Annotated in this window: 165 protein-coding genes and 1 tRNA gene (1 of these 166 only partly in view); 89 read left to right on the forward strand and 77 right to left on the reverse strand. The window is 34.9% G+C overall.

The annotated features are described in order from the left end of the window. From ACJJVT_RS02560 to ACJJVT_RS02580, 5 genes are all read left to right on the forward strand, one after another. Positions 1–869, forward strand: partial view of an efflux RND transporter periplasmic adaptor subunit gene (locus tag ACJJVT_RS02560; protein WP_405396195.1) — the 3' portion only. It extends 274 nt beyond the left edge of the window; the window shows 869 of its 1,143 coding nt (coding positions 275–1,143); its start codon lies off the left edge, out of view; the stop codon is at positions 867–869. Positions 870–943: 74 nt separating this feature from the next. Beyond that, positions 944–1,384: a thioredoxin family protein gene (locus tag ACJJVT_RS02565; RefSeq protein ID WP_405396197.1), complete on the forward strand. Its 441-nt coding sequence runs from the start codon at positions 944–946 to the stop codon at positions 1,382–1,384. A 43-nt stretch (positions 1,385–1,427) separates the two neighbouring features. Continuing rightward, positions 1,428–2,366: an FAD:protein FMN transferase gene (locus ACJJVT_RS02570; protein ID WP_405396643.1), complete on the forward strand. Its 939-nt coding sequence runs from the start codon at positions 1,428–1,430 to the stop codon at positions 2,364–2,366. Beyond that, a complete protein-coding gene (locus ACJJVT_RS02575) occupies positions 2,363–2,575 on the forward strand; it encodes a DUF4266 domain-containing protein (RefSeq protein WP_405396199.1) in 213 nt (70 codons plus the stop codon). Before ACJJVT_RS02570 ends, ACJJVT_RS02575 begins: the two co-directional genes overlap by 4 nt. A gap of 23 nt (positions 2,576–2,598) precedes the next feature. Further along, a complete protein-coding gene (locus tag ACJJVT_RS02580; protein ID WP_405396201.1) occupies positions 2,599–3,924 on the forward strand; it encodes a DUF3570 domain-containing protein in 1,326 nt (441 codons plus the stop codon). Between the two features lie 82 nt (positions 3,925–4,006). Here the strand turns inward: ACJJVT_RS02580 and ACJJVT_RS02585 are convergent, their stop codons facing one another. Then, positions 4,007–4,414, reverse strand: coding sequence for a hypothetical protein (locus tag ACJJVT_RS02585; protein ID WP_405396203.1), 408 nt, complete (start codon positions 4,412–4,414; stop codon positions 4,007–4,009). Positions 4,415–4,564: 150 nt separating this feature from the next. Beyond that, the gene (locus tag ACJJVT_RS02590; RefSeq protein WP_405396204.1) at positions 4,565–5,443 is read right to left on the reverse strand and encodes a DUF5694 domain-containing protein; all 879 of its coding nucleotides are present in this window, start codon (positions 5,441–5,443) and stop codon (positions 4,565–4,567) included. An 89-nt stretch (positions 5,444–5,532) separates the two neighbouring features. On the opposite strand from ACJJVT_RS02590, the gene mqo reads away from it, so the two are divergent. Both mqo and ACJJVT_RS02600 read left to right on the forward strand, forming a co-directional pair. Continuing rightward, positions 5,533–7,008 carry a malate dehydrogenase (quinone) gene (mqo, locus tag ACJJVT_RS02595; RefSeq protein WP_405396206.1) on the forward strand — a complete coding sequence of 492 codons (1,476 nt, stop codon included), beginning with the start codon at positions 5,533–5,535 and terminating at the stop codon, positions 7,006–7,008. A 107-nt stretch (positions 7,009–7,115) separates the two neighbouring features. Next, on the forward strand, positions 7,116–7,994 hold the full coding sequence (locus ACJJVT_RS02600) for a DUF6268 family outer membrane beta-barrel protein (protein ID WP_405396209.1): 879 nt from the start codon (positions 7,116–7,118) through the stop codon (positions 7,992–7,994). 71 nt (positions 7,995–8,065) lie between these two features. Here ACJJVT_RS02600 and ACJJVT_RS02605 read toward each other — a convergent pair whose 3' ends face one another. Beyond that, positions 8,066–10,270, reverse strand: coding sequence for a molybdopterin cofactor-binding domain-containing protein (locus ACJJVT_RS02605; RefSeq protein ID WP_405396210.1), 2,205 nt, complete (start codon positions 10,268–10,270; stop codon positions 8,066–8,068). 46 nt (positions 10,271–10,316) lie between these two features. Further along, the gene (locus ACJJVT_RS02610) at positions 10,317–10,781 is read right to left on the reverse strand and encodes a (2Fe-2S)-binding protein (protein ID WP_405396212.1); all 465 of its coding nucleotides are present in this window, start codon (positions 10,779–10,781) and stop codon (positions 10,317–10,319) included. A 323-nt stretch (positions 10,782–11,104) separates the two neighbouring features. On the opposite strand from ACJJVT_RS02610, the gene sbnA reads away from it, so the two are divergent. The 5 genes from sbnA to hpf all read left to right on the forward strand — a co-directional run bounded on the left by sbnA (position 11,105) and on the right by hpf (position 16,262). Next, complete coding sequence (gene sbnA, locus ACJJVT_RS02615) at positions 11,105–12,118, forward strand: 2,3-diaminopropionate biosynthesis protein SbnA (protein WP_405396214.1); 1,014 nt, start codon at positions 11,105–11,107, stop codon at positions 12,116–12,118. A 3-nt stretch (positions 12,119–12,121) separates the two neighbouring features. Continuing rightward, a complete protein-coding gene (locus ACJJVT_RS02620; RefSeq protein WP_405396217.1) occupies positions 12,122–13,939 on the forward strand; it encodes an FAD/NAD(P)-binding protein in 1,818 nt (605 codons plus the stop codon). Continuing rightward, on the forward strand, positions 13,896–15,383 hold the full coding sequence (locus ACJJVT_RS02625) for a Y4yA family PLP-dependent enzyme (protein WP_405396218.1): 1,488 nt from the start codon (positions 13,896–13,898) through the stop codon (positions 15,381–15,383). The genes ACJJVT_RS02620 and ACJJVT_RS02625 overlap by 44 nt, the downstream gene beginning before the upstream one ends. A gap of 83 nt (positions 15,384–15,466) precedes the next feature. Further along, positions 15,467–15,865, forward strand: coding sequence for a VOC family protein (locus ACJJVT_RS02630; RefSeq protein WP_405396219.1), 399 nt, complete (start codon positions 15,467–15,469; stop codon positions 15,863–15,865). Between the two features lie 94 nt (positions 15,866–15,959). Further along, positions 15,960–16,262, forward strand: coding sequence for a ribosome hibernation-promoting factor, HPF/YfiA family (gene hpf, locus ACJJVT_RS02635; protein ID WP_299801179.1), 303 nt, complete (start codon positions 15,960–15,962; stop codon positions 16,260–16,262). A 57-nt stretch (positions 16,263–16,319) separates the two neighbouring features. Here hpf and ACJJVT_RS02640 read toward each other — a convergent pair whose 3' ends face one another. Continuing rightward, a complete protein-coding gene (locus ACJJVT_RS02640) occupies positions 16,320–16,772 on the reverse strand; it encodes a PA2169 family four-helix-bundle protein (RefSeq protein WP_405396221.1) in 453 nt (150 codons plus the stop codon). 239 nt (positions 16,773–17,011) lie between these two features. Here ACJJVT_RS02640 and ACJJVT_RS02645 point away from each other — a divergent pair, with 239 nt between their 5' ends. The 7 genes from ACJJVT_RS02645 to ACJJVT_RS02675 all read left to right on the forward strand — a co-directional run bounded on the left by ACJJVT_RS02645 (position 17,012) and on the right by ACJJVT_RS02675 (position 25,925). Next, positions 17,012–17,155, forward strand: a complete 144-nt coding sequence (locus ACJJVT_RS02645; protein ID WP_282050508.1) for a hypothetical protein — start codon at positions 17,012–17,014, stop codon at positions 17,153–17,155. A 155-nt stretch (positions 17,156–17,310) separates the two neighbouring features. After that, positions 17,311–18,537 (forward strand): TolB family protein, encoded by a 1,227-nt coding sequence (locus ACJJVT_RS02650; protein ID WP_405396224.1) that lies wholly within the window; start codon positions 17,311–17,313, stop codon positions 18,535–18,537. 65 nt (positions 18,538–18,602) lie between these two features. After that, complete coding sequence (locus tag ACJJVT_RS02655) at positions 18,603–20,378, forward strand: type IX secretion system membrane protein PorP/SprF (protein ID WP_405396227.1); 1,776 nt, start codon at positions 18,603–18,605, stop codon at positions 20,376–20,378. Positions 20,379–21,058: 680 nt separating this feature from the next. Continuing rightward, positions 21,059–21,700, forward strand: a complete 642-nt coding sequence (locus ACJJVT_RS02660; protein ID WP_405396230.1) for a response regulator — start codon at positions 21,059–21,061, stop codon at positions 21,698–21,700. A gap of 234 nt (positions 21,701–21,934) precedes the next feature. Then, a complete protein-coding gene (locus ACJJVT_RS02665) occupies positions 21,935–23,422 on the forward strand; it encodes a xylulokinase (protein WP_405396233.1) in 1,488 nt (495 codons plus the stop codon). Positions 23,423–23,432: 10 nt separating this feature from the next. After that, positions 23,433–24,749: a xylose isomerase gene (xylA, locus tag ACJJVT_RS02670; protein ID WP_396627751.1), complete on the forward strand. Its 1,317-nt coding sequence runs from the start codon at positions 23,433–23,435 to the stop codon at positions 24,747–24,749. Between the two features lie 159 nt (positions 24,750–24,908). Continuing rightward, entirely contained in the window at positions 24,909–25,925 is a 1,017-nt protein-coding gene (locus ACJJVT_RS02675; protein ID WP_405396236.1) for a LacI family DNA-binding transcriptional regulator, read from the forward strand. Position 25,926: 1 nt separating this feature from the next. Here the strand turns inward: ACJJVT_RS02675 and ACJJVT_RS02680 are convergent, their stop codons facing one another. After that, entirely contained in the window at positions 25,927–27,300 is a 1,374-nt protein-coding gene (locus ACJJVT_RS02680; protein ID WP_405396239.1) for a Gfo/Idh/MocA family protein, read from the reverse strand. Positions 27,301–27,444: 144 nt separating this feature from the next. Here ACJJVT_RS02680 and ACJJVT_RS02685 point away from each other — a divergent pair, with 144 nt between their 5' ends. From ACJJVT_RS02685 to ACJJVT_RS02700, 4 genes are all read left to right on the forward strand, one after another. Further along, on the forward strand, positions 27,445–28,824 hold the full coding sequence (locus tag ACJJVT_RS02685) for a sialate O-acetylesterase (protein ID WP_405396242.1): 1,380 nt from the start codon (positions 27,445–27,447) through the stop codon (positions 28,822–28,824). Positions 28,825–28,955: 131 nt separating this feature from the next. Then, complete coding sequence (locus tag ACJJVT_RS02690) at positions 28,956–30,677, forward strand: GMC family oxidoreductase (RefSeq protein ID WP_405396245.1); 1,722 nt, start codon at positions 28,956–28,958, stop codon at positions 30,675–30,677. Positions 30,678–30,681: 4 nt separating this feature from the next. Beyond that, positions 30,682–31,404 carry a gluconate 2-dehydrogenase subunit 3 family protein gene (locus ACJJVT_RS02695; protein ID WP_282050500.1) on the forward strand — a complete coding sequence of 241 codons (723 nt, stop codon included), beginning with the start codon at positions 30,682–30,684 and terminating at the stop codon, positions 31,402–31,404. Between the two features lie 11 nt (positions 31,405–31,415). Then, a complete protein-coding gene (locus ACJJVT_RS02700; protein WP_405396247.1) occupies positions 31,416–32,237 on the forward strand; it encodes a sugar phosphate isomerase/epimerase family protein in 822 nt (273 codons plus the stop codon). A gap of 93 nt (positions 32,238–32,330) precedes the next feature. Here the strand turns inward: ACJJVT_RS02700 and ACJJVT_RS02705 are convergent, their stop codons facing one another. After that, positions 32,331–34,118, reverse strand: coding sequence for an arylsulfatase (locus ACJJVT_RS02705; protein WP_405396249.1), 1,788 nt, complete (start codon positions 34,116–34,118; stop codon positions 32,331–32,333). Positions 34,119–34,159: 41 nt separating this feature from the next. Beyond that, a complete protein-coding gene (locus ACJJVT_RS02710; RefSeq protein ID WP_405396251.1) occupies positions 34,160–35,284 on the reverse strand; it encodes a glycoside hydrolase family 130 protein in 1,125 nt (374 codons plus the stop codon). Between the two features lie 103 nt (positions 35,285–35,387). Here ACJJVT_RS02710 and ACJJVT_RS02715 point away from each other — a divergent pair, with 103 nt between their 5' ends. The 5 genes from ACJJVT_RS02715 to ACJJVT_RS02735 all read left to right on the forward strand — a co-directional run bounded on the left by ACJJVT_RS02715 (position 35,388) and on the right by ACJJVT_RS02735 (position 39,275). After that, positions 35,388–36,125, forward strand: coding sequence for a M15 family metallopeptidase (locus tag ACJJVT_RS02715; RefSeq protein ID WP_405396253.1), 738 nt, complete (start codon positions 35,388–35,390; stop codon positions 36,123–36,125). Between the two features lie 9 nt (positions 36,126–36,134). Further along, positions 36,135–37,046: an alpha/beta hydrolase gene (locus tag ACJJVT_RS02720; RefSeq protein ID WP_405396255.1), complete on the forward strand. Its 912-nt coding sequence runs from the start codon at positions 36,135–36,137 to the stop codon at positions 37,044–37,046. 175 nt (positions 37,047–37,221) lie between these two features. Continuing rightward, a tRNA-Pro gene (locus tag ACJJVT_RS02725) sits at positions 37,222–37,298 on the forward strand. 265 nt (positions 37,299–37,563) lie between these two features. Next, positions 37,564–37,947 (forward strand): VOC family protein, encoded by a 384-nt coding sequence (locus ACJJVT_RS02730; protein WP_324026117.1) that lies wholly within the window; start codon positions 37,564–37,566, stop codon positions 37,945–37,947. A 173-nt stretch (positions 37,948–38,120) separates the two neighbouring features. Next, positions 38,121–39,275, forward strand: coding sequence for a glycoside hydrolase family 5 protein (locus ACJJVT_RS02735; protein WP_405396257.1), 1,155 nt, complete (start codon positions 38,121–38,123; stop codon positions 39,273–39,275). 156 nt (positions 39,276–39,431) lie between these two features. Here the strand turns inward: ACJJVT_RS02735 and ACJJVT_RS02740 are convergent, their stop codons facing one another. The 10 genes from ACJJVT_RS02740 to ACJJVT_RS02785 all read right to left on the reverse strand — a co-directional run bounded on the left by ACJJVT_RS02740 (position 39,432) and on the right by ACJJVT_RS02785 (position 47,636). After that, positions 39,432–39,815 (reverse strand): hypothetical protein, encoded by a 384-nt coding sequence (locus ACJJVT_RS02740; RefSeq protein ID WP_405396259.1) that lies wholly within the window; start codon positions 39,813–39,815, stop codon positions 39,432–39,434. Continuing rightward, positions 39,805–40,080, reverse strand: coding sequence for a hypothetical protein (locus ACJJVT_RS02745; protein ID WP_405396261.1), 276 nt, complete (start codon positions 40,078–40,080; stop codon positions 39,805–39,807). Before ACJJVT_RS02745 ends, ACJJVT_RS02740 begins: the two co-directional genes overlap by 11 nt. Next, the gene (locus ACJJVT_RS02750) at positions 40,077–41,738 is read right to left on the reverse strand and encodes a CRTAC1 family protein (protein WP_405396264.1); all 1,662 of its coding nucleotides are present in this window, start codon (positions 41,736–41,738) and stop codon (positions 40,077–40,079) included. Before ACJJVT_RS02750 ends, ACJJVT_RS02745 begins: the two co-directional genes overlap by 4 nt. After that, entirely contained in the window at positions 41,731–42,405 is a 675-nt protein-coding gene (locus ACJJVT_RS02755) for a DUF6796 family protein (protein WP_405396267.1), read from the reverse strand. The genes ACJJVT_RS02750 and ACJJVT_RS02755 overlap by 8 nt, the downstream gene beginning before the upstream one ends. Beyond that, on the reverse strand, positions 42,402–42,869 hold the full coding sequence (locus ACJJVT_RS02760; protein ID WP_405396270.1) for a DUF2062 domain-containing protein: 468 nt from the start codon (positions 42,867–42,869) through the stop codon (positions 42,402–42,404). The genes ACJJVT_RS02755 and ACJJVT_RS02760 overlap by 4 nt, the downstream gene beginning before the upstream one ends. A 171-nt stretch (positions 42,870–43,040) precedes the next feature. Then, a complete protein-coding gene (locus ACJJVT_RS02765) occupies positions 43,041–44,312 on the reverse strand; it encodes an MgtC/SapB family protein (RefSeq protein WP_405396273.1) in 1,272 nt (423 codons plus the stop codon). 11 nt (positions 44,313–44,323) lie between these two features. Further along, the gene (locus tag ACJJVT_RS02770) at positions 44,324–46,006 is read right to left on the reverse strand and encodes an ABC1 kinase family protein (protein ID WP_405396276.1); all 1,683 of its coding nucleotides are present in this window, start codon (positions 46,004–46,006) and stop codon (positions 44,324–44,326) included. 90 nt (positions 46,007–46,096) lie between these two features. Next, entirely contained in the window at positions 46,097–46,312 is a 216-nt protein-coding gene (locus ACJJVT_RS02775) for a hypothetical protein (RefSeq protein WP_405396279.1), read from the reverse strand. A 14-nt stretch (positions 46,313–46,326) separates the two neighbouring features. After that, entirely contained in the window at positions 46,327–47,136 is an 810-nt protein-coding gene (locus tag ACJJVT_RS02780) for a universal stress protein (protein ID WP_405396281.1), read from the reverse strand. Positions 47,137–47,177: 41 nt separating this feature from the next. After that, positions 47,178–47,636, reverse strand: coding sequence for a hypothetical protein (locus ACJJVT_RS02785; protein ID WP_405396283.1), 459 nt, complete (start codon positions 47,634–47,636; stop codon positions 47,178–47,180). Between the two features lie 231 nt (positions 47,637–47,867). Here ACJJVT_RS02785 and ACJJVT_RS02790 point away from each other — a divergent pair, with 231 nt between their 5' ends. From ACJJVT_RS02790 to cls, 7 genes are all read left to right on the forward strand, one after another. Further along, a complete protein-coding gene (locus ACJJVT_RS02790) occupies positions 47,868–48,743 on the forward strand; it encodes a universal stress protein (RefSeq protein WP_405396285.1) in 876 nt (291 codons plus the stop codon). Positions 48,744–48,753: 10 nt separating this feature from the next. After that, positions 48,754–49,047 (forward strand): hypothetical protein, encoded by a 294-nt coding sequence (locus ACJJVT_RS02795; RefSeq protein ID WP_405396287.1) that lies wholly within the window; start codon positions 48,754–48,756, stop codon positions 49,045–49,047. Positions 49,048–49,220: 173 nt separating this feature from the next. Next, positions 49,221–49,649, forward strand: coding sequence for a hypothetical protein (locus tag ACJJVT_RS02800; protein ID WP_405396289.1), 429 nt, complete (start codon positions 49,221–49,223; stop codon positions 49,647–49,649). Positions 49,650–49,858: 209 nt separating this feature from the next. After that, positions 49,859–50,941, forward strand: a complete 1,083-nt coding sequence (locus ACJJVT_RS02805; protein WP_405396291.1) for an efflux RND transporter periplasmic adaptor subunit — start codon at positions 49,859–49,861, stop codon at positions 50,939–50,941. Further along, complete coding sequence (locus ACJJVT_RS02810; protein WP_405396646.1) at positions 50,938–52,200, forward strand: ABC transporter permease; 1,263 nt, start codon at positions 50,938–50,940, stop codon at positions 52,198–52,200. Before ACJJVT_RS02805 ends, ACJJVT_RS02810 begins: the two co-directional genes overlap by 4 nt. A 10-nt stretch (positions 52,201–52,210) precedes the next feature. Next, positions 52,211–52,900, forward strand: a complete 690-nt coding sequence (locus ACJJVT_RS02815; RefSeq protein ID WP_405396294.1) for an ABC transporter ATP-binding protein — start codon at positions 52,211–52,213, stop codon at positions 52,898–52,900. Between the two features lie 69 nt (positions 52,901–52,969). Then, the gene (gene cls / locus ACJJVT_RS02820; RefSeq protein WP_405396295.1) at positions 52,970–54,379 is read left to right on the forward strand and encodes a cardiolipin synthase; all 1,410 of its coding nucleotides are present in this window, start codon (positions 52,970–52,972) and stop codon (positions 54,377–54,379) included. Positions 54,380–54,385: 6 nt separating this feature from the next. Here the strand turns inward: cls and ACJJVT_RS02825 are convergent, their stop codons facing one another. From ACJJVT_RS02825 to ACJJVT_RS02855, 7 genes are all read right to left on the reverse strand, one after another. Beyond that, positions 54,386–55,024 (reverse strand): hypothetical protein, encoded by a 639-nt coding sequence (locus ACJJVT_RS02825; protein WP_133688572.1) that lies wholly within the window; start codon positions 55,022–55,024, stop codon positions 54,386–54,388. A 107-nt stretch (positions 55,025–55,131) separates the two neighbouring features. After that, positions 55,132–56,502, reverse strand: a complete 1,371-nt coding sequence (locus tag ACJJVT_RS02830) for an MBL fold metallo-hydrolase RNA specificity domain-containing protein (protein WP_405396297.1) — start codon at positions 56,500–56,502, stop codon at positions 55,132–55,134. Positions 56,503–56,506: 4 nt separating this feature from the next. After that, positions 56,507–57,349 (reverse strand): ATP cone domain-containing protein, encoded by an 843-nt coding sequence (locus ACJJVT_RS02835; RefSeq protein ID WP_405396298.1) that lies wholly within the window; start codon positions 57,347–57,349, stop codon positions 56,507–56,509. Position 57,350: 1 nt separating this feature from the next. Next, complete coding sequence (locus ACJJVT_RS02840) at positions 57,351–58,250, reverse strand: mechanosensitive ion channel family protein (protein ID WP_405396300.1); 900 nt, start codon at positions 58,248–58,250, stop codon at positions 57,351–57,353. Positions 58,251–58,380: 130 nt separating this feature from the next. Next, positions 58,381–59,220, reverse strand: coding sequence for a universal stress protein (locus tag ACJJVT_RS02845; protein WP_405396301.1), 840 nt, complete (start codon positions 59,218–59,220; stop codon positions 58,381–58,383). Between the two features lie 64 nt (positions 59,221–59,284). After that, on the reverse strand, positions 59,285–60,133 hold the full coding sequence (locus tag ACJJVT_RS02850; RefSeq protein WP_405396303.1) for a universal stress protein: 849 nt from the start codon (positions 60,131–60,133) through the stop codon (positions 59,285–59,287). A 5-nt stretch (positions 60,134–60,138) separates the two neighbouring features. After that, a complete protein-coding gene (locus tag ACJJVT_RS02855; RefSeq protein WP_405396304.1) occupies positions 60,139–60,972 on the reverse strand; it encodes a universal stress protein in 834 nt (277 codons plus the stop codon). A 208-nt stretch (positions 60,973–61,180) separates the two neighbouring features. Here ACJJVT_RS02855 and ACJJVT_RS02860 point away from each other — a divergent pair, with 208 nt between their 5' ends. Then, a complete protein-coding gene (locus ACJJVT_RS02860; RefSeq protein ID WP_405396307.1) occupies positions 61,181–61,480 on the forward strand; it encodes a thioredoxin family protein in 300 nt (99 codons plus the stop codon). Positions 61,481–61,503: 23 nt separating this feature from the next. Here the strand turns inward: ACJJVT_RS02860 and ACJJVT_RS02865 are convergent, their stop codons facing one another. From ACJJVT_RS02865 to ACJJVT_RS02875, 3 genes are read right to left on the reverse strand one after another with little or no spacing between them, the layout of a single operon-like run. Continuing rightward, positions 61,504–62,343, reverse strand: a complete 840-nt coding sequence (locus ACJJVT_RS02865) for a universal stress protein (RefSeq protein ID WP_405396308.1) — start codon at positions 62,341–62,343, stop codon at positions 61,504–61,506. Positions 62,344–62,376: 33 nt separating this feature from the next. Then, the gene (locus ACJJVT_RS02870) at positions 62,377–63,219 is read right to left on the reverse strand and encodes a universal stress protein (RefSeq protein ID WP_405396310.1); all 843 of its coding nucleotides are present in this window, start codon (positions 63,217–63,219) and stop codon (positions 62,377–62,379) included. A gap of 15 nt (positions 63,220–63,234) precedes the next feature. Continuing rightward, positions 63,235–64,080: a universal stress protein gene (locus tag ACJJVT_RS02875; RefSeq protein WP_405396311.1), complete on the reverse strand. Its 846-nt coding sequence runs from the start codon at positions 64,078–64,080 to the stop codon at positions 63,235–63,237. 278 nt (positions 64,081–64,358) lie between these two features. Here ACJJVT_RS02875 and upp point away from each other — a divergent pair, with 278 nt between their 5' ends. Continuing rightward, positions 64,359–65,012 (forward strand): uracil phosphoribosyltransferase, encoded by a 654-nt coding sequence (gene upp / locus ACJJVT_RS02880; RefSeq protein WP_405396314.1) that lies wholly within the window; start codon positions 64,359–64,361, stop codon positions 65,010–65,012. On the opposite strand, the gene ACJJVT_RS02885 is transcribed toward upp, so the two are convergent. Continuing rightward, entirely contained in the window at positions 65,007–67,520 is a 2,514-nt protein-coding gene (locus ACJJVT_RS02885) for a cation-translocating P-type ATPase (RefSeq protein ID WP_405396316.1), read from the reverse strand. The genes upp and ACJJVT_RS02885 overlap by 6 nt on opposite strands. 137 nt (positions 67,521–67,657) lie before the next feature. Here ACJJVT_RS02885 and ACJJVT_RS02890 point away from each other — a divergent pair, with 137 nt between their 5' ends. Continuing rightward, complete coding sequence (locus ACJJVT_RS02890) at positions 67,658–68,416, forward strand: RNA polymerase sigma factor (RefSeq protein WP_405396317.1); 759 nt, start codon at positions 67,658–67,660, stop codon at positions 68,414–68,416. Positions 68,417–68,520: 104 nt separating this feature from the next. On the opposite strand, the gene ACJJVT_RS02895 is transcribed toward ACJJVT_RS02890, so the two are convergent. Further along, a complete protein-coding gene (locus tag ACJJVT_RS02895; protein ID WP_405396318.1) occupies positions 68,521–68,979 on the reverse strand; it encodes a pyridoxamine 5'-phosphate oxidase family protein in 459 nt (152 codons plus the stop codon). A 194-nt stretch (positions 68,980–69,173) separates the two neighbouring features. On the opposite strand from ACJJVT_RS02895, the gene ACJJVT_RS02900 reads away from it, so the two are divergent. The 18 genes from ACJJVT_RS02900 to ACJJVT_RS02985 all read left to right on the forward strand — a co-directional run bounded on the left by ACJJVT_RS02900 (position 69,174) and on the right by ACJJVT_RS02985 (position 91,543). Further along, the gene (locus ACJJVT_RS02900) at positions 69,174–71,321 is read left to right on the forward strand and encodes a VIT and vWA domain-containing protein (protein ID WP_405396320.1); all 2,148 of its coding nucleotides are present in this window, start codon (positions 69,174–69,176) and stop codon (positions 71,319–71,321) included. 235 nt (positions 71,322–71,556) lie between these two features. Next, on the forward strand, positions 71,557–72,120 hold the full coding sequence (locus ACJJVT_RS02905) for a hypothetical protein (protein ID WP_405396322.1): 564 nt from the start codon (positions 71,557–71,559) through the stop codon (positions 72,118–72,120). Positions 72,121–72,141: 21 nt separating this feature from the next. Continuing rightward, positions 72,142–73,035, forward strand: a complete 894-nt coding sequence (locus ACJJVT_RS02910) for an SH3 domain-containing protein (RefSeq protein ID WP_405396324.1) — start codon at positions 72,142–72,144, stop codon at positions 73,033–73,035. A 9-nt stretch (positions 73,036–73,044) separates the two neighbouring features. Next, positions 73,045–74,076, forward strand: coding sequence for a hypothetical protein (locus ACJJVT_RS02915; RefSeq protein WP_405396325.1), 1,032 nt, complete (start codon positions 73,045–73,047; stop codon positions 74,074–74,076). Positions 74,077–74,168: 92 nt separating this feature from the next. Then, on the forward strand, positions 74,169–77,150 hold the full coding sequence (locus tag ACJJVT_RS02920; protein ID WP_405396327.1) for a two-component regulator propeller domain-containing protein: 2,982 nt from the start codon (positions 74,169–74,171) through the stop codon (positions 77,148–77,150). Between the two features lie 6 nt (positions 77,151–77,156). Further along, the gene (locus tag ACJJVT_RS02925) at positions 77,157–77,906 is read left to right on the forward strand and encodes a LytR/AlgR family response regulator transcription factor (RefSeq protein ID WP_405396329.1); all 750 of its coding nucleotides are present in this window, start codon (positions 77,157–77,159) and stop codon (positions 77,904–77,906) included. A gap of 63 nt (positions 77,907–77,969) precedes the next feature. Beyond that, positions 77,970–78,542 carry a hypothetical protein gene (locus tag ACJJVT_RS02930; protein ID WP_405396331.1) on the forward strand — a complete coding sequence of 191 codons (573 nt, stop codon included), beginning with the start codon at positions 77,970–77,972 and terminating at the stop codon, positions 78,540–78,542. Continuing rightward, positions 78,539–79,120: a nucleoside monophosphate kinase gene (locus tag ACJJVT_RS02935; protein ID WP_405396333.1), complete on the forward strand. Its 582-nt coding sequence runs from the start codon at positions 78,539–78,541 to the stop codon at positions 79,118–79,120. Before ACJJVT_RS02930 ends, ACJJVT_RS02935 begins: the two co-directional genes overlap by 4 nt. A 31-nt stretch (positions 79,121–79,151) precedes the next feature. Then, entirely contained in the window at positions 79,152–79,805 is a 654-nt protein-coding gene (locus ACJJVT_RS02940; protein WP_405396336.1) for a hypothetical protein, read from the forward strand. Positions 79,806–79,900: 95 nt separating this feature from the next. Next, positions 79,901–80,320: a hypothetical protein gene (locus ACJJVT_RS02945; RefSeq protein WP_405396338.1), complete on the forward strand. Its 420-nt coding sequence runs from the start codon at positions 79,901–79,903 to the stop codon at positions 80,318–80,320. A 315-nt stretch (positions 80,321–80,635) separates the two neighbouring features. After that, positions 80,636–82,276: a TldD/PmbA family protein gene (locus tag ACJJVT_RS02950; protein WP_405396339.1), complete on the forward strand. Its 1,641-nt coding sequence runs from the start codon at positions 80,636–80,638 to the stop codon at positions 82,274–82,276. Between the two features lie 24 nt (positions 82,277–82,300). Continuing rightward, entirely contained in the window at positions 82,301–83,617 is a 1,317-nt protein-coding gene (locus ACJJVT_RS02955; protein WP_405396342.1) for a TldD/PmbA family protein, read from the forward strand. 94 nt (positions 83,618–83,711) lie between these two features. After that, positions 83,712–84,332 (forward strand): DUF4159 domain-containing protein, encoded by a 621-nt coding sequence (locus ACJJVT_RS02960; protein ID WP_405396345.1) that lies wholly within the window; start codon positions 83,712–83,714, stop codon positions 84,330–84,332. 12 nt (positions 84,333–84,344) lie between these two features. Continuing rightward, positions 84,345–85,349 carry an AAA family ATPase gene (locus ACJJVT_RS02965; RefSeq protein WP_405396346.1) on the forward strand — a complete coding sequence of 335 codons (1,005 nt, stop codon included), beginning with the start codon at positions 84,345–84,347 and terminating at the stop codon, positions 85,347–85,349. A gap of 22 nt (positions 85,350–85,371) precedes the next feature. Beyond that, positions 85,372–86,271 (forward strand): DUF58 domain-containing protein, encoded by a 900-nt coding sequence (locus ACJJVT_RS02970; RefSeq protein WP_405396348.1) that lies wholly within the window; start codon positions 85,372–85,374, stop codon positions 86,269–86,271. A 1-nt stretch (position 86,272) separates the two neighbouring features. Further along, positions 86,273–87,565 carry a BatA domain-containing protein gene (locus tag ACJJVT_RS02975; RefSeq protein WP_405396349.1) on the forward strand — a complete coding sequence of 431 codons (1,293 nt, stop codon included), beginning with the start codon at positions 86,273–86,275 and terminating at the stop codon, positions 87,563–87,565. Beyond that, positions 87,565–89,799 carry a tryptophan-rich sensory protein gene (locus tag ACJJVT_RS02980; protein ID WP_405396350.1) on the forward strand — a complete coding sequence of 745 codons (2,235 nt, stop codon included), beginning with the start codon at positions 87,565–87,567 and terminating at the stop codon, positions 89,797–89,799. Before ACJJVT_RS02975 ends, ACJJVT_RS02980 begins: the two co-directional genes overlap by 1 nt. Beyond that, positions 89,792–91,543, forward strand: a complete 1,752-nt coding sequence (locus ACJJVT_RS02985) for a hypothetical protein (RefSeq protein WP_405396351.1) — start codon at positions 89,792–89,794, stop codon at positions 91,541–91,543. Before ACJJVT_RS02980 ends, ACJJVT_RS02985 begins: the two co-directional genes overlap by 8 nt. A 14-nt stretch (positions 91,544–91,557) precedes the next feature. On the opposite strand, the gene ACJJVT_RS02990 is transcribed toward ACJJVT_RS02985, so the two are convergent. From ACJJVT_RS02990 to ACJJVT_RS03060, 15 genes are all read right to left on the reverse strand, one after another. Further along, on the reverse strand, positions 91,558–91,971 hold the full coding sequence (locus tag ACJJVT_RS02990; RefSeq protein WP_405396352.1) for a DUF6691 family protein: 414 nt from the start codon (positions 91,969–91,971) through the stop codon (positions 91,558–91,560). Position 91,972: 1 nt separating this feature from the next. Beyond that, a complete protein-coding gene (locus tag ACJJVT_RS02995; RefSeq protein WP_405396355.1) occupies positions 91,973–92,533 on the reverse strand; it encodes a YeeE/YedE family protein in 561 nt (186 codons plus the stop codon). Positions 92,534–92,810: 277 nt separating this feature from the next. Beyond that, on the reverse strand, positions 92,811–92,996 hold the full coding sequence (locus tag ACJJVT_RS03000; RefSeq protein WP_405396358.1) for a DUF2892 domain-containing protein: 186 nt from the start codon (positions 92,994–92,996) through the stop codon (positions 92,811–92,813). Between the two features lie 59 nt (positions 92,997–93,055). Further along, entirely contained in the window at positions 93,056–96,277 is a 3,222-nt protein-coding gene (locus ACJJVT_RS03005) for an efflux RND transporter permease subunit (protein WP_405396359.1), read from the reverse strand. Between the two features lie 141 nt (positions 96,278–96,418). Then, positions 96,419–97,501 carry an efflux RND transporter periplasmic adaptor subunit gene (locus ACJJVT_RS03010; RefSeq protein WP_405396360.1) on the reverse strand — a complete coding sequence of 361 codons (1,083 nt, stop codon included), beginning with the start codon at positions 97,499–97,501 and terminating at the stop codon, positions 96,419–96,421. A 32-nt stretch (positions 97,502–97,533) separates the two neighbouring features. Continuing rightward, positions 97,534–98,838 (reverse strand): TolC family protein, encoded by a 1,305-nt coding sequence (locus ACJJVT_RS03015; protein WP_405396362.1) that lies wholly within the window; start codon positions 98,836–98,838, stop codon positions 97,534–97,536. Positions 98,839–99,005: 167 nt separating this feature from the next. Next, positions 99,006–99,200, reverse strand: coding sequence for a DUF6132 family protein (locus ACJJVT_RS03020; protein ID WP_405396364.1), 195 nt, complete (start codon positions 99,198–99,200; stop codon positions 99,006–99,008). Further along, positions 99,200–99,340, reverse strand: a complete 141-nt coding sequence (locus ACJJVT_RS03025; RefSeq protein WP_170861966.1) for a hypothetical protein — start codon at positions 99,338–99,340, stop codon at positions 99,200–99,202. Before ACJJVT_RS03025 ends, ACJJVT_RS03020 begins: the two co-directional genes overlap by 1 nt. A gap of 54 nt (positions 99,341–99,394) precedes the next feature. Then, positions 99,395–100,849 carry an NAD(P)/FAD-dependent oxidoreductase gene (locus ACJJVT_RS03030; RefSeq protein WP_405396365.1) on the reverse strand — a complete coding sequence of 485 codons (1,455 nt, stop codon included), beginning with the start codon at positions 100,847–100,849 and terminating at the stop codon, positions 99,395–99,397. A 371-nt stretch (positions 100,850–101,220) separates the two neighbouring features. Further along, a complete protein-coding gene (locus ACJJVT_RS03035) occupies positions 101,221–101,520 on the reverse strand; it encodes a hypothetical protein (RefSeq protein ID WP_405396367.1) in 300 nt (99 codons plus the stop codon). A 15-nt stretch (positions 101,521–101,535) separates the two neighbouring features. Further along, positions 101,536–102,609, reverse strand: coding sequence for a cytochrome d ubiquinol oxidase subunit II (cydB, locus tag ACJJVT_RS03040; protein WP_405396369.1), 1,074 nt, complete (start codon positions 102,607–102,609; stop codon positions 101,536–101,538). 2 nt (positions 102,610–102,611) lie between these two features. Next, positions 102,612–103,943 (reverse strand): cytochrome ubiquinol oxidase subunit I, encoded by a 1,332-nt coding sequence (locus ACJJVT_RS03045; protein ID WP_405396371.1) that lies wholly within the window; start codon positions 103,941–103,943, stop codon positions 102,612–102,614. A gap of 268 nt (positions 103,944–104,211) precedes the next feature. Further along, positions 104,212–104,691 (reverse strand): Dps family protein, encoded by a 480-nt coding sequence (locus ACJJVT_RS03050; protein ID WP_299800192.1) that lies wholly within the window; start codon positions 104,689–104,691, stop codon positions 104,212–104,214. A gap of 2 nt (positions 104,692–104,693) precedes the next feature. Beyond that, a complete protein-coding gene (locus tag ACJJVT_RS03055; protein WP_405396372.1) occupies positions 104,694–106,034 on the reverse strand; it encodes a rhodanese-like domain-containing protein in 1,341 nt (446 codons plus the stop codon). Positions 106,035–106,101: 67 nt separating this feature from the next. Further along, positions 106,102–106,767 (reverse strand): peroxiredoxin, encoded by a 666-nt coding sequence (locus tag ACJJVT_RS03060; RefSeq protein WP_405396374.1) that lies wholly within the window; start codon positions 106,765–106,767, stop codon positions 106,102–106,104. A 227-nt stretch (positions 106,768–106,994) separates the two neighbouring features. Between ACJJVT_RS03060 and ACJJVT_RS03065 the strand changes: the two genes are divergently transcribed. Together ACJJVT_RS03065 and ACJJVT_RS03070 are read left to right on the forward strand one after the other, a co-directional pair. Further along, on the forward strand, positions 106,995–107,372 hold the full coding sequence (locus tag ACJJVT_RS03065) for a hypothetical protein (RefSeq protein WP_405396377.1): 378 nt from the start codon (positions 106,995–106,997) through the stop codon (positions 107,370–107,372). Positions 107,373–107,453: 81 nt separating this feature from the next. Beyond that, positions 107,454–109,751, forward strand: coding sequence for a TonB-dependent receptor domain-containing protein (locus tag ACJJVT_RS03070; RefSeq protein WP_405396379.1), 2,298 nt, complete (start codon positions 107,454–107,456; stop codon positions 109,749–109,751). 38 nt (positions 109,752–109,789) lie between these two features. Here the strand turns inward: ACJJVT_RS03070 and ACJJVT_RS03075 are convergent, their stop codons facing one another. Continuing rightward, a complete protein-coding gene (locus ACJJVT_RS03075; protein WP_405396382.1) occupies positions 109,790–110,383 on the reverse strand; it encodes a class I SAM-dependent methyltransferase in 594 nt (197 codons plus the stop codon). 11 nt (positions 110,384–110,394) lie between these two features. Further along, complete coding sequence (locus ACJJVT_RS03080; RefSeq protein WP_299800184.1) at positions 110,395–110,922, reverse strand: DsrE family protein; 528 nt, start codon at positions 110,920–110,922, stop codon at positions 110,395–110,397. A 186-nt stretch (positions 110,923–111,108) separates the two neighbouring features. On the opposite strand from ACJJVT_RS03080, the gene ACJJVT_RS03085 reads away from it, so the two are divergent. Next, positions 111,109–112,146, forward strand: coding sequence for a c-type cytochrome (locus tag ACJJVT_RS03085; RefSeq protein ID WP_405396384.1), 1,038 nt, complete (start codon positions 111,109–111,111; stop codon positions 112,144–112,146). Positions 112,147–112,195: 49 nt separating this feature from the next. Next, positions 112,196–113,485 (forward strand): OprD family outer membrane porin, encoded by a 1,290-nt coding sequence (locus ACJJVT_RS03090; RefSeq protein ID WP_405396386.1) that lies wholly within the window; start codon positions 112,196–112,198, stop codon positions 113,483–113,485. 42 nt (positions 113,486–113,527) lie between these two features. Here ACJJVT_RS03090 and ACJJVT_RS03095 read toward each other — a convergent pair whose 3' ends face one another. After that, positions 113,528–114,838 (reverse strand): FAD/NAD(P)-binding oxidoreductase, encoded by a 1,311-nt coding sequence (locus tag ACJJVT_RS03095; RefSeq protein WP_303599923.1) that lies wholly within the window; start codon positions 114,836–114,838, stop codon positions 113,528–113,530. Positions 114,839–114,978: 140 nt separating this feature from the next. Continuing rightward, positions 114,979–115,185 (reverse strand): DUF2892 domain-containing protein, encoded by a 207-nt coding sequence (locus ACJJVT_RS03100; RefSeq protein WP_405396388.1) that lies wholly within the window; start codon positions 115,183–115,185, stop codon positions 114,979–114,981. Positions 115,186–115,411: 226 nt separating this feature from the next. Here ACJJVT_RS03100 and ACJJVT_RS03105 point away from each other — a divergent pair, with 226 nt between their 5' ends. Then, positions 115,412–116,287 (forward strand): sterol desaturase family protein, encoded by an 876-nt coding sequence (locus ACJJVT_RS03105; RefSeq protein WP_405396390.1) that lies wholly within the window; start codon positions 115,412–115,414, stop codon positions 116,285–116,287. Between the two features lie 32 nt (positions 116,288–116,319). On the opposite strand, the gene ACJJVT_RS03110 is transcribed toward ACJJVT_RS03105, so the two are convergent. The 8 genes from ACJJVT_RS03110 to ACJJVT_RS03145 form a co-directional block, all read right to left on the reverse strand. Next, positions 116,320–116,589, reverse strand: coding sequence for a cation transporter (locus ACJJVT_RS03110; protein ID WP_405396391.1), 270 nt, complete (start codon positions 116,587–116,589; stop codon positions 116,320–116,322). A gap of 12 nt (positions 116,590–116,601) precedes the next feature. Continuing rightward, positions 116,602–117,234 (reverse strand): DUF3365 domain-containing protein, encoded by a 633-nt coding sequence (locus tag ACJJVT_RS03115; RefSeq protein ID WP_405396394.1) that lies wholly within the window; start codon positions 117,232–117,234, stop codon positions 116,602–116,604. Between the two features lie 95 nt (positions 117,235–117,329). Beyond that, the gene (locus ACJJVT_RS03120) at positions 117,330–117,674 is read right to left on the reverse strand and encodes a rhodanese-like domain-containing protein (protein ID WP_405396395.1); all 345 of its coding nucleotides are present in this window, start codon (positions 117,672–117,674) and stop codon (positions 117,330–117,332) included. Positions 117,675–117,763: 89 nt separating this feature from the next. Beyond that, on the reverse strand, positions 117,764–119,173 hold the full coding sequence (locus tag ACJJVT_RS03125; RefSeq protein ID WP_405396397.1) for a rhodanese-like domain-containing protein: 1,410 nt from the start codon (positions 119,171–119,173) through the stop codon (positions 117,764–117,766). A 123-nt stretch (positions 119,174–119,296) separates the two neighbouring features. After that, on the reverse strand, positions 119,297–120,712 hold the full coding sequence (locus tag ACJJVT_RS03130) for a rhodanese-like domain-containing protein (protein ID WP_405396400.1): 1,416 nt from the start codon (positions 120,710–120,712) through the stop codon (positions 119,297–119,299). Positions 120,713–120,794: 82 nt separating this feature from the next. Continuing rightward, a complete protein-coding gene (locus ACJJVT_RS03135) occupies positions 120,795–121,595 on the reverse strand; it encodes a sulfite exporter TauE/SafE family protein (RefSeq protein WP_405396402.1) in 801 nt (266 codons plus the stop codon). A gap of 69 nt (positions 121,596–121,664) precedes the next feature. Further along, positions 121,665–122,297 (reverse strand): Crp/Fnr family transcriptional regulator, encoded by a 633-nt coding sequence (locus tag ACJJVT_RS03140; protein ID WP_299800170.1) that lies wholly within the window; start codon positions 122,295–122,297, stop codon positions 121,665–121,667. A gap of 6 nt (positions 122,298–122,303) precedes the next feature. Then, entirely contained in the window at positions 122,304–122,693 is a 390-nt protein-coding gene (locus ACJJVT_RS03145) for a DUF983 domain-containing protein (RefSeq protein ID WP_405396404.1), read from the reverse strand. A gap of 186 nt (positions 122,694–122,879) precedes the next feature. On the opposite strand from ACJJVT_RS03145, the gene hemN reads away from it, so the two are divergent. The 10 genes from hemN to ACJJVT_RS03195 all read left to right on the forward strand — a co-directional run bounded on the left by hemN (position 122,880) and on the right by ACJJVT_RS03195 (position 133,210). Next, positions 122,880–124,241 (forward strand): oxygen-independent coproporphyrinogen III oxidase, encoded by a 1,362-nt coding sequence (gene hemN, locus ACJJVT_RS03150; RefSeq protein WP_405396407.1) that lies wholly within the window; start codon positions 122,880–122,882, stop codon positions 124,239–124,241. A 49-nt stretch (positions 124,242–124,290) separates the two neighbouring features. Beyond that, positions 124,291–125,112 carry a universal stress protein gene (locus tag ACJJVT_RS03155; RefSeq protein WP_405396409.1) on the forward strand — a complete coding sequence of 274 codons (822 nt, stop codon included), beginning with the start codon at positions 124,291–124,293 and terminating at the stop codon, positions 125,110–125,112. 340 nt (positions 125,113–125,452) lie between these two features. Continuing rightward, entirely contained in the window at positions 125,453–125,962 is a 510-nt protein-coding gene (locus tag ACJJVT_RS03160; protein WP_405396412.1) for a c-type cytochrome, read from the forward strand. Between the two features lie 33 nt (positions 125,963–125,995). After that, positions 125,996–127,957, forward strand: coding sequence for a Sec-dependent nitrous-oxide reductase (gene nosZ / locus ACJJVT_RS03165; RefSeq protein ID WP_405396414.1), 1,962 nt, complete (start codon positions 125,996–125,998; stop codon positions 127,955–127,957). Positions 127,958–128,074: 117 nt separating this feature from the next. After that, a complete protein-coding gene (locus ACJJVT_RS03170; protein ID WP_405396416.1) occupies positions 128,075–128,686 on the forward strand; it encodes a hypothetical protein in 612 nt (203 codons plus the stop codon). Between the two features lie 27 nt (positions 128,687–128,713). Then, a complete protein-coding gene (locus tag ACJJVT_RS03175; RefSeq protein WP_405396417.1) occupies positions 128,714–129,160 on the forward strand; it encodes a nitrous oxide reductase accessory protein NosL in 447 nt (148 codons plus the stop codon). An 84-nt stretch (positions 129,161–129,244) separates the two neighbouring features. Further along, a complete protein-coding gene (locus ACJJVT_RS03180; RefSeq protein ID WP_405396419.1) occupies positions 129,245–130,486 on the forward strand; it encodes a nitrous oxide reductase family maturation protein NosD in 1,242 nt (413 codons plus the stop codon). Beyond that, positions 130,483–131,193, forward strand: a complete 711-nt coding sequence (locus tag ACJJVT_RS03185; protein WP_405396421.1) for an ABC transporter ATP-binding protein — start codon at positions 130,483–130,485, stop codon at positions 131,191–131,193. The genes ACJJVT_RS03180 and ACJJVT_RS03185 overlap by 4 nt, the downstream gene beginning before the upstream one ends. Continuing rightward, the gene (locus ACJJVT_RS03190) at positions 131,186–131,968 is read left to right on the forward strand and encodes an ABC transporter permease (RefSeq protein WP_405396422.1); all 783 of its coding nucleotides are present in this window, start codon (positions 131,186–131,188) and stop codon (positions 131,966–131,968) included. The genes ACJJVT_RS03185 and ACJJVT_RS03190 overlap by 8 nt, the downstream gene beginning before the upstream one ends. 15 nt (positions 131,969–131,983) lie before the next feature. After that, positions 131,984–133,210, forward strand: coding sequence for a hypothetical protein (locus ACJJVT_RS03195; protein WP_405396425.1), 1,227 nt, complete (start codon positions 131,984–131,986; stop codon positions 133,208–133,210). Between the two features lie 84 nt (positions 133,211–133,294). On the opposite strand, the gene ACJJVT_RS03200 is transcribed toward ACJJVT_RS03195, so the two are convergent. The 11 genes from ACJJVT_RS03200 to ACJJVT_RS03250 form a co-directional block, all read right to left on the reverse strand. After that, entirely contained in the window at positions 133,295–133,729 is a 435-nt protein-coding gene (locus ACJJVT_RS03200; RefSeq protein ID WP_405396427.1) for an RrF2 family transcriptional regulator, read from the reverse strand. Between the two features lie 246 nt (positions 133,730–133,975). After that, positions 133,976–135,430: a vanadium-dependent haloperoxidase gene (locus tag ACJJVT_RS03205; RefSeq protein ID WP_405396430.1), complete on the reverse strand. Its 1,455-nt coding sequence runs from the start codon at positions 135,428–135,430 to the stop codon at positions 133,976–133,978. Between the two features lie 63 nt (positions 135,431–135,493). Then, entirely contained in the window at positions 135,494–135,985 is a 492-nt protein-coding gene (locus tag ACJJVT_RS03210) for a GTP-binding protein (protein WP_405396432.1), read from the reverse strand. 25 nt (positions 135,986–136,010) lie between these two features. After that, entirely contained in the window at positions 136,011–136,715 is a 705-nt protein-coding gene (locus ACJJVT_RS03215) for a sulfite exporter TauE/SafE family protein (RefSeq protein ID WP_405396433.1), read from the reverse strand. A 2-nt stretch (positions 136,716–136,717) separates the two neighbouring features. Next, entirely contained in the window at positions 136,718–137,164 is a 447-nt protein-coding gene (locus ACJJVT_RS03220; protein ID WP_405396436.1) for a FixH family protein, read from the reverse strand. A 17-nt stretch (positions 137,165–137,181) separates the two neighbouring features. Next, the gene (gene ccoG, locus ACJJVT_RS03225; RefSeq protein WP_405396437.1) at positions 137,182–138,600 is read right to left on the reverse strand and encodes a cytochrome c oxidase accessory protein CcoG; all 1,419 of its coding nucleotides are present in this window, start codon (positions 138,598–138,600) and stop codon (positions 137,182–137,184) included. 47 nt (positions 138,601–138,647) lie between these two features. Further along, positions 138,648–139,604 carry a cbb3-type cytochrome c oxidase N-terminal domain-containing protein gene (locus tag ACJJVT_RS03230; RefSeq protein WP_405396440.1) on the reverse strand — a complete coding sequence of 319 codons (957 nt, stop codon included), beginning with the start codon at positions 139,602–139,604 and terminating at the stop codon, positions 138,648–138,650. Then, positions 139,601–139,792 carry a CcoQ/FixQ family Cbb3-type cytochrome c oxidase assembly chaperone gene (locus tag ACJJVT_RS03235; RefSeq protein WP_299323489.1) on the reverse strand — a complete coding sequence of 64 codons (192 nt, stop codon included), beginning with the start codon at positions 139,790–139,792 and terminating at the stop codon, positions 139,601–139,603. The genes ACJJVT_RS03230 and ACJJVT_RS03235 overlap by 4 nt, the downstream gene beginning before the upstream one ends. Positions 139,793–139,802: 10 nt before the next feature. Further along, on the reverse strand, positions 139,803–142,001 hold the full coding sequence (gene ccoN / locus ACJJVT_RS03240; protein WP_299800160.1) for a cytochrome-c oxidase, cbb3-type subunit I: 2,199 nt from the start codon (positions 141,999–142,001) through the stop codon (positions 139,803–139,805). Positions 142,002–142,003: 2 nt separating this feature from the next. Continuing rightward, a complete protein-coding gene (gene ccoS, locus ACJJVT_RS03245; protein WP_299800159.1) occupies positions 142,004–142,213 on the reverse strand; it encodes a cbb3-type cytochrome oxidase assembly protein CcoS in 210 nt (69 codons plus the stop codon). A 294-nt stretch (positions 142,214–142,507) separates the two neighbouring features. Beyond that, complete coding sequence (locus ACJJVT_RS03250) at positions 142,508–144,904, reverse strand: heavy metal translocating P-type ATPase (RefSeq protein WP_405396442.1); 2,397 nt, start codon at positions 144,902–144,904, stop codon at positions 142,508–142,510. Between the two features lie 118 nt (positions 144,905–145,022). On the opposite strand from ACJJVT_RS03250, the gene ACJJVT_RS03255 reads away from it, so the two are divergent. The 4 genes from ACJJVT_RS03255 (at position 145,023) to ACJJVT_RS03270 (ending at position 148,191) form a co-directional block, all read left to right on the forward strand. Continuing rightward, positions 145,023–145,712: a Crp/Fnr family transcriptional regulator gene (locus ACJJVT_RS03255; protein WP_405396444.1), complete on the forward strand. Its 690-nt coding sequence runs from the start codon at positions 145,023–145,025 to the stop codon at positions 145,710–145,712. A gap of 80 nt (positions 145,713–145,792) precedes the next feature. Continuing rightward, entirely contained in the window at positions 145,793–146,665 is an 873-nt protein-coding gene (locus tag ACJJVT_RS03260) for a universal stress protein (protein WP_405396445.1), read from the forward strand. A gap of 130 nt (positions 146,666–146,795) precedes the next feature. Beyond that, entirely contained in the window at positions 146,796–147,473 is a 678-nt protein-coding gene (rpiA, locus tag ACJJVT_RS03265; protein WP_405396447.1) for a ribose-5-phosphate isomerase RpiA, read from the forward strand. A gap of 28 nt (positions 147,474–147,501) precedes the next feature. Continuing rightward, entirely contained in the window at positions 147,502–148,191 is a 690-nt protein-coding gene (locus ACJJVT_RS03270; RefSeq protein WP_405396449.1) for a VIT family protein, read from the forward strand. 2 nt (positions 148,192–148,193) lie between these two features. Here ACJJVT_RS03270 and ACJJVT_RS03275 read toward each other — a convergent pair whose 3' ends face one another. Continuing rightward, a complete protein-coding gene (locus tag ACJJVT_RS03275) occupies positions 148,194–149,129 on the reverse strand; it encodes an alpha/beta hydrolase (RefSeq protein WP_405396451.1) in 936 nt (311 codons plus the stop codon). A gap of 404 nt (positions 149,130–149,533) precedes the next feature. Between ACJJVT_RS03275 and ACJJVT_RS03280 the strand changes: the two genes are divergently transcribed. The 10 genes from ACJJVT_RS03280 to ACJJVT_RS03325 all read left to right on the forward strand — a co-directional run bounded on the left by ACJJVT_RS03280 (position 149,534) and on the right by ACJJVT_RS03325 (position 162,335). Beyond that, on the forward strand, positions 149,534–151,564 hold the full coding sequence (locus ACJJVT_RS03280; protein WP_405396452.1) for a transketolase family protein: 2,031 nt from the start codon (positions 149,534–149,536) through the stop codon (positions 151,562–151,564). Between the two features lie 57 nt (positions 151,565–151,621). Continuing rightward, positions 151,622–152,275 carry a fructose-6-phosphate aldolase gene (gene fsa / locus ACJJVT_RS03285; RefSeq protein ID WP_073245215.1) on the forward strand — a complete coding sequence of 218 codons (654 nt, stop codon included), beginning with the start codon at positions 151,622–151,624 and terminating at the stop codon, positions 152,273–152,275. 232 nt (positions 152,276–152,507) lie between these two features. Then, positions 152,508–152,972 carry a DMP19 family protein gene (locus tag ACJJVT_RS03290; RefSeq protein WP_405396454.1) on the forward strand — a complete coding sequence of 155 codons (465 nt, stop codon included), beginning with the start codon at positions 152,508–152,510 and terminating at the stop codon, positions 152,970–152,972. Positions 152,973–153,203: 231 nt separating this feature from the next. Continuing rightward, the gene (locus tag ACJJVT_RS03295) at positions 153,204–153,713 is read left to right on the forward strand and encodes a hypothetical protein (protein WP_405396456.1); all 510 of its coding nucleotides are present in this window, start codon (positions 153,204–153,206) and stop codon (positions 153,711–153,713) included. 200 nt (positions 153,714–153,913) lie between these two features. Continuing rightward, entirely contained in the window at positions 153,914–154,168 is a 255-nt protein-coding gene (locus ACJJVT_RS03300) for a hypothetical protein (protein WP_405396458.1), read from the forward strand. Between the two features lie 415 nt (positions 154,169–154,583). Next, positions 154,584–154,820, forward strand: coding sequence for a type II secretion system protein GspG (locus ACJJVT_RS03305; protein ID WP_405396459.1), 237 nt, complete (start codon positions 154,584–154,586; stop codon positions 154,818–154,820). A 247-nt stretch (positions 154,821–155,067) separates the two neighbouring features. Next, positions 155,068–156,108 (forward strand): alkane 1-monooxygenase, encoded by a 1,041-nt coding sequence (locus tag ACJJVT_RS03310; protein ID WP_405396461.1) that lies wholly within the window; start codon positions 155,068–155,070, stop codon positions 156,106–156,108. Positions 156,109–156,171: 63 nt separating this feature from the next. Further along, on the forward strand, positions 156,172–157,734 hold the full coding sequence (locus tag ACJJVT_RS03315; RefSeq protein WP_405396463.1) for an arylsulfatase: 1,563 nt from the start codon (positions 156,172–156,174) through the stop codon (positions 157,732–157,734). Positions 157,735–157,960: 226 nt separating this feature from the next. Then, positions 157,961–161,152 (forward strand): glycoside hydrolase family 2 TIM barrel-domain containing protein, encoded by a 3,192-nt coding sequence (locus ACJJVT_RS03320; protein WP_405396466.1) that lies wholly within the window; start codon positions 157,961–157,963, stop codon positions 161,150–161,152. A 49-nt stretch (positions 161,153–161,201) separates the two neighbouring features. Continuing rightward, positions 161,202–162,335: a formylglycine-generating enzyme family protein gene (locus ACJJVT_RS03325; RefSeq protein WP_405396467.1), complete on the forward strand. Its 1,134-nt coding sequence runs from the start codon at positions 161,202–161,204 to the stop codon at positions 162,333–162,335. Positions 162,336–162,340: 5 nt separating this feature from the next. Here ACJJVT_RS03325 and ACJJVT_RS03330 read toward each other — a convergent pair whose 3' ends face one another. Next, positions 162,341–163,036, reverse strand: a complete 696-nt coding sequence (locus tag ACJJVT_RS03330) for a LytR/AlgR family response regulator transcription factor (protein WP_405396469.1) — start codon at positions 163,034–163,036, stop codon at positions 162,341–162,343. A 221-nt stretch (positions 163,037–163,257) separates the two neighbouring features. Between ACJJVT_RS03330 and trxB the strand changes: the two genes are divergently transcribed. Then, a complete protein-coding gene (gene trxB, locus ACJJVT_RS03335; RefSeq protein ID WP_133688709.1) occupies positions 163,258–164,235 on the forward strand; it encodes a thioredoxin-disulfide reductase in 978 nt (325 codons plus the stop codon). A 74-nt stretch (positions 164,236–164,309) separates the two neighbouring features. Here trxB and ACJJVT_RS03340 read toward each other — a convergent pair whose 3' ends face one another. The 7 genes from ACJJVT_RS03340 to ACJJVT_RS03370 form a co-directional block, all read right to left on the reverse strand. Further along, entirely contained in the window at positions 164,310–164,756 is a 447-nt protein-coding gene (locus ACJJVT_RS03340; RefSeq protein WP_405396471.1) for a hypothetical protein, read from the reverse strand. A 129-nt stretch (positions 164,757–164,885) separates the two neighbouring features. Then, the gene (locus tag ACJJVT_RS03345; RefSeq protein ID WP_405396472.1) at positions 164,886–165,929 is read right to left on the reverse strand and encodes an aminotransferase class I/II-fold pyridoxal phosphate-dependent enzyme; all 1,044 of its coding nucleotides are present in this window, start codon (positions 165,927–165,929) and stop codon (positions 164,886–164,888) included. Beyond that, entirely contained in the window at positions 165,929–166,942 is a 1,014-nt protein-coding gene (locus ACJJVT_RS03350; protein WP_405396647.1) for a dipeptide epimerase, read from the reverse strand. Before ACJJVT_RS03350 ends, ACJJVT_RS03345 begins: the two co-directional genes overlap by 1 nt. Before the next feature lie 254 nt (positions 166,943–167,196). Further along, the gene (locus ACJJVT_RS03355; protein WP_405396473.1) at positions 167,197–167,928 is read right to left on the reverse strand and encodes a head GIN domain-containing protein; all 732 of its coding nucleotides are present in this window, start codon (positions 167,926–167,928) and stop codon (positions 167,197–167,199) included. Between the two features lie 113 nt (positions 167,929–168,041). Then, the gene (locus ACJJVT_RS03360; protein ID WP_405396474.1) at positions 168,042–169,832 is read right to left on the reverse strand and encodes a PspC domain-containing protein; all 1,791 of its coding nucleotides are present in this window, start codon (positions 169,830–169,832) and stop codon (positions 168,042–168,044) included. Between the two features lie 2 nt (positions 169,833–169,834). Next, complete coding sequence (locus ACJJVT_RS03365; RefSeq protein ID WP_073245975.1) at positions 169,835–170,170, reverse strand: PadR family transcriptional regulator; 336 nt, start codon at positions 170,168–170,170, stop codon at positions 169,835–169,837. Between the two features lie 183 nt (positions 170,171–170,353). Then, on the reverse strand, positions 170,354–170,836 hold the full coding sequence (locus tag ACJJVT_RS03370) for a DUF4870 domain-containing protein (protein ID WP_405396477.1): 483 nt from the start codon (positions 170,834–170,836) through the stop codon (positions 170,354–170,356). A gap of 194 nt (positions 170,837–171,030) precedes the next feature. Here ACJJVT_RS03370 and ACJJVT_RS03375 point away from each other — a divergent pair, with 194 nt between their 5' ends. The 3 genes from ACJJVT_RS03375 to ACJJVT_RS03385 all read left to right on the forward strand — a co-directional run bounded on the left by ACJJVT_RS03375 (position 171,031) and on the right by ACJJVT_RS03385 (position 172,872). After that, on the forward strand, positions 171,031–171,492 hold the full coding sequence (locus tag ACJJVT_RS03375) for a DUF4442 domain-containing protein (RefSeq protein ID WP_324026390.1): 462 nt from the start codon (positions 171,031–171,033) through the stop codon (positions 171,490–171,492). A gap of 5 nt (positions 171,493–171,497) precedes the next feature. Continuing rightward, entirely contained in the window at positions 171,498–172,010 is a 513-nt protein-coding gene (locus ACJJVT_RS03380; RefSeq protein WP_405396479.1) for a hypothetical protein, read from the forward strand. Between the two features lie 64 nt (positions 172,011–172,074). After that, positions 172,075–172,872 carry a TIGR00266 family protein gene (locus ACJJVT_RS03385; protein WP_133688677.1) on the forward strand — a complete coding sequence of 266 codons (798 nt, stop codon included), beginning with the start codon at positions 172,075–172,077 and terminating at the stop codon, positions 172,870–172,872. Positions 172,873–173,156 lie beyond the last annotated feature (284 nt).

Here is a 173,156-nt window from a genome sequence, read left to right on the forward strand (position 1 = left end):
AAACTACACCTTTGTTAATAGGGGATAAAGTACGTAAAGGGCAGTTGTTGGTTACTATTGAGAATCCGGAGTTTGTATCCTTACAACAGCAGTATATGGAGGTTAACGGGCAGTTGAGTTATTTGAAGTCAGAGTACGAACGTCAGCAAACTATGGTAACCGAAAACATAACATCTCAGAAAAGCTTTTTAAAAGCAGAGAGTGATTATAAAACAGGAGTAGCAAAGTACAACGGACTACGAAAGCAACTAGGTATGTTGAATATATCACCAGAACAAGTAGAAAAAGGAAACATAAGTTCGGTAGCCACCATTTATGCACCTATTGAAGGTAGTATTACAAGCGTAAATGTTTCAAAAGGTACATATGTTTCTCCTGCAACTTCAATTATGGAAATCATAAATAATGACCACATTCATTTAGAACTTTCGGTTTTCGAAAAAGATATTATGAAAGTAAAAAAGGATCAGGTGGTAGAATTTAGAATACCAGAAGCTTCAAAAGAGGTGTACAAGGCAGAAGTACATTTGGTCGGTACCTCAATAGGTGGAAATAGAACGATAAAGGTTCATGCACATATAGAAAATGAAGATGACGCCAACTTTCTTACTGGTATGTTCGTAGAGGCGAATATTATTACAGAAACGTCAAAACAAATGTCGCTGCCTTCTGATGCTATTGCCGTGGTTGAAAACGAATCGTTTGTACTGCTTTTGGAAGAGAAGAAAGGCGATACGTATTATTTTAAGCAAGTACCTGTCATGACCTTAGGTAGTTATGAAAATAGGACATCGCTCAGTAATTCATCGACTTTTAAACAAGATGCACAATTTTTGGCAAAAGGTGCGTTTAGCCTGATAGGAGCGTAACTTTAATATAGTAGTAAAAAGAAAGTTATTGATGGAATAATTGACTTAATAAAGGTTAGTTTAATAGATAGATTATGAAAAAATATATAGTATTTCTGTTATTTACGGTAATTAGTGTTGGTACAATAACAGCGCAAGACTGGAATACAGATTTTACAACAGCTAAAGAGCTTGCCGAAACTAATGATCTGCCAATAATACTAGTTTTTCAAGGTTCAGATTGGTGTGCACCTTGTATTAAATTAGATAGGGCAATATGGTCTACAAATGAGTTTAAAGAATATGCAAAAGAGCATTATGTAATGTTACAGGCAGATTTTCCTCGTAGAAAAAAGAATGCGTTGCCAGAGGAGCAATTGAATAAAAATAAGGTATTGGCTGAAAATTATAACAGACAGGGGATTTTTCCCTTTGTTGTGGTTATGAATGCCAATGGTGAAGTTTATGGTGAAACCAGTTACAAGAAACTGACACCGAAAGAGTTCATAGAAGAATTAAATTCATTCATAAAATAGATTGAAGAAACTAACTCTCATAGTATTATTTTTTTCTGTTGGTATGCTGTATGCTCAGGAGCCTTATAAGCGTACCATTAAATTAATGGGTAGCCGTTTTGATATTACCGTAGTGGCTAAAGATCCTGTTGAAGGCGATGTATATATTGATTTGGCTATCAGCGAAATAACAAGAATAGAAAAGCTGATTTCTTCTTGGGATCCAAACTCACAGACATCGGAAATTAATAGAAATTCGGGTATTAAACCTGTTAAAGTAGATGTAGAATTATTTAATTTAATACAACGTGGAATAGGTATTTCTAAGCTGACAGATGGGGCTTTTGATATTAGTTATGCCTCTATGGATAAAATTTGGAAGTTTGATGGTAGCATGACTGTTATGCCATCAGAAGATTCCATTAAGGCCTCTGTGGCTAAAGTAGGCTATCACAATATTATTTTAGATAAAGAGAACCATACCGTTTTTCTGAAGTTAGTCGGAATGAAAATCGGTTTCGGAGCCATTGGTAAAGGTTATGCCGCGGATAAGGCAAAAGAGTTTTTGAAATCTAAAGGTGTAGTTGCAGGTATCATAAATGCATCTGGTGACATGAATACTTGGGGAAAACAGCCCAATGGTAAAGAGTGGAAGGTAGCTATTACTAATCCTATGGATAAGAACAAAGTCTTTGCTTTGTTACCTATAATCAATGGGGCAGTGGTAACTTCTGGTAATTACGAAAAATATGTAACCTTCAATGATATTAGATATACCCACATAATTGACCCTCGAAGTGGTTATCCGGCAACGGGTATTATTAGTGTTACCGTATTTGCTCCCAAAGCAGAATTAGCTGATGCGTTGGCAACATCGGTATTTGTTATGGGCATTGAGGTCGGCTTAAATAGAATAGAACAACTGCCACAGGTAGAATGTATTATTATAAACGATAAAGGAAATATTATAACTTCTAAGAATATAGAAATAGAAAAGTCATGATGAAGAAGTTTTTAGTTTTTACATTAATAGCGGCTTCTTTTAGCAGCTGTACAGTGTTGAAGGAGTACGAGAAAATAAATATTAATGATCCAGATATGGTTTTGCAAGATAAAAAGGTAGACAGCAATTTAACAACGGCTCATTCCTACAGAGAAGCTGCTGCAGGTGCAAACGGAGGAAAAACTGGTGGTGGCTGCGGTTGTAATTAATATAGGATTCAATTTTTAACAAAATGAAAATATTCAAAATAGCAGTTTCTGTAGCAGCATTATTCGCGTTTACGATAAACTATGCACAGCAAGCTCAAGATTCTGTAAAGACCTATAAAAAGCGTGTTTTAGAAACTACCGAGGTAGATTTTTTAACAAGTTATTATTCGCAAGATGGGGATAATGCTGCGGTAAGTGGCGGTTTAGGAACAGAAGACCTAACAGATTTTACAGGCACATTCGTAGTTGCAATCCCTTTAAACGATGACGATGTTCTTACCATTGATGCAGGTGTTTCAGCATATACATCGGCTTCTTCAAGTAATGTAGACCCTTTTGATGGTGGCGAGCCAGCTGATCCGTTTGTAGCAAGTTCTGGTGCTTCAAGTTCAGATACATGGACGAATCTTACAGGTTCGTATAGCCATAGTTCAGATGATAGAAATACAATCGTGTCAGGTAAACTATCGGTCTCTTCAGAATACGATTATTTCTCTTTTGGTCTCGGTGGTGGCTTAACAAAATTATTTAATGAAAAGAATACGGAGGTTAGTATAAATGCTAATGTATATTTAGATAAATGGAATGCTATATATCCATCAGAACTAAGACCTTTCGCCAGTGGTGCAAATGGTTTGGCGAATGGACTTTTCAGTAATAATACAATTACGGGGAATACAAATTACGCCCCTATATTCAATGAGTTTTCTGATGAATCAAGAAATTCTTATTCCGTCGGATTAGGATTTTCTCAAATTCTGAGCAAGAATCTACAAGGTTCACTGGCGTTAGATTTTATTCAGCAAGATGGCTTGTTGTCTACTCCGTTTCAAAGGGTTTATTTCAGCGATGTAGCAGATTCTTTTATAGATAATTTTCAATTGGCAGATGCCATAGAACAATTACCAGATACCAGATTTAAGGTTGCTGCCGGCGGTCGGTTAAATTGGTATATTAATGAAACGTTTGTAGTAAGGAGCTTCTATAGGTATTACTACGATGATTGGGGTATAAACTCCCACACTGCAAGTGTAGAGGTGCCTATTAAGCTTACCGATAAGTTTACGATTTATCCATCTTACAGATACTATCAGCAGTCGGCTGCAGACTATTTCTTTGGTTATGAAGAGGCAGTATCAACAGATACCTTTTATACGTCAGATTATGATTTGTCAAAATACTCGGCAAACCAATTTGGAATGGGGGTTTCGTACACAGATATTTTTACCAAGATGCATATCTGGAAACTCGGCCTTAAAAGTATAGATCTAAAGTTTTACAAGTATGATAGAGATACAACCTTTGGTTCTAGTATCATTACCGCGGGCTTTAAGTTTGTGGTGGACTAGGTTATGGTCTTAATGTAAAAGTCGTTAAGTTTTTGCTAAGAAGAATTATTCTGAATACTAGATACAGCTTTAGAATATTCCTTTATTTGGAATTACTGGTACGTTTTACACTAATCGGGTTGGTTTTAAAAATGTACAAGTAAAATAGCGCGAAAATTATATAAATACCAGTTAGAGGAATAATAATTTCTGAATAATTAGCACTGTTAGGGGCAATTTTTATTAATGCAATTGCTCCAACACCGAAATGCATTAAATTTCCCATGGTGATTGGTCTATTATAAATTCCTCCAAATAATGTTCCTCTTGCCATCCAATTTAAAATTGCAAACGCCATATACAATGCACCAAGGATTTTTATAAATAGTATTGTAATAATATTTGATTCAATATCTAAATAGTTGATTATTTCATTTGGTAAAAAAGAAATTGTTAGTCCCATAATTGCTAAAAACAGGGAGCTAAAAGTCATTAATATTTTTGTATTCAATTATTTTATTTTAGGATTAATAACTAATTAGTAGATAAAATTATATTTTGTTACAATTTTATAACCAACTTAGAAGTAAAATTTACAGATAATGGAATTGAGAAAAGAATACGATCTTTTGAAAATTTAGCGATGGTTACATTTTGAGCATTAGTTATTTTCCATTAGGTCTTTTAATTCTACCGTTGCCCAATTGGGATTATAATTTATGAAATCCTTTAATATTGCAATATGGCTAGAGCCTAAAAGAATCATTATTTTATCATCTTTTTCAGTAACTTGTTTTTGTATTTTTGAATACATATGCAAGTTTCTTCGAGACCATTCTGATGCCAAAAAAGTTCCAATTGTATCATTTGCGGTACCTGCTTTATTTGCAAAATTTAAAAACCAAGCTCTATCAATTTTTCTTTCTTTTTCATTATTTAAAAAATATAAGACATCTAATAAAGATTGATTTTTGTTTACGATATCATTGTAATTATTTTCCCATTGTTCGTCTATAAGCTGATCTGAAGCTATTAATTCATTTTGATTGGAGGTTTTCATACTTTGAATCATTGTGTTATATGGAAAGGAAGAACCTCTATAATCACAAGCAAAAATTCTTTTATGTCCTAATAGTTTTGCAACTCTAAAAGATAATTGTTCTCCTTCGTCTCTTTCTTTGAGTTCAAATTTTTCTGGAACAAAATTCTCGTAAATAGAGTCTAATTCTGACTGTCTGGAAAAAGGATATTCTACAAATATTTTACTTGGATTAAATTTAGCGATTTTGTTACAAATTAGTTCAAGCTCTTTTTGATTTTTTTCAGTCAATACGTCAACTTCGTTAGTTTGTATAATATCAATATTGTGACTTTGGTCAAAATTCGAAAAATGAAATGTTCCAACTAAAAGAACTTCGGTCTTTTTAGAGATATCACTATAAGAAGGTTTTATAGAATTTTCGGTAGTTTTTATTTGGCAAGAAATTAATGAAGAAATTGAAATGATAATTAAGAACCTCAATCTAATATGCTTATTCATTTTGGATATGTTTTTTAAAAGATTAGATTTTTTTTTATTTGTTACAGTTTTTTAATTAATGTTAACTTACAAGTATAAATATTGGCATAATGAAATTACAAAAAGAATACGACCTTATTTGTGTAGGTGCAGGTATCATGAGTGCAACGTTAGCATTATTGGTAAAACAGTTAAAGCCAGATCTTAAAGTGCTGATCGTTGAACGATTAGATAAAGTAGCACAAGAAAGTTCTGCAGCTTGGAACAATGCTGGTACAGGTCATTCAGCCTTATGTGAACTTAATTATACGCCAGAAGATGAAGATGGTCATGTGAATATAAAAAAGGCGATAGACATATGTACGCAATTTGAAACCTCAAAGCAATACTGGTCTTATTTGGTAGCCGAAGGTTTGATCAAAGACCCAAAATCATTTATCACTCCCGTGCCACATCACAGTTGGGTAAAGGGGAAGGATAATGCCGACTATCTTAAAAATCGATATCAAGCTTTTAAAGATCATTTTATGTTCGATACCATCGAGTTTACCAGAGCGATAGATAAAATGGAGGAGTGGTTTCCGTTGATGATGCATGGTAGAACTGAAGATGAGGTTATGGCAGCTTCTAGAATTAATAGAGGAACAGAAATGAATTATGGTTCGTTAACCGAGCAATTATTCGATATTCTAGAAAAAGAGTATAACACTAAAGTGCTATTTAATACCGAGGTGGAAGATATTGATCCCGATCATGATGTAGAATGGTTGGTGAAAATGGAAAATCTAAATACAGGAGTTAAGAATACTGTAGATTCCGAGCATGTTTTTATCGGTGCTGGTGGTGGTAGTTTGTTATTATTACAAAAAGTAGAGATTGAGGAAAAGGATGGTTATGGTGGTTTCCCGGTAAGTGGGGAGTGGCTGGTATGTAAAAATCCAGATATCATTAGTCAGCACAATGCCAAGGTGTATAGCAAAGCAGGTATTGGCGATCCACCAATGTCGGTACCGCATTTAGATACCCGCTATATAGACGGAAAGAGAGAATTGTTGTTTGGTCCGTTTGCAGGGTTTAGTCCCAAGTTTTTAAAAGAAGGCTCGTATTTAGATTTATTGAAATCCATCAATTTTGACAATATACCATCTATGTGGGGCGTATTTTGGCATAATTTACCGTTAACGAAATACTTGGTAGAACAAGTAGCGATGAGTTTTGAAGATAGAATGGATTCTTTAAGAGCGTTTGTTAAAGATGCTAAAAGCGAAGATTGGGAGATAATGATTGCCGGTCAACGTGTACAAACAATTAAGAAAGATGAGTTTGAAGGTGGGTCGTTAGAATTTGGTACACAGTTAGTGAGTAGTAAAGATGGTCGAATTACGTGTTTGTTGGGCGCGTCGCCAGGTGCATCAACTTCCGTGAAGATTATGTTAGATGTTTTGGAAAAGGCTTTCCCAGAATTAACAACATCAGAAACAGGAAAAGCTAAGCTGAATAAAATGGTTCCTTTTTATAAAAAGGAGCTCACTAAAGATTTGTTCGATAAAGAACTTGCAAGAGTCACCCAAAGTCTTGAATTATAAATATCTCTTTTTATTAAGATAGTTTTATGCTTAATAACACTAAATCAACACAATAAAAAGACGGTACTTGCATTATCATTATTCAGTACAGTTACTACCAAAATTAAATGCGGTTTAAATTACCTTTATTCTTTCTTTTCATAGTTAGCTTTACTTCGCAAGCGCAGTTGAGCGATTTAGCACGTTTAGATTTTACATTTATCCCTAATAAAGGATCAGATGTAGAGTATACACGCTCAAGATTTCTTGTTAATTATCCAGTAAAACTCAAGAAAGAAGGTCAGTATTTATTTTTAGGAGTTGATTATAGCAACGTTCATCTTCGCTTTAAAGATGATGAGCTTCCTTTTGATCGAGAATTACTGAATGATTTTAAAATTCTAGACTTCACCATTGGTTTTACAAAACCTTTAAAAAATAATTGGCGTTTGGGCGTGCGTCTTCAGCCTGGTATTAGTACAAATGATGAAGCAAGGCATTTATCATCAGAAGATCTTGTATTTTCAGGTGATGTCGTATTTATAAAAAAGTTTGAAAATAATATAGATAAGCCATCTCGTTTAATTGTCGGATTATCTTATTCACAAAATAGGGGCTATGTATTTCCATTGCCGTTCATTAGCTATTATAAAAAGTTTAGACCCGACTGGTCATTTAATATTGGTGTTCCAAGGTCTAATTTACAGTATCATCTTGCAGAAAAACATCGTTTCAAATTATACACACAATTAGATGGTTTTACCTCGAACATTCAAAATGGGGCTTTGGTAAATGGTAATGAATACGCAGAAATAATAAATATGTCTTTAATAAATGGTGGTCTGCAGTATGAGTATCATTTTACGGATCATCTACAATTAGATTTACGTGCAGCTTATAATTTCAGTTTAAATAATAAACTAAAAGACGGTAGTAATAATACGATACTAACTATAGATAATGATTCTAGAAGCTATTTTAGAGCAGTGCTAAGATTCAAGATATAATAAACGTATAGAAATAAAAAACGCCGAAATCTTAGATTTCGGCGTTTTCATTTTACAATAGCATAAGGGCATTAGCCAATTACCGATTTTTCAGTAATAAATGGTTGATTATAATGTCTTTGTCCTGTTGCCTTATATAGTGCATTCGCCAATGCTCCTATAATAGGAGGCAAAGATGGCTCTCCTAAACCAGTTGGATCTATTCCATTATCTACAAAAAAGCTTTCAATTTCTTTCGGTGCTTCTTTATGTCGTATTAAGCGATAGGTATCAAAATTCTTATGTTGAGGTTTACCATCTTCAAAAGTCATTTCGCTATAGGTAGCGTGACCGATGCCATCAATGATTCCGCCTTCAATTTGATTTTTAGCTGCCATAGGGTTAATGACAATTCCGCAATCTACGGCACACCATACTTTAGTAACCTTTGGTGATTTTGTATCTGTTGCTAGGTCTAAAACTTGTGCAACATAAGAGTTATGGCAGTAATAAGCAGAAACACCTCTTGCAGCACCGTTTTTCTTACTTCCGTCCCAACCAGCTTTTTCTCTTACTAACTTAAGAACACCTGCATAACGTACTGGGTCGTAGTCGTTCTTTTCAGGTTTACCTACAGGATTTTTTATAGCTCTGTCAAATAACTCTAATCTAAATTCAATAGGGTCTTTACCAGCAGCTTCTGCAACTTCATCTAAAAAAGCTTGTTCGGCACCTGCAACAAAGTTAGAGCGTGGCGCACGCCAAGCACCTGTGGTTACATTTGTTTCTAAACTGAATTTTTCAGCTAAGTAATTATCAACAGCACCTGCAGGAAATCTATTTTCGAAAAGTAAATCGTCATTAGATCCTGCACCTTTAACATGCCAAGCAATTAAATTACCTTCTTTATCTAAACCTGCTTTATATTTTACTTTATATGTTGGGCGGTAGGTACCTTGTGTCATATCATCTTCACGTGTATACACCAATTTTATTGGTGCTTTCATATGTTGAGAAATTACCGCGGCCTCCACACCGAAAGTTCCATATAGACGACGACCAAATCCGCCACCCATACGGCTCATTTTTATATCGATTTTCTCCACTGGCATACCTAATCTAGAAGCCAGGGTTTTTTCTAAAAACTCAGGAGTTTGTATTGGTCCGTTGAACAAAGCTCTTTCAGCAGTAACATCTGCGTAAAAGTTCATTGGCTCCATCGTATTGTGCGCTAAAAAAGGAGCACTATATGTTCGTTCTATAACCTTATCTGCTTTTTTAAATGCACTAGCTACATTACCATCTTTACGAGCAGGTTGTTTAGAAGAAGTGTTCAATAATTTTGTCAATGCTTCATCATGCCCTTCTGTACTTTCTAAAGCAGAAGATTCTTCCCATTCCACATCTAAAGCTTTTTTAGCCTGCATACATTGCCAAGTGCTCTCACCAACAATGGCGACTAGCTTATCAATAGAACCGGCATCAGACCATTGTTTCTCCGTATCATCTTTATATACATCAATAGGGAAAACGTCTTTAATACCTGGCATGGATTTTACAGCATCTGCATTCATTGATTTATACGTCATACCAAACGCAGGTGGATGCACGATCATGGCAATCATCATACCTTCTTCTTGAATATCTATTCCGAATAAAGGCTTCCCAGTTATAATATTTGGACCATCAACATTTCGTCTATCCGTTCCGATAATATCGAAATCTTTAGTTTCCTTCAAAGAAACTTCTTCAGGAACAGGCATCGTAGCAGCTTTTGAAGCCATTTCGCCAAAACTAGCAGATTTGTCAGAACCGGTATGGCTAATTATACCTGCATCTGTAGTGATTTCAGAAGCATCAACTTGCCAAGCCTCGGCAGCTGCGGCAACTAACATATGTCTAGCAGTTGCACCTGCCATTCTTAATCCAGACCAACCAACACGAATAGACTGGCTACCACCTGCCAATTGTCTTTGAAAAATATCGGTATTTAAAGGCGCTTGTTCAACGATTACATTTTTCCAATCGACATCTAATTCATCTGCCACGATCATGGGCATAGAGGTCTTTACATTCTGTCCTATTTCTGGGTTAGGCGACATAATAGTTACCATACCGTTATCGCCAATTTTAAGAAAGCTATTAATATCGAACCATTCTTTTGGTATGTTACTTACTTGCTCAGGGGTTGGTTTGCAAGATGCTAGCCAACTGAATCCTAAAATCATACCACCACCGGCAAGCGTACCGCTTTTTAAGAAAGAACGTCTATTATATGTTGTTTTAATGAGTGTCATCTGTTTGTTTTTTGAAGGTTAAAATCCCAACATTGTGGGGTTATAATTACGCGTTAGAAATACTTGAAGCATTTTTAATTGCTTTCTTAATTCGCGTATAAGTACCACAACGACAGATATTACCGTTCATAGCATCTTCAATTTCAGTATCTGTAGGATTAGGATTTCGCTTTAAAAACGCACTGGCATTCATAATTTGACCTGCCTGGCAATAACCGCATTGGTACACATCTTCTTCTAACCAAGCCTTTTGGACCGGATGATCTCCGTTTTCAGAAAGTCCCTCAATAGTTGTGATGGATTGTTCCCCAACGGCAGAAACTGGTAGCTGGCAAGAGCGCACGGCATTATCGCCTAAATGAACGGTACATGCACCACATTGGGCAATACCACAACCAAATTTTGTGCCTACCAATTTTAAATGATCTCTTAATACCCAAAGCATTGGTGTAGTGGGATCTACATCTACTTCTTTGGTTTCTCCATTAACTTTTAAACTGAAATTTGCCATTCGTTTTTCCGATTTGTTTAAGTTGTCTGAAATTAGGTATTTTTTCAGAAAAATGACCGAGAATTACCGAGAAAAAATCTTAAAATTTATTTTATAAAATATAAATCACCATAATCTAAAGATTTGTGTAATCAATTGGTAATGAGATGTGTGTGGTATTTATTGAAGATGTACATGAAAATGTCTTTTTCCGTTGTCTTTTTTAACTTAAAACCGAAAGAGTTATTTAATTATTGAATAGTGATATTTAAAAAGTGTCTATCCAAGTATTTTTAGCCAAGTGGACAATCCTTGTTTTTTACATAAATACTAATCTATTGAATATGATAACACAACATATAGCGGACACTGTGTCTGAATCTATAATAAGCACCATTGGAAATACACCTTTGGTTCAATTAAATAAAATATTTAAACATAATAAGTTTAACCTTTTTGGTAAACTAGAAGCAGCAAACCCTGCGGGTAGTATTAAAGACAGAACTTCCCTTTTTATATTACAACAAGCACTTGCAGATGGTAGAATAAAAAAGGGAGATACGGTTATAGAATCAAGTTCAGGAAATATGGCGGTAGGTTTGGCTCAGGCATGTTTATACTATGGTCTTAAATTGATTGTAGTTGTGGATCCGAAATTAAATTTACACACAGAGAAAATTCTTAGAACATATGGTGCCCGCATAGAAAAAGTTACAGAACCAAAAGAGGATGGAGGTTTTCTAGCGGCAAGATTGGCACGCGTACAATACCTGTTAATTAGTATTCCTAATAGCTTTTGGTCTAACCAGTATGGCAATAAAGACAACCCGTTAACACATCATAAAACCATGACAGAGATCATGGATTCTTTGGAAGGGGAATTAGATTACTTATTTGTGGCTACAAGTACCTGTGGTACATTAATGGGCTGTGCAGACTATATTAAAGAAAACAACCTAAGCACTAAGATCATTGCAGTAGATGCCGTTGGTAGTGTTTTATTTGGTGGTCCACCATTAAAGCGATTAATTCCGGGGCATGGGGCTGGCGTACCTTCCCAATTTTTAGATACGAACAAGATTCACGATTATGTATATGTAGATGATGTTGACTGCGCAAGAGGATGCTGGTCATTACTAGAAAATGAATCTATTTTATGTGGTGGTTCTTCTGGAGGTATGATTAGTGCCGTTAAAAAGTATAATAAAAAAATAGCGGATGGTAGTAACTGTGCGTTGTTTTTATGTGATCGTGGAGAACGCTATTTAGATACCATTTATAATCAAGAATGGTTATTAAAAGAATTGCCGGAAAGTAGAAATGCTTTTACTCCGTTAGGAGGGTGGAAGGTAGCCTAGTCTATGAATAACAATAGCAAATATAAAGTTGGTATTATAGGTTTTGGACCTAAGGGTTTTTATGGTTTTGAAAGATTGATAGCTTATTTAAATGAGGCTAAGGTATCTAAAACCGTACAAATTCATATTTTCAATAATACATCGTTTTTAGCTTCAGGCGATGTATATAGATCAGATCAGCCAGAATACTTGATAATGAATTACGCCAACCGTAATATCAATAGTTGGGTTTTAAAGGAACCTTTTTCATCGGCTACTGAAACCCCGGATTTTGTCACATGGCTAACGGATAATGGATATAACGCTGTTGCTTCTGGAACATATGCTCCAAGAGCTCTAGTAGGTGATTATTTGGTAGATTGTTATCAATTCGTATTGGAGCAATTGCCAATGAACATTGAGGTAGTTACCCACATTGGTACGGTAACTAATATGATAAAAGAGGATGATGATTATCAGGTGTTTTATAGGGATAAAACAAGCGGCAAGCAAGAAGCTGTTGTTTGTAACAAAGTCCTGTTTACAACGGGTCACCATTCTTTTAAGACTCAAAAAAAACAAAGCGATAATTCAGATAGTAAGATTGATTTTATTTATCCAACCAATAAAAAATTAAAGCATATCTCTTCACCATCTTTGGTAGCAATAAAAGGTTTCGGATTAACGTCAATAGATGCAATTTTGGCTTTGACAGAAGGCAGAGGGGGGAATTTTGAAAAAAATGATATCGGCGATTTAAAATATGTTTCTTCAGGGAGAGAGCCTCAAAAAATATACCCGTTCTCAAGAACAGGTTTACCTATGATACCAAGGAATGGTTCATCTCCGGCTGATACGGATTTGTATTTTTTAACCGAAGAGTTTATAGCTAGACTAAAACAACATAGACCTATTAATTTTCATAGTAGGCTGTTACCCCTAATCAAGAAAGAATTTTATTTTTCATATTACACTGTACTGTTCAAAAATTATGGTCATCAGTTTTATTTTGATACCGATTTTTCGGTAATGGAAAAACAGGTGAAATATTTTCATGAGGACTATCCAAACGCTCCTGTTTTCAATTGGGAAACTATAGTAAATCCGTTTAAAGAGAAGTCTGTCTTATCAACTGATGAAGTACAAGATTACATGCAGTATTTGATTAATGAGGTTGCAAATGGAGAAGAAAAAAGTCCGCTCATATCAGCTGTTGCCACATGGCGTAAAATCAGTCCGATTTTTAATGAGCTCTACAGTTTTGGAGGTTTAGATGCGGTTTCGCACAAGGAATTTGATTCATATTATTTCGGCTTGTTCAACCGCCTATCTTACGGTCCGCCAGTAAAGAACATGAAAAAAATATTAGCCTTAAGTAAAGCAGGGGTTTTAGATTTTACTTATGCCAAATCTGCAACTATTTCTACAGACGATTCCGATAATAATTTTAGTCTACATATAGAAAACGGTCAGAGAACCCAGATAGATTATGTAGTAAATGCCACAATATCAAGAGCTAAAGTAGGTAGGTTTGAAAATGAACTTTATCAGAATTTATTGAAAAATGGACTAATTCGTGAATTCGAAAATAAATCAAAGACTAGTTATAAACCAGGTTGTATAGAAATTAATAAAGCCGGAAATGCTATAGACGTTAATGGTCATATCAACCATGATATTTCATTTTATGGAACACCTACTGAAGGCATAACCTGTGATAACGATACCCTGTCAAGAACCCGAAACGATTTTGCATCTATTTGGGCAAAATATATTTGTGAAGAAATTAAAGAGAAAGATGAAAGAATTGAAAATTATAAAAGACAAAAACATGTATTTTAAGGGAAAACCTGAATATCAATTAACCCCAAAAACTTCTGACTGGATGCATGAACTATTTAATGACCAAGCGGTTGTTAGAGGTTTGGTGGAAAGATATGGTTCACCGATAAATATACACCACTTACCATCTTTCAATAAAAATTGCGAAAACTATCAGCAGCTTTTTCAATCGTACGGATTAAAATATAGAATTTTTTACGCTAGAAAAGCGAACAAATCTAAAGGTTTGGTAAAACAGGCATTTGCATCTGGTATAGGTGTAGATACCGCTAGTTTTAAAGAATTGGAACAGTCTCTAGCATTGGGCGGAAATGCTGAAAATTTAGTGCTGACTGCAGCCATAAAAACCGAAGCACAGATAGAACTGGCAATCAATAATGGAGTACCTATTATCTTAGATAATGAAGATGAATGTAGATTGACCCAAACTGTAGCCGCTAAATTGAATAAAAAGGCAAATGTTGGTTTTCGAATTAGCGGATTTGAAGTTGATGGCGAGAAACTTTATAGTCGTTTTGGATTTGATGTAGATGAGGTGGTAGATTTTATTGCTTCTTACGTAGGTGACGGTAAAACTTTTGATTTACTAGAAGTAACCGGGCTTCATTTTCATTTAGATAGTTATTCTACACATCAACGTAGTATCAGTTTAATTGCTAGCACTCATATAATATCAGCTTTAAAGGAAAAAGGATATCCTATTTCCTTTATTGATATAGGTGGCGGTATTTTAATGAATTATTTAGAGGATGAGGAAGAATGGACCAATTTCAATGAAAAATTAAAGGACGTGGTAATAAATCAGAACAATGATATTACGTTCAATAATAACGGATTAGGCTTTAGATTGGAAGATGGTAAGTTGAACGGAAAGCTCAATACCTACCCGTACTTCAATAAAATAAATAAAGGTTCCTTTATAAGAGAAGTACTGGATTTTACGGATGATGTATCTGGATTGTCGGTAGCTTCTTTATTACTTCAACACAATATCGAAATCCGTATTGAGCCGGGTCGCTCTTTATTAGATCAAGTGGGTATGACGGTTGCGAAGGTCATCCATAGAAAAAAAGATGCCAAAGGTCAATGGTTGGTTGGTTTAGAAATGAATATGAGTCAGATGATGAGTTCTAGTGCCGATTTTCTTTTGGATCCCTATATGTTGTATAATTCAGAAGTAGAGGAGGATGAATGTGTTGATGTATTTTTTACCGGAGCCTATTGTTTGGAAAGAGATGTACTATTAAAACGTAAAACTACATTGCCCAGATTACCAGAATTAGGGGAGTATGTAGCCTTCGTAAACACTGCTGGTTATATGATGCACTTTTTTGAAACCGAAGCGCACCTTTTTGAACTATCTACGAATTTAATATTTACAGGGTCTAATGAGAAGCTATCATTTTTTCAGTTTATAGATGATAATAAGATTGTACTAGAATAGAATGGTGAAATGCATCAATAACTAAGTGTTTTAAGACAAGGGGAATTTAGAGTATTAGATAAATTGTATAAAAACAATATATCATGAAAATACAAGCATATTTAGCCTTCAACGGCAATTGTCAGGAAGCTTTAAACTTCTATGCAAATTTGTTCAACGCAGAAATAAAGAATAGACAAACGTACGAGGAAAAGAAAATTGATGTTCCATCATCATTCCGTCAAAAACTACAACACGCAGAGTTAAAAGGAAAAGGGGTCCACTTTATGGCATACGATGCCTCGCCAGATACACCATTGAACAATGGTAATCAAATTAACATGAGTGTTGATACTAATGATTTAGATGAGGGAAAACAATTATTCAAAGATTTATCGAGTGGGGGACAAGTACATCACGAGTTTAGAGAACGAGAATGGGGACATTTTGGTAGATGCACCGATCGCTTCGGAATTGGGTGGATGGTAAATGTAGATAAGTAAGCATTTACAAATAAGTGAATTATAAAATTAAGTAAGAACTATCGAGATGAACCTCATTTAGAGGTTTATCTCAATTATTATATAAAAGAAAACTATGGATATTATTTATGAGTATGATGGCGTTACCGCTAGTCAAAGATTAGAAAGTTTTGCGGAAGAGAAGTTGAATAAACTACACAAGAAGTTTGATGACATCATTCGAGCAGATGTATTTTTGAAACAAGAAAATACATCATCAGATGAAACAGGTATGATTTGCAACATACGTTTAAGTCTACCGGGACCACGAATTTTTGCAGAAGCCAGTAATCAAAATTTTGAAGAATCGGTTATTGAGTCAGTAAGCGAATTAGAACGCCAACTGAAAAAGCGAAAAGACAAAATGAAAGCTTATTAACGAGTATAAAAAAAGCCCTTGCAATTGCAAGGGCTTTTTACTTTATAAGTATATCTACTATCTGTGATGTTCTAAGATTTCAGTAGTTTCTAAATCATTCTGCAAAAATTCTTTTTGCGCCCTAATAATTTCTTTTAAGCGGTGTGGCATCATAACTTCTGCAAGTGCATTATCATAATCATTAATTGCAGCTTTATCGCCTCTAACAGCTTCTTCTAACATTGCTTCGTCATTATCTTCTGCGAAAAATGCTTTTACATCCATCCAAGTTCTATGCAATGTACCTGCTGCACTTCCTTCAATTTCTACGCTACCTAAATCTAGTTCTGGCACCGCTGCTCTAAGTTCTCTTAAGAATTGCATGCGATCAATAACTTTTTTCTCAAAATATCTTTTGATTCCTACTTCCTTTGAATTTTCAGATGCTTTTTCAAACCCTTTAATTGCATCTTCATTTTTACTTACCAAGTCTTTTAAATGGTCTTCAATTTTTGCTATATCAGTATTCATATTTTAAATTTTATAAGGCGGTTATGCCTTTGATTAAATAAATTTTCTAATACTAAGATACAGGCATTAAATCAGTAAGCTTAGCTATAAAAAATAGTAGTTTTGCTCTATTCAATAATCTGTAAACTACTGTAATCATTAGTGTTTGTTATAGTTATTAGCATATATTTTCTACGGATAGAGTTAAGTTTAAATAAGCTTAAATACTATTTTGGACGAGAACAATAAAAAAGAAGATTATGGGATTATCACCACTATTTGGAGTAGCGAAATTATTAGTAAGAAGTAGAAAATTGAAAATGGCAGCGGTAGGCTTACAGTTGGCATATTTAGGGTATACCTACATTTCAGATAAAAGAAAAAATAAACAGGTTCAAAAATAATTCAATTTTTTATTTAAATAATTGATTATAAGAAGATTATGGCAATTTATCGATTGTATAGTTCATTAAATTTTTAAAAACCTATGAATTTTTATTAATAATTAATTGAATGAGTTACAAGACCTTTGGAGTATTAATCCCCAAAATCTAGTAACATGAACAATTCAATTAAAATCAGCCTTTTGTTTGCTTGTATGGCAACCATGGGCTATGGCCAAGATTTGGCCTACAATGACAACGGTACAAGTTTTCAACAAAGAAAGGTTGAAGAAGTAACTAACCGTACAGAAAATTATAATCAACTAAAGACACTTGGTTTTTCTGATGCAGAAATCTTTGAAGATTTAGGTAATGCCAATTTCCTGACCAAAAAATATGCAAATGCATTATACTGGTATGGTAGATTAATGGAAATCTCTGCAGATGGTACTTTAAAAAGAAGCTATCAGAAAAGATTTGACCACGCAGTTTCTCAATTAGGTAAAGAAGTTCAGAATGAGTTAGCAGATGAAAATTGGACGGAATTAGTTAAAGACGATTACAAAATGACTCGCGCAGTTGTGCCATCTCGTCTTACCTCTAATAATAGAAGAAATTTTTTACCTTGGGATGATCAGGGTACCACTAAAGAGTTTGCGTCAAACAATGCAGCTCCAGTAAAAACTACTGGTGAGTATGCCCCACCGGTAGCATTGACAAATGGTGGTAACACTGCCTACTACAGTAAAATAACATACCGAAAACCTACAACAGGTATGTTCTCAAAAAAGAAAGAAATACACAAAATTTACAAAGCTGATAAAGTTGGTGGAGAGTGGAAAAAAATTACGGAAGTGGCTGTATGCCCAGGTGATTACTCTGCAAAGCATCCGGCAATTTCGCCAGACGGTAGTCGATTATTCTTTGCATCTAATATGCCAGGTACTTATGGCGAATATGATATATATGTAGCAACAATTCAAAAAAATGGAATGTTAGGTCAAGCGAAAAACTTGGGTTCAAAAGTAAATACAGCGAAGAATGACGTTCTTCCAAATCCTATTTCAAACGGTAGTTTGGTATTCGCATCAGACGGTAGAGAAGGTTATGGAGGCTTAGATGTATATATGGTAGAAGTTGGTCAACGTAGCGTTGGTCTAGCAGTAAATATGGGCAATACCATCAATAGTTCTTATGACGAGTATTCGGTAAATCTTTTACAAAGCGATGGTTCTGGCTATGTAGTGTCTAACAGAATGGCACAAGGTAAGCATACACAAAATGTAGCTTTCAATTTAAGTGATAAGCCTATAAATGATAAAGATAGAGACGATCGCTTCTTAGAAGCCTTTAACTCAGATAGACGAACGCAGTATTCAAGTTCTGTTTTCGAAGATGAATAACCACCCATTATTCATTTCCCCCAATTCATTTGACAAATTCAATTCTAATCACAAAATCAATCGTTATGGAAAGTCCTTATAAAATCAATAGTTTTCTTATTGCTTTATTCTTATTGGCTCTTGTCCAAACAGTAAAAGGTCAAGAAACCAATGCAAATTTAGGATCAAGCAGTACGTACCACAACCAATTATTCTTCAACAGGTTTTTTATAAACCCTACGTTCTCTTTGGTACGTGAGAATAAATCATATTTAAACATTTTACATAGAAATCAATCTGCAACATTCGAAGATAATAGTCAAAACTATTTTTTAGGTTTCAGTAATAAATTAAACGAAAATACTGCAGTAGGTATTGGTGTTTACAGCCAATGGTCTGGTGTTGTGCAAGAATTTGGTTTCAATGCCAACTACGCATCGGCAGTACGATTAGGAGAGAAATCTGTATTAACCTTTGGTACGAACGTAACCTATTTCAATCAAGGTTTAGATAAAAACAGGATTGTCGTAGGTGAAGACGATCCAAAATTGGCAGATGCAAGAAAAGAAAGTAAGATTGCCATACAACCAGGTATGAACTTGTCTTTAGGTAAGTTCGATTTTGGGTTCTATGCAGAAGACCTTTTTAAATACAATCAAACAACGAACGAATTTTTAACCGAATTGTCTACAAAGAGTGTAAAGGCTTCGGTACAGTATACACACTCATTCGAACATTCAAGAGGACTTTTCACAGATGCTCGTTTAATGCCAATGGCACAAGTGGGTCAAAATTATGATGGTAGTTTATATTACTTTGGATCGTTATTATTAGACATGCCAAACTACGGATGGTTACAAACAACGGTAGATGAAGAGTATGGTGTAGCGGCAGGTGTTGGTTTTAACCTAAGTGAGAAAATGTCTTTAGGGTATTTAATGGAGAAAGATTTATCAAGTGAAGATGCTAATTTAGGTTGGAATCATGAAATCACTTTAGCTTACAAATTCAAAGATGATGATTTGGCGATATCGGTAGCAGATAATTCATCAGACAATCAAATAGATAATATAGTACGTAATTATGAAGAGCAGATAGCTCATTTAATAGAAGAAAGAGATAGTGCTAGAAAATCGGGTCGTAAGAGACAAGATGCATCTTCTAAAGCTACTTCTACGGCTTCAGAAAGTAGTTTAGCATATGAGAACAAAATTATTTTAGATGAGTTGATTCTACGTCAAGATTCTATAGAGATTGAAAGAATAGCAGCATTTGAAGAACGATTCGAGTTAATTGTTAGAATGTTACGTAATGATATTGATACAACGATCAAGAGCTCTTTGCAAGACTTTAGCGTAGAGGAAAACACATCTTATGCTTCTAACGATTTAAATAATGATGCAATTGATTTTGTAACAGAACCTGCAGATGCTTTTGCTACCGCAACTACATCATCAACTGTAGCAACAGCAACTTCTTCCAGAAGAGCAAATTTTAAAGAATTTCCGTTTACAAGAGATAATTTTAAAGAGTTACCGGTGAAAATGATGGTAGATGCTAATGTTATCGATATGAATTCTGGTTACTATGTAATTGCAAATGTATATAGCCAAACAAAGTATATGAATGCATTTATGAAAGATTTACGTGAGAAAGGATTAGACCCTAAACAATTTTACAATAAAGAAAACGGTCTGTATTATGTGTACTTAGCAGATTACGATTATAAGAACGATGCACAAATGGCAGCAAGTACAGATTTAAATGGAAAATACAATCAAGAGAAATGGATTATGCAAGTAAGCGAAACAACGGCGACTGCATCTAATACTTTTGAAGATGATGATATAAGTATAGAGTAACATATTAAAAATCTATAAACCTTTACGGTTATATGGTTGATTTGAATTGTCAATAAAAGGAGGGGTTGTTGTCCGGGGGGATAACTGGGTTCCCTCCTTTATTTTTGGTTTACATTGGTGGTGAATCTCGGTTTTAACTTTATGTTAACTATCGACGAATTACCTTATTTTTTATAAAAAGGTTGTATTTGAACGAAAATTCTTATGTTTTCAACGGGTATATTGTATTAATATATATATTTCGATCACCAATAAGATTCAAACCCAATTGTATAACCCCAAATCCCCCCACAACCATGAATGAATTTTACCTACTAAATTCCGGTTTCAAAACACATTTTTTTCTTCACAAGATTTCTATCATTTTAGAACTCCGAAATCTCATTAATCCAAAGTTTGGCAAACGCCTCAGTTTTATGAATTGATTCACAAGCGGTAATCCGTTTTTGATTTAATTTTTACTAAACAATTGCGAAGTACAATCTAAATGTTTTGATTGTTCTTCAGGGCATTATTTGTCATTATATATGTAAAAGTGAACGTATAGCATACACTATTAGGTCATAATACATGTCTATTGTTTAGTTATTCAATCCTTGTAAAAGTTGATTGAAATTTCTCAAAACTAACTGTAGTTATTGTTCTTTTTTAGAATGATAGCTTCAAAAACTATGGAGATTATGAAAAATTCAAGCATTAGAATAATAGTATTAGAAAAAGATACCTCATTACATTCTGTATATAAAAATCACTTCGAAGAAATTGATGGTTATGAAGTGGTAGGCAGCTATACATCTGCCAAAGATGCCATTAAAGATTATAAGTTTACCAAACCTCATATTGTACTTTCAGAAATTGAATTGGATGATATGAATGGGGTAGATGCCATTAAACTTTTCAAGAAAAAAGACTGGGAAGTAAATATCATCATGTTCAGTGAAATCAATGATTTTGACATTATTAAAAATGCATTCAAGAAAGGAGCAAATGGTTATTTAACAAAACCATTGACCTTAGATAAATTAGAACATGCATTACGTAGTATGGAGAAAGAAGGTGCAGCGATGAGCAATGATATCGTTAAGAAAATCATTAGTAATTTTCATAGAAAGACATTTGCCTTTTTCTCTGAAAGAGAAAATCAAATTGTAGACTTTTTATGTCAAGGAGCTACTTATAAAATGATTGCGCAAAAGTTATTTGTAACTCCCAGTGCAGTGAATTTCCATATACAGAATATCTATTTAAAGTTAGATGTAAACTCTAAATCAGAAGCGCTTTCAAAGTTAGAGCAGCTTCAAAATCAGTTAGAACAGTATTAAAGTGCTATTTGTTAAGTATTGATTTCTAGAGTAGTGCGAAAACCTTTTCGAAAATAAATTGTTTTTCAAAATATATTTAAATAGCTGACAATCAAATTATTATAAAATATTATTGAGATTTTTATATTTCTGAAAATTCTATTTACGATAATATTTCGTAGTACAAATATTGAATGGTCGGTATAGTAACTATTTTTGGTTTAACTTATTACAGCAAACCAATTTATACTATTTATGTACCATTTAGGATTAGATATCGGAAGTTCATCTATTAAGATTGCTTTGGTAAATGCTTCAACAGGAAAAAGTGTTGGAGTAGTTACAGAGCCAGAGACAGAAATGTCTATGGAAGCTGTAAAAAATGGCTGGGCAGAACAAAGTCCAGAAGATTGGTGGCGCTACGTTTGTAGCGGTATCGAGAAATTATGTGTACAAGAAAATATTATTAAATCTGATATTTCAGGTATCGGAATATCATATCAAATGCACGGTCTAGTGCTTATTGATAAAGAAGGAAATGCCTTAAGAAAATCTATAATTTGGTGTGACAGTAGGGCAGTGGGCATTGGTCAAACAGCCTATGAAGAAATAGGAGCAGAAACTTGCGATACACATCTTTTAAATTCCCCTTCAAACTTTACGGCTTCTAAATTAAAATGGGTCAAAGAAAATGAGCCCGAAATTTACGCGCAGATTTATAAAATGATGCTTCCGGGCGATTACATCGCCTATAAATTATCGGGTGTTGCGAATACTACAGTTTCGGGTTTGTCAGAAGGTATTTTTTGGGATTTCAAAAAGGACGCAATTGCTGATTTGGTATTAGATCAATATGGATTGGATAAAGAAATGATTCCCGATATCGTTGATACCTTTTCTGTACAATCTAAAGTAAATGAAAAAGGGGCAACAGAAAGTGGATTATCAACGGGTACACCCATATTATATAGAGCAGGCGATCAACCAAATAACGCATTGACATTAAATGTTTTTAACCCTGGTGAAGTTGCGGCTACTGGTGGTACATCAGGAGTGGTATATGCCGTGACAGATAATCTTTCTGTGAAAGAAAGTTCACGAGTAAACAACTTTGCACACGTAAATTATTCACCTGGTAAACCAGCCAGAATTGGTAAACTACTTTGTATTAACGGAGCGGGTATTCAATATAGATGGTTATTGAATAATTTAGATGTTGCATCTTACGAAGAGATGAATACATTGGCAAATGAAGTACCAATTGGTTCAGATGGTGTCACAATGATTCCGTTTGGTAACGGTGCCGAAAGAATGTTGCAAAGTAAAGAATTAGGTACAAGAATTCTCAACCTAAATTTAAATAATCATGGTAAGGGTCATTTATGTCGTTCTGCATTAGAAGGTATTGCCTTTTCTTTTGTTTACGGAATGGAAATCATGGAATCTGACGGAATTAAAGTGAACGTGATGCGTGCCGGTAACGACAACCTTTTTCGTTCAGAGATATTTTCGAATACGGTGGCAACCTTAATAGGGTATGATATTGAAATTTATGATACTACTGGGGCAATTGGCGCGGCAAGAGCGGCAAACTTGTACAAAGGCGATTTTGAAGCATTCGGTAAGGCAATTTTAGATAATGATTACGTAATGACTTTTAGTCCGAAGAAAGATAAAAAAGCATACCAAGAAGCTTATGCAACTTGGAAAAAAGAATTGGAATTAATATTGAACAACTTATAAAATCAACATAATGGCAAACAAAGAATATTTTAAAGGAATAGACAAAATTAAATTTGAGGGCAAGGAATCTGACAATCCGTTAGCTTTTAAATACTATAATCCTGATCAAGTAGTAGCGGGTAAAACCATGCGTGATCACTTTAAGTTTTCAACGGCTTATTGGCATACATTCTGCGGTCAAGGTTCAGATCCATTTGGTCCTGGTACACAGAGTTTTGAGTGGGATAAATCTTCTGATGCCGTTCAAGCAGCTAAAGATAAGGCAGATGCCGCTTTTGAATTTTTTGATAAAATAGGGTTTGACTACTATTGTTTTCATGATTTCGATTTAATTCAAGAAGGGTCAACGTTTGCAGAATCTGAAAAGAGATTGGCAACGATAACTGACTACTTAAAAGAGAAGCAAAAAGAATCTGGCAAGAAATTACTTTGGGGTACGGCGAACTGTTTCTCAAACCCAAGATACATGAACGGGGCATCTACCAATCCTGATTTTAATGTATTGGCAAGAGCAGGTGGTCAAATTAAATTGGCTTTAGATGCTACCATCGCCTTAGGTGGTGAGAATTATGTTTTCTGGGGCGGTAGAGAAGGTTATATGTCTTTATTGAATACAGATTTAGGTCGCGAAGTAGATCACATGGGGCAGTTTTTGACTATGGCAAGAGATTACGCGCGTAGCCAAGGGTTTAAAGGGAATTTCTTTATAGAGCCAAAACCAATGGAGCCAATGAAGCATCAGTACGATTTTGATAGTGCTACTGCAATTGGTTTTCTAAAAGAATATGGTTTAGAGAACGATTTTAAAATGAATATTGAGGTGAACCATGCAACATTGGCACAGCACACTTTTCAGCATGAAATTGCTGTAGCAGCAAAAGCTGGTATGTTAGGTAGTTTAGATGCTAATAGAGGTGATTACCAAAATGGTTGGGATACCGATCAATTCCCAAACAACATTCAAGAAACAACAGAAGCCATGTTGGTATTCTTAGCAGCTGGCGGATTACAAGGTGGCGGAGTAAATTTTGATGCAAAAATAAGAAGAAATAGTACGGACTTAGAAGACGTTTTCCATGCACATATTGGTGGTGCAGATACATTTGCAAGAGCATTGATCACTGCAGATAAAATTATCGAATCGTCTTCATATAACAAGTTACGTGAAAATAGATACAGTTCTTTTGATTCTGGTAAAGGAAAAGATTTCGAAAACGGTAAGTTAGATATGAAAGACCTTTACAATATCGCCAAAGAAAATGGTGAGTTAGAATTGCAGAGTGGCAAGCAAGAATTGTTTGAGAATATCATTAATCAATACATATAAATCTTTTAGCCCTTTTACTATTCTAGAATAGTTGTTATTTTGGGCAATGAGTTTTATAAAAAATGAAAATAACTGTCCCGTGGTTTTACCATTAGGGACAGTTTGCTTTTACGAATAATTTAAATGTCAATTTAAATCTGTTCTTTTGCAGTATTAATTATGAAAAAAGTAACTCTAAAAGATATTGCTGGGCATTTTGGTGTTTCTATCTCTACCGTTTCTAAAGCGATAAATGATAGTCACGAAATTAGTACTGACCTAAAGATAAAGATTCAGGCATACGCTAAAGAGAAGCATTACAAGCCTAACCGTTTGGCACTTAACTTATTGAATAAGAGTACCAAGACCATTGGTGTAATCGTACCCAATATTTTAAATTACTTTTTCGTTCAAGTTCTATACGGTATTGAAAAGGTAGCCAATGAAAGTGGCTATAATATCATTAGTTGTATTAGTAATGAATCTAGTGCCAAAGAAACGAAAACACTTGAGTTTTTTGACGCGGGTACTGTAGATGGCGTAATTATGTCGTTAGCAGAAGAAAGTCAGAACGAAGACACGCACGAAGCATTAATCGATGTAATTAATAACGATATTCCTGTAGTACTTTTTGATAGGGTTTCAGAAAACGTACAATGCGATAAGGTTGTTGTTGATGATTTAGAGGCTGGGTATAAAATTACCAAACACCTAATAAATATTGGTTGTAAAAATATAGCGGTCGTTAACCCGATATCTAGTTCAAGCGTTGGTAAATTAAGACTTTTAGGATATAAAAAAGCGTTAGAAGAATTAGATATTCCTTTTGATGCTAAGCTGGTTATCAACCTTACCGTAAAAGATGATTTAGATTTATTGATGTCTTTTCTACTGAATTATAAAACCATAGATGGTATTATAGGTATCGATGAACTAATTGCCGTTCAAGTTTTAGAAGTAGTGAAAGCAAGAGGATATAATGTACCAAATGATATTTCAATAATAGGCTTTACAAACGGACAGTTATCTAAATACGTAACTCCGTCATTAACAATGGTGAGTCAGCATGGTAAATATATAGGCGAGCAAACCGCTAAACTGTTGATTAACAGAATTAAAAACCCTGGTTTGCCGTATGAGACTAAGGTTGTGAAAACGAGCTTGCTGGTAAGAGATTCCACCAAAAAACTACAATAAACTAGACCGAATCTGGGTGTGGGTGTATCCATTCGCCACGATAGTCACGTTGCAATAATGTAGTAGCTTCTGGGTCGTTTATGACCGTTCTACTTTCTGGGTCATATATTAAAGGTCTTTTTAGATCCATCGATAAATTAGCTAAAATACAGCTAGCGGTAGAAATGTGTCCGTTTTCAATATCAGCAACGGGTTTGGTATTGTTTTGTATAGCATTTAAAAAATCTATCATATGCTTACGAGTAGCCGGTGCGGCATGTAATTCAATATCTTTTTCAGATAAGTCTTCAGGATATTTCTCTTTCTCATAAACAACATCAAAGCGAATAGTTTCACTACCATCTACAGGTATAAATTCCGCTTTCATCACATCGCCCATTAGAACACCTTTTTCTCCGTATATTTTAAAAGCCCAGGGGTAATCAGTATCATCTGGGTTTCCCCATGTTCTATGCTGCCAATTACAATTATGGTCGTCATATTCGAATACGGCAGATTGGGTGTCGGATATGTTCGATTTTCCATCCTTCTGAACAAAAATTCCGCCTTCAGAACTAATCCGTTTGGGCCATCCTAAATCGAGCATCCAACGAACGGTATCTAACATGTGTACACACATATCACCTGTAATTCCGTTTCCATATTCTCGAAATGTACGCCACCATCTTTTGTGCGGTAATCCGTCATAAGGTCTCATAGGTGCGGGACCTGTCCACATTTCATAATCAAAGAAATCAGGCACTTCTTGCTCTGGCGGATTTCCATTGGCACGCATATGATAATAGCAACTCATATCTACGTGACCAATGGTACCTAGCAATCCGGCATCAATAATTTGCTTTTTAGCATCTATAAGGTGCGGCGTACTTTTTCGCTGTGTACCCACTTGTACGACTTTGTTATATTTTCTAGCAGCAGTGACCATTGCTTCACCCTCCATAACATCTACACTAATCGGTTTTTGAACATAAACGTGAGCTCCAGATTTTAAGGCGGCAATACAAGTTAAAGCATGCCAATGATCGGGTGTGCCTATAAGAACAATATCTAATTTGTCGCTTTTCAACATGGTTCTATAATCAGAAAAAAGTTTTGGTTTTTTGCCATTTTTTTGCCGCTCAGAAACTAATTGTGCTGCAGTATTTAATTGATTGGTATCAACATCACAAAGCGAAACCACTTCTACATTTGCCACCTGAATAAGACGTAATAAATCGCCTGTACCATACCAACCAGTACCGATAAGTGCTACTTTTTTTGGCTTTTCGTCTGCGAAAAATTCAAAAGCGTAAGAAGGTAAAGAAGTAAATAGTAGCGATGCCGATGCTGCTTTAATAAAATTTCTTCGCTTTAATGATTGAGGTTGCTTAGGCATGACAAGTTGAGTTTAAGTAGATTATGAACATCACAAATAAAGTAGTTAAGATAGCAAATACTTCAAAAATAATATTCAATGATTATGAATTTGTTAATATGAGGCATAAATAGGTATATTTAAATCAAAATTTTATTACATACAATGAATTTACGTTTTATACTGATGATGCTGTGCCTGGTGGTTACTACTTTTACCAAGGCTGAAATTACATTACCTAAAATATTCTCTAATGAAATGGTCTTGCAGCGAGAAAGCGACGTTTTGTTGTATGGCTGGGCAGACCCTAATGAAGAGTTTACGATTTACACAAGTTGGAACGATGAGACCGTTGCCGTTAAAACAGGTAATGATGCAAAATGGGAAATCAATGTAAAAACACCACAAGCAGGCGGACCGTTTCAAATAACATTTAAGGGTAGTAAAAACGAAATTACTTTGAAAGATGTATTGATAGGCGAGGTGTGGCTTTGCTCTGGGCAAAGTAATATGGAGTGGAGTGCAAACAGTAAAATCGCGAATAGAGATTTTGAAGTCGAGAATGCAAATTACCCGAATATTCGAATGTTTACAGTAGCGAAGAGAACTGCTAAATATCCACAAGAAGATACGGCAGGTACATGGGTAGCTTGTTCGCCTGAAACCATGCAAAACTTTAGTGCTGTTGCCTATTTTTTTGCGAGAAAAGTTCAAAAAGAGTTAAATATTCCCATCGGATTAATAGATAACGCATGGGGAGCATCTAGCGCAGAAGTCTGGACTCCGGCGTCTGTTTTTAAAGAACACCCTGAATTGGTAGAAGCGCACAAAAAAGTAGAACCAAATAAATGGGTAACGGTAGAGAAATCTACATTGTATAATGGCATGATCGCACCGTTGACCAAGTTTAAGATTGCAGGTACACTTTGGTATCAAGGCGAAGCTAATACGGCAAACGCAGAAAGCTACCAAGAGCTTTTTAGTAAAATGATTACTTCTTGGCGTACAGAATGGAATAACGATTTTCCATTTTATTATGTACAAATAGCGCCATTTAAATATGATCAAGAGTTTGCGGGTGGTATGGTACGCGACCAGCAACGAAGAACTTTAGCGTTGAAAAATACGGGTATGGCTATGACCAGTGATATTTGTACGACCGAAAACATTCACCCTTTAAATAAACAAGATGTAGGTTTACGATTGGCGAATATCGCGTTGAAAAATCACTACGGTTTATTAGCCGATACAGAAGTATATGGTCCGCTTTACGAATCTTTTGAAGTAGACGGCAATCAATTAAAAGTGAATTTCACTCACGCCGACGGATTATATAATAAAGGAAAGAAAATAACATTGTTTGAAGTTTCAAATGCTGCCGGAGAATGGTTTTCTGCGAAGGCAAAATTGAAGAATAATGAGGTAGTAGTAAGCTCAAAAGAAGTGAAAAATCCGACAGGGGTGAGGTATGCTTTTAAAAGTACAGACATAAGTACCTTGTTCAATAAAGAGGGTTTACCGGCTTCTACATTTATAAGTGAATAACAAAGTTGCCATAAACTGACTAATGTGCTTAAAAAATATCCGTCCGTCCAGTAACGAATGTTATTCAGCTAAAAACACAGGTTTTTATTTTATTAAATAGTTAAATTGTAATCAATAACTAATTTCAAATTATGCAGATAAAAGAATCCTCAGAAATCTTTGATGTTATCATCGTAGGTTCAGGAGCTGGTGGTGGTATGGCTACCAAACAATTGGCAGATGCAGGTTTAAATGTAGCTGTTGTAGAGGCGGGTCCATTTTTTGACCCAGCTGATCCAAAAACCATGACGCAATTAAAACAACCATATGATTCACCACGAAGAGGAGCAGGAACAACCCGTGCTTTTGGTGAGTGGGATATGTCTTGGGGAGACTGGGAAGTAGAAGGAGAGCCATATACACACGCAGAAGGTACTGAATTTAAGTGGTGGCGTGCAAGAATGCTAGGAGGACGAACCAATCACTGGGGGCGTATTTCTTTACGTTTCGGACCTAAAGATTTTAAAGGAAAAACCCGTGATGGCCATGGCGATGACTGGCCAATAGGATATGAAGATGTTAAACCATATTACGATAAATTAGACAAGTTAATTGGTGTATTTGGCACCAATGAAGGTAGAGAAAATGATCCTGACGGATTCTTTCTTCCTCCCCCGAAACCAAGATTGCACGAATTATTTTATATCAATGGCGCAAAGAAGTCAAATATACCGGTGATACCGGGTAGACTTTCAATGTTGACCAAAAGAATTAATGAAGATCGTGGCGTTTGTTTCTATTGCGGGCAATGTGGTAGATCATGTCAAATATATGCTGATTTCTCAGCAGGTAGTTGTTTGATCTTTCCGGCTCAAAAGAGTGGTGGACAGGTAAAACTGTTTGTGAACTCAATGGTGCGTGAGGTACTTACCAATGACGAAGGTAAGGCGACAGGTGTATCGTACATCAACAAAGAAGATAGAAAAGAATATACCCTTAGAGGTAAAGTGGTGGTTTTAGCTGCATCTGCATGTAGTTCTGCACGTATACTTTTAAACTCTAAGAGTAAGCAACACCCTAACGGATTAGGAAACAGTAGTAACCTTGTTGGTAGATATTTACATGATTCTACAGGATCGGGTGCTGCAGGTGTTATACCAGGATTAATGAATAGAAAGACATCTTATAATGAAGATGGTGTAGGTGGTATGCACGTTTACTCACCTTGGTGGGGCGATAACTCAAAACTAAATTTCCCAAGAGGATATCATATTGAAGTTTGGGGTGGTATGAGTCAACCTAACTACGGTTTTGGTTGGGATCCAAATGCCTTGAACCAATACTTCGGATTAAAATCTGGTGGTTATGGTGAGAGCTTACGTGATGATGTAAAGAAATACTATGGATCTGTAATAGGATTTGGTGGTCGTGGAGAAGCAATTGCTTACAAAGACAATTACTGTGAAATCGATCCTACAACAGTAGATCAATTTGGTATACCTGTTTTAAAGTTTAACTATAAGCATTCAGAGTACGAGGTAAATCAGGCGAAACACATGCAAGATACCTTTGAAGAGATTATTCATAATATGGGAGGTCATTACTTAGGAGACAAGCCAGGTAAGGATAAAGATTACGGATTGAACAAACCAGGTGAGATCATTCACGAGGTAGGTACGACAAGAATGGGAGATGATCCTAAAACATCTGTTACCAATAAGTTTCAGCAGTTACATGATGCAGATAATGTATTTATTGTAGATGCAGGGGTATTTGTATCTCAAGCAGATAAGAACTGTACTTGGACGATTATGGCGCTTTCTTGGAGAGCATCAGATTATATCATTGAACAATTAAAGGCACAAAATATTTAGGATGATGGATAGAAGAAAGAGTTTACAAACTTTAATACTCGGTGGTGCTGCGGCAACCTCTGGGCTAGTCTTCAATTCATGTAAGACTGAGAATGGTGAATCTGTAGATGAAGTAATTTCAACCAGCAGTGAGAAGTTTTTTGGTAGAACGCCAGAAGAATTGGATCGTATAGAAAAACTGAACGCTGAGCAATTGTTCAATGAGCATGAGATGGAAACTATCGCAGCTTTAAGTGTTGTGATACTTCCTCCAAAAGAACCACATGGTGGTCCGATAGAAGCAGAGGTGCCGGCACTTGTAGAATTTATGGGTAAAGACATTCCAGAAATGGCGCCTACATTATTAGGTGGTTTAATGTGGTTAGATCATAAAAGTAATACGGAGTTCGGTACCGAATTTAAGTCGGCTACTTTAGAGCAGAAAAAACAGATTTGTGATGAAATCTGCTGGCATGATACTGAGAAACCATTAAGCGAGCAACCATTAGAAATTCAATTTTTCTATACCATGCGTGGTTTGACTGTTACAGGGTACTATACCTCTAAAGTTGGTATTGCAGATTTAGGATATAAAGGAAACTCACCGAACGTTTGGGACGGTGTACCGCAAGATGTACTTGACCAGCACGGTGTAGCTTATGATCCAGAATGGATTGCAAAATGTGTAGACCAAAGTCAACGTAACGTTATGGCTGAATGGGATGACGAAGGAAATTTACTTACGTAATTAATATCAAGATGATAAAAAAAGTAATGATTGCCACTATCCTTTTGGGTAGTGGTTTTTTAGCGCAAGGTCAAGAGGTAGGTTTACAGTTATATAGCCTTAGAAATCAGTTTAAAATGGATGTTTCTAACACTCTGGGATTGATTAATGAATGGGGAATCACCAAAATCGAAGGTGGCGAAACTTATGATATGCCATTAGAAGATTTTAAAGCTCTGCTAGCAGAAAATGATCTTGATATGGTTAGTATTAATGGTAGTTTTGGCGACTTGGAAAATGATATAGAAAAGGTCGTAAAAAATGCTAAAGATTTCGGCGCTAAATATGTAATGTGTGCATGGGTACCTCACGATGATAATAAATGGGATTTAGAAGAAACTAAACATGCCACAGAAGTATTCAATAAGGCAGGTAAGATTTTAAAGAAGAACGGACTCGTATTGGCTTATCACCCACATGGGTATGAATTTAGACCTTATAAAAATGGAACGTTGTTTGACTATATGGCACAGAATGCAAAAGACTTTACTTTTGAATTAGATGTTTTCTGGGCGCAACATGGCGGTGCTGATCCGTTGGCATTGATGAAAAAATATCCGAAGAAATTTACCCTTTTACATTTAAAAGATATGGAAAAAGGTATTGAAGGTAATAATACCGGTCATGAAGAAGATGATACCAATGTAGTGTTGGGAACCGGACAAATAGATATTGCTGGCGTAGTTGCTGAAGCTAAAAAATTAGGCATTGAATATATGTTCATAGAAGATGAATCTAAGAATGTTGTTACGCAAGTACCAAAGAGCTTAGTGTATCTAAAAAGTTTGAAGTAAACCAACAACCAAAAGTGCAATGCAACCTTCTATTTTAAATTAAATAGGAGGTTTTTTGTTTAGAAAAATTTAAAATTTGACTTGCGAGAAAGCCTATTCTACCTTTTTGAATTGTAATAATCTAAAATCGCCAACTTGGTTATTTGGTATTTCAATTGCTTTAAGAGTCAAAGTGCCTTTTCCTTTAGGTAATGATATAATCCCTAAGTTTAAAGGCTTAAATTCCTTTACATAAGATTCCATTCTAGGTACTCGGTCATTTTCTTTGCCAATTAAGGGTGGGTCAAAAGACTGGGTAATTTTTGTTACTATTTTGCTGGTTTTAAAACTTAGTTCTACAATTGAACCCAAATCTTTTTCTGGGCAGGTGTAATACAATTCAACTTGAAAACGACCTTCTTCTAGTATATCTACATTCCATGTAATAGAATCATTTACAGATTTCCAATTGGTAAAAAAAGAGTCGTTTGGCCAACGGTTACTCCGTTTAATATTACCATATGCTTCACCATCTCTAGCAGGTAATTGGGTGTAAATCGCTTTCGGGTAACCCATAGTAAAAGCACGATTATCATTTTCTTTGGTGGTAATGATAGTTTCAATTTCCCAATTAATTTTAGCTTCAAGCATTGCTTTAACTATGGCTGGGTTAGATTTAGAAATATCTTTTGTTTGTCCTCTATCATTAGTTATATCGTATAGTCTGTTTTCGTTATCTAGTCTAAATTTTTGACTTCTAATACTAGTCTTTCCGTTCCAATGATTATAAATATATCGGTTTTTATTTTCCATTTCTCCACCTAAAAGTATCGGACTCAAATCTTCGCCATCAATTGGTAATTCAGTATTTACAGGAATGGAAAGCAGGCTACAAAGAGTAGGTAGAATATCAATACCACTGGCAATTTCATCAAGATGTAATCCTTTTTGAATGTGGTTACTCCACTGTATATAAAATGGAGTTCTAACTCCGCCTTCATCAACATTACCTTTTTTACCTCTCATTCCACCATTCCAACGGTAGGCATTAGGTCCGTTATCAGAAAGGTAAATAATGATCGTATCATCTTCGAGATTTAGATTTTTAATTTTATCAGTAATTCTTCCAACGTTATAATCAATGTTCTCGACCATGGCCAAAGCAGCTTTAGTAAACTGAAGGTCTTCATTTAAATTTTCATCAGATAAGTATTCAAAAGACTTGTCCTTCATTTTATTCCAAAACTCATCGGGTACCTGCATTGGACTGTGCGGAGTGTTATAAGGAAGGTATAGGAAAAAAGATTGGTCAGCATTTTGTTCAATAAATTCAAGTCCTTTATCCGTCAGGTCATCAACCAAAAATCCATCGCCCTTTACCAATGCTCCATTATGCTCTAACATAGGGCTAAAGTAGTTGCCCCAATGCCCAGATGCGAATCCGTAGTACTCGTTAAAACCTCTGCTATTTGGGTGGTATGGTGGTTGCATACCATTATGCCATTTGCCGAAAGCTGCTGTATGGTAACCAGCTTCTTGTAGTATTTCTGCTATGGTAGTTTCATTTAAATTTATACGCTCACCACCAGAAGAAGTTTCGTAAACGCCCGTACGGGTAAAATATCTACCCGTTAATATTTCTGCCCTTGTAGGCGAACAAACTGGCTGAACGTAAAAATTAATAAACGATGCACCATTAGTCTTTAAAGCATCTATATTCGGTGTATTTAAATTGCGATTACCGCTACTACTTAAATCTCCCCAGCCCTGATCATCAGCTAAAAATAGAATAATGCTGGGTTTTTTTATTTCTGATTTAATGCTGTTTTCTTTAACTTTTTCTGAACATGATATTGTGAAAAGTATAATTAGTAGACTGGTAGTAACTTTTATGAATTTCATAAATTATTTTAGAACTTTATTTAGCATAATCAGGTTACGAGTTATTCTTTAATAGCCAAACCAACCATAGAGTCGGCAGTACCATAATATAAAAACCACTTGTTTTTAAAATAAACTAAACCTTGAATAAAGGTAGTGCCTGCTTTGTATTGTCCGCTAATTTCATGAGGTAAGCTTGGGCAAATAAAAGGTACCTCCATTCTTTCAATCATTTTAGTCGGATCATTTTTATCGAATAAGACTTGCCCACCACAATAAGTACCTTCTGGGTATTTAGTAGTTGCACCATCTCCACTTAAGTTTTTACCGTTGTACAGTAAGAGAATACCCGCATCTGTATATAATGCAGGGGGTCCCGGTTCGGTTAAATGACTATCATACTCATTTAAAGTCGGTTTAAAACTATGAAGTAAATCACCTTTTTCAGTTAAGCTAGGTTCCCAATCGACTCCGTTTTCAGAAGTAGCAAGATTAACGAACAGCTCTCCCCAGTACATCAAATACTTTCCATTTTTTTTTTTTGCAATTAGTCGTCCGTTTACTAATTCGTTGACAATTGATCCCGATTTACTCCATTCGTTTAAATATTTTCCTTCATAGGCATTTTCAAAAACCGGACCTTCTTTTATCCAAGTTTTTAAATCTTTAGATGTTGCGCTAGAAAGTCTGGCAACTTCATTATTCCAACTTGTATAAAGCATTATGTAAGTGCCTTCGGGTGTTTCAACAATTCTAGGGTCTTCTACGCCACCAGGTTGGTCCCACTTTGCAAATTCATCGTTATCGGGAAAAAGTACAGGTTTCGCATATTTTGTAAAGTGTATTCCGTCAGTACTAAAGGCTAATCCGATGCGTGAGGTTCTTTCTCCTAAAATAGCATCAGGGTTATCTTCTGCCCTAAACAATAGAAATACCGTATCATTTTTTACGATAGCTCCCGGATTAAAAACATCTGCCTTTTGCCAAAGGACTTCGTTCTTAGAAACCGGATCTAAAAATGTATAGGTAGAATCTGGTTTCATTATTGGATTAAGCTCAGTTTTCTGAAAACCCAAGAGCCATGGAGATGCCGGTTTTTCTAAATTCGTATTTAATGGCTTCTTGTCATTCTTACATGAGAAACATAATAGTGCTAAGCTCAAAAATAGAAATATATGGTTGTTCATGGTTTTTGGTTAAATAGAATTGATAATTATTAATTGAAACTACTTTAAAGATAAAGCACCTCAGGTAAAAATCTGTATCTTGAAACGCAAATAAAATTAGAACATGTTTAAGAATAGCGTTTGGGTATTGTTAGTAATGACAATTCTTGTGTTTACGGTAGGGTGTAAAGAAGAGGCTAAAAATACAAATACAGTTGCCAATAAAAAGCCAGTAGTAGAAATTGTAATAGATTCTATAATAGAACCTAAAGCAGATAAACCAGTATTTAAAAGCTTGGAAGGTGTTGCAGATACTACATTCGTTCGATTAGCAGACTATAGCGATGGCTTTGCGTATGACTTAAGATATGCTACGGATAATAACTTTTTAAAAGAGCAGGTATATGATTGTGGTGAATGTTATACAAGAGCAAAAACTGTAAAGGCATTATTAAAAGCAAATGAAGAATTTAAAAAGCACGGCGTAAAAATAAAATTTTATGATTGCTACAGACCAAATTCTGTGCAGTATAAAATGTGGAAAATAGTCCCTAATCCGCAATACGTAGCCAACCCGGTAAAAGGTTCTATTCACAATAAGGGTGGGGCTGTCGATATTACTTTGGTTACTTTAGATGGAGACGAAGTAAAAATGCCATCTGATTTTGATTTCTTCGGAAAACGTGCTTATCATGACAATTTTGACTTACCACAAGAGATTTTAGATAATAGAAAGCTGCTTAAAGAAACCATGGAAAAACATGGATTCTGGTCTACCAGAACCGAATGGTGGCATTATAATTTACAAGGCGCATCTCATGACCCGATAGCCAACTTTAAATGGGATTGTGAATTAGATTAATCATATGATATGAAAAACATACTATTGTTGTTATTGTTGCTTGTTGTGAGCAATGTTAGCGCTCAAGACACCATTATACCTTTATGGCCAAAGGATAAAATTCCTAATCAAATAAAGAACTCAGAAAAGGAAGTACATGAGCACGATGAAATTTTACGAATTAGTAAAGTTCAGGTACCTACGATGGAGGTCTATTTGCCATCGAAACGAGATGCAACAGGCGAAGCGGTTTTAATTTTTCCAGGTGGTGGCTATGGTATCTTAGCTTATGATTGGGAAGGTACAGATATTGCAAAATTCTTCAATAGTAAGGGTATTGCGGGTATCGTGGTGAAATATCGTTTACCTTCAGATGTTTCTCAGAATGATAAAAAGTACGTACCGTTAATTGACGCACAAAGAGCGATACGCTTAGTTCGTAGTAATGCTGAGCAGTTTAATTTAAAATCAGATAAAATAGGAATAATTGGTTTCTCTGCGGGGGGACATTTAGCATCTACCTTAGGAACACATTTTAATGAAAAAGTGTATAAAGCTGTTGATGAAATGGATAATGAAAGTGCCCGACCAGATTTTATGGCATTAGGGTACCCTGTAATTTCTTTTGGAGAAATGACACACCAAGGATCAAAAAGGAATTTAATAGGGGAGAACCCATCGATTGATATGGTCGATTACTTTTCGAATGAAAAACAAGTTACCGAGCAAACACCACCAACATTTTTACTTCATGCTACCGATGATACGGTAGTACCGGTAGAGAATAGCTTGTTATTCTATAAGGCAGTAAAGGAAAAAGGGGTTTCGGCAACCATGCACATTTACCCAAAAGGCGGTCACGGATTCGGATTAGGTTTACATGATGAGCATTTAAAAGATTGGAGTGGTCGGCTGATAGATTGGATAGTTTCCTTGAGATAGTATTTCAAGTTTTGGTAAAAGATAGATTCTAATCTACAGAACTTCTCTATTTTTGCAATCTGAATTTTTACGGGATGTAGCCCTTCGACTACGCTCAGGATAAACTGCACTACAGTGAATCTTAAGTAGTTGAAAAATTATATAAAATAAGGGAGATATTCTTCCATTAATATTTCGGGATGTAGCGCAGTCCGGTAGCGCACTCGGCTGGGGGTCGAGTGGTCGCAGGTTCAAATCCTGTCATCCCGACCAAGCGATAAAGTGAACCATGTGAATGGTTCACTTTTTTGATTACAAAAATGTCAAAAACATAGTTTTTGTAAACGATTGGAATCAAAAAAGTGATAAGGCGATAGCCTTCACTTTGTCATTTGCAACGAGGGTTCATTAGGATTATGTAAATCCCACTTTAATTCATGAAAGCCTTAAAAAGGGAGTATTTGTCTTGAATAGTATTATATTTTCTAATTGCTTATATTCCGTTATTGTAGACTAACTATAAAGATTAAATCATCTAATGGAATTTGACCGAACTGGAATAATATTATATACTCTTAAATACAAAAGTTGTGTGGAATTTTATGAAAATATTCTAGGTCTCAAAAAAATGTTTGAGAGTAAAAATCTAACTTGTTATGAATTTGGACAAGCATATTTGATGGTGGAATTGGATGATGAATATAATGGACAAAAAAAATTAAAGGAAAGGGCGAAAATGTGTTTGCGGATGAATGTCCCAAACGTAAAAATTTTTGCGGATAAGTTGGCTTCTAATAATATAGAAGTGGACTATCAAGAACATTCTTGGGGTACAATTGCAAAGTTCCGAGACCCTGATGGTAATTTATGTGCATTTAAAGATAGTTCAAAATTTGAAAAACAAATCTTGGATTTTAAGTAAATAGACTAATAGGAACGGAAAACCGAATTTAGGATACAACCTATAAAAAATAAAGCAAAACAAAAGCTTAGCTACATTGGCAGACCTGCCTTATAGCAGGCAGATGGAAATCAAAAATTTCCTCGCCTGCGGACTACGCTCAGCTAATTCACTTTTTTAATAAGTAGCCACAAATGAAAAAAAAATCCCCGTTTTTAATTCTTTTAAGTATCACTATTTTAATAGGATGCTCTAGTTCAGAAAATCAAGTAACTAATAGTCCTTCAGAAGGTACGGACAGCGTTGAAACACCTGAAAATAATGTGGTGCCAAATGAAGATATTAATGGTGATATGCGAGATATATCGCCTAAAGAATTTGTATTGGACATGGGTTCTGGTTGGAACTTGGGTAATACTTTAGATACTGAAGATGTAGATAAGACAGCATGGGGAAATCCTTTAACAAGCAAGGCAATGATTGATGAGGTTGCTGCAAAAGGATTTAAAACGTTACGATTACCCGTAACATGGAGATACCATACAGGTTCAGCGCCAGATTATATATTAGAATCGGATTGGTTAGATAGGGTAGAAAACATTGCAAATTTTGCTTTGAGTAATGACATGTATGTCATCATTAATATTCATCATGACGATGAATGGATTATACCTGTTTATGATAATGCACCGGCTGTAAAAGATAGATTGACAAAAACTTGGACACAGATAGCGAACAGGTTTAAACCGTATGGAGATTATGTGATTTTTGAAACCTTAAATGAGCCACGTCATGAAGGTTCTCCAGAAGAATGGGAGGGAGGTACTGCCGAGGGTCGAGATGTTGTAAACCAATACCATCAAGTAGGTGTTGATGCCATTCGTGCAACAGGAGGTAACAATGCAACTAGAAAGATTATGGTTTCTACTTATGCGGCAGGTACTGGAGACAATGTCTTAGAGGATTATCTAGTTCCTAATAATGACGAAAATGTAATTGTATCTATTCATAGTTATTCGCCTTATTTATTCTCTTTAGCGGGCACTGACCCAACTTGGGGTACAGATGAAGATAAGGCACAGTTAACACAAGAATTTAATACCATTAAAGATAAGTTCGAGACCGAAGGTAGGGCAGTAGTTATGGGGGAATGGGGTTCTACTTTTTCTGATAATGCAAGTGATCGTTTAGCACATGCAGAATATTATGCTGAGTTATGTGCTGAGCGCGGTATTTGTCCTATTTGGTGGGACAATGGTAACGCCAATGAATTTGGTCTTTTCAATAGAAACACATTAGAATGGGTTTACCCAGAAATTGCAGATGCTATTGTCAATGCTACGAGGTAATGGTTATGTTTAATTTTTCAATGAATTCAAAATTATATAAACAACTACTACATTTGGTTGATATTTATAATCAGGGATAAACAGTATGTAGAGCTCATTGATTTTTTGATTTATAAAATTGCAAAATCATTTTTTTTCTCTTCTTTTTGTTTTCAGTTACTTGCTATTATGATATTGAAGTTGAATTTTTTTAAGGATGATAAGTGATGTGAAAATCAGTAACGATATATAACACATAGGTATTCCTGGATCAGTTTTAGGGCATTCTGCATTACCTATAAACTGCATTACCGATGCCACTAAAGCAATTAGTGCTGCAATACCGGTAAATAAGAAATAAATGAGATTCCATTTTTTAAGCAAATGCGAAATAAAGGGAAGTATAAAACATATTAAGATGATTAAACAAGCAGGCACAGCCCCAAATTTGGGGCAGCCATCACCTGTTGTAAATTCTGTAATAACTAGACTACCCGCACCAAAAAGACCGAAGAGGAATAGTATATTTATAACCCAGAATAAAGTAGTACTAGCTTTCATTATTAGGGGTTATATGACAAGTGGGGCACTCTAGACCGCTAACCTTACTTTTTAGCTGTATACCTGTTAAATGGGTAACCACAAAATTTTGAATAAAGGCATGTTTACTACTGTGATTATTAACTTCAATCTGTAGATCTTTATATTTTTTACGAACTACGTTTCCATATTCTTGGTCACCCCAACAATTAGGACAAACACCTTCAGGAACTTTATCGAATTCGTCTGGTCTTTTATTGAAAATTCTTTTTAGAGATTCTATCATTTTTTTGCTTTCAAGGTTGTTACTTCAGTATCATTTGCCATTTGTAGATTACGTTCTTTGATAACATCTACAACCGAATTAATTTTAGGCGAAATAATCTCGTCTTTATTACCATTTGAATAGGCTACCGTTATTTTATTGATATGCTGAGTTTTGCCTAATCCAAAGTGAAGTAATGCAGTTTGATCACTCGCTAAACCTTCACCGGTTACCAGCCAATCGGTATAAGTTTCGTCTGGTGTAACAACGGTAACTTTAGCTCCCATAGCTTCTGCAGCATCTGCTAAATCTACTTGTACAAAATTGTTAGCATTTCCTTTATTGATAAAAGCATTTGAGGGACCGTCTATATTGGTCCAAATAAGGTCTAAATGTCCATCAGCATTAAAATCACTTACAAGTGCGGTTATACCATACAAAGGATTTTCAACACCACTTTCTGTTTCTGTTGGTACAAAAGTGTGGTCTTCTTTTTGAATCAATAATCGCCCAGGTAGTTTAAATATTTTACTGAAAGGAAAATCGACATAATTTTCTGCAACTATCAAATCTTGTAGTCCGTCATTATTCATGTCGGCAAAAGTGCATCCCCATGAAAACTCATAATCAGCAATTTTAGCCTCTTCTGCGGCATCGGTAAATTCAAAATTGCCCTCATTCTTAAACAGAATCCATTTATCATTAAAAAGGGATTTATCCTTAATGTCACCGCTTGCCATAAAATTTGGGGCAGTCGTACCAACATTAGAGAACATAAAATCTACCAAGCCGTCATTATTATAATCACCAACTGCAAGCCCCATAGGGTAAGCGAACTTACCAGTTAACGGATTCGATTTCATAGTAAAAGTCAAATCACCGTTATTTTTATATGTTCTAGCTTCGCCGGTATCATGAACTACAACAAGATCTAACCAAGAGTCATTGTCAATATCTACTAAAACCCCTTGAAAGGTGTTATGTATGTAGTCTAAGCCAGCAGCTTTCGTAATATTCTTAAAAGTATTATCACCGTTGTTTAATAATAACTCACTTGTAGAGCCATAATCATAGCGTTCAAAAATGTTTTGCCCCTCCATCAGTTCTTTGTGCAGGTAGGTAGCTAAGAAAATATCTAAATCTCCGTCCTTATCAATATCACCAAGGGTAATTCCTGCAGGAGATGATTTTTTATTTACAGGTGTATTAACGATTGTTTCTGTAAATGTTTTACCATCATTATAGTAAATACGAAGACCATCTTCGCGAGCAATAATAAGGTCAGTAAAGCCATTATTGTCCATATCTCCAGAAACAACTCCTAATGAAGTTGTGGTGTTGCCTTTTTTTGGTAAACCAACTTCTTCTGAAACTAGTACGAATTCATTATTTCGATATGCGTAAATGGCATCTTCTTGGCTCATTCCTCCACCAAAAAATACTTCATCGATGTTGTCATTATCAATATCAATAAGTGCTGAAGGCGCTAATGGAAGTGATTTTTCACCAGTGTATTTATGAACAAAGTCTAGGGGTACATTTGAAAATTCAGGTATTTTATCTGATTCAATACTAACATCGTATTTATCAGAAACAGAATCTCTCCAGAATCTGAAAAAGACTAAGATTATCATCATCAATAGGAGTGTACCTATTATTTTAAGTAGCTTTTTAATCATTATGTAAAGGTTTTATAAGAATATGTAGTTGGTATAGCGATAAGCTAAAAAGTATAAAATGAGTAATGTTCATAAGAATTGGTAAGGTATGTTGACCAATAGACGGGATTGCTAAACCAACAAGTGCCACCGCAATTAAGATAACAATTGGACTAAAAATTGCCATCCATTTTTTATAGTACGTACCGCCTTTAAGTATTGCAACAATGAAAACAATAGATAGCAGTGCAACTATAACCCTTAGTGCTTGCACTAATACTTCCATATGATTTGTATAATGCGCTAGCAGATCTTTATAAACTTCTGGGTTCATGGAATTTTTAAGGTGTACAATGTTACCTATAGAAGAGCGAGATCCAATCCATATGCCTCCAACGGCAAAGGCAATAAAGCCAATGGCGAGTACTAATCTGGCTAATGTTTCATTACCTGATCTTAACATTAGATATATATGAATGTACCCAGCAAAATAAAAGGGTAGACCAATGACCGCTAAAAAGTGACCCAAAGTCATATGCTCTAGGTCTACAAAGGCAAAGAATTCATAATTCTCTGAATGACCTAAAATATTAGTAGAGTAATGGAGTAAATATTCTCCCATACCTACTAGAATTGATCCGATTAATCCTAGATATCCTAGAAATTGAATGGTTTTGTTTGTACTCATTTGGTTGATTTAGAATCTTTGACGAAAAATTTTAACATTTCTTTCAATAAAAAGTAAAAAAATATTGAAGCGGGTATAATAGTTAAGCCCCAACCTACAAAACCACAGAGTAATTCATATGAAAGTGAACTTAGCGTATTCCAAAAACTAAGGTCATAACTTGCTTTTATTGCCTCAAAAGTTAATAGGGTATGTGCCGTTCCAAAAAGTGTTTCGCCGATATTGATAAAAGGAATAAAAAGAAGTGCCTTAATAGGCTCCACAACATAGCTCAATGCAATCATTATGGGTAGATTTAATTTGTACCTGACAGCAAGTGCAGTAAGAACTATTGTTGAAATACCAAAAATAGGAAACAGAGAAACAACTATTGCGACAGTAATACTTAATGACAATTGCTTAGGAGTAAGCCCTTGTTTAAAAAGTTCTTTGAACTTATTCCAAGTTTTTTTAATAAAATTCATTCCATAATTATATTCAGATGAGCTTTAAGTCGTAAAACGAACTCAAAACTTTTAATACAATTTTGAAAGTAGTATTAATTATATAGGAATCTTACTAAAGATTTTTGAGAAGTTACTACAGGCGACATTTGCAAATTATATAGTTTAATTCTGAAATTTAGAAGCATAATTTCATTTGGCAATCACAGCATATAAAAAACCAACTATTATAATTGCTGTAAAAGTATAGCCCACTAATTTACCAGTTACTTTAGAACCTTTAAATAGGGCAATTCCTAATTTAACAAGCATATTACTCATTACGGCGGTAACAATTACAGACGATGCTAATTTGATTTTTTCAGGGTCAGAAGCAAATTTTGCCAAACTAATAGTAATGGCATCGGTATCTGCTAACCCGGCAATTAAAGCAGAATAGTACAATCCACTTTCTCCAAAATATTGATTACTATAAAAAACAGCAAAGAGTATTACCACATAAATAACACCGAAACCAATGGCATTAAGAAGATTCATTGGGTTGCCAAGGTTGATATTCGTGTCAGGTTTATTGGTATCTTCTTTAATTAGAATTAAAGAAACTATAAGGCATATTACTGAAAACACAGCAAAGGGTATTGCTACATACATAAATAACGCACTATTGAATATATAAGTCAACAATGCGAGTCTGGGAAACATAATTGCCGATGCAATGATAATACCCGCAGCATATTTTCTAGACAATTCTGGAGATTCAACACTTCTAGATGCGTAGCTCCATGTAACTGCCGTGCTTGAAATGAGTCCGCCAAGAATTGCTGTTAATAGAATTCCTTTTTTAGAGCCTACAAATTTGACCAGAAAATAACCAATGAAGTTTAAGAAAGATACGATGACAATGATAGATCCAATCTCAAACGGATTAATCAATTCATTTGGGCCGTAATTCTTATTGGGTAAAAAAGGTAAAATCAATAAAGCGATAATAGAAAATTTTATCAATGCAAAAAGCTCGTCAGAAGTAATGTTTCTAATAACAGTATGAAAACGAGTCTTTAGCGAAAGTAAGGTCACAATAATTACTGCTGTAGCAACAGCATTTCTATAATATTCGGCAGATACCATTAAGCCTAATATTAGTGTAGCAATTAAAGCTATGTTGGTGGTAAAGCTACGTTCATATTCAACAATCTCTTTATATAAATGGTTGAAACCTAAAAAGAAAATGAAGGCACCTAAGCCAATAATTGGCAACCAGGTCGAGTAGGTTTCGGTAAGGCTACCCAAGGTAAAACCTAAAATAGCCACAATAGGGAAAGCGCGTATACCTGCAAACCCTTTATCTTCTTTTAAATTGTTATATTCTCGCTCAAGTCCGAGAATAAGACCTATGCCCAAACTAATAAGCACCCCTAAAATATAAGGGTCCAAAACTTTTATTATTTTATCAACTTCGTCCATTTACTTACCGTTTAAAATTGATCATTTCTGAAGATAGAAATGATAATATAAAAACCTAAAATAGCAGAAAGTACAAACCCAATAGCACCCAAAAGAGGTATACCATTTATTAACGGTGGCATTTTTGCCATTACCAATAATGACGATCCTATTGAAAGCGCAGCGATGATCACTGCGAAAACCAAACGGTTTACAGCCTTGCTCGTAGCAGTCTGAAACTCTTTAAGACCTTTGTGTTCGTGTATAATTTCTAACTTGCCATCTTTTATTTTTTTTACGATGGTGTTTATATCATCGGGTAGGGTTTCTGCTAAGGCATTGATATCTTTTATACGGTTTAGGTTCTTTTTAAACAGGTATTTTAAACTAAATCTCTTTCGTAAAATCTTTACTGTATACGGTTCTAGATTTTTGGTAATATTAAATTCGGGATCAAGTTTAAGACCGACACCTTCAATAAGAACAATACCTCTTATGAGCATGTATAGGTAATGCGGAATTATAATTTTATTCTCATATAACACAATTTTAAACTGCGATAAGGTATCGCCAAGTTTAATGTTTTGAATAGCAGTATTGCTAATACCTTCCAATAATTGATAAAGGTCTTGTTCTAGTTTTTTATAATCGGGTATGTTCGTTCTAATGGCGATTTTCTCTAGTAAAGTGATTATTTTTTTAACGTCTTTACTTAAAAAATAGAGTAATAAATCGTTTATAGATTCTTTTTCATTGGGTAGAATAGTACCCATCATTCCGAAATCTAAAAAACATATTTTTCCGCTTTCCGGAAGTATAAAAATGTTACCAGGATGCGGGTCTGCATGAAAAAAACCAAAATCTAATATTTGTTCTATATAAAGGTCCACCCCAATTTTTGCAACCGCTTTGGGGTCTATGTTATCTGCAATCAATGTGTCTACATTAGAAACCTTAATACCATCTATAAACTCCATACAAATAATCTTATCTGTAGAAAGTTCTTTATAGACTTCTGGAACATGAATAAACTCATTACCCGCAAAATTTTGGGCAAAACGTTCAGTATTGTCTATTTCCCTTGCAAACTGAAGTTCTTCTTTTATACTGCGTTCAAAAGATTCTATAATACGAATAGGTTGAAAAGCTTGTGCCTGTGAGCTATATTTCTCTAGACTATCTGCCACCTGTTTCATAACCATAAGGTCGGCTTCAATAATCTCGGTGATATTTGGTCTTTGAATTTTTAAAATTACCTCTTCGCCATTTATAAGCTGCGCTCGATGTACCTGTGCCAAAGATGCAGCAGCTAATGGCTCTAATTCAATTGTAGCAAAATACTTGAACTTTTCAATACCTAATTCTTCTTCAACAGTAGCTAATACATCAAAGTCTTTAAGCTTAGGTACATGATCTTGTAATTTTTCTAGCTCATCTATGAGCTCCAGCGGCAGCATATCTTCACGAGTACTAAAAATCTGCCCGAGTTTTATATAGGTAGGTCCTAATTCCTCTAACACCATTCTTATACGTTCATATTTAGAAAAGGAAAGATTTGTTTTCGTTTCCGGATGTTTTTCTAAATATTTCTTTGGAATTATTTTAAGAATGGGACTATGTGATAACACATCTTCAAAACCGTATTTAACCAGTACATTGAATAGGGTAGCGTACCGCTTTATTTCTTTTTGAGTTGGAATTCTTAATATGGCCATTTAGTATTGGTCTATTACGGTCTGTTGTTTTTATAAATATAAAGTAAGAACAAAAATTTATCCAAGCATTAGCGGAGTATTCTTTTACTGTTACTTAGAACTTTTATGCTCTTCAAGATAATGATTCAGCATTTGTTTTAAGCTTTCTAAATATTCTTGCATTACAACCTTGTCCATATGTGGGTGTTGACTAACAGGCAAGGTCATTGGGTTTTCATCCAATGAGCGATAAAGCTCTGGGTAGTTGGTTTCAATATCTGTAGTTAGCGCTGTAATTTCATTTAAAACTTTATGTAATTGCTTCATATCCTTGATTTTAATTATTTGACTTGTGGTAAAACTAATAATGGAATTTTTGTTTTAGCACTTAGATTTTTAATGATATTTTCTCTTAACAGTTGTTTGAAAAAGCCATGTTTGGTTTTCAAAATCACCATGGTGTCAATACGCTGGTTTTCCTTTTCAATTTGGTAAAGAGTGTACGCCACATTGTCTTGAAGTTCAATTTCAAAAAAATGATTTTTGACTTCTTTCAATTCACTTTTCAATAATTCTTTGTTCGCTTTTTGTTCATCGCTTAAAACTTCTTCGGTTTTAACATGCGCAATATTTAATGTAGTTTTTTTTAAGTTAACCATTTTTAAAAGAGGAGATAACTCTGCATTTGTAAACGTATGTTTATAATCGGTAGCAAAAACAATTTCTTTTGAACTATTGCTCTCATATTCTGGAGGAACAATAATTAAAGCCGAATTTTCTAGATGCTCAATTAAATCTAAAGCATTGCTGCCAATAAAGATCTGACTTATGTTAGAAGCACCTCTTGTACCAATAATAATAAAATCTGCATTGATGATTTTTTGAGATTGGTTCGTTAAATTCAAAACAGATTCCGTTTTCAAAATACCTTCAAAATAGAACTCTTTATCAGCATTTTGCAATTCTAAACTTTTAACCAAAAGGTCTAATTTTTTTTCAGTGGCAGATTTAGACATATCTGACGAAGGAGCATTATGGTAGCCATGAAGAATATAAAAGGTGCACGTCTCATTTTTAAAAAGATCAAGAGCGTAATCTATTGCCTTTAGCGCATTTAAAGAAAAATCTGTAGGAATAATAACTTTTTTCATAGTTGAAAAGCTTTGAGTTTTAATAGTGAATAGTTTGATTTTTATACCCTTGTAATACCTAATCTTCTTACCATTTCTTCGCCATCGATAACATGTTCGGTAATAGCAAATACTTCTTTACGGTTTGCTCTAAACTGCTTTACAAATAGTGTAAGGTCGTCTTCTAGCTGCTCATGTTCAGTTCTAAAGATGTGAGAATCGTAGGCAAAAGGGTTATCTATTAACTCAGCTAAATGATGTAGGTGCGTATCAATTTTTTTAACTAGTGTATCGCATTTTTTATCAGTATCAATAAGGCTTACTTCAATTTCTCTAACCATATCGATATTATCTTTCTTAGAAATCCACATAAAGTATTTATCTATTAGATGATGTAAAAACTTTAAGTCTTCATTGTAGAAAGCCAGATCTGATTTCCAATGCTCGGTCAATACATAGAGCGATTTCCAGTCTGCTTCATGAATATAATTGTCTTTTGGTCTATTTCTAAAATTGCTCATTTCTACACTTTTAAATTAAAGTATAAAGTTATTGGTCCAAGGGTTGAAAATTTATGACCAAAATCATGATTACAATAAAGTTAACTATCATTCGTGCGTATTTTAAGATAAATCATTCATATTTAAGATGACTTCCAATTTACGTGATGAAATTTAGTAGACATGATGCTAATCATGTTTTTTTGTTTTGATAGTCAATACTTTAGATAAAACATTGTAAACAATTATCTCGTGAAGACTATACTATATTGTACTGATTATTCTGAAAATTCTATAGCAGCATTAAGATATGCCTACCATATGTCTAAGCAAATGGAAACCCGTTTGGTCATTAGTCATGTATTTGATTACCCTACCATATTGGGTACAGATAATCTTGATGAACCTTTTCCACATCTAGACAAAACTGCACATAAATCACACAGATTTAAACTTGAAAAATTCTGCGATGAGCATTTGGGGAGTTCTTGGCAAGACCCTAATGTAGTATTAGAAGCATATGAAGATAAATCTGTTGTACAAGGTATCGTTTCAGTTGCAGTAGAATGGCATGCTTACCTAATTATACTTGGTATTAAAGGGGGCAGCGCCATTAGGGAAATGATAATGGGCAGTACTACTAGAAACTTATTAGAAAAATCTCCTTGTCCGGTATTGAGTATACCATCAGATGCTTCTTATATGCCTATTAAGAATATAGTCTATGCAACTGATTTTGAAGAAGAAGATATATATGCCATTCGTAAGTTGGTAGAAATGGCGAAACAGTTAAAAGCAGCTATAAAAGTGGTTCATATTTCTACTAAAGATGAATACCAGGGTGACATGCAGATGGAGTGGTTTAAAGAGATGCTCAATGAAAAAGTATCTTATGATCAAATTGATTTTGAATTATTGTTTACAGACGATGTATTTGAAACGCTTAGAATCTATCTAGGTGATACAAATGCGGATTTAGTGGTCATGTTAGAAAGGGAACATAAAGGAATTCTAAAAAATGTATTTCATAGAGATTTAGTTAAGAAAATGGAAGCTTACGGTAGGGTACCACTCTTAAGTTTTAGGGGATCAAATCATCAATTATTTTATTTCAAACAAGCACTTTAAATAGTTAATCATGGCAAGAAGAATTTATAGTATTATAATAGCGATTGCAGTAGGATTAGGTTTTTATTTGTTCACCATTAGAGACACACATTCAAAAGCATATTTAATTACAATTTCAGCAATCATTTTCACTTTGTTTAGCATGGGTATTCACGGTCTGCTAGCTCATTCTTTAAAACCAAAAGTTAAAGGAGATATTATAATTTACCCACTTCTTATGGGGGTTCTATGGGCTGTTTTGTTCTTTTTGTTTGTGTTTGTATTTCTGCCGATTCTTTGCCCGGATTTCTTGCTGCAGTTATAGTTAAAAGGTTTAATAAAGGTTGACTTAAATAGTGTAAATCAATATTTAAGCAAATTATGCTTGATATAGAATACCCATAGATAGTATAACCTTAAGATAAATTAAAACGCGCTATAGATTTGTCTTATGTAAATTTAATGTTAATTTTGTGTATATAAATAGTAAATAGAATAATGGTGGTAGAAAATAATAATAGTGTGTTAAATAATGAACAACCATTATCACAAGAAAGTACGGTGGTACAAGAGCAGGGTGTAACCATAGTTGATGCTATTGAAAATCTAGAAGCGGATTTAGATGCAGAGCTTACACCTGAAAATTTAAAAAAAGAGAAATCCAAGAAAAAATCTACTTCCAAAAAGAAGAAAGAAAAAAATAATAAGAGGAAATCAACTAAAATTAAACTAAGTAAAAAAATGAAAGCAGAGATTAAACAAGTTACAAAATCAGCTAAGAAGGTAGAAAGTCTAAAGAGCAAGTTGAAGAAAGCTAAAAAGAAAGACGCAAAGAAAAGTGAGATTAAAAAAATGAAAAGCAAGTTAAGCGCATCGGTCAAAAGACTGAAAAATAAAAAAGCAAAACTTAGAAAAGCTTTAAAATAATATAGAAAAAACCGAGATTTTCATCTCGGTTTTTTTATGCTCAGAAATAACCAACTTCATTATAATTTTAAGAGATTACTACTTTAATCTTCACGTGGTATATCTATAAAATTTTATAATGTTTATACCAAGATTCCTCTAGGTATGATTTTACTCATATAATACCACAAAGATTTTCTATTATTTTGAATTATAATAATCTATAATTCATGCGATATCTGAACCTTAGTGTACTATTTCTACTTTTTCTTTCCTGTGGAGAGAAACAAGAAAAGGTACTTCCGCAAAAATCTCAATTGATATCTTCGGTATATGCGTCTGCCACTATACAGCCAGATAGTATATACCAGGTTTATGCTGTTGTAGCCGGTATTTTAGACGATAATCTTGTAGAAGAAGGAGATTTGGTTAAGAAAGGAGACGCTATTTTACAGGTGAATAACCGCACTCCTAAATTAAATTCAGAAAACGCGTATTTGACCTTACAGCAGTCCAAAGAAAATTTTCAAGGAAATACTGCCATTTTAAAAAGTATTGAAGACGATATTTATGCTGCACAACTAAAATTCAATAATGATTCGGTAAATTTTGCTAGGCAGAAACGACTTTGGGATCAGAATATAGGATCGAAAGCAGAGTTTGATACTCAAAAGTTAGCCTATGAGCTTTCTAGAAATCAACTAAATCAACAAAGGTCTAGTTATGAAAGAACAAAAAATGATTTAGAGACTGCTTTACAGCAAGCTAAAAACAGTTATTCATCCTCAAAAATTATAGCAGAAGATTATACTATTAATAGTAAGATTAACGGTAAGGTTTATGCCTTGTTTAAAGAACCTGGTGAACTAATTAATACGCTAGAGCCATTAGGTGCAATAGGTAGCGCTACCGACTTTAAAATAGAAATGTTGATAGATGAGGTAGATATCATTAAAATTAAATTAGGTCAGAAAACATTGATAACCTTAGATGCGTACCCAATGGAAGTTTTTACGGCTACGGTGAGCAAAATATATCCTCAAAAAGATGAAACATCGCAAACATTCAAGGTAGAGGCATTATTTAAGAGTCCGACCAAGGTTTTATATCCCGGTCTTGCTGGCGAGGGTAATATTGTAATTTCAGAAAAAGAAAATGCACTTACCATACCTAGAGATTATTTAGTAGATGGAAATAAAGTAATAACAGAAGAGGGTACCGTAGCAGTAGAAGTAGGAGCTGAAAACTTAGAAAGGGTTGAAATTATTTCTGGTATTACAGAAAATGATGTGATTTTAAAACCAGTTCAATAATGAATTGGCCAGTTATACTAAATATCGCTAAAACACATCTTCTTACCAAGATGAAATCTACTGCAACGGCAGCATTAGGGGTTACATTTGGTATAGGTGCTTACATTACTATGGTAAGTTTTATGACCGGTCTAAACGATATGTTAGATGACTTGGTATTAAACCAAACACCACATATTCATTTGTATAATGAAATAGAACCCACTATTGATCAGCCAGTTTCGCTGTATGAGCAATTTAATAATGCTGTTCAAATGATCAGTTCTATAAAGCCGAAAAACGGACAAAAAAAGATTCATAATGCGCTTCCTATTTTAAATCATTTAAAGCAAATGAATGAGGTAAAAGGAGCAACTGCACAAGTACGCGCACAGATATTTTATTTATCGGGTTCTATAGAATTATCGGGTAATTTAATAGGTGTAGATATTATGGAAGAAACACGGCTTTCTAATATGCGCGATTATATTGTTGAGGGATCACCAGAAGCTTTGAATACTATGGATAACGGAATTTTACTAGGTTCTGGTCTTGCCAGTAAAATGTCATTGAAGATTGGTGATAGGGTACAGATAAGTACCGCCCAAGGAGCTGTATTTCCTTTGAAAATAGTAGGTATCTACCAGAGCGGAGTAGCTGATATAGATAACTCTCAAAGCTATTGTAACTTAAAAACCGTACAACGAATTTTAGGAGAGGCGCAAAACTATATCACAGATATTAATATAAAACTAAACAATATTGAAAATGCCCCAATATTGGCCAAGGGTTTCGAAAAACAATTTGATGTAACGGCGACCGATATTAATGAGGCAAACGCTCAGTTTGAGACCGGTACAAATATTCGTAATTTAATAACCTATGCGGTTTCAATAACTCTTTTGATAGTAGCAGGTTTTGGAATATATAATATTCTAAACATGCTTATTTATGAAAAAATGAAGGATATCGCCATTTTAAAAGCTACCGGTTTTTCAGGTAAGGATGTACAGTACATATTTATGAGTCAGGCAATGATTATTGGTATTGTGGGTGGCGTATTAGGTTTGGTTTTAGGTTTTATTCTGTCAGTTCTAATTGATGGAGTTCCTTTTAAAACGGAAGCCTTACCAACGATGACTACGTATCCTGTTCATTTTAGCGCTATGTATTATGTAATAGGTATTGTCTTTGCGTTAATATCAACTTTTATAGCAGGGTGGTTGCCTTCTATTAAAGCAAAACATATTGATCCTGTAAAAATTATAAGGGGTACTTAATAAAAAGTAAATGGACATTGTATTAGAAGCAAAAGATATAAATAAGCACTTTCATAAGCCTAAAGATTTTCATGTTTTAAAAGATATTTCCTTTAAAATATTTAATGGGGAATTTGCTTCTATAATGGGTAAATCTGGTTCAGGAAAATCTACGTTGTTGTATATTTTATCTACGATGGATACGGAGTATACTGGCGAATTATTATTGAACAACAAGTTAGTAACCGGTTTGTCTGCAACCGAATTATCACTTATCAGAAATGAAAACATAGGCTTCGTATTTCAGTTTCATTACTTATTATCTGAATTTACTGTGGTTGAAAATGTAATGTTACCTGCAAAAAAGTTAGCTCGTAAAAGCCACCAAGAGATTGAACACGATGCTATGCAGAAATTGAAAATGTTAGGTATAGAGTCTTTAGCATTGCAAAAAGCATCTCGAATTTCTGGAGGGGAAAAACAACGTGTAGCGATAGCTAGGGCGCTTATAAATAATCCGTCAATACTTATGGGTGACGAACCCACCGGAAATTTAGATAGTTACAACTCTGATAATGTTTTTAATATCTTCAAACAATTGAAGGAAGAAGAAGGCTTGTCATTACTTATTGTTACGCATGATGAGGACTTTGCCAAACGAACAGATTACATCATTCAAATGGAAGATGGCCATATTGTTGGTAAATCTAGTAACTTGTAACAAATCACATTTAAAATCTTTCAATTAAATAGCGCTAGAGTCTAAAGTGATTTCTAGAATACGAACCTTATGTGGACTTCAATTTTTATTGGTATTTATGTATTAATAGCATTGTCTATCGTGTTGTCTATTTTATTATACGGAGCAAAGCCTACTAAAAGTCTGGCTTGGCTTTTAACCATTTTTGCACTACCTGTGGGTGGTATTTTCCTTTATTTATTATTAGGTCGAAATAGAAGAAGGTACAAGCTTATTCAGAATCAAAAAGACTTGTTTAAAAAGTTACCTAAGCCAAATACAGAACAGATTAACGTTTTTGAGGGTAAGTATGGTAAATTAATGACGCTTAGTTATAAGAATTCTCATTTTCCGCCAACTTCAGGCAATGATTTAAAAATACTGAAAGACGGCAGAACAACTTTTGAAACTATATTTGAGGCCTTAGAAGGAGCAAAGGTTAGAATACATATTCAGTATTATATTTATGAAGACGGAGATCTAGCTAATAGGCTATTAGCTTTATTTGAAGAAAAAATAGCGCACGGTGTTGCGGTACGAATGATTTATGATGGTATTGGTAGTTTCTCATTAAGCAAGAAATACTTAAAGAAACTAATAGAAATTGGTGTAGAAGTATATTCTTTTCTACCATTTAAATTTGGTAGGTACTTTTATTCGTTGAATTTTAGAAACCATCGAAAAATAATCGTTGTAGATGGTAAAATTGCTTTTACAGGTGGTATTAATGTTTCTGATAAATATTTAAAAGGTCAAGTAGGTCTGGGTAAATGGCACGATATGCATTTAAGGCTTAAAGGTGCTTCAGCTACACAGTTAGATCAAGTTTTCATGACAGATTGGTATTTGGTAAGTACGCAATTACTAGAAACTATAAAACTACCACTGCCTGCTGAACCAGAATCTAATGCAAATGAGTTGGTACAAATAGTAGCTGGCGGACCTGACGATGATTTTCCTGTACTAGAGCAGACGTACTTTTCAATGATAAATATGGCCAAGAACTATATTTATATCACCAACCCATATATTATACCAGGGCAGGCATTGGTAAGAGCGCTACAGACTGCAGCGTTGAGTGGAGTAGATGTTAGGTTGCTTGTATCAGAAAAGGCAGATAACCAAGTGGTAAGTTGGTCGGTACATTCTTATTTTGAGCTATTCTTAAAAGCAGGTATTAAGATATATCTTTTCCCAGACGGCTTTCTACATAGTAAAATAATGGTGAGCGACGATGCCATATCTTCTATAGGTACGGCAAATTTAGATGACCGAAGCTTTGAGCAAAATTATGAGGTAAATGCTATTATGTATCACAAACAAATTGCCAAGCAATTGAAAGAAGATTTTCTAAACGACTGTCTTATTAGTAATGAATTAACTTATGATGAATATATCAAAAGATCTTGGAGCCAAAAGCTGAAAGAAGGTGTCGGTAAAGTACTGAGTCCGTTGTTTTAGAATTACTTATTCAACTTGAGAAGTAAATACCAAATCTTGATCTTCCATAGCAACAATAATCATTTTCACGTAATCTTTAATCGCTTTTTTGATGTCGTCAGGCTCTGTAATTTCGATGATTCCCCTCCAAATCATAGCTCTTTCTTTACCTTCGCAAATACAATATAGAGTCGTCTCTGCGTGGTAAATTGTATATTTTTCGTAGTAGTTGTCGTCGTAATAAATACCTTGGTGCTCTAAATAATCATCATTAAATCGAGACTGGTGATCATCCCATCTAGAGATAGATTTTACAAAGCTTTCACGATTTTCAGATCCTATTATTTTAGTAAGTAAAATGGCATCAAAATCTTTGTCTAAAAGGCTTTGTTCGACATCGTCTAGTTCTTTATCGGTCTTGCGAGAATCGGTCAGCGAAAGGTCAAAAATATCTACACTACGCCATGCTTCTACATCTCTACTAGTAAATTCTTTTTGAAGTTTGCTTTCAAAGTCTTCTCGAGTATCATCATTTTGCGCCATGCCTACGATTAAAACTTTGTTGGCATTGAATATTACGATATCTGGGTTTTTCCAGTTTTCTACTAAACTAATAGAAGAACAACCCATTAACATCAATGATAATATTACAATTAACTTTTTCATAAGGCAGGTGTATTTATTACTAATATTTTTCGAAGATACTATATAGTAAATGCACTAGATATGACGATTGTCAGTCCATAAACATAACAAACCATTAATAATGCCTGTTATATCAGTAAATCTATCGTTTCTTCTAACTTGGGTATAAGACAGTTCCACCCTTTGGTATCTCTTATTTTTACTTTAAAAGCATCTAAAGCACCTGGTTCTCCATGTATTAAGAAAACATTTTCTGGGGTGTTTTTAATACCATCAATAAAATGAAGAAGCTCAGCTTGGTCTGCATGTGCAGAAAGGCTTTCAATAAAATGAATACTAGCTTTAACAGGGTAGTATTTTCCGAATAACTTAAGCTCATGCGTACCCTCTAACAATTGTCTACCTCGTGTACCTTCTGCTTGGTAACCGACTAACAAAACTCTAGTCTTTGGCTCATCTATTAATTGTTTTAAATAGGTGAGTACACGACCTCCTGTAACCATACCACTACCTGCAATGACAATTTTAGGTCTTGGGTCATCTATAGTTTTCCAGGTATCTGCGTATGATGATGTAATGGTAAAGTGATTGCACATGGCATTGAAATCGCTTTGGTTAAGCTTGTGCCAATCTGTATATTGTTCAAATACATCTAGAACATTACTGCCCATTGGGCTATCTATAAAAATGGGTATGTTGGGTATTTTATTTTTTTTATATAAATCCCAAAACAAAAACATGAGCAATTGTAATCTTTCAACGGCAAAAGAAGGTATGATCAGCGTACCACGGTCATTAATGGTTTTTTTAACCAAATCACTTAAAATTTCAGTGATGTTTTCTTTAGGATGTAGTTTGTTGCCATAGGTACTTTCTAAAAATAAATAGTCTGCCCATTCGGGTCTTTCTGGAGGCATTAATAACTCATCGTTCAACCTACCTACATCGCCAGAGAAGACGAACATTTTTCCGAATATCTCCAATTCAATAAACGTAGAACCAATGATATGACCGTTATATCTGTATTTAAAGCGAATGTTTTCTGAAAGCTGAATCCATTCATTTCTTTTTCTTCCGGAGAATAATTTAATGGTTTTTTCAGCTTCTAAAATATTATAAAAAGGAAGCGCTTTCGGGTGTTTAGAAAAGCCTTCTTCATTTGCCTTTTTCGCTTGCTCTTCTTGTATTTTAGCACTGTCCAATAAAATAACACGAGCAACGGATAAGGTAGGGTAGGTACCTATGATGTCTCCTTTAAAACCTTCTTTTACCAATCGTGGTAAGTAGCCAGTGTGGTCTAGGTGACCATGTGTTAATAATACGACATCTACATTACTGGCATCGATAGTTAAGGGCTCCCAGTTTTTTTTACGTAACTCTTTAAGACCTTGAAACATGCCACAATCTATCATGATGTTCAGTTCGGGAGTTTCTAAATAAAACTTAGAACCGGTAACCGTACCAGAAGCGCCTAAAAATTTAATGCTAACTTTTTTCATACTATTAAGCTTTACAGAGTTGTGAGATTTCGTCTAATATTTTTGATTTTCGTTCGTTAGAAATACCAAGGTGATCCAAGTAAAATTTGTCTTTTACGAGTTGCCTGCACAGAACTACATTCCTGCTTAATAGAAATTGTTTTTCTCGTTTAGATAACAAGCTAGAAACCGTAATAGGGTAGAGACCAAGCCGATCAATTCTGTCTTTTAGTCCGTCGTCTTTTGGAAAATCCCAACTTAAAAGATAGAGGTCTGCACATTTACCGTAGGTTAAGGCATCTTGCGTGAACCTAGTATTGGTAACTACCCAGCCTTTATTTAATGGTTTGTTATTTTTGTTTGTAACCCAATGTGCTTTTACATCATTATATCTAGAATGTATGTATAGCGGAATTTTAACGTTACAATTACGACCTTCTTCATTATGAAATTTACACTCTATAAGAGTAGCCGTATCATTTTTTTCGGCAATAACATCTATTTCATGAGTAACGCAGGCACCATTTACTACGATGTCTACTTCAACTTCATAACCTGAATATTGCAATATTGCGGCTATAAAACGTTCAAAGGGAAAACCAGTCGGTCCCAATTCATAGATAGCCTTCTTGAGTTTGTATTTAGAGGCAAATACAGATTTGTTCTTTTTTAGCAACGAATACGCTCTATTGTAGATTTCATTAGAGGTAATGCCTTCGAATAGCTCATCATATACTTTACTAACAATTTCTTCTACTAGTTCATGATTTGCACCACTATGCTTAAGAGAGTTACGAAGTTTGTCTAACGAGAACTTCATTTTCTGCCCAGAAGATTTTATAATGTCAATAGATTCTTTAGTGTCCATATTACTTTTTTAAATTAACATTAAGCGGTGGTACCTCTAGTAATTGTAATGTAGTAGAAGCTAGAGTTACTTTACCATTTGTATTAGAAATCGCTTTTTCAATATGTTGAAATAGCGTGTGTTTTGTATTTCTTCTTCTTTTATAATCTGTTATATATCTTAGATTTAATTGTACCCAATTATCGGTAAGGTTCATGGCTATCGTGGGTTCGATCGTTGCATCTTCTATATAATAATGAGCTACCATTTGTTGCCATTTGGTTTTTGATTTTTCAGTATAATCAGATAAAAATTCGGTAGCCGTATTCAACATTATTGTTTTGGCAAGTTCAGCATCAGAACCATAGGTGATGAGAATGTTCAGTTCATCCCAAACGAAAGGAAAATCCATTGAATAATTCTTTATCGGACCTTTAAAAACAAAAGCATTACTGATTTTTACAATTCTACCCGAATAGTTGTCACTGCTAACCCATTCTCCCATTTCCATAATGGTGGTGTAAATACTGTCAATATCAATAACATCACCTTTTATATTATTAATCTCAATACGGTCACCAGGTTTATAAACACGCACGAAAAAGATATAAAAAGAGCCTGCAATACTTAATATCAGTTCTTGTAAGGTGAAGGTAATACCAGCAGTAAATAAGCCAATTATTATGGTGTAATCTTTTATGCTGTCGACAGTAAATGCCATTAGAACTAAGAAAATTATAAGTACATAACCAACAATTTCTACACCTTTTTGTGCTTTGTATCTAATAGAAATATCTTCAATTCTCTTTTTAAGAGTTTTTCTTACAAAGCTGATAATGAAAACTATAAAGAGTATCCACGCAATTAACTTAAGCATTTTAATTAGCGTTGTATTCTCTAATAAACTCGAAAATGTATCCATATAGATTATTTAAAAAAACCGCCAATGAAGCGAATTCTTTGACGGTTTAACTTTAGACATCAACCAACCAAAGATGTCTAAAATGTTTTATGAATTTTACTTGTTGGTACTCATCAATTCCATTAACAAATTAATGCAAAGCGAGAATAGGTACATCGCTATTATAACCAATTTCCTTAATTAGAGGTCTAGAGAAAACATTACCAAAAAAGAAGTGTTTACGGTTTATGAAAGACACCATATCGCTTTCTCTACTTTCAATAAAACTCTGTATACCTTTACCTAGATTTTTTTCGGTAAGTGTGTGAAATTGGTGTGCGGTCTCACTTAATATTAATGATAACAATTGCTTGTTGCTCTGTTGAGTTTTAGTAAGTACTTTATTCTTTTCTAAATGTAAAATAGCAATTTCAGCATTATGCATTTTAGCCAATTCTATAAGGTATCTAAACTCCGATCGTTTATAAGCGTCTTTAAAATCTGTCGGAAAAACAATCTCTTTAGGAGACATAAAAGATACATGTTCGGGTATAGCCAATACAGGGCATTCCCTTATTTTTTCCATAGCCATAACTGTATTACTACCAAATAGAACACCTTTTGATCCTGTAGCACCTTTGGTTCCCATGGCAACTAAATCGATATCTTTTTCGGCGATTATTTTTTTAATTGCTTCAGAAAGATAACTATAAGATGATTCAGTGTAGTAATTATGCTTTAGGTTGTCTGGGTGCAATGCTAAGGTATCTAGAAGCTTAACAAAATTCTTTTCGCAATCTTCTTTAGCCTGTTCAAATACAGCGCTACCTTCTTCGGGAATACTTAAACTATTAGTTGTGTATTTATCAAAACTGAATACGTTCAAAAAATAGAAATCACAGTTTAATTTAGCATATAAATCAACAGTATATCTAATTGCATTCAAGGCATTTTTAGAAAAATCGGTAGGTATTAGAATACGTTTATTCATTGTTAAATGATTTAGATTGTTCTATAAATATATAGTCTAGTCAATTGATTTACTATGATAAATATCAGTCTTGCACCGGTAGAATTAAAAACGGAATAGTGGCATAAATACTTAAATCCATAATTACGGGTTCATGTAAAAAACGCTCAAAGAATTTTCTTCTATGATACGCCATTGCCAACATGCTGATCTCTCTTTCAGCTATAAAATCTTGAATAACATTTGCCTTATCGGCATAGTTCCAAATCTCATCATAACTATGCGGTGTTTCTTGAAAGCAGGTATCTAATAGTTTTTGGTTAGATAGCTGTTTAGAAGTCATTACTTCTTCTTCATTAATGTGCAGAACAGCAACAGATGCATCTGAAATTGATGCGATATCTAAAAGCGTAGAGATAGAGCTTTTAGTACAACCCTTTTTATAATCGGTAACAAAAGCGATTTCTTCAATAGGTTTAAAGGCGATTTCTCTCGGTATGGCCAGAATAGGGCATGTTGTAATAGTATTTGCAATTTGTATGGTATTGCTGCCCATAAATAATTCTTTGGCGCCCGTTTTACCTTTGTTGCCCATAACTACCAAATCGATATCATGAGTATCTATCGTATTAGAAATTACACTAGCAAGGCTGCCTTTACTAGAAATAGTATTGAATTTGTGTATCTCTTTACCAGTATCAAGCACAATTTTATGCGCTGTTTTTGTTAAGTTTTCTTGAGACAGATTCTGTAAATGTTCCATCTCTTTCTGACCTGTAAATAGCGCATCTTTTGCACTCAAGACAATATCATCATAAGCATGAACTATATGAAATGTGCATGCTGTTGATGCAAAAATTTGGGTAGCATAAAAAAGGGCGTTATACGCTTCATTAGAAAAGTCTGTTGCTACAAGTATGTTTTTAATGTTCATAATTTTTATTGAGGAATTACTAAAAATGGTACTGTTACATGAAAGCCGATTTTCTTAATTACGGGCTCAATAAACAAGCGTTCTAAAAAGGTATGCTTGTTTTGTACCATGACTAATAAGTTTATTTTTTGCTTAATTTGAAATTCATTTATTGCCGCTATAATCTCATTACTACTTACTTCATGAAAAAATCCGCTTTCAGATAATACTTTAGCTAATTGTTGTTTATTTTTTTCTTGAACAGGAGTAAGGTCGTCACCAGTATATACATGCATGACGTTTACCTGCGATATATGAGAATTGGTGATTTTAAGCAATTGTGCCAAGCTTTTTTTATCTAGTGATACTTCAAAATCATTAGGAAAAAGAATCTGCTCTGGTGCTTCAAATTCAAATCCTGATGGAATGACCAAAACGGGGCATTTGGCATTTTTAATAACATGAACGGTATTAGTACCCAGTAAAATTTCTTGTGCACCAGTTGCGCCTTGCGTACCCATTACAACAATATCGATACCTTCAGCCTCTACAGTTCTGGTAACCTCGCTAGAAAGTACATTTAGAGCAGAATGCGTAATAAAAGTATGCAAAGGATTTTCAAATTCTTTTTGTAATTTTTCTTTCAGGCTTTTAAGGTTGTCTTGAGAGTTCTGTTGAACGATATCTCCAAGACCTATTTGCGCAGGGCTACCCATTAAATATTCGGTATGGTATACAGGCGGCATGTAGCTATTTAAAAGATAAAAAGTACATTTTAAATCTTTATACAATTTCAGGGCATAATGTATTGCCGTTATAGAATTTTTAGAGAAATCTGTGGGTAATAAAATACGTGTCATAGTACTATAATTTTGATATTTTAAAATTAATGCGAGAAGATTACAAATAGTATGATATTCGTCATCATTGAAGATTTTATTAATTACTATTATTAAGTTGTAAACCACCTCGCGGCTAGCCCGATAGGTATTAAAGTGAGATTTTTATTTAGACTTCGACTCAAGCGTCGGAACATTTAAATATCGATTATCGAGTAAATACAAACCGATGAAAAAGAAATTCAGAAAAAGTATAGCAGAAGATATACCTACATTGGTCTATTTTTATGCGACTTGGTGTGTACCCTGTAAGTTGATGCGACCTATTGTAGAACAAGTGGTGGGGGAGTTGGGTACTGCTATAAGCAGTATAGAAATAGATGTAGAAATTAAAAAGGGAATTGTAAAAAGATATAAAATTAAAGGTGTACCGACTTTAATACTATTTAAGAGCGGTACACCCCTTTGGCGACATACTGGTGTTATGCCAGTTGAAGATATAAGAATAGCCATAAAAGAACATTTGTGATGCTTTTTTCAAGCTAATCAATATTATTCGTGTATCACTAAAAATGGCACTTTCGTATGATAGCTAATTTTTTCAACAGTCGGTCTAAATAGAATACGCTCTAAAAAATTAAGGCTTTTGGCGACCATAATGAGCATATCTAAATTTCTACTTTCTGTAAAGCATTGAACGGACTCATCTATATTTTTTCCGGTAACTTCATGAAAGGTGCATTCCGTTTCCTTATAATAATCAAGTAATAAGTTTTTGATTTTCATTTGATTGGCATTTAGTTCTTCACCTTTACTAGAAACATATAACAATCGTAAAGCAGACTTTTTTAGTAGGATGATATCTTTGATGGTATCAAGTATTCGAACGTCGTATGATAAATTTAAATCAGAAGGAAAACCTATTTCTTCAACTTTTTCATAAGTAGCATCTTCTGGCACAGCCATTAGCGTACAAGGCACTTTTGTAATTACATTACCTGTATTGCTACCCATAGCTACAGATTGAAGACCAGATGCCCCTTTTGTACCCATTATTATAAGTTCAATATTCTTTTTTTTGACCAAATCTTTAAGCTGATCCGTTAGAAAACCATAGATAGCTTTAAAATGAAATTCATGCTTAACGTTTAATGGTAACTGCTCTATTTTTTTGCTGAGTTCTTTAAGTTGTTCTTTACTTTCAGCTAGTATGGTGTCTTCTAAAATATCTGGTGCTATGTACATTGCAGCTTCACCACTAACGTTGGTGTCAATGGCATTAACGTGAACAATATGAAAGGTGCAATGTGTTTTTTTAAAGAAAGAAATACCATAAACTAATGCATTCCATGCATTATCTGAGAAATCTGTAGGTATTAATATATTTTTCATTGTAGTCGTTTTAATATTAGAAAAGATGCAGTGCTATTGGGGTAAGAATAAGACCGGTATTTTAGAATTAAATGCAATCTTTTTTACAACAGCCTCACCAATAACTTTTTCCCAAAAAGTATGCTGATGGCGTAGTATGGCCAAGAAACTAGCATCTTTGTCTTCAGTATATGTGTCAATACTTTTAGAAGTATTGATCTCAAAAGGTATATTCTTAAATTTAATATCAAACCCAGATAACCGTTCTTTTAAAACTTCTTTATGAGCCTCTTGGTTATCGTTTAAATTAAACTCTATCGCTACGTGAACTACTTCTATATTGGCATTCCAAATTTTAGTAAGCTCAATAATAGCGTCAAATAAATTTTTCTTGTAAGGGGCACTAAAATCAGTTGCGAAAAGTAGTGTCTTAAGACTTTGAAAGTTATAATCTGTAGGTACCACAAGAATGGGTATGGTTTTTATAAGATTTAATACCTTAACCGTATTACTGCCCAAGAAAACTTCTTTAGCGCTTGTTGCACCCTGCGTACCCATGATTAATATATCGATATCATTCTCGTTCAAAACGGCTTCGACTGAATCTTCTAAATTACCTGGGTTTGAAAGTGCTGTAAATTGATGCTTTGGATTTTTGTGGTTTATTTTAAGATATGAGAGTACTTCATCTAACTCTTCTGTAGAGTATTTTGAAAGCGAATCATATATAACACCTAACCTTTGTTGGCTTTTAGAGCCCATTAAATTTAATGGTGTAGGTTCGTAAGCATGCAATAAGTAAAAATGACAATCTACTTCTGCGTATGTTTTTAATGCTGTAAAAATGGCGTTCCAGGCATTATCTGAGAAATCTGTAGTAATCAATATCTTTTTCATAGCAGTATATTTTAATTAGCGGGGTAGATTTTGCATTACCAAAAACGGAATAGTAGGTGAAAGACCAATTTCATCAATAGTTGATTGGTACAGTAAATCTTCTAAAAAAGAATGTCTTGAGTTTACCATTACTAGTAAATCGATATCGTTTTCTTTAATATATTCGGTAATCGCATTTGCCCTATTATGAACACCAGTTCTTACGAATGACAACCTAGCATTTGGCAATGACTCTTCTAAGAATTTTTTGTTATCTAGCTGTCTAAGACTTAAGTCTTCAAAATCAGAGATGTACAAGCTCAGAACTTCTGCTTTGAATTCTCCTGCCATTATATCTAGCAGTTTCAATTCTCGACGTTTATAAGGAAGCATGTAATTACTAGGGAAAAGTATTTTCTTAGGTTGACTATAATCGTATTGATCAGGTACAGCCAAAACCGGACATTTTACATACTTAAAAACCTGTACAGTATTGCTGCCAAAGGTGATTTTAGAACTAGCTGTTTTACCTTTGGTACCCATTATTATGAGGTCAATATTTTTTGAATCGGCAAAATCATTAATAGCATCAACCAAAGATTCGAAAGAAGAAATTGCTTCGTATTTATGAAGTGGATTGTGCGTTTTTGTTTGTGTATCAGTTACAAGCTTTTGTAATTTATTCTCAGATGCATCGGCAATTATTTTCTTTTGTTTGTCGAATGTATCCTTATCTACATTATGATAAGGTCCATATACTTCATCTGCATATGCATGTACAAAGTAAAAATTGGTACGCTCACACTTAAAAATATTAAGGGCATATGCAATCGCGTGATCTGCATTACTCGAGAAATCTGTAGGAATGAGAATATTTTTCATAGCTTTCTTGTATTAATACTTTAAAAGTATAGGAGGGCACGAAAAAAACCTATGATAAATATCATGAGGGGTAAAAGCAAAACATAAGTTTAACTTTTAAGGCATTCACTGGTAAGGTGTCTTGATTAAAAGAACAACACTCGTTAGACTAGGCGATTAGGGTATGCAGCATATATTGTTGAATATTATTTCATAAAACTAGAGGTCATAAATGTCAATATTTATAATGACAAGTTTTATTTTTGAAAACAGTACCTTACAATTAAAATATAGCATTCATGATCATTCATAATTTAGGCGACGAAAATTCAATACTAAATACTTTTATTTCAGAAATACGAGATACGCACATTCAAAAAGATGCAATGCGTTTTCGAAGAAATATAGAACGAATAGGAGAGGTGTTAGGTTACGAGGTAAGCAAAGAATTGGAATACGCCATTAAAAATGTTACTACTCCGCTTGGTCACAAATCCATGAATTTAAGTCAAGATCAAGTAGTTATATGCTCTATTTTAAGAGCAGGTTTACCCTTACACCAAGGACTTTTAAATTACTTCGATAATGCTGAAAACGGATTCATATCCGCATTTAGAAAGCATGAAGGCGATGAAGATGATTTTGAGGTGATTGTCGACTATTTTGCGGCACCATCTTTAGAAGGTAAAGTACTTATACTTACAGATCCTATGTTAGCAACAGGCAGAACTTTAGAAAATGTTCTAGAGGGATTAAAAAAGCACGGAACACCCAAGCAAATTCATATCGTGTCGGTGATAGGATCGCAACAAGGCATTGATTTTATTGAGAACATTTTCCCTGAGAACACACATTTATGGATCTCTGCAATTGACCCAGAATTAAATGCTAGAGGTTATATTATACCAGGTATCGGCGATGCTGGTGATTTGGCATATGGACAGAAATTATGATGATATGTTCTTTTTAGAACGCTTTATCCCTTTTACAAATTCATACCAAAGTACAGAAATTGCACCTATAAGAATCGTTGTACCTAACTGAGCTAACGATAAAGGTTCAAATTCAAAAAAGCGGGCTAATGCAGGTACATAGATTATCGCTATCGAAAGAATGATAGTAAGACTTATTATTAGTGGTACCAAATTATTCTTGTATTTCAAGGTTGTAAATATCGAATAATAAAAAGATCGGTTGACCAAAGTCAAAAAGATATTGGCTACTATTAAAACCATAAATACCATAGTTCTGGTAGTATTCTCAGAGAAGCCAACAGCCACTGTATATTGATAAATTACTAATGCACCAATAGTTATAGCTAAACCCTGTAAAACACTTGTTGTTAGTTCTTTGTAATTGAAAAAAGTAGTAGAAAAAGGTCTCGGTTTTTTAAACATGAGGTTCTTTTCTAAAGGTTCGTTTTCAAAAATTATAGAGCATGTTGGTCCCATAATTAACTCCAAAATAATGACATGAGATGGTGAGAATATATTCGGATAAATCCACCGTAACGCTAAGGGTATAAATACCGTAAGGATGATTGGTATGTGTATAGAAATGATATACTGAATTGCCTTTTTCAAGTTGGTATATATTTTTCTACCCATGGCAACGGCATCGACCATTTTAGATAGATCATCATCAACCAAAATCAATGAAGCCGCTTGTTTTGCAATTTCTGTACCTTTTTTACCCATGGCAATGCCAATATGCGATGCCTTTAAAGCCGGACCATCATTTACGCCATCGCCCGTCATTGCTACCACCTCATTGTTTTTCTTTAATGCATTTACAATTCTAAGTTTCGCATCGGGAAACATTCTAGAAAATACGTTGATGTCTTTTACTTTCTCTTGTAATTCGGCATCTGTAAGTAGCATTAACTCATCACCAGAAATACACTTTTCGTATCCTTTAAAATTAATCTGTTTGGCGATTGCCATAGCGGTATTTGCATTATCACCGGTAACCAGTTTTACTTGTATACCTGCATTGTCAAAGTCTTGCAGTACTTGTGAAATATTATCTTTTGGTGGATCATAGAAAGCGATAATTCCCTTAAAATCAAATTTAAAATCTTGCTGCTCTTTTGGGTAGTTTTCTCCTTCAAATAGCGCTCTACCTACCGCAAGCATTCTATAGCCATCTTTACCTAATGCTGTAAGTGTGTTTTGAATGATTTCAATTTCAGAAGTAGTCAAATTCGATACCGCTATAATAGCTTCAGGGGCACCTTTGGCGGCAATGATCTGTTTGCCATTGGTATTTTGAAAGACATGCGTCATCATGGGCGGCTTACCACCTAAGGGGTATTCATGAACCATTTTATAATTGGGGCGTTCATCGTTATCGGTTAGCCTACCGTATTCATCATGAATGGCAATTTCCATAGGGTCAAACGGTATAGGTTCACTCGCCCACATAGAAGTTGTTATAAGCTCTTTTTCGCTGCCGCCTAATATATCTTTAGTGTCTACTATGTTACCAGTCTTTAAGGTAAATAGTTTGGCTAAAGCCATTTTGTTCTGTGTAATAGTACCCGTTTTATCAGTACAAATAACAGTTGCACTGCCTAAGGTTTCAACTGTCTTCATCTGCTTTACCACAATACCCATTTTCATTAATCGCCAGGCGCCTAACGCCATAAAAGTGGTAAATGCAACAGGAATTTCTTCAGGTAAAATACTCATAGCTAAGGTCAATGCCTTTAGTAAACTGTCGAGTACAATTCCAGAACGCAGGTAATTTATTCCCCAAACTAGTAGAAAAATAACTCCGCCCCAGATGGACATTAATTTTACGAAATTGAAAATCTTCAGTTCCAAAGGTGTTTTTTCTTCGGTAATATCTTCCAGGCTTTTTCCTATTTTTCCGAGTTTGGTTAAGTTCCCTATAGCGGTAATTTGGGCAATAGCTAATCCGCTAGCAACGGTGCTTCCTGTGAAAATTAAATTATCTGTATTTATAGCATCCTTATATATAGAAAGTGATTCGCCGGTTAATATCGATTCATTTACAGAAAAATCATTTGAGTGAACTATAACACCATCCGCAGAAATTGTAGTGCCTTCTTCAACCATTAGATAATCACCAACAACAATATCTTGACTATCAATTTCGACAACTACACCGTTGCGTATGACCTTACTTTTAGGGTGGGTAAGATTTTCGAGATTCTCTAAAGCCTTTCTACTTCTAGAATCTTGGTATAATGATATGGAGCCCACAAGAACAATAGCAGAAGCTAAGAAAACACCATCACCCCAATTACCTGTTATAAAATAAATAGATGAAGCTATAAGTAACAATATAACCATAGGCTCTTTTGCAATGCTTTTTAGGGCATTTAAAAAGCTGTTTTCTTTCTTATAATTAAAAGAATTTAAGCCATGTTCTTTTTTAGAAGCATCAACCTGTTGGTCTGTGAGTCCGGCAATTCCAAAATCTTCAGGATTGATCATGTGCTAGTTTTGGTTCAATTAAAATTAATAACTACTAAAGTATCTGAAATCTTTAGGTAACTCCCTGATATTTATCATATGTTTTGCGCCTATAAGTTTGCAATTTTATAGTGTAATAATCTTAAAAGTAAACTGTAATGGAAACTACCATGAATGATATAAAAATAATAATGAAAGAAACATACTCTAAGTTAGTTACGTTTAAGCGTAAAGAGAATAGAGAATCATTTAATAAAGAATTATTAAAAGTGTTGCCTCAAATTTACCGGTACGTTTCTAAAAGATTGAATAGCGCTGTAGCCAATGGTAAGTTGAATAAAGGTATGTTCAATCCAAGCGATTTTACAGACCAATTATTTATTGAGGTATATGATAATATCGATGATATAAAGAGTGAAAACGAGTTACATGTATTTCTATTCAAAAAAGTAGATGAGTTGTTAGAAGATAGTTTAGTAGAAGAGGAGTTCGATCATGTATTTTTTGATAATATAGATACCTATTCTAAACCAGAATGGGATGCTATGGAAGAAAATTATACGCAAGATGGAGATGGCGATTTTTTACTATTAGAAGAATTGGATGACAGTTCTTTAGACAAAACGAATTATACCCTTAGTCATGTCTTTATAACTGATGAAGAAAAAAAATTGGCAGATAAGCTAGACGCATCTTTAGATAAAGAGCGTATCTATAACCATATGCAGCTGGTGTTAGATAAAATGAATTTACCTATGAGAACGGTATTTGAACTTTTTACGAACGAAGGTTTAACTACTGAAGAAATAGCAGATATTCGTAAAACAACACTAGACCAGGTTGAAAAGTTGTTAGCTTCGGCAAGGCAACTACTTAAGAATAGTTTCGAGAAACGATTTCTTATAGATAGTAATTAAAAACAAAAATGCTCTCAAAAATATTTGAGAGCATTTTTTATACTCGATAATCGAGATTTGAATGATCCTAGGCTTTCCCCGAGGTAATTTCCTATGAAAGTATTTTAGTCGGTATTCCTTAATTTACCTGCTAGCTCATTGATTTTTATACGGAAGACAATAGACGATTCTTCAGTGTCTATTTTTGCAGAAAATTCACTTATACATTTAGGGTTTTTACCGTAATTATCTGAAATTACTTTTTTAACGCCCTCAGAAAATTCATGTAACATATGTTTCGCATCGATACGAGAAAGTTCTTCGAATGTGCCTTGTACCAAAACAGATTTCCAATTAGTAATAGTGGTAATATTATCTATAGATAGACACACTGCTGGGTTTTTTCTCATTTCCTGAATCTTATGTCCTTCAGAAGAATAGCTTGTTATGGTGTTGGTATCCGAATCGTAGAAAAACGTAATAGGTACAATATGTGGGCATCCACCAGAAATATAGGCCAGTCTACCAATGTAGTTTTGCTTCAGTAATGTAGCACATTCTTTTTCATTTAAATTTCTTCTCATGACCTATTGTTGTTTGTTGATGCGATAAAAGTATAAATCATTGAATTAGTGGTACATGATATTCGTCAGTAGTTGAAAAACTATAGTGAACTACGAATTCTAGTTCAACCCCAACGAATACTAAAAGGTACCCATTTTACGAGTAGTTCGCAGTTAGATTTGACTTCAAATAATAATAATCTAAAACTACGATCATGAAACTACTTTACACCTTTTTACTGTGTTGCACCATCTTCACAGGCTTTTCTCAAGATAATGACAGTCCGTATTTATTGGTATCTACAGAAGATGCGGTCATACCCTTAAAATCTTCAAAAACAGAAGTTGAAATATCTGGTACTATTGCTCATGTTCGGGTGACACAGGTATATCAAAATAATGGGGCAGGGGCAGTAGAAGCTAAATATGTATTTCCGCTTTCTACTCAAGCAGCGGTTCATAAAATGCAGATGACTATTGGCAACCGAATTGTAAATGCCAAAATATTTGAAAAGCAAGAAGCTCAAGAAGTTTATGAAACCGCTTTGAGCGAAGGCAAGCGAGCAGCGAAGTTAGACCAAGATAGACCCAATGTTTTTAAAATGAACGTGGGTAATATTATGCCTGGCGATGAAATTGCCATAGATATCTATTACACAGAAATATTGGTACCTGTAAACGGAGAATATCAGTTTGTGGCACCAGGTGTTGTAGGTCCTAGATTTACGGGTGAGAGTACTAAAAATGAAGAGAGCTTTAATATGCCATACACGGCAAAGGGTATTGCAGATAGTTTTGATTTTGATATGACAGTGACCTTAAATGCGGGTATGATCATTCAGAATATAAACAGTACAAGTCATAAAGTAACTGTAAAGCATCCTGATGCGAAAACAGCAGAAGTCTTTTTATCCGAGGATAATATAAATCCGTCGAACAGAGATTTTATCTTGAATTATAACTTACGAGGAAATCAAATACAAACAGGGTTATTGATGTATGAAGGGGAAGATGAGAACTTCTTTACCTATCAAATGGAGCCAAATAAGCATGTGGAGTTAGATGATATTCCGTCACGAGAGTACTTGTTTATAGTAGACGTATCTGGTTCAATGAACGGATACCCTTTAGAAGTATCAAGACAATTAATGCGAAACCTACTTTGCAATTTACGAATGAGCGACACCTTCAATGTTCAGTTATTCGCTTCTAGTTCAACTGTTTTCAGTGCGACACCAGTAGAATCGACCGAACAGAATATTGAAGCTGCCATTCGTTTTTTATCAGAAGGTCAAGGCGGTGGTGGTACCGAATTATTGAGTGCATTGCATGAAGCATACAGATTACCAAGAAAAGATTTGGGCAGTGCCCGTTCTATGGTCATTATTACCGATGGTTATGTTAGTGTAGAAAAAGAAGCTTTTGAGCTGATCAGTAAAAATCTAGACAAAGCCAATGTATTCACCTTCGGTATAGGTTCTAGCGTCAATAGGTATTTAATAGAAGGTATGGCTAAAGTATCGAACAGCGAATCGTTTATTGCAACGACCTCAGAAGAAGCGGCAGAAGTAGCTAAAGACTTTGCTAAATACATTTCTACGCCACTATTAACACGAGTAAAAATTGAATCGAAAGGCTTTGATATGTATGACCTTGCCCAAAAAAGTATACCAGATGTATTCGCTGCGAGACCGGTAATTATTCACGGTAAGTATAGAGGTAAGGCTGAGGGTAAAATTATTGTAACCGGGTATCAAGGCAAAAAACGATTTAGAGAAGTGTATAATGTATCTGACGGACATTTAAGCAAGTCGAACAAAGCATTACGTTACTTATGGGCAAGAAAGAAAATAGGGGAGTTAGATGATTATAGTAACCTATTTAATGAAGACGTAAAAGCAGAAGTAATTGCCTTAGGATTGAAATACAACTTACTTACCAACTACACCTCTTTTGTAGCAGTAGATGAAGCCATAGTAAATGCAGACGGTTCATTAACTAAAGTGAAGCAACCGCTGTCAATGCCTAATAATGTAAATAATTCAGCCGTTGGTGCAGAAGCTGAGGTCAAAGAAAGTAGCAAATTCAAACGCACTTTTACCATAGATTTTGAAAACGAAATAGAGAAGAATGTAAAAAGACAATTGACGATGGAGTTCAAAGTAATGTATAGCAAACTGGTAACTGAGTACTTAGAAAAGTATGAAAGCCTTCGTATAAAATTCAATGCAGAAGGTAAGGTGATACGTGTAGAAAAATTAGAGAATGGAAGCTGGAATGTGGATGAAAGCATGCTATTAGAAATGGAGAAAATCAGTTTAAGATCTCTTAAAAAAGAAATGACCATAACTCTGAAAAAATAGGTAGTTAGTTTTAGTTAGTTGGTTCTCCGAAGGGAGAAGAAGACCTGTGAGATTTTTAAAATCTTGCAGGTTTTTCTTTTGTAATAAACTCAATAAAAAACAGGTAGAGAATGAATAATTACAGCATGTTCAACGAATACTAGATGAGGTGCTACGAATACTAGAAGACCTCCTTAAAAGCCCTGTCTCTGCTGTAATTTAGTAGTGTAGAAAGAAAACAACTAAAATAAATATTATGAAAAAATTAATCCTATTCGCCTTTTTATTCAGCATTTATATCACCAATGCGCAGCAGTTCGAATTAACCGATACCTATGATATCTCGAACCAAAGAAGTAGTGGTCAAGAAGACGAAGACACTTGGTTGGTAGATGTAGTAGCATCACAAAATCCAGAAAGACATGTGGCGACATTGTCCATTGCCGATTTCGGTTTACTAGATGAAATACGCATCTCGGTTTTAAGCAATCCGGATTTAGAAGATATCAATGAAATTTTAAAAGTAACACTAGCGTATAACGCCTGCTGTTCAAGCACAGAAGAGTTCTATTATTTGGTAAGTAATGACAATGACTTTATCGCGCTGCCAAGTATTAAAAATGAGTATGCCTACGAACCTATTTCAGACATACACTACATTTTTCCTAACCAATTATTTGGTAAAGAAGGAACCATATTAAGAGCAGCATTAGAATACACAGAAACAGCTACAATTAAAGATATTAAAGTACTTAGAAGCATTGCCTGGAACGACGATGATTTTGATACTGAAGACGCTATAACAGCAATTAATTATTAATAACCCTTAAAATTTAGAATTATGAAAAATTTAAAGAAAAGTGCCTTATTCCTATGCTTATTTGCATTTGTAAACATGTTCGCCCAAAGTGTAGAACAAGTAGAATTTGAAGTGATGGATAAAGATATTCCTGCCGAAGAATTAACGTATGAGTATTTATTGGCTCACAAAGTATTTCTTCGTGAAAAGCCATCTGTTAGAAGTAAAAAAGTAACACTTCTCGATATCGGAACTAAAATGGTATTGTGGGAAAAAAGCATGTACTCTAAGGAGATAGATGGCATCAATAGCCACTGGTACCGAGTAACAACAGGCAATGAAACCGGATGGGTTTGGGGAGGTATGATCGCTCAGAAATCTTTTGGTAGTATTGCAGACAACCAGGTAAAGTTTGTTTATGGGTTTGAAAGTAGTGCCAAAAACGAAGCGGGAGTTACAGAAACAAAATTCCAGTTACGTGCTTTTAAAAACGGACAACAATTAGATAAAATGGTATTAGATAGTCTTGTGGCGATTCCGGTTCATATTGAAAACCACGGTAGTTTAGGTTTGTTCAATGTTGAAGATGTTATCACGGTAGATTTAGCCGATAAAGATACAGGTTACCAAGTAGGTAAGAGCTACTTGTTCTGGAACAATGGTAGATTCAAGAAAGTGGCAAGTTTAATAGACTACGCAGATACCAATTATTTAAAGACTGAGTCTTTTGTTTTTCCGTCGGATATGCAAGGCGTTAAGAGTACTATTTTGTTGAAAACGACCATTACAAAAAACATCAAAACTTTAGATGATGCCTTGGCACAAAACAACGTAGAATTCATTACTACTTCGTATGTGTGGAACGGGTCTAAGTTGACTAAAAAAGAAGAAGTTCGCGAGATCAAAGATGATGCTGTAGTTAGTATAGACTTTTAAAAAATAGCTATGAATAAGTGTTTAATTATAGTATTGGTTTATGTGCTAATGCTAGGTAGTAAGAAGCCGTTTTCGCAACAGTCGGGAGCGGCACTTGCTTCACCTACCAAAAAAGAAATAGTACAAGAAGCTATTATTTTTATTGCTGGTTTTGATGAAGGTGATAACACCTATTATGGCAATGCCAAGCAATATTTTGAAAAGCAAGGAATGCCAATTGTAGATAGTTTATATGCTATTGATGAGATTTTAAGTTATTTAAATAGTGCAGGGGAGAACCAAGTGCGTTTTAAAGAAATACATATTGTAAGTCATAGTAATGCCTGGTTGGGCATGTCTCTAAAGACTACAAAAACAGGAGAGCGAATTACCGTAAGCACATTGCAAAATGCAGTACAAGAGTATAGTATAGAAACGATGTGTGATAACACTGCCAGTGGTTCTAAAATTATTTTTCATTCGTGCGGATTGGGTGAAAATCAACCCTTACTTCAAGAATTGAAAAATACATTTAAAGCAGAGCAAGTAGTGGCATCCTCATATTTTAATGTATTCGGTGGTAAATATGCAGATCACTATTTGGCAAAGCCCTATTACGGATATTATCCAACAGCAGAATCTAAAGGACCTGCGCATCTTGCAAAGGAGTTTAAACAAGCATATCCTGATGTAGCTATCGATTGGTTTAATGCGTTAAAAACAAGGCAAGAGTCTTCATTTGGTAAAGCCTATAGTTTCAAGTTTAATATTCCGATAGATTGGGAGTTTACTTTTGATGCTGTTACCGATATTCCTACTTTAGAAGACAAAGAGGCAATTATGGATTGGATTTCAGAATCTCCAGAAATGGCTGAGGTACTATTTAAATTGAACATTCCGATAGAAAAATTCCGTTGGAGAAGTAGGGTACAAGGAAATAAATTAATAATAAAAGGAAAAACAACCGTACTCTGCGTATTGGCACCTATTTTGCAGGCTAATGATGCTAGTGAGTATCAAAACACAAACATACAAGACCCTTTATTATATCAAATATTATAGGCATAACAACGTTAGATAATTACTTAAAATAGAACACATATTTGAATCTGCTTAGAACATACGTCTTATCGGTATTTTGTTTTTTAGGAACAATGTATGTAGCTGCGCAAAATAGCCAGTTACGAGCATATACCATAGCAGATGGTTTACCACAGTCTCAAGTCTATGATATTGTACAAGATGAAATGGGTTATCTATGGTTAGGAACCCAAGGTGGCGGATTGGCAAATTTTGATGGCGAAACCTTTGAAGTATGGAATGAAAGTGACGGTTTACTCTCTAATTATATTGATGCCTTATATACCGCAAATGACTCTCTTTTTGTGGGAACCAGAAAAGGACTTTCTATAAAAGTAAAGAACAACTTTGTAAATTTTAATTCCCCACAAATTCTTCAATTCTACACTGCTGAAAATGTGCTGTATGTGGGTACTAAAAAAGGTCTCTATAGCTATTCTAAAAATAAAGAATTAAGTAAGGTTACTATTAATCCTGAAATAGATTCTAGCGAAATTAATTCCATATTTTTTGATGGAAATTATTATTGGTTAGCAACTAATAACGGCTTATGGAAACTGAATGAATTAAGAGATTCAGCAACAGAAAAAGCAAAATTAGAAGTCAATAATTTTAAGTCCGTTATTGCACATCAAAACAAAATTCTTGCGGCTACATTTGATGATGGTGTTTTTATAATTGACGTAGAAAATACTGATGATCAGTTTCTAATGCCAGAACCATCACGTATAAACTCCATGTCAATTCAAAATACAGATGAGCTATGGATAGCTACTGACAATGAGGGTATAGCAATTGTAGAGACGAATACCTTTGCTGAGGTCAAGCAATTGAATACAGCTAGTGGTTTAGCAACTCCGCATATTAGAAAAGTAGTAAAAGATGACAATGGCAATTTATGGATTGCTACATCTGGTGGAGGATTTTACAAGTACTTTCAGAATAACTTTAAGCACTATAATCAAAGATCAGGTCTTAAGGGAAATCGGGTTTATGCGGTACATAATGCTGCAGACGGATTATGGTTTTCCACATCAGAAGCTGGTTTAGCAAAAATAGATTCCTCGGGAATTCACGCATTACCAAGTAAGGGTACATTTTTCGATGTCAAAATCAAGACAATCGATAGCGATTCAAAAGGCAATATTTGGGTAGGATCAGACAATAGAGGGCTTTTATTTCGAGAAACTAAAATGGTAGACAGTTTAGTGTTTTCTTCAAGCGAAACCTTTTTAATACAGATAGATACCGTTTCCGTTGAAAGAACTACTAATCATATCATTGATGAAAGCAAAGGCTTTCCGTCAGATTGGGTGCGAACTGTAATTGCCGAAGATGATTATATATGGGCAGCTACGTATGCATATGGTATTGTGAAATTCAATTACTATTCTGACAATGACAGTTTGGTGGTTAGAAAAACCTTTTCGAAACGAAATGGAATTACCGACATGCTGATAAAAGGCATGGTAAAAGCACCAGATGGTAAGCTGTGGTACTCCACGCAAAATGGTCATTTGGGCTATATAGAAAATAATAAGGTGACGAGTATTGAAACTGGTTTGGAGCAGCAAACAGCTATTGGTACAATTTTTTTCCATGAAGAAACTATCTACTTAGGTACTTCTGGTAAAGGTATTTGGTATGCAAATAGTACCAATCCCGTAAATTTTCAACAATTAAAAGGAAGCAAGAATTTATCTTCAAATAATATCTATCAGCTCATTTTTGATGATCAAGGGTATCTGTGGGCAGGCTCAGAAAGGGGAGTCGATAAAATAGAATTGAACAAAGCAAATGAGATTTCAGACGTATATCACTTTGGTAGAAATGACGGATTTCTAGGTATAGAAACCTGTTTAAATGCGGTAGATAAAGATGAACAAGGTAACCTGTGGTTTGGTGCCATTTATGGGCTAACAAAACATATACCAAGTGAAAGTAAGAAAGCATCGTTACCACCAACGGTATATTTTACGGGGGTAGAGGAGCGTTATAAAAATATAGATTCACTAGTTTTAAAAGACTGGACGAATAGTAACAAGGTACTGCAACTAACTCCAGAGCAGACACAACTAGGTTTTTCATTTAGAACGGTAGATGTGGATCACCCAAATGAAATAGAATACAGAACAAAATTAGATGATACAGAGTGGAGCCCGTGGGTGAAAGAAAACAAACAGAATTTTGCCGGACTCGCATATGGTGCACATACCTTTTCGGCGCAATCTAGAAATTATAGATGGCAAGAAAGTGACCCTATCAAATTCAGCTTCTTCATTGATAGTCCGCTATATAAAAAAGATTGGTTTCAATGGTCGGTTTTAGCATTGGCGATATTGGTGTTATTGGGTATTGGATTGTTTTATATCCGTAAGATTAAAGCAAAAAACAAAGCAGCTCAAGAGCATTTGAAAACTCAGAATTACCTGCTTACTTTAGAACAGAAAGCATTGCAATTACAGATGAATCCGCATTTTATATTCAATGTGTTGAATGGAGTAAAAGCAATGGCAGGCAACAAGCCAGAAAAGATGGATGCCACTATCAACAGCTTCGCCGTATTATTGAGGGAAACACTACAGAATTCTAGAAAAGAACATATAAGTTTAGACCAAGAAATAAATGCATTGCGACATTATGTAGAAGTAGAGCAATTAATGGCACAGAAACCTTTTGAGTATATCATTGATGTTCAAACCAACCCTGATGCCGAAGAGATATTGATTCCGCCAATGTTAATTCAGCCCTTTGTAGAAAATGCAATTAGGCACGGTATATTGAAAGGCGATAAACCGGGCAAACTTGAGATAGGTTTTAGTACTAGCGAGACACATTTACAATGTAGTATTATTGATAACGGATTAGGAATTTTTAAATCGCAAAGCGAAAAGCCAAAAACAGACCATCAATCTATGGCATTGACGGTGACCAAAGAAAGGCTAGAATCAATTGCGGGTACAAATACCCTGCATATTAGTGAAATCAAAAATGAAGACGGTAGTATTGATGGTACCAAGATTACCTTTAAAATACCTTTACTAACAGATTATTAAAGACCTATGCATACAGCTATAATAGTAGAAGACATGATTGATGCCATGACCCTTTTAAAGAAGGATATTGAGACCCGGCATCCAGATATTGAAATTATCGCCACGGCACAGAGTGTAGTGGAAGCCGCCAAGGTATTGCGTAAGAATCAGCCCGATATTCTGTTCTTGGATATTATGTTGGGTGATGGTACGGGATTTGATATTTTAGAGATTTTCCCAGACCTGAAGTCTAAAATCATATTCGTAACTGCAAGTGATGAATTTGCGATACGCGCTTTCAAATTTGCTGCAATTGACTACGTATTAAAACCATATTCGAATGAAGATTTAAGTTTGGCGATTTCACGTGCAAAAGAGCAATTACAGCCAAATAAAGAACGTTTGCAAATTTTGAAGGAAACGATTGCAGCGCCAGAGAAAAAGCCGAACAAGATTTCATTACATACGCTAGATCAAATTATCATCGTCAGCTTAGATGACATTATTCGGTGTGAATCCGATAGTAACAACACCATTTTTCATCTTCAGGATAAACGCAAAATTTTCGTAACAAAGACTTTAAAGTACTTTGCCGATTTATTGAGCAGTCACGATTTTGTACGCGTACACCAAAGCCACTTGGTCAACTTGCAATGCATCAGTGCCTATATAAAAACCGATGGCGGTTATTTAATGCTTAAGAATGGAGAGAATGTTCCGGTTTCTGTCCGTAAGAAAACCGAGATTATTGAGATTTTAGATAAGATGCATAGGTAGGGGGACAGTTGGATACATAGATTTTACTTCAAATATTGAACACATTTATATAAACTTTTGGAATTGGTAGAAACACTTCATTTTATTTCCGAAATACTAAGAGTTGATATAATCATTGCATTCGGATTCTATACGATAGTATTCTTTTTGGTCCGATATTTTTCTAAGCATAAAGAATTCTTGAATAACTTCGATAGAACGGCAATTAATTTGGTCATATTTTCAGGTATAGTTTTCGGTGTATTATGGTTTATTAGACTTTTTATTTCTTATGTAGAAATAGAAAGCGAGATGGACAAAATAGCTTTTACTCAAAGATTAACTGGTAAATACTCATTTGGAATTTGGCTACAGCCACTATTCTGGGTGTTTTTAAGTCAGTTGTTGTGGTATAAAAAAATAACCAATAATTTATTTTATAGATTACTTCTAAGCCTAATGTTTTTGGTTTCATTTGAAAGGATGGTTGTTATAGCAACTTCATTACATCGAGACTATTTACCTAGTAGTTGGAGTTCAGGACTAAATTTTGGTCAAGTATTAGCTGGAACAACTGGTAAAGTAGTAGTATTCATTTTGATTGTGGGTATAATACATCTATTACTTAGCTGGGTAAAAAACGAACTGAAAAAATGAGAGAGATAGATATACTCTTTGTGGATTGGGGTTTTTCAAAAAATGATATTTCCAAAATTATTTCTGAAACTAAGAACCTACAAATATTTAATATTCGAAACATTATTAGAAAAGAGTCTCAGGATAAAAGTGAAATAGGCAACGAAATTCTGAAAATTATAAGTAATGGAGAACTACTTAACAATAAGCTCATTGAAAAGTTAATAAACAAAAATCTAAGAGAATCTAATGAAAATTTATTATTGATATTTTATCCTAACGTCGTTGAACAGTTTCATGAATTACAAAGAATAATTGTTAAAGAAAAAATAGTCTTAAACAAGATTTGGTACTTTAGGCATAGTGATTACTTGGAATTTATGAAACATCATTTCGAGTTTCCAATCAATAAAAAGTACCTAGATAAATTCGGTAATAAGTTAGCGGAAGAATGGATAACCATGTTTCAAAAAAGAAGAGAAAATATTAATATCATTAAAAGTGTTGCTACATCGGTGGAATGGATGGAGATTGAATTGGATTATTTATCTCTTTTTAATTCTGAATACATAAATAAGCGAATAAAAAAACGTATTTAACATGTACCCATCCAGAATTTTATCCTTAATTATGAAAAAACAGTTTCTGTTTTCGATTTTTGTATTGATTTTTATGCAACTATTTTCGCAAGATACTTTGGTTTTCTCTCAGGAAAATTCTTCGATGTTTAGTAACAGGTATTTTTTAAATCCAGAATCAAAAACTTTTGAGCATAAGTATAACACTGATGACGGACAACTTTGGTATGGCGAAGGAAATTATGAAATTAAAAGAAATAGATTATTCTTACATTTCGGAGATTCTGAAAAGGCAATCAAAAGTGAAAATCAAATCACCAAAATTTATGATCGCGTAAATAAAACTGACACTTTGATTGTTCAAATTATTGATACACAAGATTTTGCATTTGTACATATTAAATACAACGAAGAGTATTTTTATGGAGATTTAGATAACGGATTAGTGAAAATTCCAAAAAGTAAATTTAAAGATATAGAAAATCCGATAGTACAGACTTCTCTTCAAGGTTCACTCATATCTATAGAATTGACTGAAATTTCAGAATTGAATTTTATAAAAATCACAGGTATTGATATTAATACGATATATCATTTTGAATCAAATTTCAAACGAAATTTATCTTTCAAAAAGAATAAATTAAAATCGAAAGATTTTTATAATACATCAAAAAAAAAGAAAGTAACATTTATAGTTGAAGAATAAAAAAGGCATTGTTATTCTGTAGATTCGAGATTATTAATATTTTATTTAATATGTACTGAAAGGTGGGGTGATATCAAACCATTATTTAAATCACTATGAGAAGCATTTTTATATTTACTTTATTACTGATTTCTCAATTGATTTTTAGTCAAGTCGATAATAAATACGCAAAAGAAATTGATAAATACTTTATTTACAAGGATTGTAAAGATTTATCAAATAGTTGGGATAATAATTTGTGTTCGAAGAAAAAAATTACGGACTATGTTTTCAAATACTTTGATTGGGAAAAAATAGAAAGTAAAGAGATAGAATATAAAATTTGGTTTAAATTTTACTTTAATGAGGATGGTTTAATTTCCAATTATGAAATTCAAACTGATGAAATAACAGTAAAATCTCAAATTGTACATCTATTGAATCCATTGTTACCAGATTTTTCATTGGTTGACAGTAATAATAAACCGATTGCGGGTCAGTACGGCTTTCCTTGTCGAATCAGTTTAGTTAAATAATTATCCTTACACCCAATTTTCAATTTTCTACCAAACCCTTCCGAAGAACAGAAAATCAAGGGGCTATTTTTCCATTATTCCCAAAAACATCACTTTCCGTTATATTTTATGTTAAGGTTAACATAATTGTTACAAAACCCTGTCTATTTTTAGAGGACTAGAATTTGAAGGTTTAAAATGACCTTTTAATCTTCTGGTGTATTTTAGTTTTCATATCACACTAAGAGAACCAGAATATTACGAATTGAACTCACTATATATGTTATTCTTTGGGATTGCATATTCGATTATAAAGAAACAATTTAAAACGAACACATGAAAAGAAGAGATTTTGTACAGTACGCCGGGTTGGGTGCCGGAGCATTAATGATGCCGTCATTATTGCTAGGAAAAGACATCCCGACGGAAGCTTTACTAGAACCTGGTATGGATGCCTTGATTAAAAAGAACATGGCAGATGTCGCCCTAAATACGGCAAAGTCCTTAGGCGCTACATACGCTGATGCTAGAATAGGTAGGTACTTAAACCAATATGTGTTCACAAGAGAAGACAAAGTACAGAATGTAGTAAATACCGAATCTTTTGGTATTGGTATTCGTGTAATCGCAAATGGTACTTGGGGTTTTGCATCAACAAATAGTGTAACCGCAGACGGAATTAAGAAAGCAACAGAGCAAGCAGTTGCTATTGCAAAGGCAAATTCTAAAATACAGAAAGAACCGGTAAAGTTAGCTCCCGTAAATGCATACGGAGAGGTTTCTTGGAAAACTCCGATCAAAAAAGATTTTAAAGAAGTTCCTGTTTCAGAAAAGGTAGACCTTTTATTAAGTGCCAACGCTGCCGCTTTGGATAACGGAGCGAACTTTGTGAATTCTGCCTTATTCATGGTGAACGAGCAAAAGTACTTTGCATCGACCGATGGTTCTTACATTGATCAAGATATTCACCGCTTGTGGCCAACCTTAAGGGTAACGGCTGTAGATAAGGCTGCGGGTACTTTCAAGACCAGAGAGAATATGAGTGCTCCCGTAGGTATGGGCTATGAATATTTAGACGGATTGGAATCTGAAAAATTAGAAGGTCCTGCAGGGTTACGTTTATACAGAAACAGTTATGACATGGTAGAAGATGCTACTATGGCAGCGAAACAAGCTAAAGAAAAACTAACGGCAAAATCTGTTGATGCCGGTAAATATGATTTGGTATTAGAACCGAATCACCTTGGGTTGACCATTCACGAATCTGTGGGTCACCCATTAGAATTGGATCGTGTATTAGGCTACGAAGCAAATTACGCCGGTACTAGTTTCGCCTCATTAGATAAATTAAAATCAGGCAATTTTAAATACGGTAGCGATATTGTAAACCTTGTTGCAGATAAGACCCAAGTTGGTTCTTTAGGCGCTGTTGGATATGATGATGAAGGAGTGAAAGCTAAGAAGTGGGATTTGGTACGTAACGGAGTATTGACGAATTTTCAAGCGATACGTGACCAAGCACATATGATCGGTGAAGAGGAATCTCACGGTTGTTGCTACGCACAAAGTTGGGACGATGTACAGTTTCAGCGTATGCCTAATGTTTCTTTAGAGCCGGGCAAAGAGAAGTATTCTATTTCTGAAATGATTAAAGATGTTGAAAAAGGAATTTATATAGCTGGTCGTGGATCGTACTCAATTGATCAGCAACGTTATAATTTCCAGTTTGGTGGTACTGTTTTTTACGAAATTAAGAACGGAGAAATCGTTGGCATGTTAGAAGATGTAGCATATCAATCGAACACCCAAGAGTTTTGGAATTCATGTGTTAAGATTTGCGATAAAGATGACTACCGTTTATTCGGTACATTCTTCGATGGTAAAGGGCAGCCTTCTCAGGTGAGCGCTGTATCTCATGGTAGTTCTACTGCCAGGTTCAATGATGTAAACGTAATTAACACTGGTAGAAACATTTAATTGTTTCACGTAAAAAAGACAACAATGGCAATTTATACAAAAGAAGAAGCAAGAAAAATATTGGAGAAAGCATTGAGTTTTTCCAAAGCCGATACCTGCGAGATAAATTTAAGCGGCTATAATAGCGGCAATATCAGGTACGCAAGAAATACGGTATCTACATCAGGTTTTAGTTCAAACCAAAGTTTGGCTGTACAATCTAGTTTTGGTAAAAAATCTGGAACGGCTACTATTGATGAGTTCGATGATGCATCGTTAGAAAAGGTGGTGAGAAGGGCAGAAGAGTTGGCACAACTTTCTCCAGAGAACCCTGAGTTTATGGAGCCATTAGGTCCGCAGGTGTATGATGAATCGGTAACATACAGCGAATCAACAGCAAATGTAACTCCGGAATATAGAGCAGAAGTAGCGAGCAGTAGTATTGTTCCTGCGGATGCAAAAGATGTTACCGCAGCAGGATTTTTAAATGATTCTGCAGGCTTTAGCGCAATGATCAATTCAAAGGGACTATTCGCTTACAACCAATCTACAGATGTAGAGTTTACAGTAACCATGCGTACCAATGATGGTACAGGTTCTGGCTGGGTATCAAGAGATTTCAACGATGTAGATAAGTTTGATGCTGATGAGGCAGCAAAGACTGCTATTGACAAAGCAGTGCTTTCTCGAGAAGCAAAGGCAATAGAGCCAGGTAAATACACGGTGATATTAGAACCAGCTGCTTCGGCAGATTTGTTGCGTAATATGTTTCGTTCATTGAATGCACGTACTGCTGATGAGGGTAGAAGCTTCATGTCCGCAGCTGATGGTAAAAATAAGATAGGAGAGAAAATAGTTGACGAGCGTGTTAATATTTATTCAGACCCGTTGAATCCTGAAGTACCAACATCAACTTGGAACGGTGCAGGACAGCCATTAAAGAAAACAAGCTGGATTGAAAACGGAGTGGTTAAAAACTTGGCGTACGACCGTTTTTGGGCAAAGGAAAAAGGTGTTGAGCCTGTTCCATTTCCGTCCAACGCAATTATGACAGGTGGTGATGCAAGCTTAGAAGAGTTAATTAAGAGTACTAAAAAAGGAATTCTGGTTACACGTTTATGGTACATCCGTAGCGTAGATCCACAGACCTTATTGTATACAGGACTTACAAGAGATGGAACGTTCTATATTGAAAACGGAGAAATTAAATACCCTGTAAAAAACTTCAGGTTTAATGAGAGTCCGATAATCATGCTGAACAACTTAGAAACCCTTGGTAAGCAAGTGCGTATCGACGGTAATTTAATACCATATATGAAAGTTCGTGACTTTACGTTTACGAGTCTTTCAGATGCAGTATAATTGATATTTTGATTAGGTAAGCTGGTTGTTTGTGACATATCACAACAGCCAGTTTTCTTTTTTCCTACTGAATAAAAACTCAAACTACTTGCCCTTGAGCAACGAATTTTTCTTTACGAGATTACAGTACGAGTCTGGCGATTGGGACGTTGACCAACGCATGCCCTCGAATCTGTTGAATTCATTGGTGGAGTATACCACGTTGAAAGTAGATACCCAAGAAAAGATAATCACACTAGCGAGCGATGATATTTTTAAGAGTCCGTTTTGCTATATCTCAGGACATAAATTGGTAGAGTTTACTAAAAAGGAACAAGATAATTTTGAGAAATATGTACGCAACGGAGGTTTCGTTTTTGCAGATGATTGCAATCATGATATAGACGGATTGTTCGCTAAATCTTTTGAAAGGCAGATGGAGGAAATATTTGGTCCGTCCGCATTAAAAAAAATACCCAACGACCACGAAATCTATACCATATTCTTTGACTTTGAAGATGGACCACCAACCACATCACAAGAGCTGAACGGTTGGGGAGATGATTTGGTGCATGATTATTTAAAGGCAATTGTCATCAATGGAAGAATAGGGGTACTGTATAGTAATAAAGATTATGGCTGCGAATGGGATTATGATTTTAGAAATAAACGTTGGTATAAAATAGACAATACACGGTTTGGGGTAAACATCGTCATGTACGCCCTAACCTCATAAACACATTTTTGAATGGATAAAGAATTACAACGTATTGCAGATGAGGTGGAAATGCTTTCCGGTAAATTGAATGCTTTAAAGCAAGAAATAGGAAAGGTGATTATAGGTCAAGAAGAAACCGTATCGCAATTATTGATTACGTTTTTAGCCGGTGGTCATGCTTTGTTAGAAGGAGTACCCGGTTTGGCAAAAACCTTAATGATCAGAACTTTGGCAAATGCCATCGATTTAAAGTTTAAACGTATTCAGTTTACACCCGATTTAATGCCTTCGGATATTATCGGAACCGAGATATTGGAGGAAGACCATACCACAGGTAAAAAGTTCTTTAAGTTCAATAAAGGACCTATATTTTCTAATATTATACTAGCGGATGAAATAAACCGTACACCGCCAAAAACTCAGGCGGCATTGTTAGAAGCAATGCAAGAATTTGAAGTTACCTATGGCGATAAAACATATCCTTTAGATAAACCGTTTTTCATTCTAGCAACACAAAACCCTATAGAACAATCGGGAACCTTTGTTTTGCCAGAAGCACAGCAAGATCGTTTTTTGCTATATATAAAAATTGGATATCCTACTCAGAAAGATGAGGAAACCATTTTAAAGGCAACTACGGGAGGTATAAAAAAGAAGCTGAACAAGGTAATTTCTGGTGATGATATCGTACGGTTACAACAGTTAGTACGTGAAGTTTCTATAAGCGATGCTTTAATCAGTTTTGTGAGTGATATGATTCGTGCTACAAGACCGGAAACCACAAAAGATGCTTACGTTAAAGACTGGGTAGACTGGGGTGCAGGTCCGCGTGCAGGTCAAGCAATGATCTTAACGGCAAAGGCTAATGCATTGTTAGAAGGTCGGTTAGCGGTTACGCTAGACGATATTAAAAGTGTGGCGTTGCCAGTGCTTCGTCATAGGGTGTTGGTTAATTTTAGGGCAGAGGCAGAAGGCATCACTTCAGATAAAGTAGCATCACATTTATTAAATGCTATTGAAATAAAAGGCAAATAAACAACGCTCCATTACCGAGTACATGGCAAAACAGGACTATCACGATTTATTAAAACCAGAGGTCATCAATACGGTTGAGGGACTTTCCTTGATATCACGTATTGTGGTCGAGGGCTTTACGTCCGGTTTAAATAGAAGTGCCAGTGTGGGTCCTGGTATGGAGTTTAGTCAGTACAGAGGTTACGAACCTGGTGACGATTTACGATTGCTAGACTGGAAAATGTTGGCACGTTCGGGCAGGTATTACATTAAACAGTCAGAGATAGAAAGTCAGGTGACTATTAAGTTTATTGTCGATGCCAGTGCTTCAATGCTGCATAAAGAAAAGGACTTGTCGAAGGTTGATTTTGTACGAGTCTTGGTGGCTACACTAGCATATATGGCTCATAAGCAAGGAGATTCTGTTGGTCTTTTCGCACTCAATGAAAATGATGTGGTCAGTATTTACCCCAAGGCAGATAAAAAGCATTACAACAGATTGCTGCTAGAATTAATTAATCTTTCTAACTCTGGTAAATGGCCAGAAACCCATATTTCTAATAAGCGCATTCCGAATAGAGGAGGAAAAGAATTGATTTTCTTTCTAACCGATATGTATGAAACCAGCGAGGAGATTTCAAAGTTTATCAAAGGATTAAAATCTGCCAGAAATGAAGTTGTGGTACTACAGGTGATGGGATCGGCTGAAATGGATTTTAATTACGGTCCAAACATCACTTTCGAAGATTGGGAAACAGGGGCGCGAGTAAAAGTAGATACCGAAAAAGCTAAAACAGAATATTTGGCTGCTCTAGAAAGTAGATTGAAAAAAGTTAAGGACGAATTACTTTCAAACGGCATTGATCACTATGTCTTTCGTATGGATGCACACTTGGGTGAAGCATTACAATTATTTTTAAAACAAAGTAAAAGACTCGGTTAATATGTCATTCGCACAATCTTTATATTTATGGGCTTTATTGGGACTTTTGGTTCCGATAGCAATCCATTTATGGAGTAAGAAAGAGGCGAAAACTATAAAAATTGGTAGTGTTCAACTGCTATCAGAATCAAAATCAAGACAATCTAGCAGTGTACAATTAAACGAATGGTGGTTGTTGCTACTTCGTATGGCAATTATTTCGCTCATAACTTTGGTCATGGCAAAACCGCAATGGAAATCAAATGTGAACAACAGCAAACTGACCTATATTATTGAACCTGATTTAGCCCGGAATGAAAATTTCATGGCTCGTTTTACTGATTTACAGGCAGATCAAGAAATAAGATTGTTACAATCAGGCTTGCCTGAAAACGATATTGAATATGCCAATTCACAAGATTTTAGAAGTGCAGATTACTGGTCGTTAGCTTCAGAAATGAATGCTTTGCAAACAGATAGTATTATTGTTTTTACCCACGGATATGCAAAAGGACTGAAAGGAGCTAGACCAGAAACCAATCATGATATCAATTGGATAGTTTTGGATTCGGCTCAAAATCTTGAGAAGCCTTTGCTAGGATATCAGACAGAGAGAAATGTCACCTTATTTACAGCCAAAAACAGTCCGTTAATTTCAAAAATAACAAAGAAGACTATTGAAATAGGAGATGCATACCAACTAACATCAAATGGTGATAGTTTACAGGTTTCAAGTTCAAGTTCAGTAAAAATTCCTTTAATTCAACAAAATGCATTAGAAGTAACACTGGTGCATACAGATAGTCTAAGTACTGATAAAAGGTATATTGAAGCAGCATTGGCAGCTTTATCGACTTACTTAAATAGAGAAATAAAAGTCGAAAGTTTTTTAGATAGCGAATTATTGGAGAATAAAGAAGCGGATTTAATGATTTGGTTGAGTACTAAGCCTGCTCCGGTTTCAGCCAGAAAGACACTTGTATTTAAAAATGATTCCATTTCTAATACGCTGATAATAAAAGGAGAAGATGATGACACCTTTTATATAACAGAAAAAATTACGACAGAAAATGCATTAACTGGGCGATTAACAGAAAGCTTATTAAGCATTTTAGATGTCGATGAAGAGCTACGTGAACTTCAATCTAATGCTGATATTCGTACAGTTACCGAAGCAGATTTAAAAACAAATTTCATTGATAATAAAGAATCTAAAACCCACCAAGCCAGATGGAATCTGAATCCGTATTTGTGGATTGTTCTGCTAGTATTATTGATTGTAGAACGCTTTGTAGCATATAAACGAAAACAGTAATGGAATCAGGTAAACTACACTTGATAAAATTTCATAAGCGTTGGCAAATCTTGTCATACGCAGAAGCTGCCTTGTATGCTATTGGCATTGCCGTTCTTTTCTATTTAGTTTCTAAAAATCTATGGCTTGGCGTTTTAAGCTTTGTAGTTGCGGTAGTCGCAGTGCTTTTTATACAGAAGCCTTGGAAACATAATTTAGCTACCACAGGCACTTATGTGGATGCACATGTAGATGAAGCATCGTTTAGTACAGGACTATTGTTGCAGCCAGAAGATTCATTGTCAAATCTTGCCAAGCTACAACGCTATAAAGTATCAGAAGAGCTTAGCAAAAGGTTAGGTGCTATTCATCCGCCTAATAAATTAAAACAGGCGCTAATGGTTACGCTAGGGTTGGTCTTGCTTGGTATTGTTGTGCAACAATTAGACTTGTTTAAAAGCGTAGAAAGCGTTTTAGGGAATGCTACTAACGAAACACAAATTCAGTTTATAGCAACAGATAGTATTAGTGAGAAGTCCATCATTCCAAAAATTTCTAGTCAAGATATTAGTGTTACTTACCCATCCTATACCCGAAAAGGTACAATTGCTGTAAGTGACCCAAACATAAAGACGATTGCTGGTGCTACGGTTCAGTGGCTGTTGGAATTTGACAATCTTGTTCAAGAAGTCTACCTAGATCGCATGGGGGAACTAATTTCATTACAAAAAGGCGAAAAAGGGTATCGTATTAAGCAAGTATTGTTAGAATCGGGTTTTTATAGTTTCAAATTCAAGAATGAAGACGGTATTGAATTTACATCAGATTTATTCTCGTTGGAAGCAATACCCGATAATCCGCCAGAAATAGAGATTTTAGGATTGGAGCAGTACACGTATTTTAATTTTTCTGATAAAAAGGTGGTACAACTGCAAAGTGCAATTACCGATGATTACGGAATTGACGAAGCCTATATCATAGCAACCGTAAGTAAAGGATCGGGAGAATCGGTCAAGTTTAGGGAAGAAAAATTGAATTTTAAGCAAGCTATTACAAAAGGTGTGAAATCTATACGAGCAACTAAAACGCTGGATTTAAATACCTTAAAAATGGAAGTAGGCGATGAGCTTTACTTTTATATTGAAGCCTTTGACGAAAAACGACCTAAACGAAATGTGTCGCGTAGCGAAACCTACTTCGCTGTAATTAAAGATACGGTTGGTGAGCAATATGGTGTGGAAGGAACCTTGGGCGTAGATCAAATGCCCGATTATTTTAGAAGTCAGCGACAGTTGATTATCGATACCGAGAAGTTGATAAAAGATAAACCGAGCATTACGATGACCGAATTTAAGTCGAGAAGTAATGAACTGGGGTTTGACCAAAAAGCACTGCGTTTAAAGTATGGTCAGTTTATGGGCGATGAATCTGAAATGGAAGAAGCTCCAGAAGGGATCGAAAGCGATGAAGAAGGTGAGGACCATGATCATGCTGAAGATCAAGAAAATGTAATAAAAGAATTCATGCATGACCATGATGGTGATAACGAACATAACTTGGTAAAACAGCAGGAGCACAATCATAATGATACCGAAGAACCTGAAGATCCATTGCAGGACTATCTTCATAATCATGATGATCCAGAGGAGTCTACTCTGTTTGAAGAATCTTTGAAAACAAAATTGCGAAAGGCATTAAGCATTATGTGGGATGCCGAATTACACCTAAGATTAAACGAGCCAGAAAAGTCATTGCCATTTCAATATGAAGCTTTAAAGTACATTCAAGAAATAAAAAATAGTGCTCGTATTTATGTACACAGAATAGGTTTTGATCCACCACCAATAAAGGAGGACAGCAGACTTACCGGTAAGATAAAGGATATTAAAAATTATAGAAAAAATGAATCTCAAGAGGTGGAAAATCCTTTTGAAGCACTTGAGAGTACAGTTGCTCGCTTAGAACAGTTTATACAGCAAGAAAGCACTTTTAATGAGGCTGATAATGCCGTTTTTGCAGCTGCAGGAAATGAATTGGCTCAATTGGCTATAGCTAACCCAAGTAAGTATTTACGAGTGTTACAGGGTTTAAAAGGTATTGAAAATAATACGGAGCGAACAATGGCTAATTATAAATTCGTGCAAAAAGGATTATTAGCAGCCTTACCCAAAACACCACAAATACCAGGCGCTAAAAAAGAGTATACAGATGAAATCAATTCACTATTTCTAAAACAGTTGGAAGTGTATGATTGATGGATTCTCATTTTTGCAAAAAGAGCTCATGATCCCCATCTTACTTGGCGGATTAGTAGTTTTTAATAGCTATGTTTGGAAAGAATGGAAGACCAAGCATAGTGGTCGGTTTGTAGTAAATACTGTTGTTGCTTTAATAACCGTCTTGGCATTGGTTGCGTTAATTCTAGAGCCTACAAAAGAGGTAGAAATTAATGATAGTCAGGCAGTAGTGTTGACCAATAATTTTAATGAGATATTAAAAGACAGTCTTTTAAACCGTTATGAGGGAATAAAGGTTTTAGATTATAATCCTAAAAAATCGATTCGTAAAGAGCTCGATTCACTTACCAATGTTATTGTACTAGGTGATGGCATAGAACCGTATGATTTTTATTTGTTCGATAGTATACCAACAACCTACATTCCTAATGCTGCTCCAACAGGAGTAACACAACTGAACTATACGGAAGAGCTTGTATTAGGTGAAGAATTAATGGTTTCTGGCAGTTATTCTCAACCAATTGAAAAGTCATTTTTAGTACTACAAGATTCAAGGAATAACGGGTTAGACTCTATTCAGATTACTGAAGATAAGAATGCAGATTTTAACCTGAAGATGCGTCCAAAAGTAGCTGGAGCTTATATATATCAATTAGCTGTTAAAGATAGCGCAGGCGTTGTTTTAGAAACGAATCCGCTATCTATAGAGGTGATGAGAAAAGAACCGTTACGGGTTTTGATTTTAAATACCTTTCCCACGTTTGAGACCAAATACTTAAAGAATTTCTTGGCTGAATCTGGTCATGAAGTTATTGTTAGAAGTCAGTTGACAAAAGGGAAATACAAGTTTGAATATTTCAATACGCCTACGCGACCTATATATCAGTTTACCAAAGAGACCCTTAAAAATTTAGATATTGTAATTGTTGATGCAGAAACGTATACGGGATTTGGAGATACGATTAGAAAAAGGTTTGAATCAAGTATTGAAGAACAAGGTTTAGGACTATTTATTCAACCAAGTGATTTTCTTTTTAATAGCCGCAGCAACGATGCTTATTTTAAATTTAAACGTGATAGGATTATCACTGTGAAATTACCAGTTTATGCTGCAGAAACAGATAAGTACCCGTATCAGTTTAATGAGCAATTATTAGTGGAGCCAATTCATTTAGGCGGAGTATCAGACTTGGCAGCGTATAGACAAATAGGAAATGGTAAAATTGCAATTACCACATTATTAAATAGTTATCAGCTTTTGTTGAATGGTAAAAGTGAAGTATACCATGGTATTTGGACCACCATTTTAGATAAGATTGCAAAGAAGAAAGGGCAGGCAGTTTCATGGCAATCCAATACGAAATTACCTAGAAAAGACGAGCCTTTTCATTTTGAGATTCGAACAAATTTAGAGGAGTTCGGTATTATAAATGAAGATAGTATTTCGATATCGCTTGTTCAAAATGCATTGCTACCTAGTCACTATTCAGGTACTGTTTATCCGAAGAAAACAGGTTGGAATTCAATGCAAGTTAAAAATTATAGTACGAACTTTTTATACTATGTTTTTGAACATAAAGATTGGAAAGCTTTAAAAAGCACCGCGAACATAGCGGCAAATAAAAATCAATTAGGAAAAGAAACTCTAAAAAACAGGACGGTTGTTGTGGATCGTCCTGTTTCTCTACTAGTATTTTATTTCCTCTTTTTGTTAGGGGTAGGCTGGTTATGGCTTTCGCCAAAACTATCTGCAGAAAGCTAAACAACTTTATTAATTTAATGAGGTAATTTATTTTTTACCAATCCATAAACGAAAGTACCTAAAAGAGCTCCGCCAATAACAACCAGAATAGAGTAGTAGCCAGCACCTATAAGTACATACATTGGTCCTGGGCAAGCACCTGCCAACGCCCATCCCAATCCGAAAATAATACCACCAATTAAATAACGGGCAATACTTTTGGTCTTAGGGTGTAAATTCATCTCATTGCCACCAATCGCCTTGATTTTATATTTTTTGATGATTTGCACACCGATTACTCCAATAACAAGGGCAGAGCCTATGATACCATACATGTGGAAAGATCCGAATTGAAACATTTCATAAATACGAAACCACGATGCGGCTTCAGATTTATACATGATGATACCGAAAAAGATACCTATGGTCAAATAACTTATATATTTCATATTAACTGAATATTAGAGGGAATAACAAGTGAATCATGACTAGACCACCAATAAAGAAACCGATAACGGCAATTAGGGAAGGCAACTGTAAATTACTTAATCCAGATATGGCATGCCCACTGGTACAACCACCAGCATAACGAGCACCAAAGCCAACTAAGAATCCTCCAATAATCAAAACAGCCAAAACAAAGGGGTCGCTAAGGTTTTCTGTTGCAAAAAGTTCAGTTGGTAAATATGCTTCACCGGCACTTTCAATTCCGTAATCAGTTGAAAGTTGTTGCGCAATATCAGGGTTTATAATAACCTTGTTATTGGACATAAATTGAGAAGCGATAAAGCCGCCAATAATAGCACCGATCACAACAATTAAATTCCATCGTTGAGCTCTCCAATCGAACTTAAAGAAATCGGAGTATTTGCCTGCGCCGCCAATGGAACACATAGTTCTAAGGTTAGATGACATTCCAAATTGCTTGCCTATGTACAATAAGATAAACATAGTTAAGGCAATTAAAGGTCCGGTCACATACCACGGCCATGGATCATATAGTAAATTCATTCTCAATTTAATTCAAGTTCAAAACCGCTAAAGAAAGCGCAAAGAAAATCATTCTTATGTAACTAAGGTTACATAAGAATGACATTAACTAAAATGAATTACTATTTTTTGAAAAGAAACCTTAGTGCGATATAAGGTTTAGTCAGTGTAAAATTCTGAAATATGGTATGTTATGAGAAGATGTTCACTTGCGTATTATTTTTTTTAAAATAATACGTGCATTGCAACTTTAACAAAGTACGAATCACATTTTACAGCACGTGAAATAATACTACTATTAATTTTTAATCCCGATTTTTTTAAGAATAGTCTCTAATAAGCACCATTTTGTAAAAGCCGACTGTATAATATTTACACCTATAAATACTGTAAACCATAACCAGTTTATATCAACGTAAACAGCTAATACAACACTTAATAAAACCATTGTACCTACTATAACTCTAAAATATGTATTTAACATGTTGTTCTATTTTTAGAAGAATCAACAGTACAAAAGTTGCGCTGTTGAATCCTATTTTTTTATTTATTAATTTCTTGGTTATCCGTTTCTGGATAGTTTTTCTTTTCAATCATATAATACACCAATGGTACCACCAATAATGTAAGAACTGTAGATACAATAGTACCGCCCATTAAAGAGATAGCCAGACCTTGAAAAATAGGATCGAATAAGATTACGAAAGCGCCAATTACAACGGTGCCGGCAGTTAATAAAATAGGGGTTGTTCTTACCGCACCAGCTTCAATAGCAGCTTGCTTTAAGGGCACACCTTCGGCTAAACGGAGGTTAATGAAATCTATAAGTAGTACCGAATTTCGTACCATAATACCTGCAAGGGCAATCATACCAATAAAAGAAGTAGCGGTAAAAAATGCTCCCATGATCCAGTGACCTAAAATGATTCCGATTAGAGATAATGGTATTGCAACCATCATTACTATAGGTGCTTTAAAGTTTTGAAACCATCCTACAATTAAAATATAAATTAAGATGATAGCTCCCATAAAGGCAATACCTAAATCACGAAATACTTCAAGCGTAATTTGCCATTCGCCATCCCATTTAACGGTATAGTCATCTTCAAACTCAGGTTGACCTAAGTACATTTCGGTAATTTGATATCCTTTTGGTAGCGCAATTTCTTTAAGCTTTTCTTCCATACCTAATATTGCGTATGCGGGACTCTCCAATTCTCCGGCCATATCTGCCATTACATATACCACACGTTTTTGGTTCTTACGGTAAATGCTCTTTGCGCTTATAGTTTCTTTAATATCTACTAAATCGGCAATAGGCACCATGTTACCCTGTTTAGAGGTAATTTTCAGTTGTGAAATATCTGTAATAGTAGATTTTTCTTTTTCATCTAAAGCCAGTACCAAACCAACTTGGTCTATTGCATTCTCATCATATAAATTTGTGATTGCTCTATTAGATAAAGCCATGTTCATAGTATAGGCAATTTGTTGTGGCGCCACGCTATAAAGCATTGCTTTCTCTTTGTTAATTTCAAATTTATATTCCGTTTGGTCAGCTTCCACAAGCCAATCGATATCAACAACATCATCAGTGTTTTTCAAGATATCTTGTACACTATTCGCAATTCTAATCTGTTCCTCATAATCAGGTCCGTATACTTCTGCGACAATGGTAGAAAGTACAGGGGGGCCTGGCGGAACCTCAACCAACTTAACATTGGCATTGTATTTAGCGGCTATTTTTTGGATATCCGGCCTCAGTAAACTCGCAATATCATGACTTTGGGCAGAACGTTCGTCTTTATCAATAAGGTTTACTTGAATATCTGCCATATTGCTACCACCACGTAAATCATAATGACGTACCAATCCGTTAAAGGTAATAGGGGCAGAGGTACCTACATAGTTTTGGTAATTTACGACCTCTGGTCTAGTAGATAGATATTGAGCAATTTCTTGAGCAACTACACCTGTACGTTCAAGGGTAGTACCCTCTGGCATATCAATAACCACTTGAAACTCGTTTTTGTTATCAAAAGGTAACATTTTAACAGCTACAGATTTGGTAAAGAATAGTACCATTGATCCCATTAGCATTAAAAAAGTCAAACCTAAAAACAACCAACGTTTGCTTTTGCTTTCAATAAGTGGGCGTTCATATTTATTATAAATTTTGAAGATAAATGTATCTTCTAAAGGTTTCTCTACCTTTTCTACTTCACCTTTTTTATCCTTTTCTCTCAAGAAAATATACCCTAAATAAGGTGTTATTGTCAATGCTACAAAAAGTGATAAAATCATGGCAATAGAAGCTCCTATTGGCATAGGTGCCATATATGGACCCATTAATCCAGATACGAATGCCATTGGTAGTACAGAGGCAATTACAGTAAATGTTGCCAAGATAGTTGGGTTACCAACTTCGTTAATTGCATAGAGGGCTGCCTGTTTAAAGGGTAGGCGCTTCATTTTAAAATGCCGGTGCATATTCTCGGCTATAATAATGGAATCATCTACCACAATACCTGTCACAAAAACTAGAGCAAATAATGTAATTCTGTTCAATGTATAGTCAAGCATATAATAGCTTAACAATGTTAAGGCAAACGTAATAGGCACCGACAAGAATACTACCAAGCCACCACGCCAGCCCATAGCCAGCATCACAACTAAAGTTACCGCAATTATGGAACCTATTAAGTGTAATAAAAGTTCAGACACTTTGTGGGATGCCGTTTCACCATAATTTCTGGTGATTTCTACATGAACATCATCCGGAATTAACGTAGTACGTAAATGTTCAACTTTATCAATAACGATGTCGGCAATTTTCATTGCATCTGCACCTTTTCTTTTTGCTACCGATATAGTAACGGCAGGGTATTCAGATTTGTAATCTGAGACCTTATCGCTTGCCTGACCAAAACCTAATGAAACATAGCTTTGAGGAATTTCTGGTCCGTCGATAATGCTGGCAATTTGCTTTAAATAAATAGGTTGATTTTGTTGAACACCAACTACAAGATTTTCAACATCAGTAACCGATGCCAAAAAATTACCTGTATTCACTAAGAACTCCGTATCATTTTTATCAAAACTACCAGAACTCAATTGAGCATTATTTGCCTTTATCATTTCAGAAACAGATAAGAAATCCAATCCGCTAGCGGCTAGTTTGTCTTTATCTAAAACCACGCGTAATTGACGGTCTTGATTTCCTATTTTATGAGTTATAGCAACATCATTTACTTTCTTGATTTCACCTTCTAGTTCTTGAGCCATTTGGCTTAACTGATACCCATTATAGTTTTCGCTCCATAGGGTAAGTCCCAGCATAGGTACATCATCAATAGCACGGGTTTTTACCAACGGAAAGGTTACGCCTTGCGGCATAATATCCATATGCTTATTAATTTCGTTGTATAGTTTTACAAAAGAACGCTCTATATCTTCGCCCACATAAAACTGAACGATGACCATACCTTGTTCTTTCATAGATGTTGAATACACATACTCTACACCTTTGATGTTAGAAATTAATTTCTCTAAAGGTTTGATTACCCGCGATTCTACTTCTTCGGGACTCGCACCAGGGTAACCTACAAAAATGTCTGCCATAGGCACATCTATTTGTGGTTCTTCTTCCCTTGGAATCAAAAACGAACTGTACACTCCAATGACCATGAATACGATCATTAAAAGTACCGTTAACTTACTGCCTATAAATAATTTGGCAATTTTACCAGCTAAGCCTTCCTTCATTATTTCTTTTTTTATTTGTGTGTTCCCACCTGTAAAAGACAGGTGGTCGGGCTTTTCGCTCTTACTCCTCGGCATAAAAATGCCTGTGGGGTATCCGCTGTAACTTGCCTGCCGTCAGGCAGGTCCCTAACCCAGACTCGTTTATTGATTTGAGATTTTGGCGCCGTTAAATAATTTTCCTTCGGCAGAAACTATATATTGCTCGTCTGACGATAGACCGGATAATACTTCAACTTGATCACCAAAAGTTCTACCCAGTCGTAACCATCTTAGTAATGCAGTATTGCTTTGACTTACGGTATAAATACCAGATAATTGTCCTTTCTTAACTATAGCTTCTACCGGAATAATTACAGCAGAACTTGTTGTTTTGCGTGCAATAGGAAATTGTACCGTAGCGTACATGCCAGAAAGTATTTGTACATCTGTTTTATCTAAAATGACCTTTACCAAATATTGACCGCCTGTGTTCTTAGAAGAAGTGCTTACTTCGGTAACTTTTCCTTTTATACTTTTATTCAAAGCTTTGATCTGTACACTAACTTCTGTATCATTTTTAACAGCAAGAATTTCAGATTCAGGCACCATAGCAAGTACTTGGTAGGTGCCAGGAGATTCTACTTCCATTAAAGACATGCCTGGGTTTGCCATATCGCCTGCATTTATAAATTTATTGGTTACCACACCGTTAAAAGGAGCACGAATATTCGCATAGCCCATTTGAGCGTTGACACCGTTTTTCATTTGCTTGGCAGATTCTACTCTCGCTTTTGCCATATTGTAATTGGCGGTAATATCATCTAGCTCTTTCTGCGAAGCACTGTTTTCTTGGAATAAGGCAGTAAAACGGTTAAAATCTTTTTCTGCATTTGTATATGCAGCTTCAGCTTCGGTAATACCTGCATTTACTTGTGCCAGTTGCGCAGAAACATCTGCATTATTAACACTAATTAATAATTGACCTTTGGTTACTTTATCACCAACACCAACATATATTTTATCTACGTACCCCATCATTCTAGTGCTGATGTTTGCACTCTTGGCAGCTTCAATTTTACCACTAACCGTTAAAAACGGACTACTACTATCTTCCGAAACGGTTTTTGTTTGAACGGCAATAGCAGGTGAGTTGTCAACTACTGCTTTTTTATCATCGCTGCCACAACTAGCGAGCAAGATTGTAGCACCTAAAATAGCTGTGATTATATATTTATTATTTTTCATCTTTATGAATGGTATTTAGTGATATTAGGGTTTTATTCTTTTGTTAAAAACTGTACATACGCCAAGGCGTAATTATGTTGAAAAACTGTAGCATAATACTCTAATTGCTTTTGAGAATATTGCGTTTCAGAGAGTAATAGATCAGTAGTTTTTTCTAAACCTTGCTTAAACCTATTGGTTCGGATACGCAATGATTCTTCAGATTGTTCTAGTGCCAGCTTTGTCAGCTTCAGTTTATTTTGTGCATCTTCAAAACCTCTTTTCGCTTTGTTAAGTTCTAATTGACTTTCAGATTTGTACTGCTCTAATTGCAATTTAGATTTGTCATATTCAGCCTTGCTTTTTTGAGATTTGCCAAAACGCTTACTACCTTCAAAAAGGTTCCATTTTAATTCTGCACCAAATAGGTAACCTTGGGCTTGACCTTGAAAAATATCATCGTCATGTAACTCGTAAGTACCAAAAGCATTTAAACGAGGTAAGAAAGCCATTTGGTCTGCCTTATGCATGTGTCTATAGGCTTCGGTAGCAGAATTCATTGCTAAAATATCTTTTCTGTTTTCCGATAAGTTTATGTCCGTAGTACTAGCATAACTAGTAATTGAAAGTGAATCTGAAGGTTTTAAAATTTCATTTTCATCAGCATTCATTAGAACAGATAAATAGTTGCTGGCATTTAGAATGTTACTCTTTGCATATTGTAATTGATTATCGATTTCGGTAACTCTTACTTCTACAGAAAGAACATCAGATTTTTGTAGGTAACCTTGCTTGTAACTATTGTCGGCAATACGTTTATTTTCTAAAGCAGTTTCTTGGGCTTTCTCTAAAACGGTAACGGTTTTATAAGCAAGTTGTAATTGCATGTACGCCTTTTCGACTTCAAGAGCTAAGTAATCAACTGTTCTGCCAGACTGTAGTTCGGTAGCGGTCAATTTTGCCTTTGCCGCTTTACGCTGGTAGATGCCATCGAAGTTTATTAATGGTTGTTGTACTTCTACACGAGTTGCAAAATCTTCAATTTGACGTGGGTCATTTAATACATCAGGATTAAAATCTGCAGCGGTCAAAATTTCTTGATTAAGTTTAGATCCAAATGCCATTAATGGGTTCGTGGTAGCAATACCAGTGTGCGATACACTAATGTTAGGCAATAGAATAGCATTGGTCTGATTGAAATCACCCTTGGCAACTAACACATCTTGTTCAGCCATTTTCAGTATGTTATTACTTTCTTTTACCTTGGTCAGCACTTCATCTTTTGTAATAGATTTTACTTCTTGTGCCAAGCCAGAATAAAAGACGAACAACAATATCCATCCTAATTTATATTTCATGGTATTCATTTATTTGAGACAAAATTAAGGTGGTAAAACAGCCTGCACAGTAACTAATGTTACCGAAGGAAATTTCTTTCTCAAAAAACAAATTTTTAAAAATGAAAAGGCACCCTTTTATAAAGAGTGCCTTTTACTACCAATTGAAAAATAAATGTGAATTCAGTTTATTTTTCAGGAGATTTAATAAATGTATTAGCAAGTAAACCACCCATTAAGCTACCATATAATGTGCTATTTAGGGGTTTAGATGTAATTGCACAAGTACCACTTAGACAGCCTATTTCAGTATAATATAAATAACCGGCAATAGCACCTATGACTATGCCTATAGTGGTTATGAGAAGTGTTTTCTTATTCATTAATTATTAGCTTTTCTAGTACCGCCATGACCACCGGCAACTACCAACATGATTTTTATACTCAACCAAATGAATTTAAAGAATTGAATTATGGGGTTCATCATATAAAAGCGTTTCGATTTCGATATTCTCTGTGTCATTATTCTAGATTTTAAGTTTTATTCTTTCAAATTTTAAAGATGTGGAATTTGAATTTATTCAGGAATTAGCCACCAAAAAGGCTTCATTTTTGCCTTGTAAATAAAAGCATAATGCAACGCTAGTTTTAGCCAGTGCCCAGCTAGACCTATTTCTCCAAAGGTTTTACCTAATTTACGACCTTGAGTATCTGGGTATTTGTTGTAGTCAGGTACAATGGGGTAGGTGGTAATACTTACGCCACTACCTTTTGTCATGCCGTAACCAGCAGAAGCAATACAAGCCGCACCCATGTTACCTAAAGACCCTTTATGATGTAGATCTTTTTTTCCGTTAATAGTATCGATGATATTGTCTGCAACCAGCTTTGCGGTAATACCAGAAGGCATGCCCGTACGCGGTGGCGCAGGAGATATCGAAGTACCATTTTTGCTTACGCGAGGTTTTGAAATTGCATGTGGAGGGGCAAATGCGATACCAGGTGCGAATATGTTTTTGTATGATGGATTTTGATAGGTTTCTGGCCAATCTTGTACGCTCCATTCTTCATATGGTTTAGCGGTATAATCGGCATCGACCAACATAAAACCTTTAAATAGTTTTTCGGTAATGTCTTCATTGTTCTTATCAAAGGCTTTAAAACCATGACCAGAAAATGCAGGTATTAACATGGCAAAATCATATGTTTCAGATTTATACTCACCATCTAATGTTTCATAATGCGCTATACCATCTTCAATTTTATGTACTCCGGCACCAAGAATCCATTTAATTCCGCGGTCTTCAAAAACCATTTCAACCATTTCGCTAGATTTCATAATGTTGTCACCATAACTAAGTAGCACACCATCCATACCAAAATCGCCCAACTGATACTCATTGGCAATCCATATTACTTCAGCCTGATCACGTACATTATGCCTTCTAAGTTCTTGTTCTACATTTAAAATATATTCAAAAGCAGCACCTTGGCAAGTAGATTTTGCATGCCCGGTTCCAATTAAAATTTTAGCTTTCTTACCTTGTTTCATTTGTTGAATCAAATCATCTAAAGCATGCCACGCATGCTCTGCATGACTATAGGTACAAACAGAGTAGGCTTTATTAGTGCCAGGGTTTAAACCCTCTGTCATGTCAAAGGCTAATTTTGGTCCGGTGGCATTAATAAGGTAATCATAGGTGATATTTTCAATTTCACCCTTTTCTTCACCGGTAACGTATTTAATCTTTACATACGCACTTTTAGTTTCTGCATCACCTTCTGGGTGAAATGTAGTAACAAGAGCTTGTTTAAAATTTATATTTTTTTTCTTGTATAATGGAGCCAAGGGAAATAGAATTTGGTCAGACTTCATACGACCGATACCTACCCATATATTAGATGGTATCCATTGGTAATTGCTATTTGGTGAAACAACCAGAACTTCATGTTCTTTTGATAGTTTTCTTCGAAGGTGCGCAGCAGCAACATGCCCTGAAATTCCAGCACCTAATATGACTATTTTTGACATTATGACAAGGTTTAAAGTTTGCACGAAGTTCACTTTAAACATAGTGCTACACAGCAACATTTGTTACATATAGCACTTTATTTTACTTGGAGATTTTGAGTAAAATGGCGATGATCAATTTATAGTCTAAAATTGATTAATATCATATTTCTATTTCTATATGATGATTAGTTTTGATTGTATTTTTTAAGATAGATTTAAAATGAGAGGTAGTTCAAATACATTGATTTATATTGTTGCAGGTATTATAGTGCTTCATTTCGTTGTAGGTTTTATTTGGCTTATTTATAAGCTAAACAAGAAAAAAGAAGAGAAAGAATAAATCTGCCCTAAACTGAAAAGTTGGTTCTACAATAAATAGGTTGTGACGTTTAAGATTTATTGAATTTCTGATAGACCTTTTTTGCAATTATAAGACCTAAAACACCGCCAATAGCAGATACTACTAAATTTATGGCTAGGCGAAAACCATCAAAATCTCCATTGTTCATTATAGACCACGGGTTAAAGCCTAAACGACCAAAGGTTTTTATAAATAAGATACTTCCAAAAACACCAATTACAGTATTGCCGGTAAAGCCAAAAGAATACTTCTTTTTAAAATTACCAAAAACGTTAGCGGCAATAATACCTATAAGAATACTGATCAATGATATTAACGTACCTGTCATGATGGTCTCTTTATACTAATGCCCATAATCCATATTGTCGACTTTACCCTTCATCAATCTTTTTTGAATGATCATGTAAATTAATATAAGGAGGAACCCTAAAATACCCCAATAAATGCCCACAGACAACCCGTATTCTGATGCTGCAGTATTATAAATAGTTAACGGTTCATGAGTATCGTTCACTGAAGGTAATATTACAGGGAACAAAGAAGCCAACGACGATGTAATGCCACCAACAATCAATAAAGACGATAGTACAAATGCGTGACTGTCTTTTTTTATTTTTTTGATAAAAAACAATCCTACCAATCCACTTAAGTAAATTAATGGAAATATGAGTAAATATGGTTTGTCACCAAAGTTATCTAATGAATTCGGATTCACTACTTGCCATACAACTAATGAAAAAACGGTAAGAATAGCTAAAACAATATTTAGCTTAAAAATGACCCCTTTAAGCTTCGTGTTTATAGAGGAATTAGTTTTTAAGATAATCCAGTTTGCACCATGTATAGCTAGGGTTACCACAGCTATTAATCCTATAATAATTGTAAACCAATCTATAACTCCAGGGTGCTCGGTCAAAGGGCTAAAGCTACCATCCCATAACGGTAAAAAGAAATAATGTCCTTCGTGAACAGATATTCCATTATCGACACCACCTAGATTAACACCTCTTACGATATTGCCTAAAGCAATACCAAAGAATAAGGCTAATAGTAAACTAGAAACTCCAAAAGATGTATCCCAGATATCTTTCCACATTTGAAATTTAAACTGACTCCTTAATTCAAGTCCGATAGCTCTAAAGATTATGAGCCATAAAACGAGTATTAATGGCAAATAGAATCCGCTAAAAACAGAAGCGTAAAATGTGGGGAAAGCCATAAAAAGCATCCCACCGGCAGCGACTAACCAAACCTCATTAGAATCCCAGAATAAGCCAGCAGATTTTGCAATTACTTCTTTGTCTTTTTCAGTTTTAGCGAAGAATAAATGAATGATTCCTGTTCCGAAATCATAACCATCTAAAATAAAAAATACAGCTAAAACAACGGCTATTGAAATGTACCAGAATATTTCCATAATTAATGTAATTTAGATTTAGGACCTTCGTTAATAGTTTTACCGACTAAGACTAAAAATAGTAGTCCAAGTAGCATATATAAAGCAACAAAACCTAGTAATGTAAACAAGGTGTTACCAGAAGAAACGGTTGGTGAAATACCATCGCTAGTTCTTAATAAGCCATAAACCAAATATGGCTGTCTTCCTAATTCAGCAGTATACCAACCTGTTAGGTTTGCTATATAAGGGAACGGAACTAGAAACATAATTGTCCAAAGTAGTGGTTTTATATTGTATAATTTTTTACGCCATAATAAAAAGGCAGCCAATGCCATGATGGCCATAAACACGGTACCCAAACCAACCATAATATGATACGAATAATATAGGGCAGGTACGTTGTCTGGTAATTCCTCTTTTTCAAATTTATCCATTCCATCAATCTGTTTATCCCAATCTTGATAGGTTAAAAAGCTTAATATGTTTGGTACGGCAATTTTGTTGTCCAATTTTTTTTCAACCATATTAGGTTGTCCTATAAGCACTATTTCGGCACCGGCCTCTTCAGTTTCAAAAATACCTTCCATTGCCGCAAAAGCCGCGGGTTGGTGTTTAGCAACATTTTTAGCATTCCAGTCTCCCGTAGGAAAAGCAACCAAAATACTAGAAATTAAACCAAAAATGACTCCGGTTTTTAAAAACAGCTTACCATGTTCAACTTGCTTATTTCTTAGAATATAAAAGGCACCTATACTTGCTACAACAAACGAAGAAGTAACAACAGAAGCTAGTTGATTATGTAAGAACGCAGGTAAGAGCCACGGGTTACTAAACAGTGCAGAGAAGTTTTCTAAAACGAATTTACCGTTTTCTAATATTTCGTAACCAACGGGGTGTTGCATCCAAGCATTGGTCGCTAAAATAAACCAACCACTTGCCCAAGACCCTAAGAATACCAGAAAGCCTGTTAAGAGATGGAGTTTTTGCCCCATTAACTTTTCACCAAAAATAAAGAGTGCTAAAAAGGAAGATTCTAGAAAGAAAGAAAACATGCCTTCCATAGCTAAGGTCTGACCAATTATGCCACCTGTAAGTTCAGAGAATTTTGCCCAGTTGGTACCAAATTGAAATTCCATAGGTATGCCGGTTACGACACCCATGGTAAAATTGATAGCAAAAATTTTCATGAAAAATTTAGCCGAATCATTATATTTTTCAATCTTATTTCTAAGGTATTTCCATTTAAAATAAACTATCAATAAAGATAGGCCCATTGTTAATTGTGGAAATATATAATGGAATGTGATAGTAAAAGCAAATTGCAATCTATCATAAAAAATCATGTCTTCCATAGTCTATATATTTTATAATATGTAGTATGATGACAAAAGTAAACAACACCTGATTTTTAAAGGTAACCAATGTTACATATTTGAAGAAAAACCAAAATAAATAAGAATTTAAATCAAAATATAAGAGCATATAGAATAATGCATTTAAATTCTTATTTGATGTTATGTATTTATGGGCAGAATTCTCTACTCACAAAATTGGGGCAAAGAAAAATCCCTAGAAATAAAATGAACAAATTCTAGGGATTCAGAGATATCATCGTTTGACTTAGTCTTTATATGCAGAAAGCATCCAAACTAATTTTTCTTGTTGTGTAATATAATCGCTCATTAGAGAAACGGTACCTTCATCTTCTGCATCGGCAGCAATTTTAAGGGTAGCTCTTTCTTTTTTCAATAAGATACTTAAGCTCTCTAAAATATTGTCTACCGCCTTATCGCCATCTACCACATTTTCACTGGCTTTAATTTCAGAATTATCAATATACTTTGTGAACGTATGAATAGGAGTGTTACTTAGCGTTAACACACGCTCTGCAATTTCATCGACTTTGATTAAAGCGTCATTATACAACTCTTCGAATTTTAGGTGAAGTTCAAAAAACTTCTTCCCTTTAATATTCCAATGAAAACCTCTTAGGTTCATGTAGAACATTTGATAATTAGATAGTAAATCATTTAAATGATTTGCGATATCGTTAGAGTCTTTTTTATCTAGACCGATGTTTGATAAGTTTGAATTTGCCATAATTATGTATTGTAGTTATTTATTTTTTCGCTTAGGTCGTACACCTGGGTGTTTTTTATTTCTTTTGATACGATACTTGAACCTGCAGCACTTCTATAGCCGCCTGCACAATGTATAACAATTGGTTTGTTTGTCGGAATTTTATCAATAGAATTACGTAATTCATTCAAAGGTATATTAATTGCGCTATCAAAAAAATGACCTTCATTGAATTCACTATTGTTTCTAATGTCTACAATGGTATAATTTTCTTTGTTTTTATCAAAGTCCACGAAATCAAATTCATTTTCTTTTTCATAAACCTTATCTAACGTTAAAACTGCTTTTACTTGACTTTCATAACCTATTTTGGCTATTCGTTCTAGAATAATTTGTCTATCGGCTATACTATCTACGACCAAATAAAACGGTTCTTTAGGCTCAACAATAGATCCTAGCCAGGTTTCAATTTTATCATCAATATTTCTAGCCATGATATTAATGGAATTTGGTAAATGATTTTTCTTAAATATAGCCTCATCTCTTGTATCTATGACCAAAATATTCTTTTCAATTTTAAAAGCTCCTATTTGTAGGGGTATCTGAGAAATAGTACTCATAAAATTTTCAGCACCTGTTTTATTAATAGCTACATCATAGCCAAAATACGATGGTATAAATGGCTGATCCTGCAGAATATGCGTTACAAATTCATCTTTGGTTAAGTTTTTAAAAGCCCAATTACCTATACGTTCATTACCTAAGGTGCTAGAAGAGTCACTGCTCATATTTTTGCCGCAAAGTGAACCAGCACCATGCGCCGGATAAACTAAAGTGTCATCAGGTAAATGATTGAATTTTGTTTGCATCGTAGTAAACATGGCTTCCGCCAGTTGCTCTCTTTTTGCTTTCATGTTACCAGCTTTCTCTCTTAAATCTGGTCTTCCCACATCACCTATGAATAAAGTGTCGCCTGTAAATATGGCTTGTTTAGCATTTTTATCTTTTGCTACAATAGTAATTCCGTCAGGAGAATGACCGGGTGTATTAATTGCCGTGAAGGTTACCTCATTCATTTTAAAAGTAGCGCCATCGTCAAATGTTTTATTCGGATAATCAGCACCTACTAACTCACTCACATAAATTACGGCATCAGTTTCTTTATGAATTTGTAAATGGCCACTAACAAAATCGGCATGAGGATGCGTCTCGAAAATGGCAACAATTTTAGCATCGTTTTCTTCGGCAAATTTATAATACGGTTTTGGATCTCTAGATGGATCTACTAAAGCCATTTCATTACCACTTAAAATTGCGTATGAATAATGAGCCAACGGTTTATCTTCAAATTGTTTAATTATCATAAGAACAGTTTTTAACGATTAAAAAAGAATCGGTTTTGAAAACTGTTCAAAACCGATTTCTATATAATTATAAAGATTTTTTGGCAAGGTACCAATCAACTTTTTCTAAAGTATCATCTTCTAATCGAGCGTTAAGCTCATCTAATGTTTTTGGTGGTGATACAATAACCTTGTCACCTCTTTTCCAATCTAAAGGCATGGCAACTTTATACTTGTCAGAAGTTTGTAAAGCGTCTAAAGCACGAAGTATTTCATCCATATTTCTACCTACGTTTAATGGATAATACATTACCAATCTTATTTTTTTCTTAGGATCGATAAAAAATACTGCCCTTACTGCTGCCGTTTCACTTTCGTTGGGTTGTAACATTCCGTAAGCTTTAGAAACCTTCATGTCAAGATCTGCAATAATCGGGAAGTCGAAATAAACACCTGTATTTTCTCTTACATTCTGTACCCATCCTAAGTGTGCATGAACACTATCTATACTTAAACCTAAAAGTTCAGTATTAAGCTCATCAAACTCACTTTTACGCGATGCAAAACCGCTCATTTCTGTTGTGCAAACCGGAGTAAAATCTGCAGGATGCGAAAACATTACAATCCATTTGTCTTTCGCAAAATCAGACATTTTAATTTTACCCTTAGTTGTCACAGCTTCAAAATCTGGTGCTATATCTCCAATTCTAGGCATTGAAATCACTTGTTCTTGTATATTATTTTCGCTATTCATAATAAATATAATTTATAGTTTTATAATTTTTGATAAAATTAAATTATCAAACAGAATTGTAATGTAACCTTGGTTACACATATAAATTTTTAACATTTTTTTACAAATACAATCGAGCATTACCTTATAGTATAGCTCTGGTTAATAAAAATTAGTACAGTCAAGATTAAGTTGGTTATGTGACTAATGTCACATTAAAAAACAATTAGGGTACTTAATTTTGCAACATGAAGTTGTCAAGCTTTACGATAGCAATATTGTTTACATTCATTTCTTTGGCAAGTAGTTTCAAGACTGCCAGCGTTATGGGCTATTATGCTATGTTTACAAATGATTTTGTAGAACGTTTTTGCGAGAATAAGGAACGACCAGAATTAAAATGTGATGGTAAATGTGCTTTGTCGCAAATGTTATCTCAGAAAGCTGATGATGAAAAGACGCCCATTAATTTAGACTTGCTTAAAAACGAAATAGTATTATTTATAGGATCGTTGACTACATACACGTTTGTACAACAACCTAGAAAAGTGCTGCATAATGTAGTGTATCGTGTTCTTTACGATTTTCATTTTTTTGAGCGTATCAAACATCCACCGGAAGTTTAAAATTTTTATTTCAATCTAATGTGTCTAACGCCTAATTAATAGGAAGTTGGATAGTATTTCAATTAATTAAAAATTTAAACAATGAACCTAAAATATCTTTGGGTGCTTGCGATATTATTATCGACACCCTTTCTATACGCACAAAATTTATCAGGAAAAATCATCTCTGAAATTGACCAACAACCACTTGATGGTGCTCACATTTTGACTAATAACGGATTAGCAACATATACTAATTTTGATGGTGATTTTGTTTTGAAAAATGTTGAGGAAAATGTGATATTGACCATATCATATGTTGGGTATAAAACCATACAACAGCAAGTACTTGACATTAATACTCCAATAGTAATCACTTTACAAGAAGCGCCCATTGCCATAAATGGAGTTTTAGTGACAGGAAATATGAAAATTGATCCTGTACTTACCATAGAGACCAATGATTATGTCAAGAGAATAGTTCAGCCTAGAAATGTAGCCGATCTATTTAATGATGTTAATGGTTTTTCGTTGATTAAAAGAGGTAATTATGCAATTGATCCTAGTTTTAGAGCAACGCAATATGAGCAGTTAAATGTGCAGTTTGATGGTGGTACAAAAGCCATGAATGCTTGCCCTAATCGTATGGATCCCATTACTACCCATGTGATACCAGAGGAAATTGAAAAAATTGAAATTATAAAAGGACCATACTCCGTTAGATATGGTGCTACTTTTGGTGGTATCGTTAACATGGTAACCCAAAAACCAACTGTAGAAGATTATGGTCTTCATGGTAGTGTAAGTAGTGGTTATGAAAGTAACGGTAATTCTATGGTCTCCATGGCAAGGTTGCAACAGGCAACTGAGAAATATGACGTAGCAGGTAATTTTGGTTTTCGTGATTTTGGTAATTATGAAGATGGTGACGGTACAGAAATTCCGTCTTCTTTTAGAAGCTTGGATTATGGAATAAAAGCGGGTGTTAATTTTACTGAAAATCAAAGACTACAAGCACATTGGCGACAGTCTTTTGGGCGCGATGTTTTGCACGCAGGTCTACCTATGGATACCGAAGAGGATAACAGTAGTATTCTCTCTTTAGATTATAAATTAGGGAGTATGCCAGGTCTTGTTGAAAGCATAGATTCTAAAATTTATTATAGCTATGTAGATCATATAATGACTAATTACAATAGGCCAAGCTTTATGATGACATCTGCCATTTCTGCAATTGACGCTACTACGGCAGGTGGTAAAGTAGAATTAAAATTAAAACCAACAGACAATCTAGTCCTATTTACTGGTGTTGATGTTTTGCATATTGCACGAGATGGCAATAGAACACGATTAGTGAAAAGAAATGCTATGGGTATTTTAGATACACCCTTAACATTTGAAGATAAGGTGTGGCAAGATTCATATATAAATGATATTGGATTATTTGCAGAAAGTAAATACCCCTTAACAGAAAAAACAATGTTAACTGCAGGTGTACGTTATGACAATGTTACTTCTGAAGCAAAAGATCCAGAAGCTGATTTTGCTGCTTTATATCCTAATCTAGATAAAAGAACGGAACATAATTTTAGTGGCACAGCTTCAATTAAATATGTGTATTCTCCACAATTTATTATGGAAGTGGCGTATGGTCGTGGTGTTAGATCAGCAAATATGATAGAACGTTTTATTAATCATTTCAGCGTAGGTCAAGACGCGTATGAATATGTTGGTAATCCTAACTTGGATGCAGAAATAAATAATCAATTTGAGGTAGGGTTTAAAGGGAAAATGCCTATTTCAGAAAACACTTCAGATATGTTTAGCTATAGTACATCTTTCTATTACTCGCTTTACGAAAATTATATAGTAGCTATCATAGATGAAACACAGACCAGAAAATTCATGCCAATGAATGAACCCTCTAATGCAAAAGTTTTTAGAAATTTAGATGATGCCTACAAGACAGGTTTTGAAATTATGGCTGGTGTAGACTTCTGTACTAATTTTAACTTTACAACAGAACTTGCTTATGTATATGCTAAGAATAATGACTTAAATGAGTCATTACCCTTGGTACCACCTTTAGTTACAAGATTTAAATTGGGCTATGAAAAAGAAAAGTTTTGGGTGAATTCAGAATATAGGCTCACTGCCCAGCAAGATAATATTGCGTATTCTTTTGGTGAGCAGGTTACACCAGGTTATGAAATAATGGATTTACGTTTAGGTGTAATACCAATGAAGAACCTAACCTTAGGTGTTGCGGCATTGAATGTTTTTGATAAAACGTATAGTAATCACCTTAATTTTGCATTTAATAATCAGGCTGAATTTGGAACAGAGCCCATCAATGATCCAGGAAGAAACCTATCGGTTTTTGTTCAATATGAATTTTAATAGATGAATATAAAAAAGGGACCAAATATGGTCCCTTTTTATATTTTAGTGCCGGTAAAACGAATAACTGAAGCATTGCCAATATGGTAAAGTCCTTCGTTTAATTCTATTTCCTTTTCTTTTAAAATTTTAAGATTTATTCCGTTAAACTCATCTTCTACTTCATCAATATTATAGAGCATGTCTATATTTTTTGGTCCGCCAGAAGGTCTTCCAAGTTGATTTTTAGAGAACGCCTCAAAAATGATATGTCCGTTTGGTTTTAATGATTTTAAAAGATGTTGGTTTGCTTTCTTTCTAATAGCTGCAGGAAAATGTGCGTAACAGAAGGCGATTACATCAAATTTTTTAGTAGCATTAAATTTAAGTGCATCAATTACTTGATAATCCAAATTCAAATTATAAGTAGCAGCTAGTTTTTTAGCTTTAACCATTGCAGATTCGCTAAAGTCGAAAGCCAATACTTCCCAACCTTTAGATAGTGCATAGACGGCATTTCTACCTTCACCTTCGGCAGGTAGTAAAAGAGAACCTACTTTTAACTTATCTAGTTGTTGTTTAAAGAATACATTTGGCGAGCTCCCATAAGCATAACTTTCTTCGTCATAACGCTCGTTCCAAAAATCTTTCATATGGTAATTATTTATGGCATAAAAATATACCCGTCCATTTGGTAATTGGCAAGTACCATCATTGCAGATAGCCCTAATTCTGTATTGGGGTTTAAATCTGCAGCGGTAATATCTCTAGCAGCGGTAGCTTGTGCGCACACATAAAATTCTACCCCGTAATCCTTTAATAATTTTATTACCGCTTCATTTGGATTTTCCTTTTCGTATTTAGCCTTGTATTTAGCCTCGTTTAGGGCAGTGAAAGTAGCTCCACCATGTACAGCAGCGATAATATTTACTTTATCGGCAGAAACACCACCTGCACCTAGCATATTTATCATTCTAGCAATTTTAAAATAACCTACATTAATACCATCTAACTCACGTTCATCTTTAAGATCAAATACAAGATTATATTCTTTGTTAGGGTCTGCCTGAACGGCAACATCCTTAAATTCTTTTATTTTCCCATAACCATCAATAATGGGTGTGGTCCAATCTTGGGCGGTTGTCATTTGTGTTGCCATAAGTACTATTGCAATTAGAAGTGCTTTTTTCATGTGTTCGTCAATTTTAAAAAGAATATAATTTGGTTAAAATAAAATGTTGATTACTACTAATGTCTGCTATTTTTGATTGGAATAAAAGTAAGTTAAAGTATTTAACGTTACTGTAACTAGGGTTACAGTAATAATCATGTGTAAATTATAGTTTCGTTATTTAAATTAGCTTAAGATTACAGTTCTATGAAAGATTTACGTGTATTTGCGAAATTACTTTTTAAGCTATTTATAATAATCTTCGTTTTGGTCAGTCTTGTCTTTATATGGTTATTAACCTATGAACCAAGCACTGAAAATGATGTAATTATTGAAGCTGAAGAAATAGTAGCTAACGATAATTGGCAACCTAAAGATGCCATGGCAGAATTGCCTACTATGCCTGCGACAGTGAAACAGGGGTATTATCTTATTGCAGAAACCTCAAAGTATATGGGACCGAATGCAGCGCGTGCAGAAGATAGATATAGTGGGAATAATTTGGCTTGTGCCAACTGTCATTTACAAAAAGGGGCACAGGCGGGCTCTGGTTCTTGGGTAGGTATTATTGAACGATTTCCTCAGTTTGGTGGCCGAGGTAATAAAGTAGGTACTATTGAAGATAGAATAAATGGGTGTATGGAGCGTAGTATGAACGGCAAAATGCTTCCGGTAGGTTCTGACCAAATGAAAGCGATTGTGGCATATATGAATTGGTTGAGCGAAGATGTACCCGACAATAGAAAGGCAGAGTTTAAAGGATATCCAAAAATAAAGATACCTGCTGTAGCGGTAAATCTAGAAAAGGGAAGTCAGGTGTATGAAAAAGAGTGTATCATCTGTCATGGTGAAAATGGAGCGGGAGTTCTTAATGCGGTCGATGGTAAAAGCTACACCTATCCGCCACTTTGGGGTCCAGATAGTTTTAACGATGGTGCAGGTATGAATAGGGTGATAACATCTGCGGAATTTATTAAAAGTAACATGCCATATTTACAAGCCACTTGGGATAACCCCAAACTGACCGATGAAGAAGCGTATCATGTAGCAGGATATATCAATAGTTTTTCTAGACCGCACAAATTAAATACAGAAAACGATTATCCTGATAAGAAGTTAAAACCGGTTTCTACGCCTTATGGTCCATGGGTAGACGATTTTTCTCCAGAGCAGCACAAATACGGACCTTTTTTACCGATAATGGACTTTTACAAAAAGGAATACGGAATTACCAAAACAAAGTAACCCCATGCGATTAGTATATCTGTTCATTTTTTGTCTACCTATTTTTTCTATGGCACAAGATACTGTAGCGGTAAAGAAAAAAGGAACCCTATCTGGGCAATGGCGAACGTATTACATGATGACGTCAAATAAAGGGGAATTAAAAGACTTTAATGCTTTAGCGACAGGAGGTAAATTAAAGTACCAGTATAATCTACTAGAAAACTTAGAAATAGGTGCTGCATTATATAATGCTACCAATTTAGGATTACAAGATTTAACAATACCAGATGCAACAACCGGAAGAATTAGTAGATACGAGGAAGGACTTTTTGATAGGATAGATTTAGAAAATGATGCCATCTTTTTACTTGGTGAGCTTTATGCTAAATACACCTTAAAGAATCATGCATTTACGTTGGGTAGAATAAAAATCAATACGCCCTTAATTAATCCTGAGGATGGTAGAATGATACCCACTTTAGTTCAAGGGTTTTGGTATAAATACAATAAACAAAAGACATCGTTTCAGTTTGGAATATTAAATGAAATAGCACCACGCTCCACAGGAGAGTTTTATGGTATAGGTGAAAGCATAGGTACATACCCCGTAGGTAGAAATAAACTTGGTAGTGCATCTCAATATAAAGACAACACGACATCTGATTATATTTTATTGTCAAATGTCGATTTTGAAGTAACTGACGATTTTAATGTAAAAATATGGAACCAATATGTAGACAATATATTCAATTCATTCTATATAAAACCTGCTTATAAAATATCTAAATCGTTGACGTTAGAAGGGGAGTGGTTACATCAAAATAAGGTGGGTGATGGTGGTAGCAGTGTAGACTCACTTCGCTATTATAATCAGAGAACTGCAGATGTTTTAGGGTTGAAAATTGGGTATAAAAATAAAGTTGGACTAGTTTCTTTGGCATATAATAGAATACTACCGCACGGTCAATTTATATCGCCACGAGAATGGGGTAGAGAAGATTTATTCAGTTTTCAAAAGCGGGAACGTAGCGAAGGTTCAGCAGACAATCATGCATTAGTATTCAATTATAAAAAAGACTTTACCATTTCAAAAGACCTAAATCTTATGTCGATCTTAAGTGTTGGAAAACATTGGAAACCAGATCCAACCGATGCTACTTTAAATAAGTATGCTATGCCAGATTATACGCATATTAATCTTGATATTTTCTTCGATATTAAAAAGTTCAAACGCTTAAGACCAGAGCTGTTGTTGACCTCTAAAATTGGTAATGGGGATATACCGGACAATGCCAATCTCTATTTTAATAAGGTAGATATGTTTCACTTAGATGTCATTCTTAATTACAATTTTTAAAGAGTATAAAAAAATCTCTGTGTATACAGAGATTTTTTAAAATTAAACATCTTGACCTTTCATCATTTTGTTCCAGTATAAGTAGGGTAGTCCGTATTTTTTTAGCATCCATAATCTCCAGTGCTCTTTAGAAGAATCGTTTATGAGCATTCTTTTCAATTTAGGATCTGGCGTAAAGTTGTTATCATAATCAAATTCTGCCAACACCATTTTTCCATAGTCCGTTACTAATGGGCATGAAGAATATCCATTATAAGATTTAGTTCCCATTTTATGACTATTCATTAAAAGATTTAAGTTGTCAACTACAATAGGCACCTGCTTACGAATTGCGGCTCCGGTTTTAGCGGTAGGTAATGCAGCGACATCTCCTAAGCCAAAGATATTGGCATAGGTATTATGTTGCATAGTTTGATGGTTAACATCTAACCAACCCGCAGCGTTAACTAAAGTTGAATCTTTTACAAATTTAGGAGCTACAGAAGGTGGGGCGGTATGCATCATATCATAATGAATTCCATAACGGTTGCCATCAACGCTAACTTTTACATCCTTATAATTATATTGAAATTTTTCGTCTAATTTTAAGTCATCGACCTTGTTGCTAGAGATAACCACACAACCACCAGCGGTAATTTCTTGACCCATTTCATACCAGGCAATTTGTTTATCACCATCGACAGCCACAAGTTTATGATGAAACCTAAGGTTAATATCCTTACGGTCAACTACCTCCATTAAAGTTTTAGCTATTTTCTTTACACCAAAAATAACCGTACCACCAGTAGCGAAAATGACATCTGTTTTTTTACGGATTCCACTTTTTCTAAAATGACTTTCTGCCAAGTACATTATTTTTTGTGGTGCTCCACCACATTTAATAGGGGTTGTAGGTTGCGTAAAAAGTGCGGTGCCACCTTTGAAGTTTTTAATAACATCCCAAGTATGTTTAGGGTCTGTATAATTACTACATACAACACCTTTATCTATAGCTTCACCTAAGCCAGGCACTAAGCTGAAATCATATGCAAGACCTGGTGCAACTACTAGGTAATCATATGTAATATCCCCTTTTGAGGCAGTGTGTACGATATTATTTTCGGGGTCGAAACCTGTTGCCTTATCTTTTATCCAAGTAGCATTTTTTGGAATAACCGATGACATTGGGCGGGCAGTTTTGTCAAAGTCATAGGTACCGGCACCTACTAGAGTCCATGCAGGTTGATAATAATGCGTATCTGCGGGTTCAATAATTGCAACGTCTTTTGCTTTCTTTTGAGTAAGAAGCTGTGCTGCTACCATGATACCTGCAGTACCTCCCCCAATAATTAATACCTGATGATGTGAACTCATTTTGCTGTTATTTTTGTGAATTTGATAAATATAACAGATACAAAATAGATATTATGTAACAAATGTTACATAGCATTATCAACACGCAAATTAGTCGTCTATTTCTTTAAGTAAATTATTTTAGGGTAATTAAGGTAACCTTACTTTTTAATTTTACAGGTATTAGCGCCAAAAAGTGTATATAGAGGGCAAAAACTAACAAATGAAGTTAAGATGAAAATGGCTGCTATTGCTAATGCTATATAACCCAAAACACCTGTTAAGGCTTCTGTGAAAAATGCAATCAAAAGTATTGCGGCAATGATAAATCTTATGAATTTGTCTGTGGTTCCCATATTCTTTTTCATGATACTAGTTTTTAAATGTTATTTGTAATGTTGACACTATATAGTAGACATACTCAATAGTTATAGTACTTGATATATCTTATACTTTACCAAAGTACTATAAACTAAGAAATTGACATATGACATTGGTCAGCTCAAAACTAATGGCTGACCGTGGTTTTTAAAGTAACTTTTGTTACAGCAAGGCCATAATTATTACATTATTTTTGCAAAAAGCTTTAGAGGAATGGAAGCATATATAGATGCGTTTTTAAATGCGATAACAGGAACTTTAAGTTGGACATGGAAATCAATCATTTTTCAAGTGCCCTGGTATCTTAATTACTTTTGGGGTTTAATATCAATATCGCTTATAGTTTGGCTGTTAGAAATTGTTTTTCCTTGGAGAATACAACAAGGGGTGTTTAGAAAAGACTTTTGGTTAGACGGTTTTTATATGTTCTTCAACTTTTTTCTATTTGCCATTGCCATAAGTGGTATTTATAAATTACTACAAGTGTTTTTTAGTGATATTGGTGTAAAAGCAAATAGTTTGGCATTAATAGATATTTCTGGTTGGCCAATGTGGGGGCAGTTGTTATTGTTCTTTATAGTATTAGATTTTGTGCAATGGTTTACACATACATTATTACACAAGTACGCCTTTCTATGGAAATTTCATCAAGTACACCATAGTGTAAAAGAAATGGGCTTTGCAGCTCATTTACGTTACCATTGGATGGAGAATATTCTATACAAACCATTAAAGACTTTCGGTGTAATGATTCTTGGAGGTTTTGAGCCAGAACAAGCCTATATCGTTCATTTTGCCGCTATAGCAATTGGTCATTTAAACCATTCTAATATTAAAATTACATGGGGACCTTTGAAGTATATTTTAAATAACCCGGTTATGCACTTATACCATCACGCATATGATTTGCCGGAGGGCACTTACGGTGTAAATTTCGGAATCAGCTTAAGCCTGTGGGATTATATATTTAAAACGAACTATATACCGGAAGATAGCGGAGATGTTAAATTAGGTTACCCAGGAGATGAGAATTTACCGCAAGACTTTTTAGGACAGATGACTCATGGGTTTAAAACAAAGAAGAAGTAATACGTAATTACTTCTTCTTTATATTTTTAAAATTAGTCAGATAGTTTACCTGTGGCGCAACTTACAAAGGACTTCGCTTTTGAAAGTACCGAATTATCTTGGTCTAGACTTGGATAGCCAATAGCCTTTAATTTAGTTTTTGCAGTAGCTATATCTTCTTGCTTTAAAGCATCAAAAGAAACTGATGATGATTCTACTGATACCGTTACATTGGTTATGGTAGGTATCTCTTCTAATTTAGAAATAATTGTTTTGGCACAGCCACCACATTTTAAATTTTGAATAGGAATTACTGATGTCATATCTTATTTATTTTATTTGTCTTTAAAACTTATACTCCAAATGCCTCTAACCTCATTTTCTTTATAGCCTATAGCTTCGTCATATGGGTATTTATCGGTCAAAAGTTGTGTAACCTTTGGGTCGATATTTGTTTCTGGTACACCATGGCAATTTAGGCACATGGTATTAGTAACTATAGGGGAATAGAAATTAGTAATTCCATTCTCATTCGTTAGTATAGGTTCATAAGACTCGTTGTTATTAATTTTTGATTTAAAAAACTCAATATATTCAAGCTCTTTTTTACTTGCTTTATTATTTTGATTTCTAGGTTTATCGCTTACCCTTTTAATTTTAGCATTATGAACAATTGCCATACTATCTGTTAGAGGATATGCCTTTTCATTACAAAACGCTACAGCACCTAATGGACCATTTTTTTGAATGTTGAGCATAAGATTCTTACCTAAAACTTTTTGGGTAGTTTGGGCATACATTTTACCTTTTTCTAAAAGTAGACTATCGTTTATTTTAGTATCTATTTCTGGTGTGCCAATGCTCAAAGATGTACTGTCAGAATTGTCTAAAACTTCTTGTTTTACCTTTGGAGAATCTTTACAGCTGAATGCAAAAACAATCGCTAATATTAAAAAGATATTTTTCATAAGTATGACATTTAAACTATGTTGATTGCCTTTAAATTATACTACCCTTAGTAGATAAACTACCAAAAGCTACCTATTAAAGATAGCTTTTGATTTTAATTCCAAGAAGTATAACCTCCTTTAAGATCATATACTTGTGTAAAGCCCATTTTTAATAGTTTACGAGCTGCTTTTTGGCTTCTTGCACCTGATCTACAATATACATATACCGGTTTTTCTTTATTTACTTTTTCAAAGTAAGCGTTAAAGTTGCCACCGTTAAAAAAATCGACGTTTATAGCGTTTTTAATGTGACCACTGTTATATTCAGACGGTGTTCTAACATCAAAAGGTTTGATATTGTTAGCTACAATTTGCGTGGCATATTCGTTCTTGTTAAGTATAGTGATATTACCTGCGGTTTCTTCCTTTTTACCAAAGAGTGTACTTAAAAATGACATAGTATTTTATTTAAAATTAATATTCAACAATAGAAAGAAACGGTCTTGGTATATGACCGTTTCTTTCAATAACCAACCAATAAAAATAATTATAATGTAGTAGGGCAAACAAATTCAGTTACTGGTATACCAGCATCTTTAATATCTTTAAATCCGCCTTTTACATCTATAAGATTATGAATACCTCTACTTTTTAAAATAGATGATGCGATCATACTTCTGTAACCACCTGCGCAATGCACATAAAATGATTTTTTGCTTGGGAACTCGGCTAAATGATCATTTAAAAAATCTAGCGGTGTGTTTTTAGCATCAATAATATGTTCAGAAAGATATTCGGACTCTTTGCGTACATCGAATACCGGTACGTGATCGGTTTCAATAGCTTTTTTAAGTTCATCTGCATCAACCTGGCTTACAGTATCATATTCCATTGCAGCTTTTTTCCAAGCATCGAATCCGCCTTCTAAATATCCTAGCGTACCATCAAAACCAACTCTAGATAATCGAGTTACAGTTTCTTCTTCCATACCAACAGGAGTTACTAGTACAATTGGCTGTTTTACATCTGCAATTAAAGCACCTACCCATGGGGCAAAACTACCATCCAATCCTATAAATATGGAACGTGGAATATGACCTTTTGCAAATTCATCTTGATGACGAACATCTAAAACTATAGCGCCAGTTTCATTAGCCGCTGCTTCAAAAGCCTTTGGCGAAAGTGCTCTTGTACCACGTACTAATACCTCTTTTATATCTTCATAACCTTCTTTGTTCAGTTTTACATTTAAAGGAAAATATTGTGGCGGCGGTAGTAATCCGTCAATTACTTCGTCAATAAATTCTTCTTTCGTCATATCTGAACGTAAGGCATAATTCATTTTCTTTTGGTTGCCCAATGTATCTACCGTTTCTTTCATCATATTCTTACCACATGCAGAACCGGCACCATGAGCAGGATAAACGATGACGTCATCTGCTAAAGGCATAATTTTTTCACGTAAACTGTCAAATAAGAATCCGGCAAGGTCACGCTCTGTTAATTCACCCATTTTCTGTGCAAGATCAGGTCTGCCGACATCACCTAAAAACAACGTGTCTCCGCTAAAAATTGCATAGTCTTTACCATTGGCGTCTCTTAATAAATACGTGGTACTTTCCATTGTATGACCAGGAGTATGTAATGCAGTAATTGTAACGTTACCTAATTTAAACTCTTGATTATCTTTTGCGATAATAGCTTCAAAAGACGGATTCGCTTTTGGTCCGTATATAATATCAGCACCAGTTTCTTTAGCCAAGGTTACATGACCACTTACAAAATCGGCATGAAAATGTGTTTCAAAAATATATTTGATTTTAGCGTTATCTGCCGCAGCTTTCTTTATGTAAGGCTGTACTTCTCGTAGAGGATCAATAATGGCGACTTCGCCATTGCTTTCAATGTAGTAAGCACCCTGCGCAAGACAACCAGTATAAATTTGTTCTACTTTCATAAGTTCATATTTATTATTGATACAAAACTACATTTGTAAAAAGGACTACACAGTAACTTAGGTTACATAGGTATTTAGAAGTAAAACAGCGCTGAAAAAACAGCGCTGTTTTAGTCTTGAATATTACAAAAGTGTTGATGGGCAAACATATGCGGTTTTAGGTAGTGTTGTTTTTGAAATAGCTTCAAAACCACCTCTAACATCAGTAAAATCTTGCCATCCTCTTTGTTTTAAAATTGAAGCTGCGATCATACTTCTATACCCACCGGCACAATGTAAAACAAAGGGCTTGTCTTTTGGAAACTGAGATAGATGCTGGTTAATTTCATTTAGTGGAACGTTGATTGCCCCAACCACATGTTCAGCATCAAATTCACTCTTTTTTCTAACATCAATGATTAAAGGTTTATCTGTTTCATATTCAGCTTCCAATTCATCGGCATTAATTCTGTTGCTTACCTCAAAATCTTTTCCTGAATTTTTCCATGTATCAAAACCACCATCTAAAAAGCCTACAGTATGATCATAACCAACTCTTGCCAAACGGGTAATGGCTTCTTCTTGTTTGTCTTTGTAAGTGACCAATAAAATTTCTTGCTTAATATCTGGTATCATTTCACCTACCCATTGCGCAAAACTACCTTCGAGTCCGATATTAATACTATTAGGAATAAATCCTTTTGCAAAATCTTCAGCATTTCTAGTATCTAAAACTAAAGCTCCAGTTTCATTAGCAACAGCCTCAAAAGCCACGGGGGTGTATGGGGTAGTGGCGCGATCCATAATTTTATCTAAACTTTCGTACCCTTGAATGTTCATTAAAACATTTTTAGGAAAATACCCTGGAGGAGCTGTGAGTCCGGTTAAGAGTTCTTTTATAAATTCGGCTTTGGTCATATCTGGTCTCAACGCATAGTTTACTTTCTTTTGATGCCCTAATGTATCGGTAGTCTCTTTACTCATCATTTTACCACAAGCAGAACCTGCACCGTGGTTAGGGTACACAATTAAATCATCGCTCAGTGGCATAATTCTATTGCGTAAAGAATCGTATAAATAACCAGCGAGCTTTTCTTCGGTTAAATCCGCTACGACGTGTTGTGCTAAATCTGGTCTACCAACATCGCCTATAAACAAGGTGTCGCCAGTGATAATACCATGCTCTTTTCCATTTTCATCTATTAATAGGTAGGTGGTACTTTCCATTGTATGACCAGGCGTGTGAATCACTTTTACCTTGTAATCACCCACTTCAAATATTTGATTGTCCTTCGCCGTAGTTGCTTTATAATTAGGTTTTGCACCAGGACCAAATACAATTTCTGCACCTACCTTTTTTTGTAAATCTAAATGACCACTTACAAAATCTGCATGAAAATGGGTCTCAAAAACATATTTGATTTTTGCATTGTCTTTTTTTGCGCGGTCAAGGTATGGCTGTACTTCTCTTAACGGATCAAATACTGCAGCTTCACCATTACTTTCTATATAATAGGCAGCGTGTGCCAAACACCCTGTATAAATTTGTTCTACTTTCATGTTGTTGAATATTTTGATTTACAACATAAAATTACCCTTTCTTTAAAACGTGTACAGTGACATTAGTCACATAAGCGAAATTTTATTTAAAGAATTCCATGTAGAAAATAAAGGCAGCCATAACAAGAATAAAATAGCCGAAACCTTTCTTCAATTTTTTACCATCTATGAAGTTGCTGAGGTAACTACCAATAAAAATACCAACAAAAGATAGTGATGTAAAAATGGCAAGAAACTTCCAATCGATAAGCATGTTCATTGCATCGCCTAAAAAGAAACCCATTAAAGATTTAATGGCAATTATAATTAAAGAAGTACCTACGGCAACTTTCATTTCAACATTCGCCAGTATGACCAATGCAGGAATAATTAAGAATCCGCCACCGGCGCCAATTAAGCCAGTAATGCTACCTACTATGAGTCCCTCTAATAAAATTAATGGATAGTTATAAGAAACATCTCCGTCCTTAATAGCATTTTTTTCTTTTTTAAGCATAGAATATGCAGCGGGTATCATTAAAATGGCGAAGAGACCGAACATTACCATTCTACGTGTAAATTGAAAGTGTTCAATTTGAAATAAAACATCGGGCATTGCAGGTACCACATAGTATCTAACCAAGGTAACACCAATAATAGAGGGAGTACCAAATACGATGGCAGTACGCCAATCTACGTAACCTTTTAAATGCTGTTGCCAGCCACCGACTAATGCACTTGCACCAACAATAAAAAGGGAGTAAGCGGTTGCAGCTTTTTCGTTAATTGAAAATAGATAAGCTAAAACAGGAACTGCCAAAATAGAACCACCACCTCCAATTAAGCCTAATGAAATACCTATAATTAAGGCACTGATATAACCAAGAATTTGCAAAATTTCCATGTGATGTATTTGATATCACAAAAGTAGAGCGGTGCAAAAATCTTCGCAGTAACATTGGTTACAGAGGTATTATAAATCTAATATTTCTAAATAATTACGGTGAAGTTTAATCTTGCCCATTTCTTCAAGCTTCTTTAAAAGTCTGGAGATTACGACTCTAGAACTATGAAGATCGTAGGCGATATCTTGATGGGTACTATGAATTATATTGTCTTTTGTTACCCTAGCTTTTTCTTTTAGATAGCCAATTAGGCGTTCATCCATCTTTTGGAAAGCGATATTATCTAAAGTGCTTAAAAGTTCATTTAATCTAACATGATAACTATTGAATACGAAGTTTCTCCAAGATTTATATTTGCCGGTCCATTCTTCCATTTTCTGAATAGGTACCATAATCAATTTGGCATCAGTTTCGGCTATAGCTCTGATCTCACTTTTTTTGTCGCCCATACAACATGCCATGGTCATAGAGCAGGTGTCACCTTTTTCTAGATAGTACAGCAATAGTTCATCGCCATCTTCATCTTCTCTTAAAATTTTAATGACTCCAGATATTAATAAAGGCATACCTCTAATGTAGTCACCGATCTCCATGAATTTATAACCTTCTTGTACTTCTTTAAAAGTACCTACCTGTACAATTTCATTGATCAGCTCTTCTTCAAAGATATCTCCGTATTCTTCCTTTAGGTCTTGAATCATTCTTGGTTAATTAATGTTCTTTGCTATTTCTTTATCAAATTTAAAAAATATATTCGCCCAAATAGATTTAGAAACTGCAGCGATCCAAGGCATGGTCAATACCAAAGCGGTAACTATCACTACAAATAATGCGCCTATAGAAAGCTCTAAACCAAAAATCAAGGTTAAAACATATGCTGCAACAGCTACAGCAATACCAACTGCATAGGACACGTACATAGAACCCGTGTAAAAACTAGGTTCAATGCTATATTTTAAATCGCATTTTGGGCAACGCTCCTTTACTTTATTGAAGTTACTTAATTTATAAGGATTAGCCTCAAAGAATTCACCTTTGTGGCATCGTGGGCATTTCAAAAAAATAATACTGTACAATTTAGAACCCTGTGGTAACATGCTTTTAAATTTAAAAACAAAACTATTAGATCTTACTTTTTAGTATTGTAACATTGGTTACATAAGCCGGTCTATTGGTGCTTTAGTTTCTCTTGAAAGTTATCTTTTTTCATAAATACCTGAACTGATATAAATCATATTTTATACAGGCAATGACATGTATGTTTGTGACTAAATTAAAAGTTTATGTGTTCGCTTGTTCAAAAGTATAATGTACCAGGACCTAGATATACTAGTTACCCTACAGTTCCTTTTTGGGATATTAATACCTTTTCAGGAAAAAAATGGGAAGCATCGGTGAAAAAGAGTTTTCACGTTAGTAACTCTGTATCTGGTATTAGTCTTTATATACATTTACCATTTTGTGAAAGTATGTGTACGTTCTGCGGATGTCATAAGCGAATTACAAAACGACACGATTTAGAGATGCCCTATATAAAAGCTGTATTAAAAGAATGGCGATTATATAGAGAGTTGTTTGATGAAAAACCGATTATAAAAGAGCTACACTTAGGCGGTGGTACACCAACATTTTTTACTCCAGAAAACTTGAAGTATTTAATTGATGGTATTCTACGAATAGCCGATAAGGCAAATGATGCGGAGTTTAGTTTTGAAGGGCACCCCAATAATACCACTAAAGAACATTTGCAAGCATTGTATAATGTTGGGTTTAGAAGAGTAAGCTTTGGTGTGCAAGATTATAATGAAACTGTACAAAAGGCAATCAATAGAATTCAACCTTTTGAAAATGTAAAAAATGTAACCGAGTGGGCTCGTGAAATAGGGTATACTTCCATAAGTCACGATATCATATTTGGTCTTCCGCACCAGAAATTAGAACATGTAATTAATACAATAGAAAAGACCAAAGAATTAAAACCAGACCGTATTGCTTTTTACAGTTATGCACATGTGCCTTGGTTGGCAGGCAACGGTCAACGTGGTTATAATGATGCAGATTTACCTGCAGGAGATGAAAAGAGAATGCAGTATGAAGTTGGTAAAGAATTGCTATTGAATTATGGATATCATGAAATAGGAATGGATCATTTTGCACTAGAATCAGATAGTTTGTTTCAAGCGATGGAAAATGGAAGCCTGCACAGAAATTTTATGGGCTATACCAGCTCTAATACCCACTTAATGGTTGGGTTAGGAGCATCGAGTATAAGCGATAGTTGGTACGGGTTTGCCCAAAATGTAAAGAATGTTGAGGAGTATCAGAACTTAGTGGAAAATGACATAATTCCGCTTTATAGAGGTCATATTTTAACAGAAGAAGATCAAATTATAAGAAGACATATTTTAAATTTAATGTGCCAGTTTAAAACAACTTGGAGTGAATTTAAGTTACATCTACCACAAATAGAAAGTATTCTAAATAGGTTAAAAGAAATGGAAGAAGATGGTTTAGTGACCATTACCGAAGGTAGTCTTCAAATAACAGAAAAGGGTAGGCCATTTGTTAGAAACGTATGTATGGCTTTTGATTTGCCATTGCAAAATAAGAAACCAGATACCAAGTTGTTTTCAATGACCGTTTAATTTTAAAAATAGAAGTTCCTAATCTTAATAATTGCTAAATTAAATTACCATGAAAAAAATAATCGTACTTACAGATTTTTCAAATCAGTCAGAACAAGCGCTAAAGGCAGCTGCAGATTTGGCTAAAAAACATAAAGTTGAACTATTGGTAGTTCATATGCTAGAGTTAAACCAGGCAATAATTACTTCGCCAGATGGTATGTACATTGAGCAGACAGTTTTCTTGGTGAAATTGGCAGAAAAGAATTTAAAAGAGTTTTTAGAAAAGCCTTATTTAGAAGGCGTTACCGTAACTCCTGTAATTAAGCATTATAAAGTATTCAGTGAGCTAAATGTTATAGCTAAAGAACATGATGCAGATTTAATAGTAATGGGTTCTAATGGAGCTAGCGGATTTGAAGAAATGTTTATTGGTTCTAATGCAGAAAAAGTGGTTCGTAACGCTACAGTACCAGTTTTAGTGATTAAAGGCGAGGTTACAAATTTAAGCTTAGATCGTTTTGTATTCGCATGCGATTTTAATGATGATAATTTACCAGCTTTTCAAAAAGCTAAGGAGTTTGCAGCGATGCTAGGTGCTAGCATGGAGGTTGTTTTTATCAACACGCCAAACGATGAATTTTTAAGTAATAAAGATGCTTATCAAAAAATAAATAAATTTTTAACTAAGGCCAATTCGGCACAACAGGTTGAAATTTATAATGATTACAGTGTTGAGCAGGGTATTATCAATTATGGTAAAACCATTTTGGCAGATGCTATAGCAATGCCTACACACGGTCGTAAAGGTATTTCCCATATGTTTAATGGCAGCATTGGCGAAGATGTTGTAAACCACTCAAGAATACCAGTTATTACATTCAAAATATAGATACTAACCTAGTCTATAAGCAAGAATAAACCCAAGGCATTTGCCTTGGGTTTATTTGTTTTTAAAAATGATTTATCAAGAAAATTAATGTCATAAATAAAGTATATAAATTCAGTAACGTAGAATCTAATAATTTAATTAAAAAATTGATTTTCAATGATTTATAATTTTATTATATGATAAATATCAAAGTATTTAGGTAGTTAGTGATGAAATTTTCATCGATATACCCTTAATAAGGACAATTTTATCCTAGATCATGACATAAATCATATTTTTCTTTTTTAATACCGGATACATTTGTCCTATTAAATAATCAATAATCAATAATCATATAAAAATGAAAATAGTTTTAAGAAGTACCGTGATAATGTTTTCACTGCTACTAATGGCATGTGGAGGCAAAGAAGAAAAGAAAAAAGAGGGGTTCAGTGTAGATCGTACCAAAACTACAGAAAAAGCAACAGAGGCTGTTACTGAAACTAGTACAGAAAAACCTTCTGAGCGTGTAGATTTAGAAAATAAAGGAGTAGGCCCTATTACCTCTGTGACTTTATCTCCTGAGATTGATATGGCATTGGCAAAAAAAGGTGAAGAGACTTATAGTCAAATGTGTATGGCTTGCCATAGAATAGATAAAAAATTCATTGGTCCGGCTCCAACAGGGGTAATAAAAAGACGTAGTCCAGAATGGATTATGAACATGATTCTTAATCCTGAGGTAATGGTTAAAGAAGATCCTTTGGCAAAAGAACTTATGGCAGAATTTAATGGGGCTCCAATGGCTAACCAAGGGTTGACCGAAGATCAGGCTCGCAGCATACTTGAATATTTTAGAACATTAGAGTAGTAAATAAATAAGATAACCACAAACATAAATAAAATGAAAAAGTACTTCTATTATCTAGCAGCGGCTCTAGGGCCAATTCTGCTTCTTTCAGGTTGCGGCGACCAAAACGGTAAGGCATCTTCAAATGGAGCACTTGCATCAAATAATGCAGAGAAAGTATATGTAGCACCTGGTGAACATGATGAGTTTTACGCATTCATGTCTGGTGGGTATAGCGGTAACGTAACCGTTTATGGCCTTCCTTCTGGGCGTATGTTCAAAGAAATTCCTGTATTCTCTCAATTTCCAACTAATGGATATGGGTATTCAGAAGAAACAAAACCTATGTTAGAAACTTCTTTCGGTTTTATACCAACTGATGATTCTCACCACCCAGACATTTCTCAGACTAATGGTGAATTAGATGGTAGATGGCTTTTCATAAATGGAAATAACACACCACGTATAGCTAGAATTGACCTAAAAACATTTGAAACTGCTGAGATTATAGAAGTTCCGAATAGTGCGGGTAACCACAGTTCTTCTTATATCACGGAAAATTCAGAGTATGTAGTGGCAGGTACACGTTTTTCAGTTCCTATTCCACAAAGAGATATGCCTATAAAAGATTATAAAGGAAACTTTAAAGGTGCCTTATCTTTTATTAGTGTAGAACCTGAAACGGGTAGAATGGATATAAAATTCCAGTTAATTATGCCTGGTTTTAATTATGATTTGTCTCACCCAGGTAGGGGTAAATCTCACGGTTGGTTTTTCTTTACCACGTATAATACAGAAGAAGCGAATTCATTGTTAGAGGTTAACGCTTCTCAAAACGATAAAGATTTTATTGCAGCAGTAAACTGGAAAAAAATTGAAGAGTATATTGAAAATGGTGGTGGTACAATGGTACCTGCAAATTATACACATAACGTGTATAGCGATGAGACACATAGTGCTACTTCAACGATGAAGAAAGAGGTTCTAACAATAGACCCTACAAAAGTACCAGGTGCGATTTTCTTTATGCCTACACCAAAATCTCCACATGGGGTAGATGTAAGTCCGTCAGGCGATTACATTATTGGTAATGGTAAACTATCTGCGGATCTTACAGCTTTCTCTTTTGATAAAATGATTGCTGCAATTGAAGGCAAGAAGTTTGATGGTGAAGCTTATGGTCTTCCAATTTTAAAATTTGAAGATGTACTTGGTGGCACTGTAAAAAGTGGAGGCTTAGGTCCATTACATACCGAGTTTGATGGTGAAGGTAATGCGTATACTACGTTCTTTATTTCATCAGAAGTTGTAAAATGGAAATTAGGAACATGGGAAGTTATTGATAGAAAACCAACTTTTTATTCTGTAGGTCACTGTATGATCCCTGGTGGTAACTCTAGAAAGCCTTTCGGTAAATATCTAGTATCGTTGAACAAGATTACTAAAGATAGATACCTGCCAACGGGTCCTGAATTAGAGCACTCTGCGCAGTTGTATGATATATCTGGAGATAAAATGGAGCTTATATATGACTTTCCAACACATGGCGAGCCACACTATGCAGCAGCTATACCAGCATCGATATTAGCACCTAAATCGCAGAAAATATATAAACTGGCAGAAAACGAACATCCATTTGCTACAAAAAATGTCTCAGATGCAAGAGTAGTGCGAAATGGTAATGAAGTACATGTGTATATGGCAATGATCCGTAGTCACTTTACTCCAGATAATATTGAAGGTATTAAAGTAGGTGATAAAGTATATTTCCATATCACGAACCATGAGCAAGATTTTGATGTACCACATGGCTTTATGATGATCGGACAACAGAATTCTGGTTTACTAATAATGCCTGGTCAAACAAAAACATCTGTTTGGGAACCTAAGCAAGAAGGAGTATGGCCATTTTACTGTACAGATTTTTGTTCTGCTTTACACCAAGAGATGCAAGGTTACGTAAGAGTATCGCCTGCATCGTCTAATCTTGACCTTTCTTGGTCTTTAGGTGAGTAATTTTAAAGATAGGTAGTTAAGTTATTTAAATATAAAGCAGGTCGTGTTTTAAGACTGACCTGCTTTTTTTATGAGTATTAATTTGAGAGTTTGGATTTGTTTTTAATATAATGTAAGATGAAAAAGGCAAGTATAATAATGTTCGTAGGTTCTATATGTTTATTGGGGCTATTTGTATTTCCACTTTGGAATATTATGTTAGGTGCTCCACAATACCCAGATCCATTGGGTATGAACATTCATATTACAGGCATACAAGGTGTCTCTGAATTTGATTTACAAAATATAGATGGTCTAAACCATTACATAGGTATGAAGACAATACCTAAAGCAGATGAAATGTGGGAATTCAATGTTTTTCCTTCCGTAATAATAGGGATGGTACTTTTAGGGGTACTCTTAAGCATACTAGGCTTTTTAGGCAAAGTAGACTATCGTTATTTTTTAGGTTGGTTTGTGTTAATGTCTATCTTAGGTATTATGGGTATGTACGATTTTAATCTCTGGTTAACAGACTATGGTTCAAATCTAGATCCTCATGCAATCATTAGAGTTATTAATGATGATGGAACACCAATGACATATAAGCCACCACTTCTTGGGTATAAAAAATTATTGAATTTTGATGTAAGTTCAATGCCTTCTGCAGGTGCATGGTTCATGTTCGTAGGTATGATGCTTACTGTAGTTGCTTTTTTTGTAGGATGGAAAAGTAAAAAATCGTTGTAGTCTTAATAAACCATAAATAACTAATAAATGAAAAATCTAGCAATAATAGGTGTAATATGTGTTCTAGTATTATCGGCATGTAATAGCGAACCTAAAGCCATTACTTATGGTTCTGAAGGATGCCATTTTTGTAGTATGACTATTGTTGATAAACAGCATGCTGCTCAGTTTATGACTAAAAAAGGAAGAAGCTACTCTTTCGATGCTACTGAATGTATGTTAAACCACTTACGTGAAATAGATACAGAAACAGTTGAATTATTTCGAGTAAACGATTATACAGATCCTGGCGTTTTTATTGATGCTACACAGGCAACATATTTAATTAGTGAAAACATACCAAGTCCTATGGGTGCCTTTTTATCTGCTTTTTCAAATGAAGAAGCTGCAAAAAAAGTGCAATCAGATAATACGGGTACACTATATACCTGGGTAGAATTAAATGAAAAGTTTAAAAAAGAAAATCCTTTTTAAGCCTAATTGTACAGCTTTAAAACTTCTACGTTACCAACAAACTATACAAAGTATAAACCAACAGGTAAATTTATTCGTGATAACATGATACGATACCAAAGCTTATTAATTTTTACGTTAGTACTTATGGTAACTGCAAATCTATGGGCGAAACCTATTTTAATTTGCGATAGTTGTGAGGTGAAATCTATTTCTGAAGGAATTAAAATTGCTATGGAGTTCGATACGCTTCTAGTAAAAAAAGGAACCTATAAAGAGTACAATATTCTAATAGATAAACCATTGACTTTAATAGGGGAAGATTACCCTATAATTAATGGAGAAAAGAAAGGTGAAATTATACGTATTGTATCAGATGGTGTAACGCTCGATGGTTTTTTTATTATCAATGTAGGTACTAGCTATACTACAGACCATGCAGCAATTAGAGTAGTTAAAAGTGAAAATTTTCTCATTCAGAATGTGGTGCTTGAAAAGTTATTTTTCGGTATTTACTTAGAAAAATCAAGCAATGGTAAAGTCTATCACAATAAAATTATAGGTGATGCAAAAGACGAATATAATTCGGGTAACGGCATTCAACTTTGGTATTCTCACCATGTAGAGGTTAGTAATAATATCGTTCAAGGTGCAAGAGATGGCATTTACCTAGAGTTTTCAGATAATATAGCCATCCATAATAATAAGAGCACTGGTAATTTAAGATACGGTCTGCATTTCATGTTTTCTGATGATGATATATATACCGATAATATATTTGAAAATAATGGGGCAGGGGTAGCGGTAATGTTTTCTAAGAATATAGTGATGAGGGGTAATACCTTTCGAAAAAACTGGGGAACAGCTGCTTTTGGCATGTTATTAAAAGAAATTAATGATGCAGAAATAAGCAATAATACCTTTGAAGAAAATACCATTGGTATAAATATAGAAGGCTCTAACCGTATTGATTATAAAGGAAATAATTTTATAAAAAACGGATGGGGAATTAAAGTTTTAGGAGCCTGTTATACCAATACTTTCTCAGGAAACAATTTTCTGTATAATAGTTTTGATATTTCGTATGACAGTAATTTGAACGACAACGTTTTTGACGGTAATTATTGGAGCGATTACACTGGCTACGATTTAGATAAGAATGGCATAGGCGACGTACCATATCGTCCTGTAAAATTGTTTTCTTACATCGTAAACAAAACGCCAGAATCTATAGTTTTACTTAGAAGTCTTTTTATGGATATCATTGATTTTTCTGAAAAAGTTTCTCCCGTTTTTACACCAGATAATTTATTGGATATTAATCCCCTAATGACCAAAGTACAATGATTCATATTGAAGGTTTACAAAAGAAATTTGGAAAGAATATTGTTCTTTCAGACTTAGATCTCAACATTGAGAAACCAGGTGTTTTTGCCATCTTGGGTCCTAACGGTTCAGGTAAGACAACCTTAATAAAAAGTGTTTTAGGTATGGTGGTACCAGATAAGGGAAGTATTTCTGTTTTGGGAAAACCAATTAAAAAAAACTGGAAATATCGTAAAGAGATTGACTACCTACCCCAGATAGCAAATTTTCCGGGTAACTTAAAAGTACATGAGCTTATACGAATGATCAAGGATCTTCGGCAGAGCCCAAGTGATGAAGATAGATTGATAACGCTTTTTAAGCTTGAACCTTTTTTAGATAAGAAACTCTCAACCTTATCAGGAGGAACTAAACAGAAGGTGAATATCGTTTTGGCTTTTATGTTCGATAGTCCGTTGTTAATTTTAGACGAGCCCACAACGGGTCTTGATCCAGCATCTTTAATTCATCTAAAAACCCTTATTAGAGAGCAAAAGGAAATGAACAAGACAGTATTGATTACTTCTCATATTATGCAGTTCGTAGCAGAAGTTTCAGATATAATTGTCTATTTGTTAGAAGGTAATATTTACTTTAAAGGTAGTATTGAAGAATTGAAAACCAAGACGGGACAAACAGATTTAGAACATGCCATTGCGGCAATAGCAACCTCACCAGCTCATGCTTAAAATATTAAAATACAGTTTTTACGACCTTATTCGTAGCCGATGGAGTTACGTTTATTTTTTATTTTACCTATTGTTAGGTTTTGTATTGCTATTCTTGAACAATGACGTTTCAAAGGCAATCATTACCCTAATGAACGTTATCATAATTCTAGTGCCTTTGATCAGTACCATCTTTGGCATCATGTATTTTTATAATTCAAAGGAGTTTACCGAGCTTTTATTGGCGCAGCCAGTTAAACGTTCTTCCATTTTCTTAGGGCAATATTTTGGTGTTGCGGGCTCTTTAACATTAAGCTTAGTGTTGGGTCTTGGTATTCCGTTTGTACTTTATGGTCTTTTAAAAAGTGATGCTATTTTTGACTTTACCCTTCTCTTGGTAACAGGCGCTTTTCTAACCTTAATTTTCACTGTACTAGCCTTTAATATAGCCTTGTCTAATGAAAATAAAATTAAAGGCTTTGGGTACGCCGTATTGCTGTGGTTGTTTATGGCAGTAATCTATGACGGACTTTTTTTAATGTCATTAATTATTTTTAAAGAGTATCCTTTAGATAGTTTTTCTTTAGGGGCAACCATCTTCAATCCTATAGATTTATCGAGAACGTTGATCCTTTTAAAATTAGATATCTCTGCTCTTTTGGGATACACAGGTGCAGTATTTAAAAAGTTTTTTGGCACCGATCAAGGGCTGTTTGTTTCTATGTTCATGCTTATTTTATGGACGGTTCTACCTATTTGGAGATTAGTACACGTATCTAAGAAAAAAGATTTTTAAATTGGTGCCAATAATATGGCAAGACAAAATAAAAACCTTCAGAACCACACCAGCTTAGCATTAGTATATTTTGTGTTAGCTGCTGGTTTAGGGTGCGTTCTACGATGTTTTAGGGTATTTGAAATTCCCGTTACGTACAAATTTATTGTTCATGCGCATTCTCATGTTGCCTTGTTGGGTTGGGTATATTTAGCACTGACTACGTTGCTGTATAAACTTTATTTAAGTAGGGCAGAGGTACATAAGAAATACAGAAACATCTTTTGGTTTACGCAACTTACCATAGTTGGTATGTTATTGACTTTTCCGTTTCAAGGGTATGCGGTATTTTCAATTATTTTTTCGACACTTTTCTTATTTGCATCCTATTGGTTTGCATGGTTCTTTTTTAAGAATGTGCCATTTGAATACAAACAGAAGCATTCATTAAAATGTGCTAAGATCGCTATAGTATATTTACTGCTTTCAAGTTTGGGACCATGGGCATTAGGGTCGATTATGAATACCCTTGGCGTAACCTCTATTTGGTATCGTTTAGCCATTTACTTCTACCTACATTTTATTTATAATGGATGGATGATTATGGCGCTTGTAGCAGTGTTTTTATACATTCTTGATATGCATAATATATCGCTATCAGATAAAGGGTTCAAAGCGTTCTTTTTGAAATTAAATTTAGGAATTGTCCTCTCTTTTTTTCTGTCAACTTTATTTACCCAACCATCTGAATTCTATTATATTTTAGGCGGAGTTGGAGCTTTTTTACAACTCTGGGCTTTTTATGATTTGTATACATTTATGAGAAATGAATGGGCTTTAATTGAAAGACCATTTTCTAAATTTTTTATAATCACAATTAAGACGGTAGGGGTGTTAGGGGGAATAAAAATGTTCTTGCAATTGCTAAGTGCAATACCTTATTTTGCTAATATGGCTACAACTTATTTGGACTTTACGGTTGGCTATTTACACTTAACCTTTTTGGGTGTTGTTACCATAAGTTTATTCCTATTTCTAGATTATTTTAAACTATTAATTCTAAACAAAAAGTTGTTTTTAGTATACGTCTTTGGATTTCTACTTACAGAATTACTTATTTTCTTTAAAGCCATTGTGGCATGGCAATCAGCTACTTTGTTCTCTGAGTATTATTTTATTTTAGCGGTAACAAGTTTACTTGTTTTGGTGGCGGTTTTGGGTATTTTAATACATAATTGTAGGCTTAAAGCTATACTGAAATAGAGTGAATATTATTTGTATGATTACCGATAAAAGCTATTGTTTATAGTGAAACCGAAATTGTAATTATATCATTGAAAATTATTTTTATCGTCGCAGATAAGTCAGACCCTCTTCAAGACCTTCGGTCATATCATAAAGACTAGTATTTTCTAACATACTTCTTAAATCACTTCTTATTTGTTCAAATTTATCGTGTACGGGGCAAGGTTTATTGCCATTACATTGTTTAAGTCCCAGGCCACAACCTGCATAAACATTGTTGCCATCTATTGCATATACTATTTGATCAAGTTTAATTTTTGAAATATTTTCAACTTCTATTTCAAAACCACCGTAGGCACCTTTTACCGAATCTATAATTTTGTTTTTAGTCAATTGTTGTAGAACTTTTGCTGTGAAGGCAACAGGTGAGTCAATCTTCTCAGCAATCTCTTTTAAGCTTACACGTTTACCATCAAGCGAATTTAATGCGATGTAGGTAGATGCTCTTATTCCGTATACACAAGCTTTAGAAAACATTGTAGGTTTAAAGTTTTGGGTAACAAGTATATAAACAGTGTTTAATGTAACATGTAATAATCTAAATTAAATCATTGTTACATTTTTATAATGGGGGGAGGGTGTTATTCTTGTTACGATTTATCGTAAATATCGGTCATTTATGTAATTTAAAATATGAAGTTTATCATAAAATTAAAATTATCTCTAAAATTAAAAAGTCAACCTAAAAGGTTGACTTTTTAATTTTGATAAAGATATGTATCGTTATTTTCCTAAATGCTCATTATAAAATTTCCATGCTTGAGCTGCAACATCTCTACCTAATTCTAAACCTGCAACATTATCAGCTTGAATGTGGTACCCGCCCATAACTCTAGACATACCAGCCATATTTGCCGATTCAGTAAACGTAGGGAAGGTAATCGTAACTGGTTTTCCGTAGAAAGCAGCATCAATTTCGGTTAGTGTTCCAGGCATTAATTCTACCGATTCGCCAAAGTAATCATCACCTGTAAACAAACGTAATACTTCTGCACAGCCGCCACTAATGGTACTATGCCCAGAAGTGTAACTAGGAAATGGCGGACATAAAAAGATATCTGGAGAATAAGGTCTCCAATCTTGTCCTTTCATTTCTATAATGCCAACTCCGGGTCCGCCCCATGCTTTAATAGTTTTGTCTTTGTAATATTCATGAACCAGTGCATATGGTCTGGCATAATCGTAGAACATTTTAGAATCCCAAGAAGCTATAAAAGCATCCATAGCGGTAATTTCGGTTAAGAAATACATTTTTACATCTTGGTCTAGGGTATGGTTATCACGGCGAGAAACATCTTGAGCGAATTTTAACCAGTGTCCCGCTTGTTGAACAGACTGTGGTCCGTCTCGCATAAACTCTACCAACGCTTTATCTTCATCAGAAAGGTTGGCTTGCAGGTCAACCACTTCTTGAACCTCTTTTTTCAATTGCTCAGAACCGTACATTGGTGGTGGTCCTGGTCTAAACTGGTCAGCAGAGGTCATAGTTATCGGTGTTACTTGTTGCCAATACGGCGTAAGGCATCCTGGGGCATATTGCCCACCATTACCATCAGAAAAATATTTAGGTTGCCAGCGGTTGATATCAGTACTTTCATCAGCAGAATTTACGGGACTGTAATTTGTGTAGTCAAAATAAGGCTCTCCATCAGAGCCATCAACAGTACCGTACTGATTGCTGCCATCATTTTTTCTAGCTTCAATGGTTGCTTTTGCAGCTAAGTTTCCAATACCTTCTGGGGTGTTTGGATCCATAGAAGTATTGTCTGGATCAAGACCTAATTCTACCATGAATTTTCTGAACATTTCGGTATCAGAATAGTAGTATTCTTTCATAGTGCCAAAAGCGGCATAGCTAATAGCAATTTCTTTGTTAGATAGCGTTTGCTCGGCTAAAGGTCTTCTTTCTGTAGCTTTTAAATATACAGGTATGGCATTTTCATCATATCTAGACCAGGCATCGAAAATAGAGATAAAGATTAATCCTAAGTATCGAGAAGTAATTGTAGGTCTTGGTTTAAATTTTTCAGTATCAGAAGCGGTAGCATCTAATGCCATTTTTCCCCATTTATAAGCGACATTCTCAATTCCTTTTGGCTCTTCTTGTTTTTTTTGAGCAAAAGTGAAACCCACACTCAAAAAAGCAAGGGTTAATGTTAAAAATAAAATACGTTTCATATGTTTAGTTTTTTGGCTATTTCTAAGTATTAAATATAGCTATATGAGAAAAAAACAGAAAATTTATTGTGTAAGAACATTCGTCATAAACTCATGTAATTGGTGCATTTGTGGCTTTCCTTTTTTCTTACCGCTTCTACCAGCAAAATATAGTATGAACCATAGCGCTGTTAGCATAATCATGACACCTACTTGAATGTGATATTCTTTACCTAATGATGCACTTGAATATGCCCAAATACCTATAATTATAAAAAGTGTTGCAATGACAAAGTGTATGAACATAAAGAAGGTCCATAGGGTAGGATTGGGACCGAAAACGCCATATAATTTACAACTAATATCATCGACTTCATCTATTTCTAAATGTAACTGCGGGGACCAAAAGTGATGCTCTTTTTGGTTGAATTTGATGAACACATGCTCATCTAAGCGTTTAATCAAAAACGGATTTTCTTTCAATCCCTCAAATTTGCTAAGAATCGTTTCTTTATTTTTTGATAGATGCATTTGAAACCTTGGGCGAAGTACTATTTCGTTCGGTAATGGTTTCATATGAATTGGTATTTGGCTTTAGCCATTAATTATTACATTCTATTGCACTTGAAGCTAATTGGGTAACTGGTGCAGGCGATACGTACGGTATACCTAAACCAAGACCTCTAAGTATAAAAAGTGCACCGATAATAACAACAAATACCGGAATTGCCTTTTGTACTTTTTGACGTATACCACCTTTTAGTAAATTACTAAAATATATGGCAGCGGTCATGAGGGGTAAGGTGCCTACGCCGAAAAGCATCATGTATAAACTACCTTGTAAAGCATCGCCCATTGCTATAGATCCAAAAAGCGCCATATAAACAAGTCCGCATGGTAAAAAACCATTTAAGAATCCGATGGTTAAAAAAGTATCGGGAGATTTTTTCTTTAGTTCTTTACCCAATTGGTTCTTAACTTTTGATATAATTTTATAGATAGGTTTAGACAGGTTGTATTTATTGAATGTTTTATAGGGAATTAAAACAATCACGATCATAATAATGCCAATACCAATAGATAGTTTTTGCTGTATTCCAAATATAGAAAGCCCTTTACCTAGTAATCCGAATATGAGACCTATAAGTCCATACGCCATTAATCGACCAAAGTGATAGATAAATATCTGTCCGAATTTTTTGTAGTTATTCGTTCTATCTACCGGAAGCATAAAGGCAATGGGTCCGCACATACCAACGCAGTGCAAACTACCCATTAGACCTAATATGAGTGCAGATAGTAGCATATTTAAAAGGTAATACTCTCTTTATGTAGAAAATCTTTTCCTTCGTGTTCCCAAGTAATTTTAATGTCCCAGCGACCATCCAACAATTGATTGTCAGGTATGAGCAAATGTGAATTGGATAAACTAATGGGCAAATTAAAATCCAAATTCTTGTTGGATGGTCTGTATAGGGACACTAAACCTTTAACATTTGTATCATCATATCCTTCAGGGAAAAGTATCATTAACCCTTCAGAAGATTTTTGTATTTTTATTTGTGTAGTTGCAATTTGAGCGTTTTTCTCTGCATCTATTTCTTTTTGAAAGCCAAGCTCCGCTTTATAATAATCTTCGGTAACCAAATCATGATTAGCATTATGACTGGTGGTCATAGTAATTACAAAAAACAAAATAAAGCCCATGAATGCAACTATGGCAATGACAATACCGGTACCCCAATTAATTTTCATGATTTTTTCTTTAAGTACTATTTGTAACTACGTGGTGCTAAAAAGCGAGCCGTAGTGGTCTCAATTAATTTATCGTTACTGTATACCCCAATTTTAAGGTTGTTCTTGTCACCACTTAAAGAAGATGCGTTTATTTCTATGAACATCGTGCCTTCTGCCAATGCTTCTGCAGCTACATCAAAATTCTCATGACGTACTAGTTTAATTTCTCCTTTTGGTGATATCAGCTTAAAGTGAACATCTTCAACCGGTTTAGTGGTTTTGTTCAATAGTTTATAAGTGTATACATTACTAATAATGTTTCCTTCTTTGTGTTCGTACAATTGCCCAGGTAGTCTTAATATATTTGCTTCAAGATCATTTCTTAAGAACATCATACCTACTAACACTCCCGTTAAAATAACTAAAACAGCAGTATACCCTTTTAAACGAGGTGTAAATTTGAACTTCTCTTTCTTGGTGATTTCATCTTCACTCGCGTACCGAATCAAACCTTTAGGTAGATTCACTTTTTCCATAATAGTGTCGCACTCATCGATACAAGCAGTACAGTTAACACACTCTAACTGCGTTCCGTTTCTAATATCTATTCCTGTAGGGCAAACGTTTACACATTGATTACAATCAATACAATCACCATTACCTAATTCTTGGCGATCTTCATTTTTACGCCATTTTTTTCTGCCGTTTTCAGCCTCACCTCTTTCATAATCATAGGCAACTACAATCGATTTATTATCAAGAAGTACGCCTTGCATTCTACCATAAGGGCAGGCGATGATACATACTTGCTCTCTAAACCAAGCGAATATAAAATAGAATACACCAGTAAAAATCAATAGGGACACCATAGTGCTTACATGTTGTGCAGGACCGTCTGTGATATATTGAATTAAGCGGTCACTACCAATCAGGTAAGCTAGAAAGACATTGGCTATAATAAACGATATAATAAAAAAGATGATCCATTTTAAAACCCGTTTACGAATCTTTTCTGAATTCCATTCTTGTCTATCCAATTTTATTTGAGCACCTCTATCTCCATCAATCCAATACTCAATTCTACGGAAAACCATCTCTAAGAATATGGTTTGTGGGCACATCCATCCACAGAAAATACGTCCGAAGGCAACAGTAAACAGGGCAATAAACACCACCCCAATAATCATTGAGATTACAAAAAGGTGAAAATCTTGCGGGTAAAAAGGAAAACCAAAAATGTTGAAACGTCTTTCTAAGACATTGAACATCAAAAATTGGTTGCCGTTTATTTTTATAAAGGGAGACAATATCAAGAAGGCAAGAAGCACGTAACTAACATATTTACGATACTCATAAAGTTTACCACTTGGCTTTTTTGGGAATACCCAAGCACGTTTTCCATCTTCTTTAATGGTGCCAATGGAATCTCTAAAATTATCTTGATCTTGTGACATTTTATCTCTCTTTATAGGCTTTGAGAGGTTTTACCCTCTCATTGTAATCAGTTCATAGTAACCGCTGCAGAATCAATAACTACTGGAGTAGCTTCTGCTTCAGCGGGAGTTTCTAGTGCCGGTGCATTTGGGTCTACCCAAATATCACCTTCAGCTGCTTTTGGGTTTGCCGGTGTAGTACCTTGAAAACTTAATACATAACTAGCTACTTGTGCAATTTCTGCAGGTTTCAAGTTTTGTTTCCAAGCAATCATACCTTTACCATCACGACCACCTTCAGAAATAGTGTGGAAAACATTTTTAATACCACCACCAAGAATCCAGTTTTGATCTGTAAGGTTAGGTCCAATTCCACCGCCACCATCAGCCATGTGGCAGGCAACACAGTTGCCTTCAAAAATGCCTTTACCGGCACTAATATCTGATGCATCTGTTAATAGTTCAACCGTATTAGCATCAACAAGACCCTTAGCTGTTTTTTTGTATTCCTCAATTTCTAATTGAGCGGCAGCAACCTCTTGTTCGTATTCTAATGTTTGGTTATAATCGTTAAATACATGAAAACGAACTAGATATACCACTGCGAACACAATAGAAGCATAGAACAAGTATACCCACCATGGCGGTAATTTATTGTCTAGCTCTCGAATACCATCATAGTTATGGTCAAGGATGATTTCGCCTTCGGCTTCCATAGGTTTACTGCCCAACATTTTGTTGTACATTTTTTTACCCCATGTCCATTCCCATTTTTCTTCTTTGGTGGCTAAATAACGCTCCTTAGCTTCTTCGTCAAGCGTATTGTAAAGAACATTTTCAATAGCTTGTACAATAAAGGCAATCGCTATTAATAATAATAGGATAAGTGCCATAAAGCCAAACATTAATGTAGGGTAAACCAGAAATGCTGGTTGATCACCACTATCAATATAAACTTCCATAAGTACAATGACCGCGAAAAAGGCCACTGTTATTCTTAACCACCAGGCTGTATTGTTTTTCATAATTGGTTGTTTTGTTGGTTATCTTCTTCTAAAGGCAATTCGCTAACTTCTTTAATATATGATTTTGAGGCTGTAATTACCCACCAAAATAACAATGTGAAAAACACAAAGAAGATAAGTAATGATATCATAGGGTAGGTTGCTACACCCTCTATAGTTTCCATGTAACCTTTTACAAATTTGAACATGATTTTAGTTTTAGTTGTCGGATAATATTTCACCAGTTTCTTTGACCTTAATGTCTGTACCTAATCTTTGTAGGTAGGCAATTAAGGATACAATTTCGCGGTCTCTCATTTCTATGAATTCCTCACCGTTTTCTGCAGCATATTTTTTATCTGCTTCATAAGATCTTGCAAAATCGGGATCACTATATAAGTTATTTTCGATTTTCTCAGCCTGTGCATCCATAAGAGCATATGCATTTTCAATTTCTTCATCAGAATAAGGAACACCCAAGGTTACCATAGCTTCCATTTTGGTTTGTATATTGCTACGGTCATGCTCGTCACGAACCATCCAAGAGTACGAAGGCATGATAGAACCAGAAGAGGTACTTTGAGGATCGTACATATGGTTTAAGTGCCAGTTATCAGAGTACTTACCACCAACTCTCAATAAATCTGGACCAGTACGTTTACTACCCCAAAGGAATGGGTGATCATATACGAATTCACCAGCTTTGGCATATTCACCATAACGTTCTACCTCACTTCTAAACGGACGCACCATTTGAGAGTGACAGCTAACACAACCTTCTCGAATATATAGATCACGACCTTCTAATTCTAAAGGCGTATATGGTTTTACACTAGTAATTGTTGGTATGTTAGATTTTACCAAAATGGTAGGCACAATTTGTATAATACCACCAATCAAAATAGCTACAGTAGCTAAAATGGTTAACTGAATAGGCTTACGTTCTAACCAGGTATGGAAAGTTTCGCCAGCTGTTCTACGTTTAGAAACAACAGTAAGTGCAGCTGCTTCAGCCAATTCATCTTCTATAGCACTACCGGCTTTGATAGTACGAACCACGTTGTAGATCATAACACAAGTACCCACAATATAAAGGCTACCACCAATGGCGCGCATCCAATACATCGGCATAATTTCGTGTACAGTTTCTAAGAAGTTACCGTAAACTAAAGTTCCGTCAGGATTAAAGTCTTTCCACATTAGAGCTTGGGTAAACCCAGCTACGTACATAGGTAATGTATAAAGTATAATACCCAAAGTACCAATCCAGAAATGGAAGTTTGCCAAACCAATAGAGAACAATTTGGTTTTTGTCATTCTTGGAACCAGCCAGTAAATCATACCAAAGGTTAAGAACCCGTTCCATGCCAATGCACCAACGTGTACGTGGGCAATAATCCAATCACTAAAGTGGGCAATTGCATTTACGTTTTTAAGAGAAAGTAATGGTCCTTCAAAAGTTGCCATACCGTAACCGGTAATTGCAACTACCATAAATTTCAAAACAGGATCGGTACGCACTTTGTCCCAAGCACCTCTTAAAGTTAGAAGTCCGTTAATCATACCACCCCAAGATGGAGCTAATAGCATGATGGAGAAAGCAACCCCTAAATTCTGAGCCCAATCTGGCAAAGCAGAATATAATAAGTGGTGAGGTCCTGCCCAGATATATATAAAAATTAATGACCAGAAGTGAACAATAGATAATCTATAAGAGTACACAGGTCTATTAGCCGCTTTAGGCACAAAATAGTACATAAGACCAAGGAACGGAGTAGTCAAGAAAAACGCGACCGCATTATGCCCGTACCACCATTGTACTAAGGCATCTTGAACACCTGCATATACTGAGTAACTTTTTAAAGCACTCACGGGTAATTCTAAGTTGTTAAAAATATGAAGTACCGCTACAGTTACAAAAGTCGCTAAGTAAAACCAGATAGCCACATAAAGGTGACGTTGTCTTCGTTTTATCATGGTACCAATAAGGTTAACACCGAAAGCAACCCAAATTATTGCGATAGCAATGTCAATAGGCCATTCAAGTTCAGCATATTCCTTGGTACTCGTATAACCTAGAGGTAATGTAATTGCTGCAGAAACAATAATAGCTTGCCAGCCCCAAAAATTAAGTTTACTTAGAAAATCGCTGAACATACGCGCCTTTAGTAAACGTTGGGTGGAGTAATATACTCCCGCAAAAATAGCATTTCCTACAAATGCAAAAATTACCGCGTTGGTATGTAATGGGCGTAAACGACCAAAACTTAACCACGGTATACCATCGGTTACATTGGGAAAAATGAACATAAAGGCTAATAATAAGCCTACAGACATACCCACAACACCCCAGAACATGGTTGCATAAAGGAAATTTTTCACGATTTTGTTATCGTAATAAAACTGCTGTACTTCCATAATTATACTTGTTTATTTAGTTGGATTTTCTCTTGTTTGAACTCTTTGGTACTGGTCTTCTTTGGTTTAACCAGTTCATCATCAAAAAGCATACGTACAGAAGGTGTGTAAGAATCATCATATTGACCTTGCCTTACCGATACAATAAAAGCGACGAAAAAGATAATCGCCACTACTAGACTTATACCTAGTAAAACATAAATAACACTCATACCTAACTGAATTATGATGTAAAAATAAGTGGGTTGTAAACCTTAGAAAATGACAATTGTCATACTTTAAAAATTTTCTTAAAAAACTTAAAATATTTGTTTCTTTAGAAACTGACTTGATAATTGTAATGTACTTATTTTCTTGGTTTTGAAGGTAATTTAAGAAGAATAATTCTAACTGGCTATTTGTTAAAAAGAGAGCAAAGAAAATGATTAAGTTACTTCGTAATCTGAAGAACTATTCATTGAATTAGAAATGAAAATTCTTTTGAATAATACGTTTTAAAGAAACTTTTAAGGAAGTTTTCTGCCTATGAGGTTCGTCATTAACGTTGTAAAAATAACAATGCTAATAGAGCTTAAAGGCATTAGAATAGCAGCTATTACAGGCTCTAATTGCCCTGTAATGGCAAAGTATAGACCCACACAGTTATAAAGCAATGATAATATAAAACTCATTTTAATAATACGCATCGCTTTTTTAGAAGCTAAAATATAGCTGTAGAGTTGCTCAAATTTAGTAGCATCTAAGATGGCATCACAAGCAGGCGAGAAGACATTGATATTTTCTGAAATAGCAATACCCACGTTACTTTGGGCAAGTGCACCGGCATCATTTAAGCCGTCGCCTACCATCAGTACTTTTTTACCTTGATCTTGTAAAGATTTTATAAATTCAAGTTTCGTTTCGGGTTTTTGATTGAAGTAAAGTGGAGTCAGCTTTGGCAACAATGCTTCTAATCTTTCCTTTTCTCCTTCATTATCACCAGAAAGTATGGCCAAATTAAGCGTTTCTGACATGTTCTGGAATACAGAAGAGAGTCCGTCACGATATTGATTTTGAAAAACGTATCTCCCTTTATAAGCATTATTAGAGCTGATATAAATAGAGGTGTCAAGCAAATTTTCTGAGGTGCCTTTACCAACAAAATTTGCAGAACCAATCTTCATATTTATATCATCTTTAGAGCTTTCTAGCCCTTTTCCAATATGTTCTTCATACTCATCTAAAGTTATGATATTCTGTTCTTTAAGTAGATCATATAAAGATCTGCTTAAAGGGTGGTTAGAAGCTCTAATCGTATTCTTAAGAATCGATTCTTCATCGGGTGTTAATGGCATGCCTTCGTAATGCGCCGTACTTTTCTGAGTTGTTGTAATAGTTCCTGTTTTATCAAAAATAGCAGTATCTATTTTTGCCAAACGTTCAATAGTTTGGGTGTCTTTAATATAAAATTTCTTTTTGCCGAAAATACGTAGCATATTCCCTAAAGTAAATGGAGAGGCTAATGCTATGGCACAAGGGCAAGCAATAATCAAAACAGCGGTAAAAACGTTCATGGCTTTAGACGGATCATAGAATAGCCAAAAAGTAGTAGCAACAAAAGCGATAGAAAGTACAGCTATGGTAAAACGTTTGCCAATACTATCCGTCAGGTTTTGAAAAGCAGTAACCTTATCTGTCTTAAAAATGGCATTTCCCCATAATTGTGTCAAGTAACTTTGAGATACCGATTTTAATGCGATCATTTCAATTACGCCGTTAAGTTGCTTTCCGCCAGCAAAAACCTGTTCTCCAATATTTTTAGAAACGGGCTCAGATTCTCCAGAAACAAAACTGTAGTCAATTTGTGCATTTCCGTATACTAGAGTGCCATCTACAGGAATCATTTCTTCATTACGGATCAATATTCTGTCTCCCTTTTCAATTTCTTGAACAGGCACAGTTTCTTCTTTACCTTTTAAGTTTAGTCTAGTAATGGCAATGGGGAAGTATGATTTGTAATCGCGCTCAAATGATAAAAAGCTATACGTTCTTTGTTGAAAGAATTTACCTAGTAGTAGAAAAAATACGAGTCCGGTAAGGGAATCGAAAAATCCGCTACCTAAATTAAAAGCGATATCGTAGGTACTTCTTAGGAATAGTACCAAAATACCTAGAGCTATTGGCACATCAATATTTAAAAGCTTAGCCCGAAGACCTTTATATGCCGATACGAAATAATCCCATCCGGCATAAAATATTACGGGTAACGAGAAAATGAACATCATCCATCGAAATAAGTCTTGGTATTTATTTAACCAATATTCACCGCCAGAAGTGGCGCTTGAATTTAAGTCGAAATATTCAGGAAAAGAGAGAAACATGACATTACCAAAAGCAAAACCAGCAACACCTAGTTTGTAAATTAAGGTTTTATCAGAGACCTTCTTTTTACCGTCAAAATCTTCTAAAGAAATATAAGGTTCATATCCTATTTTAGCCAAAAGTAAGACGAGCTCTTTTAAGCTGAAACCCTCTTGTTTGTAGGTAATACGAATTGTTTTCTTCGGAAAATCTACTTGAGAATTAGTTACATTCTTATTTAGCTTGTTCAAGTTCTCTAAAATCCAAATACACGAGCTACAATGAATTGTGGGTATATATAGATTGATGATTTGAATATTACCATCATTGAATTCTGTTAGTTTAGCTATGATCTCTTCGTTGTCTAGAAAATCATATTTACCTTCAATGACATCAGGTGTAGAACCTGCAGCAGCTTGAAGTTCATAATAGTGAGACAAGTCGTTTGTTGAAAATATTTCATAAACGGTTTTACAACCAGCACAACAAAATGATTTTTCATCAAATGTTATAAGTTGTCTATCACAAGGATCACCACAATGAAAACAATTAGTTGCCTGCATAAATATTTAAAAATAGTAATTACAAAGGTGAAAATGATACAGTTTTTAAAACATGATAATTGTCAGTTACTACAATTATAAGCTTGTTTAATTTCGCCTAAGATTAATTTATGAAGCTATGGAAAGTAGATGTGAAAATTGCATTATCCGACAGTTTAATTCACTTCGTGCATTGAGCAAAGACGAATTAAAAAAAGTGGCAGACTCTAAAACCTCTAAGAAGATTAAAAAAGGAGAGGCTTTATTTATAGAGGGGCAGAAGCTTGATGGTGTATTTTGCGTACGAGATGGTGTTTCTAAGTTGTCTAAATTAAGTAGTAATGGCAAAGAACAAATTGTAAAATTGACCAATAAAGGTGAGATAATGGGGCAGCGTTCTGTAATTGCAGAAGATTTCACCAATTTAAGTGCTACCGCTATTAGTGATATGGAAGTGTGTTTTATACCCAAAGAGATCATTACAAATACATTAAATACTAACCCTTATTTTTCTTTAGAAGTATTGCGACATATGGCGCATGATTTAAAAGAAGCAGATGATGTCATTGTAAACATGTCTCAAAAAACTGTTAAACAACGTTTGGCAGAGGCATTTGTTTATTTGAAGAAAAATTATGGTGAAGACGAAAACGGATTTCTATTATTGACACTTAGTAGAGATGATTATGCAAATATTGTTGGTGCGGCAACAGAATCTTTAATTCGTATGATTTCTGAGTTTAAGAAAAAAGGACTCATAAAGACAGAAGGTAAAAAGATTGGAATCGTAGAAGAGGAGATGTTGCAAGAACTAGCTGACGGATTTTAAATTTTTTAGTATTCTGATAAATGTCATAGTTTCAGTTCTGTAGGGAGGCTACATTTATCATCAAATGATGTGTCTCATTTATGAAAAATATATTAATACCGACCGATTTTTCACAACCTGCATGGAATGCAATACAGTATGCTTTGCAATTATTCGCAGAATCTGAATGTGTATTCCATTTATTAAATGCCTATACTCCAGAATTACATAGTAACCGTTTAATGGCGGGGAGAGTAACGGAAGCCGCTAAAGATTATTCTGCACAAACAGCATCAGAAAAAGGATTGAAAAAGACTCTTCAGCACATCAAAAAACAATACAATAATCCGCTTCATAGCTATAAAACAATTTCTAGCTTCTCAATGCTTATTGACGAAGTAAAGGAAGTTGTTGAAAAACAGCACATAGATTTTGTAATTATGAGTGCCAGCGGTGGTGCAGATGATGAATCTATTTTTTTAGGTAGAAATACGGTAAGAATATTAAACCATGTCAATAAATGCCCAATTATGGTAATACCTCCAAGGGCAGTTTTTGAAAACTTACATTCGATTTCTGTTGTATCAGAACTCAATCATTTATTTAAAAGCGATGAATTAAGCCCGGTAGTAGAATTGGCACGGTATTTTAATAGTACGGTACAAATTGCAAGTATTCAAAATGCTACGCCACAGATCACAGAGTTACAACATATAAATCATGAGATTATAGCTGAAAAACTAGGGTCTATATATCATAATTTCTACAAACTAGATACCGAACATTCATTAACAACTACTTTAAAAAGGTATGTTGATCATACTAATTGTCAGCTACTTGTTATGTCTAACAATACCAATAGTTATTTAAGAAAATTATGCAATGATTATATTGTTGGGAAATCAATTTTCTGCTGCCATGTGCCAATGTTATCATTACAGTTAATTGAAAATAACATCAGTATCAGTCATTAAGATCTTCCTTTTAGATAATTATTAGCGAAGTGTTCATCACAAAATTTTAGGCATTACTTAATGCTTTGATGAATGCTATCAATTAATTCTAAATATCTTTATAGCCAAATAACCATAATACAACCAAAAAGTGAGCGCGGTAAACGAGAAGAAAGTAGCAGCATTAGAAGCGGTAAAATATATAAAATCTGGAATGACCGTTGGTCTAGGCACTGGTTCTACTGCATTTTATATGATAGAGGCAATAGGCGAAATGGTATTAAACGGATTAAAAATCAAAGCCGTTGCAACTTCTGACGAAACTGAAAAATTGGCAAAAAAACTGGGTATACATGTGATTGCCCTTGCAGAAGCAAAAAGATTAGATGTTACCATTGATGGTGCCGATGAGGTCGATGAAGACTTTCAATTGATCAAAGGCGGAGGCGGAGCGTTATTACGTGAAAAGATAGTCGCCCATAATTCTGATATGAATATCATTATTGCCGATTCGTCTAAAAGTGTTGCCAAACTAGGTAAGTTCAAACTGCCTATTGAAACGATACCCTTTGCAACGCAATTGATTATTAAAGAATTGGAGGGAATGAAACTGGCACCTGTACAGCGAATGAAAGGTGCTGACGATTATAAAACAGACGAGAATAACGATATTATAGATATTGATATTTGGGATACCGATATAAAATTAACTGATCTAGAACAGCAATTAAAAACAATACCAGGCATCGTAGAAACCGGATTATTCTTGACCACTACTAATTTGGTTATTATTGGCAAAGGGGAGAAGGCTATTGTAAAAAGGCGATAGTAGTTAACTACAGTAAAATTCACAAACTATGCAAGACGAAAAACATTATGGTACGCGGAGTAATTGGTTGCGAGCGGCAGTACTTGGTGCTAATGATGGTATTTTGTCTACAGCAAGTTTGGTAATCGGTGTCGCTGCTGCAAGCACAACTAGAGAACCTATAATTTTAGCAGGCGTTGCAGGTTTGGTTGCAGGTGCCTTGTCAATGGCAGCAGGTGAATACGTATCTGTAAGTTCGCAAGAAGATTTAGAAAAAGCCGATCTAGCTCGCGAAATGAAAGAGCTAGAAGAAATGCCAGAAGAAGAACTTATAGAACTCGCTTTAATTTATGAAGAACGCGGTTTAGATTCAGATTTGGCGTTACAAGTAGCTACACAATTAACGGCACATGATGCCTTGGGTGCACATGCCAGAGATGAATTGGGTATTAATGATATTACACAGGCAAATCCGTTATTGGCGGCATTGTCATCTGGTGCGTCTTTTGTTTTCGGCGGATTACTTCCGGTACTAGTAGCTTATTTTGGTCCGCTTGAGGAGATGGAATATGTGCAATATGGTTTTGCTGTTCTGTTTCTAGCGGTTTTAGGTGCTATTGCAGCAAAGGCAGGCGGTTCGAATATATTCACAGCTGTTTTAAGAATTAGCTTTTGGGGAACCGTAGCTATGGTCATCACCGCATTGATTGGGCATTTGTTCGGGGTAAATGTGGCGTAGTGCTATTCTTTACTATCTATGGGTGAAGTTATCGATTCAAAATCTTTCATAGTAGTTTCTCCATGTAAGATTGCCATTAAAAATTCATGAATCAAATCAGGAAATTTAAATCCGAGTGAGGCCCATTCGTGTCCGCCTTCTTCATTGTAATACACTTTGTAATTTCCATCTATCTCAGAAAGGCGTTCGGCAATAGCTTTGGGTCCGTTGATTTGTAGGAAACCAACATCTGTAGGTTTACAAAACCGATGTGGATTCGTATCATAAGGGACAACGGAATCTTTAACTCCGTGAAAAAATAGGGCGGGAGTCTTATTGCTGGCATCAATATAATTTTCATCCAATACAGCACCAGAAAAACTTACTAATCCTGCAATTTTAACATTAGGGTAGGGCAGTCTTTTAAAACGATAATCGTACCGCATAAATTGAAAATTCAAAACGGTTTCGGCACCTGCACTACTACCTATTAAGAATATTTTTTCAGGATCAGCTTTAAAGGGTAACGAATCTTTCGTTAAGTAATTAATAGCCTTAGAGAGATCGGCAACCGCCTCGACGTAGGTATCAATTTTTATAGAAGTAGGGCAGTCGCATCCAAAAGATTTCCCTTTTCTAGACAGCCTATAATTTATAGAAGCCACATTAAACCCTTTGGTCGCTAGGTAAGTACTTAGTCCTTTTTCATCACCACCATTACGTTGGCCCGCAGTAAAGCCACCACCATGCACTAAAACAACTGTTGGTTTTAGTTGCATGTCATTAGACGGAATGCTATAAAAATCGAGTTGTAAGGTATCGGCATAATTATAGGTATTCATTTGTACGGCATCCGGTGTGGAGTTAGGTTCTTGAGCAAATGCAGGGCTAATGGTAGAAATAAAACCAAATAATATGATGAAGTAACTAAATATATGCAAAGCAATTTTTGATGTCATAAGTGAAATTATAGTGTTTAGGGGAACATCCGAAGTAAACAGAATACCATTAAAACGTTATATAACAAAGGTTGTCAGTTTTATAAAAGTTTGAATCCGATAAAAAACAAACATAAATACATTTGCTATAAAAAGGCATTAAGCGTGCAAATGTACAGCGTAAGTATCTTATTTATAGTATTTAAAGGTGAATTGGGTTAAAAAATGATTCATAGAATGTTTTCGAAAACCCTTTCGCAACAATATAAACGTGAAACTAGTGGCGTATGAGCGCTTATGACTTGAATTCTATAGAATTATGTTGGTCGAAATATTTTAATTAGCGCCTTATATAAAGTATCTTTGGGGGAGATTTTAGTAGATCATAAAATAAACACGAACCTGAAAAATAATCTAATAATATAATGAACAACGAACTAGATCAATTAGCAGCCGATAATATAAGGGCATTAGCTGTAGCGATGGTAGAAAAGGCAAACTCTGGACACCCAGGTGGGCCAATGGGAGGCGCAGACTACATGCACATTTTATATTCTGAATTTTTCAACTACGATCCTTCTGATATGAAGTGGCCGTTTCGTGACCGTTTTTTCATGGATGCTGGGCACTTATCTACTTTAATGTATGCTCAGTATTACTTATTGGGTAACTATGCAAAAGACGATGTAGCTAATTTTAGACAATGGGGATCGGTAACACCGGGGCACCCGGAAGTTGATGTTGCAAGAGGAATCGAAAATACATCTGGACCATTAGGTCAAGGTCATACTATGGGTGTTGGTGCTGCAGTAGCGGCTAACTTCTTGAAAGCACGTTTTGGCGATTGGATGAACCATAAAATTTATGGTTTCATTTCTGATGGTGGTGTACAAGAAGAAATTTCTCAAGGTGCAGGTAGAATTGCAGGTCACTTAGGCTTAAGCAACTTTATTATGTTCTACGATTCTAACGATGTTCAATTATCATCAAAAACAGATGAGGTAACTTCAGAAGATACAGCGAAGAAATATGAAGCATGGGGATGGAAAGTCGTTACAATCGACGGCCATGATCATGATCAAATTAGAAAAGCACTTACAGATGCTAATGCAGAAACAGATAAGCCAACATTGATTATCGGTCAAACGATAATGGGTAAAGGCTGTGTAACTGCAGATGGTACTCCGTATGAAGGGTATACAGAACTACACGGTAAGCCAATTGGCGATACAGGTGCAGATTATGAAAAAACTTTAGCGAATTTAGGTGCCGATGTAGCAAATCCTTTTGATATCTATTCAAAAGTAGAAGAGTACTACGAAGGTATTATCAATAAGAAGAAAGACGAAGCACAAGCTAAGAAAAGAGAGATCGATGCATGGCGTTCAGAAAATGCTGAGCTTTCTGCAAAATTAGATGGTTTCTTAGAAGGTAAATTACCAGAATTAGATTTTAGTTCTGTAGCACAGAAAGAAGGTCAGGCAACACGTGCAGCATCCTCTAACGTTTTAGCGTATTTAGCGCAAAATGTAGAGAATATGATCGTATCATCTGCCGATTTATCGAACAGTGATAAAACAGACGGATTCTTAAAGAAAACACACATTTTAAAGAAAGGTGATTTCTCTGGAGCATTCTTACAAGCAGGTGTAGCAGAATTAACAATGGCAACTATGGCAAACGGTATCGCACTTCACGGTGGGGTAATGGCAGTAGTAGCAACATTCTTTGTATTCTCTGATTATATGAAGCCAGCAATACGTTTAAGCTGTATTCAAGAATTACCGGTGAAGTTTGTTTGGACACATGATGCCTTTAGAGTAGGAGAGGACGGACCAACACACCAACCAATTGAGCAAGAAGCTCAAATACGTTTGTTAGAGAAATTAAAGAACCATAGCCACGAGCAAAGTTTCGTAGCATTGCGTCCTGCAGATTCTCAAGAAACCAACGTAGCTTGGAAAATGGCAATGGAAAACCAAAAAACGCCGACCGGACTTATTTTATCTCGTCAAGGGATAAAAGATCTTCCTGCAAAGAGTGGTAACCGTTATGAAGAAGCATTAGGAGCTGAAAAAGGAGGTTACTTGGTACAAGAAGTAGCAGATCCAGATGTAATATTGATTGCAAATGGTTCTGAGGTAGCAACATTGGTAGCTGCAACAAAATTATTGGAAGAAAAAGAAGGATTAAAAGTGAATATCGCTTCTATACCTTCAGAAGGTATATTTAGACAACAGTCAGAAGCATACCAAGAAGCAGTGATTCCGCCAAACAAGCCAGTTTTTGGTCTTACGGCAGGTTTACCAGTAAACTTAGAAGGATTAGCAGGAGCTAACGGAAAAGTGTTCGGTTTAGAGCATTTCGGTTATTCTGCACCAGCAACGGTCCTTGATGAAAAATTTGGATTCACCGGTGATCAAGTATACCAACAAGTAGTAGATTTTTTAAAGTAAACGATTTTTAGGTTTTACTCCTAAAGACATTCATTATAAATTAAAAATTAGAAAAAGATGAAATTTTTTATAGATACAGCGAATTTAGACGAGATCAAAGAAGCTCAAGATATGGGTATTTTAGATGGTGTTACAACTAACCCGTCTTTAATGGCAAAAGAAGGCATTACTGGTGCTGATAACATATTGGCTCATTACAAGAAAATATGTGATGTAGTTGACGGTGATGTAAGTGCTGAGGTTATTTCTACTGATTATGAAGGTATGATCGCAGAAGGCGAGAAGTTGGTTAAAATTAGCCCACAGATCGTAATTAAAGTACCTATGATCAAAGAAGGTGTAAAAGCAATTAAGTATTTCTCTGATAAAGGATACAGAACTAACTGTACTTTGGTATTTTCTTCTGGTCAAGCATTATTAGCTGCAAAAGCAGGTGCAACATATGTATCGCCTTTCATTGGTCGTTTAGATGATATCTCTACAGACGGATTAGGATTGATCGCAGATATTCGTTTGATATACGATAACTACGGTTACGAAACTCAAATATTAGCAGCATCTGTACGTCACGTAATGCACATTATCGACTGTGCTAAAATTGGTGCTGATGTTATGACTGGTGGTTTAAGTTCAATTGTCGGTCTTTTAAAGCACCCATTAACTGATAGCGGTTTAGCGAAGTTCTTAGCTGATTACCAAAAAGGAAACTAAGTCGTAAGATTTAAGCTATTGATATAGAAAACCATCACTGAAAAGTGATGGTTTTTTTGTTTTGTATTAGTTGGCACATAAAAGATATAAAATAACTTGTTACTTTATACAATTGTTGTAACACATTATACAAAACCATTAAACATTGAAAAAAATCCTATTATTTCTATCAACTATTTTCTTTACGAGTTGTAATTCTCAAACCAAATTCGATTTGGATAAAGTCCTGCAAATGGACAGAGAAGATATGATTGTTATGGAAATTGATACCTATCTCAACGAAAAATCCAAATATGGAGAGGAAATGGAAAAACTTAATTCTTCTCAAAGAGTTCTACTAATTATTGAAAACCTAGAGCGAGAAATTAATAATGGTGGATTTGACCAATTTTACTGGAACTCTAGCGGAGATTACGCAATGGAAACGATTAATGCTCTGAAACAAATTGGAGCAAATAAAACAGCTGAAATAGTAAAAAAAGCTAACGATAAATTCCCGAATGGAATTGTTCCTGAAAACAGAGATAAAAGGGGAGAAATTTTAGAAAAAATAAGTGAAGAATCTTCCGAATACTGGAATAATCTGGACACCAAATTTTATGCGCCAAATAAGGAGATTGGAAAAATGGAAATTGATAATATACCAAGTCTGTTGATTGATTTTATCAAAGAGAACAAATCTGACTTCGAAAAATAACGTATTACAACAAAACCAATAAACAATACGACTTCAATCTTAATCGCAGGGTTTGCGTATTTTTATAAGGTCGCGAAATCTTTGGTATTTCGCTTTGATACAAAAAAAAGAAAAAACCTGCCTGCCGGCAAGCAGGCAAAACCAAAAGATTTCGCTATGTGTGTGGCGGAAAGCAAACACTAGTTTGCACCCGTACTGTTCATAGCTGAAACGTTGTAAGCAATTTAAAAAATGGAAGACAATTTTAAATTAACTACTGAAGGCGTATTAATAATCGCGTCTTCAAACTCTTTAAAAGAGAAGTATAAAACCGATGAATTTAATTACGATTTCCCAGATGGTCTTAGTCAGTTGATTTTGAATAATTCAATCATTGCAATAACAAATTCTGGCGGAGATAATTTGTTAGTGGAATTCTCTTTGGAAAAAGAGCTTGACATTATTGAATTTGATAAGATTATTGAGCAATCAATAGAATTATCTGAAAATGATGAGTTATTAATCCTTTCACATACTGAATTCACTATGATTTGTGATAATGATGGAGATTACAAAAATGATAAAAGTTGGCCAATAAAATTTTCAAAACCAATAGAAAAGGGAAAATTTCAAGTGCAAATTGCTGTAATTGACGTTGAAGAAGAATTTGAAAAATACAACGCATATTTTAAGGTGAATATTAATTTAAAAAAGATTTCGGAAGTACTAACCACAAATTTTGTTTGCGAATTGTGCGAGTAAAAACTGTTTATGACAAAGAACCGAGGTAAAAAACAAACGAATTCTTCTTTAATCTAAGACAATATTATTCTATGCTCATAGATTCAAAAAAACAGATTCTTGAGCTTTTTTTTTGTGTTATTTATTAGTGGTAAGTAAGTTGGATACGATAACTTGTTATCTTAAACGATTGCTTACAATAGCTGGCAAAACATTTAATTATGGAGACAAACGAAATATTAAGAAATCAAATTTTTGAAATAATAAAAAATCAACTTAAGCATAACAATCCTCCTGAAACAAAAATTACATTGGATAGATTGCGGGCTCAGGGATTTAATGATTCTCAAGCTAGACAAATGATTGGCCAATGTATATCTGTTGAAATATATCAAATTATGAAAACCAATGAACCATACAATAATGCCAGATATATTGAGAATTTACAAAAACTCCCAAAAGAGCCATTTGAATAGGATATGAAAATAGAATTTACAAAAGAGTAATGAGTTTGGACCTATGCAGAAAAATTAAATAGAGAACACTGAATCTTTTGTTTAGCGCGAGACTCGATATTTGTTGAATTTCTACGTCTTAATTATGATAACCTAGACCTTGTAATGCATTTAGCCAAATCAATTAAATGATAGAATTTATAGTTTCAACTTTAGTAGAGTTTGGGTTAATACGTGAAGATTATAAACATCGCAAATGAATCAGTGAAAAGGAGAAAGATGACGGAAGAAAAAGACCGGTGCAAAAAATATTTATGCAACCAAGTGTTTTGATTTTTACTATCATCGTAGTAATTACATGTATAAGTTCCTTTCTTTTATTTACCTATCAAAGTTGATTCATTTATCCTGAAAAAACAAAAAAGAGATTTTTGAAATGAGCGATAGAATGGAAAATTGGTATGAGAAATTTGCTGTTTATCCAGTAGATCTAAATGAGTTAATTGGAAATAATCGAATAAGGCGAGCATGGCAAACAGATGCATGGAATCGGGCATACAAGTTTGAAATAACGAATGATGGTAAGGGGTATTTAATTATATCTGCTGGTTCTGATGGAAAATTTGGAACTGAAGATGATATCAAATTTAACGTTACAATAGAAATTACTTAAGAATTTCAGACTAAGTACGGTAAACGGACTTTTTAAATGAAAATAAAACTTTATAGCTTTTTAAATATATCTGTGTTTTCATAAAATACAAAGCCGTCAGAATCTTAAAAGTATGGCTTGTATCATTAAATTTAATTTATCAAAGTAAATTGCTTAGCTTTAGTCAGATGTCATTAAGCTTATTACAGATTCAAATAAACACGATATAACTATTGCTTTCTTGATAAATTAATTCACTGTACCCTTTATGAAAGACTTGAAATACCTAGCTGCATTTTCTTTGCCCTTAGTTGCTTTTATGGGCTTATACTTTAAAGGAATTTTCACCTTTCTAACGCCTTTTTATGCATTTGTAATGATTCCCATTTTAGAGCTTTTACTTCCTGTAGAAACTTCCAATTTAAATGAAGCTGAAGTAGAAGATAAACTAAAACGAAAAGTTTTTGATTGGCTTCTGTACCTCAATTTACCAGTTATTGTTGGATTGTTACTATGGAGTTTTTACACTGTGAACATACAAAATCTTGCTACATATGAATTTTTAGGTTTAATTTTTTCAGTAGGTATAGTTTTAGGTACTAACGGAATAAATGTTGCTCACGAACTTGGTCATCGACAAAGTACCAACGAGCGTTTTATAGGTAAGGCTTTGCTATTACCTAGCTACTACATGCATTTTTATATCGAACATAATTTCGGTCATCATTTGCATGCCGCAACACCTGAAGATCCGGCTACTGCCAAGTACAATCAAAGTGTGTATTCGTTCTGGTTTACTTCAAGTATTCGGCAATACTTTAATGCATGGAAAATTCAGAAAAGACTATTGAAGAGTAATAACCAAGGCTTTTTTTCTTTTAAAAACGATATGCTTTGGTATACATTTTTCCAGATGTTGTACTTAGGGGCTATATTATTTTTCTTCAGTCCTAAAGTACTACTGTTTGGACTTTTAGCGGGTATCGTCGGTTTCATTATGCTTGAAACTGTAAACTATATCGAACATTATGGTTTATTGCGACATAAAACCAAATCTGGTCGATATGAGCGTGTTCGCGAAATGCACTCATGGAACTCTAACCACGTAGTAGGGCGAATTGTTTTGTATGAGTTAACCAGACACAGCGATCACCATTATAAATCTTCAAAAAAATATCAAATTTTAGATTGCCACGATGAGAGTCCGCAAATGGCATATGGGTATCCCACATCTATGGTACTCTCTTTATGTCCGCCATTATGGTTTGCCATAATGAATAAGAGAATACCAAAAGATATGAGAGTTTGATAATTTATATATTATCTAGCTTTCTATAGTTAGTAAAATCAGCCAACAACCTATCCACCAAAAATGAAAAATCTACTATTAATACTTTTTATAGCTATTCAGCTTTTTTCTTGTCAAGATCAAAAGAAAATTGAGGATATAAAACCGCAAAAACCAAATATCATTTACATACTAGCTGATGATTTAGGGTATGCCGAAATAGGTGCTTTTGGTCAAGAGAAAATAGAAACTCCTAATATCGACTCCCTATCAAAAGAGGGCATGATTTTTACCCAGCATTATTCTAGTGCTCCCGTTTGTGCACCTGCCAGATATATGTTTTTGACCGGTAAGCATGCAGGTAATTCTTTTATACGTGGTAATGATGAGTGGAACGACCGTGGCGATGTTTGGAACTATAAAGCTATGGCAAAAGATTCTACCTTAGAAGGGCAAAGACCAGTACCAGTAGGCACCAAAACGATTGCCAATTACTTAAAAGAAGAAGGGTATAAAACAGCTCTGGTTGGTAAATGGGGATTAGGTGCACCGCATACACACTCCATACCCAATGAAATGGGATTCGATTTTTTCTACGGCTTCAATTGCCAGCGACAGGCACATACCTATTATCCCTTGCATTTGTACAAGAATAGAAACCGCGTGCATTTGGCGAATGATACAGTGGCGCCAAGTTCACCCTTCCCAAAAGGCTTAGATCCAAAGAATCCGGAGAGCTATAAAGACTATACGCTAACAGATTATGCGCCCGATTTAATGTTCAAAGAGCTTACGGGTTTTGTAGCAGAAAATAAAGACAATCCGTTTTTCTTGTATTGGGCAACTCCCATTCCGCATGTGGCATTACAAGCGCCGCAGCGTTGGGTCGATTATTATGTGGAGAAATTCGGACCAGAAGAGCCGTATTTGTCTGGTGAGGGTAATGGTTATTTTTCGCATCAGACTCCCCATGCAGCCTATGCCGCCATGGTTTCGTATTTCGATGAGAATGTAGGTAAGTTGGTAAAGCAGTTGAAAGACGAAGGTATTTATGAGAATACACTGATTGTTTTTACATCTGATAACGGACCAAGTTATGCGGGCGGAGCAGATCCTACATTTTTTGAAAGTGCCAAGCCCTTTGATGGAACGTATGGTAGGGGTAAAGGATTTGTATATGAAGGCGGAATAAGAGTACCTACATTTTTTACCTGGCCAGGAAAGATCGAACCTGGAACTACAAGCGACCATGCGTCTGCACATTACGATATGCTGGCAACCTTTGCAGAAATATTAGATTTTGAAAAACCAGCTGATACAGACGGAATTAGTTTTTTACCTACGTTATTGGGCGAGGAGAACCAAATAGTGCATGAGTTTATGTATTGGGAGTTCCCTGAATATGGCGGACAAGTAGCGATTAGAATGGGCGATTTTAAAGTAGTTCGTCAACATCTAAAAGATGACGAGCAACCAACCTTAGAGCTGTATAATTTAAAGAGCGATCCAACAGAAAAGCATAATATAGCTATAGATCATCCTGAGATTTTAGAAAAGGCGGCAGCAATATTCAAAAAAGAACACACCAAACCAGATACCGAGCGTTTTCAGATTCCACTGCTAGAAAACGGATTATTAAGTGATTAAGAACATAGCATTTGTTAGAGCATCATATTATATGGTCTACAACATAGTATCCTTTTCAAATTCGCAAGTTTAATTGTATTTTGCAAGGATGGAATATTTGGTAGTATCTGAAATATTTAGATGCTAAAATGTGAATTTCCATAAATTACAATAGCTAAAATGCGAAATCATTATAATAATAGTGAATTCGTATACTTTTAAACTAACACACTTGAACAACTAGAACATGAAAAACTGTATTAAAATTTGCGTACTCGGCATCTTTTTATTCACTGCATTTATAAATGCGCAAGCTCCGAAATGGGAAAACCCGGAGTGGGAGAATCCTGAAATTTTTCAAATTAATAGAGAAGGCCCAACAGCATCTTTATATCGTTATGAGACTGAAAAGTCCGCTTTGGCAAATGAAAGCTGGGAGAATTCCTCTTTTTATCAATCTTTAAATGGGGAGTGGGATTTTAACTATGCGGCAAGCGTACCAGAACGCCCGACTACTTTTTTCAATGCAGGTTTCGATACATCAGGTTGGGATAAAATTACGGTACCATCTAACTGGGAACTTAAGGGTCATGGTACACCAATTTATACAAATGTAGTATATCCTTTTCCTAAGAATCCGCCATTTATTCCTCACGATATCAACTCCGTTGGTAGTTATAAACGCAGTTTTGAAACTCCTAAAAATTGGGATGGTAAAGAAGTGTATTTGCACTTTGGCGGTGTAAGTGGTGCCATGTATGTATATATGAACGGACAAATGGTCGGGTATAGCGAAGGCAGTAAAACGCCTGCAGAATTCAATATTTCGAAATACCTGAAAGAGGGCAAAAATTACTTATCCGTTCAAGTATTACGTTGGTCAGATGCCAGCTATTTAGAAGATCAAGATTTTTGGCGTTTAAGCGGTATAGACAGAGATGTGTATTTATATGCGACCAATAAAGCGACTATAAAAGATTACACGGTGGTGGCAGATTTAGATGATACGTATACCAACGGTAAATTCAGTTTAAATTTAAAACTGGCGAATACAGGCAAAAAGCAAAAAGGTGCTCAAGTAGAAGTTACCTTGTTAGACGGTGCTAAAGAGGTATTTAAAGTAGACCAGAAAATAGATGTTTTTGAAGGGTCGACCACAATAAAATTCGTACAAGAAATTCCCAATGTAAAAACATGGAATGCTGAAAAGCCAAATTTATACACGCTACTTTTTACATTCAAGGATAAAAAAGGAAACACCACCGAAGCGATCAGTTCTAAAATCGGATTCAGAAAAATTGAAATCAAGAACAATCAGTTTTTGGTAAACGGTATGCCTGCATTGATAAAAGGGGTAAACCTTCATGATCATGACGAAGTAACCGGTCATGTTATTAGCGAAGAAATTACCTTGAAAGATATGGAGGTAATGAAGCAAAACAATATCAATTCTATACGTTGTAGTCACTACCCTAAAAACGAGTTTTTCTATAGAATGGCAGATAAGTACGGCTTTTATGTAGTTGATGAAGCCAATATTGAAATTCATGGTATGGGAGCGACCAACCAAGGTTTAGATGGCGATGAAGCCGCAATTGCCATTCACCCGGCATATCGCCCAGAGTGGAGAGAAATGCATTTAGATAGAACGATTCGTATGTTCGAGCGCGATAAAAATTATACCTCTATTGTTACTTGGTCATTAGGCAATGAAGCCGGTAACGGTCAAAACCTTTTTGATACGTATGACTGGTTGAAAGCTCATGATACTACCAGACCGGTACAGTATGAAGGAGCGACTAATTTCTCGAATACAGATATACAGGCGCCTATGTATGCAAGGGTTGATCAAACTATTGCCTATGCCGAAAATAATCCGAAGAGACCATTAATTCAGTGCGAATATGCACATGCGATGGGGAATAGCGTTGGTAATCTACAAGAGTATTGGGATGCTATTGAAAAGTACGATGTATTACAAGGTGGTTTTATTTGGGATTGGGTAGATCAAGGATTAAAAGCGACCAATGAAGACGGCGTAGAATTTTATGCCTTTGGTGGTGATTTAGGCGGAGCAGAATTACAGAATGATAATAACTTCTGCTTGAATGGATTGGTAGATCCTGATCGTTCTGCGCATCCGGCTTTGTATGAGGTGAAGAAAGTGTATCAATATGTGAAGTTTAATGCTGAAGATCCAAAATCGGGAAAAATCAATTTAAAGAACATGTATGATTTCACCAACTTATCTGAATATGCTTTTTCATGGAGATTATTAGAAAATGGGGTAGAAGTAGGGAAAGGTAATTTGACAGATGTTGATATCGCCCCGTATGAAACTAAAGAAGTTCAAATAGACTTACCCGAATTGGCAAATACAGGTTCTGAATATCATTTGAATGTTTATATGACGACAAAAAAAGAAAGTGCTTTAATACCTGAGCATTATTTATTGGCTTATGAGCAGTTTCAGTTAACAGAATTTAATCCATCTGTTTTTGAAGAAAATATCGAGGGCTTGAAGGTGACTAAAATTGATGATACCATTGTTGTAAAAGGTGACGGATTTATAATCGGATTCAATAGTAAAGACGGTACTTTATCATCTATCGATTACGGACAGGGGAATCTATTACAAAAAGGACCGACCGTAAATTTCTGGAGAGCACCAAATGATAATGATTATGGCTACAATATGCCTAAACTTTTAAAGAAATGGAAAGAAGCTACCGATGCCCAAAATATTATGAGTTTAGAAGTAAACTCAAATGAGGGTAAAAAGATTATAGATGCTGTTAAGCTAACTGCTAATCCGTTTAAAATTAGAAAAGACTTAAAGCTGAGCGCAGATTACGAATTACCATCTGTAAATGGTCAAGTAAATGTAACCTATACCATTAATTCTAATGGAGAAATATTGGTTAGCACCCAGTTAAAAGGTATTCGCAGCGATTTACCAATTATGCCAAGATTTGGTAATAATCTAATTATTGATAACAGCTATGACCAAGTAGAATGGTATGGTAGAGGAGAACACGAAAATTATTTAGATCGTAATACTTCTGCTTTGGTAGGTGTGTATGATGCCAATGTTTCCGATTTGTATTTCGAATATATACGTCCGCAAGAAAATGGAAACAGAACAGATATCAGAACCTTGTCATTCGAAAATAAGGATGGAAAAGGAATAAAAATCACCGCGCCAGAATTATTCTCTTTCAGTGCGCACCATCAGTTGAATTCAGATTTTGATGAGGGTATGCAGAAAAGACAGCAGCACACTTACGATATACCAACAAGAGATTTAATCAATATCAATATAGACCATAGTCAAATGGGTGTTGGTGGTGATAATAGCTGGGGATTACTACCGATGGAGAAATATCAGATTCAACCTGAGAACCTTTCTTTTGAATATGTAATTAGTCCTATTCGTTAAAATAGCAGTATTTGACTAGAATTTAAAGAAGAGAAAGTATATTTAGCGCATGAATAAAAGTGTACAGTTTTTAGGCTTGGGTTTACTGATATTTGGAATGGTAAATTGTAAGTCAGAACCCAAAGAAAAAAAAGCTCAAAAAAAAACTGCTGCGAAGGTTGAAGAAACCGCACAGGTAGTCGAGCATACAATTTTGAACAAAAAGCCGGAAGGAGTAACTGCTCCCGATGGCATGGTATGGGTTTCTGGTGCGACTTTTAAGCAAGGAGCCGTAGATGCTGATAAAGCGGCAATGGATCATGAAAAACCAGCAGTTGATGTAACTGTTGACGGATTTTTTATGGATGTCACAGAAGTAACCAATGCTCAATTTGCAGCATTTGTAAAAGCTACGGGCTATGTAACTGTTGCCGAAAAGGGAATTGATTGGGAAGAACTTAAAAAGCAAGTACCACCAGGTACCGAAAAACCACACGATTCAATATTGCAACCAGGATCATTAACGTTTAAAAAAGCGAAATCAACAGTCCCGAATCTATATGACTTCTCACAATGGTGGAACTGGACGATTGGTGCAGATTGGAAACACCCAAACGGACCAAAAAGTAGCATTAAAGGAAAAGACAATTATCCGGTAGTGCAGGTATCTTATGAAGATGCATTGGCATATTGTGAATGGGCAAATAGACGTTTGCCAACCGAGGCAGAGTGGGAGCTGGCATCTAGAGCAGGTTCTTATGGTACCATCTATAACTGGGGTGATGACGAATCTGTTTTAAGGGAAAAAGCAAATACTTGGGAAGGTGAGTTTCCTGTGAAAAATACTATTGCTGACGGTTTCGAGTTGCGTGCCCCTGTAAAATCATATCCACCAAATGCATATGGTTTATACGATATGGCAGGCAATGTTTGGGAATGGACGAGCGATTGGTATAACACCAACTACTATAAAGAGGTAAAAGATAGAAATACGGTTTTGGTAAATCCTTCAGGAGCAGAAGCTCCGTTTACACCAAATAATCCACTAGCAAAAGAACGCGTAATAAAAGGCGGTTCCTTTTTATGTAGTGCATCGTATTGTGCTAGTTACCGAGTGTCTGCCAGAATGGGCTCTAGTATGGATTCTTCTTTAGAGCATACTGGGTTTAGAACCGTTGCAACGGTTGATATGATAACAGAATAGTCGGTTTAATCGATGCAATTTAAAAGCTGGTCGAGTTCAACTATTTTGGCTCGGCTAATCGGAATTTTCTTATTCTTAATTTCTATGAACTCGTGGTTGTAACGTTCCACCATTTTTAAATTAACGATGTACGATTTATGAATTCGTATAAAATTCTCAGAGTCAAGTCTTTTGTTAAAAGCATTCATGGTAGAGAGAATAATATAGTTGCGTTCTTCAGTGACTACTTTTACATAATCGCCTAAAGCTTCGACATATAATATGCCGTGCAAATTGAGCTCTACTTGCTTAAGATTGTGCTTTACAACCAATTTGCTTTCGGGTTGTTTCTTTTTTACAGATTTCGCCTTATCAATTGCTTTAGTAATGGCAGCTTCAAACCTAGTATTGCTAAAAGGCTTTAAAAGGAAGTCGGTTACATTGAACTCAAAGGCCTCAAGGGCATATTTTTGCTCTTTACTAGTTATAATTACTTGCGGTTGAATTGTTAGTCCGGCTAAAAATTCGAATCCGTTCATAACGGGCATTTCAATATCAAGAAATAAGAAATCTATTTTTAAAGTATTCACTTCGGCTAGGCTTTCAACGCTAGCACTAGAAGAATGTAGTAGCTTTAAGTTTTTATTTTTCTCGATAATTTGCTCAAGAAGTTTTCGCTGCGTGCTTGAATCTTCTATAATAGCGCATTTAAAGGTTTTCATTCGATATTAATATAAGTTCTACTATACATACGTAAAGAATGGGGGAAAGTTCATTTTTTCTAAAAATAATTTGAATTAAAAGTTAGAAAAGCAGGCGAAAAATAGTAAATAGTTATCTTCATAGCTAATATTCGTATAAAAACTTTTGATAACTATATTGTAAGTTTTTAGCACAAAAACCTACTTTTGTAGTAGAGAATTTAATAGAACCACTTGATATTATGTCTGATAAAATAGAACGTGTAAAAACATTAATTATAGGATCTGGCCCTGCAGGGTATACTGCGGCAATTTATGCTGCCCGTGCAGATTTAAAACCTGTTATGTATACAGGCATGGAGCCAGGAGGTCAATTGACCACCACAACTGAAGTAGATAACTTTCCAGGATACCCAGAAGGTATCGATGGCCCTACGATGATGGTGCAATTGCAACAACAAGCTGAGCGTTTTGGTACCGAAGTTAGAATTGGAATGATAACTTCAGTTGAGTTTTCGAAAGAAAAAGGAGGCATTCATAAAGTAGTTGCAGATAATGACAAGCAAATAGAAGCTGAAACTATTATTATTTCTACGGGTGCATCTGCTAAATATTTAAATATACCTAGTGAGCAACGTTTACGTGGCGGCGGTGTATCTGCTTGTGCAGTTTGTGACGGCTTTTTCTATAAAGGACAAGATGTAGCAATCGTTGGTGCAGGTGATACAGCAGCAGAAGAAGCATCTTATTTGGCTAACATTTGTAATAAAGTAACGATGTTGGTACGTAGAGATGAAATGAGAGCTTCAAAAGCAATGCAACATAGAGTTCATAGCCTTAAGAATATCGATGTTCGTTACAATACTGAGGTTGATGAAGTTTTAGGTGACCAGGTAGTTGAAGGTTTGCGTATGGTAAATAACCAAACAGGCGAGAAAGAAGAAATTGCCATTACTGGTATTTTTATCGCTATTGGTCATAAACCAAATACCGATATATTCAAAGGTCAATTAGATATGGATGAGACGGGTTACCTAATTACACAAGGTAAGTCTACCAAAACTAATTTACCAGGTGTATTCGCTAGTGGCGATGCTCAAGACAAAGAGTATAGACAAGCGGTTACAGCTGCTGGATCAGGTTGTATGGCTGCTTTAGATGCAGAGCGTTACCTAGCATCAATTGGTTCTGTTGAAGAAGCAATTGCAGATAAATACTAGTAATTAGTAAAGCATAAAATGCAAAAGGGCCCATTCGTTAGAATGGGCTCTTTTTTTTTGTTGAATGTGTTCAGTTAATCTATTCTTACATAGTTTTCAGAGAATGTTCTGTTACCTTCTTCATCTAAGCTTATTTGACTGAATTTGTCGTCGCCAAGCTGTAGTTCAAAAGTGAAAATACGCATGGTGTCCATAGCTTGAATCATTTCATTATCACCGTATTCTAACGTTTCCATTAATCTGTCGTCAGTAATATTATAAGTGCCGTAACCGAATCTGCCTACTTTATCTACTGGTACATATCTCGACCACATAATTTTACCGTTATAGTACATTTTAACCTGTCTATACCCATCGGCAGTTGGTACAGTGTCAATAACTTGTTGTCCGTCATAATTATAAAAACTTTCCAGTTCCCATGTACCTTCTATAGTATGCATGTAATTTTCGTTGATGGAATTTGTTGAGGCGGCCGATACCAATAGAAGCATCAACAATACCAATCCTATAATTTTTTTCATAGTGGTAAGGTGTTAGTTAATAAAAGAGTTGAATGTGTACTAAAAAGATACGAATTAAATATCAGAATTTAACAAAAAATACTATCAATAATTACGAATAACATAATGATAATTCAGTAATTGTAATAATTACTGAAGGTTTGAAGTATATGCATTAAGAATGGTGCAAAGCTTTAAAATGTCTTCATTGGTGTGAGAAGCGCTTAAAACTATACGACTCATTAAAGAATCATTTTCTGTCGGATACCTGAAATTAGTAACTATAATTCCGTTTTTTTCCAGATAATTAGCTAATAATTCATTTTGAAAATTAAAGGTCGGATGTCCTTCCGCATAGACAAAAAGAGACCTATATGATATGTTTTTCAAGAATAGACTTAGATTTTCTGCCAATTGTATTCTTTTAGTTGTGATAAGTGAACTGGCATCTCTTAAGGTTGCTAAAGCAGCAGGTGTAGCGGGACTGGCGCCTCCAAAAAACTGTGTATTTTTTAACGCATTAATCATATTATTACTGCCAAATATCGCTCCGGCTTGAATACCAAATCCTTTTCCTAAAGAGCAAGAAACCAAAAGTTCTTTTGTTGCCAGAGATTGTAGAAATTTGAAACTACCTCCACCATTTTCTCCAGTAATGCCTATTCCGTGAGAATCATCTACAACTAGAATTATATCCTTCAGTGGTAGATTTTTAAGAAAGTTGTAAGCGGGATAATTATCACCATGAAAATCAATACTATCTAAAAAGAGAACAGGTGTTTTATCGGAAATGGTTTTAATGGCATTTTCAAGCTCCATCCAACTTTGAAATATTTCTTGCTGATTTCTAAATAAGGCAGAATGGGTATTTGGCGCATAGTATAATTGGTAATCTGGTTGACTAAAATAGTTGCACACCAATTGACCAGCGAGATAACCAGACGACATCGTCACACAAGCTTCACTACCAATTATTTCAGCCAAATAGGCATCTACTTCATCAAAAATTGATATTCTAATATTTGATTTACGGGAAGCGCTGTAGGCTGTACCGTATTTTTTAATGTTATTGATGAACAACGATTGAAACTCGGCATCAGTTTGTAGCCCTAAATATGAGGTGCCGCCAAAGTATAGGTATTCTTTACCTTCAACGCTTATAGTTCTTTCGGGAAATTCATCAATCGTAAACATTAATCTAACAATTGGACACCACTACCGGCTAGTTTTGGGAAGATAACTTTTCCGTCAGGTTCAATATGAACTCCCGTTGCAATATCACTTTTCAATAACAAAGCACCATCCATATCCACATAATCTAATTGCGGAATCAACTGTGCAATAGCAGAAATACCTACAGTAGATTCTGTCATACAACCCACCATGACGCTAATACCTAATTCTTTAGCTTTTTTTATCATCCGTAGGGCAGGGGTTAGTCCGCCACACTTGGTTAGTTTAATATTTACTCCACTAAAATGTAATGCACATTTCTCAACATCGCTTTCTACAATGCAGCTTTCATCTGCTATTACGGGTAACACACTGTGGTGCATCACTTCTTCCATACCAGACCAATCATCAGCTTTCAAAGGTTGTTCTAAAAACTGTACGCCCAGTTCCTTTAAAAGCGGAGCGTTAAATATAGTTTCTTCAGCCGTCCAAGCGCAATTCGCATCTATTCTAAAAATAGCATCGGTATGTTTTCTTAATTCACGAACAATGGCAACATCATCGCTAGTACCTAGTTTAATTTTATAGATAGGCCATGGCATTTCTTGCATTTTGGCTAACATAACATCAATAGCTGCAATACCTATGGTATAGTTGGTTGTCGGGTAGTTTTCGATGCTTGTACCCCAAATCTCGTATAGCGGCTTGCCAAGTAATTTTCCATACAGGTCATGTGCAGCTAAGTCTAAAGCACAAATAGCAAAATTGGATAAACCTTTACTAACTAAAAAGGCATGAAAAACTTCAGGCTTTGTGAATTCAAAATTTTCAATTTCAGAGGATATGGCATTGATTTCATCCATCATGCTCTGTGTAGTAATTTTATAATACGGATTAGAGGTAGCTTCACCATACCCGGTTTTTCCATCTAAGGATAAAGATGCAATCATAGTATCTTGAAAATCATGAGATTCTCTAGAGATACTGAAGGTATATTTTAATGGTAATGTATATTTTTTTAAGTGTACTTCCATACCACTAATATACAGATTAGGTATTGAACTCATCTTGATTTATTCTTTGGAACCGAGAATTATGGCTTTTGTGCTTTAATGAAGTCATTTTTTATTTGCATAGCTATAGCTACGGAACTCAAAAATGACAAAATTAGGGTGCAAAATGTATAATTCGTAGGTAAAAGAAAAAATTAAGATGAGTTCATTGACAAAAAAATGAAAACCCACTGATATTTCAGTGGGTTTTAAAGTTGAATTGATTGAGGAATAATTTAGTATTTATGAACGCTGCCAGAAACCGATTTGTTCTTTTGAACAGATGGGTCGCCTTTGTATGATATATTACCACCACTAGAAGCTTCTGCGGTTAAATCATCGGTAACATCGATGCTAATATTTGCACCACTACTAGCATCTGCAGTAGCTACCAAAGTTGATAAGTCTTTAGCTCTAATATTTGCTCCGCTACTTGCATCCACATAAACTTCTTTTGCTGTACCTTCTAAAGAAATATTTGCACCGCTACTGGCATCTATATCCATATTGGTAACAAGCACATTTGCATTGATAATGGCACCGCTACTAGCATCGACCTCTAATTTGTCTGACTTAATCTTATTTTCAGTGGTTAAGTGAGCTCCGCTCGATGCACGTAAACTAGTTACATTAGGCATGGTTACGTATACTTTTTTGGTTGCTCTACCAATATTCTCTATACTGTGAATTCTTAATTTTCCATTTTTAATATCTGTACCAATTAAGTCAATGATATTTTCATCTGCTTCTACGGCAATGTCAAAATCAGCACCCTGGGTAACAAATACTTCTAAACCTTCAGAACTTGAAACTTCTGTAAAATCGCCAGTAATTTCTCTAGTTTCTTCAACGACTACGCCGTTGCCTTTTTCGCCAGATCCAAAATCTCCGAAGTTAATGTCGAAGCCACAAGATGAAAGTAATAGGGCTAATACGAGTGCTACTGTAATTCTTACTAATGTTGTCATGATTGTTCGTTTTTTGATTGATTATTATTTTATGATGATGTAAAAATGATTGTTTTCTAACTCTTTTTCTATTTATAAATACTGAATTGTTGTTTTAGAGGTCTGAACTGTAATTAGTTGATACTATCGTTAGTATTAACCTTTACACCATTCTCATCTAACTTCATTTTAAAAGATTCTCCGTTATCATTTACGTCGATATCAATTCCGTTTTCATTGATAATAATTTTCCCTTTATCGCCATTATCATTGATATTGATATCGATGCCGTTTTCGTTGATATTGATGCGATTAGAACCCGTATCATCTTCATCTTCCATTTCAATAAAATCAGGACAGTCTTGACATTCAAGTTCTCCGCTTTCGGTCATTTTCCAGATATAGCCTTCTAGACCTTCAACATCTCTGTCCGTATTAACAGTGGTGATCCAATCTCTAGAATTTGTCTGGTCATAAGTTAAAATGGTACCTACTGGCAAGAATATATTAACACGTACCTCTTGATCCTTGAACTTAGGCCCTTGAGTGGTTAAATAGTCATCAAAAGAAATGGTATTACCGTTTACCTCATATTCATATATGATCTGACTAGCAATATCTTTGGCTTCTCTATTCGACGGTCCGTCAGCTTCTTTTCTAATTTGAACACGAACTAAGGTGTCTTTCGACTTACGAATACGGAATCTAACATCATCAGAAACTAAAACCTTGTTACCAGCTTCGTCATAAGAAATAAAGGTATCGCCCATGTGCATATCCTTTTCATAATCGTACTCATCTGTACCTACTAACCTAATATTTAAAGTATCAGAAGGCATGATAGAAGTAATTTCACTTTCTACAGAAGTACTACCTGTATACGCATGTGCTGCAGCTTCTCTAATACCAAAGACTACTAAACATATAATTGAAATCAGCCATAATCCTAGCAATGAGAATTTAGCAACGGTACCAATAGACTTTAAGTTGTTTACCAATATCTTTAATCCTAAGTACATTAAGAAGAAAAAGGGAATACCGATGGCAAAAAATGCCAATAATGATACAACCCAAATAGGTAGGTTGGTAGAATTTACAACATTGTAGAAATCAATACCAGGTACATGAATGATATCTAAAATACCAACAGTAAACATACCTACAAAAAGACCTATTAATGTAGCTGCACCAATGATAACTAAAAGAATACCAATGAATTTGCCAAAGATTTTAAAAAGGAACATTACGATATCACCAAAGGTGTCAAAAATCGTTTTACCTCCTTTTTTGACGGTGTCACCTACTTTCTCATAGTCAACACTTTTTACACGATCCGCTACGTCATCAAAACCCTCTTTAACTTTACGCTCAATATTACTAATGTTGACCGTTTCGCCGCTCATATCTAATTTTTGAGCAGTTGTTCTAGCCTCAGGAATAAGGATCCAAAGTAAACCGTATATAAAGATGAATCCGCCCCAAGTGAAAATGGTCAAGAAAATCCAAAGTAAACGAATCCATAACGGATCAATACCGAAGTAATGTGCTAAACCAGAAGATACACCGGCAACATATTTCTTTTCGGTATCTCTATATAATTTCTTTACTCTTTCTTTGGTTGAAGCAGTATTAGCTTTAGGCTCATCTTCAAAGATGTCTTCATCTACCATGTAATCTTCAGGTTGCCCCATAATAGCGATAACTTCATCTACTTCTTTTTGAGTAATTACCTGTCTTTCATTCTCTAATTTATCATGAAAAAGTTCGGCTATACGAGCTTCTATATCTGCAATGATTTCATCGCTTCCCGGTGTGTTGGCAAAAGAACGTTTTACAGATTCTAAATACCTACGCATTATATTGTATGCCTCTTCGTCTATATGGAAGAGCATGTTTGCTAAATTTATATTTACTGTTTTGTTCATGATTAGCTGTTTTTTGAGTTGGTTACCAGGTTGGTGGCTTTTCTTAATTCGTCCCAAGTGGTATCTAATTCTTTAAGAAAAAGTTTACCGGTCTCAGTTAGGGTGTAGTATTTTCGTGGCGGTCCAGAAGTAGATTCTTCCCAACGGTAGTTTAGAAGACCCGCATTTTTTAATCTGGTCAGTAGCGGATAGATAGTACCTTCCACTACTAGCATTTTTGCATCTTTTAGCGTTCCTAAGATTTCAGAAGCATATTTATCATGCCCATTTAAAATGGACAGGATACAATACTCCAAAACCCCTTTACGCATTTGTGCTTTTGTATTTTCTACATTCATAATCTCTTTTTGCTTTTTATGCAGTCCCGCTTTCGGAGGGGATTGCTCCATTGTCTCTGTTGTCTGCATAGGTTAACTGTTCGTTTTTTGTTCGATGAATAAACATCCTGATTGATTTTTTGATTGATTAATAAACTCTTAAGGGTGTGATGAATACCCGATATATAATGTAAGCTGATGATGCTATTTAATAAATTTTATAGTGAAGGGATATTCAAAAAATTCCCCTTCATTTGTTTTTATAGTTGCTAAAATGGTATACACGATATTGATAATAAATAAGGCTGATTGTGCCAAACCAAGTAATGCTACGGGTATCATCCACGGGCCAAAAAAGTCGTCAGAATCAAAATTAAAATTGATGTTATTGAAACTGTGAATATTTGAAAAGCTGAAATGATCAAAGTCAAAAATATTAGGAAGAAAGCCACCTAAGAAAAAAGGGATACTAACCATACCTACAAGAATAGAGTAGAGGAGTATACTAATTTGAAAATTCAGCGCTTGTTTACCGTTATGATCTACAAATTCATATTCTTTTTTACTTGCCGTCCATAATACTAGTGGAATGATGAAGTTCCCGAACGGAAAAAAGAATTTAGAGAACGTACTTGCATGTATTAATGCAGAGAGGTTTCTTTCGTGTTTAGTTACTGATTCTGTCATGATTGATTCGTTACTGATGATGATTGATTATAATACTATGTAAAAGCCAATTACTTTGATTACCTATTAACTTCCTATGCAAATATATGTCTAAAAAAAGGTACTATGTAACGCATAGTACTAATATTTAACAATATATTAACATTTGAGTATGCTGTTTATAATAGCTATTTTTATCAAAATTTTCAGATAAAATGGCGGTAACACCTAGTAAAATCAATATGTTCTCATTTTTTAAACTACCGTCTGCATGGTGGTGCGGAGTGCGTTTAAGAGAATTAGATAAAAACAGGTCAGTAGTGACTGTAAAGCACAGATGGTTTAATCAGAATCCGTTTAATTCGATGTTTTGGGCGGTACAAGGTATGGCGGCGGAGTTAACAACAGGAGCTTTAATAATTGATCAAATAGAAGCATCTGGAAAGAAAATTTCGATGTTAGTAGCAAACAATACCGCTAATTTTTCAAAGAAAGCAACAGGTAGAATTACATTTACATGTGAAGACGGACATTTAATAAAAGAAGCTCTAGATAAAACTATTGCTACCGGAGAAGGACAAACCGTTTGGATGAAATCTGTCGGAGTAAATACTGATGGAGTAGTGGTCAGTACCTTTAAGTTTGAGTGGACGTTGAGGTTGAAAAAGAAAAAATAGTCATAATGAAAGAAATAATACGGTTTAAGGAAACACAAAAATTTACACAATGGTGGTTGTGGTTGATTGTCCTTGCTCCAATAATTTTAGCAGTTTTGAATATTTTAAGTAGTATTCTATATGCATTTGGCGGTTACTCTTCCAGTGATTCAGGTAATGTAAGTATATCTTGGATTTCGGCTAGAATATCTATGGTGCAATTTATATTCGTACTAATTTATATCCTTACCATTTTATTTTTGGCATTATCTAAACTTCAGGTTGTCGTATCAAATAATGAAATAAAAATTCGTCATCTTTTATTTTTTAGTAAAATCATTGATTTAAGTGAAGTAACAGAACAACATATCATTAATTATGATTTTGTAGGTTATGGTATCAGAAAAACTAAAAAGTACGGTACTGTTTATAATGTAAAGGGTAAAGAGGGGGTTGCTTTCACACTAAAAAATGGACAGAAATACCTTATTGGGTCGCAAAAGGCAGAACAATTTTCGAAAACTCTTAAAGAAAATTAGGGTTTAGTGTAACAAAAGGTCTATTTCCTGCAACTAATAAGCATCAATCAAAAACAAAATACACATGAACGCACACGAAATAGATTACGAGATTTTTGGGGAAGAAATGCAATACGTTGAAATAGAGCTAGACCCGCAAGAGGCAGTTGTTGCCGAAGCAGGTAGCTTTATGATGATGGATACCGATATTAAAATGAGTACCATTTTTGGAGATGGTAGTAATCAGGATAATAGCGTTTTAGGTAAAATATTTTCAGCAGGTAAAAGAATGTTGACAGGCGAGAGTCTGTTCATGACCGCCTTCTTAAATATAGGTCAGGGTAAAAAGCAAGTTAGTTTTGCTTCTCCGTATCCTGGTAAAATTCTACCTATTGACTTATCTGAAATGGGTGGTCGTTTCATTTGCCAGAAAGATGCGTTTCTATGTGCAGCACAAGGAGTATCGGTAGGTATAGAATTTTCAAAGAAACTTGGTCGCGGACTTTTTGGTGGTGAAGGTTTCATCATGCAAAAATTAGAAGGTGATGGTATGGCATTTGTTCATGCCGGTGGTACATTGGCAAAAAAGACCTTGGCACCCGGTGAGGTTATAAAAGTAGATACCGGTTGTATTGTAGGTTTTACCAAAGATGTTGATTATGATATTGAATTTGTAGGTGGAATTAGAAATACCGTTTTCGGTGGAGAAGGCTTATTCTTCGCAACCCTTCGCGGTCCGGGAACTGTGTATATTCAGTCCTTACCATTCAGTCGTCTTGCAGGTAGAGTATTGGCGTCGATACCAAGAGGAGGAAAAGATAAAGGAGAAGGTAGTATTCTTGGTACTCTAGGAGATATTGTTGGTGGAGATAATAGGTTTTAAGAATTAGGGACACGGTACAAGATAAAAAGTACAAAGTACGGAGTATTAAGTATTAAGTAGTTTGTTTTTATTTTGAGAAGAGAAGAAAGATAATAGACTTGTGTTGATTCAGGCATTTTAGGAGAATTTAGCGAAGCTAAATTGTAGTTTTAGCAAAAGCCAAAAGCCAAAAGCCAAAAGCCAAAAGCCAAAAGCCAAAAGCCAAAAGCCAAAAGCCAAAAGCCAAAAGCCAAAAGCCAAAAGCCAAAAGCCAAAAGCCAAAAGCCAAAAGCCAAAAGCCAAAA

The organism is Maribacter sp. Asnod2-G09 (genome assembly GCF_045063795.1).
Lineage (GTDB): Bacteria > Bacteroidota > Bacteroidia > Flavobacteriales > Flavobacteriaceae > Maribacter.

What these genes read in the sequence shown, in the direction of transcription:
- ACJJVT_RS02940 (WP_405396336.1), top strand. Translation starts at nt 79,152, where the DNA reads ATGAAAAAACAGTTTCTGTTTTCGATTTTTGTATTGATTTTTATGCAA.
- ACJJVT_RS02795 (WP_405396287.1), top strand. Translation starts at nt 48,754, where the DNA reads ATGGCAAGAAGAATTTATAGTATTATAATAGCGATTGCAGTAGGATTA.
- ACJJVT_RS03090 (WP_405396386.1), top strand. Translation starts at nt 112,196, where the DNA reads ATGGCACAAGATACTGTAGCGGTAAAGAAAAAAGGAACCCTATCTGGG.
- ACJJVT_RS03060 (WP_405396374.1), bottom strand. Translation starts at nt 106,767, where the DNA reads ATGAATAGCGAAAATAATATACAAGAACAAGTGATTTCAATGCCTAGA.
- ACJJVT_RS02920 (WP_405396327.1), top strand. Translation starts at nt 74,169, where the DNA reads ATGTATGTAGCTGCGCAAAATAGCCAGTTACGAGCATATACCATAGCA.
- ACJJVT_RS02975 (WP_405396349.1), top strand. Translation starts at nt 86,273, where the DNA reads ATGTCATTCGCACAATCTTTATATTTATGGGCTTTATTGGGACTTTTG.
- ACJJVT_RS02995 (WP_405396355.1), bottom strand. Translation starts at nt 92,533, where the DNA reads ATGAATTTACTATATGATCCATGGCCGTGGTATGTGACCGGACCTTTA.
- ACJJVT_RS02745 (WP_405396261.1), bottom strand. Translation starts at nt 40,080, where the DNA reads ATGATAGAATCTCTAAAAAGAATTTTCAATAAAAGACCAGACGAATTC.
- ACJJVT_RS03180 (WP_405396419.1), top strand. Translation starts at nt 129,245, where the DNA reads ATGATACGATACCAAAGCTTATTAATTTTTACGTTAGTACTTATGGTA.
- fsa (WP_073245215.1), top strand. Translation starts at nt 151,622, where the DNA reads ATGAAATTTTTTATAGATACAGCGAATTTAGACGAGATCAAAGAAGCT.
- ACJJVT_RS02900 (WP_405396320.1), top strand. Translation starts at nt 69,174, where the DNA reads ATGAAACTACTTTACACCTTTTTACTGTGTTGCACCATCTTCACAGGC.
- cls (WP_405396295.1), top strand. Translation starts at nt 52,970, where the DNA reads ATGTGGACTTCAATTTTTATTGGTATTTATGTATTAATAGCATTGTCT.
- ACJJVT_RS02710 (WP_405396251.1), bottom strand. Translation starts at nt 35,284, where the DNA reads ATGAACAACCATATATTTCTATTTTTGAGCTTAGCACTATTATGTTTC.
- ACJJVT_RS03135 (WP_405396402.1), bottom strand. Translation starts at nt 121,595, where the DNA reads ATGGAAATTTTGCAAATTCTTGGTTATATCAGTGCCTTAATTATAGGT.
- ACJJVT_RS02730 (WP_324026117.1), top strand. Translation starts at nt 37,564, where the DNA reads ATGGAATTTGACCGAACTGGAATAATATTATATACTCTTAAATACAAA.
- ACJJVT_RS03015 (WP_405396362.1), bottom strand. Translation starts at nt 98,838, where the DNA reads ATGAAATATAAATTAGGATGGATATTGTTGTTCGTCTTTTATTCTGGC.
- ACJJVT_RS02685 (WP_405396242.1), top strand. Translation starts at nt 27,445, where the DNA reads ATGAATTTACGTTTTATACTGATGATGCTGTGCCTGGTGGTTACTACT.
- ACJJVT_RS03200 (WP_405396427.1), bottom strand. Translation starts at nt 133,729, where the DNA reads ATGTTTTCTAAAGCTTGTGTATACGGAATAAGAGCATCTACCTACATC.
- ACJJVT_RS03315 (WP_405396463.1), top strand. Translation starts at nt 156,172, where the DNA reads ATGAAAAATCTACTATTAATACTTTTTATAGCTATTCAGCTTTTTTCT.
- ACJJVT_RS02690 (WP_405396245.1), top strand. Translation starts at nt 28,956, where the DNA reads ATGCAGATAAAAGAATCCTCAGAAATCTTTGATGTTATCATCGTAGGT.
- ACJJVT_RS02785 (WP_405396283.1), bottom strand. Translation starts at nt 47,636, where the DNA reads ATGAGCAATTTTAGAAATAGACCAAAAGACAATTATATTCATGAAGCA.
- ACJJVT_RS03235 (WP_299323489.1), bottom strand. Translation starts at nt 139,792, where the DNA reads ATGTTCAAATTTGTAAAAGGTTACATGGAAACTATAGAGGGTGTAGCA.
- ACJJVT_RS02695 (WP_282050500.1), top strand. Translation starts at nt 30,682, where the DNA reads ATGGATAGAAGAAAGAGTTTACAAACTTTAATACTCGGTGGTGCTGCG.
- ACJJVT_RS03045 (WP_405396371.1), bottom strand. Translation starts at nt 103,943, where the DNA reads ATGGAAGACATGATTTTTTATGATAGATTGCAATTTGCTTTTACTATC.
- ACJJVT_RS03340 (WP_405396471.1), bottom strand. Translation starts at nt 164,756, where the DNA reads ATGAAAAAAATTATAGGATTGGTATTGTTGATGCTTCTATTGGTATCG.
- ACJJVT_RS02990 (WP_405396352.1), bottom strand. Translation starts at nt 91,971, where the DNA reads ATGAAATATATAAGTTATTTGACCATAGGTATCTTTTTCGGTATCATC.
- ACJJVT_RS02860 (WP_405396307.1), top strand. Translation starts at nt 61,181, where the DNA reads ATGAAAAAGAAATTCAGAAAAAGTATAGCAGAAGATATACCTACATTG.
- xylA (WP_396627751.1), top strand. Translation starts at nt 23,433, where the DNA reads ATGGCAAACAAAGAATATTTTAAAGGAATAGACAAAATTAAATTTGAG.
- ACJJVT_RS03350 (WP_405396647.1), bottom strand. Translation starts at nt 166,942, where the DNA reads ATGGAAGTACACTTAAAAAAATATACATTACCATTAAAATATACCTTC.
- ACJJVT_RS03380 (WP_405396479.1), top strand. Translation starts at nt 171,498, where the DNA reads ATGAAAGAAATAATACGGTTTAAGGAAACACAAAAATTTACACAATGG.
- ACJJVT_RS03260 (WP_405396445.1), top strand. Translation starts at nt 145,793, where the DNA reads ATGAAAAATATATTAATACCGACCGATTTTTCACAACCTGCATGGAAT.
- ACJJVT_RS03275 (WP_405396451.1), bottom strand. Translation starts at nt 149,129, where the DNA reads ATGACATCAAAAATTGCTTTGCATATATTTAGTTACTTCATCATATTA.
- ACJJVT_RS02765 (WP_405396273.1), bottom strand. Translation starts at nt 44,312, where the DNA reads ATGGACGAAGTTGATAAAATAATAAAAGTTTTGGACCCTTATATTTTA.
- ACJJVT_RS02870 (WP_405396310.1), bottom strand. Translation starts at nt 63,219, where the DNA reads ATGAAAAAGATATTGATTACTACAGATTTCTCAGATAATGCCTGGAAC.
- ACJJVT_RS03070 (WP_405396379.1), top strand. Translation starts at nt 107,454, where the DNA reads ATGAACCTAAAATATCTTTGGGTGCTTGCGATATTATTATCGACACCC.
- ACJJVT_RS02705 (WP_405396249.1), bottom strand. Translation starts at nt 34,118, where the DNA reads ATGAAATTCATAAAAGTTACTACCAGTCTACTAATTATACTTTTCACA.
- ACJJVT_RS03005 (WP_405396359.1), bottom strand. Translation starts at nt 96,277, where the DNA reads ATGAAGGAAGGCTTAGCTGGTAAAATTGCCAAATTATTTATAGGCAGT.
- ACJJVT_RS02645 (WP_282050508.1), top strand. Translation starts at nt 17,012, where the DNA reads ATGGGATTATCACCACTATTTGGAGTAGCGAAATTATTAGTAAGAAGT.
- ACJJVT_RS03095 (WP_303599923.1), bottom strand. Translation starts at nt 114,838, where the DNA reads ATGAGTTCACATCATCAGGTATTAATTATTGGGGGAGGTACTGCAGGT.
- ACJJVT_RS02720 (WP_405396255.1), top strand. Translation starts at nt 36,135, where the DNA reads ATGAAAAACATACTATTGTTGTTATTGTTGCTTGTTGTGAGCAATGTT.
- ACJJVT_RS03305 (WP_405396459.1), top strand. Translation starts at nt 154,584, where the DNA reads ATGAGCGATAGAATGGAAAATTGGTATGAGAAATTTGCTGTTTATCCA.
- ACJJVT_RS03085 (WP_405396384.1), top strand. Translation starts at nt 111,109, where the DNA reads ATGAAAGATTTACGTGTATTTGCGAAATTACTTTTTAAGCTATTTATA.
- ACJJVT_RS03115 (WP_405396394.1), bottom strand. Translation starts at nt 117,234, where the DNA reads ATGAAAAATATCTTTTTAATATTAGCGATTGTTTTTGCATTCAGCTGT.
- ACJJVT_RS03300 (WP_405396458.1), top strand. Translation starts at nt 153,914, where the DNA reads ATGGAGACAAACGAAATATTAAGAAATCAAATTTTTGAAATAATAAAA.
- ACJJVT_RS02835 (WP_405396298.1), bottom strand. Translation starts at nt 57,349, where the DNA reads ATGGACACTAAAGAATCTATTGACATTATAAAATCTTCTGGGCAGAAA.
- ACJJVT_RS03210 (WP_405396432.1), bottom strand. Translation starts at nt 135,985, where the DNA reads ATGAAACCATTACCGAACGAAATAGTACTTCGCCCAAGGTTTCAAATG.
- ACJJVT_RS02715 (WP_405396253.1), top strand. Translation starts at nt 35,388, where the DNA reads ATGTTTAAGAATAGCGTTTGGGTATTGTTAGTAATGACAATTCTTGTG.
- ACJJVT_RS02610 (WP_405396212.1), bottom strand. Translation starts at nt 10,781, where the DNA reads ATGGCAAATTTCAGTTTAAAAGTTAATGGAGAAACCAAAGAAGTAGAT.
- ACJJVT_RS03155 (WP_405396409.1), top strand. Translation starts at nt 124,291, where the DNA reads ATGAAAAAAATAATCGTACTTACAGATTTTTCAAATCAGTCAGAACAA.
- ACJJVT_RS03360 (WP_405396474.1), bottom strand. Translation starts at nt 169,832, where the DNA reads ATGAACAAAACAGTAAATATAAATTTAGCAAACATGCTCTTCCATATA.
- ACJJVT_RS03025 (WP_170861966.1), bottom strand. Translation starts at nt 99,340, where the DNA reads ATGACACAGAGAATATCGAAATCGAAACGCTTTTATATGATGAACCCC.
- ACJJVT_RS02830 (WP_405396297.1), bottom strand. Translation starts at nt 56,502, where the DNA reads ATGAAAAAAGTTAGCATTAAATTTTTAGGCGCTTCTGGTACGGTTACC.
- ACJJVT_RS03075 (WP_405396382.1), bottom strand. Translation starts at nt 110,383, where the DNA reads ATGAAAGATTTTTGGAACGAGCGTTATGACGAAGAAAGTTATGCTTAT.
- ACJJVT_RS03385 (WP_133688677.1), top strand. Translation starts at nt 172,075, where the DNA reads ATGAACGCACACGAAATAGATTACGAGATTTTTGGGGAAGAAATGCAA.
- ACJJVT_RS03345 (WP_405396472.1), bottom strand. Translation starts at nt 165,929, where the DNA reads ATGTTTACGATTGATGAATTTCCCGAAAGAACTATAAGCGTTGAAGGT.
- ACJJVT_RS02565 (WP_405396197.1), top strand. Translation starts at nt 944, where the DNA reads ATGAAAAAATATATAGTATTTCTGTTATTTACGGTAATTAGTGTTGGT.
- ACJJVT_RS02740 (WP_405396259.1), bottom strand. Translation starts at nt 39,815, where the DNA reads ATGAAAGCTAGTACTACTTTATTCTGGGTTATAAATATACTATTCCTC.
- ACJJVT_RS03140 (WP_299800170.1), bottom strand. Translation starts at nt 122,297, where the DNA reads ATGATTCAAGACCTAAAGGAAGAATACGGAGATATCTTTGAAGAAGAG.
- ACJJVT_RS03290 (WP_405396454.1), top strand. Translation starts at nt 152,508, where the DNA reads ATGGACAGAGAAGATATGATTGTTATGGAAATTGATACCTATCTCAAC.
- ACJJVT_RS03230 (WP_405396440.1), bottom strand. Translation starts at nt 139,604, where the DNA reads ATGAAAAACAATACAGCCTGGTGGTTAAGAATAACAGTGGCCTTTTTC.
- ACJJVT_RS03055 (WP_405396372.1), bottom strand. Translation starts at nt 106,034, where the DNA reads ATGATAATTAAACAATTTGAAGATAAACCGTTGGCTCATTATTCATAC.
- hpf (WP_299801179.1), top strand. Translation starts at nt 15,960, where the DNA reads ATGGATATTATTTATGAGTATGATGGCGTTACCGCTAGTCAAAGATTA.
- ACJJVT_RS03035 (WP_405396367.1), bottom strand. Translation starts at nt 101,520, where the DNA reads ATGACAGGTACGTTAATATCATTGATCAGTATTCTTATAGGTATTATT.
- ACJJVT_RS03330 (WP_405396469.1), bottom strand. Translation starts at nt 163,036, where the DNA reads ATGAAAACCTTTAAATGCGCTATTATAGAAGATTCAAGCACGCAGCGA.
- ACJJVT_RS03120 (WP_405396395.1), bottom strand. Translation starts at nt 117,674, where the DNA reads ATGTCATTTTTAAGTACACTCTTTGGTAAAAAGGAAGAAACCGCAGGT.
- ACJJVT_RS03190 (WP_405396422.1), top strand. Translation starts at nt 131,186, where the DNA reads ATGCTTAAAATATTAAAATACAGTTTTTACGACCTTATTCGTAGCCGA.
- ACJJVT_RS02700 (WP_405396247.1), top strand. Translation starts at nt 31,416, where the DNA reads ATGATAAAAAAAGTAATGATTGCCACTATCCTTTTGGGTAGTGGTTTT.
- ACJJVT_RS02875 (WP_405396311.1), bottom strand. Translation starts at nt 64,080, where the DNA reads ATGAAAAATATTCTCATTCCTACAGATTTCTCGAGTAATGCAGATCAC.
- ACJJVT_RS02850 (WP_405396303.1), bottom strand. Translation starts at nt 60,133, where the DNA reads ATGAACATTAAAAACATACTTGTAGCAACAGACTTTTCTAATGAAGCG.
- ACJJVT_RS02780 (WP_405396281.1), bottom strand. Translation starts at nt 47,136, where the DNA reads ATGAAAAAAGTTATTATTCCTACAGATTTTTCTTTAAATGCGCTAAAG.
- ACJJVT_RS03270 (WP_405396449.1), top strand. Translation starts at nt 147,502, where the DNA reads ATGCAAGACGAAAAACATTATGGTACGCGGAGTAATTGGTTGCGAGCG.
- ACJJVT_RS02945 (WP_405396338.1), top strand. Translation starts at nt 79,901, where the DNA reads ATGAGAAGCATTTTTATATTTACTTTATTACTGATTTCTCAATTGATT.
- ACJJVT_RS03000 (WP_405396358.1), bottom strand. Translation starts at nt 92,996, where the DNA reads ATGTTAAATACATATTTTAGAGTTATAGTAGGTACAATGGTTTTATTA.
- ACJJVT_RS03050 (WP_299800192.1), bottom strand. Translation starts at nt 104,691, where the DNA reads ATGGCAAATTCAAACTTATCAAACATCGGTCTAGATAAAAAAGACTCT.
- ACJJVT_RS02675 (WP_405396236.1), top strand. Translation starts at nt 24,909, where the DNA reads ATGAAAAAAGTAACTCTAAAAGATATTGCTGGGCATTTTGGTGTTTCT.
- ACJJVT_RS03375 (WP_324026390.1), top strand. Translation starts at nt 171,031, where the DNA reads ATGGCGGTAACACCTAGTAAAATCAATATGTTCTCATTTTTTAAACTA.
- ACJJVT_RS02840 (WP_405396300.1), bottom strand. Translation starts at nt 58,250, where the DNA reads ATGGATACATTTTCGAGTTTATTAGAGAATACAACGCTAATTAAAATG.
- ACJJVT_RS02895 (WP_405396318.1), bottom strand. Translation starts at nt 68,979, where the DNA reads ATGAGAAGAAATTTAAATGAAAAAGAATGTGCTACATTACTGAAGCAA.
- ACJJVT_RS03080 (WP_299800184.1), bottom strand. Translation starts at nt 110,922, where the DNA reads ATGAAAAAAGCACTTCTAATTGCAATAGTACTTATGGCAACACAAATG.
- ACJJVT_RS02970 (WP_405396348.1), top strand. Translation starts at nt 85,372, where the DNA reads ATGGCAAAACAGGACTATCACGATTTATTAAAACCAGAGGTCATCAAT.
- ACJJVT_RS03320 (WP_405396466.1), top strand. Translation starts at nt 157,961, where the DNA reads ATGAAAAACTGTATTAAAATTTGCGTACTCGGCATCTTTTTATTCACT.
- ACJJVT_RS02885 (WP_405396316.1), bottom strand. Translation starts at nt 67,520, where the DNA reads ATGATCAATCCTGAAGATTTTGGAATTGCCGGACTCACAGACCAACAG.
- ACJJVT_RS02815 (WP_405396294.1), top strand. Translation starts at nt 52,211, where the DNA reads ATGGACATTGTATTAGAAGCAAAAGATATAAATAAGCACTTTCATAAG.
- ACJJVT_RS03065 (WP_405396377.1), top strand. Translation starts at nt 106,995, where the DNA reads ATGAAGTTGTCAAGCTTTACGATAGCAATATTGTTTACATTCATTTCT.
- ACJJVT_RS02805 (WP_405396291.1), top strand. Translation starts at nt 49,859, where the DNA reads ATGCGATATCTGAACCTTAGTGTACTATTTCTACTTTTTCTTTCCTGT.
- mqo (WP_405396206.1), top strand. Translation starts at nt 5,533, where the DNA reads ATGAAATTACAAAAAGAATACGACCTTATTTGTGTAGGTGCAGGTATC.
- ACJJVT_RS02750 (WP_405396264.1), bottom strand. Translation starts at nt 41,738, where the DNA reads ATGATTAAAAAGCTACTTAAAATAATAGGTACACTCCTATTGATGATG.
- ACJJVT_RS02665 (WP_405396233.1), top strand. Translation starts at nt 21,935, where the DNA reads ATGTACCATTTAGGATTAGATATCGGAAGTTCATCTATTAAGATTGCT.
- ACJJVT_RS03295 (WP_405396456.1), top strand. Translation starts at nt 153,204, where the DNA reads ATGGAAGACAATTTTAAATTAACTACTGAAGGCGTATTAATAATCGCG.
- ACJJVT_RS03310 (WP_405396461.1), top strand. Translation starts at nt 155,068, where the DNA reads ATGAAAGACTTGAAATACCTAGCTGCATTTTCTTTGCCCTTAGTTGCT.
- ACJJVT_RS03110 (WP_405396391.1), bottom strand. Translation starts at nt 116,589, where the DNA reads ATGACATCAGTAATTCCTATTCAAAATTTAAAATGTGGTGGCTGTGCC.
- ACJJVT_RS02800 (WP_405396289.1), top strand. Translation starts at nt 49,221, where the DNA reads ATGGTGGTAGAAAATAATAATAGTGTGTTAAATAATGAACAACCATTA.
- nosZ (WP_405396414.1), top strand. Translation starts at nt 125,996, where the DNA reads ATGAAAAAGTACTTCTATTATCTAGCAGCGGCTCTAGGGCCAATTCTG.
- ACJJVT_RS02655 (WP_405396227.1), top strand. Translation starts at nt 18,603, where the DNA reads ATGGAAAGTCCTTATAAAATCAATAGTTTTCTTATTGCTTTATTCTTA.
- ACJJVT_RS03020 (WP_405396364.1), bottom strand. Translation starts at nt 99,200, where the DNA reads ATGAATAAGAAAACACTTCTCATAACCACTATAGGCATAGTCATAGGT.
- ACJJVT_RS02620 (WP_405396217.1), top strand. Translation starts at nt 12,122, where the DNA reads ATGAATAACAATAGCAAATATAAAGTTGGTATTATAGGTTTTGGACCT.
- ACJJVT_RS03220 (WP_405396436.1), bottom strand. Translation starts at nt 137,164, where the DNA reads ATGAAAATTAATTGGGGTACCGGTATTGTCATTGCCATAGTTGCATTC.
- ACJJVT_RS03160 (WP_405396412.1), top strand. Translation starts at nt 125,453, where the DNA reads ATGAAAATAGTTTTAAGAAGTACCGTGATAATGTTTTCACTGCTACTA.
- ACJJVT_RS02600 (WP_405396209.1), top strand. Translation starts at nt 7,116, where the DNA reads ATGCGGTTTAAATTACCTTTATTCTTTCTTTTCATAGTTAGCTTTACT.
- ACJJVT_RS02770 (WP_405396276.1), bottom strand. Translation starts at nt 46,006, where the DNA reads ATGGCCATATTAAGAATTCCAACTCAAAAAGAAATAAAGCGGTACGCT.
- ACJJVT_RS02640 (WP_405396221.1), bottom strand. Translation starts at nt 16,772, where the DNA reads ATGAATACTGATATAGCAAAAATTGAAGACCATTTAAAAGACTTGGTA.
- ACJJVT_RS02955 (WP_405396342.1), top strand. Translation starts at nt 82,301, where the DNA reads ATGGCAATTTATACAAAAGAAGAAGCAAGAAAAATATTGGAGAAAGCA.
- ACJJVT_RS02575 (WP_405396199.1), top strand. Translation starts at nt 2,363, where the DNA reads ATGATGAAGAAGTTTTTAGTTTTTACATTAATAGCGGCTTCTTTTAGC.
- ACJJVT_RS02605 (WP_405396210.1), bottom strand. Translation starts at nt 10,270, where the DNA reads ATGACACTCATTAAAACAACATATAATAGACGTTCTTTCTTAAAAAGC.
- ACJJVT_RS03100 (WP_405396388.1), bottom strand. Translation starts at nt 115,185, where the DNA reads ATGAAAAAGAATATGGGAACCACAGACAAATTCATAAGATTTATCATT.
- ACJJVT_RS02580 (WP_405396201.1), top strand. Translation starts at nt 2,599, where the DNA reads ATGAAAATATTCAAAATAGCAGTTTCTGTAGCAGCATTATTCGCGTTT.
- ACJJVT_RS02775 (WP_405396279.1), bottom strand. Translation starts at nt 46,312, where the DNA reads ATGAAGCAATTACATAAAGTTTTAAATGAAATTACAGCGCTAACTACA.
- ACJJVT_RS02965 (WP_405396346.1), top strand. Translation starts at nt 84,345, where the DNA reads ATGGATAAAGAATTACAACGTATTGCAGATGAGGTGGAAATGCTTTCC.
- ccoN (WP_299800160.1), bottom strand. Translation starts at nt 142,001, where the DNA reads ATGGAAGTACAGCAGTTTTATTACGATAACAAAATCGTGAAAAATTTC.
- ACJJVT_RS02660 (WP_405396230.1), top strand. Translation starts at nt 21,059, where the DNA reads ATGAAAAATTCAAGCATTAGAATAATAGTATTAGAAAAAGATACCTCA.
- ACJJVT_RS03010 (WP_405396360.1), bottom strand. Translation starts at nt 97,501, where the DNA reads ATGAAAAATAATAAATATATAATCACAGCTATTTTAGGTGCTACAATC.
- ACJJVT_RS02910 (WP_405396324.1), top strand. Translation starts at nt 72,142, where the DNA reads ATGAAAAATTTAAAGAAAAGTGCCTTATTCCTATGCTTATTTGCATTT.
- ACJJVT_RS02570 (WP_405396643.1), top strand. Translation starts at nt 1,428, where the DNA reads ATGCTGTATGCTCAGGAGCCTTATAAGCGTACCATTAAATTAATGGGT.
- ACJJVT_RS03170 (WP_405396416.1), top strand. Translation starts at nt 128,075, where the DNA reads ATGAAAAAGGCAAGTATAATAATGTTCGTAGGTTCTATATGTTTATTG.
- ACJJVT_RS03250 (WP_405396442.1), bottom strand. Translation starts at nt 144,904, where the DNA reads ATGCAGGCAACTAATTGTTTTCATTGTGGTGATCCTTGTGATAGACAA.
- ACJJVT_RS02980 (WP_405396350.1), top strand. Translation starts at nt 87,565, where the DNA reads ATGGAATCAGGTAAACTACACTTGATAAAATTTCATAAGCGTTGGCAA.
- ccoG (WP_405396437.1), bottom strand. Translation starts at nt 138,600, where the DNA reads ATGTCACAAGATCAAGATAATTTTAGAGATTCCATTGGCACCATTAAA.
- ACJJVT_RS03280 (WP_405396452.1), top strand. Translation starts at nt 149,534, where the DNA reads ATGAACAACGAACTAGATCAATTAGCAGCCGATAATATAAGGGCATTA.
- ACJJVT_RS03325 (WP_405396467.1), top strand. Translation starts at nt 161,202, where the DNA reads ATGAATAAAAGTGTACAGTTTTTAGGCTTGGGTTTACTGATATTTGGA.
- ACJJVT_RS02590 (WP_405396204.1), bottom strand. Translation starts at nt 5,443, where the DNA reads ATGAATAAGCATATTAGATTGAGGTTCTTAATTATCATTTCAATTTCT.
- ACJJVT_RS03215 (WP_405396433.1), bottom strand. Translation starts at nt 136,715, where the DNA reads ATGCTACTATCTGCACTCATATTAGGTCTAATGGGTAGTTTGCACTGC.
- ACJJVT_RS02630 (WP_405396219.1), top strand. Translation starts at nt 15,467, where the DNA reads ATGAAAATACAAGCATATTTAGCCTTCAACGGCAATTGTCAGGAAGCT.
- ACJJVT_RS03205 (WP_405396430.1), bottom strand. Translation starts at nt 135,430, where the DNA reads ATGAAACGTATTTTATTTTTAACATTAACCCTTGCTTTTTTGAGTGTG.
- ACJJVT_RS03175 (WP_405396417.1), top strand. Translation starts at nt 128,714, where the DNA reads ATGAAAAATCTAGCAATAATAGGTGTAATATGTGTTCTAGTATTATCG.
- ACJJVT_RS02650 (WP_405396224.1), top strand. Translation starts at nt 17,311, where the DNA reads ATGAACAATTCAATTAAAATCAGCCTTTTGTTTGCTTGTATGGCAACC.
- ACJJVT_RS02865 (WP_405396308.1), bottom strand. Translation starts at nt 62,343, where the DNA reads ATGAAAAATATATTAATACCTACAGATTTCTCAGATAATGCATGGAAT.
- ACJJVT_RS02825 (WP_133688572.1), bottom strand. Translation starts at nt 55,024, where the DNA reads ATGAAAAAGTTAATTGTAATATTATCATTGATGTTAATGGGTTGTTCT.
- ACJJVT_RS03125 (WP_405396397.1), bottom strand. Translation starts at nt 119,173, where the DNA reads ATGAAAGTAGAACAAATTTATACTGGTTGTCTTGCGCAGGGTGCTTAC.
- ACJJVT_RS03355 (WP_405396473.1), bottom strand. Translation starts at nt 167,928, where the DNA reads ATGACAACATTAGTAAGAATTACAGTAGCACTCGTATTAGCCCTATTA.
- ACJJVT_RS03105 (WP_405396390.1), top strand. Translation starts at nt 115,412, where the DNA reads ATGGAAGCATATATAGATGCGTTTTTAAATGCGATAACAGGAACTTTA.
- cydB (WP_405396369.1), bottom strand. Translation starts at nt 102,609, where the DNA reads ATGGAAATATTCTGGTACATTTCAATAGCCGTTGTTTTAGCTGTATTT.
- ACJJVT_RS03255 (WP_405396444.1), top strand. Translation starts at nt 145,023, where the DNA reads ATGGAAAGTAGATGTGAAAATTGCATTATCCGACAGTTTAATTCACTT.
- ACJJVT_RS02625 (WP_405396218.1), top strand. Translation starts at nt 13,896, where the DNA reads ATGAAAGAATTGAAAATTATAAAAGACAAAAACATGTATTTTAAGGGA.
- upp (WP_405396314.1), top strand. Translation starts at nt 64,359, where the DNA reads ATGATCATTCATAATTTAGGCGACGAAAATTCAATACTAAATACTTTT.
- ACJJVT_RS02890 (WP_405396317.1), top strand. Translation starts at nt 67,658, where the DNA reads ATGGAAACTACCATGAATGATATAAAAATAATAATGAAAGAAACATAC.
- ACJJVT_RS02925 (WP_405396329.1), top strand. Translation starts at nt 77,157, where the DNA reads ATGCATACAGCTATAATAGTAGAAGACATGATTGATGCCATGACCCTT.
- ccoS (WP_299800159.1), bottom strand. Translation starts at nt 142,213, where the DNA reads ATGAGTGTTATTTATGTTTTACTAGGTATAAGTCTAGTAGTGGCGATT.
- ACJJVT_RS02760 (WP_405396270.1), bottom strand. Translation starts at nt 42,869, where the DNA reads ATGAATTTTATTAAAAAAACTTGGAATAAGTTCAAAGAACTTTTTAAA.
- ACJJVT_RS03370 (WP_405396477.1), bottom strand. Translation starts at nt 170,836, where the DNA reads ATGACAGAATCAGTAACTAAACACGAAAGAAACCTCTCTGCATTAATA.
- ACJJVT_RS03130 (WP_405396400.1), bottom strand. Translation starts at nt 120,712, where the DNA reads ATGAAAGTAGAACAAATTTATACAGGGTGTTTGGCACACGCTGCCTAT.
- ACJJVT_RS03145 (WP_405396404.1), bottom strand. Translation starts at nt 122,693, where the DNA reads ATGTTACCACAGGGTTCTAAATTGTACAGTATTATTTTTTTGAAATGC.
- ACJJVT_RS02905 (WP_405396322.1), top strand. Translation starts at nt 71,557, where the DNA reads ATGAAAAAATTAATCCTATTCGCCTTTTTATTCAGCATTTATATCACC.
- trxB (WP_133688709.1), top strand. Translation starts at nt 163,258, where the DNA reads ATGTCTGATAAAATAGAACGTGTAAAAACATTAATTATAGGATCTGGC.
- ACJJVT_RS03185 (WP_405396421.1), top strand. Translation starts at nt 130,483, where the DNA reads ATGATTCATATTGAAGGTTTACAAAAGAAATTTGGAAAGAATATTGTT.
- ACJJVT_RS02855 (WP_405396304.1), bottom strand. Translation starts at nt 60,972, where the DNA reads ATGACACGTATTTTATTACCCACAGATTTCTCTAAAAATTCTATAACG.
- ACJJVT_RS02950 (WP_405396339.1), top strand. Translation starts at nt 80,636, where the DNA reads ATGAAAAGAAGAGATTTTGTACAGTACGCCGGGTTGGGTGCCGGAGCA.
- ACJJVT_RS02735 (WP_405396257.1), top strand. Translation starts at nt 38,121, where the DNA reads ATGAAAAAAAAATCCCCGTTTTTAATTCTTTTAAGTATCACTATTTTA.
- ACJJVT_RS02680 (WP_405396239.1), bottom strand. Translation starts at nt 27,300, where the DNA reads ATGCCTAAGCAACCTCAATCATTAAAGCGAAGAAATTTTATTAAAGCA.
- hemN (WP_405396407.1), top strand. Translation starts at nt 122,880, where the DNA reads ATGTGTTCGCTTGTTCAAAAGTATAATGTACCAGGACCTAGATATACT.
- ACJJVT_RS03365 (WP_073245975.1), bottom strand. Translation starts at nt 170,170, where the DNA reads ATGAATGTAGAAAATACAAAAGCACAAATGCGTAAAGGGGTTTTGGAG.
- ACJJVT_RS02935 (WP_405396333.1), top strand. Translation starts at nt 78,539, where the DNA reads ATGAGAGAGATAGATATACTCTTTGTGGATTGGGGTTTTTCAAAAAAT.
- ACJJVT_RS02915 (WP_405396325.1), top strand. Translation starts at nt 73,045, where the DNA reads ATGAATAAGTGTTTAATTATAGTATTGGTTTATGTGCTAATGCTAGGT.
- ACJJVT_RS02985 (WP_405396351.1), top strand. Translation starts at nt 89,792, where the DNA reads ATGATTGATGGATTCTCATTTTTGCAAAAAGAGCTCATGATCCCCATC.
- ACJJVT_RS03195 (WP_405396425.1), top strand. Translation starts at nt 131,984, where the DNA reads ATGGCAAGACAAAATAAAAACCTTCAGAACCACACCAGCTTAGCATTA.
- sbnA (WP_405396214.1), top strand. Translation starts at nt 11,105, where the DNA reads ATGATAACACAACATATAGCGGACACTGTGTCTGAATCTATAATAAGC.
- ACJJVT_RS03030 (WP_405396365.1), bottom strand. Translation starts at nt 100,849, where the DNA reads ATGTCAAAAATAGTCATATTAGGTGCTGGAATTTCAGGGCATGTTGCT.
- ACJJVT_RS02845 (WP_405396301.1), bottom strand. Translation starts at nt 59,220, where the DNA reads ATGAATAAACGTATTCTAATACCTACCGATTTTTCTAAAAATGCCTTG.
- ACJJVT_RS02755 (WP_405396267.1), bottom strand. Translation starts at nt 42,405, where the DNA reads ATGAGTACAAACAAAACCATTCAATTTCTAGGATATCTAGGATTAATC.